The sequence below is a fragment of the Bacillus cereus group sp. MYBK95-2 genome, assembly GCF_051915225.1.
GTDB classification, from domain to species: Bacteria; Bacillota; Bacilli; order Bacillales; family Bacillaceae_G; genus Bacillus_A; species Bacillus_A cereus.
The window spans coordinates 1-230,686 of record NZ_JBQAEH010000004.1 but is presented as its reverse complement, the minus strand read 5'-3'; the positions used below and the strand labels follow the sequence as shown (position 1 = coordinate 230,686).

Sequence of the window (230,686 nt, the reverse complement as noted above, 5' to 3'; positions counted from 1 at the left end):
TGTTGAGCAAACACAACTGCCATATTAGCTGTCGTTGTTGTTTTCCCTTCACTTGGGTTTGCAGACGTGACCATTAATGAATGTAAATTCGTATCAATAGCTGCAAATTCAATATTCGTTCGAATATTACGATATTGTTCTGAAATTGGTGATTTCGGTTGTTGATGAGCAATTAATTGACGGCGTTGACGATGATTTTTTTTCTTTTTAAATAAATTAAGAGCCAATTGTTTGTCCCCTCACTTTTCTTGATGCTGGAGCGTGTGATTTCACGTTCATTGTTTCTTCATCCATACGAGCTACAATCCCTAATACCGGTAAGCCAAGTAAGTTTTCCACATCTTCTTCTTTTTTCACTGTGTTATCTAAGTACTCTAGTAAGAATGCAAGGCCAACTGAAGCCATTAAACCAACAACGAAAGCGATTGCCACATTTAACATTGGACGCGGTTTAATTGGAGATTGATTTTCTGCAACTTCTGCTTTAGATAATACTGTTACGTTATCAACACTCATGATTTTTGCAATTTCACCTTTAAATACTTCTGCAGTTGTGTTAGCAATATCCCGAGCAAGTTTTGGATTCTTATCTATTGCTGTTACAGTTACGACTTGTGAATCCTTTTCATTTACTACTTCAATTTTCCCATTTAAATCTTGAGTCGTAAGATCTAATCCCAACTTTTCTTTCACTTGATCCAAAATAACCGGACTTTTAATAATAACTTTATATGTATTCGTCAATTGAATATTTGATTGAATTTCCCCCAACTGAATTGCTGCACCCTCTTGTTTCTTCTGGTTAACAAGAATTTGCGTCGAAGATTGATAGATTGGTGTCATAAAGAAAAAGCTAATGATAGCACTTACAATAGCTGCACTAAATGCGATTACGAGGATCATTGCTAAACGTTTTTTTAAGATATGAAATAACTCTTTTAGACTAATTGTTTCTTCCATAGGTTCCTCCAACTTTCTAAAATTTACACATAGGAAAAATTATAACATATAAATCTTACATTTTTCATTTTTAATAATTCAGTTTTATATTTGTTCACAAGAAACAAGTTTAATCTTACAAAATTATCTTAAATATGACAACACATTCCAATCATTTTCCAAAATTTTTATTCTATCATGTTTTTCATACTGTGTAACTTGATAAAGAATTTTCAGAAAACAATAAAAAACCAACAAAAATTTTGTTGGTTTTTTATATTTTAGTAATAACCATACTGCTCTTTTTCTTCTCTTTTATCGTTTAAAACGACTCCAAGTAGTTTTCCTGATGCTTTATCTAATATTTGTTTCGCTTTTACGATTTTATCTTTTTCCGTCTTTTCGCTGCGTACAACGAGTACGATTCCATCACATTTATTCGCAAGAATTTGTGCATCTGTAACCGCAAGGACAGGTGGTGTGTCAATTAATATAATATCAAACATGTTATATGCTTCTAGCAACGCCTCGTCCATCATCCGGCTCCCTAATAGTTCTGCTGGGTTTGGCGGGATTGGACCTGCTGCCATTAAGTATACGTTCTCTATATCTGTTTTTTGAATGCATTGCATAAGTTTTGCTTGTCCTGATAATAAGTTCGTTAACCCATTTGAACTATGAATGGCAAATAAGTTTTGTATCGTTGGCTTACGCAAGTCAGCTCCAATTAATAAAACTTTCTTTCCTTGTTGTCCGAAAACAACTGCTAAGTTTGAGATTGTTGTTGTTTTCCCATCACTTGGATCTGCTGAAGTAACAATAATAGAACGAACATGGTTATCTACAGATGTAAACTCAATGTTTGTACGAATGTTACGGTATTGTTCTGTAATACGCGATTTAGGCTCTTTATGTGTAATTAATTGTCGTAATGGTTTTCTTTTCTTTCTCCCGAACATATTCATAATCTCCTTTTGTGAAATGCGACATTTCCCTTTTCTCTCTCTTATGCTCGATTTCATACGTCTAATTAATATTCTTGCTGAGTTCCCCACATTTCATCATAATCAATAACATTCTACTTTGTCTTATTTAAGTACCTTAACAATATGACAATGCCCTTATTTCTTTATTACCTTTATCACTTATCCTGTTTTCTAGATAAACAATAAAGTAAGTATATGGTAATTACCATCTATTTACAAGAATTTTCTGATTAGTTTGTATATTATCTTTTCATCGTTATATAGCAGTAAACAAAAAATCTCCTTGTCTTTTCACAAGGAGATTTTTTATTTTTCTCTATTCTTTTTTATCACCAATCGCAAATGTAATTTCTGCCTCACATGCAACTTCACCATCTACTGTTGCGATTGCTTTTCCTTTTCCAATTGGGCCGCGTACGCGTGTCATTTCTACTTCTAGACGAAGCTGATCACCTGGGCGTACTTGTTTTTTGAAACGGCAATTGTCGATACCTGCAAAGAAAGCAAGTCTTCCGCGGTTTTCTTCTTTCTTTAATACTGCAACTGCTCCGACTTGTGCTAATGCTTCTACAATAAGTACACCAGGCATAACTGCATAGTCAGGGAAGTGTCCGTTAAAGAATTCTTCGTTTGCGGATACATTTTTAATCCCAACCGCTCTTTTACCTTCATCTACTTCTAATATTTTATCAACAAGTAAAAATGGATAGCGGTGAGGAATGATTTCTTTAATTTGTTCTATATTTAGCATGTAACAATCGCCCCTTTTGTAATATTGGTCTTACCACTTGGACATATTGCTATTATCCCATTTTGTTTATTGTTTGTCATTACAAAGTAACATTTTATATTTAGTACAACTTCCTAAAAAAAATGCACACACTCTATTCCATTAAAATAGTTGCACATTTTTGCAACTGACACGGAGGTGGAAAGGAGTGTATGCCCAAATTAGGGAAAGGCAATATGTATTGAAACATTATTTGCCTTAATGTCGTATTCGACTCATTATATTATAAACGTTTTCAATTAAGGAAATATTAAATTTAACCATATATATGAATATTTTACCTGTTTCCTTCACATTTCTCTATTTTCCTTCCATTTTCGCAAAAAATCAAAATAAAAAAATATAAAAACGAAAAAAAGAACTAAGGCGTCAGCCTTAGTTCTTTCAAATTATCTCAAAGCACGCTTTGGTAATCTATCGATATTCTCTAACATAATACCTGTACCAACCGCAACGCAGTGCATTGGGTTTTCAGCAATTAATACTGGTACTTTTAGTTCTTCTGCTAAAAGCATGTCGATACCGTGTAGTAAAGCTCCACCGCCTGTTAGAATAACACCGCGGTCGATGATATCTGCAGATAATTCTGGTGGTGTGCGCTCTAATACGCCTTTTGCAGCTTGTACAATAACAGCTGCATTTTCTTTTAATGCTTCTGTAATTTCTTCAGAGCATACTGTAATTGTACGTGGTAAGCCTGTTACCATGTCACGTCCGCGAATTTCAAGCTCTTCGCTACGTGCACCTGGGAATACTGTACCAACTTTAATTTTAATATCTTCTGAAGTACGTTCTCCGATTAATAGCTTATACTTACGTTTAATATAGTTTAAGATCTCCATATCAAACTTATCGCCAGCCATTTTGATAGAGGAAGAGGTAACAATATCACCCATAGATAGTACAGCGATATCTGTTGTACCTCCACCAATATCAACAACCATGTTACCGCTTGGTTGGAAGATTTCCATACCAGCACCAACTGCGGCTACTTTTGGTTCTTCTTCTAAAAATACTGTTTTACCACCTGAACGTTCAGCAGCTTCACGAATTGCTTTTTGTTCTACTGATGTAATATTTGTTGGACAACAAATTAAAATACGAGGTTTTGAAAAGAAGCTCTTTACGTCCAATTTGTTAATGAAATACTTTAACATTGCTTCTGTAATTTCGAAGTCTGCGATTACACCATCTTTAAGTGGACGAATTGCTACAATATTACCCGGTGTACGTCCCACCATACTTCTCGCTTCTTCACCTACTGCTAATACTTTACCACTATTACGATCAATTGCCACAACAGATGGCTCATTTAATACAATACCCTTACCTTTAACATGAATTAATACGTTAGCCGTACCTAGGTCAATTCCGATATCTCGCGCAAACATTCCCGTTTTTTCCTCCTCGATATTCAAAATCAGGTTACACCCGAATTCTTTTCACCTAATTTCTGATTTTATCATAAATTTAACAGAAACGTAATATTCGCAAAAAGAATTCTTCTGAAAAATATTACCGAATGTGAACGGAATGTTTGCTATTGTAACATTATTGACGTACAGGCTTCTCTACATCTTCTTTTCTATACTTTTGCTTTGTTGCTTCTCCACCTCTTAAATGACGAATAGACTTATGATAATCAAGAATTTCTTTCACTTCATTTGCGAGCTCTGGATTAATTTCTGGTAGACGTTCTGTTAAATCTTTATGGACTGTACTCTTTGATACCCCAAATTCCTTTGCAATGACACGCACTGTCTTTCTTGTCTCCACGATATACTTACCAATCTTGATAGTTCTCTCTTTGATGTAATCGTGCACACCACTCGCCTCCCTAATTTGGATGTGAGAAGGGTGAAATGAGCCTCGCTGCATACGACTAAGAAGTAAGTGTGAGTGCTGTTTGTAAGCGTTAAACATTCTTGGATTTATAATGAAATGATTCACGATTTCTCACCTCAAACACTCTCTTTGCTTTGGTTTATACCATTGTATTGCCCGCACTACTGATATATGCTACATGTTCACTATTTTTGCGGACTAAGTTAAGAAAAATTACGTTTTTTTGTGAGAAATACGTTAACAGTGACTATTTTGGCGAAAAAAAATGACACCTTATATGTAAGGCGTCATTCTTCTCTTTCAAACTCTTCTTCTAATAATTGATGGTGGGGAACCTCTTTCTTACCGGCAATATAATAATATAAGGTGAATAAAACAAACAATAAAATAATAGCAGTCGACAGAACAAATAAAAATGACACAGTATCCCCTCCCTTTTGTAATATATATTCGAGAATCTCGTCATTTTTCCTTGTTTTTGCAACTTTTTTCTCGAAATTGAGTATTTTTATATAAAAATAAAAAAATCAGCTCCCCTAGTGGGAACTGATTTTTTCACTTTCTTATTCTTGTGAAGAAGAATCGTTAGATGATTCTGTAGAACCATTTGTTGATTTTTCTTCTTTCTTCGGTTCTTCTTTTTTGTCACTAGTTGAACCGCTTGTTGATTTCTCTTCTTTTTGAGACTTGTCTTCTGTTTTACTTTCTGGTTTCGTGCTCGTTGACTTCTCTTCTTTTTGAGATTTGTCATCAGCTTTTTTACCAGAAGCATTCGTAGCCTTTGCAGCACCTGCATCAGCTTTAATTTCTGTTACTGATTTATTTAAGTAACGTTCAGGGTTCACAGCCACATTGTCTTTACGTACTTCAAAATGAACGTGAGAGCCTGCCTCTTTATTCATTGCACTTAGACCGGATGTTCCTAATACTTCACCTTGTGCAACTCTTGCACCTTTTTCTACTTTCACACTGCCTAAGCTTTGATAAGATACCGCTACACCATTTCCACTATCAACTGTTACAACATAACCAAGAAGTGAATCTTTTTCAGCTTTCGTTACTGTACCACTTAAAGCAGCAGCAACATTGAATTCTTTTCCATTCTTCGCAGCAATGTCAATTCCTTTGTTCGGGGAATATGTGTTGTTATAAAAGACAAGTGCTTTTTCTTGTTCCGCCTCAGTTGCTGCATCTTCATAGAATTTCTTTTGTACGACTACTTCCGCATTCGCGGCAGCTGGCATTTTCACTACTTCTGAAGATTTCGTTACTGGTACTGCTGGATCTTCCGATTGTGTATACGGTGTTGCTTGATCGTGGTTTGGAGTCTTCTTCGGATTAGCTCCTTGGAACCATAGCGCAACCATTAAGATTACCGCTGCACAAGCAATGTATAGTGCCGGAAACACCCATCTTTTTTGAAATAAATGTACTACCTTTTGCGACTTTTTATTATTTCTTCCTCGCATTCCATCATCACCTCAGCAATCATTTTGAACAATATTCACGTATCCTATACAACGTATAACTAATTACTTTTCGACAAAATCTGTAAAAATATGTATAAGAACTGTAAAATTTCCGAGGAAATGATAGAAAAAAGAAAAAACTGAGCGTTTCGGCTCAGTTTTTAGTCTAATTGTTTCTTTTTATATACGATTAAACATACAACGAGCGATATAATAAGCCAAACTGCAACATTTAATACATGCCCACTAATACTACTAAATGCCGCCCCACCTACTAAGCTTTTAAGTGCTTTCACAATATGAGATGTTGGAAGATATCCAATCATCGTCTTAATTACTTTATTTTCAACCATTGGCTCAAACTGTACAGCCAAATACATCGTCATTAATATCGGCATTCCAATTATTGATGTTTGTGGTACAGAAGATGCAAGTAATCCGATCATTGTTCCAAGTACGATAAACAAAATAGTTCCGCATAAGAATATCAATCCTACCAATGGAAGGTTAATATTTAACTGATCTAAAATGAATAAATTTGCAATACAAATGACCATCGTCAGACCCGATGTTAATAAACTCTTTCCAAGTAGAACTTCAACCGAAGATGCCGGTGATAGCATTAATACACGCAATGTATGTTTTTCTTTTTCTTCTGCAATTACCATAGATTGAACAAAGCCTGCGACAAATAGGAAGGCCGTTATAGTAGTAATACCTAACATTTCCTTTCCCACTCCAAATCTGCTAAACAAAAATGAAAGTATAATTGGTAAAAATGCCATTAACAACACTTGTGAATTTGTCTTAAAATCTTGTACTTCTTTTCTAAAAATAGCTGATACACGTCTCATTGAAAATGTCATTATAATCCCCTCCCAGTAACTTCAATAAAAATATCTCCTAGCGTTGGTTCGTGTGAATGAATGGATAGTAATTCTCCTTTGTTCATCCATTCTGAAATACGTTTTGCGCCTAATTCATCTTTTTGCACTACTTCTTTTTGTTTATCTTTTAATACGACCTCTATTTGATCCTTAGCGTATTGCAAGCGCAGGTTCTCTGGCGTATCAAGCGCTACAATTTCTCCGCCACAAAGGAAGGCAATACGGTTACAAAGCGTTTCTGCTTCGTCCATGTTGTGTGTCGTTAAGAAAATCGTTGTTCCTTCTTTATTTAAGTCTTTTAAGATTTTATGAATATTTTGTACGTTTACTGGATCAAGTGCAGATGTTGGTTCGTCTAAGAAGAGGATATCTGGTTTATGAAGGATTGCTCTAGCTAATGTGACGCGTTGTTTCATTCCCTTTGATAATTTTTTTACTGGTGTTTTTTTATCATCTAATAAATTCACTTGTGCTAGTACTTCATCGATTCGTTCTTTTTTGCAATCATATAATTCACAAAATAATAGTAAGTTATCATAAATGCTAAGTCTTTCATATAAGCCACTGTTATCTGTTAAAATACCAATTCGTTTATAATCGATGCTACTTGGTCCTGTAATATCTTTCCCTAATACTCTTACCGTTCCAACACTATGAAGCAATTGAGAAGTTAAAATTTTTACTGTTGTCGTCTTACCAGATCCACTCGGTCCGAGGAATCCGAATATCTCTCCTCGCTTCACCTCAATATTTACATTTCGAAGTGCCGTTTTTCCGTCGAAACTTTTCATTACATCTTTCATTTCAATTGCCAATGTCATTTCTTCATCTCCTTTGTTTTTCTTCTTTATAGATGAAAGTCGCTTTAGCGCTTTTCGTTCGTTTGTTTCACTTTTCTTGACTCAATCATATGAAAAACAAAGGGTTTACGCAGTAAAATACCGGTAAAAGGAGTATTTTTACCGGTGAATGGATCGCATGTTAAGCTTATTGGAGCACTTTTTATAGCCCAATCACGCCTTTTAATTCATCCATGCGTCCTTTTGAAAGCGGAATTGAACTTTTTCTTTCGTCATCCAAAATTAAACTAAAACTGTTACGAGTCCAAGTAATCACTTCTCGTACTCTTTGTAAATTCACAAGATACGAGCGATGACATCTAAAGAAACCAAAACCTGTTAATCTTGCTTCTAGTTCACTTAATGTTAATGCACATACGAAATCACCTTCACGAACGTGAATATGCGTTACTCCGTTTTGCGTTTCAATGAAATGGATTTCCATCGGATCAAGTAAAATGATTTTATCGTTCACTTTCGCAGGTATTCTTTCTAACTTCATTTGCGGAATCATTTGAATGACTTTTTCTTCACCGACTTCTTCCACTTCCTCTTGCTCAATTTCTATCTTTTTCACACAATCGTTGTTTAATATGTATACATCCTCTGTTAACGAAAGGGCATCCGATAAAAATGATGACGTAATAAAAATTGCCTTTCCTTGTTCTTTCATTTTCATAATTGCTTTTCGAATAATAACCGTACTCTCTATATCTACATTTTGCTCTGGCTCTTCCAAAATGATTAAATCCGGGTTATGAATCATCATTCGTCCAATATGAAGACGACGTTTCTCTGAAAATGATAGTTTTTCTATTTTAACGTTTAGCTTATCTAGGAGGCCAACAGACTGCACAACTTCTTCTATACTTATCTTTGATTCATAAAGCCCTATTAAAAACTTAAAGTATTCCTTCACCTTCAAACGATCATATGCCTCATCTTTCAAAAAACAAAAACCGATGCGGGAATAATTTTTCTTTCCAATCACTTCTCCTTCAAACAGTACATTGCCAGTCGAAGCTTCTTCTTCACCAATAATAATGCGGTGTAACACTTTAGCTGTATGATTATTGCATTGCAAAACAATACATTGTCCTTTCTCAACCTTTAGCTCAATTGCCGGTAACTGGTTCGTCTTCCCTAATTGTTTCAACTCTAGTAACGCCATTTCATTTCCCCCAAATGCCTTTTTATCCTATTATATCAAACAGTTAATGGAAAATTATGATATTTTAAACAAAAAAATAGGTGCCAGAGTTCTGACACCTATTTCTTCACCATCAATTTCCCTTCATAATCATTCATCGTCTTTATTTCAACGCCTTTATAGTAATGAGCGACGATATCTGTATATTTCTTTCCTTCCGCTGCCATGCCGTTCGCCCCGTATTGACTCATACCAACGCCGTGACCGAAACCTTTCGTCGTAACGATGATTTTATCTCCTTGTTGTTTCCACGTAAAATCAGAAGAACGTAAATCTAACTTTTCACGAACTTCTTTTCCAGTTAATGTTTTTCCTTGAAAAGCTACATCCTTTACGCGCTTTCCTTCCGTAAGGTCTTTAATATTGCCAACCTTTCCGTCTGCTAGCACTTTCACACCGAGACGTTTTTGAAAATCAGCTACTGTAAATGTTTGCTCGCTCGTAAACTTTGGAGAGGCTTGATCCCACGGACTATCTACACTTTTCAAGTACGGATAATCATTTCCCCAATAGTCAGCTGCATTTTCTGTTCGACCATTACTCGTTGAAAAGAAGGATGCTGAAATTGGTTTTCCATCATACGTTAAAACTTGTCCTGCTGTTTTCGAAACGGCTTCTTCGATTTTCTTCAAATTATTTTCGTAGTTATTACCCCATTGCTTCTTCAATTCATCTTTGCTTTTGTACACTTGATCTTTCACCGTATCTGTCACGTCCGCATTATTTTTCTTTCCTCCGCTTAGCATACGTTGTACTACAAATGTTCTCGCTGCTAATGCCTGCGCCTTTAGTGCCTCTATTTCAAAACTGGCATTCATCTCAGAAGCTACTACACCTGTCACATACTCCTCCACTGGTAATGTTTCTACCTTCTTCTGTTTTTCGCGATATACAGCAACTTGAACAGCTGTATCTACTTTTCCTGGAGCTGGTATGCTTTCTATCGCTGGAGGAGTTTTAGAGGCCGTTTCTTCCCCTACTTTTGCTTTCGCAAATGGAATAACAAGGGCTGCAGGTACAATGATAACGAGCGCTATTAAGAGCGCTACTGTAATAAAAAGTGGCTTTGAAAATTTCATCCTATTTTCCTCCAATATAAAAGCTTTACTCCATTCATTCTTATGGAACAACTCTTTCTTTTAGAACATACTTAAGGGGAAGAGTATAAAACAGAAATTTTCTAAATATTTTTACTGGTACGTGCATAAGTATAGAATTTATTGACTATAACAGTAATAACCCAAAAAAATAGCCCCTATGTCAAAAGACATAGAGACTATTTTAATTAAGCGTGAAGATCAGAAACTTCTTGTTCTTTCACTTCTTCTACTTTTTCGTTTACACGTTCAATAGTTGCACCTAATGCAGCTAATTTCTTATGGAAGTTTACATAGCCACGGTCAAGATGTTTTAACTCAGTTACACGAGTATAACCTTCTGATACTAAACCAGCTAAGATTAATGCAGCTGCAGCACGTAAGTCAGTTGCTGCTACTTCAGCACCTTGTAAGCTGTTTGGACCGTTCATAATAACAGAACGACCTTCAATTTTAATATCAGCATTCATACGACGGAATTCTTCAACGTGCATAAAGCGGTTTTCGAATACCGTTTCTGTAATCATGCTTGTTCCATCAGCTTGTAGTAATAATGCCATCATTTGTGATTGCATGTCTGTTGGGAAACCTGGGTGAGGCATAGTTTTAATATCAACCGCTTTTAACTTATCTGGGCCGATAACACGTACACCTTCGTTTTCCTCAATAATTTTAACACCCATTTCTTCCATTTTCGCTGTAATTGAGCGTAAATGTTCAGGTACAGCATTTTCAATTAAGATGTCTCCACCAGTAATTGCTGCTGCAACCATGAATGTTCCCGCTTCAATACGGTCAGGAATAATAGAGTGGTTTGCACCATATAATTTATCAACGCCTTCGATACGAATCGTTCCAGTTCCAGCTCCGCGTACTTTCGCTCCCATCGCATTTAAGAAGTTAGCTAAGTCAACGATTTCTGGTTCTTTCGCTGCGTTTTCAAGAATTGTTGTCCCTTTTGCTAATGTAGCTGCAGACATAATGTTTTCTGTCGCGCCTACGCTTGGGAAGTCTAAGTAGATTTTAGCTCCTTTTAGTTCTCCCTCAACATATGCCTCAACAAAACCGTTACCAACCTGTACTTTTGCTCCCATTGCTTCGAAGCCTTTTAAATGTTGGTCAATTGGACGTGAACCAATTGCACATCCACCAGGAAGTGCAATACGAGCACGACCGTTACGTGCTAATAATGGTCCCATTACTTGAACAGATGCACGCATTTTACGTACATATTCAAATGGTGCTTCAATGTTTAGTTCTTTAGAAGAATCGATTGTTACTTGATTATTTTCAAATACGACTTCAGCATTTAAATGACGTAATACCTCATTAATTGTGTATACATCAGACAAAACTGGTACTTCAGATAGTACATTCTTTCCATCACTCGCTAATAGGGCTGCAGCGATTATAGGTAATACAGCATTTTTTGCGCCCTCAACACGCACTGTGCCGTTTAACCGCTTTCCGCCACGGACGATGATCTTTTCCAAATTATTCCCCTCCGTGTCCTTTTTTCAGTATCTATTCACTCAATACTCAGAAGTTATGATCGGTGTGCCAACCACAATTGTATCTTTGTTGTCTGTAGAACGTATTGCTATTTGCACATTTATTTTCTCTCTATTTGTTGAAAGAGCGTCATCCCACTTTTTATTGTATGCGGAGACTGACACAAATGCTCTTTCTTCTACTTGTTCGATCGCTCTTGCTGAAAGATCTTTCAAAACCTGATTGGTTTTATTTTGCAAAACACCTTCAATCTTATCATTCAGTACACCTTGAACACAAGTGTAAATTATAGGTTTTTCACTAAAAATTTTATTCATGTTTCGAACATACTTCGGGTCCCATTTCGCCCCACTTACTTCAAAGATAATGAAAGTGTTTTCTTTAGTATTTTCTTTACTCCAAGTTACTACTACTCGTTCTTCATAAGAAGAAAGCTTTTTATAGGATGTAGCTTTATATCCATCTGGAGATTGCTCTACTTCCCACTTTTGAATATTTGCCTTTTCCTTCACATCGTTTAACAACTTTTGAAACGTATGTATGTTAGAAATTGTTTTTGTTTCTCTCGCTAACCATGACCATTTTTCTACTTTAGCATCATTTTTCTCTAAAGCCTTGATCATGCTCTCCATTTTCTGTTCATCGCTTATCGGTTTCATCTCTCTATATCCAACCAAAAATAAAACAACACTAAGTGCAACAATAAGAATGGCTTTAAGCTTCAATTTCATCCCCTCCTATCCCCATTGTTAACGGAGATTTGAGGTTCTATACACTTACTTTACTAAATACGTTAAACTCTTCGAATAGCCTAAATAATCAAGGAAAAAGTTACTTACAGATGTCCCAATTGCAATTGTAATTAAGATGAGTAATACTCGCGTCTGCAGCACTTTTCCGGACTTCATTAAACGCTCAATGTGAATGCCTTGTAAGGCCCACCACGTAATGGTAATAAACAATAAATGCGAAACAATGGCAATCAGTGCTTGTTGCCCTAAAAGTTGTGCCAAAAAATCGACCCCTTTTTACTCAGCTACTACTTATGAAAGAATATAAAAACGATACCATAATAAGTAGGAGCTACACTTTTTCAAATGCACATAGACATCTTACATTTTACATCGTGATTTTCTTTCCAAAAACGTATATCTACATTACAAGTTAACACAAAATAAAAAGCGCAGAGTACTGACTCCACACCTTTTATTTTCACTATTGTACCACGTTCCCTAAGAAGAAGAAATCTTTCATTAATGGAAAATATTCATAAAAGAAATTGTACCCAATCATCGGCATAATCCCTAGTATTACAATCGAAATTGCACAAAGACTCATAACAACCTTTATATTTAACGGTAACCGTATTCTCTCTTCTGTCTCTCCGGTGTGGAAAAACATTTGTTGTAAAATACGGAAATAATATACGAATGAAACAACTGTCGTACCCATCATAATCGAAGCTAGTACGTAATGTGCTGGCTCTACATGAAGTGCGCCTAAAAAGATATTAATCTTTCCAATGAAGCCAGCCGTTCCTGGTATCCCAGCCAACGATAAAATAAAAATTGTCATCATTATCGCTGTAAATGGCGACCTTTTATATAAACCTGTGAAAATTGTTATATTTTCCTCATTATTTTGTAAGATTAAGCCGTGGATAATGGCAAATGCGCCTATATTCATAAGCATGTATGCCAGCATATAAAACCACATGCTATCCATCGTAAATGGTGATAATGCCACAAGTGGAACGAGTAAATACCCTGCATGAGCAATGCCCGAATAAGCAAATAAACGCTTTATATTGTATTGTTTTAACGCTACTACATTCCCAACAATCATCGTAATACTTGCTAGCACCGCAATATATATACTCATATGCCCATATAAAGATTGCATATCTCCTTGTATTAATACACTTGCAAAGATCATAAGGAACAAACGAATAATGAGTAGGAACCCGGCAATTTTAGAAATCGTTCCAAGAAAAGCAGTAACTGGTGTAGCTGCTCCTTCATACACATCAGGTGCCCACATATGAAACGGCACTGTGGCAATTTTAAATGAGAGACCAACTAGCAATAAAAGAAATGCGAGAGCTAACAATAACTGAATACCACTAGCGAGTTCCCCAGTGAGTACCTTTTGCATATCTACAATGTTAGTTGAACCTGTAATACCGTATAAATAACTCATTCCGAAGAGCGTAATCGCCGTTCCAATTCCTCCGCTAATGACGTATTTCATTGCCGCTTCATTTGATGCACGGCTCTTTTTTCGTATTCCTACTAAGATATAGGAAGAAAGTGAAAGTAACTCCAAACCAACGAAAAGGGTAATAAAATCAACACTAGAAGCCATGAACATCGCGCCAAGAAGTGCCATTAAAAATAAGTAATAATATTCACCTTTATCTTCAATTGGATTCTTCTTATCATCGCTCATTGCGGTGCATAAAATGAGAGCTGCGGCACCTAATAGCAACGTTTTAAACCCTTTCGAAAATCCATCTAACACAAACGATCCATTTAAAATATCTCCTGCCGGTTCGCTATATAGAGTAATTAATGACACGATTGCTAATACGATGGCAGCAATCGCACCAAGAGCTACATATCTATGGTTCAGCTTAAAAAACAAATCACATATGGAAAGGAGGATGGCGGCGCCGAGAATAATAAATTCTGGCACCATTAGATGCCATGATAAGCTAAGTAACGTATTCATATCCATCCTACTTCACCCCCAATGTTTTCAATGTATTTTGAAGCGGATCCCCTAGTATTTCTGGCATAACTCCAATTGCAATAATACAAAAGATAAGTAGTAAAACAGGGACATACTCCCATCCGTGTATATCAGATTTTGCTTCCCACTCTTTCTTTCCAAATGTCACTTGAAGTGTCGCCCTTAATACATATACAGCGGTTAAAATGATGCCAATCACACCGACTGCAGCAATGACGGGCTCTCCTTGAAATAAACCGAGAAAGGCAAGAAATTCACTAACAAACCCAGACATCCCTGGTAATCCGAGCGATGCCATTCCTCCTGCTAAGAAGAAGCCGCTAAGTACTGGGACACTTTTTGCGAGTCCACCAAGCGCTGTAATGTCTGATGTTCCGAAACGTTGTTCTATAACACCGAGCAAGAAAAACAGCAAGGCTGCAATTAAACCGTGCGATACAACCTGGAATAACGCTCCTTGTGTACCAGGTGCATTAAGTGACGCAAGTCCCATTAACACAATTCCCATATGCGAAATACTAGAGTAAGCCAGTACTTTCCTAAAGTCTGTTTGGATGAGCGCTAAAAAGGCACCGTATAATAAATTAATTACGCCTAATATCGCAATTAGTGTTGCAACATCGTGAAAATATTCCGGGAATAGCCCTTTCCCGAAGCGAATAATACCGTACGCTCCAATCTTCAGCAAAACACCCGCATGAAGCATAACTACAGCTGGATGCGCTTCTATGTGTACATTGACCATCCAGCGGTGCAACGGAAAAACAGGTAGTTTAATTGCAAAAGCAATCATTATGGCAATAAATACACTAAGCTGCAAACTACTTGGGATGACGAGTGCTCCCTCTGCGTTTACGCTTCTTAATATCTCTTTCAGCTCCACAATATTTGTTGTACCTGTTTTCGCGAACAAAATTGAGAAAACAATGAGCAAAATAGCTGAGCCAATACCGTTATATATTAAATAACTATACGCAGCCTTTTCACTCGACAATTTTCCCCACTTTCCAATTAATAAGAACATTGGTGGCAACGTAATTTCAAAGAAGATAAAAAACAACATTAAGTTTTGAGCAGCAAAGACGCCGAGCATTCCTATTTCTAGCATGAGTAACAGCATATAAAATGCTTTTAAATTTCTTTTAATAGAAAAGGCTGCAATTGCTGCAAGCGTTGCTAGAAGAGCCGTCAGTACCATCATGACAAGCGACAAACCATCAATACCGAGCTCGTAATAAATAGAAAACCACCTTTTATCTACCGCTGTAAAATCGCCGAACTTAATCCACTTCATCTTTTCATCGAATAGTGACAAATTCTTTCCAGAAGCATATGTACAAGCGAGGACGATAGCGATTCCAAATGGAAGTGCCGTCCCAAATAAGCCAAGCGCTCGCACTGTACGCAATTCCTTTTTCGGTGTTAATACCAGCAATAAAATTCCTAAAAGCGGGGAAAAAATGAAGAACGTTAACAACAAATCATTCATCGTAAATCCCCTCCCGTATAGAGCAAAATAATGACGAGTACAGCGAGCGAAACCGCCGTTACAGTACCGTACACTTGTACATTCCCGTTTTGAAGTTTCGATCCAAGGTTACTTGTGCCTTTCACTACACTTGCAATTAAAACTGCAATTCCTTCGACTACATACACTTCAAATAAGCGAAGCACATGAGCGATTCCTTTCGTAATAGGGATCACCGTCATGTTGTATAGTTCATCCACATAATATTTTTCTTTCAAAAGATTATAAAGCGATGTTTCCGTACCCCCAGCCCAATTCCTAGAAATTGATTTCTTCCTATATATGAAATATGCAAGAGCGATTCCCGCAAATGAAACGAGTGTCGCAACAATCATAATCCAAACCGGTCCATGCGTTTCTTCAACCTTAAACCCTACATCTTTCGTCAACCAATCTCCGAGAAACGTCCCAAACCATGGTGTATTTATATATCCTGCCACTACTGCGAGAACGCCGAGAACAATCATTGGATACGTCATAACGCGAGGCGATTCATGCACTTCTTCCTTCGTCTTCGTTTCTCCAGTAAAGACAAGAAAGTAAAGGCGGAACATATAAAACGCTGTTAAAAACGCCGCAATTACCGCTAAAGTAAATAAAACGTAATTGCCATTCATCCACGTCGCCGCTAAAATTTCATCTTTGCTGAAAAAACCGGAAAGCAGCGGAACACCGCTAATGGCAAGGGTACCTATTAAAAATAGCGTACCAGTTACTTTCATCTTCTTCTGTAAACCGCCCATTTTATTAATGTTTTGCGTATGCACAGCATGAATTACACTTCCTGCCGCCAAAAATAGTAGTGCTTTAAAAAAAGCATGTGTCGTTAAATGAAATATACCAGCTACATAACCGGCAGAACCTAACGCGAGCATCATATACCCGAGCTGGCTAACTGTAGAATAAGCAAGCACCCTCTTTATATCTGTTTGCACAAGACCGATAGAGGCCGCAAAGATTGCAGTGAAAGCTCCAACGATTGCCACTGTCTGCATCGCCACTGTACTTGCTGAAAATAGAGGGAACATCGTCGCTACTAAATATACGCCAGCTGCGACCATCGTCGCCGCGTGAATAAGTGCCGAAACGGGTGTTGGCCCCTCCATTGCATCTGGCAACCACGTATGAAGCGGGAACTGACCTGATTTCCCCATCGCCCCGATAAAAATTAATATCGCTGTTATTGTAATCATGTAAGGAGGTAGATCCCCTGTATAAATCGCCCTAAATATTGCGTCATATTCAAAACTACCTGCGTACCAAAAAATTAAAATCATCCCGATAAATAAACCAACATCCCCAATACGGGTCATAATAAAAGCCTTTTTTGCAGCAGCCTTCGCTTCTTCTTTAAAGAAATAAAAACCGATAAGTAAAAATGAGCCAAGGCCGACTAATTCCCAAAATATATAAAGCTGTAATAAATTCGTTGATATAACAAGCCCTAACATCGCAAATGTAAAGAGTCCTAAATATGCGTAAAAGGTCGGTAATCGTTCATCACCTTTCATATAACCTTTCGAATACACATGTACAAGTAGACTCACAAGCGTCACGATAAATAACATTAAAGCTCCTAATGCAGTCACTTCAAAGCCGAATGATATATCCACATCTCCAGCTCTAAGCCACACCCACTTATGCTTCACGCTTGCTTCTGAAAACCTTTCTATTAACACAAGTACCGCAAGTATAAAGGAGAGAAAGACGAAAAAAATACTAAGTACGCTGCTTCCTTCTCTAATTTTCTTCCCGAATATAATAAGTAACAAAAACGAAACGAGTGGGAAAAGCGGTATGAGCCATGCATAATCGATCATTGTTTCCTTCCCCCTTTTTCGGTCACAATGCTATCCTTTGAGCGTATCCATTTCATCCACCTGAACTGTCGTACGATTACGATATAAAGCAATTAAAATAGCGAGTCCTACCGTCGCTTCCGCTGCCGCTACAGCCATCGTAAACAGTGAGAAAATTTGACCTGTTAAATTCGGAAATAAGCCTAATTTACTAAACGCCACTAAGTTTAAATTGGCAGCATTCAGCATTAATTCGATACAAACTAATACGATTACTGTATTCCGCTTTGTTAAAGCTCCAAATAGACCGATGCAAAACAAAATAATCGCAAGTGTTAAATATGCAGAAGCTGGAACGCTACTCATTGGAATCCTCCTCTTTCTCGTCCTTTTTCGCAAGTATAATTGCGCCAACGAGTGCTACAAGTAAAATAACTGAAGTTAGTTCAAATGGAATAATATATTTTGAATAGAGAAGCGTACCGATTTGAAGTGTGTTGTTTTCATGGAGAGGTAAACTTCCTTGTGTGCTTTCATTTGCAAAATCAACATTATTAACAGCGAAATACATAACCGCTCCAAATGCTACAACTGCAAAGAAGATAATCCATTTTCGAAGAGTAAGACGCGATTCATTTTCCGCGTTATGTTTCGTTAACATAATGCCGAAAATCATAATAATTGTGATTGCACCAGAGTAAAGTAAAATTTGTGCAACGCCTATAAATTCGGCTGACAAAAGAAAATACAAACCTGCAATGCTGAGAAATGTCAGAACGAGAGCTAGCATCATGTGCATAACTTTCGTTAAGTTCAACATAAGAACACCGCCGATAATTGCAGACAAGGATAGTATAAAGAATGCTACAAACTCGCCATTCATGCCTTATTCTCCTTCCTGACGTTTTCGTCGTTTTCGTCAAGCCACTGCAAATTTTTAAATAAGTCATCACGTGAATATTCCGCGAGTTCAAAGTTATTTGTCATGACAATTGCCTCTGTCGGACAAACTTCTGTACATAAATCACAAAGAATACAAATTTCAAAATTAATATCATACGTGTCGATAATTTTTCCTTTTTTCGTAGAATCCGGATGTTTCTTTCCTGTTAACTGAATACAGTCTGTCGGACAAATGTTAGAGCACTGATTACAAACAATACATTTCTCCGGATAAAATTTTTGAATCCCCCGAAAACGGTCTGGCAACGGCAACGGTTGATTTGGATAATCATACGTTACCTTCTTCTTGCTCAAATTACTTAATGTATATTTTAACCCTTTAAATAGTCCTTTCATCTCTTACTGGCACCCCCCTCATAGATTAGAAGAATAACTCCTTAATCAATGCCGTTAAGAAAATATTTGCAAGTGCAATCGGCAATAATACTTTCCATCCAAATTCCATTAACTGGTCACCTCTTATACGCGGGAACGTAACGCGGAACCAAATTAATAGAAAGACTACACTGCTAAATTTCAAAGCAAACCATACGGCACCTGGGATAAATCCAAGAAACATGACTGGATTCCATCCTCCTAAAAAGAGCACTGTAATTAACGATGCCATCCCGAAGAAATATACGTACTCTGAAAGCATGAAAAACGCCCAGCGAAAACCGGAGTATTCCGTATGATATCCAGAAACAAGTTCTGACTCCGCTTCCGGCAAATCGAATGGCGTCCTATTTAATTCTGCAACTGCTGCGATTAAGAAAACGACGAAGCCAATTGGCTGTACGAAAATGTACCAAACCTTCTCCTGCGCCGCTACAATCTCATTTAAATTCAGACTACCAGCTAGCAAAACGATACCAATTACACTCATTACGAGCGGAATCTCATAAGAAATCATTTGCGCCGCCGCACGCATCCCTCCTAAAAGGGAATATTTATTATTCGATGCCCATCCCCCAGTTACAACACCTATCGTCGTAATACCGGAAACAGCAATATAATAAAGTAGCCCGACTCCAATATCTGCAAATTGAAATTTATCAGTGAACGGGATAACTGCAAGCACCATAAATGCTGGTGCAAATGCAATTACAGGCGCTAATATAAACAGCGGTTTATCTGCTGCTTTCGGAATACTATCTTCTTTCAATAATAGTTTTAAAACATCAGCTACCGTTTGCAGTAAACCGAATCGGCCTCCAACCTGGTTTGGTCCAATCCGCCCTTGCATAAACCCCATCACTTTCCGTTCTGCCAAGATTCCATATGTAACGAAGCCAAGGACTGCAAATAGTAGAAGCACCGCTAATCCGAAAAAAATGAAGAAATTCGTCCAGCTTGAAGGTGATTGTAAGAGCGCCTCAATCATTAGCCATCAACCTCCCCAAGTACAATATCAACTCCACCTAAAATCGTAATTAAATTAGCGATGTTTTCACCTTTCAATAACTTCGGTAAAATTTGCAAGTTATAAAAAGATGGCCTACGAAACTTCAAACGGTACGGCTCTTTCTTTCCGTCACTTGCGATATAACAACCAATCTCTCCGCGCGGCGATTCGATACGTACAAATGCTTCTCCCTTAGGTGCCTTAATAATTTTCGGTACTTTTGCCAGCACAGCTCCATCTTTCGGGAACTGCTGAACCGCTTGCTCAACAATCTTTAAAGACTCCTCGATTTCTTGCATTCGGCAAACGTAGCGATCCCAAGCATCTCCCACGCTTCCAACAGGAATATCAAAATCAAAACGATCATAAATCGAATACGGCTCATCTTTGCGAAGATCCCAGTTTACTCCAGTGCACCGCAAATTTGCTCCGCTTAAAGAATACGAGATTGCTTCTTCCGCGCTATATATACCAACGCCTTTCACACGATTTAAGAAAATCTCATTACCGCTAACAAGATCATGATAACCTGCTAATTGCTCCCTCATATACGGAACAAACTCTTCCACCTTTTCAATCCAACCATCTGGCGCATCCCACTTCACACCGCCAACTCTCATATAGTTAAAAGTAAGCCGTGCCCCGCATAATTCATTTAATAAATTTATAATCATCTCTCGTTCACGAAACGCGTACAAAAACGGGCTGACCGCTCCTATATCAAGAAGATTCGTCCCCCACCAAACGAGATGACTCGCAATTCTTCCTAACTCCATCGCAAGTACTCGCAAGTATTCGGCACGCTCCGGAATTTCAAGCCCCATCATCGTCTCCACAGCATGGCAAATGACGTAATTATTCGTCATGGCTGATAAATAGTCCATTCGATCTGTATAAGGGATAATTTGCGTATACTGTAAGCTCTCAGCGATCTTTTCGGTCCCGCGATGCAAATATCCAATAACAGGTGTAGCTTCTTTAATAATTTCCCCGTCAATCTTAATTACGAGCCTGAACACACCATGTGTACTCGGATGCTGAGGTCCTACATTCAAAAGCATCTCTTCCGTGCGGATCATAGCTACACCTCCACATCATACGGTTCATAGTCTTTTCTAAGCGGATATCCTACCCAATCATCTGGCATTAAAATACGCGTTAAATTCGGATGCCCTTTAAATACAATGCCGAGCAAATCGTATGCTTCTCGCTCCGGCCAGTCAGCTCCTTTCCAAAGCGCTGTCACAGATTCGACTTGCGGCGCTTCCCGGTCTAGCTTTACCTTCACCGCTACCGATTGTTTCTTGCCATATGAAAACAAATGAACATACACTTCCATATGTGTCACAAAATCCGTCGCATGTAGCTCTGACATATAATCAAAAGCAAGTCCCTCATGGAATCGCAGTGACTCCATCACTTCATAATACTTTTCGGGATCCACCACAAGAGTTGGCACATCCTTTGACAGTTTATTAATGTAGGAATCTATTAATGCACCCTCTCCTAACTTCTCCCTAATAGCCTCAACATACTGATTTAAATACGGCTGATTTACGGACGGTTCTTCCTGCTTCGGCTCATCCTCTTTCTTACCTTCAGCTCCCTTTGTCTTCGCTCTTGCAGCCGCTGCTGCTTTCGCTTTTGCCTTTGCCGCCGCCACCGCTTTTGCCTTGGCTTTCGCTTTTTCTTCTTCCGTTACTTCTTCTGTCCCTTCTCTTTTCTGCTTCGCTAATGCTGCCGCTTTTGCCTTTGCAGCTGCTGCTGCCTTCGCCTTGGCTTTCGCTTTTTCTTCTTCCGTTACTTCTTCGGTTCCTTCTCTTTTCTGTTTCGCTAACGCCGCCGCTTTTGCTTTTGCGGCTGCTGCTGCCTTCGCCTTCGCTTTTTCTTCTTCCGTTACTTCTTCGGTTCCTTCTCTTTTCTGTTTTGCTAATGCTGCCGCTTTTGCTTTTGCGGCTGCTGCTGCCTTCGCCTTCGCTTTTTCTTCTTCCGTTACTTCTTCGGTTCCTTCTCTTTTCTGTTTCGCTAACGCCGCCGCTTTTGCTTTTGCGGCTGCTGCTGCCTTCGCCTTCGCTTTCGCTTTTTCTTCTTCCGTTACTTCTTCTGTCCCTTCTCTTTTCTGCTTTGCTAATGCTGCCGCTTTTGCTTTTGCGGCTGCTGCTGCACGTCGTTTTGCTTCTTCTATAGTAATATCATCATTTTTTGGTAGCGCTTTCTCTTTTTCTTGATCTTCCTCCTCAAGTTCACTTATTTCCGCCTCGTGTTTCGCTACAAGGCGTTTTCTCGCTTCTTCTTTCGCACGCCTAGCTGCTTCTTTTTTTAGATCCTCTAAATCTTTATTTGGATTACTCATTTATTCGTCACCTGCTTTCCGGTCTTTGCCTCGTAACGAATTTTCTCTTTTAATTTATTAATTCCATAGATTAAAGCAGCTGGATTTGGGGGACAACCAGGAATATACACATCAACTGGTACGATTTGGTCTACACCTTTCACAACAGCATATGAATTTACATACGGACCACCTGCTGTCGCACAAGATCCCATCGCAATAACCCATTTCGGTTCGGGCATTTGATCATATAAACGCCGAACAATAGGAGCCATCTTCTTCGTTACTGTTCCCGATACAATCATGACGTCCGATTGCCTTGGTGAAGTTCGAAAAAATGACCCAAATCGATCTAAATCGTAATGTGATGAGCCTACCCCCATCATTTCAATTGCACAGCATGCCAGTCCGAATGTCATCGGCCATAAAGAGTTGCTCCTCGCCCATCCTTTCAACTGTTCCAATGTAGAAAAAAAGATATTTCGTTCTAATTCTGCTCGCTCATTTGGATGTAATTCCTCAAAATTTATAACCATTGTAACACCTTCTTTTTCCAAGCATACGCTAATCCAACTAGCAACATTACAACAAAGATGAGCATTTCAATTAATGCAAATAAGCCTAGCTTGTCATACGCAACAGCCCAAGGATATAAAAATAAAGTTTCTACATCAAAGATCACAAACAATAAAGCGAAAATATAATAACGAGCATGAAACCGAATATTTGCATCATGAAAAGGCTCAATTCCACTCTCATACGTCGTCGCCTTTGCTGCACTTGGTTTATTTGGGCGCAGCATCCTTCCTAATGTAAGAGCCACTACCGGCAGCAATATACCTAATAGCAAGAAAATCAAAACGATCATATAACTATTTTCATATACACTTGCCATTGTGAAACCCTCCCCCCTAAATTAAGAACAAGTTCACATAGTAAACAATATGTCCTAGTTGCAGCAATTATTATTTTTAAATTTTTCTAAATAATGCAACTATTCTAATCATTATAGCAAACTTCAAATTCCTATGTCGATATGTTGGGAGACAGAAACAAGAATTATTAAAATCTATCTTTACAACTTGCTATAATTGTGCAAAATAAATATAAAACTTATATATGCTTTTCAAGAAACCGTAGGTGATATAAATGAAAAAACAAACACATGTAAGTATTCTTATAAGCATTGTATTGCTGTCTATAACGCTTCACTATGTAGCAATGCCTTTTGTATATGAATACTCATTTCCTTTTCAGCTATTAATCGGAACGAGCACCCTATTAATTGATATTATCGCTTGTAGTTATATACTTTATTTTTCAAACATGAAAGAAGGGCTATCTCGTTTATTTTGGATCATATTATCTGTTGGAGCTCTCTCTTATTTTATCGGTGATATAGTCGTTGCCTATCAGCGTTTAATTGTAAAGGACTTCTATACGTTCGTTGATCCATCTGACTTTTTTTACTTACTTTTTTTAGTTAGCTTTACGTTTGCCTTTCTATACGAAATCATTTATAACCGAGATTTATTAGAAAAACTTTTTATGCTATGTGATATTTGTATTATCGTTACAGCCCAATTTACTTTAAGTTACTACTTACTTATTGAACGAACTATTCATATCTTTACAACATCCTATATCGACATATTTGTTCAACTTACCTATCCAATGGCTGATTTACTCTTTCTCTTAATAGGAATCAACCTTTTATTCAAACCACTATCCTTATTACCTAAAAAGGTCGGTGCACTTCTTGGCAGTGCTTTAATTTTATATGCTACTACAGATGCGATTTATGCTTATATAAAATACTTCATACCAGAGTATTCTATGTTTACAGTTACGCCTTTCTATCAAGTAACCTTAGTACTAGTAGCAATCGCCTGTATTCTCCATACAAAAAAGCCTGAAAAACAAGAACAAGTACTACTAACACCTAAAATTGGCGAATCAATCCGATTATCATTACCGTATATTTCTGTAGTAATGCTTATTGTTTTTATATTAGTTGAATACGTTTTTGCGCCTATTATAGTAATCGGACTTATAATAACTTTTTCTTTCGTTCTCATACGTCATAGTTTAGTTCGAAAACAAAATAAAATATTATTGATCGCTCAAATGCAATTCAACTCAGAACTCGAGAAACAAATTAAACTACGTACAGAAGATTTAGTAGAACAGAAAAATGAACTCTATCATAATCAACAAATGTTTAAATCTTTATACGAGCATCATCCAGATCCAATTTTCACATTAGATTTGTACGGTAATTTTCTCAAAGTAAATAACGCTGGTACTACTTTACTCGGTTATCAAACGAATGAATTATTAAACCAGCCTTACTATTCACTCATATACGAAGAAGATTTAGAAGAAATGATTAACGCCTTTCATCGCGTGAAAAAGGGATATTCGATTTCTTTAGAAATACGGGCTTACCATAAAAACAGAGATATTTACTACTTGCACGTTACCGCCGTACCGATCTTTTTAAAGGAGAAAATTTCTGGGGTTTATTTAATGATTAAAGATATTACGGAAAGCAAACAACAACAAGAACAAATCAACTTCCTAGCATACCATGATACTTTAACAGAGCTTGCAAATCGTCGTGCATTTCATCAACATTTAGAACAGGCAATTGCGCGAGCAAAAATATCGAAAAAGCCTTTTGCTGTTATGTTTCTCGACCTAGACCGTTTTAAAGTTATTAATGATACCCTCGGTCATCGAGTAGGAGACCTATTGCTCATCGCAGTAGCAAAAAGGCTCGAAAGAATAGCAACATCAAATATGAAACTCGCGCGGCTAGCTGGGGATGAGTTCACAATCCTTATCGAGAATTACAAAAAAAAGCCAGATGTCCAAAAAATAGCTGATAGGATTGTAGCGGCCATGAATGAGCCATTTGAAATCGAAAATCAACATTTACAAATCTCACCGAGCATCGGAATTGCAATATATCCTGAAGCAGGTGAAGATGCGCTATCCATTTTGCAGCATGCTGATATGGCCATGTACGAAGCAAAGAATAAAGGAAAAAACGGTAGCTCTCTTTACACGAAAGAACTATATAAAAAAATGGAACGAAAAGCTCGAATTGAAAAAGATTTGCCAATCGCTTTAGTAAACAAAGAATTTTATCTCGTTTATCAACCACAAATTGATACGACAACAAATAAAATTATCGGTGCTGAAGCTTTAATACGATGGAAACACCCGCTATTAGGTGACATTTCACCATGTGAGTTTATTCCAATTGTAGAAGAGACGCCACAAGTAGTCCCACTTGGACATTGGGTATTACAAGAAGCTTGTCTCCAATTAAAAATATGGCATACCTTTGGCTACCAAAATTTAAAAATAAGTGTTAATTTATCCGCAAAAGAATTCCGGCAAGATCAATTAATCGAAAACATTTCACAAATATTAAACGACGTGCAAGTCGACCCAAAATATGTAACCCTTGAGTTAACAGAAAGAATTGCAATGATTGACGAGAAAGAAACGTTATTGAGACTGAAGCAATTAAAAGAGTACGGTATCCAAACTTCCATTGATGACTTCGGTACTGGGTATTCTTCTCTTGCTTATTTATCAATTTTTCCAATCGACACATTAAAAGTACCGAGAGAATTTACACAATTAGCTGATCATCGTCCTGAAGAACGAGCCATCGTTTCTACAATACTTTCCCTCGCAAATACTTTAAATCTTTCAGTCGTTGCCGAAGGAATTGAAACCGAAAAACAGCTTAAGTTTCTGCAAAAACATAACTGTAAATATATGCAAGGTTACTATTTCAGTAAACCACTTACTAGTAATCAATTTATAAAATTTCTACAAAAAACCCCCAGTATGAACAAATAATTCATACTGGGGGTTTTATAGTGCTAAATTTTTTTCTCATAATATTCTTCTGCAATCTCTTCGTAAAAAGCTGCAGATGTCGTATAGAAATATGGAATTAACCATAAGAATCCAATCCCTAACGTAATACAACTTAATATAAACCAGCCAATAAAACTTAAACATAAAATGAAATACTCCATCTTATGTCCATCCATCATACGACGACTTTCTGTAATAGCTTGGTTCAGTGAATACTCAGGATGATCGTTTATAATAAAGTATGTCATCGCATAAGAAAATGATTTAATAATACCTGGAATAATGAACAATAACGTCCATAAGAAAAGATAAAGATTTACTAATAAATATAATAAAAATGATTTTAGAAATCTCTTTCCCTCTGAAAACCAAATGAATACATTACCAATACTAGCTTGCTTTTCACGAAGGATATTTAAACCAAGGTAATATCCACCTAAAGTTAACGGTCCAGTTACAAAAAATGAAAGAATATTCGTTGAAAGTGAACCATTTGTTTTTTGCCAACCGAAAATTAAAGAAAATCCCCAATCAACACTAAAACTAAAAGCCGTGATAAGAATTGAAATGAGTAGTGTAGCTCCAACAGCTAATCCCCATTTCCCTTCTAATGAATCTAGTGCTTCTCCTTTTAAATCACTAATCATGCGTAGCCTCGCCTCCTATACACAATAATTCTATTAGTATAGCATGTTCCTATTGAAATTCACCTTTTGAAATGTAGCGATAAAAGTGTGCTGTCGTCGTACTCATATACGGACTAAGCCAAAGAAATCCTATTCCAAAAGTAAGCAGCGCTAAAATAGCCCATCCTATGAAGCTCAGCCATAAAAGAAACAAATCTAACTTATGACCCTTCATAAGATTCTTACTTTCCTTCATCGCCTGCGAAACACTATATTCTGGATTTTCAATCATCACATAGTACGTCAGTGCATAAGAAAAATACATCACAATCATACCAACTATTGAAATTGCTAATAGTACGAAGAAAGCTATTGCAAATGACGTATTCCCTTCTTCACCTAACAATGCAAATAAGCCTATTAACAGCATCGGAATCCATGTACCTGTATATAACAAAATCGCAAGCATTGCCCACATTGTTTTCATCATTCTTTTAAAGCCACGAAATCCTTCGAATAAGTAATCTACTTTAGCATCTTCTCGTTTACTAATCTGTAAAAATACATTTGTATAACCATATGACGTAATCCCATACGATGCGTTACTCAAAATTATCATAATACAATAAAAAATTCCAAAGGTAATACCTGCTCCAATTGACATCGTTTCCTCTTCAAATGATCCAGTTAAGCTTACAACTGAGAGAAATATAATAATTCCTGGAATTAATAGTATAAGCATTGCAGCCAGCGAAACAACATAACTTAAAATAAAATATAAAATTGTTGATCCAACACCTAGTCCCCATTTTCCCTTTAAAGAGTACAATGCTTCTCGCTTCATTTCACCAATCATTGATCCATCCCCTTTATGAAATATAAATTGTTGTACACTTCTACTTATACAAGCATCAATATAATTATACCAGTTTTGTAAAATTATCCATAAAATACACAAAAAAAATCCGTAAAGGCAAAGCCCTTACGGATTTTTTTACTTCATATCGGAAACGTTCAAACGGTTCACAGCACGTTGTAATGCCATTTCTGCACGTTTAAAGTCAACATGTGCTTGTTTATCTTGCAGACGTTGCTCAGCGCGACGCTTCGCTTCATTTGCACGATGGATATCGATATGGTTTGCTTCTTCAGCAGATGATGATAATACAGTCACTTTATCTGGACGAACTTCGATAAAGCCACCGCTTACTGCTACATAATCAGTGTGTCCACCATTTTTCAGACGAACTGCACTAATTTTTAATGGTGCAACAGTTGGAATGTGACCTGGTAAGATCCCCATTTCCCCACTCTCTGCTTTTACACTTACCATTTCTACTTCTTTTTCGTAAACCGGTCCATCAGGAGTTACAATACTGACTGGAAATGTCTTCATACTTCGTCCCTCCTAAGGCCTTACGCCATCATTTTCTTCGCGTTTTCAATAACTTCTTCAATGCCACCTACTAAGCGGAATGCATCTTCTGGAAGGTCATCATATTTTCCTTCTAGAATTTCTTTGAAACCACTAACTGTATTCTTTACAGGTACGTAAGAACCTTTTTGACCTGTAAACTGCTCAGCTACGTGGAAGTTTTGAGATAAGAAGAATTGAATACGACGAGCACGATGTACAACTAACTTATCTTCTTCAGATAACTCATCCATACCTAAGATAGCGATGATATCTTGAAGCTCTTTATAACGTTGTAAAGTTTGCTGTACTTGACGAGCTACTTCATAATGCTCTTCTCCTACGATTTCTGGAGAAAGTGCACGAGATGTAGATGCTAATGGATCTACGGCTGGGTAAATACCCATTTGCGTTAAACGACGCTCTAAGTTTGTTGTTGCATCTAAGTGAGCGAACGTTGTAGCTGGTGCTGGGTCAGTATAGTCATCGGCTGGTACATATACCGCTTGGATAGACGTGATAGACCCTTTATTTGTAGATGTAATACGCTCTTGTAATTGACCCATTTCTGTTGCAAGTGTTGGTTGGTAACCTACCGCAGATGGCATACGACCAAGAAGGGCAGATACTTCAGAACCCGCTTGCGTGAAACGGAAGATGTTATCGATGAACAGAAGTACGTCTTGTCCTTGCTCATCACGGAAATGCTCAGCCATTGTTAAACCTGTTAATGCAACACGTTGACGTGCTCCAGGTGGCTCGTTCATTTGTCCGAATACCATCGCAGTTTTCTTGATTACGCCAGAATCGCTCATTTCATGGTATAAGTCATTACCCTCACGAGTACGCTCACCTACACCAGCGAATACAGAGATACCACCGTGCTCTTGTGCGATGTTATTGATTAACTCCTGAATTAATACTGTTTTACCTACGCCGGCACCACCGAATAGGCCGATCTTACCACCCTTAATGTAAGGAGCAAGTAAGTCTACTACTTTAATACCAGTTTCAAGAATTTCTACTTTAGTAGATAATTCTTCGAATGCAGGTGCTTGACGGTGAATTGGATCACGGTGTACATCCGCAGGAAGTTCACCATCTAAGTCAATTGCATCACCTAATACGTTGAATACACGTCCAAGTGTTGCATCACCAACTGGTACAGAGATTGCTTTACCAGTATCTTCTACTTCTGTGCCACGAACAAGTCCATCTGTGGAAGACATCGCAACTGTACGAACTGTATCATCACCTAAATGAAGTGCAACTTCAAATGTTAAGTTCATGCTTCCGTTTTCGTTGCTTTGTTTTACCGTAAGGGCATTGTAGATTTCTGGTAGCTTTCCGCCATCAAACTTAACGTCTACAACCGGACCCATGATTTGCGTAACGCGCCCTTTATTCATCGGGTTCCCTCCTAGCTTTCTTTTAATTAGCTACCTCTATCAGAGAAGTTAGCTTTTAATTTTTTATTAGTTTAGCTTACGCGACTCTCCTGAAAGAGCCGCTTCCGCTTTTTATTGAATCCAGCTCCAGCGGTTAGAATGTTCGGTGGCTTCGCTTTTTCCTACGAGGCACAAATCCCCTCTACGTCAAAAGGCTCCATCCCCCTCTTATTCTGAACGAACCGCTTCCGCTTTTTAATACTATTCTAACGCTGCTGCTCCACCAACGATTTCCGTAATTTCTTGCGTAATCGCTGCCTGACGCGCACGGTTGAATGAAAGTGTAAGTGAATCGATAACTTCCATTGCGTTGTCTGTAGCACTCTTCATTGCTGTCATACGCGCTGCGTGCTCACTTGCTTTACCGTCTAGTAATGCACCGTACACTAAGCTTTCTGCGTATTGTGGCAATAGTACTTTTAAAATTTCTTCTTCAGAAGGTTCGAATTCATAAGCTGTCGTCGGTTTGTCAGACGCCACATCAGTAAGCGGTAAAATTTTATTTTCCGTTACCTCTTGTGAAATTTTACTTACGTAATGGTTGTAGTAAATGTACAGCTCATCATAAGCACCATCTGCGAACATCGCAATTGCTCGAGAAGCAAGGTCTTTAATATCAGTAAATGATGGGTGGTCAGATAATCCAACTACTTCATCAATAATGTTAAAGCCGCGACGTTTTAAATAATCACGTCCTAGTCGTCCAAGCACAATAATAGAATATTGGTTTGAATCCATATTATGACGTTCACGAATTACGTTACTTACTGTACGTAATACGTTACTGTTATAACCACCTGCTAGTCCGCGATCAGACGTAATAACGATGTATCCTGTACGCTTTACAGGACGCGCATTTAGCATTGGATGATTAATCCCTTTGCTTCCTTGCGCAATGCTCGCTACTACTTCTTGAATCTTTTCCATATACGGAACGAAAGATTTAGCATTTTGCTCTGCACGGTTTAACTTAGATGCAGATACCATCTCCATCGCTTTCGTAATTTGACTCGTTTTCTTTGTCGAGTTAATCTTCGCTTTTATATCGCGTAAAGATGCCACAGGTTTTCACCACCTTTTTTCCGGAAGTTGGCACGATTAGTAAGAATCCTCTTCCTAATCTACGTTGCAAGATATTCTTGCTCATGATTGAAGGAAAAGAATAGGTGCACCTACTCTTTTCCTTTACATGACCTTTAGCAATCTCAGAGCCCGAGATGCCTTTTATATATACTATCTAGCTCCAGCGGCTTGAACGAGCCGCTTCCGCTTTTATTATTCAGAAGCTACGAATACTTTTTTAAATCCATTGATTGCTGCTGCAAATTTGTCGTCATCCGCAAGTTTCTTAGTTGTGCGGATTTCTTCTAATAAGTCAGTCGCATTAGAATCTAACCAAGCATGGAATTCTTCTTCAAAACGAGTGATATCTACTACTGGGATATCATCTAGGAATCCACGTGTTAAAGCGTAAAGAATGATAACTTGTTTCTCTACACGTAACGGTTTGTGTAATCCTTGTTTTAATACCTCAACAGTACGAGCACCACGGTTTAATTTCGCTTGAGTTGCTTTATCAAGGTCAGAACCGAACTGAGCGAACGCTTCTAACTCACGGTAAGATGCAAGGTCAAGACGAAGTGTACCTGATACTTTACTCATTGCTTTAATCTGAGCAGATCCACCTACACGAGATACAGAAGTACCCGCATCGATCGCTGGACGTACGCCAGAGAAGAATAGGTCAGATTGTAAGAAGATTTGTCCATCCGTAATAGAAATTACGTTTGTTGGGATGTATGCTGATACGTCCCCTGCTTGTGTTTCGATGAAAGGTAGTGCAGTTAAAGAACCGCCGCCTTTTGCATCACTTAATTTTGCTGCACGCTCTAATAAGCGAGAATGTAAGTAGAATACATCCCCTGGGTAAGCTTCACGACCTGGAGGACGACGTAATAGTAATGACAGCTCACGGTAAGCCGCTGCTTGTTTTGATAAGTCATCATATACTACTAATACGTGTTTACCATTGTACATGAACTCTTCACCCATTGTTACACCAGCATAAGGAGCTAGGTATAGTAATGGAGCTGGTTGAGAAGCAGATGCAGTTACAACGATTGTGTATTCTAATGCACCGTGCTTACGTAGTGTTTCTACTACGTTACGTACAGTTGATTCTTTTTGTCCAATTGCTACGTAGATACAAATCATGTCTTCATCTTTTTGGTTAATGATTGTATCAAGTGCAACTGCTGTTTTACCAGTTTGACGGTCACCAATGATTAACTCACGTTGACCACGGCCAATTGGTACAAGAGCATCGATCGCTTTAATACCTGTTTGAAGTGGCTCATGAACAGATTTACGATCCATTACACCTGGTGCTGGACTTTCGATTGGACGAGTGTTTGTTGTATTGATTGGGCCTAAACCATCAACTGGTTGACCTAATGGGTTTACAACACGACCAATTAGTTCTTTTCCTACTGGTACTTGCATGATGCGACCAGTACGACGAACTTCGTCACCTTCACGGATTTCTGTGTAAGGTCCTAAAATGATAATACCTACGTTGTTTTCCTCTAAGTTTTGTGCTAGTCCCATAACGCCGTTAGAGAACTCTACAAGTTCACCAGCCATAACGTTATCAAGACCATGAGCACGCGCGATACCGTCACCAACTTGGATAACTGTACCAACATCACTAACTTCGATTTCAGACTGATAGTTCTCGATTTGTTGCTTTATCAGTGCGCTAATTTCTTCAGCTCTGATGCTCATGTGCTTCACCCCTATCTATTCTTCATTAATTCACGCTGAATACGTGCTAATTTTCCTTGTAAACTTCCGTCATAAATGCGATTTCCAATACGCACTTTAATTCCGCCTAGTAAATCTTCATCTACAACATTTTTCACGCGAATTGCATCTTTTCCCGTTCTCTTTGCAAATGCTTCAGCAATGTTAAGCTTCTCTTCTTCTGATAGAAGACGAGTAGAATATACAGTTGCATCCGCTACGTTACGTTCTTCATTAGCAAGAACAACATATTCATCTGCAATTTCAGGTAAGATATCAATGCGTTTGTTATCAATTAAAATATATAACGTATTTAAAATAGATTCAGAAACAGATCCGAATACGTTTGCAAGAAACGTTTTCTTTTGTTCCTTTGAAATGTTCGGTTGCGTTAAAAAGCTATGTAGTTCTCCGTTCTTTACATAAACGTTTTGTACAAGGCGTAATTCCTCTTCAAACATTTCTAATACGTGTTTTTCTTTTGCAATTTTAAAAAGAGCGACAGCATAACGTTTTGCTACAATCCCATTGCTCATCGCGCTTCTCCTACTTCTTTAATATAATCGCGAATTAACTTCACTTGATCTTCTTCTTTTAATTCTTTTTCAATTACTTTAGAAGCAATTTGAACAGATAAAGAAGCGACTTGTTCTTGTAAAGCAGCAATTGCTTGCTCTTTTTCGCGTTGAATTTCTTGTACAGCAGATGCTTTAATTGATTCTGCTTCTTCTTTCGCAGCAGCAACAATAACATCCTTTTGATCTACAGCTTGCTTTTTCGCTCTTTCGATTAACTCTTGTGCTTCAACACGCGATTGTTTTAACATCTCACGTTGTTCTTCTACTAATTTCTTCGCTTCAGCATTATTTCTTTCTGCAGCGTCGATTTCATTAGCAACGTGCTCTTCACGTTCTTTCATAATTCCCATTAAAGGACCCCACGCAAATTTGCGTAGCATTACTAATAGAAGTAAGAAAATGAACAATGTATAAGCAATCGTTCCAAATGGAATGGAAGCTCCTAATAATAAAGTTGGCACAAGGATTCACTCCCTTCAAAATATCTAAATTGATCATATGAAAAAAAAAGACATACGTTTCGTTCATAAAGCAATGGCGAAGAAAGTTCGGAAAAACACTCTTCGCCATCTATGTAAGGGGAGTCTCCCTTATTTGTTCATTACGATGAATGCAATAACTACACCGATGATTGGAAGTGCCTCAACTAAAGCAACCCCGATGAACATAATTGTTTGAAGTGCGCCTTTTAATTCTGGTTGACGAGCAACACCTTCGATTGTACGTGATACGATAAGACCGTTACCAATACCTGCACCTAATGCTGATAAACCAATTGCAATTGCAGCTGCGATTACACCTAAACTCATTTAATTTGTCCTCCTTTGTATTATAAAAAAATAAATTTTTTCTTACTTAAATTATATTAATGGTCATGGCTTACTTTATGAGCCATATAAACCATCGTTAACATAACGAAAATAAATGCTTGGATTGATCCAACGAATACACTGAATCCCATCCATGCTAACATTGGTACAAGCGCACCTAATGCCCCAAGGACTGATGCTCCGCCCAACTTAGCAAGTAATCCTAATAAGATCTCACCTGCATAAATGTTACCAAATAAACGAAGACCTAACGTTAATGTGTTAGCAAACTCCTCAATAACCTTTAATGGGAATAAGAATTTCATAGGTTGGAAATAACCTTTTACGTACTCTTTCGTACCCTTCATCTTAATTCCATAATAATGGGTGAGGGTAACTACCATCACGGCTAATGTTAATGTAACTGCTGGATCAGACGTTGGTGATCTCCACCATGCAATATGTTCGCCAGCTTCAGTTGCTGAATACATGAATGGTAAACCAAGGAAGTTCGATACGATGATAAACATGATAAGCGTAACGCCAAGCGTTAAGAAACGTCCACCTGTTTTCCAGTCCATCGTACTATTGATAATCCCTTTCACGAAGTCAAACACCCATTCCATGAAGTTTTGCATCCCGGTTGGGCGAAGAGCTAAGCTGCGAGTTCCGATAACAGCGATTAAGAAAACAATAACTGCTGCTACAGTAACCATCATAACTGATGACAAATCGAACGTTAAACCTAGAAATTCAACTAATTTACCGTGTTCCACTAGTAATTCACCTCTCTTCCCTGCTCTTATACTCTAAATAAAGAAAATCTATGATCATGACAAGGTATCCTGTCAGCAATCCTACACCTAGGCCCCACATCGCGATTAACTCTTGATATTTGGCTGCAAATAAAATTAATAACCCAATCGTGGCGAATCTTGAATATGTACTTACCGCTGTTGCCTTGAACTTCACGTTTTCTCCATTTGTTACGCGATCTAGCAGCTTGTCTGTTCTACGTGCAATGATGCGCAAACTAAGAAAACTGAAAATCGTACCGATAATCAGTCCAAGAAATACATCCTTGTAAGAGGTAAATCCCCATCCTAGCACTAGAAGCGCAAGCAAGTAGTACATATATTTCTTTTGTCTTTGGACAAGTCCATGTACGTCTATCATCATTGCTCTCCCGAATAGTAATGTCGAATGAGTCGAATCATTGCGTATACCCCTGTTCCTAGTCCGAGTAATAACCCTATAATAAGAAACAACGGAAACGTTCCAACCTTATTATCAATCCACTGCCCACCAAAGATTCCAACAAGAATAGAACCGACTAATTGAGCAAGAATACCTGACATTAAAGCATAAGCTTTTATATGGCTGCGATCGTTTTTTTGCAAGGATTCATCCCTCCAATATGTAACCCTCATTCACGATGTGTTAATAATAACTCATTTTTTTGCATAAATCCTATACAAAACAAAAAGTTTACATTTTCGTCACGGAATAGATGTAATTTTGTCACTGAAAGCCCTACCATCTATCCCCGTTGTTAGCATACAATAGGGTATTAACAGTGTCAACGAGAAATCGTAAAAAATCTAAAAATTTGAGTATTAGGCATTTCCTCCCAAAAATGAAAACGTTCCCCTTCTAAATACTGGTTACATATATGCAATTTCTAACAGTTTTCTCTTTATAATAGAAGGAAATGTTCACAAGTTTGTCACTATTATATTTTCGAGATATAACGCTTTTCTTCCATAATATAGTGTTCCTCAGACGTAAGACTTCTATATTATATGTGAGGTGTATGCAACTTATGTTGTATATACGATGTATATTTATCCTCTCCCCCTCCCCTACTTGCTTACAGCAAAAAAGACGAGCTGGGGAATCTCCCCTGCTCGTCAGTTGTCTTACTTCGTTCCGAATAAACGGTCACCAGCATCACCAAGACCTGGTACTACATATCCGTGGTCATTTAATTTCTCATCTAATGCTGCTACATAAATATCAACATCAGGATGTTCTTCTTGTACTACTTTTACCCCTTCTGGAGCTGCAACGATACACATTAATTTAATTTGTTTCGCACCGCGCTTTTTCAGAGAGTTAATTGCTTCAGCCGCAGAACCACCTGTTGCTAGCATCGGATCTAGTACGATAAAGTCACGCTCTTCTACATCCGTTGGAAGTTTCACATAGTATTCTACCGGTTGCAATGTTTTAGGGTCACGGTATAAACCAACGTGTCCTACTTTTGCTGCTGGAATTAATTTCAGAATTCCATCAACCATTCCTAAACCTGCACGTAAAATCGGAATTAAACCAAGTTTTTTACCAGCGATCACTTTTGTTGTCGCTTTGCTTACAGGTGTTTCAATTTCAATGTCCTTAAGTGGAAGGTCGCGAGTAATTTCGAAAGCCATTAAGCTTGCTACTTCGTCCACTAATTCACGAAAATCTTTCGTACCTGTATTCTTATCGCGAATATATGTAATCTTATGTTGAATTAACGGGTGATCAAATACATACAGTTTTCCCATGTGAATCTCTCCTTTAGATGATATTCATGCGTTTGCACGCTTTTTTACACTATTTACGATTGTAAAGAAAACGCTACTAATATTCAAGGGCAAATTTGGCAAAATCATGATTTTACAATGAATCTATCTAGTATCTTTACCAATTATGGGAGCTGTATCCTTCATTATATCGCCAAAATTTATTCATCATTTGTATACATACTTTAAAAATAATATATGTCCAAAAAAAAGACCGCCAAAACAATTAAGTCTCGGCAGTCTTCTTCAATCTATTATAGATTTGGATACATTGGGAATTTGCTAGTTAACGCTTCTACACGCTTACGTGCTTCTTCTAATGCAGCTTCATTTTCATGATTTTTTAATGTATAAGCAATAAGTGACGCAATTTCATCCATTTCTTCTAAACCGAAACCACGAGATGTTACAGCTGCTGTACCGATACGTACACCACTTGTTACAAATGGGCTTGCTGTTTCAAATGGAATTGTATTTTTGTTCACTGTAATACCAACTTCATCTAATACGTGCTCTGCTACTTTACCTGTGATTTCTAAGTTACGAACATCAATCAAGATTAAGTGATTGTCTGTTCCGCCAGAAACAAGTGTAAGTCCTTCTTTTTGAAGACCTTCAGCTAAGCGGTTCGCATTGTTAATGATATTTTGTGCATATGTTTTGAAATCATCTTGAAGTGCTTCACCAAATGCAACAGCTTTTGCAGCGATTACGTGCATAAGTGGACCACCTTGAATACCAGGGAAGATTGATTTATCAATTTGTTTTGCAAATTGCTCTTCACATAAAATCATACCACCACGCGGACCACGTAACGTTTTATGTGTTGTCGTTGTAACGAAATGTGCATGTGGTACTGGATTTGGATGTAAACCAGCAGCTACTAAACCTGCGATATGTGCCATATCAACCATTAAATAAGCGCCCACTTCATCTGCAATCTCACGGAATCGCTTGAAATCGATAACACGAGGGTATGCACTTGCACCTGCAACGATTAATTTTGGTTTATGTTCTTTCGCTTTTGCTAATACATCATCGTAATTAATACGGTGAGAGTCAGCATCCACGCCATATTCTACGAAATTATATTGTACTCCACTGAAGTTAACAGGGCTTCCGTGTGTTAAGTGACCACCATGAGATAAGTTCATACCAAGTACTGTATCGCCTTGCTCTAAAATCGTGAAGTATACTGCCATGTTCGCTTGTGCACCAGAGTGTGGTTGAACATTTACGTGCTCTGCGCCGAAAATTTCTTTTACGCGATCACGTGCGATATCTTCTACTACGTCTACGTGTTCACAGCCACCATAGTAACGTTTTCCAGGATATCCTTCAGCATACTTATTCGTTAAAACAGAACCTTGTGCCTCCATTACTGCTTCACTTACGAAGTTTTCCGAAGCAATTAACTCAATCTTTGAACGCTGTCTTCCTAGTTCTGCCTCAATTGCAGCAAATACCTTTTCATCTTGACGTTTTAAATGATCCACCAAAATCCCCCTTTTCTGAACGAATTACATCGATTCCCAACAGTTTTTTCTTATTTATTCAGAAAAAACGAAAATTCAGGTTGTAATTCTTTCGAACCTTCATGTTTTCAACTACATTCTAACATGACTTTCTATATCATAAAAGAAAAAAAAGACCGAAAATCGGTCTTTTCTTTCTTCTATTATAAAGTCAGACAACATACCTTTTACCTTATGATAAACAGGTACTATATGACTTTCTAATTTCTCATATTTAACGGCAAGTGGTAGTCTCTTCCACTGCCGCATAGACAGCACGTGCTCCACCAATTAGTTTTCCACGTGTTTTGGCCATCGTTACATGCGCACTTCCAATTTCCTTCACATTTGTACGAACCGGAACAGCTACATGCTTTAAATGCATACCGATAAATGTATCACCAATATCCATTCCTGCATCAGCTTTAATAAACTCAACTACTACCGGATCTTTCAAATTGTGATACGCATATGTCCCCAATGCACCACCTGCTGATCTAACAGGCGTAACTGTTACAATTTCAAATTGATATTTTATCGCTACTTCTCTCTCAACTACTAAAGCACGGTTTAAATGCTCACAACATTGAAACGCTAATTCAATACCTGTTTGCTCTTGAAATTGTTTTAACTCAGAGAAAATCGCCTCTGCTACTTCCATCGTTCCTGATGTTCCAATTCTTTCGCCTAGCACTTCGCTCGTGCTACAACCCACTACAAAAACTTGACCGCTTTGTAATGAAGCTTGTTCTTGGAAATCAGAAAGCGACATTTGTAGCTGTTCTCTTACCTTTACGATTTCTGTCATTACGCCTCTTCCTTTCACAGGTTGGTTCACCAAATTATATTTCACACTACTGATAGTTAGAATCTATTACTTTGTTTCGTATGTTTTAATTTTTCCTACGCGGTTTTCGTGACGACCACCTTCATAATCAGTTGTTAACCAGATTTTCGCGATATCACGCGCTAGACCAGCACCAATTACACGCTCGCCCATTGCTAGCATGTTAGTGTCATTATGCTCTCTCGTCGCTTTCGCGCTGAAAGTATCATGAACTAACGCACAACGGATACCATTTACTTTGTTTGCTGCGATTGACATACCAATGCCTGTCCCACAAACTAAAATACCACGATCTACTTCACCATTCGCTACCATTTCAGCTGCTGGAAACGCAAAGTCAGGGTAATCAACAGAACCAGCTTCACATTCACAACCTAAATCAATATATTCAATATTTAACTCTTCTAATAAACTTACAAGTTCTTTGCGGATATTCATACCGCCGTGATCAGATGCTATTACTACTTTCATTTTTACCCCTCCAAAGTTTCAATCAATTATCTTCATTTCACACTCGCTACCTCATATAGGAAGAAGTGATCTCCAATATCGTATTATACACGAAACATCAACCTACTGAATGTTTTTTCAGTAAAGTTTGTACAAGTTTTTCCATCTCATCTAACGTTTCTTTATAAATAGAAAGCGAGCCTCCAAATGGATCTGAAATGTCCTTGCCTATACCTTCAGTTAATCCATATAACGTATTTAATTTCTTTTCAACGCTCGGATAATGCCCAAGTACAATTTGCTTATGGTTTTCTGTCATCGTTACGACAATATCAGCCCAATCAAGCAAAGTTTCATTTACTTGCTGCGCCGCATGATCAATTGAAATTCCTTTTTCAGCTAAAGCTTTCTTCGCATGTACCGATGCATCGCTCCCAGGATAGGCGAAAACACCAGCAGATTGCACTTCAAACTTATCTCCTCCGTGATGACGAAGCAACGCCTCAGCCATTGGACTACGACATGTATTGCCAGTACAAACAAATAACACTCGTTTCATTCAAACCCACCCCTATATTCGATTTCTTATCATTCATCATAACTTACATTAGAATAGAACAAAAGAAATGTGAATATACAAAAGGCGCATTTCTCTTATATTTTTTCTAAGAAAAATGCGCCTTATCCACATATATGTGAAACCCTATTTCCAAGTGCCTAGAGTATTTTAACATACATACTGAACACGCAACAAAAATAAGGAATCCATTTCATACGAAACGGATTCCTCTTATATTGCAATTATTTCATTGTAACTTTCATTACTTCTGTTGAACCTTTTGTAGCTGCTACGCCTACAGTTGTCTTAATAGACTCAGCTGCATCTGTGTTTGTAATAACAATTGGAGTAATTGTGCTTTTCGCTTTTTCACGGATTAATTCTAAGTCGAATGAGATTAATTTATCTCCAGCTTTTACAGCTTGGCCTTCAGAAACGTGAGCTTCGAAACCTTCGCCTTCCATTTTTACAGTTTCTAATCCAACGTGGATTAAAATTTCTGTACCGTTTTTCGCTTTAATTCCGATAGCATGTTTTGTGTGGAATAATTGTACGATTTCACCATCAACTGGAGATACAACTACACCTTCAGTAGGATCAATTGCAACACCGTCACCCATCATACGACCAGCAAATACTGGATCTGGTACTTCTTCAATATTTTTCACTGCTCCAGTTAATGGAGCTACGATTGTTTCTTCATTTGTTTTTGAACCAAGACCGAATAATTTTTTAAACATAGGATAGTCCTCCTTATAATTTACCTAAAAGTTTATAGGGCAATCCCTAGTAAAACTCGGGATACATGTAAGACTTCATACTTCGAATATTATACTGTAAAAACGCTTTCGAAATAAATTATGTCATTACTAATAGACTCTTATTGTAGCGCTTCACAAAATTCCAGTCAATTCTGATTGTCTGAATAACAATTAGAAGTTAACTTCTATTTATATTTTCTCTTTTTTTGCCCAACTTGTCTAGAGGTCTTTACTACATTTTATTTTTTGTTGTTAATTTGTAAAATTTAATTCAAACTTTTTTCAAAATCCACTTGACTAAAGTAAGTAACTATTTTATTATTACTTACATAAGGTAAGTTAATAACTTTTAGGAGGTTTTTTAAAATGATGGATTTCGGTCTACTTATTATTCGTCTTATTATAGGAATTACATTCATGGGTCATGGCGCTCAAAAATTATTTGGTTGGTTCGGCGGTTACGGTTTAAAAGGAACAGGTGGCTGGATGGAGTCAATCGGTTTACGTCCTGGTGTATTTATGGCATTTATGGCTGGCACAACTGAATTACTAGGTGGTTTCTTATTTGCATCAGGGATTTTCATTGTAGTTGGTTCATTATTTATCGTTGGAACAATGTTAATGGCTATCTTCACTGTTCACGGAAAAAATGGTTACTGGGTAACACAAAACGGATATGAATATAACTTAATGTTAATCGCTGTCGCTGTTGGTGTAGCTTTAATCGGACCTGGCGCATACGTTTTACTTTAATTTTTATCTCAAATTTGAGATTCTTGAAAAAGAACTTACTTCATTACAATTGAAGTAAGTTCTTTTTATGAAACAAAATATTATTTCCAGCAGGATTTTCTCATCGTTATCTTGTAAACAAACAATAAGTATTCATATTTAGAAAGGGGATTACAAGCATGTTATCCATTAATCCAAATGAACAAACTGAAAAAGATAATTACAAATTACTTACCGGAAGTATCATCCCTCGTCCTGTCGCATTCGTTACTTCTGTAACAAAAGAAGGTGTACTAAACGGAGCACCATATAGTTATTTCAATATTGTCGCTGCTAATCCACCACTTATCTCAGTATCTGTACAACGAAAAGCAGGAGAAAGAAAGGACACTTCCCGAAACGCAATTGAAAAAGGAGAATTTGTCGTACATATTTCTGACGAATCATATGTAGCAGCAATTAACGAAACAGCAGCTAACCTCCCGCCAAATGAAAGTGAAATTGAACTAGCAAAACTAACACCAATCGAAAGTGAAGTCATCTCTGTTCCAGGTGTAAAAGAAGCAAATATTCGAATGGAATGCGTATTAGAACGTGCAATTCCACTTGGCGGAACGGAAGACTCACCAGCTTGTGATCTACTAATTGGACGCGTCGTTCGTTTCCACGTTGCCGAACATCTATATGAAAAAGGGCGCATTCACGCCGAAGGACTCAAACCAATAAGCCGCCTAGCAGGACACAACTATGCAAAATTAGGAGAACAATTTGAATTGGTTAGGCCAGTTTAAAAGTGGAAGTGGCCCGTTTAGCTCTGACCAGCTAAGGTTCTCTCGCACAAAAGGTGCTTTTTACCTTTCGTGCGGGAGGTTCTTAGATGCGAAGAGCTGGCCACTGGAACTGGATAATATCTAAAAGCGGAAGCGGCTCGCTCAGAATCGCAGGGCACTTCAAGCTCTCGACCTTGAAGCGCTTTTTGCTTCATGCGAGAGAGCGAAATGACCGGAGATTCTAGCCGCTGAAGCTGGATAATATCTAAAAGTGGAGGCGGCTAGATTCCTCCCATCACTCAAATATAAAATCCCCTGCTTTTTAGCAGGGGATTTTATCATTGTAATTCTTCCTTCTTTTCCTCTAAAGTAGGCATTTTCTCTTTTTTCGGCTTCCCTAGCTTAATTACGAAGAAGTATAGGGAAAGCAATGTAATAAGAAAAACAATTAAAAACGGGTACGGAGAGTAAAAAGCACGCGCCGCCTCAGTCTTTCCCGCAACAAATTTCAATGACTCAATATCTAAAAACTCAGCAAACATTTGTACACCGAGCATACTAAACCAAAAAACAAAAAAACTAATAATAATACCAAAAACTTGCTTCAATCTCGTCATTCATCTCATCCTTTCTATATCTGTAATTTTTAGCGTAATAAATATAGTACAAACAAAATATTCACAGAAAGGAACTATCTCACCATTCACGAATTAACTTAATCCAACCTAACATCGAAATTTGCAAAATAATACCCCAAATTATAAGTCTTCTTAGCCATCGAGGAAAGAAGGTTAAAAATTTAACATACCATTCCAATAGCTTGTTCATAATTCCCTCCTACATAAAATTATATAGGAAAAAGGATATATAATCCAAACCCAACCAAAATGATACCACCTACTATCTCACCGTATGTACCGAGCATATCTTTCGCATGTCTCCCAATTAATAAACCAATCCACGCTAATAACATGCTAACAAATCCAAACAGTAAAATCGTAATAATTGTCTGTGCCCCATAAATACCAAGACTAAGCCCTACTGAGAAACTATCTATACTGACGCCAAATGCAAATACGAATAAACTAATTCCAATAGGGGCAGTTCTAGTCTCTTCATTTTGTAAAATGGTCGAATATACGATATAAAACCCTAGTCCGATTAATAAAATAGCACCCGCAAAATGTGCGATATCTCCATATTTCTCTGATAAAAAACGACCTAGTACCATTCCTATAAACGGCATAATAATATGAAATATCCCTATCGTCATACCAATATACAGGATTTGTCTTAACTTTAGGGGCATCATCCCCATACCAAGACTCACCGAGAACGCATCCATCCCTAAGGCGAATGCCATAATTATTAAAGGTATTAGCTGTTCAAACGTCATTCATGCCCCTCCTTGGACGTGCTACTTCACAATATGCTTATCCAAGGAGAAATATTCTGTTTGCTAATCTTACCTTATCATTCAATAATAATATGATGTCCTGCCGCTTTTGTTAAACGATTCATAATTGCATTCCCTATTCCTTCATTAGGGAATGACTCACTAAAAATAACATCCACTTCACTTGCATCAAATGTTCTAAGTACATCATATAATTTAGTCGCAACGCTAGCTAAGTCACTTCTAACACCACAAGATAATATAACATCTGCACTATATACATGCTGATACTCTTCTGTCGTTAATACGCCTACTTTAAATCCTTCTTTCTTTTTCTCATCCACAAGATGCTGAATAAACTCACGTGAGCCCTCGACAATACTAAGTGGTGCTTTCGGCGCATAATGTGTGTATTTCATTCCAGGCGATTTCGGTTTTTCCTTCTCATCCTTTAAAGCTGGATCTAAAGAAACAGTACCTATCACCGCTTCTAATTGTTCTTTCGTAATCCCACCTGGACGTAATATTGTTGGAACCGTGCTTGTACAATCAATTACAGTTGATTCAACGCCTACTCCAGTTGCACCACCATCAACAATACCTGCAATCTTCCCATTCAAATCTTCATATACGTGAGAAGCTAATGTTGGACTTGGACGCCCTGAACGATTCGCACTTGGTGCCGCAACAGGTACATTCGCCTCTTCAATAAGAGCAAGTGCAATTGGATGATCAGGCATTCTTACTCCAACCGTATTAAGTCCTGCCGTCACCTTCTCTGAAATTCCTTCTTTTCTCGGCAAAATAATTGTTAATGGTCCTGGCCAAAAATGCGCCATTAACTTCTCTGCAACTGGTGGAATTTCTTTCACAATCCCATCTAACTGAGATTTTGTACCTATGTGGACAATGAGTGGATTATCACTCGGTCTTCCTTTCGCTTCGAAAATTTTCGCGATTGCTTCATCATCCATCGCGTTTGCCCCTAACCCATATACTGTTTCCGTAGGGAAAGCAACCGCCTCATTTTCTCTTAATAATTTTGCTGCTTCTTGTAACTGTGGATAATATTTTTTTCTTTCCACAACATTATCCACAACCCACATATTTGTATGCATTTTTTTCCACGTCCTTTTCTAGCCTTAAATACTTGTCTATTTTTAGTTTACTATGAGATTTATCCAAAAGACAAACAAGGTTTATCCACAAAATGTGGATAAACCTAATTAATCCGTGGATAACTTTGTGAATAGCTGACAATTTAGTATTATTGCATTCTGCTCTTTTATATTTTTACAAAAATGTTCTAGCTGTTGAATTCCCTCTGGAACCTCATCCTTTTCTATAGTAAAAAAGTCAAAGAACTGAAAGATCGGTACAGATTGTGGATGATTTGTTAGTAAGTACAATTGTTGAACACTTTTTTCTTTCATATACTGCAAAAACATTTCAAAAAAATATAAGAAAGTCTGTTTATCCACATGAGGTGTGAATAAACAAGAACGAATAAGTACATCTTCCCCACTTTGTTCATAACCAATTACAGCTCGTATTTCTTCCGCCTCTTCCAAAATCATAAATTGTGCGTACAACTCATTTATTTTATCATCTTTTTTATTAGCTTGTCCGAAAAAAGAATGTAATCTTTCCACATCTGCTTTCGTAGCAAAATACACTTTCTTCATAATAAATCCCTCCTCATTTTTATATATGAGGAGGGATTTATTAATAGTACTATTTAGAGAATAAAGATGTAAAAGCTTCTACAATAAACAATTTAACTTCTGGCTTTTCTTCTTCCTCTTCTACTTTTACATACTCATTTTGCTGTTCTTGTTTTTTCTCCACAGATTTCTCCACTTTTTCCACATTTTTTGTTTCTTCTTTACTTACAGGCTGCTCTTCAACTTTTGTTTCATTTTTCACTACTTTCTTTTCAGAAGCTGTTACTTTTTTTACTGCTTCCCGCTTTACAACTTTCGTTTCTTTTACCTCATCCTCTTTTTTCTCTTCTACATTTACTACTTCTTCATTATCTATTTGTTTTACTTGCTCCTCTTCAGGAGATTCAGCCTTCACAACATGTTCTTCTTTCCTTACAGCTGTACCACTTGAAAAATCTAAGAAACACATTGGTGGAAATAATACACACCACCAGTTTGCCCCTTCACCTTCCCCAATTGTAATTAAGACTGCTTCATATTCCCCTGCCGGATAAATAAAATTCCCATATACCTTTGTAGGAAACTTTACATTCTTACTAAATTTCACTTGAAATGATTCTTTACTTCCTTCTCTTTTTAACGTATTTTCCACCGTTTTCTCGATTTCTGGAATATGACTTTGAATTACTTTGCGCGCCTCTTCAAATGAAGTTAAATCCGCTACCCATCCATCAATTTGTGCTTTTACTTCATCACGCACTTTACGCTTTAATGCCTGGTCTTTATCTGAATCACTATTTGCTAAAATTCGTAATCGAACGGCCTCTTTCGGAATAACTGAAGGCCCTTTCGCATCAGCTTTCATATATCCAAACTGCACAAGTAACTGTGCACCAATTAATAGTATAAGAAGATAAGCAATAACTTGTTTTTTCATTTCCTCCACCGTCCCTTCTACAAACAGTGTGGACAGACTTTCATCTTTCTAAACTATTAAATTCAAAATCTATATGAATTTTTCCACAAAAAAATAGAGTAAGGTGTGAACCTTACTCCATCTCTGCAAATACCATACGATCTTTTCCGTTAATATCGAAAACAACCTCAACATGAGCATGTGGAAAAGCTTGTTGTAACAATCTTTTTACATCCTCACCTTGTCCTACTCCAATTTCAAACGCCACAATCGCTTTCTTCTGCAACACATTCGGCAATTCTTCCATAAAACGGCGATAGAAATCTAATCCGTCTTCACCACCAACAAGTGCTCTCTTCGGCTCATGCTCTTTCACAACAGGAGAAAGACCACGCCAATCCTCTTCCGGTATATATGGAGGATTTGAAACAACAACATCTAGCTTTTGACCCGTTTTATGAAATGGTGACAATAAATCACCGTGATAGAACGTTACTTCTGCACCTAAAGCTTTTGCATTTTCTTTTGCAACTTCAATCGACTCTTGTGCAATATCTACTGTATACACATGAAGATTTTTATTTTCTAAAGCAAGCGTAATAGAAATCGCTCCACTACCTGTACCTATATCTGCTACATGTAGTTTCTCATCACCAAAATGGCGCTCGATTCTTTCTAATACTCCCACTATAAGCTCTTCTGTTTCCGGCCTTGGTATTAATACTTCTTCATTCACAAAGAAAGACCGTCCATAAAACATTTCATAACCAATCATATATTGAATAGGAATACCTTCTACATGCTTATGGATAAACTCCGTAAAGCTTTTCTCTTGTTCCTCAGTTATTTCTTCACGCATATTCATAAGTAATCCTGTTCTGTTCACCTTTAATACATGACAAAGGACAATTTCTCCCGCATTTTCATCTCGTCCATTTTCCTGTAAAAAAGAAGAAGCCCATTTCAGGGCTTCATAGACACGCATTACTCCGCTGCCTCCATCTTTTGAGCCTGATCTTCCATCACTAAGGCATTGATGAAATCATCTAACTTACCTTGTAAGATTTGATCTAGCTTTTGAATCGTTAAACCGATTCGATGGTCTGTAACACGGTTTTGCGGGAAGTTATACGTACGAATACGCTCTGAACGATCTCCCGTACCAACAGCTTGTTTACGGTTTTGATCATACTCAGCTTGCGCTTCTTGTCTAAACTTATCATAAACACGTGCGCGTAATACTTTCATCGCTTTTTCTTTATTCTTGATCTGTGATTTCTCATCCTGACAAGATACAACTACACCAGTCGGTAAATGCGTTAAACGCACCGCTGACATCGTTGTATTAACGCTCTGTCCACCAGGTCCACTAGAAGCGAATGTATCAACACGAACATCTTTCTCATGAATATCAATTTCTACTTCTTCTGCCTCTGGTAATACAGCTACAGTTGCTGTAGATGTATGAATACGTCCACCAGATTCCGTTTCAGGAACACGTTGTACACGGTGAGCACCATTCTCGAATTTCAGCTTCGCGAAAGCACCTTTACCATTAATCATAAAGATAATCTCTTTATATCCACCTAACTCTGTATAGCTAGCCTCAATAATCTCCGTTTTCCAGCCCTGTACCTCAGCGTAACGGCTATACATACGGTATAAGTCACCAGCAAATAAAGCTGCCTCGTCTCCACCAGCAGCTCCACGAACCTCAACGATAACGTTCTTATCATCATTAGGGTCTTTTGGAACAAGTAAAATTTTCAGACGCTCTGATAATGTTTTATCTTGTGATTCTAACTCAGAAACTTCTTCTTTTACCATTTCACGCATTTCTGCGTCTAACTTATCTTCTAACATTGCTTTCGCATCTTTTAATTGCTCACGAACATCCTTATACTCACGATACACCTCTACCGTTTCCTGTATATCAGACTGTTCCTTTGAATATTCACGAAGCTTATTTGAATCACTAATAATCGCTGGATCACTTAACAATTCATTTAACTTCTCATAACGATTTTCTACAGCTTGCAAACGATCTAACACATCATTCACCTCTACATCCTAGTATCTAATACAAATAGTATATGGTACTTACTCAAAAAAACGCAAATTATATTTAAAAGCGCAAGCGGATCACACCACTCACACTCTCTATTTTGAAAAAAACCCGCCTTGCGCAGCGAGTTTTACTTATCTTTGTTTGCAGGTACTGCATGACAATGACGACAACGGGGTTCATACGATTCTGAAGCTCCAACTAAAATAATTGGATCATCAAATGCCGCTGGTTCTCCATCAATTAATCGTTGTGTACGACTTGCTGGAGATCCACATACAGAACATACTGCTTGTAGTTTTGTCACATGTTCAGCAATCGCCATCAGCTGAGGAACTTGTCCAAATGGTAGACCACGGAAATCTTGGTCTAAACCAGCTACAATGACACGATAGCCACGATTTGCCAATACTTGCACCACTTCCACAATGTCCCCATCAAAAAATTGCACCTCATCGATTGCAATAACATCCAGCTCTTCTGTAATATGTTCAAATATATCCTTTGAAGCTGAAACAGGAACTGCTTTTACCTTTAATCCGTTATGTGATACAACATCTTCTTCACTATATCGATTATCAATACATGGTTTAAATACAATTGCATGTTGTTTTGCAAATTGCGTACGGCGCACACGGCGGATTAGCTCTTCTGACTTGCCAGAAAACATACTACCGCAAATCACTTCAATCCAGCCATTTTGATTTATTAAGTACATGAAGCTCTCCTTTCATCTACTTTTCAGTTAAAAGTAGGGTAAAGGTATAATATTTTCGCAAAAAAAACAGACAAGCGAATACATACACTTGCCTGTTTTATGTTTTTATTACTTAAGACCGTATTTCTTATTGAAGCGGTCAACGCGTCCGTCTGCAGTAGCAAACTTCTGACGTCCAGTGTAGAATGGGTGAGAATCAGAACTGATCTCAACTTTTAGTAATGGATAAGTGTTACCATCTTCCCACTCAACAGTTTCGTTAGATCCTTTAGTAGATCCGCTTAAGAATTTGAAGCCTGTGTTTGTGTCCATGAATACAACTTTCTTGTAATCTGGGTGAATTCCTGCTTTCATTCTTTTCATCTCCTTCCGCCCTGAATCATTTTCGAAACAGAGTTTTTCATCTTCAGCTGCATACACAACTATATTGATGAAACACATATGATGAAATTATAACAAGGCTAACTTCATTTTGCAACTACCTGTTTTTGTCTTTTGAAATTAAAAGTGTAGACGGCTCGTTTAGCTCTGACCGGCTAAGGTTCTCTCGCACAAAAGGTGCTTTTTACCTTTAGTGTTGGAGGTTCTTAGACACGAAGAGCTAGCCGTCGGAACTAGATACAATTTAAAAGCAGAAGCGGCTCGTTCAGAATGGGAGGGGGATGGAGCTTCTGACGTAGAGGTGCTTTTTACCTTGTAGGAAGACGCGAAGCCACCGACCATTCTAGCCGCTGGAGGGAGCTCATCCAGCTCTGACTAGCTCAGGTTCTTTCACTTATTTCTCTCTTTAATATCACCTAAACAGCATAAAAAACTCGCTTACTATAAAATAAGCGAGTCCTGATTTTTTCCCTTTACTTAGTTGTTACATACCTTTTCGAGTCTGCAACAATGTTTTGTAAAAACTCTTCATTTGTCTTCGTTTGACGAAGCTTACGTAAGAAACTTTCAACAAAGTCTGGTGTATCACGCATTGTCTTACGAATGCCCCATAACTTGTCTAAATGTTCTTTTGGAATTAATAGATCTTCTTTACGTGTACCAGAACGACGAATATCAATCGCTGGGAAGATACGACGTTCAGCTAATGAACGATCTAAGTGAAGTTCCATATTTCCAGTTCCTTTAAATTCCTCGTAAATAACATCGTCCATACGTGATCCTGTATCAACAAGGGCTGTTGCTAAAATTGTTAAGCTACCGCCTTCTTCAATATTACGTGCAGCTCCAAAGAAACGCTTCGGTCTATGGAAGGCAGCTGGATCGATACCACCTGATAATGTTCTACCACTTGGTGGAATAACGAGGTTGTAAGCTCGAGCTAAACGGGTAATACTATCCATTAAAATGATAACATCTTTCTTGTGCTCTACAAGACGCATCGCACGTTCTAACACAAGCTCAGCTACTTTAATATGATTTTCTGGTACTTCATCAAAAGTAGAACTTACAACATCTCCTTTAACAGAACGTTCAATGTCTGTTACTTCCTCTGGACGCTCATCAATTAAAAGTACAATTAGTTCTGCTTCCGGATGATTTGTTGTAACACTGTGCGCGATTTCTTTTAATAGACTTGTTTTACCAGCCTTTGGAGGCGCAACAATTAAACCACGTTGTCCAAATCCAACTGGTGCGATTAAATCCATGATGCGTGTCGGTAACTTTTTCGGTTCCGTTTCCAATTTCATTTGGCGATCTGGGTATAATGGTGTTAATGCAGGGAAATGCACACGCTCTTTTGCTGAATCTGGATCATCTCCGTTTACAGCTTCAACTTGTAATAACCCAAAATAGCGTTCATTTTCTTTCGGAGGTCGTACTTTACCAGAAACCTTATCTCCATTACGTAAATCGAAACGACGAATTTGCGAAGCTGAGATATAAATATCTTCTGAGCTTGGAGAATAGTTGATAGGACGTAGGAATCCAAATCCTTCTGATTGAATAATTTCTAATACGCCTTCCATGAAAAAGAAACCTTCTTTTTCTGCTCGAGCTTTCAAAATAGAAAAAATCAGCTCTTTTTTCGTTAACTTGCTATAATACGAAATCTTAAATTCTTTCGCAAGCTCGTATAACTCTTTTAATTTCATGTTTTCTAATGCTGCAATTGACAAATTCATTCAGACACCACACTTTAACGTTATTCTCTTTTTTCATGGGTAAAGGGAAAAAATACGGAAGGCAAATAATTAATAATGAAAGGCAATAAGTTCAAGTAGGGTAATATTCACTATTGTAACCCTTTTATCTAGTTTTAATCAATACGTTGGAACACAAATACAAGAAGCGAAGACAAGAAAATTTGTCTTCGCTTCTTATTTAATTTAGTTCCAGCTCCAATAGTTAGAAAGATCGACCATTTTAACCTTTCTGAAGGAGCTGCTTACGCTTTTTATTTAATCTAGCTTCAGCAGCTAGAATGGTCGGTGGCTTCACTTCTTCCTACGAGGCAAAAAGCGCCTCTACGTCAGAAGCTCCATCCCCCTCCCATTCTGAACGAGCTGCTTACGCTTTTTATTTAATCCAGCTCCGGTGGCTAGAAGGGTCAGTCATTTCACCCCTTCCTGCGAGGCACAAAACGCCTCTTCGTCAGGAGTTCCAATGCCTTCCCCTTCTGAGCAAGCCACCTCCGCTTTTTACTTAATAACCAAGTTCGGTTTTTTATTTAAGCTATGACGACCATCTACGAAGCGAACTGTGCCTGATTTTGCGCGCATAACAAGGGATTGCGTTGTTCCTACGCTACCTTTAAATTGAACACCACGTAATAGTTCTCCATCTGTTACGCCTGTTGCTGCAAAGATTGCATCGTCACCTTTTACTAAGTCCTCCATGCGAAGGATACGATTAATGTCTTCTATGCCCATTTTTTTACAACGTGCTAATTCAGCTTCGTTTTGTGGCAATAGTTTTCCGTGAATTTCTCCACCTAAACATTTTAAAGCAACTGCTGCTAATACACCTTCAGGTGCTCCACCAGATCCAAATAAAATATCTACACCTGTACGATCAAACGCTGTATTAATCGCTCCAGCTACATCTCCATCATTAATCAATTTAATGCGCGCACCAGCTTTACGAATTTCTTCAATAATTTCTTGATGACGTGGACGATTTAAAACTGTCGCTACAACATCTTCAATATCTTTATTTTTCGCTTTCGCAACTGCACGTAAGTTATCAATAATAGGCGCATCAATGTCGACCGCCCCAACTGCTTCTGGGCCAACCGCGATTTTATCCATGTACATGTCAGGGGCATGTAACAAATTACCGTGGTCTGCAATTGCAATGACAGCAAGAGCATTCCAGCCACCGGCTGCTACGATGTTTGTCCCTTCTAAAGGATCAACCGCAACGTCTACACGTGGTCCATATCCTGTACCTAATTTCTCTCCGATATATAGCATTGGTGCTTCATCCATCTCACCTTCACCAATTACAACTGTACCTTTCATCGGAATTGTATCAAATACATCACGCATAGCTGATGTTGCTGCACCGTCTGCCTCATCCTTTTTCCCGCGCCCCATCCAACGCGCTGATGATAAAGCTGCAGCCTCTGTTACACGTACTAACTCCATAGATAAACTTCTTTCCACGATAATCCCTCTCCTTTAAGCCTTTATATTTCTGCCGTATTTTGTGAACCGTGTTTTTCTATAAAGTGTACTTCCGCAAGTAGTGATGCTTCGCTTCCCCCTTGCGGAAGTATCACTTATGCGTTCTTCATTTCTTCAATTTCTTGCTTTGTCATTTGTTCTCGCCAAATGTTTGCACCAAGCCCTTTAAGCTTGTCCACTATATTCTCATAACCTCGATCAATATGCTCAAGTCCTGTTACTTCTGTAATTCCATCTGCCATTAACCCTGCAATAACAAGTGCCGCTCCTGCTCGTAAATCACTCGCCTTCACTTTTGCACCTTGCAGTAACACAGGACCAGTTACAATTGCCGAACGACCCTCTACTTTAATTTGAGCATTCATACGACGTAATTCATCAATGTGTTTGAAACGGGCACCGTAAATTGTATCTGTTACAACTCCCGTCCCGTGTGCCTTTGTTAAAAGCGTCGTAAACGGCTGTTGTAAATCCGTTGGAAAACCTGGATATACAAGCGTTTTGATATCAACTACTTTTAACTTTCTATTACCGTTCACCGTAATTTGATCATCGTTCGTTTCAACTTGAACACCAGCTTCTCTTAGCTTTGCAGTAACTGATTCTAAATGCTGAGGAATAACGTTATCAACCGTTACTTCTCCTCCTGATGCAGCTCCTAGAATCATATACGTACCAGCTTCAATACGATCTGGGATGATAGTATGGTGACAACCATGTAAAGAGTCAACACCATCTATTCGGATTACGTCAGTACCAGCACCTTTAATACGTGCTCCCATGCTTGTTAACAATGTAGCTACATCAATGATCTCAGGCTCTTTCGCTGCATTTTCAATAACAGTTCTACCTTTCGCTCGTACAGCTGCTAGCATAATATTAATCGTAGCTCCTACACTAACAACATCTAAATAAATACGTGCCCCGCGTAGCTCATCTGCTCTTAAATAGATGGCACCTTGTTCATTCGTAACATGTGCACCTAGCGCTTCAAACCCTTTAATATGCTGATCAATCGGCCTCGGTCCTAAATGACATCCACCCGGAAGCCCAATAACAGCTTTTTTAAAACGGCCAAGCATTGCACCCATTAAATAATAAGAAGCGCGCAATTTTTTCACTTTTCCATTTGGCAAAGGCATTGCAACCATGTTAGAAGGATCGACTACCATCTCTTCCTCCTGTCCATAAGTTACTTTCCCTCCAATTTCCTCTAGTAAGTCTCCTAACATTTTCACGTCCGAAATATTAGGGACACCACCAATAGTTACTGGAGTATCTGCTAAAATTGTCGCTGGAATTAATGCAACGGCACTGTTCTTTGCACCACTTACTCGAATTGTTCCATTTAAAGCTCTTCCGCCTTCAATTAGCAATTTTTCCATATTGAGCTCCCTTCTTGTGAATGTATTTACTTTCTATCTTTTTATAGAAAGCTCCCCTTAAGAATCTCAATTACTCTTTCCATCCCAAAACTCAATAAATAGGAAACCATTATCTTCATTTCTCCTGTAGCACGAATAGATAAAGATCAACTATTCATCGAATTTACTTTATCAATTTAGATACGTTATCACATTTATTAATAGGACTATGCACATTATTTTCTATTTAAAAACCAAAAATGATAAAATCTTTAGACTTGTTCACGCTTTCATTATACAACGAAAGGAAACCGTCTAAAAGACTAGACGGTTTCCAAAACGGAATTTTATTCTTACGCTTTACCGTTAGAACCGAATTCGCGAATTTTACCAATAACAGTTGCTTTGATAGCGTCGCGGCCAGGTCCGATAAATTTACGAGGATCGTAAACTTCTTGGTCTTTATTTAATACTTCACGAACAGCTTTTGTAAACTCGATTTGGTTCTCAGTGTTTACGTTGATTTTTGAAGTACCTAAAGAGATAGCTTTTTCGATATCAGCAGTTGGGATACCAGTACCACCATGTAATACTAAAGGTACGCCAGTGAAGTCACGAACTTGTTCCATTTCAGCGAATCCTAAGTTAGGCTCACCTTTGTAAGGACCGTGTACAGAACCTAAAGCTGGAGCTAGGCAATCGATACCTGTTGCTTCAACAAGGTGCTTACACTCTGCTGGGTCAGCGTAAATTACGCCTTCAGCGATTACGTCGTCTTCTTGTCCGCCAACTGTTCCAAGCTCAGCTTCAACAGATACGTTACGAGCGTGTGCGTATTCTACTACTTGTTTAGTAGTTTCAACGTTTTCTTCGAATGGGTGGTGAGAAGCGTCGATCATTACAGATGTGAAACCTGCATCGATTGCTTCTTTACATTTTTCGAAGCTTGAACCATGGTCAAGGTGAATCGCTACAGGAACAGTGATGTTCATTTCTTCGATTAAAGCTTTAACCATAGCTACAACTGTTTTGAAACCAGTCATATGACGAGCTGCACCCTCAGATACACCTAGGATTACAGGAGATTTTTCTTCTTCCGCAGCAGCTAAGATAGCTTGAGTCCACTCTAAGTTGTTCATGTTGAATTGACCAACTGCGTATTTTCCTTCTAGTGCTTTGTTTAGCATTTCTTTCATAGAAACTAAAGGCATGGTGAATCCTCCTAAAAAACGTTTTTTGTATCCGATAAGTTCTTATCGCTGGTAGTATGACCAGAATAAGGTAAAATATGTATATCTACATACCGGACTTTTTTCTACACTCAATAGGATAACAACTTGTACTCAAAAACTCAACCGTATTCACCTGCACAATAGTCCATGTAAACGCTTTTTTCCATATTTTTTATAAAAAATTCATTTTTATGCCTCTACAGCGAGCTCATTTCTCACAGCTTGACGAATTTCATCAATATCAAATGGTTTAGCAAAATGCATTAAAGCTCCTAAATCTTTTGCTTCTTGGATCATATCAAGCTCTCCATAAGCAGTCATTAAAATTACTTTAATACTCTCATCAATTTCTTTTACATGCTTTAAAATCTCTATACCATCCATGCCTGGAATTTTCATATCTAACACTACTAAATCTGGATTATCTTTTTTCACGATATCTAAAGCTTGAAATCCATTCGCTGCTTGGAATGTCTGATAACCTTCTTTTTGGAACACTTCATGTAATAACACACGAATCCCATATTGATCATCAACGATTAAAATTTTACCTTCCATAATTCCCAACCTTTCTGTGTAAGTACAAGATTTAAAGCTTCTTATATCTTAACGATTTAATTTCGCTATTCTTTGGCAAATTCCTTCCTATTCTTTCTTATTTTACCGTTTCCTATTTTGTTATGCTACCCTACGATTTCACCTTTCTAAAAAAATAAATTATAATGAAAGCCGGCAAACACGTACGAAGGGAGTAACATTATGTTAAAAATTTTTTCAACTCAATTAAGTGGTTATTTCTCCAGAGTTTCTCAAAAAGAAGAAATGAATATAGAAGATAGCGCTCGTTTACTTGCTCAAGCATTAGTTGGCGATGGTTTCATTTATTTACATGGTACAAATGAAATGGAGGGCGTTGTTGCCGAGGCACTATTCGGTGCTGAACCAATGAAGCAAGCAAAACGCTTATTTGAAAATGGTAAAGAAGCAGAAGTAACCTCTGCGGATCGTGTACTTCTTATTAGCCGTTTTTCAACAGATGAAGCGGTTGTAGAAATTGCAAAAAAACTACAAGAAGAGGGACACTCTATTGTCGGCATTTCTGCTCTTCAAGAAGGTACGGAATCACTCGAACGATATACAGACGTACATATTGATACAAAACTGTTAAAAGGTCTTATTCCAGACGATGAAGGTAATCGCTACGGATTCCCAAGTTTAATAGTAGCCTTATTTGCTTATCACGGGATCAAATTCACAATCGATGAAATGTTAAATGAATATTAAAAAAAGCGCCTTATTTCAGGCGCTTTTTTTATTACTTGCTCTCTTTATTCGTAATAGAAGCTCTTACGAAGTCATGGAACAATGGTTGTGGACGGTTTGGACGAGAAACAAGTTCTGGGTGGAACTGTGCTGCCACGAACCAAGGATGATCTTTTAATTCAATGATTTCAACTAGACGACCGTCTGGGCTTGTACCAGAGAATACAAATCCTTCTTTTTCCATATCCGGACGGAACTGGTTGTTGAACTCATAACGATGACGATGACGCTCATATACAACCGGCTCATTATAAGCATTGTAAGCATTTGTTTCTTCAGCAAGCTTACATGGGTATAAACCAAGACGAAGTGTACCACCTAGGTCCTCTACATCTTTTTGTTCTGGTAATAAGTCGATGATTGCATATGGTGTGTCAGGGTTGATTTCAGAAGAGTTAGCACCTTCTAAACCTAATACATTACGTGCGAATTCGATTGATGCAAGTTGCATACCTAAGCAAATTCCTAAGAATGGAACTTTGTTTTCACGAGCATATTGAATCGCAACGATTTTACCTTCTACACCACGATCGCCGAAGCCACCTGGTACAAGGATACCATCTGTATCACCAACTAATTCTTTTACGTTTTCTGCTGTTACGTGCTCAGCATTTACCCATTTTACTTCTACATCTGTGTCGAATGAGTAACCAGCATGACGAAGTGCTTCTACAACAGAAATATAAGCATCTTGAAGTTCTACATATTTACCAACAAGAGCGATCTTTGTTTTCTTAGAAAGATTACGCACTTTGTTAACTAGAGCAGTCCACTCTGTCATATCTGCAGCTGGATTGTCTAATTTTAAGTGGTCACAAACGATTTGGTCCATGTTTTGTTCTTGAAGAGATAATGGAACCGCATATAAAGTATCTGCATCGCGAGCTTCGATAACTGCTTTTGTATCAATGTCACAGAATAGTGCAAGCTTGTCTTTCATATCTTGAGAAACAGGCATTTCTGTACGAACAACGATAATGTTTGGTTGAATACCTAAGCTACGAAGTTCTTTAACACTATGTTGTGTTGGTTTTGTCTTCATTTCACCCGCTGCTTTTAAGTACGGGATTAACGTACAGTGAATGTACATTACATTGTCACGACCGATGTCGCTCTTAATTTGACGGATTGCTTCTAAGAATGGTAGAGACTCGATGTCACCAACAGTTCCACCGATTTCTGTAATAACAACATCCGCATTTGTTTCACGACCAGAACGATATACGCGTTCTTTAATTTCGTTAGTAATGTGAGGAATAACTTGAACTGTTCCTCCTAAATATTCACCGCGACGCTCTTTTTGAAGAACTGAAGAGTAAATTTTACCTGTTGTTACGTTGCTGTATTTGTTTAAGTTAATGTCGATAAAACGCTCATAGTGACCAAGGTCTAAGTCAGTTTCTGCGCCATCATCTGTTACGAATACCTCACCGTGTTGATATGGGCTCATAGTCCCTGGGTCTACGTTAATGTATGGATCAAACTTTTGAATCGTTACGTTTAAACCACGATTTTTTAAAAGTCTTCCAAGAGATGCTGCTGTAATACCTTTTCCTAAAGACGATACTACACCGCCTGTTACAAAAATATACTTAGTCATGAAAAAGCTCCCTTCTATTTTGCTGTTATATAATCACCGTTGCAAAGCGCAACGTATGTAGATAACACTGTATCCATCTTATTGTTAGACTCTTTTTATTTTCTAAACAAAAAACAAAAAAGAAAATTGCTCCCCTCATCACAAAAAGTAATAAGTAGGGAGCAATTTTCTTTTATATTTACACTTTAAAAGTATTATCGTCCTTTTTTAAAGAGCCCAAAAATGATTCTACATGGACGATAATGAAAAGTCAAGAACTACAGTTCTTCCTCTTCTTCTTCAGTTTCGTCATACTCAAGTTCTTCTTCAGCGAAGTCGTCGTCATCTTCGTCTAAATCATCAAGATCGTCGTCATCTCCGTCTTCTTCTTCAAGAACCTTGTCCAAATCTTCTACATCATCATCTTCGTCTTCATTTACGTCTGCATCGTCGAAGTCATCTTCTTCAATGTAGTCGTCAAAACCGTCTTCTTCAACTTTACGTTTCTTCTTCGGTTTTGGTTGAGGCAAGATTTCTTCATCAATTTGCTCGTATGGGTACCAGCTGCGTAGCCCCCAACGATTTTCTCCTAAATTAATGAAACGTCCATCGATGTTTAAGTCTGTATAAAATTGTGCGATTTTCGCATTAACTTGCTCTTGAGATAGTCCCAGCACTTGAGCGATTTCTTGAACCAACTCGTTGAATGTCGTTGCTTGTTTTTTATCCCCTAAAACGCTATGTACAACTTCAATCATTGAACATTCTTTTAGCTCTTCTGGTGAATATTGCTTAAAATCCACTTATGCGGCACTTCCTTTCATCAAATATAACCTTATATATAACGGCCTGCTTAAAAAAATCCATACTATTCATTATAAACAAAAGTCGCACAAATATGCTACAAAAAAAACGGGAAACTTTTATAGGGTAGTAAAATTATAATTTGTCTGTTCCTTATTTCGGAAGCATATGGGCCCCTTGCAATACATACCTAATTTGCATTTCTGTATATTCTTCGAGCGTATACAGTTTTTGCAGCGCCCAGCGTCTAAATCCCCACATCTGTCCTTGTATAAAAATATTATGGGCAAGAAGCTGTATTTCTTTTTTATTTAATGTAAATGTTCCATTTTCCGTACACTGTTCTAAAATATTCTCGAACATTCCTACCATTTGAAACTCCTTTTCTAATACATATGGGAGAGATTCTTTCGGTAAAAAACGTACTTCTTGATACATAATTAATACTTCTTCTTGTAATTCGTCCATCACTTTAAAGTAATTCGTTATTGCTATCTTTAAACTTTCTACACTCCCTTTTTCTGTACAAACTACTTCCTCTAATCTTTCTTTTACATGTTCATAAATACTATCACAAACTAAATACAAAACATCATCTTTTGTACGAATGTACTCATAAAGTGTCCCTATACTAAATCCAGCCGCTTTTGCAATTTCTCTCGTTGTTGTACGCGGAAATCCTTTTTGTTTAAACAGTTGCACCGCACCTTTAATCATTTGCTCACGTCTTAACGCAACTAATTTTTCATCTTTCACCGATGCATGTACATTATGTTTAACCATTCCCTTCACCTCTCTCTATTATTTTTTGGAAGGAAAAAGCGTAGGAAAATACCTACGCTTTCGTTCCTACTTCGTTAACATACGAGAAATTACAAGCCTCTGAATCTCTTGTGTTCCTTCATATATTTGTGTAATTTTTGCATCTCGCATATAACGCTCTACTGGATAATCTTTCGTATAACCGTAACCACCAAATACTTGCACCGCTTCAGTCGTCACCCTCATCGCTGTATCTCCTGCAAATACTTTTGACATCGCTGACTCTTTTCCATACGGAAGCCCTTCTGATTCAAGCCAAGCCGCTTGATATGTTAAAAGGCGTGCCGCTTCTACATCTGTTGCCATATCCGCAAGTTTAAAGCCAATCCCTTGCTGCGCCGCAATTGGTTTTCCAAATTGATGGCGCTCCCTTGCATATTCTACAGAAGCATCTAAAGCCCCTTGTGCAATACCAACAGCTTGCGCCGCAATACCGTTACGACCTCCATCTAATGTTTGCATCGCAACTTTAAACCCTTGCCCCTCTTCTCCAAGTAGATTCTCTACAGGAATACGGCAATCTTCAAACATAATTTCAGTCGTTGGTGAAGAGCGAATCCCTAGCTTGCTCTCCTTCTTCCCAACTGAAAATCCCGGTGTATCACTTTCTACAATAAATGCACTCGTACCGCGCTGCTTTGATTCAGGATCAGTTAGCGCAAAAACAACATAAATATCAGCAATACCGCCATTTGTAATGAAAATTTTTGATCCATTTAAAATATAATGGTCTCCATCTCTCTTTGCGATTGTCTTCATTCCACCAGCATCCGATCCAGATCCTGGCTCAGTTAAGCCGTATGCACCAATTTTCTTTCCTTCAGCCATCGGTCGTAAAAACTTTTGCTTTTGCTCTTCCGTCCCAAATTTAAAAATTGGCCATCCCGCAAGTGAAGTATGCGCGGACAGTGTTACGCCTGTTGAAGCACAAACGCGGGATAATTCTTCAATAGCGATTACGTACGCTAAGTAATCGCTTCCAATTCCACCGTACTCTTCAGGCCACGGAATACCGGTTAAACCAAGCTCTGCCATTTGATCAAATAATTCTCGATCAAATCGCTCTTCCTCATCACGCTCAGCTGCTGTTGGTGCCACTTCATTTTTAGCAAAATCTCGAACCATTTTTCTTATCATTTCATGTTCTTCTGATAGTTTAAAATGCATCTCCGTCTCCCCCTTGCCCTTTTATAAAGCACGGCTAATAACAAGTTTCTGTATTTCACTTGTTCCTTCATATATTTGCGTGATTTTCGCATCACGGAAAAATCGTTCTACTGGATAGTCTTTCGTATAACCGTAACCACCAAACACTTGCACCGCCTCAATCGCGACTTCAACCGCTGTCTTAGAAGCAAATAATTTCGCAATAGATGCTTCTTTACCGCATGGTAATCCCTGTGCCCTAAGAGATGCCGCTCTATATACGAGTAACCTTGCTGCTTCGACACTTGTTGCCATATCTGCAAGCTTGAAGCCAATCCCTTGCTGCGCCGCAATTGGCTTCCCGAATTGCTCTCTTTCTTTTGCATAATCAATTGCACAGCCAAGCGCCGCTTCAGCAATTCCTAACGCCTGCGCACCGATTCCAATTCGCCCAACATCTAAATTCGCCATCGCCACCTTAAATCCTTGTCCTTCTTCCCCAAGTAAATTCTCAGCTGGCACTTTCATATCTTCAAAAGTAAGTTGTACTGTACGAGAACCGAGAAGTCCCATCTTATGTTCATCTTTTCCGATGATTAAACCAGGTGTATCTTTCTCTACTATAAATGCAGAAATACCACTTTTTCCTGCCTCTGGATTTGTAGAAGCGAATACAATGTATGTACTTGCTTCACCACCATTTGTAATAAACACTTTCGATCCATTAATAATATAATGATCACCTTTTTTCACAGCTCTTGATTTCAAACTCCCTGCATCTGATCCTGCATTTGGCTCTGTTAAAGCAAATGCACCTAAATATTCCCCAGTTGCAAGTTTAGAAACATATTTTTTCTTCTGTTCTTCTGTTCCGAAATATAAAATCGGATTCATTCCAACTGACGTATGTACAGCTAAAATTACACCAACTGTTGCACTTACCTTTGAGATTTCCTCAATTGCTAGAATGTAAGATATAAAGTCCATTTCTGCCCCACCGTATTTTGCAGGCGCTGGAATACCCATTAATCCAAGCTCACCCATCTTTTGCAAAATCTCTTTCGGGAACACCCCTTGTTCCATACTAGGAACAAAGGGAGCTATTTCCTTCTGTGCAAAATCCCGAACCATTTTCCTCATCATTTGCTGCTCTTCATTAAAACGAAAGTTCATATATTCCGCCTCCATTTGCTATATATCCTTTAAATAATTTGGTAAGACCACTATGTTGTAACAAAGGGGGCATTTATTCGTAAACGTAGAATCCACGACCTGTTTTACGCCCTAACCATCCTGCATTCACATACTTACGTAATAACGGACATGGGCGATATTTACTATCTCCTAATCCTTCATGCAACACTTCCATAATGTATAAACACGTATCTAAACCGATAAAATCGGCGAGTGTCAAAGGCCCCATCGGATGGTTCATACCAAGCTTCATGACTTCATCAATTGCTTCTTTCGTCGCTACACCTTCATATAACGTATAAATTGCTTCGTTAATCATCGGTAGCAAAATACGATTTGATACAAAACCTGGGAAATCATTCACTTCAACTGGTACTTTCCCAATTTTTTTCGTAATATCTTCAATTGCTTCATATACCGCATCATCGGTAGCCAAACCACGAATAATCTCAACAAGCTTCATAACTGGAACTGGATTCATAAAGTGCATACCGATTACTTTTTCCGGACGCTTCGTTACCGCTGCAATTTCTGTAATTGGCAGAGATGACGTATTCGTTGCTAAAATTGCGTGTTCTGGAGCAATTTCATCTAGATTCGCAAAGATTTTCTTTTTAATATCCATTTTCTCAACAGCTGCTTCAATAATAAGATCCGCTTCTTTCACACAATCTAAATCAAGCGTTACTGTAAGACGATTTAATGTGGCTTCCTTCTCTTCTTCCTTCATACGTCCTTTTTCTACTTGGCGTGCTAAGTTTTTCGTAATGATAGCCAATCCTCTATCTAATTGCTCTTGCTTTAAATCTTGTACCTTCACGTCATATCCTGCCATTGCACATACTTGTGCAATTCCTGATCCCATTTGCCCTGCACCAATTACAACAATGTTTTGTACACCCATTTTTCTTCCCCCTTAATTGTTAATAAATTTTATACCCTCGAACTTTAATTAGTGAACTTCAATCATCACTGCGTCCCCTTGACCGCCACCGCTACAAATCGAAGCAATTCCAATTCCACCGCCGCGCTGCTTAAGTGCATGGATTAGTGTAACGATAATGCGCGCTCCGCTTGCTCCAATTGGATGTCCCATCGCTACCGCGCCGCCATTTACATTCAATTTTTCCGGATCAATTCCTGCGATTTCTGTACTTGCAATTGCTACCGCTGCAAAGGCTTCATTAATCTCGAATAAATCAATGTCTTCAATTGTCTTTCCTGTTTTTTCAAGCAATGCGTTAATTGCATAACCTGGAGTTCTTGGGAAATCTTTAGATTCCACTGCAATTGCTGTATGCGCCAAAATTGTCGCTAATGGCTTTCTTCCTTCTTGCTTCGCTCTGTCTTCGCTCATTAATACAAGTGCGGCACCACCATCGTTTAGTCCCGGCGCATTACCAGCTGTCACCGTCGCTGTCTTATCAAATACAGGTTTTAACTTTGCTAACTTTTCAATCGTTGTATCTTCACGTGGCGCCTCATCCTTTGCAACGACAATAGGATCGCCTTTTCTTTGCGGAATCGTTACTGGCACGATTTCCTCTTCAAAACGCCCTTCTTTATGCGCTGAAACCGCACGCTGATGGCTACGATATGCCCATTCATCTTGCGCTTCGCGAGAAATTCCATCTTCCTTTGCAACTTCTCCGCCATAAACGCCCATGTGTGTACCTGAAAATGCGCATGTTAAACCGTCAGCAACGTTTAAATCAATAACTTCGTTGTTGCCCATTCTGTATCCCCATCTTGCTCCACGTAAAATGTAAGGACTGTTACTCATCGACTCCATACCGCCAGCTACAATCAGTGATTGATCGCCAGTACGAATAATCTGATCCGCTAACGTAACCGCACGAAGCCCTGATGCACAAACTTTATTCACTGTTTCCGTCTGCACTTCCCAAGGGATTCCAGCAGCCCTCGCAGCTTGGCGCGATGGAATTTGTCCCTGCCCACCTTGAATAACCGTTCCAAATATAACTTCTTCAACATCACTAGCCGCAACATTTGCTCTTTCAAGTGCTGCTTTAATTGCAATTCCTCCAAGTTCCGTCGCTTTTACATCCTTTAAAGATCCTCCAAATTTTCCAACTGGTGTTCTTGCAGCACTTAAAATAACTGTTTTACTCATGTTTCTTTCCCCCATTTCATTTTTTAACACTGAGCGCTCGCTCGGTATCCCTACGTTGAGAAGAGGTGCAATCATTGCACCTCTTTCTAAAGTTGTATACATTCTTACAAACTACATTGCTTCTTTTTTCTGTCCGATAACAGATCGTTCTAAAATCTCTGTCACATCAAGAGTTTGAACTTTCTCTTCTACCTCTTTCGCTTTCGTTCCATCACTGATCATCGTTAAGCAATATGGACAACCTGTACCGATAATGGATGGCTGTACAGCTAATGCTTGTTCTGTACGAGCAACGTTAATACGAGAACCTGTTGTTTCTTCCATCCACATTAAGCCACCACCTGCGCCACAGCACATTCCAGTTTCACGGTTACGTGCCATTTCTACAAGATTCACTCCCGGAATCGCTTTCAAAATGTCACGTGGCGCTTCGTACACTTCGTTGTATCTTCCTAAATAACAGGAATCATGGTACGTAACTGTTTCTTCAATAGCGTGAACAGGCTTTAAGCGCCCTTCTTTCACCCACTGAGCTAACAATTCTGTATGATGATAGACTTCTGCTTGCAAGCCAAAGTCCGGATACTCATTTTTAAATGTGTTATAAGCATGAGGATCAATCGTAACGATTTTCTTCACTCCTGCCTTTTCAAATTCTTCGATATTCTTTGTCGCCATCTCTTGGAATACAAATTCATTTCCGAGGCGGCGTGGTGTATCTCCAGAATTCTTTTCTTTATTACCGAGAATTGCGAATGAAATGCCTGCTTCGTTCATTAACTTCGCAAATGATATCGCAATCTTCTGACTACGATTGTCGTATGATCCCATTGAACCAACCCAGAATAAATACTCGAATTCCTCCCCAGCTTTTGATTTTTCTTTTACAGTTGGAACTGTTACTTCGTCATCACCTTGGCGCCATGTTTCACGCTCTTTACGGTTCAGACCCCACGGATTCCCTTGACGCTCGATATTTGTCATCGCGCGTTGTGCTTCCGCGTCCATTTTTCCTTCTGTTAAAACGAGATATCGACGTAAATCAATAATTTTGTCAACATGCTCATTCATAACTGGGCATTGATCTTCACAGTTACGACACGTTGTACATGCCCAAATCTCTTCTTCTGTAATAACATCTCCGATTAAACTCGGATCGTAAGCGAGCGTTGTAGACGCTGATTCTTGTTGTCCTTTTCCAGCTGCCATCATCGCTAACTGATTTCCTTGTGTATTATTGAAGGCAACTACTGGAACCCACGGTGCTTTTGATGTTACCGCAGCTCCTTTATCAGTTAAATGATCGCGAAGTTTTAAAATTAAGTCCATCGGCGATAACATTTTTCCTGTTCCTGTTGCCGGACACATATTTGTACAACGGCCACACTCTACACAAGCGTATAAATCAATAAGTTGATTTTGTCTAAAGTCTTCAATTTTACCAACACCAAATGTTTCTTGCGTTTCATCTTCAAAATCAATCTTTTCAAGCTTCCCTGGGTTTGAAAGACGACCGAAGAATACATTAGCTGGTCCTGCAATTAAATGCGCATGTTTTGATTGTGGAACATACACTAAAAACGTTAACAAAATTAGTAAATGCACCCACCAAGAAAAATAGAACACTGAAATGGCTACGGTTTCATTTATCCCGCTAAAAACGTAAGCGATTGCAGAAGCAATTGGTTCACTCCATGAAAGCTCCTCGCCATGCCATATAAGTCCCATACCGTTACCAAGTAGCACAGAAATCATTAAGCCACCGATAAAGATAAGAACAAGACCTGATTTGAAGTTACGTTTTAAACGAACAAGCTTTTCTACATAACGTCTATGAAAAGCCCAAAATACTGCAATTAAAATAACAAGTGTGACAATTTCCTGGAAGAATGTAAATGCAGGGTATAGTGGTCCAAGTGGAAGATGTGATCCTGGTGCGAGTCCTTTCCAAACGAAGTCAATTGCTCCAAATTGGACAAGAATAAATCCGTAAAAGAACATAACGTGAATGATGCCGCTTTTCTTATCTTTCAGCAGCTTTTTTTGACCGAAAACATTGACCTTAAGGAGATCCCAACGCTCTTTAAAACGACGGTCAAATTCAATTTTTTTTCCTAATTGTATGTAGGCCATTCTCGTCCGTATAAGATATACAAACAAATATCCTGCATAAGCAATAACAGCAATGGCAGCCAGCCAATTAATGATCAGTAAGCTATTCATTTTTATGCTACCCCTCTCTTTGTAAGCCCTCTTTCTTTTTTGAATCTTCAAAAATATATAATTTTCTGAATTATATCCCCTATCCCCATTATATAATGAGTGAGCATTCAGTCAACAGTTTTTTGTTATAGAACAACACATTTTTTCATAAAGCTGTTTATTTCGGTGAAACTATAAAGTGAAACTTTAATCAGCAGGGGTGGTTCATCCCCCGCTGATTATTAGTTGAACCAATCGGGCTTTTACGGGCAGTTGATTTCCAAACTAGCTTCTGCTTATTCATCAATTTTTGAAATAGGAAGCTTACTGCCCGTTAAAGCGGGGTAAGGTGAAACTTTAATCAGCAGGGGTGGTTCATCCCCCTCTAATTATTAGTTGAACCAATCGGGCTTTTACGGGCAGTTGATTTTCAAGCTAACTTCTACTTATTCAACAGTTTTTGAGTCGAAAGGCTTACTGCCCGTTAAAGCGGGATAAAGTGAAACTTTAACCAGTACAAGATCTATCCTCTAAAGAAATTTATAATAACAGCCGTGCTACCCGTATCATTTGTAACACACTGAAGGTGAAAAGAATGCGAAGGAGGGAATTCACTAATGCTCTACTTATCTCTTTTGTTAATATCCGTTGCTCTTTGGATTACAATTGACCTTTCATACGGGAGACTTCTTCATTTAAAACGAGTAAGCTCTCGCACTTTCCCTTTACGTCAAAGTGATTTTCACCTTTATACATACGGGAAAGATTTGTATGACGCTTTATTTACTGATATAAAACAAGCACAGCATCACATTCATATTTTATTCTTCATTGTAAAAAACGATAAAATCAGTCGTGAATTTTTAAAATTGCTGATTGATAAGGCTCAGGAAGGAATTGAAGTACGACTTTTACTTGATCGATTTGGCAGCCATTCTTTATCAAACGAAGCTATTCGCTCCCTGCAAAAACATGGTGTATCTTTTTCATTTTGTCATAAGGTAAAATTTCCTCTGCCTTTCTTTTCTGCCAATCAACGAAATCATAGGAAAATTACAGTGATTGATGGGAAAACCGGCTATATCGGGGGATTTAATATCGGTGAAGAGTATCTAGGGCATAATGAATATTTAGGATTGTGGCGAGACTACCATTTACGTCTTACAGGAGAAGGGGTTCAAGATTTACAAAAGCAATTTTTGCATGACTGGTTTGATGATACGAAACAAAATTTATTAGATGCTTCTCTTTATTTTCCAAAACAAAACCCAGGTACCATCCTGCATCAATTTATTCCGACTGATGGGGCTTATTTACAGCATACTTTTTTACATTTAATTAACGCGGCAAAAAAAGAAATCTGTATCGGTACACCATATTTCATTCCTGGAAAAAAAATTATGAATGCCTTATTAAAAGCAAAAGAAAGAGGGGTTCAAATCACAATTCTTGTTCCAGAAAAAGCTGATCACCCTCTTGTTCGAGAAGCCAAATTTCCGTACTGCCGAAAATTAATACAGGCTGGTTGCAATATTTATGCATTTCAACAAGGTTTTTTTCACGCCAAAATTATTATAGTAGACGATGATATTTGCGATATCGGAACAGCAAACTTTGATATGAGAAGTTTATATATTAACCATGAAATAAACTGCCTGTTATATAATAAACATTTCATTCAAACAGTAAAAAAGAAATTCCATGAAGATCTAGAGAATGCATCTGTACTTTCCTATAGCGATGTAAACCCGCCTTCTCTTATCGATAGAGGAAAGGAATGGATTGGAACAATGTTTGCTTTCTTTTTATAGGAAAGACAATGAATAAAAGAGGTGTATCTCATATGCTTATACGGTTTGGATATGTCTCACATGCAATGGCACTCTGGGACTGTTCTCCTGCCAAAACAATGACGTTTACAAGCTTTAAGAAACTCAGCAAGCAAGAGCGAGAAGACAAACTGTACCATGTTATAAGGCAAAATTTAGAGCACACAATACGTATCCTTCATTACAATATAGCGCATGAAATCCCACTATATCGCCTATCGTCTTCCATCGTCCCACTTGCAACACATCCCGAAGTCGAGTTTGACTATATTGGGGTATTCACACCACTTTGGCGTAAAATAGGGGCTTTAATTAAAGAACACAATTTACGAATAAGTTTTCATCCAAATCAATTTACGCTATTTACAAGCGACAAGCCACATATTACTACTAACGCTATTACGGATATGACTTATCATTATAAAATATTGGATGCTATAGGCATTGCAGATTCTTCTTACATTAATATCCATGTAGGTGGAGCCTATGGAAATAAAGAAAAGGCAATTGAGCGCTTCCATGAAAACATAAAAAAACTTCCTACACATATAAAAAAACAAATGACTCTTGAAAATGATGATAAAACCTATACAACCGCTGAAACTTTATCAATTTGCCAAAAAGAAAATATTCCATTTGTATTTGATTATCATCATCATATGGCCAATCTTTGCGAGGAACCACTAGAAGAGTTGCTTCCTGCAATTTTTGAAACTTGGTCACATACAAATATTTCTCCTAAAGTTCACATTTCCTCCCCGAGATCGGAAAAAGAATTTAGGGCTCATGCTGAATATATCGATTTAGAGTTTATTAAGCCTTTCTTACACATTGCAAAAAAACACAATCATAATTTCGATATTATGATTGAAAGTAAACAAAAAGACTTAGCATTATTCCAATTAATAGATGAACTTTCTGCTATAAGAGGAATTAAAAGAATAAGTGGTGCAATGTTACAGTGGTAAATTGTAACTTTGCACCATTTTTTCAAAAAAGTAATTTTTATAGTAAAAAACATCCTATTTTATATGCTATTATTTAAATTAGCATTCCCTCGAGATTCAACTTTATTGAAACGGAGTCATAATATGATTAATCAAAAAAAATATGTACAATTTGTCATAATATACATATCTATATTTGCTCTTTGGATACTCTTTATTCCAAATGAGTCGCATATAAAGGAGATTGGAATTCTTTTCTTATTCTGTTTCGCTGCACTTTTTTCTTGTCACTGTTTATATAAAGCTATTAAGAGAATGAAACGCAGTGATAAACTATTTTGGATTTTATTACTATGTACTTGCCTATGTGGGTTAGTTATGGAGATAACCCTATTTCTTAGTTCACTTTCTATACATGATCAATCTATATTTTCATATAAAGCATTACCTTTTTTTATCATACAATATATTTTGCTCTTTGTTGGATTTGCTATAAAGTTTATAAAAAATTATTCTATTAAGGGGCTTTCTCAATTTTCATTCGATAGCATCTTTATTATTATTATGAACATTTATTTCACCTTAACTTTTATCTTAGACCTTTCAAGCTTCCGCATGTTAACAAAGGATACTTGGATTTTAATTGGGTATTTCATTGCACAATCATTAGTAATTTACGCCGTTATTAGCCTATATAGAAGAGAACAATATTCTTCTAGTAGAATTGCATTAATTATCGGTTTCACTATTATACTCGTATACGGTTATATTCATCTGTTTCAATTGAATTTTGGGATGAAAACTTCTGCTGAAATTAATTATTTAATACACACTGCTTCTATTTTATTAATTGGACTTTCTTCCATACTATATATTTTAGATAAACCAATGCAGCATGAAACGAAAACAAAATATTATCGATTCGATTATGTACGTTTTATACTACCTTATTTTAGTATAATTATTACTTTTTCTTTTATTATCATTCAACCTTGGGATGATAAATTCATGTTAATCGGTCTCGTATTATCACTTATTTTGTTATTCTTGCGGCAACTTTACATGTGGAAAGATAATCAAGCACTAATTCATACATATGAACAGTTGACTACACAACTAGAGGACGAAGTTGAAGAAGGTGCATTTGCATTATCAAAAAGTGAACAACGTTATAAATCTTTATTCGAGGACCATCCCGATGCCGTTTTCTCTTTAAATATGAATGGCATTTTTCAACAATCTAATAAAGCGTGCGAAAGCTTATTTACTGCCTATTATTGCGAAGTGGCAAGCTATTCTCTGGTACACTTCATTGATTCAAAAGACCACGAACTACTAAAGAAGGCTTTACAAATTACAAAGGAAGGTAGGCCACAAACGTTAGAAGTTCGTACAAAAGAACAAGAAGGCTATTATTATTATCTCCATATTACACTTATCCCTACTTTTATAAACAAAGAAGTGGTCGGAATGTTTGGGATAGCACGTGATATTACCACCTTATATGAAAAACAAAAACAAGTAGAACATTTAGCCTTTCACGATGCACTTACTGGATTACCAAATCGTCGAAAGTTCGAAAAAGATTTAAAAGCCATTTTAAATACAGCCCAAACTAACGCAAATGATGTCGCCGTCATATTCCTTGATTTAGATCGATTTAAAAAAATTAACGATAGACTTGGCCATGACGTTGGAGATTTATTATTAATTGAAGTAGCAAAAAGATTACGCGGTTGCTTGCGTTCAAAAGATATCGTCGCTCGCCAAGGTGGAGATGAGTTTACAATTCTATTACCAGAAATGTACTCAGAAAAAAGTGCAATTTTTATAGCTGAACAGATTTTAACTATTTTAAACAAACCATTCTTCATTCAAGGCGAAGAACTCTCTATTACACCAAGTATCGGAATTGCGATGTACCCTGATTATGGAACTGATGTAAATGAGTTAATGAAAAATGCTGATATGGCTATGTATCGTGCGAAAGCAAATGGAAAAAACAGATTTGTTTTCTTCTCAAAAGAAATGAGTATCGCTCAAAATGAAATTCAATTCTTAGAAGGTGAACTTTCAAAAGCATTACAACAAAATGAATTTTTCCTTGAATACCAGCCACAAGTAAGCACAAAAACAAAACAAATTATCGGTTTTGAAGCATTAATACGTTGGAAGCATCCAAAACTCGGTATCGTATCTCCTGCCCAATTTATCCCACTAGCAGAGGAAACTGGTTTTATTATTGAACTTGGCAATTGGATTTTACGTACTGCTTGTTTAGAGGCAAAAAGATGGCATAATCAAGGTTTCTCTCACTTAAAAGTTGGTGTAAATTTATCTGTTGTTCAATTTAACCATGCAGATTTAATCCCAACTATTTCAAAGGTATTGGAAGAAACAGAACTGAAACCAGAAGCACTAGATATTGAAATTACGGAAAGCATCGCAATTAATCAAAATCAATCTGTAGTTGCAAAACTAGAACAACTTCAAAATCTCGGTATTCAAATTTCAATCGACGACTTTGGAACCGGTTATAGTTCTTTAGCTTATTTAACAAAATATCCAATCAACACATTAAAAATCGCTCGAGAGTTTATTTGTGGAATTACAACTAGCCCTTTAGAAGAAGCAATTGTCTCTTCCATTATTACACTATCAAAACAACTAAATTTAGAAGTGATTGCAGAAGGTGTAGAAACGGAAGAAGAATGGGAATTTTTACATAAACAAAATTGTGATCACATTCAAGGATTCTTTATTAGCAAACCTGTTTCTAGTAAAGACGTTTGGATGTTACTCCATAAAAAAACAACCGCCTAAGTAAGACGGTTGTTTTTTAATATTCAAAAGGTAAATCTTTAGCTAATTGTACCTCTTGATCGTTATGAGAAATTATATGGCTTTTCTCTAATGCCGTATCGCCTAATGAAATACCCCATGCCATCGCTAACGTTAATAAACTACCAATAAGTAATTTCTTCATATTCCATCACCCACATTTTTTATTTTAATATATCATGAAAATTTATCTCTATTATATGCAATTATGCATATCCATTTTTTAGGATATTTATCTACTGATTTTATTTACGAGAGCTTCTTTATATGTATGCATTTCTAATATATCAAAAAAGAAGCTTGCCTTTTTATATGCATCTTCAACCTCTGCCCCATCGTACTCCAACTTCCCTAGGCATTCACCTCTTTGATAATATAGCTGTCCAATTAATGCCATACTATTAATTCGGCATGATATTTCAATCGCTTTATTTACTTGATAAAGTGACTCTTCATATTGATTATCTAAATATAATGCTTTCGCATGATTATATCTTACCTTCACTTCAAATTCTTCATTATCATGCAATACCTCTAATTGTTTTAATATATCTTCAAATAACTCAATACTCTTCTTAAAATAGCTATTTTCAGCATAAATATTTGCAATCGCATTTTCTATATAAAGATTTTGGTATACGTCTATTCCAGCTAACTGTTGATTTAACAATTTTTTTAATTCTAAAATACAATATTCGTAATCGATTTTCTTTAATATGTAAGCTGCTACATGATATTGCCATTGAAGAAATTGCTGGAATTCAGGATGATATTCTTCCTTTTTCAGCTCATTCCACACTTTATTATAAATTTCTTTATATCTTTTTTGCTTACAAAGCATAATGATTTGATCTTTAAACTGTTTTTTTCTTTCAATATCGGAATAAATGAGTACCTCATAAAAATGAATAATAGGAACTTGTAATTTTGCTGCGATACCTTGCAATATATCCATACTTGGGTATACCGCACCCGATTCGATTCTACTCACTTCCGATTGATGACATATATTATCGGATAACTGTTTCTGTGTTAATCCTCTCATCACCCTAATTTTCTTAATTTCACTTCCTAATTTTTCTGCGTGCATACTTACTCACCATCCCATTAGAACAATCTAATTTTTTGAGTTGTCATACCACTACAATAATGTGAATTCGACAATTTTTGATATGAAATAATGCATAATATATATAAAATTCGGCAAATTTTTCATACAATTCATCTCACATACAATAATAGATTAGGAGTGTTATAGATGAATTATAGAAAACTTGCTAGTGCTTTCGTTACATTCGGTCTTCTTTGCCCTTTATCAACAGAAGCTATTCATGCTCAAGAATTAGACAAAAGTGCAGTCAAAGTTGAAATTGCTCAGCCTGGTTTAACAATCGGGAAATTAACACAACCTCAAAATGATACGAAAGAAAATATTGCTAAAAAGTATTTAAAAGGTGAGGTAAATGGGGCGAAAGCTCAACAAGAACAAGTCACTACTGAAAAAAATGTAGATTTCCAACCTACAAATAAAGAAACCAAAGAAAATCAAACCGAAGTTCGCCTTGCACAAACATATAAAAACTATAAAGTATATGGCCAAGATCTCATTGTAAAAGTAGATAAAAATGGAGTAATCACAACTGTTAGTGGTAAAGTTGTTCAAAATTTAAATCAACAACCTAATCTTACTATAACAAATTTTTTGTCGAAAAATGAAGTAAAATCTAAATTACGCGATATAGTTCAAATTCCAAGCGATGCAGTTGAGACAGAATTCTCTAGCGAAACCGTTGTTTATAAGAAAAAAGATGGCTATTATACATTCGCAACTGTTATTACATTTACTTATGAAAACAATGAACAAATTATAAACGGCAATGCTATCGTTGATTTAAAAACTGGAGAAGTACTTTTCCAAGAAAAGTTCATTAAAAACAAAGAGAATAAGACTATAAATCAAGTAACATCACCTAGATTATCCCCTGCAAGTGAGCAAGGAACTGGGAAAAATGCACTTCAAGAAAACATCTCTTTCAATATTGCCAAAGGAACTGATGGAAAATTTTATTTAGCGGATTTATCACGCGGAAATGGTATTTATATTTATAATGCAAACTACGCCGATTCCCTTGGAGGATATAGTCAAGCTGGTTATCCAGGGACACTAATTTCAAGTAGTACTCCTAATTTTGCAGATAAAGAAGCCGCGGGCGCTATGAAGAACATGAGTGATATTTACGATTACTTTAAGAAAGAACATAATCTAAAAAGTTACGACAATAAAGATTCAAAAGTTGTTGCTAGTGTACACGGTTTTGATTCTACTGAAGTTAGTGATGGTGTAAAAGAAGACTATGTAAATGCATTTTGGCATCCCGCTTGGAACCAAATGGTATTTGGTGATGGTTTAGACGGAAAACTAACATCCGCTCTTGATGTAACAGCTCATGAATTTGGACATGCTGTATTCAGTGGCACGACGAAAAATAAAGTCGTGAGATATCCAAGCGCTGAAACATCTGCACTAAACGAGGGATTAGCGGATTTCTGGGGTACACAAATCGAATATTACGTAAAGAAAGATAAAGGAAACTGGATTATGGGCGATACATTAGGTGGCCTAACAATTCGTGATATCCCAAGGGAAATTGGTGACGGCGGTCATAAACTATATACAAATTTACAAGATTTCTATAACGATGGTAATAATCAAGAATCACACGTGAATTCTGGTATTATCAGTCACGTATTATATCAATTAGCTGAAGGTAAAACATATAACGGTGTTGCTGTTCAAAAACAAGGAAATGAAAAAGTAAGTAAAGTTGTTATGCGTGCATTGCAAAATTATGCAACTTCCGCTGAAGACTTTGAATCACTTCAATCTCATATCGTACAAGCTGCAAAAGATTTATATGGCACTGCCGTATCAAATGAATTTGCAAAGGCATTTGAAGCACACGGTTACAAACCGTTACAAAAAGTAAATCAAGTAATAGAAGTACAATAATTATAAAAAGAAGGTTACCTCTCATAGGTAACCTTCTTTTTATATCCAACCCTTTTCTTCCGCAATTGTAATTGCCTCAATTCTATTTTTCGCATCAAGCTTCGCTAATACTTCAGAAATATAATTACGTACTGTACCCGGCGAAAGATAAAGTGCCTTCGCAATTTCGTTTGCCGTCTTTCCTTCTTTCGCAAGCAACAGTACTTCCTTTTCGCGATCTGACAACGGATTTTGCTCCTGCCATAAGCCAAACATTAAATCTTGGGAGACCTCTCGTTTCCCCTTCATTACATTACGAATTGCTGCCGCTAAATCTTCACTTGGGCTATCCTTTAATAAATAGCCGTGCACACCAGCTTTCATTGCTCTTTCAAAATATCCCGGCCGTGCAAATGTTGTTAAAATCATTACTTTGCATGATGATTTTTCTTTCTTTAAAGTCTCAGCGACATCCAATCCACTTTGAATCGGCATTTCAATATCCATAATACTTACATCTGGCTTTAACGATTCAATTAATTCTAACGCCTCTTCCCCGTTCGCAGCTTGCCCAATTACTTCGATATCATCTTCTAGATCAAGCAGGGCCCCTAATGCACCACGAAGCATCCGCTGGTCTTCTGCAATAATAATTCGAATCATGCCCTCACCTCATCTTTTCCTGTTCTAATAACAACTGGAACTTTTACCGTTAATAACGTCCCTGGATTGATTGTACCTAGTTCAACAAATCCATCAATAAGAGCAATTCGTTCTTTCATGCCGCGAATACCATTTCCATCATGATTTTGATCTGTTAAACCGATTCCGTTATCTTCTACTTTCAAAATCAGTTCACCTTGTGATTCTAATACAGAAACTGCGCACCGCGTTGCCTTACTATGTTTTACAACATTTGTAACGGCCTCACGTAAACACATCCCGACAATATTTTGTTCAATTGGTGATAACGAGCTCGATCTTGCTTCCTGCCTCACTTCTAATTCAATATTAGCTGCTTGTAAGATCGCTTTTATTTGCTCTAGCTCTTCTTCTACCGTAATCATACGCATATCAGAAATTAATTCTCTCAGCTGTTTTAAGGCTGTACGAGACGTTTGTGTAATTTCCTTCGCTTCCGCACTTGCACGCTCTGGATTTTTCACAATTAACTTCTCTACAAGCTGGCTTTTCAAAGTAATAAGAGATAACGTATGCCCTAATGTGTCATGAAGATCTCTTGCAATCCGCTGCCGTTCTTCACGTTTTACTAAGTCTTTAATTTGCTCGTTCGCCTGATCCAATTGATTTCTTAACATCTTTTTCTGATTAAAATTGCGCATACCAAATGGCGTAAGAAGCATTAAAATAAACATTGGAACGATATTTACTAAACTTGTAGTTGTTAGTTGATTCATATTTACAAATAAAAATGCTCCAAGCATGATAACTAACGAACATAACAGCACTCGAAATACTTTCTTATTTGGCGCAAATCCCATCGCACTTGCTGTGAAAAAGCCAAAAAATATCATAAAAGGATTATAAAATAAAGCAAATAAAAAGATGAGTACCATTTGAATACACGCCCAAAAAACAAACGTCCTCTGAACAAAATAAAGCTGACGGTATGTGACGATAAAAATTATCAACATACCGCTTCCTATTACAAGCTTCCATCCTGATGCCTGCGCTAAGTGATAAATTGGAAATAATAGATAAACAAACCACATATACGGGAAGAATCCCATATGTTTCGGAAAAATCTCAATCCTCTTCTTCTCTATCATTTATACCGCTTCCTGTCTTTTTCTTATATATATTGATACTACAACAAATATAAGGAAATAACCTCCTAATACCGCGATATTTTCCCATCCAATTGATTTTCCAGCTACAATATCCCACGCACCACTTCCGAAATGGTATGTCGGTGTCCATTCACCAATCGTTCTTAATATTTTTGGGAATACTTCAATCGGCATCCATAACCCGCCAACTATAGCTAAACTCATATTTAAAATATTTGCTAAGCCAGCAGCTGCGTCCGCCTTCTTAATGGAACCTATTACTGTTCCTAACGCTAAAAATGGTGTTACCCCTAACAATAACCATAATCCCGCACCAATCCATTGCCCTACCGTTAACTCAACATGATTAATTAGTATCCCTGCAATAAAGATAACTAATATTGAAAAAGCATTTACTACTGTTTGAGCGATAATTTTTGCTGTTAAATATGCTCCCTCTGGAAGCGGTGTAATTTTTAGAAGATGTGTCCATCCTTGCCCTCTTTCCTGAGAAAGTCTCACACCGAAACTAAAGAGTGCAGTCCCTACAATACTGAAAGTTGCCATCGAAATTAAATAATGTGCTTTCCACGCATCTCCGTTTTGTGGTACTTGAACAACATTTGTGAAAATGTAGTAAAACATAACAGGCATTAATAATGAGAAAAAGATAAATAATTTATTGCGGAATGTACGTAAAATTTCTATTTTGCATTGCATCCATAATGCTCTCATGCGATTTCCTCCTTCTGATTTGCGACAAACTGTTCGAATGCTTCATCAAGACTTCCACGTTCAACTGAAACATCTGTTACAGGTAAACTCTTTTGATAAATGGCTTTTAAAGTTGCATCCGTATCCTCCGTTGTTAAAATGAAGCGTCCTTCGCTTGACTTTACTTCTGTTACATTTGGTAATTCCTTTAGTAGTTTTGTAGGAATGCTTTCCTTCGAGTAAAATGTGATTGTTTTTCGCGAAATCGTCGCTTTCATTTCGTCTGGTGTACCATCTGCGATAATCTTTCCGTTCGCAAATAATAAGATACGATTTGCTAAAGCATCTGCTTCTTCTAAATAATGCGTCGTTAAAATAATTGTTTTCCCTTCACTTGCTAACTTTCGAATCGTTTCCCAAAACATTCTTCGAGACGTAATATCCATTCCGACTGTCGGCTCATCTAAAAATAACAAATCTGGATTTCCCGCAAGTGCAAGCGCAAAATTCAACCTTCTTTTTTGCCCACCTGATAACTTCTCACATCTTTGCTTTCGCTCTGATTCTAAATTTGATAACTGCAGTAACGTTTCTTTCGCTATAGGATTCGTATAATAACTACGGAATAACTCGATTGCCTCTTCCACCGTAATACTATCAATGACACTTACTTCTTGCAGCATCGCACCGAGGCTATTACGAACATCTCTATGCTTTGGACTCTTTCCAAATATAAAGACCTTACCTTCTGTCGGGTCCTTTAATCCAAGCATCATCGACATCGTCGTTGTTTTCCCCGCACCATTCGGACCAAGTAACGCTACTATTTCCCCTTTATTTACATGAAATGAAACATTATTTACTGCGTTTTTATGTTTAAATGTTTTAGAAACACCATTTACTTCAATAATCTTTTCCATCTCTCCACCCCCGCTGTTTCTTATATTTACATTGTATTACTTGGAAAACTTAGGAAACAGTATGATGCGTCATGACATCGATATGACAATTGTCATGTATTCTTTATGAGAGGAATCAACCCGCATACCGCAAGCGAGTAGCAGGACGAAAATAAACATGATACAATCGGATAAGATATATATTCGAGGAAGGACAGTGGTTTTCATGATTATTCGTAATGAACAAGATTTAGAAGGCTTACGAAAAATCGGCCGCATCGTTGCGCTTGCACGTGAAGAAATGAAAAAAGAAGCGAAGCCAGGTATGACAACGAAAGAGCTTGATTTGATCGGTAAAAAAGTATTAGATGAGCATGGTGCTATTTCTGCACCTGAAAAAGAATATGATTTCCCAGGTGTAACTTGCATTAGTGTAAATGAGGAAGTTGCTCATGGTATTCCAGGAGATCGCGTATTAAAAGAAGGCGACTTAGTAAACGTCGATGTATCTGCTGCACTTGATGGCTATTATGCAGATACAGGTATCTCATTTGTTCTTGGAGAAGACGAAGCAAAAGAAAAGCTTTGCCAAGCAGCAGTTGATGCATTTTGGGCAGCAATGAAAAAGGTTAGAGCTGGCTCAAAACAAAATCAAATTGGTCGTGCTGTTTCAAACTTCGCACATAAAAGTGGATACAATGTTATTCAAAACTTAACTGGTCACGGCATTGGTCTTAGCTTACATGAAGCACCAAATCACATTTTAAGTTACTATGATCCAATGGATAATGCGCTTCTAAAAGACGGTCTTGTTATCGCTGTAGAACCGTTCATCTCTATGAAAGCTGATCATATTATTGAACGTGGTGACGACGGCTGGACATTCGTTACACCTGATAAAAGTCTTGTTGCACAATGTGAACATACAGTTGTCGTAACGCGCGGCGAACCAATAATTTTAACAGAAATCTAATACCAAAAACGGCTGTTTTGTAGATTTATTCCACATAAAACAGCCGTTTTTATTTTTGGGAAAATATGTGAACTACTGTTGAACTCTTTATCATTTAAGTATATAATCTTTAGCGGAGGTTACTTAAGCTTATCTTTACTAAAAAGATATTGTAACTAAAAACACCTTCTTTCTTATTGTTTAAACAGTCTCAAAAATGACCGTAGTAACGTGTTAGTCGAATATTCTGTAATTCTTATATTCCTCTAACAATGTAAGAAACTATCATCTTTCAACTTCGGTCCACTAATCGCACAACTCTCTTTAGACAAAATAAATGACTATTTTCAAAGTACATATTGTCTTCATTCTGACCAAAACCAACCCTATCTAGCTTTTTATCTCCACATAACTTTAAGGCAAAAATAAGCCTTCCCAAAGGGATACACTACATTGGTTAGTATGTATCGTAAAACTTACCTTTATAACCATTCTTTTTTACTAGATATACATGAAAACTATCTCACATATAAAGGTCTGATATCATTCTTTATATCAGTATTTTTTTCGACATTTTTTGTCGAATTGTGTATATTTCCATAGAACTGTGTAAATATACATTTTGTTTTACGTTAAACAATTTTACTTTGAACATAATCCTGTTTGTCTGAGAACGCGTATAGAAACGGAGGGATAGCAAAAATAAATAGCTTATAACAAATACTTTTAATATTCCATTTGTTCATGTGGAATAAGTCCCCAATGGACAAATGAATGTTCAGAGGAGGAAAAATGAAAAAAATTTTCAATGTATGTTTAATTGTATTCGTACTATTTTCGCAACTTGCTAGTTTTCCATACAATCAAGTAAAAGCGGAAACCTTAACAGGAGATTCCTTATTTGACACTGTTGAAATGAAAGATGCAACGAATCATATTATTGACGAAGCAAAAAATCCTAACAATTTAATAAAGATAGGATCAATCATTCAAGTAGAATACGCTTGGTCAATAAAGGATCAACAAGCTGCACACGCAAATGATACAGCAGTAGTTCAAATACCACTTGCATTAAAAGTATCTAAAGATTTGCAAGGAGATTTAGTAACAGATCAAAAAAATATTGGTCAATATTTTATAACAGCTAAAGATAATAAATTAAAATTAATATTTAATAATCAAGTAGAAAATTTGAAAGACGCTAAAGGAAAAATTAAAGTTGATACCGTGTTTAACTCAACTTTAAAAACTGGAGAAAAATCAGTTCAAATCGCTTTTCCTTTAGGAACAATGGTTCAGCCTATATCAGTTCCTGTTCAAGTAGAAAACTCTAAAGAAGATAGCACCAAACAGGATACTAATAAACAAGCGCAAGATCCAGTAGCTAAACCTGTTACTGACAATCCGGAGCAAGATCCAGCAACTAAAACTGTTACTGATAATCCGGAACAAAACCCAACAACTAAAACTGTTACCAATAATCCGGAACAAAACCCAACAACTAAAACTGTTACCAATAATCCGGAACAAAACCCAGCAGCTAAAACTGCCACTGATAATCCGGAACAAAACCCAGCAGCTAAAATTGCTACTGACAATCCAGAACAAAAGCTAGCAAGCGACCCTGCTGAGAATACAAATTCAGGTCCAAAGCAAATAACAACAAACATTTTAACCAGTGTAAAGTTGACGGATAAAGACGGAAAACCATTTACAGAGGATAACCGTCCAAGTACAGATTCCCCTGCCAATATTGAGTTTACATGGGAACTTTTAAAATCAATGAATGTGAAAAATGGAGATTACTATATTTTTGATCTTCCTAAACATTTTAAGATTTACAATACAATTAACAGTCCTTTATATGATAGTGAAAACCATCAAATTGGTAATTTTACTGTTACAAAAGATGGAAAAGTCACGATGACATTCAACGATTATGTTGAAGAGCATCCAGATGTTGCTGGTAACCTACAATTAAAGACAGAATTTAATAAAGCTGAAATTAAAGGTACAACAACACAAGAAATTCCTTTCCCGATTAAAGATAAGGATGTTTCTATTACAGTTGACTTTAAGCCTAATGTACAAACAGCTACGAATAAAAAGGGTTTACCTGATAGACCAATTAATACAAATGAAATTAATTGGAAAGTAGAGATGAACAAAACGAAAGACCCCCTTAAAAACGCTGTTTTTAAAGATAACATTCCACAAGGTACAAGCTTAAATAAAGATTCTATTAAAGTTTATTATTTAGAAGTTGATGTTAATGGGAATGTAACGCGTGGTGCAGAAGCTGAGCCAACAGATTACAATATTATTTCATCAGATGGCTCAAAATTGGAGATTGCTTTCAAAGATTCTATCAATAAAGCATATCAAATCGAATATGCCACAAAAATTACTGATGAAAATATTAAAAGTTTCCGAAATAACGTTACGATAACGAGTGATAATCAAAAGCAACAAAACGCAAGTTCTACTGTAACGGTTTCTCGTGGTACACACTTAAATAAAACAAGTAAATATGATCCAAAGACGCAAACAATTGAGTGGACAATTACTTACAATGGTGATCAAAGAGAGATCAAAAAAGCTGATGCGATTTTAAAAGATATTTTTGACGATACACACGAACTAGATGCAAATTCTATTGTTGTAAAAAACGCTTCATATAATGAAAAAGGAACGCTTGTAACAGGAGACGCTGTTAATAATTACACTGTAAATAACAAGAAGAATGGATTCGATTTACAGTTTAATGATGATATTAATAGTGCTTATGTGATTACCTATAAAACCAAGCCAACTAATAAAGTTATAGAAGATGGAAAAGTAAAAAATAAAGTTACAGCTGATAATGATTCAAGTAAAGAAAATGAAGCTAGCTTCAAGCAGCAAAATATTATTAAATCTAATAATAAAGCTGAAACAAATTATAAAGACAAAACAACAACTTGGACAATTATAGTAAATAATAACAACTATCCATTAAGCAACGCGATTATTACGGACACCTTTGATCATGGTGGATTACAATTAAAAGATAAGAAACTAGAAATTAAAGACGGAAATTATACCCTTCAAGCTGGGACTGACTATGTTTTAGATGTAACAGATAAAGGCTTCAAAATTACTCTTATAGGTACGTATCAGTCTAATATGACAAAGACATTAGTCGTAAAATATACGACAGACTTTGATTATACAAAGCTAGAAAGTGGTAAAACTTCATTTAAAAATACAGGTAACCTTTCTTGGATAGATACGGATTCTAATCCACAATCAAATAAAGTTGAAGCTAATTTCGATCCTGATACTTTCACAAAGGCAAATGGTTATAAATACGGTTCTTATAACGCCCAAACGAAGGAAATTACTTGGATAATAGGCTTTAACTATAATAATGTTGAGATTAAAGATCCTTATGTTATAGACGTAATACAAGATAAACAAAAATTAGTGCCTGGATCCATTGAAGTGCGCGATATGATTCTAAATGGAAATCCTGATAATGCACAACCTGGTAATGCTGTACCAACTGAGAAATATGAACTTGAAGAACCTACAGAGAAAAATAAAAACACCCTAAAGGTTCATTTCAAACAATCAATTAATTCACCTTACTATATTATCTTTAAAACAAGCCTTGATGGTGAACTTATCCAAGGCACCTACAAAAACGAGGCAGATTTAAAAGATGGCTCTAAAATCGTAAACACCCTTACAGGTGACACTCAAGTAAATAAAGGTGGCAGCTTCGTTACTAAAAAAGCTGTGCAAGACGACAACTATATTAATTGGAGTATCGCAATTAACGAAAGCCAATCAACCATTGCAGATGCCGTTGTAACAGATGATCCAACCGAAAATCAGGTAATTGTGGAAGATTCATTCCACTTATATCCTACAACTGTTGATCCATATGGAAATTTAACAAAAGATACAGTAAACGAATTAAAAGAAGGAACAGACTATAAACTCAAAATAACAACAGACAATAATACCGGAAAGCAACATTTCGAAATTGCCTTCTTGAAAAAAATTGATCGAGCTTATATTTTAGAATATCGCTCACTTATTAATGCAGACGATAAAGAAAAAGTAAGTAATAAAGCGAAAATCACAGGCAATAAGTTGACAGTTAAAAACACAGAAACTACTGAAACGATTGAAGTGAGAATGTCTTCTGGTTCAGGCGGAGGATCTGCTACTAAAGGCCGTGGAAACCTTGAAATTATAAAGGTAGATAACGACAATAAGAACGCACTATTAGCTGGGGCAGAATTTACTTTATACGATCGTACAGGTAAAACTGTTATACGTAAAATTACAACAGACAAAGACGGTATCGCTAAATTTAATAATTTAAAACGCGATAAATATTTATTAAAAGAAACAAAGGCTCCTGAAGGCTATGTAATTAGCTGGGATTTAAAACAAGGGAAAATTGTTGAACTTGGTACACAAGAGACTACAACATATAAACTTGCAAATAAGAAGTTTGTCGGTAAAGTAGCTTTAACAAAGTCTGATGACCTGAATAAAAACGTCACACTGCAAGGTGCCGTTTTCACACTACTTGATAAAGACAAAAAAATAATTTCAGAACACGAAAAATTAACAACAAATAATCAAGGACAAATTACTGTAGATAATTTAAAACCAGGAACTTACTACTTACAAGAAACAACTGCTCCTGAGCATTATAAATTAGACAGTACACCTATACAATTCACAATCAAAGAAGATCAAACAACAGTAATAAACCGAACTGCAACAAACAGTTTGATTCCAGGATCGGCCATTTTAACAAAATTCGATAAAGATGGAAAAACTTTAGCAGGTGCGGAGTTCAGTGTACGCGATCGATATAACAAAGTAATTCGTGGATATGAAAAATTAACGACAAATGATCAAGGACAAATCGAAGCAAAAGATTTACGCCCTGGAGACTATCAATTTGTCGAAGAAAAAGCACCTAAAGATTACGACATAGATAAAAAACCAATTGAGTTTACAATTATAAAAAGTCAAAAGAAAGCACTTACTGTTACAGCGACAAATCACCTCATTAAAGGTGGTGTCACTTTAACGAAAGTCGATGATGTCGATGGCACTGCCCTTGAAGGTGCTGTATTTAAAATTGTCGATGCGAATGACGAGAAACAAGTAATTCGTGAAAATATAAAAACAGGTTCAGATGGAAAAGTTACCGTTAAAGATTTAGAGCCTGGTGCTTATAAATTTATCGAAACAGAAGCTCCTAAGGATTATACGTTAAGTACAAACCCTATCGAGTTTACAATTGATAAAAGCCAACAAGCTCTTGCTACTGTTACGGCAAATAACAGCTTAAAAACTGGCGAGGTTGAATTATTAAAAGTTGATGAGTTTGGTGAGAAAAAACCACTAGAAGGTGCAGTATTCAAACTTGTCGATACAAATAATAATGACGTTTCCCCTCACACTAACTTAACTACTGATAAACACGGTAAAGTTAAAGTTAGTAACCTACGTCCTGGTACGTATAAATTTATTGAAATAGCTGCTCCTGAACATTACGTTTTACGAGCAGAACCTATTGAATTTACAATCGATAGAAGTCAGAAAGAAACTCTACTTGTGAAAGCTGAAAATGCTTTAAAACCAGGAGATGTTGAATTAACAAAAGTTGATGATATCGATGGTACAGCTCTTGAAGGTGCTGTATTTAAAATTGTTGATGCAAATGATGAAAAGAAAGTTATTCGCGAAAATGTAAAAACTGGTGCGGATGGTAAAGCTATCGCTACTGGCTTACGCCCTGGCGATTATAAATTTATCGAAGTAACAGCACCGAAGTATTACGACAAAAATACAAAACCAATTAAATTTACGATTACAGAAAGTCAAACAACTCAGGCTACTGTTACCGCTAAAAACAGCTTAACAAAAGGCGGTATTGAGTTAACAAAAGTGAATGCTGCAGATGAAAAGGAAACACTTGAAGGTGCAGTATTTAAAATCGTTAATAGAGATACTAATGAAGATGTTCGTACGGACCTTGTTACGAATAGTAAAGGAATGCTAGTTGTAGATGACTTACGTCCTGGTAACTATAAGCTTATCGAAACAAAGGCTCCAACTTATTACGATGTAAATGTAGAACCAATTGAATTTACAATCGAAAAAGGACAACAAAAACTCCTTCCACTTACATTTAAAAATAGTTTAACGAAAGGAAAAGTTAAACTTATTAAAGAAGATGATGTGGAAAGTAGTAAAGCTCTTGCCGGCGCTGTATTCACATTGCAAGATGCAACTGGCAAAGAAATTATGAAAGATTTAACAACAGATGATTACGGAGTATTAGTTATTCCTGATTTAGCACCAGGGGATTATCAATTTATCGAAACAAAAGCCCCTGAACATTATAAATTAGACAAAACACCTATTAAGTTCACAATTAAAAAAGGTAGTAAGGAAGATCTTCCTATCCCTGTTACTGTAAAAAACAGTTTACTTACAGGTGGCGTCACTTTAACAAAAGTTGATGATGTTGATGGCACTATTCTTGAAGGTGCAGAATTTATAATCGTTGACGCTCATGATACTAAAAAGGTAATTCGCAAAGGTTTAACGACTGATAAAAACGGTAAAATTTCTGCTTCTGATTTACGTCCTGGAGATTATCAATTTATTGAAGTAAAAGCTCCAAAAGACTATACCTTAAGCAAAGACCCTATTCCATTCACTATCGAAAAAAGTCAAAAAGAGAATATTACTGTTACTGCTACTAACAGTTTAAAGAAAGGTGCAGTAACATTAACAAAAATTGACGACATCGATCGTACGATGCTCGAAGGTGCAATCTTTAAGATTGTTGATATGAATGGTAAGGAAGTTCATACGAATCTTGTTACAGATAAAAACGGTAAAATTTCTGTTTCTGATTTACGCCCTGGAGACTATCAGTTCATTGAAACAAAAGCTCCTGAGCACTATGTATTAGATGAAACAACGATTCCATTTACAATTGAAAGAAGTCAAACGAAAGAGATCAATGTTACAGGCAAAAATGCTTTGAAAAACGGTAGCGTTGAACTAACAAAGATTGACGATATTGATATAAATACAAAACTTGCTAACGCCGTATTTAATTTATTAGATGCAGACGGAGAGCTAGTTAAAGAAGGCTTAAAAACAAATGATGAAGGTAAAATTGTTGTTGAAAACCTACGTCCTGGTACGTATCAATTCGTTGAAACAATTGCTCCTGAACATTACGATTTAGATAAAAAACCTATCGTATTTACAATTAAAAAGAGCCAAACTGAAACTCTTCATGTCACTGCTACAAATACTTTAACAAAGGGTGCAGTTAAACTTTCTAAAGTTGATGATGTTGATGGCACTGTTCTTAAAGATGCAGTATTTAAAATTGTTAATATGAATGGTGATGTAGTTCATAAAGACCTTGTTACAAATGAACAAGGAATAATCGAAATTAACGACCTACGTCCTGGTGATTACCAATTTATCGAAACGAAAGCTCCGAAGCATTACGTTTTAGATGAAACACCAATCAAATTCACTATTGAAAAAGGACAGAAGAAAGCTATTTCTTTAACTGCTACAAATAGCTTAAAACAAGGTAGTATCGAATTACTTAAAGTTGATGATTTAAACACTCAAACAAAACTTGCTGATGCGGTATTTAATTTACTAGATCAAGATGGCAAAGTACTTAAAACAGATTTAAAAACAAACAGTGAAGGTAAAATCGTTATCGAAAACTTACGTCCTGGTACGTACCAATTCGTTGAAATAACGGCTCCTGAACACTATGATTTAGACAAAAAACCAATTATATTTACAATTGAAAAAAGCCAAAAAGATATTGCTACCGTTACTATGAAAAATAGTTTAACAAAAGGCGGCGTGGAACTTTCTAAAGTGGATGACGTCGATGGCACTACTCTTGAAGGCGCAGTATTTAAAATTGTGGATATGAATGGTACTGTAATTCGCAAAAATCTTGTTACGAATCAACAAGGTAAAATTAGCGTTTCTGACCTACGTCCTGGTGATTATCAATTCATCGAGACAACGGCTCCGAAACACTACGATTTAAACAAAGAGCCGATTCCATTCACAATTACAAAGAGCCAAGCTGATCCTATCTCCGTTACAGCTACAAATAGCTTAACGAAAGGCGCTGTGGAACTTTCTAAAGTGGATGATGTAGATGGTACTGCTCTTAAAGATGCGGTATTTAAAATTACTGATCTGAATGGTAACGACATTCGTACTGAGCTTACAACAGATGTACACGGAAAAATTTCTGTTTCTGATTTACGTCCTGGGGACTATCAGTTTGTTGAAACGAAAGCTCCTGAACACTATAAATTAGATAGTACACCTATTAAGTTTACAATTAAGAAAAGCCAAAAAGAAAAGCTCCAAGTTACTGCTACAAATAGCTTAACTGAGGGTGCTGTAGAATTAGTAAAAGTGGATGATATAAATCCAGATACAAAACTTTCTGATGCAGTGTTTAACATCATCGATGCGAAAGGTAAAATTGTTCGCACTGATTTAACTACTGATAAAGATGGTAAGATTACTGCTACGAACTTACGCCCAGGAGACTATCAATTCATTGAAACGAAAGCTCCGAAAGATTACGATTTAAATAAAACACCTATTAGCTTCACTATCGAAAGAAGTCAACTAACTCACGCTTCTGTTACTGCTAAGAATGGCCTAACAAAAGGTGGCGTGGAATTAACGAAAGTTGACTCTATAGATAAGAAAGAAATGCTAGAAGGTGCGGTATTTAAAATTACTGATCTGAACGGTAACGACATTCGTACGAATTTAGTTACCAATAAAGACGGAAAAATCATCGCTAAAGACTTACAACCAGGAGACTATCAATTTATTGAAACAAAAGCTCCTAAACATTACGACTTAAATGAAGAACCAATTAAGTTCACAATCGAAAGAAGTCAAACAAAGCATGTCTTCGTTACAGCTATTAATAGCTTAACGGAAGGTAGTGTTGAGTTAATTAAAGTTGATGATGCCAAGCAAAACACAACACTTGAAGGTGCAGTATTTAAAATTGTTAATAAGGATGGACACGATGTTCGTACCGATTTAACTACTGATAAAAACGGCCGTTTAGTTGTGGATGAATTACCGCCAGGAGACTATGAGTTTATCGAAACGAAAGCTCCTGAACACTATGACTTAAACAAAACACCTATTAAGTTCACAGTTAAAAAAGGCCAAGAAAAAATCGCCTCTGTTACTGCTACGAATAGCTTAACTAAAGGCGCAGTTGAATTAACTAAAGTTGATGACATCGATGGTACTACTCTTGAAGGAGCAATCTTTAAAATTGTAGATATGGACGGCAAGGATGTTCGTTCTGATTTAACTACTGATAAAGATGGGAAGATTTCTGTTTCTGATTTACGTCCGGGAAATTATCAGTTCATTGAAACAAAAGCTCCAACTGGCTATGATTTAAACATTAAACCAATTCCTTTCACAATTACGAAAGGACAATCTCAGATTACCTCTGTTACAGCTTTAAATAGTTTAACAACAGGTTCAATTGAGTTAACTAAAGTTGATATTGATCACCATGGAACACTTGAAGGTGCCATTTTCAATATTTTAGACCAAGATGGAAAAATCATCCGAGAAGGTTTAAAAACAGACCAACACGGAAAAGTAATCGTAAATGATTTGAAACCTGGTAATTATCAATTAGTAGAAACACAGGCTCCTAAAGGCTATCAATTAGATGCATCACCAATAAACTTTACAATTGATAAAGCCCAAGCTACACCACTACAAATTACAGTTTCAAATAAAAAGATTGAATCTTCGTCAGGTGGAGATGACAAGCCAGTTACTCCTCCAAATAAAGAAGAGAACAAAGGCAATGAAACATCTGAGAAACACGAAAACGGAACTTCCGAAGAAACATCGAATAAAACAGATAACAAACAGCAAGATGATCGAAATACGGATAAACACCTTCCAAATACAGGTCATAAAGAAGACCCTACACAAACAGTAGGTATCCTTCTTCTACTAGCTGGATTATTAAGTATTTTGGCTACAAAACGCAAAAAAAATTATTAATAATTTTTTCACATCCAATCAATCTCTCAATTGATTGGATGTTTTTTTATACAAAAAGGACGATACATAAAGTATCGTCCTTTTAACGGGGTGAGGCTGCCCAAAAGTACGGAAAACCTTTGAACAGCCTCTTATTTTCATATGGATGCCTTACATATATCACTGATAATAATTATGAAATGCGGAAACATAATTACCATCAACTGATTCAAACATGAGAAATGAAACCCTACAGTGGTTCCATTTCTCTACATAATCTAAAGTTTGGGTACACTAGATTCATGCAATGTAGGAGCTTTCAGAGTAGAAAGCGAACCTTCGTTTAAAATGATAGCATACATATCTTCCTCAAAAATATGCAAATATGCATATATTGTTTTTATTTCTCAATGTCAGAATATTGAAAAACAAAAGACTCGAAGGTAAAATAAAGTCATTATCCGTCTTCTTTTGTCAGTCACAGAGAATAGAAGAATAGGAGAGGAAAAAATGAGAAAATCATTGAAACAAAAAATAGTAAGCTCTTTGCTTGCTGTATCACTCGCTGTTAGCTTAGCTCCAATTGGGCAAGCAAAAGCGGATTCCACGTCAGAGGTTACACAAACTCCATCTATTACAAAACAGATTGATCCAAACCGCGCGATTGAACATGTTCGTTTCTTATCTGAAACAATTGGTCCTCGCCCCGGTGGAACAAAATCCGAAGAATGGGCTTCTCGTTACATTGGTATGCAGCTTAAATCAATGGGCTATGACGTAGAATATCAACCATTTCAGGTGCCCGATCAATACGTTGGATTCATTGAATCACCACTATCAACAAAACGTAATTGGCAAGCTGGTGCTGCTCCTAATGCACTCATTTCTACAGAAGCTGTTACAGCTCCCCTTATCTTTGTTCAAGGTGGGACAAAATTAGAAGATATTCCAAATGAAGTAAACGGTAAAATTGTTTTATTTGAAAGAGGAACGACAGTTACAGACTATAATAAACAAGTTGAAAATGCTGTTAGCAAAGGTGCAAAAGGTATTCTTTTATACAGTTTAATTGGCGGACGCGGAAATTATGGACAAACCTTCAATCCCCGCCTAACGAAAAAGCAGTCTATCCCTGTCTTTGGTCTTGCTTATGCGCAAGGAAATGCATTTAAAGAAGAAATCGCTAAAAAAGGGACAACAATTCTTTCCCTAAAAGCGAGACATGAATCTAAATTAACATCTCTAAATGTTATCGCCAAAAAGAAACCAAAAAAGAGTACAGGTAATGAGAAAGCAGTCGTTGTAAGCTCGCACTATGATAGTGTTGTCGGAGCACCTGGCGCAAATGATAATGCTTCTGGAACTGGATTAGTATTAGAACTAGCTCGTGCTTTTCAAAATGTAGAAACTGATAAAGAAATTCGCTTTATTACCTTTGGTTCTGAAGAAACTGGATTACTTGGTTCGGATTATTACGTGAATAGTCTATCCCAGAAAGAACGCGACCGTATTTTAGGTGTCTTTAACGCCGACATGGTTGCAACAAATTATGATAAAGCAAAGAATTTATACGCTATGACACCTGATGGCTCTACAAACTTTGTAACAGACGCTGCCTTGCAAGCAGGTAAACAACTAAATAATGACCTCGTCCTACAAGGTAAATTTGGTTCTAGTGATCATGTTCCATTTGCTGAAGCTGGTATTCCTGCTGCTCTATTCATTTGGATGGGTGTCGATAGTTGGAATCCATTAATCTATCATATTGAGAAGGTATACCATACACCTCAAGATAACGTATTAGAAAACATTTCACCTGAACGAATGAGAATGGCATTAGACGTTATCGGAACAGGAGTTTATAACTCGCTTCAAAAACCTGTTCCTCAAACTGAACAGAAAGCTGCTTAATCATTTAAAAGACCACTGATTTTATCAGTGGTCTTTTATTGAGAAAAAATATATATGCATAAAAGCATATTTTATCCTACCCATTATCGTATACAATATTAACTGTAACAACACCGATTACAACTAATAAGGAGGCTTTTTCTATTATGAAAAAAATGATTTTAGCAGGTGCATTAACTTTAGCAGGAATTACTGGAGCTACTGCGTTTATTCCTGAAACAAAAGTCGCTGCTGCCGCTCAAGAACAAAGCTTTACAAAATTTTATTCTTTGCAAACTGGAGGTAGTTCTGAACAAGAACCTATTTTCCTTCAAAAAGGACAAGAACTAACAATTCATCCTAACAGCAAAACTCCTAGTTACAGTGTTTATGACTCAAATCATAACCTAATTGGACGTTATTCTGATGGTTACGGCCGAATTTTCACTGCAAAAACAGATGGAAATATGTATGTTCAATTTCATGCACCTTACGTTTACTATAGTCCTGTTAGTTTTTCTGTTACTTATACTATTCAATAAAAAAGAGGTCCTTTATAGGGCCCCTTTTATTTCTCTTGCCAATTCACTTTTACGAATCCATCTTTCACTTTTAATCCACTTATATTCAATACATACTCTTCATTTGCTTTTAAAGTAACTGTAAAACTACCTTTTTTCGATTCACAGATTTCCTTTAACTCTTTTATACCTTCTCCTCGTCTTTCATACACGCTAAAGCATAAGTTCCCTCGTTTTGCATCTGTCTCATAAGAAAATGTCACTTCTGTGTCCTTCTCATACTGAAGTTCAATATCTTTACCGGCAATATCCCATGATGAGAATTTCGCCTCGTAACTTGTCTCCCCTTGCTTCTCATTTTCTAAATATATATCTCCTGCTTTCCACGCGTCATTTAACGTCTGTGCAAAAGCAAAACCACTAAGTAATACAAACATTGTACTTGCCAATATCGCAACTAATGTTACTTTCTGTTTTTTAACAAAGTTCATCTTATATTCTCCTTCAACTTTCTTTTTACTTCTTCTTACCATATATAACAAAAAACCGATAAAAAATGGAAATATAACCGCTAAGACACTCCATCCTTTACTCATTTGATGTGCTTTAGCATCTGTATATACCCATGATGCAACACATATTAAAAGTGCTATAAAAGCTAAAAACATCGTCACTCCAGCTACTTCAAATAGTACAAACGGATTAGCGAACTCATTCATGTAATTTATACTCCTTCTTTAAAAATGACTGTATTACAACATATATCGGAATGTATACATGCATCATAATCACAATGGCTATTAACATAGGAATTTTATAATCCAAATGAGTGACAAATTGTTCTATAACAATTGTTAGCAAAACAATCCAAATGGTGTGAATACAAATCATCCATTTCCTCTCTAACTTCTGAGCCTTTCGCACGCCCTGCTTCGTGTTATTTATTAGCTCTTCGCTTGGAGTTATCTCTTCTGCTAAACTGCTCTTTATTTTCTGTTCAAATTTATCTTCCTTCATGAACGAACCCCTCCAAATGTTCTCGCATTTTCTTTTTCCCATAATTAAGCCGATACTTTACCGTACCAATCGGTATATTTAATATTTCGCTCATTTCTTGATAAGAGTATTGTTCATAATAGTAGAGTACGAGCACGGTTTTATATTTTTCATTCAATAGCTGTATAACTTCCCGTATCATTTCCGCTTCCACTTTTTGAATAAATTCTTCTGATATATTCACATCATCTGCGAAATCTATTTCTCCACCATCCTCTTTATGAAACAAATCCAATATTCGATCTTTCCACCTTTTTTTCTTACGATAAAAATCATAAAACGTACGAACACAAATTGTAGTAATCCATTTTTTATAATTCTCCACGTAAGAAAGTTGGTGCCGCGATGAAAAAACTTTTATCCATGTCTCTTGAAAAATATCTTCCGCGTCTTCTTTCGTCTTTGCTAACTTATAGCATAAGGAATATATTTGCTTCTTATATATATCAATTAATTCTTCTACCTTTTCTTCCATCATAAGCCTCCTGTCATTTATATAAGACGACGCAAATTCCCTTTTTGTTTGATAAAATTTTATTTTTTTATTATCTCCACATAAAAAGGCAATCACAACATCGTGTGATTGCCTTTTATTTAAAAACGAAAGTCCGCTTCCGCTTTTCTTTATGTCCAGCTCTACCTCCTAGCCCCTTCTGTCTAAGAACCTTCCCCACTAGAAGATAAAATGCATCTTCTGTGGGAAAGAACCTTAGCCTTCGGGACTAAACAGTCGGCTCCGCTTTTCTTTATTGTCTAGCTCCAGCAGCTAGAATACTCGGTGGCTTCGCGCCTTCCTCCGAGGCAAAGTACGCCTCTCTCTCAGGAGCTCCATCCCCCTCCTATTCTAAACGAGCCGCTTCCGCTTTTCTTAATTACATTTTTTCTGGTGCAGATACTCCTACGATTGCTAATGCATTTTGAAGTGTAGTGCGTACTGCTTTCATTAACTCGTAACGAGCTTTACTTAATTCTAAATTATCTTGGTTTAATACTTTTTCTGCATTGTAGAAGCTGTGTAATGTTGCTGCTAATTCAAATGCATAATTTGTAATACGGTGTGGTAGACGTTTTTGTGCTGCATCCGCAACTACCGCTGGGAATTCACCAAGTTTTTTCAGTAACTCTACTTCTTTTTCAGAAGTAACAAGTTTGTAGTTAACGTCTCCGCCTGTAGCTAATCCTAATTCTTCACCTTGGCGAAGGATGCTGCATACGCGAGCGTGAGCGTATTGTGCATAGTATACTGGGTTTTCATTAGATTTTGATACAGCTAAGTCCATATCGAAGTCTAAATGAGAGTCACCGCTACGCATTGCGAAGAAGTAACGCATTGCGTCCACGCCTACTTCTTCCATAAGCTCACGAAGTGTAACTGCTTTACCCGTACGCTTACTCATCTTCATTTTTTCACCATTTTGGTATAGTTGTACCATTTGGATGATTTCTACTTCAAGCGTGTCTTTATCGTAACCAAGTGCTTGAATAGCAGCTTTCATACGTGGAATATAACCGTGATGGTCAGCACCCCAAATGTTAATTAACTTATCGAAACCACGCTCTAATTTATCACGATGATACGCGATATCTGGCGTTAAGTATGTGTAAGAACCGTCATTTTTAATTAATACACGGTTTTTATCGTCACCGTAAGTCATTGAACGGAACCAAGTTGCACCGTCTTCTTCAAAGATCTCGTCGCGCTCTTTTAATACAGCAAGTGCTTGATCAATTTTCCCGTTTTTGTATAATGATGTTTCTGAGAACCATACATCAAATTTAACGCGGAAGCTTTCTAAGTCTTTTTGAAGTTTTGCTAATTCATATTTTAAACCGTACTCACGGTAGAATTCATAGCTTTCTTTTTCATCAGCTTTCGCATAACGATCACCGAATTCTTCTGCTAAACGTTTACCAATTCCAATGATATCCGCACCATGGTATCCGTCTTCTGGCATTTCTTTTTCTAACCCTAAAGCTTGCATGTAACGAGCTTCAACAGAAAGAGCTAAGTTATGAATTTGGTTACCAGCGTCATTAATGTAGTACTCACGAGATACATCGTATCCTGCTTTTGCTAATAGGTTACATAAAGTGTCACCTACTGCCGCACCTCGTGCATGTCCTAAGTGAAGGTCACCTGTTGGATTCGCAGATACGAACTCAACTTGTACTTTTTCACCTTTACCAGTATTCGTTTCACCGTAAGCTTCACCAGCGTTTACGATTGTTGGAATTAAATCTGTTAAGTAGCTATTATCCATATAGAAGTTAATAAAACCAGGACCAGCGATTTCGATTTTTTCAATAGAAGCTTTTGCTTTATCGAAGTTTGCAACTAGTTCTTCTGCAATCATACGAGGTGCTTTTTTCGCAACGCGTGCAAGTTGCATTGCCATATTTGTAGAGAAGTCACCATTTGTTTTATCTTTTGGAGATTCTAATACAACGTTTGGAATTTGTTCTTCTGTCGCTAATTCTGCCTTTAATACAGCAGCCTGAATTTCTTCTTTAATCAATCCTTTTACCTGTTCTAAGGAATTCATTATTTTGCCTCCTTCAAATTAATTGTAATAGTATATCTGCCAGCTTCTTGTTCACTTAGAAGCAATGCGTACGTTAAGAAGAGTTGTCCTTTTTTCTTTTCATCCGACCATTTAAAAAGAACGTTATCAGTCTTTGTTTGCAATGCAAACGTACCAAGTTCACTCGTATACGTACCAGTTGTCCATTCACCTTTCACATGCGTCTGACGCATAGAAACAGCACCTGAACGCATAATGAGAACTTGTTCATCTTGAATTTTAATAATTGTTTTCACTTCGCCTTGTTCGTTCGGCTCCTGGAATGTTACATATGTACCTTGACCTTTTACATAGTATTGACCATTTGCTTCAAAAGCAACGGTTTCCTTCCTCGCCCCTTCACGGATTTCTGTTACGAAATGAACGTGTACCGGCAAGCCTGCAAGTTGTTTCTCCACGTCTTGCACACCTTTCAAATGTTATAGATATTAAATACTACTTATAATAAATCACTTTTCCTATCATATCAAAAAAAGACTCTGTCTGTCTGCTGAAAAATCAGGAAAACTCCATTTCAAAAAATAATTCACTTCTACTTTATTTCATATGATAAAATATTTTTTAAATCTAAATATTCTTTCAATTAAAGAGGTGAATGTAGTGATACCAACAAAGTTAAAAAAGGGTGCTGAAATACGAGTGATTTCACCATCGTGTAGTTTAAGTATTGTTTCAAATGAAAATAGAAAACTTGCTATAAAAAGATTAACTGACATGGGCTTTCAAGTTACATTCTCAAAATATGCTGATGAGATAGATCGATTTGCTTCCTCCTCTATTTCTTCCCGCATTCAAGACCTCCATGAAGCATTTCGAGACTCTAATGTAAAAGCTATTTTGACTACACTTGGCGGATACAACTCAAATGGTTTATTGAAACATCTCGATTATGATTTAATTCGTGAAAACCCGAAATTTTTCTGTGGTTATTCTGATATTACTGCCTTAAATAATGCAATTTACGCAAAAACAGGGCTTGTTACATATTCAGGACCCCATTTCTCTTCGTTTGGAATGGAGAAAGGGCTCGGGTATACAACCGATTACTTTTTAAAGTGCTTAACTTCTAATGAGCCTATTGAAGTCCTTCCATCTGAAACATGGAGCGATGATTCTTGGTATATAGATCAGGAAAATCGAGAATTTATTAAAAATGAAGGATATGTTTCAATTCAAGAAGGAGAAGCTACGGGAGATATTATCGGTGGCAATATGAGCACATTTAACTTACTGCAAGGTACACCATATATGCCAAATTTAAAGGAGAAAATTTTATTTATTGAAGAAGATAGTTTAACTGGAACATCTACTCTTAAAACTTTTGATCGTTATTTACATTCCCTTATGCAGCAGCAAGGTTTTGAATACATAAAGGGAATCGTTATAGGAAAGATGCAAAAAGGTGCAGAATGTACGATAGAAGACATTCAAGAAATGATTGCTTCAAAACCTGAACTTGCACATATCCCTATCATTGCAAACGCAAGTTTCGGGCATACAACCCCGATTTTCACTTTTCCAATTGGTGGACATGCAAAAATTATTTCTCACAAAGAGAAGACATCTATCACTATTTTAACGTACTAAAAAAGGAGCGAATGAGTCGCTCCTTTTATGGTTTTTCTATTTTTTCCAACGCTTTTTGCGGAATGGATTCTTTCGGGATTTCAGCCCATCCTTTTCCTTGCATACCTTTTGCATAAATTTTTATAAACGCCCCCGTATGCAATTCACGGTTCATCATTCTTTTAATAACCTGTAACTTTCCATCTTCTGTATACCCTTTAAAAGTATACAAGTATTCTCCGTCTTTTTTCTCACCTTTATCTATAACCGCATAATAATCTTGTATTTCTTTATTTGAAAAGAAGTTGTCTACAAAAGCATGTACACCTTCTGTTTTTGTGTTCAAATAATACGCTGTTCCACCTAGAATAATGGCGAATACAGCTAAAACTTTAATTACCAATTTCATACATGAACCTCCTGTTTGCACTTCTTTCTCGCTAGTATTATATCTATACTTGTATTATACGGAAAAGAGCATACTATACTCTATCTAAAAGTCTTACACTTTCCTTACATTATTGTAAGGGATTTTTTCTTACAACCAGTTCCCAAGAAAAAATTTTTCCGTTTCATACACTTTTATATTATTATTGAATGATACGAATTTTTATTACAAAAATCAAAGGAGACAGTTTTCAAATGGCTATCTTGCAAGGTTTAGCACTATTACTTGTTGTACTTTGTCTATTTACACTTTTCAGTTACCGTGCGCCTTACGGAATGAAGGCGATGGGCGCTTTAGCTAATGCAGCAATTGCAAGTTTTCTTATTGAAGCATTTCACCGTTATATAGGTGGAGAAATGTTTCATAATGACTTTTTACAATCAGTAGGAGAAGCTTCCGGTAGTATGAGCGGTGTCGCAGCAGCGATTTTAGTCGCATTAGCAATCGGTGTTTCCCCCGTATATGCTGTTTTAATTGGTATCGCTACTAGTGGATTTGGTATTTTACCAGGATTTTTCGCTGGATACGTTTGTGCCTTCGTCGTGAAATTTCTCGAAAAGAAATTACCAGCTGGTGTGGAATTTTTAGCAATCCTATTTATCGCTGCACCAATCTCACGCGGAATGGCAATGCTTATGGATCCGCTCGTTAACGCCACACTTGGTAAAATCGGTTCTATGATTTCAGTTGCAACTACAGAAAGTCCTATCATTATGGGTATTATGCTTGGTGGATTAATAACAGTTATTTCTACCTCTCCACTGAGTTCTATGGCACTAACTGCAATGCTTGGATTAACAGGTTTACCAATGGCAATTGGTAGTCTGGCTGTAGCAGCTTCAGCCCCAATGAACTTTATTTTCTTTAAACGCTTAAAAATTTGTTCAAAGAAAGATACAATTGCTGTAGCAATCGAGCCTTTAACACAAGCCGATGTTGTTTCAGCAAATCCGATTCCAATTTATGCGACAAACTTCGTTGGCGGTGCACTTGCTGGTATTATTACCTCTCTGTTCCAGCTCGTTAATAATGCACCAGGAACAGCATCACCAATCCCAGGACTTCTTGTCTTATTCGGATTTAATGACGTTGTAAAAGTAACAATTGCTGCTATATTATGTGGGATCGTTACCACTATTGTCGGATACATCGGATCTATTGTGTTCCGTAAATATCCGATCCGCTCTGCTGATGAAATTCGCGGAGTTACTTCGGAAGAGAAGGTTGCATAAGAAAAAGAGCTATTCCCATCGTTTAGGAATAGCTCTTTTTTGTGTTGCGTAACAGTAAATGAAATTATATCGGCGCAACTCGAATTATATCAGCGATTTTTTTAATATATCGACTTACCGACACATAACGAAAAAATAAGAGCCCTCTAATCATATAGAGGGCTTTTACTTTATCTAGCTGCAGCGGCTAGAATGATCGGTGGCTTCGCTTCTTCCTTCGAGGCAAAAAGCGCCTCTACGTCTGAAGCTCCATCCCCCTCACATTCTGAGCGAGCCGCTTCCGCTTTTATTTCACCCAACCGAGCAGCATTTCCCGCACGAATTTGCTTGCTGCGACTGGTGTTTGATCACTATGGTCGTAGACTGGAGCTACTTCTACCAAGTCTGCTCCAACTACATTTATATTTGAATTTGCAATTGCTACGATGGAATCTAATAATTCTTTAGATGTGATACCGCCAGCTTCTAACGTTCCTGTTCCTGGAGCGTGAGCTGGGTCTAATACATCAATGTCGATTGTGACATAGACTGGGCGGCCAGCAAGTTTCGGTAATACTTCTTTTAACGGTTCTAATACGTCAAATTTGTATAAGTTCATACCTACTTCTTTCGCCCATTCAAATTCTTCCTTCATTCCAGAACGAATTCCGAAAGAATATACGTTTTCCGGACCAATTAAATCACACACTTTACGAATTGGTGTAGAGTGGGATAAAGGCTCCCCTTCATACGATTCACGTAAATCAGTATGAGCATCCATGTGGATGATTGCTAAATCCGGATATTTTTTTGCCATTGCCTTAAAAATTGGCCAAGACACTAGGTGCTCACCGCCGAGACCTAGTGGAAACTTATCGGCATCTAAAAGTTTTGATACATACTCTTCAATCATGTCTAAGCTGCGTTGTGCGTTTCCGAATGGTAATGGGATATCACCCGCATCAAAATATTTTACCTCTTCTAGTTCACGATCTAAATACGGGCTATATTCTTCAAGACCGATTGATACTTCACGAATACGTGCAGGGCCAAAACGAGATCCCGGACGGTAACTTACTGTCCAATCCATAGGCATCCCATAAATAACTACCTTTGACTCTTCAAAACTTGGATGACTTTTAATAAATACTTTACCTGAATAAGCTTCATCAAAACGCATATTCTTTTCCTCCTTATGTGGAACTTAAGGTATCCCAACCTTTCACTATTTCTCAAATTTGGAGCGAATTGCTCCTCTTTCTCGATTTACCGGGTCTTCTTTTTAACAACAAGAAGACGATTTTCTCTACAGAAGTGTAAGTAGCTAGCATGTTCAAGTCTTCTGGACAAACACCTTAAATGAGCTACTTACACTTTATTTGTTTGATACAATTCTCTTACTTAATTAAATCGCCAACAAATTTCGGTAATGCGAATGCTGCATTGTGTAATTCTTTTGTGTAGTATTTCGTTTCGATTTCGTGGAAACGCTCTTCACTTACTTCTAATGGATCATGTTTTTTAGATCCAATTGTGAACGTCCAAAGACCACTTGGATAAGTTGGAATGTTTGCTGTGTATAAACGAGTGATTGGGAAGATCTCTTTTACGTCTTTAAACACAGTTGTAATTAACTCTGGTGTGAACCAAGGGTTGTCCGTTTGTGCAACGAAAATACCATCTTCTTTTAACGCTTTTGAAATTCCAGCGTAGAAGCCTTTTGTAAATAGGTTTACTGCTGGTCCTACTGGCTCAGTAGAATCTACCATAATTACATCGTATTCATTTTCGCTTTCTGCGATATGTAGGAAACCGTCTCCTACTTTTACTTCTACACGCTCATTATCTAATGCGCCTGCAATTGATGGTAAGTATTGTTTAGAGTACTCAATTACTTTTCCATCGATTTCAACAAGAGTTGCTTTCTTTACACTTGGGTGTTTTAACACTTCACGAATAACACCACCATCACCGCCACCAACAACTAATACGTTTTCAGGGTTTGGATGTGTAAATAAAGGTACGTGCGCTACCATTTCGTGATAAACGAACTCGTCCTTTTCTGTTGTCATAACCATGCCATCTAAAATAAGCATGTTTCCGAACTCTTCCGTTTCAACCATATCAAGTTTTTGGAATTCTGTTTGCTCCGTATGTAATGTGCGGTTAATACGCGCCGTAATCCCAAAATGTTTTGTTTGTTTTTCAGTGAACCATAGTTCCATCGTACAATCACGCCTTTCAATGCAAATTTATAATAGGGACATCATTAATGTCCCCTAACAAAAATAAAACAAAACATCCAAAATGTATAGTTAAAAGTACAAAAATACCGAAAATATATTTTAGTCAGAGGGTTCTAACATATGTGCGGAAAGGGTTTGCACCGTAAAAGGAAAGAAAACCCTTTCTTAAGAAAGGGCTTTTGTCTCTATTTCTACTGGTTTACGAATTGGAATTAGGATCATAATACAACCAACTAACACCACAATTCCACCTACTAAAAACGGACTTTGTGGTGAAACAGTATGACCGATAATTCCTGATAAAATCGGAGCAATCGCACCACCTAACCAACGAACAAAGTTATAAACACCTGACGTAACAGATCTTTCATAAGGTGAAATATCCATTACATAACTTGTGTATAATGCATTGTTTAAGCCAGACGCCAATCCTGATAAAACGATAAGAGTAATTTGTAACCACATAATTTTCACAAAGAATAGTGCAATTAAGAAAATCGCAAATACGAGTAAACTACCCTTCAATAATGTTTTTGGTTCATATTTCCCTTCTAGCTTATGTGCTAAAATTGCAGAACCGTAAGCTAACGCGAGTCCCCATCCGCAAAATACAAAGCCTAATTGAATAGCTGATAAATGCATAATAAGTGGTGAATATGCTAACACGACAAAAAATCCGTAGTAGTATAGCATCCCTGAAATGGCACCTTGCATAAATGGTTTATACTTCACCAGGTTAAGTAATTCCCCTACGCCAGCAGCCTTACGCTTCACTTTTCGTCCTGGTTCTTTTACAAAAAAGAATACTAAAATAAATGCTAAGAAAATTAAAATACTCGTCGCGAAAAACGGATAACGCCAAGAATGACCACCTAATATCCCGCCTAATAACGGTCCGCCAGCCATACCTAAGCCGATAGCTGCTTCGTATAATCCTACTGCTTCATGAACTTCTTTACTTAATGCAATCAATAAAGTCATCGCCGTCGCGAAGAACATCGCATTCCCTAATCCCCATCCAGCGCGGAAAAGAGATAATTGAGCAATCGTTTGTGACATACCACATATAAACGCAAATACAGTCACAATCGCAAGACCGATTGTCATCATCCGTTTATCACCAAATCTCGATGCAAATATACCAGCTGGTAACATCATAATTGCCATCGTTAAAATATAAGCGGTAAATAACATTTCAACTTGCCAATGCGATGCACCAATTTTCTCTGCAATAATCGGCAAAATTGGGTCGACTACTCCTATACCCGAAAAGGCAAGGAAGGTAGCCACCACTGTAATCAATCTCCCTAGTTTTTGTTTGCTCTCCATTTTGATTACTCTCCTTTTGTGCTCTCTAAAAATGTTACTGCACGATGTAAACTATCTTCTAGTTCTGCCTTTACACGTTGCATTTGCTCCATTTTTTCGTCTAACGTTTGCACTTGTTTTTCAAGCATATCTTTAATTTCTTGAATCACTTCACGATCACGAGGATTTTCGCTATTTCTTCTTTGCTCCATTCTTTCTTTTAGTGATAAGAAATGCTGCATTTCTTGAAGTGTGATTCCTAGCACTTCTTTCGCTTCTACAATTCTTTTAATTCTGGCAATATCCTCATCCGTATACAGACGGATATTTCCCTCACTACGTTCTGGGGGATGAATTAAACCAATTTCCTCATAATAACGAAGTGTACGTTTTGTTAAACCGACTTGCTTTGTTACTTCATCAATTTTATACATGTTTATTCCTCCCTTCACTTGATTATTACATTTTACGTTAACGTTAACTTTTCTGCAACTGTTAGACTTTTGTAAATGTTTGTCATATTCAATTGTATTTTCCCTAAAGCAGTTTCATAATAAAAGAAAAGAGATAATAAGGAGAATTTCACATGAGTAAACCACTTATTTTCGCTCACCGCGGAGTAAAAGGAACACATCCCGAAAATACGATGATTGCCTTCCAAGAAGCAGAACGCATTGGTGCTCACGGAATTGAACTCGATGTCCACTTATCAAAAGGTGGTGAACTTGTCGTAATTCACGATGAAACCGTCGATCGTACAACAAATGGCGTTGGACTTGTTTCTGAAAAAACGGTAGAGGAACTACAATTATTGGACGCTGGTAGCTATAAAGACCCTTCTTTCCATGAAGCAAAAATCCCAACGTTGCGTGAGGTTTTCATTTGGCTTTCCACAACGAACTTACAACTAAATATTGAATTAAAGACAGATGTTATTCATTACCCAAATATTGAGGAAAAAGCTGTTGCACTTGTGCGTGAATATCATCTTTCTAATCAAATTGTATTTTCATCATTTAACCATGACTCTGTTTCATTATTAGCAGAAATTGCTCCTGAAATCCCAAGAGCAATTTTATATGATACACCACTTACTGATCCAATTTCCGAAGCAAAACATAGAGAAGCAAGTGGATTACATCCAAACTTCCAGTTATTAACGAAAGAATTTGTGCAGTTAGCACAAGAGCAAGGATATGTTTTCCGTCCATATACAATTAACGAATACAAAGATTTACAAACTATGATTGATTATGGTGTAGATGTCATCATTACCGATTGGCCAGCACGTGCCTTTGAGCTCCTTTCTTAATGGAAGGAGCTTTTTATTTTCGAAATTTCATTGTTTAAAATAAACGAAAACCCTCAATACTAATACAATAACGCTTGTATTAATGAGGGGCTGAAAAAAGATGGATCAAACTATGAATCCAAAACTTAAAAAATATAAACGTCTTTTCTTCACCGCAATGTTTTCGTGCGTCCTTTTCTTCGTTTTTTCTTTTTTTGTTATTATTATAGTTGCAAAAATTATGGGACCTCCTCCTGTTGCGGTCCCGCAAACAAGCGTCTTTTACGCAAACGATGATACTGTTATTGGACAAAGTAACGAAATTCAAAAACGTTACAATGTCTCTCTTAATGAAATTTCACCTTATGTAAAAGAAGCGACCCTTTCTATTGAAGATCAAAGATTTTATAAACATCACGGCTTCGATGTGAAACGGATTGCAGGTGCAATTGTTGCTGATTTAAAAGCGATGGCAAAGGTACAAGGAGCTAGTACAATTACACAACAATACGCGCGTAATCTGTATTTAGATCATGATAAAACGTGGAAACGAAAATTATTAGAGGCAATGTACACTATCCGCCTTGAAGTAAACTATAATAAAAATCATATTTTAGAAGGATATTTAAATACAATTTATTACGGACATGGCGCTTATGGCATCGAAGCTGCGTCCCGTCTATATTTCGATAAAACGGCAAAAGAGTTAACATTAGCAGAAGCTAGTATGCTGGCAGGTATCCCGAAAGGGCCAAGTGTCTATTCTCCCTTTTTGAAAGAGGATCGCGCTAAAGGACGACAAGCTCTCATATTAGATGAAATGGTGAAGCAAGGATATATTACGAAGCAACAAGCAACCTTAGCGAAGAAAGAGACACTAACTTTTGCCTCATTAGATACGAAAAAAGTAGCAGAGGTCGCACCATATTTCCAAGATGCTGTACAAGCTTCGCTTCTTCGTGATGTTGGATTAGACGAACAAGCTTTACAACGAGGTGGCTTACGAATTTATACAACGCTAGACCCTAAACTACAAGCTGTAGCAGAACAAGCTGTAAAAGATCATATACCTGACACAACAAACATACAAACTGCTCTCGTCTCTATGAATCCAACGACAGGTGAAGTGGCTGCTCTTGTTGGTGGAACTGATTATAATATGAGTCAATTTAACAGGGCTACACAAGCCGTTCGTCAGCCTGGTTCTACATTTAAGCCATTTCTATATTATGCGGCATTAGAACGAGGATTCACGCCTGCTACGCGCTTAAAAAGCGAATATACTGTATTCACCCTAGGTGACGGCGTTTCAAAGTATAAACCGAAGAACTATAAAGATTATTATGCAGATGATTTCGTAACGATGGCACAAGCTCTCGCAGTCTCTGATAACATTTATGCTGTGAAAACGAATTTGTTTTTAGGAGATGACACGCTAGCAAAAACAGCGAAACAATTTGGAATTAAAAGTGCATTAAAAGATGTGCCTTCTCTAGCTCTCGGTACATCACCAGTAAAACCAATTGAAATGGTTAACGCTTATAGCATGTTCGCAAACGGTGGAAAAGAAGTAAAACCTACTTTCATTCGCCGCATTATGGATCATGAAGGAAATATATTATACGATGCTCATTTAGAGAGTAAACAAGTTCTCGATAAGAGCAAAGCGTTTGTAATGGAAGAAATGATGACTGGTATGTTTAATAAGAAACTAAGCAGTTATGCTGCTGTAACTGGCCAATCGATGTCATCAAAATTATCAAGAACATATGCCGGCAAATCTGGTTCTACTGAAACGGATAGTTGGATGATCGGATTTACTCCGCAAATCGTAACAGGTGTATGGGTCGGATATGATCAACCTAAATCTATTTCAAACGTAGCAGAACAGGGGTATGCGAAGAAAATATGGACTGATACGATGGAGAAGGGCTTAGATGGACAGCCTAAAAAAGAATTTAAACAACCAAGTGACGTCGTAGCGGTTAATATCAATCCAGAGAACGGTAAAATTGCTACAAAAAATTGTCCTATTTCTGTGAAAATGTATTTCGCTAAAGGTACCGAACCGACTGAATATTGTATGGATCACGTCGATGATAAAGAAGAATTTGAAAAAACGACTGAAGAAAAGAAAAAAACAAGTTGGTGGAAAAAATATCTTCCTTGGTAAAAAAAATAGCTGACGGGCATCCGTCAGCTATTTTTTATTCACTTAATAATGCACGGCGCAATTCTTCACTAGATTCGTTCCAAATCGCTTCATTATGTTCTTTCAAGAACGTACCAAGTACCTTTTTAGATGATTCATCCATATGGTCAACCATAATGTGACGCTTCAATGATTTATCCATTTTATTTACGTGTTCTGGAAGTGATTTATATCCGCGGCGAATCTCACGGTCAACTGTCATTTCACAAGCTGTTACACCCGCGTAATACGCACCTGTCGCAGTTCTTTCAATTGTTACCCAAACAAGCCAAAATGGTTTTCCATTTGGAACTTCATCTTTATTTGTTAAAAACTTAATACCTTTTTCTACTGTACTACGCGCATGCATCGCACCGATATCAACGAATGCAGTCTTCTCTAGTACATCAACAAATACAGGTGAAATGTTTTCTAAGCTTAATGCTCCAACACCAAATCCACCATGTCCATCTGTTGAATCATTTTTCACGATATTAAAACCGATTTTTTTCTTTTTCTCTGTCATATGTAAAATCCTCCTCACTTAAAAATTATAAAAGGTCAAAAATAGGCGCAATGATGCTGTCTAAAAATACAAATACATGCGGAATAACTACCTGGAAAATAGGTTGAATTGTGTAATTACTAAGCGGTGTAATAACGAGAATTAATAACGCAATTGCCCCGTATTTTTCATACTGTGTCATTTTTGCGCGAATATTTGCTGGCGCTAAATCTTCCACTACGCGATACCCATCAAGTGGCGGGATCGGTAATAAGTTAAATACAAGTAAAACGATATTCAGCATAATAAAAATCTGGAAAAATTGAGCTAACGTATCTGCCACTGCAGATGGAATTGAGTATAATACACCAAATTTTAATAAGCTATACCAAATAATTAAACCAATTGCACTCAAAATTAAGTTACTAATCGGCCCTGCAATTGAAACTAATATACCTGCCAGACGCGGTCTTTTAAAGTTATATGGATTAACAGGAACTGGTCTTGCCCAACCGAATCCAAGAATTAATACTGCAATCAAACCGATAGGGTCTAAATGGGCCATCGGTGATAACGTTAAACGCCCTTGTCTCTTTGCTGTATCGTCCCCAAATTTATATGCAACATATGCATGTGCAAATTCATGAACGGATAGTGCAATAATAATTGCCATTGCTACTAACGGAATTTCGTGCAATGGATATCTAAATAACTGATCCATACTTCATCTCCTCTTCCATATGTCAAAAAAAGAAATTATTTGTTTTTTCGATTGTTCTTCCCCATAATCCGCTATAATAAGAGTGTAACTTACATAAAAGGAGCGATTGTACATGCCATACGTAACAGTGAAAATGCTAGAAGGACGCACAGAAGAACAAAAGAAAGCTCTTGCTGAGAAAGTAACAGCAGCAGTAAGCGAAACAACTGGTGCTCCTGAAGAAAACATCGTTGTTTTCATCGAAGAAATGTCTAAAAACCATTATGCAGTTGGCGGAAAACGCTTAAGCGACAAATAATTTCAAGTTTTTTCATAAGAAGCAGCCATTAGCTGCTTCTTATTTCTTTCCTTCTAACAACTCAATAATTCTCTCTTTATATTTTCCTTTTCTTCCATCTTCATAGATTAAATCATGTGGATAGAATAGCTTTTGATCCGTTCTTTTCTTACCTGTAATCGCCTCAACAATATCTGACTCACGTGAAAGCTCTCTAAGCTCTCCGTTTGGCATAAGAAGTAGGATTGGTAGACGCTCTTCTTCTTCTCCTGCACGATAAAAGTCATACGGTAAGTCTGATGTTGAATCAACTACTAAATAATACTCCGGATCAAGTCCAATCTTTTTAAATAAACTACTTAATTCCATCCAATTATCTAAACCGTGTTTATCTGTAAACTCTACATATTTAAATAGATTTCGATTCATAAAACGGCGGCATAAATCGCTTAAAATTGGATCTTCTTCTTCCTGCCATACTTGGAAGTAGTAATACATAACGTTCTCGTCTAACTTTAAATAATCCTCTACTGTTACTTCTTCTTCAAATAAAGAATAGAAATGAACAGGATGATTTTTAAATGTATAATACTTCTCGTGCAGTGATTTCGCACGGTGTAAAATCTTCGTTAAAATAACTTCTGCACTTCGCGTTACCGGGTGGAAATATACTTGCCAATACATTTGATAACGACTCATAATGTAATGCTCAACAGCATGCATACCACTATTTTTAATGACTACTTGATTCCCATACGGACGCATTACACGCAGTATACGTTCCATATCGAAGTTTCCGTACTTTACGCCTGTAAAATAAGCATCTCTTAATAAATAATCCATACGATCCGCATCAATTTGACTCGAAATCATACTAATCGCTAATTTATTAGTAGACGTTTTTGCAATTACATCTGCTACCTTTTGTGGAAACTCCTTATCAACACGACTTAATACATCATTAATCTCCGTATCGCCAACGATAATCTTTTGCGTAAATTTCTCATGATCTAATGAAAATACTTTTTCAAACGAGTGAGAAAATGGGCCGTGGCCGACATCATGAAGTAATGCCGCACATAAACATAACAATCTATCTTCAGCATTCCAATTTGGTCTGCCATCAAACACATCATCAATCATACGACGAATAATTTCGTATACACCTAACGAATGAGTAAAGCGACTATGCTCTGCACCGTGAAATGTAAAAAATGTCGTTCCAAGCTGCTTAATACGGCGCAAGCGTTGAAATTCTTTCGTTCCGATTAAATCCCAAATAACACGATCACGCACGTGCACATATTTATGTACTGGGTCTTTAAACACTTTTGTTTCGCTGAGTTTGTCGTTTAAATATACCACTTTCCGACATCCCCCTTTCTTTACTACATTCTTACTTTATATTATAAACGAAATGAGAAACAGAAAGAAATGAAAGACTGTATTAATTCCCTTTATAAAAAGAAAAAATCACCTTTACCGAAGTAAAAGCGATTTCCTTTATACATTATTTACCTAAAACGAATTCAGCAACTTCGTCTAAGATCATATCTTTCCCAAGTGGGAAGTAACCTTTGTTTAAGTCTTCATTTTTAATTGTAAATACGTGGTTGTTTTTAACAGCGTTCATGTTTTTCCAAATTGATTCTTCTTGGAATTCTTTCAAGCGCTGAGAACCGTCACCAGTTGTAAACACGAATAAGTAATCTGGGTTGTAATCAATTAAAGCTTCTTTTTGTACTTGTACTAACGGTTTATCAGTTGGTGTACCTTTAACTGCTGGTAGTTTTAAATCATTAAAGATTACGCTACCGTAACCGTAGTCACCGTATACACGGAAAGCATTTGGATATGCAGCCATTTTCATAAATGTTGCTTCACCAGTTTTAGCGACGATTTTGTCATGTAATTTGCTTGCTTTTTCATCATACTTTTTGAACCATTCTTTTGTTTCTTTTTCTTTACCGAAGATTTGACCTACTTCTTCAAATTTTGGACGCCATTGATCTAATGGAGTGTTTAACATAACTGTTGGTGCAATTTTAGATAATTGATCATAAATCTTTTCTTGACGATTATTTACAAGAATTAAATCTGGTTTTGCAGCAGCTACTGCTTCGATGTTAATTTTATCGCCCCAAGCAGAACCAACTGGTTTAACGTCTTTTAGTTTCTTTTCAATATGTGCATCAATTTTTTCTTGAGATGTATTAGCAGTAATAACCGGTTTCATACCGAAAATTAATAATTCTTCTGTTGAACCACTAAGGTCAGCAATTTTCTTTGGGTTTGCAGGAATTTTAATTTCCCCTTTTGCATGTTTTACAGTGCGCTCTTCAGTCTTTGCATCTGCTTTCTTTTCTTCTTCTTTGTTAGAACAAGCTGCAAATAGTACAGAAGTCACAACTAGTACCATTGCTAATAGTGCCATTTTAAAATTCTTCATGTTCCCACTCCTTCTAGCTGTATTTATCTTATAAGTTACAACGAACTATAAGAAACAAAGATAACAATTAATTAATATATATTTATTAATTGTTGTTAATAACCCATTCTAACGGGCGTTCAACTTCCCATTCTTATATAAGAAGCTCAACGTCCATTAGAAGTCCCCCTCTTCACGAGGGGGTTCTACTTATGCTTTTTTACGCAATTGATTACTAATCATCGCTAAATCATATGTTAAACAAATTGGCTTACAGTTTACTGGACATGGAACGATTTGAGCTTCAATCTCAAATACGTTACGAAGTGTTTCACTTGTCATAACTTCATCTGGCGTTCCTTGTTTCATTAACTTACCTGCTTTTAATGCAATCATATGATCTGAGAAACGAGAAGCGTGATTTAAGTCATGGATAACCATAACAATCGTTCTACCTTCTTCTTCATTTAACTTTTTCAATAAGTTTAATACTTCTAATTGATGAGCCATATCTAAGTACGTCGTTGGTTCATCCAATACAAGTAATTCTGTTCCTTGTGCAAGAGCCATTGCAATCCAAACACGTTGACGTTGACCGCCTGATAGCGCTTCTGCTGGACGATTCGCAAATTCTTTCATTCCTGTCACTTCAAGTGCCCAGTTAATGTAGCGATAATCCTCTTCTTTCAACGTGCCAAACCCTTTTTGATGAGGGAATCTTCCATATGACACAAGCTCAAATACAGTAAGACCCGTTGGCACTTCTGCAGTTTGTGGTAAAATCGCCATTTTCTTTGCAATTTCTTTCGTTGGCTGTTTCTCAATTGCTTTTCCGTCAAGATAAACAGTACCTTGCTTTGCCTTCAAAATACGAGACGCCGTTTTTAATAATGTGGACTTCCCACAACCATTTGGTCCAATAATTGTTGTAATTTTCCCTTCCGGAATTTCAACTGTTAATCCATCAATAATTAAACCTTCATTATAGCCAACCGATACCGCATCCACCGCTAAAGTTGCCATACGAAAAGCCTCCCTTTATTTTGTCCTCATAAGTAAATAAATAAAATACGGTGCACCAATTACAGAAATAACAAGACCGACTGGTATTTCTGAAGTTGTTAGTACACTTCTTGAAATTACGTCTGCGAATAAAAGTAAAAACGTTCCTATTAGCGCAGCTGTGGGCAACATAATTTGATGTTTACCACCAACAAGGCGCCTTGCTAAATGCGGGGCCATTAAACCGATAAAGCCAATTCCGCCGGCAACAGCAACAGATGCCCCTGCTAAACAAACTGCAATAAATAATAATTTACGTCTTTCTTTTTCTACGTTTACACCAAGGCCAACTGCTGTAGAATCGCCTAGGTTCATTACATTTAATATGTGTGCTTTACTTATAGCAAGCGGTAAGAAAATAACCATCCATGGAAGTACACTTAATACGAATTTCCAATCTGTACCCCATAGACTTCCCGCCAGCCAAATCGTAGCAAAACGAAAATCGTTAGATGTCATCTTCATAGAGAAAATTAAACTAACAGCTCCAAATCCAGCTGCAACGGCAATACCGACTAGTATTAATCGAGTCGATGAAACGCCGTCTTTCCATGCTAGTAAATAAATAATTACCGCTGCTAATATTGCTCCAACTAGTGCGAAGAATGGGAGAATGAATACAGATAAAAATGTACCAGTCCCTACTTTCCCGAAGAAGAAGTAGACGAATATAACAACTGTTAATCCCGCTCCAGCATTAATACCTATAATACCTGGATCAGCAAGAGGATTTCGTGATAAACCTTGCAAAATCGCGCCTGACATAGCTAAAGCAGATCCGACTAGTATAGCAATTACCATACGCGGCATACGGAATTCAAATAAAATAACAGACTGATCTTCAGCCCCTAGTCCAACCAATGACTTTAATACGTCCATTGGCGGGATTTTAAAAGTTCCTGTATTTAAACTAATAAGAAATATAGAAACGATTAGTCCTACTAAAATCGTTAATATAGAAATGTTCTTTTTTGTTAAGACACTCGTCCTCACATCTTTCCTCTCCCTTCATTACGTGCTAAGTAGAGGAAGAATGGAACCCCAATTAGCGCTGTAATTGCTCCAATTGGCGTTTCAAATGGCGGGTTAATAACGCGAGATAGCATATCTGCACATTCAATTAACAGCCCACCTAAGACCGCAGAACATGGAATAACCCATCTATAGTCCGAGCCTACGAGGAAACGAGTCATATGCGGAATTACAAGACCAACAAATCCAACTGATCCTGCCATGGAAACTGCGGAACCCGTTAAAACAAGAACAAGTACTGTTCCGATAAATTTAATCAATGTCGTATTTTGACCAAGTCCAATCGCAATTTCTTCACCGAAGCTCAAAATTGTAATATATCTCGACATCATAATTGCGATAGAAAGACAAACAAGGCCAATTGGCACTAACATATTAATACTTTGCCATTTCACTCCAGCGACTCCGCCTGCATTCCACATACTCACCTCTTGGGCAAGATTGAAATACAATGCGATTCCAGATGAAATTGCCCCTAATAAAGCACTAATAGCTGCACCTGCTAAAGCTAATTTCACAGGTGTTAATCCACCTGGTGAAGAAGATCCAATTCCATATACAATGCTTGCACCAAACGCAGCTCCAATAAAAGATGCGATAACAAACATTAAATAAGGTGAATTAGGGAAAAATGCATACATAATTGCAATTCCAAATACAGCTCCATCTGTAATCCCCATTAACGATGGTGAAGCAAGTGGATTTCGCGTCATACCTTGCATAATTGCTCCTGATACCGCTAAAAAGGCACCTGCAACTACGCCCCCTATTGCTCTAGGCATGCGAAGCTCTTGAATTACGTTATGATGTGTAATAGATCCATCAAACTGAAATACAGCTTGCCATACAGTCTTTAGACTAATATCTGCAGCCCCAAAAGAAATAGAAACTGCCATGCTTAAAGCTAACAAAATTGTACCCGCTACTAAAATAATAGAAGCGATGAGCGGTCTGCTCTTAATCTCTTTAACATTCTCTTCTTGCTGTTCTATACTGCTTGCGCTCGCTTCCATCCCTCAACCATCCTAACCAACAACATATATTTATTGAAATGAAATTTATTCTCAAATAGTAATAAAAAAATTAGGTGAATTGTTATTTCCCTGATAATGATTCTCAGAATCAGACACTTCTATTCTACCTATCGCTTTAAAAGACTGTCAACCATTATTTTGAAATATAAATTTATACAAATTGGTATTTTAATACAAAAGTTATGTTCATCCTTTAGAAAATGTTCGTCCACACAAGAGTACTTTCGCAGAATAAATCATTCCTCTTATGGGCATAAAAAAAGAAGAGTAATCTTTTCACTCTTCTTTTTCTTACTTATTTAACTTTGCTTCAATTTTCACGATTAACTCATCTTCTGTTGGAGCCGCAACTGGACGGTTATTTACAAATGCGAATGATTTTTTACGACCAGGACCACAGTAAGACTGACATCCAACTTCAATCGTTGCACATGAATCTACTTTTTTTAACTTCGGAACTAACGTTTTAATGTTCGTTGCCTGACAGTCATCGCACACGCGAAACTCGTTTCCCATTACATAACACTTCCTCTATTTTAAACTTTTCTCAAGTACATTTAAAAATAAACACTAAATGGTATTTTACCGCTCTTTGAAGCTCGTTGCAAGTTTCCCTACAAAGCCTATTCTCTACATAATGATACATATTTATATGCTCTCCTACAGAAGCGCTCACCATTCATGGGAAAATTTTTACCTTTCATCGAAATCTACCATATTTTTAAAAGCTTTGTATAAAAGTTTATTTTTTTGCCCATTATAAAAATAGGAAGTTCATAAAAAGAAAGGGAGTTGAATCTATGAAAGTAAGACAAGATGCTTGGACAGATGAGGATGATTTATTACTTGCTGAAACGGTACTTCGTCATGTTAGAGAAGGAAGTACGCAATTAAATGCATTTGAGGAAGTAGGGGATCAGTTAAATCGTACATCTGCTGCTTGTGGTTTCCGCTGGAATGCTGTTGTTCGCTATAGCTATGAACAAGCTCTTCAACTAGCAAAAAAACATCGTAAAGATAAAATGCGTGCTGCAAGCGGTGAACAAGCGAAAAAACGTTTACTTTATACACCACCAGCTTCAGATTCGATAACTGATTATGAAGAATTAGTACAAGAAGAATCAATCGTACAATATAAAGAAGCTATTCCATATCAAGAATCTACTGCTCCTGCTGCAAGAAGCTCTATGACAATGCAAGATGTTATTTATTTTTTACAAACAGTCGGATCTTCAAATATAAAAGTGACAGCTCTTGAAAACGAGAATACGAGATTGAAACAAGAAATTAAAGCACAAATCCTTCGGAATGAGGAACTAGAAAAGAAACTAGAAAAATTAGAAAAGCAATCTCATACTGTACAAGAAGATTACGAAACACTTATGAACATTATGAACCGTGCTCGTAAATTGGCAGTCATGGATGACGAAGAACGTTCTCAAACATCTTTCCGAATGGACCGAAACGGTAATTTAGAAAAAATTGCAGAATAAGAAGGATGCATGCAATGCATCCTTTTTATTATTTCACCTTTAAGCTCCCCCTTTATATGTGAGAAAACTCCATTCTTCATTTTTTGCTATAATAGAGATTGTCATTTTAAAGATAAGGGGTTAGTTATATGAGCAATTCCCGTTCCATTTTATCTCAGCCAGAGTGGCGCATTGTAGATCAGTCTAGTTTGGGACCAACATTCCATGCACTTCAGTCATTCGCAATGGATGACACATTATGCACAAGCATTGGAAATGGCAAGTCAGCCGCAACAATGCGTTCTTGGGTTCATCACAATACAATTGTCCTTGGCATTCAAGATTCACGCCTTCCGCATTTAGAAGAAGGTATTTCTTTTTTAAAACAACACAACTTCAATGTTATTGTTCGTAATTCTGGCGGGCTTGCAGTCGTGCTTGATGAAGGTGTTTTAAACGTATCACTTTTATTCCAAGAAACAGAAAAAGGTATCGATATTGATCTTGGATACGATACAATGTGGCATTTGATTAAGGAGATGTTAAAGGATTACGACGTTACTATCGAGGCAAAAGAAATTGTTGGCTCTTACTGTCCTGGTAGTTATGACTTAAGTATTCGCGATCAAAAATTCGCTGGTATTTCACAACGTCGTATTCGCGGGGGGGTCGCTGTCCAAATTTATCTCTGTGCTACCGGAAGTGGCTCTGAGCGTGCCGCACTCGTTCGTGATTTCTACAACCTAGCAATTCAAGGAGAAGAAACACGCTTTACGTACCCTGAAATTGTACCAAGTACGATGGCCTCACTCTCAGAATTACTTGGCGAAACCATTACAGTACAAGATTTAATGATGCGTCTTTTAAAAACATTGCAGCAATTCGCTCCAAAGTTAACACCATCTCAATTAACAATAGATGAGATTCCTTTATATGAGACGAATTTACAACGTATTATTAATCGTAATAATAAAGCACTTGGCTTAGAAAAATAAAGACCGTCGCTATAATAGCGACGGTCTTTATTTCAATTCATTATAGAATTAAAGTGCTTGAGCTGCTGTAATTAAAGCTAACTTGTACACTTCTTCTTCGTTACATCCACGAGACAGATCATTTACAGGCATGTTTAAGCCTTGTAAGATTGGTCCTACTGCTTCGAAGTTACCTAAACGTTGAGCGATTTTGTAGCCAATATTACCAGCTTCTAAGCTTGGGAATACGAATACGTTAGCATCACCTTTAATTGTAGAACCTGGAGCTTTTTTCTCAGCTACAGATGGTACGAATGCAGCATCGAATTGGAATTCTCCATCTAAAGTTAACTCAGGAGCCATTTCTTTTGCAATGCGAGTTGCTTCTACAACTTTTTCTGTTTCTGGAGATTTCGCAGAACCTTTTGTAGAGAAGCTTAACATAGCAACGCGTGGATCAATGCCGAATAACTCAGCAGTTTTCGCACTTTCGATACCGATTTCAGCTAAATCTTGGCTGTTTGGTGCAATGTTAATTGCGCAATCAGCGAATACATATTTCTCTTCTTCACGTACCATGATGAATACGCCAGAAGTTTTTGTAACGCCTGGTTTTGTTTTAATAATTTGAAGTGCTGGACGAACTGTATCAGCTGTAGAGTGAGCTGCACCACTTACTAAACCGTGTGCTTTGCCCATGTATACAAGCATTGTACCGAAGTAGTTTTCGTCTTTAAGGATTTTGCGAGCGTCTTCTTCAGTTGCTTTACCTTTACGGCGTTCAACGAAAGATGCTACCATTGCATCCATTTCTTCGTATGTAGCTGGGTCGTAAATATCAACGCCTGCTAATGTTAAATTCATGCTAGCAGCTTTTGCGCTAATTTCTTCCTTATTACCAACTAAGATTGGTTTTACTAACTCTTCTTTTGCTAAACGCTCTGCAGCGCCTAAAATTCTTTCATCAGTTCCTTCAGGAAGTACGATAGAAATGCCTTTTCCTTGAACTTTTTCTTTTACTGTTGTAAATAAGTTGCTCACGAATAAACCCTCCTACATATGTTAAAAAAACTCTATCTTTAAGAATACTGCTTTTCTTCTATATTTTAAACTTATAGCTCCCAAAAAATAGATAAAATAAAAATGATTATATTTTCATAAAATTCAGCCGTTAAATTCACCTTGCTTAAACACTTAAATGTGACAATTTTATGCGCCAAGGTTTTATATAGATGATTTTAAAACTATATATGCTATAGTTAACGTGTAAAACTATCATTAACTGAGGTGAATAGAATGAGTGAAGCAACAACAACGTTAGATGGCTGGTATTGTTTACATGATTTACGTTCTATTGATTGGGCTGCATGGAAAACATTATCTAGCGACGAACGCGGACAAGCAGTGTCTGAATTTTTAAATGTCGTTGAAAAATGGAACGAAGTAGCTACTGCGAAAAAAGGTAGTCACGCAATGTATACAGTTGTTGGCCAAAAAGCTGATATTATGCTTATGATTTTACGTCCAACAATGGAAGAGTTAAATGAAATTGAGACAGAATTGAATAAAACAACTTTAGCTGAATATATGGTTCCTGCATATTCTTACGTATCTGTTGTTGAATTAAGCAACTACCTTCCAGCTGATGAGGATCCATACCAAAACCCGCAAATTTTAGCTCGTTTATATCCTGAATTACCGAAAGCAAATCATATTTGCTTCTATCCAATGGATAAGCGTCGCCAAGGTGATGACAACTGGTACATGCTTCCTATGGAAGAACGTAAAAAAATGATGTACAGCCATAGTAAAATTGGTCGTCAATACGCAGGTAAAGTACGCCAAGTGATTTCAGGATCTGTTGGATTCGACGATTTCGAATGGGGCGTAACATTATTCGCTGACGATGTTCTTCAATTTAAGAAACTTATATACGAAATGCGCTTCGATGAAGTAAGTGCTCGTTATGGTGAATTTGGAACATTCTTCGTTGGAAACATTTTACCAGACGAAAAAGTAGAGAAATTTTTACACATATAAATGGTGAAAAGGAACGAAATTCGTTCCTTTTTTTATTCTTCTCTATATTTATCCTCAAAAATCTCCTTTTTTCTGCACTTTTGAAGAAAAACCAACATTTTTTCAAATTTCTTGTAAAATTGTAACCTTTTTATATGTAAAGATATGCTAAAATGATACGAGCTATATGCTAAATAACGATGCGAAGGTGATAATCTATATGAAAAAAATCTTGTCTATTTTACTATTGCTTGTATTGTCAATTTCTTCCTTAGGAGTAACAACATCCCATGCGGAAGAAAAAATACATATTGAGGCGGCTGCTGCACTTTTATTTGATGCAGATACAGGAAAAATACTTCACGAGCAAAATCCAGATGAATTGCTAGCTATTGCTAGTATGTCAAAATTAATTGTTGTTTACGCTGTTTTAGAAGCAATTAAAGAAGGAAAAATCACATGGGATACGAAAGTAAATATTTCTGATTACGCTTATGAAGTCTCTCGTAATAATGAATTCTCTAATGTACCGTTCGAAAAAGGACGTCAATATACTGTAAAAGAATTATATCATTCTATTGTTATATTCTCTGCAAATGGATCTAGTATTGCTTTAGCAGAACTTCTTGCAGGAAGTGAGAAAAACTTCTTAAATCTTGCAAATGAACATGCTAAAAAGCTAGGATTAAAGAAATATAAATTTGTAAACGCTACTGGCTTAAATAACGCTGACTTAAAAGGAAAACATCCTGAGGGTACTGATCCAAATGCAGAAAACTCTATGTCAGCTCGTGATATGGGTATGCTTTCAAAAGCAATGATTACAAAGTATCCAGAAATGCTAGAGGATACAAAACAAAGATTTAGAAACTTCCCAGACAATCACCCAAAACCAATTCGTATGGAAAACTGGAATTGGATGTTACCAGGAGCTGCTTTCGCTTATGAAGGTACTGATGGTTTAAAAACCGGAAGTTCTGATACAGCTGGATACGGATTTACCATTACTGCTAAACGTGGTGATGTACGTCTTATCTCGGTTATTATTAAAACAAAATCAATGGATGAACGTTTCACGGAATCTCGTGAATTAATCGAATATGGATTTAATAACTTTGAAAAACAAAAACTAAAAGTTAATAAAAACAATACAATCTCTGTAGTAAAAGGGAAAGAAGACCAAGTAACTGTTGCACCCGAAAAAGAAATAACAGTAATTGCGAAAAAAGGTAGCAAAGAGCCTTATAAAATTGGAACTGAATTAGATAAATCTCTTTCTGAAGATGGACATTTAGTTGCACCTATTAAGAAAGATACCAAAGTAAGCTCAATTACTTTAGAATCAACTGATAAATATGGTTTCTTAGACGGTAGTAAAAGTATGAAAGTTACTGCAAAAACGACAGAGGAAGTTGAAAAAGCAAATTGGTTTGTGTTAACAATGCGCTCTATTGGTGATTTCTTCTCAAACTTATGGTCTAGAGTTTTTTAATAAAAAAGCTGGCTCACGCTAGCTTTTTTTATTTTCCACTCTCAATGTAAAACTTCGTTTGGTTGTCATATCTGAGTCCTTTTTCTCATACGTATGAACTAGTAATTGTTACACACTTCATCTAGAGATAAAGTGAAACTTTAATCAGTGGGGGAATCCCCCGCTGATTATTAGTTGAACCAATCGGGCGTTTACGGGCAGTTTGATCTCCCATCTAATTTCTTTACTTCAACCAAATTTTAGGGCAGGAGTCTTACTGCCCGTTAATGCGGGATAAACCTCTTTCCAAAAGGTATTACAAAAAGAGAGGTGACACATAATGGGCGTTATTGCTTATAACGAAGAAGATGTAAAGTTGTTGGCTAGACTGATGCGTGCTGAAGCCGAAGGAGAAGGGCAACAAGGAATGTTAATGGTCGGAAACGTTGGAGTAAATCGTGTCCGCGGAAATTGTTTAGATTTTAGAAAAATACGTAATTTACGTCAAATGGTTTATCAAAATCCTGGTGGTTTTGAGGCAACACAAAAAGGGTATTTTTATCAAAGAGCCAGGGAACAAGATATCGCCTTAGCAAGGCGAACTATTCAAGGACAACGTTTTTGGCCCGCTAACTTTGCCTTATGGTTCTTTAGACCTGAAGGTCCTTGTCCACCAACTTGGTATAACCAACAAAACTCTGGTCGCTTCAAAAAGCACTGCTTCTTCCAACCATCTGGCGAAGACTGCCCTAGCGTATATTAAGAGATGAAAATGAGGAGGGATTTTTGAATGGCACAGCAACAAAATCCGTACTATGGAACAGGTTTTTATCAACCATCTGGAACTTATGTACAACCGCAACAAATGACTCAACAACAGCAGCAAGCGATGCAACAACAAACAGCTCAAGCTGCGCAAGCTCAATATGCAATTTCTCAAGGCATGTTACCTCTAGAGCAATCCTATATTGAAAATATCCTTCGTTTAAACAAAGGTAAGCAAGCTACAGTTGTAATGACTTATGAACGTGGCAGTTCCCTTGGTACACAATCTTATACAGGTACTATTGAAGCAGCTGGCCGTGACCATATCGTTATTAGTGAACCGCAATCAGGAAAACGCTATTTACTATTAATGATCTACTTAGATTACGTAGAATTTCCAGAAGAAATTACGTATTTACCTAGTCAACAAGCAACTTATACTCCAAGACCATAAAAAAAGCTGGCAAATGCCAGCTTTTGTTTTTTATAATCCTTTTACAACTGCAGTCCCTACTAGAATCCACGCCACAATAAACGCTACACCACCAAGAGGTGTAATTGGGCCAAAGAACTTAATGCCTGTCGTACTTAATGCATACAAACTACCTGAGAACATAATAATCCCAGCTACCATTAGCCAACCAGCAGTAGTTAAAAGTGATGATTGAACCTTATCCATCAATAAAGCAACTACGAATAATCCACCTGCATGAAACATCTGATATGTAACGCCTGTTTTCCAAACTTCTAACATTTTCGCAGAAATTTTATTTTCTAAACCGTGTGCTCCAAAGGCCCCTAACGCAACAGATAGCCCCGCTGCAATACAACCTAGTAAAAAGAAAATTTTCATCTTAATTCCCCTTTTTTACCTTTATCATAAGCAATTTTTTCATATAAGCCAAACGATTTATCTTCTAAAAATCAAATAAAGAATTACCGTTTGCATCACTTTCTTTTATATATACCGGCTCCCCAGAAACAGGTGCAATTGGTTGCATAGTTGTTACTGGTTGTGATCCAATTACTTGCGATGGAATTTGCGGTTCTCTATATGTAGATGTTTCAACTTGTTCATCTAATAATAAGTCACATAAAGCACGCACAACTAATAAATGTTCTTTTGACTTTTGTCCTTCACTACTTTTTGCCTTCGCAATTTCATTCGCCATTTTATTTAAAATCTTGTCGCTAGATATTTGCATTCCTTCTCACCTCGTACTTTGTAATTCTTTCTCGAATTGCCCCAATTTCTCTACTGAACCAAATACTATTATCATATCACGTTCTTTCAATTTTTCCTGCCCTGCTGGATTATGTATAATATCCCCATTTCTTGAAATCGCTAATATTGTTACATCAAACTGATTCCTTACATTACTCTCTAGTAACGATTTACCAACTAATATTGAATCTTTTCCAACTAGAATTTCTTCAATGACAAATGACTGTTCTATTCCATACAACACTGTATCAATATAATGAACGGTTAATGGATTTGCAATACCTTTTGCGATATGAATACCCGCCATACTAGATGGATTAATAACCTTATTTGCACCGGCACGCCTTAATTTCTCTTCAGTTTCTGGCTTTTCAGATCTCGCCACAATTTTAATCGTATCGTTTAACCCTCTTGCTGTTAATGTAATAAATACATTTTCGGCATCATTTGCAACAATAGCAACTAAACCAGCTGCTTTTAAAATTCCGGCATTATGTAATACTTGATCTTCCGTTGCATCTCCATGTACAAATAAAAGCTTTTCCTGCTCCAATATACTTTCATCTTTATCAACAACGACAAATGGAATATTCTTTTCTTGCAATTCATGTACAACTTGAAGCCCCACTCTACCGCAACCACATACTATAATATGATTTTTCAACTGCGCTATTTGTTTATCCATCTTCTTCCTCCGTACTGCATGAAATAAATTCCCTTCAATAATCATAGCTGCCACTACCCCAATTGCATACGTAACAATACCTACGCCAACAGGAATAATAAGAAGCGCAAATACTTTCCCCGCTTGCGTTACAGGAACAGCATCTCCGTATCCAACAGTCAATACAGTAATCATTGTCATCCAAAATGCTTGAAACAAACTAATCTCTTCAATCGTCATAAATCCTATCGTTCCTAGAATTACAACAAAAGTCATACATATAACTGCTATCCATAATTGCTTACGTGCATTCATACCGTGTTTCAACTCTTTTCTCTATCTACAATCTTTGCCAGTGGAAATAAAATACGTATATACTAGATACGGAATCTATGAAAGAGGTTGATATAATGAAGACATTTCTTTCCGCCTTACAATGGGCACTATTTATTTTAGCTGGAAGCCTTATTGTACCAATTAGTGTCGCAACTAGTTATGATCTTAATGGCGCTGAAGCTATCGCATTCGTACAAAGAACGTTATTTGTTCTAGGCTTTGCTGGTCTCTTGCAAGCTATATTTGGGCATAAACTTCCTATTCAAGAAGGTCCTGCTGGCCTTTGGTGGGGAATTTTCTCCCTTTACGCAAGTTTAGGCGTCGTATTATTTGGATCAAGCAATGAGACACTTAAAGTTCTTCAATATGCTTTCTTATTAAGCGGTATTATTTGTATTATTCTTAGCGTTTTTGGACTTATTGATAAACTTGTTCGCTATTTTACACCGACAGTCATTGGAACGTATTTATTTCTTCTTGTCGCGCAGCTTAGTGGCTCCTTCTTAAAGGGAATGTTTGGCCTTGATGGAAAACATACAGAAGTACAACCTAACGTATTTATTCTTTCACTCATTGTTATTTTACTATCCTTTTTCATCATGAAGCTACCTATTATTGGACAATATTCCGTTCTTTTCAGTATCGTATGCGGCTGGATATTATTCGCATGTTTCGGATTATCTAATCCAATAACACCAGTGACAGACATAATCCGTTTTCCATCCTTATTTGTTTTCGGAATGCCTCGTGTTGAATGGAACATGGTAATTACGGTCATTTTCGTTACACTCTTACTTCTAACAAATATGTTAGCAAGTATTCGCGTTGTACAAAAGGTGGTCTCTAAATATGAAGAAAACGCTGCATCAGATCGTTTTAAACAAGCTGGCATTATAACAGGAATCAACCAATTGCTAGGCGGCCTATTTTCAGCTATTGGGCCTGTCGCTATTTCTGGATCAGCAGGTTTTATTGCAACGACTAATATTTATAAACGTCTCCCGTTTATATTAGGGTCAAGCTTTATTATTGTCGTTAGTATATTTCCAAAGATTACTTCATTCTTTGCAGCAATCCCTGTTGCAGTTGGTTATGCCGCTATTTATCCTGTATTCGCAAGCATGATTGGTCTCGCCTTTCGAGAATACGAAACTGTCCAGGATAAAGAACGATTATTTAAAGTAGCCGGTCTTTCAATCTTTACAGGAGTCGGAGTTATGTTTGTTCCAGCAGGAGCATATTCCACACTTCCACCATTTCTAGCATCGTTTTTAAGTAATGGTCTCGTTCTTGGATCTGTAATGGCAATCTTGCTAGAAATACTATTTTCTCGTTCCGCTGCAAAACAAATATCTTAAATTGGAAAACTTCCATTATTGCACTCTACCTTTAGAGTTGTTACGATAAAATCAAACTTTAATCATTGGGGTTTTATTCTTCCCCAATGATTATTAACCAATATTATGAGCAACAACTCATAATAATTTATCTACTTCTTTTCAAAGAGGTTTGATGTCTTACTATTATTCCTCAACATCTTCATGAACATGTATTTTGATTTCAATTAAAGAAAGGAATTTTCTATATGACTTATAAAATGATTGTTTTAGATTTAGATGATACTTTATTACGTGATGACCATACTATTTCACCTCGTACGAAAGAAGCGTTAATGACTGCACAAGAGCAAGGTGTAAAGGTTGTACTTGCTTCTGGACGTCCAACGTTTGGTATGCGCAATGTAGCCAAAGAACTTCGTTTAGAAGAATACGGCAGTTTCATTCTATCTTTTAATGGTGCAAAAATTATTAACTGTAAAACAAACGAAGAAATCTTTAGTAGTACGCTATCTCCTGAAATCGTTCACAACCTATTTGAAATTAGTCAAACTGAAGATGTATGGATTCATACTTATATGGGCGATGATATCGTAACGGAAGAAAATAATCCTTATACTGAAATTGAGGGCGATATTACCGGTATGCCAATTGTTGTAGTAGATGACTTTAAAGCCGCAGTTAAAGAGCCTGTAGTAAAAGTATTAATGAATAAAGAGGCTGAACGCCTTGTTGAAGTTGAAAAGAAACTACAAAAACAACTAGAAGGCCAATTAAGCGTGATGCGTTCGAAACCATTCTTCTTAGAATTTACAGAAGCCGGTGTTACAAAAGGAACGAGCTTAAACAAACTGATTCAAAAGCTTGGCATTAAGCGTGAAGAAGTTATCGCAATGGGCGATAGCTATAACGACCAAGCAATGATTGAATTTGCTGGTCTTGGCGTTGCAATGGGCAATGCACCTGATGATATTAAAGAAATTGCGAACTACGTAACAGATACAAATATGAACGATGGTGTTGCAAAAGTTGTAGAGAAATTCGTTTTAAAAACGGATGTACTTGTTTAATATTTTCATTCACAAAACCTATTTGAAGTCAAATACTTCAAATAGGTTTTTATTTAAATTCTCATGCTTTTGTGACTATATTTTGAACTTTGCACTATTCTCGTAGTGTAAACTTTCTTTTTGTATATAATGAAACAAAATAGACTATTTTATTTTGAAAAAGAATACAAATTTACTATATACAAGCATACGTTAAAGGAGGCTACTTTATGTTATCTACACCAATCGGACGATTAAGAGCAATTGGACTAGTTGAGGGTATTTCTTTCCTATTACTATTATTTGTAGCAATGCCATTGAAATATTTTGCAGGATTTGCAACAGCTGTTAAAATTACAGGCATGGCTCATGGTGTTCTATTTATTCTATTCATCTTTGCAGTAATTCAAGTAACAATCGTACACCGTAAATCAATTTTATGGGCACTTGGAGCATTCGTTTCATCAGTTATCCCATTTGGTACTTTTGTACTAGATGCAAAATTAAAGAACGAGCAACAATGATAATAAAAAGGTAGTTAACAACTGTTAACTACCTTTTCTATTTATAAATTTGGAATTTCCCAATCAATTTCTCTTTCGCCCATATTAGCTAAAATTGTATTTATTTTAGAATATGGCTTACTACCAAAGAAACCACGTCTTGCCGATAATGGGCTTGGATGTACAGATTCGATAATATGATGATTCGGATTCGTAATTAATTTCTTCTTCGCCTGCGCATGGCGCCCCCACAATATGAAAATAACTGGCTTTTCACGTTCGTTCAATAGTTCAATTACACGATCTGTGAAGTGCTCCCATCCTTTTCCCTTATGAGAATTTGCTTCGCCTTGACGAACTGTTAATACGGTATTTAGTAATAATACTCCTTGTTCCGCCCATTTTACTAAATAACCGTTATTCGGGATTTCATAACCATATTCATCTCGAAGTTCTTTATACATATTTAACAATGACGGTGGTGTTTTAACACCAGGTTGCACAGAAAAGCTTAAACCATGCGCTTGATTCGGTCCATGATATGGATCTTGCCCTAAAATGACAACCTTTGTATTTTCATAACTTGTATACTGAAGAGCTTTAAAAATATCTTCTACCTTCGGATAAACAACATGCGTGCTGTATTCTTCTGTCAAAAAACTGGATAGAGTAAGATAATACTCTTTCTCGAATTCTGGTGCCAATAGTGGCTCCCAATCATTCTTTAAAACATTTTCCATACTGTCACTTCCTGTCTAATTAATTCACCATATCCTGTCTTGTAAATACTACGAACGAAATAACAAGAGAAACAACTGCCCAAACAGTTAAATTCATCAAAGAAAATCCCATCGATAAACCTTGTAATGCAGGTAATTTTCCTGATAAATAATCCGTTAATGATAAATTCACACTAAAAATATATTTGGCGCCTTCCCAAGATGTTGCGAACGAGCTTAAAATACCGCCTGCAATTAATGCAGCTAGCATAACGCCCATACCAGCTGGTGTATTACGAATTAAAACAGAGACCATAAATGATATAGTTCCGACAACGATAGCAACAAACCAGGCTAGTCCATACGCCATTAAGATGTATTGCCACTGCGGAATAAGATGTACAAAGTTCGTATTTAACGTTTCCTTATCAATGACGAATCCTGTTAAAACAGGTAAATTCCATCCCGAGTACCCAAATACAAGCCCTGATAATATGTAAGCAAACAAACCTACAAGAAACAGTATGAGCGAAATGAAAAATAACATCGTCACGTATTTACTAAGGAGTATTTTCCAGCGCCGAATCGGCCGCGTAAGTAACATCTTCATCGTCCCATCACTTCGTTCTCCTGAAACGATATCAATGGCGACAATCATTACGAGAAGCGGAATGAATAATGTAATTCCTTGTTCAATAAATGCTCTGACAAAAGTCGGTGCACCCGGTGCCATCGGATTAATATTATGATCTAAATAATATTGTTGTTGCTCAACTCTTACCTTTAACCAATCACGCCATTCTTCTGGCAACCTAGAATTGTTCAACCGGTTCTGAGAATCAACAATTTGCTGTTGCAATGAAACCTTCCAATCAGTTGTACCGAGTCTTTTTTGTGTCGTTTCTATTTCACGATACTGCGCATACACAAAAAGCGGGATCAAGATTGCTAAAATAAGCATGACAACAAAAATACGTTTCTTGCGGTAAATCTTTTCTGATTCATTTAAAACTAGATTCGCAAATTCACGCATGCTGCTCACCCCTTGTGAGTTCAATAAATAAATCTTCTAGCGTAAATACAAGCTCCTTAACGCTATGTACATCTATTTCATTTGCGACAAAGTGTTTATTCCAACTACTTATAGATGCAATATCCATGCGGCATAGTAATCGATCGCCTTCTACACTCACTTCCCTTACTTCTTCGGCCGCTTCTAGCATATCTTTCGCCTTAGAAATCGGTGTAACAATCCATTCTACACGATCACTTGCTGTTTTAATTAATTCTTCAACCTTGGCAACTGTTATCATCTTTCCTTTATGAATAATAGCAACGCGATCGCATATCATTTGCACTTCACTTAGCAAGTGACTTGAAATAAACACGCTCATATTTTCTTCTTTCACAAGCTTATGTATAAATTCCCTAAGTTCTCTAATCCCTGCTGGATCTAAACCATTCGTTGGCTCATCTAATATGAGCAATTTCGGATTCCCAAGGAGCGCCTGTGCAATTCCAAGGCGTTGTTTCATACCAAGTGAGTACGTTTTTACCTTGTCATGAATTCTTTCATCTAAATGAACCATTTCAGCAATTTCAATAATACGTTCATCTGATATATCACCTAACATACGAGCAAATTGCTTTAAATTTTCCCATCCCGTTAAATATGTATACAACTCTGGGTTTTCAACGATACTCCCAATTTGACGCATCGCTTCTCTGAAATTTTCCTTAATCGAATAACCACCGATAGAAATCGTACCTTCTGTCGCCTTAATCAATCCGACTAACATTCGAATGGTAGTCGTCTTTCCAGCACCATTTGGTCCTAAGAACCCGAACACTTCTCCTTGCTTTACATCAAAGGAAATATTCTCTACAAGAGTCTTCTTTCCAATTACCTTCTTCAAGTCTCGTACGGAAAGTATCGTCGTCATTTTACCCCTCCTTGTTCTAGTTTTAATTTACTTACAACATTTTGAACTAAACGTTCTGCCATATACGTATAACCTACTTCGTTCGGATGAAAATGATCAGAGTATAATAAATCTTTCCCGCGGTTTTGGAATAAATCAAATGTCGGTGTAATATACACATTTTTATCGTTTAGCGCTAATTTCTCTAAAGATGCATTCCAGTCCACAACAATGTTTGAAGACCCTTTTAAATCTTCTACATCTTCAAAAGGATTGTATAAACCAAGCCAAAAAATCGGACTATCTGTATTTAATTTACGAATTTCTTCTATAATTTTCTTTGCTTCATTTTGAAACGTCTCTGTGTCAGGACGATACGTCTCTAAATCTATTTTCCCAAGTGATTCCCAGCCTGGGAACAAATCATTTCCACCAATCGTTAACACAATTACATCTGCTTGCTTAATTGAATATTGAGCGCCATTACTTTCAATTTGTTTTAATAAATCGGGCATTTTTGCACCACTAACTGCTAAATTTGTTAATGCAATTTTTTGCTTATAATCTTTTTGTAAATCCTCTTTCATTCGCCCAACATAGCCAATTCCTTCTTTATCACCAACGCCACGCGTTAATGAATCACCTAAACTAACGATTTGTAACGTTCCCATTTTCTTTTTCTCTTTTGCCACTACATCGGTCTTTTTAATTAAATTTGAAGCTTTCGGATTTAATACATCATTTACACCTGAAACAAAGCCATATGCAAATAAACAGAAAGATGCAATTGTAATGAGTAGAATTACTTTTACTACTTTTGATCTCATATCAAAACCCCTTTTAGCCCTCATAGATTGTCCATAATTATACCAAACGAAATTTTGAAAAGCGATTTTCACACCTTCTCAATTATGTCGTTTCTCTATCTACTAACTCTGGTAATAACTCTATCTGCTTCACATCTAATTTCTCTTCATTAATCTTTTCATATAATAATTCAAACGCTTTCACTCCAACGTTTTTACTAGAATGCGAAATCGTCGTTATACCCAATATATCTGCCACCTCTTGATCATCACACCCGATAATCGTAATATCCTCTGGAATACGAACTCCTTGTTTTTTTGCTTCTGTAACCATCCCCGCTGCAATATGGTTACAAGATACAAGGAACGCCGTCGGTTTTACTGACATATGAGCCCATTCTCTAATTACATTGCGTCCATCTTCCACTGTAAAACACCCCTCAAATTTCCAGGTCTCTAACGGTGTTACGATACTCTGTTGAAGCGAATCTTCGTACGCCTTCTTTCGTCTTTGGCTATTAACGCTATTACTTCTTCCAATACAATATCCAATACGTGTATGACCGGCATCTATTAAGCTTTTCATCCCACGTGAAAATACTTTGTAGTAATCGATATGGACACTTGAAATATACTTCGAATCTATTTCTTCACACATAACAATCGGGCCGAATTTCGTATATTCTTCAAGCTTCTCCTTACTATTTGTCCGAGAACAAATAATAACCCCATCAAGCTTTTTCATTTTTAACATATTCAAAATTTCTAGTTCTCTTTCTTCACTATAATTCGTCTGGCAAAGCATCATATTATAATTATTCTTTGCTGTCTCTTTTGATATCCCCTCGATAATAGCGCTATAATATTGATCATTTACGTGTGGCAATAAAACGCCAATTACATTCGTTTTTCCTTTCACTAAATGAATTGCATTCACGTTTTGCGTGTAATTTAATTCTTCTATAATCGCTAAAATTTCTTTTCGTTTCTGTTCATTTACGTACGGATGATTATTTAGTACACGTGAAACAGTTGAAACAGATACTCCAGCAAGTTCAGCAATCTTTCTTATATTTGTCATCTCATTTTCCCCTTCTCACAAAAATTCTTCCTTGACCTGGTAAGCTTTCCACAATATATCCTTTCCTAGCAAATACATTTAGAAAGGATATACAACTATGCTTCGATTCAAATTAGAATATATATTTTTCATTGGCGGTTTACTCATTCTTGCCATCGGTATTAATATGATGACGACAATTACTTCCTTTGGACTTAGCCCTTATGATTCCTTCTTTATTGCACTATATCAAAATTTTGGGATAAGTATTGGTTTTTGGATTTTCATGATTAACTTTGCCTTTACACTTATCGTACTCTTTTGGAATAGAAAACAAATTACAATCGGTACAATTGTAACGATGGTTCTTATTTCTCTTTTTGTTGATTGGATTGGTTCCATTACAACTATTATGGACGCTATCCGCTCTCTTCCAAAATATATAACACTTATTTGCGGAAATCTATTCGTTGGAGCTGGAATTGGTCTTTACGTCTCTACAAACCTTTGTGCAGCGCCTCAAGAAGCTTTCGTTTTAACGGTTGCCGAGAAGAAAAAATGGACGTTTAGAAGAACAGAGATTTCATTAGCCTTTTTATTTTTAACGTTAAGCTTTTTATTAGATGGACCTATCTATTTTGGAACAATCATCTTATCCTTTACAACAGGCTGGATTATCCAAGCATTTATTCAAGTTGGTACGCAGATTTTAAATAGAAAAGAGCCTATTAAGCAAGCTGCTTAATAGGCTCTTTCTGTTTTATGGTAAGAGATACTACTTAGCATCCCCTTCAATTCGATAGTTCGCTTTCAAACAATCTATTTCTACATACCCTTGCAACGTATGTAGAATATAATCATAATCAGCAAGAGACGCACGATGCGTTACAATTACAATTTCAGCCTTTCCTTTCTCTTCAAGCGGCATTTGAATAATTTTCTCAAAGCTAACTCCGCGCTCAGAGAACAATGAAGTAATTTTTGCAAATACACCAATTTCGTCTTTTACATGCAGTCTTAAAAACTTTTTCACGACAATTTCGTCTGGCTCTTTTAATACTTTTTGATATTGTGGGACTACAGCACTATTTCCTGTTACCCCTAATCTAATATTTTGCATTACAGCAACTAAATCCGAAACAACAGCTGTCGCTGTCGGTAAACTTCCTGCGCCTGGTCCATAAAACATCGTTTCTCCAACTGCTTCACCGTACACATACACAGCGTTATATTCATTTTGTACTGCCGCAAGAGGATGTGTATTTGGAAGTAAAGTTGGTTCAACTGTAACCTCCAATTTTTCACCATCTCGTTTTGCAAGACCGATTAATTTAATTGTATAGCCTAAGCTCTTACTGTATTCAATATCTTCCTCTGTAATAGAGGTAATCCCTTTTACTTTCACATCTCCAAGCTCTACATTTGTAGAGAAACCGAGGGTAGCTAAAATCGTCATTTTTCTTGCTGCATCTAAACCTTCTACATCTGATGTTGGATCTGCTTCTGCAAATCCAAGTTGTTGGGCTTCTTTTAACACGTCGTTATATGCTCTCCCTTCGTCTGACATTTTCGTCAAAATAAAATTTGTTGTTCCATTTACAATTCCCATTACTTTCGTAATAAGATCTGAAGAAAGTCCTTCTACGATACTGCGTAAAATTGGAATTCCCCCTGCCACACTCGCCTCATAGAATAAATCAGCCTTATTATCTTTTGCTGTCGCTAATAATTCAGCTCCATGTAATGCCATTAAGTCTTTATTTGCAGTTACAACATGCTTTCCGCTTTTTAAAGCTTGTAAAATATATGATTTTGCATCATCAATGCCACCCATCACTTCAATGACAACATCAATATTTGGATTATCTAAAATTTCATTTGCATCTTGTGTTAATAGAGTAGAAGGTACCTCTACCTCTCTCTCTTTCTCAATGTTTTGCACTAATACTTTCGTTACCTTCACTGGACAACCTACTTGGTGTATGAGTCGTTCTTGATGATCCGTAATAATACGAACCACACCACTGCCAACTGTCCCAAGACCTAATAACCCAACTTGAATTTCTTTCATAGTACTGTCCACCCCTCAAAAATTGTGTTTAGATGAAATTATATGAGTAAAAAATCTGAAAAACAATGTATTTTGAACATTCGGAAAAATAAAGGTTAATCTTTACAAGGAAAACGTTACCACGTGTTACACAATCTTTCTTTACAATATATAAGGGGTTTCTTGATACACGTAATAATTCAACCAATTAGAAAACAATAAATTACCATGACTCCTCCACCTAACAAGCGGCTTTTCATCTGGATTATTATGTTTAAAATAGTTTTTTGGCACATCAATATTTAATCCCTTGTCACGATCTCGTTCATATTCTTGTTTTAACGTCTCACAACTATATTCGCTATGTCCAAGGGCAAACACTTGCCTTCCTTCTGGCCCAATAACAAGGTGAACACCTGCTTCTTCAGAGTTTGCTAACAATGTTAATTCTTTCACTTCTCTAATATCATTCTCTCGTACTTCTGTATGACGAGAATGCGGAGCAAAAAACAATTCATCAAATCCTTGTAATAATTTCACATGTTGCTCGCAAACTTCATGTTCAAATACACCAAACATTTTTTCCTTAAGGGGATACTTTGGAACACCATAATGATAGTACAAGCCAGCCTGTGCCCCCCAGCAAATATGGAGCGTAGATGTTACATTCGTTTTTGAATACTCCATAATATGTTTAAGCTCTTCCCAATAATCTACCTCTTCAAAAGCAAGGGTCTCCACTGGCGCTCCTGTAATAATGAGCCCATCAAACTTTTCATTTTCAATATCACGAAACGTTTTATAAAAGCTTGTTAAATGTTCTTGCGTTACATTACGCGATAGATGTGATTCCATATGAAGCAAATGAACATCTAATTGTAACGGTGTGTTTCCAATTAAGCGAAGTAATTGCGCCTCTGTGTCTTGCTTCGTTGGCATTAAATTTAATATAGCAATTTTTAAAGCACGTATATCTTGTGTTTCTGCCCGCTCCTTCGTCATTACAAAAATATTTTCTTTTTGCAACACTTTGCGAGCCGGTAAATCTTTATCAATTATGATCGGCATGTGTTTTGCCTCCAACTAGAGCTGCTTCCAAATCTGCAATAATATCAGAAACATCTTCTATACCAACCGATAAACGAATTAAATCGGATGTAACACCAGCTAAACGCTGATCTTCAGCATTTAATTGTCTATGCGTCGTACTAGCGGGATGTATAACGCAAGTTCGTGCATCAGCTACGTGCGTTACAAGAGTTGCTAGTTTTACATTTGCGATAAATTCTTTTGCTGCTTCTAATCCGCCTTTAATACCGAAAGTTAAAACACCACTAGCACCTTTTTTCAAGTACTGTTGTGCTAACGAGTAATTTTCATTACTATCTAATCCCGGATAATTCACCCATTCAATACGTTCATGATTAGCAAGCCACTTAGCAACTGCCAGAGCATTTTCGCTATGACGCTCCATTCGTAAATGCAATGTTTCTAAGCCAATATTGCTAATATATGCATTGAATGGGCTCATACAATTTCCATAATCTCTTAATAGCTGAACACGTGCTTTCACAATATACGCTGCTGCACCAAAGTTTTGAACGTAACTTACACCGTGATAACTTGGATCTGGTTCAACAAGCTCAGGATACTTTCCATTTGTCCAATCAAAGTTTCCACCGTCAATTACAATACCGCCTAAGGAGCTCGCATGCCCATCGATATACTTCGTCGTAGAATGAACAATAATATTTGCCCCATGTTCAAATGCCTGGCATAAATAAGGAGTTGCTAATGTATTATCAACGATAAAAGGTACCTCTAATTCTTTAGCGGCAGCTGAAAATTCTTTAAAATTTAAAACATTCATCGCTGGATTTCCTAACGATTCTGCATAGATAAGTTTCGTCTTGTCATTAGCAAGCGCCGTAATTTCATCTGCCGTTAAATTTGGATTAAAGAACGTAACATCAATGCCAAGCTTACGTAAACTCACCCCAAATAAATTAAACGTTCCCCCGTAAACAGTTGAAGAGCAAAGTAAATGGTCTCCACTACTACAAATATTTAAAACTGCGAGCATAATAGCTGCTTGCCCAGAAGCCGTTGCAACAGCTCCTACACCGCCTTCTAAATCTGATAATTTCTGCTCAAATGCTGCTAGAGTAGGGTTTCCAATACGTGTATAAATATATCCTTCTGCCTCTAAGTTAAATAGAGCTGCTAAATCATCCGAAGTATCGTATTTATACGTTGTGCTTTGATAAAGTGGTAAAACACGTGGTTCACCATTCTTTGGCGTATAGCCACCTTGCACACAAATTGTTCCTTTTCCCCATGATTCTCCCATCTCTCATTCTCCTTTCTTTTATACAAAATAAAAAACTGCCCCTTTCCTGAAAACAAGAAAGGAGCAGTTTGAAAACACGCTCTAAAGGCTCTTTCTTATCTCTCAGGATTACTACCTGCAGGATTTGGCACAATTCCGTTATACGGCTGTTGCCAAGGTTTCATCGGGCCTGTCCCTCCACCTTTTCTTGATAAGACTATGCAATTACCGTTGATTTTATAGCAATAATTTCCTAATGTCAAACAGTTTTTCTGAATGTTCTAAAATAAATGTTAACAGTTTCATATAAAGCAACAAAAGAAATATATTCTAGTCTATTTCAAAAAAGACCTTTAAAAACCTCAAATCAGTCTATAAAATTAAATAAGTAATTTAACCTATAAATTCAAATTCCCCAAAAGTTAGCCTATATGTTGAATAGGCCATCTTCTCAAAAAGATACTATATATATTCAATCCATTTTTCACTAGTATATTTCACTTTTTTCCCTACTAAGATTTACATAACGGAGGTATAACATGACAAATAAAAAAGATATGCATTACATACTTGCTCTATATGGCATTCTTCTAGGATCTATAGTAGGAGCTACAGTCTGGTTATTTTTAGTCACAATAAATATTGGAATCCACTTTATTTGGGGATACTTGCCTGAAGTTCTCTCTTTTCCCTCTTATTACACCCTTTGCGTAACAATAATTGGCGGGGTCCTTGTTGGTCTATCACAAAAACATTTCGGTACATACCCACGCCTTATGCCTGAAGTAATGGCTGAATATAAAAAAACTGGTCGAATCGAATATCGCTTTGTCCATCGGGCTACTTTAACAGCGATTATTGTTTTAATTTTCGGTGCTAGTCTTGGTCCAGAAGCCGCACTAGTTGGAATTATAGGCGGACTGTGCACATGGGTAGGGGATCGCTTTAAATTTGCCTTAAAGGGTATGAATGAGCTAACCGAGATCGGAATTGGCGCTACTTTAAGTGTCATTTTTAACGCACCATTATTCGGTTATTTAGCACCAAATGAAAATGAGGGGGAAGAAATTGCTGCTTTTTCTAAAGGAAAAAAAGCGATTGTATACTTAGCTACTACTTTCGCAGGTTTTTCTGTTTATTTACTACTGAGTAAACTTGATAATCGTGGATCCTTTATTGTTGATTTCGGGGAAGGTGCACTTTCTTTCAATGAATGGATTGCATTTCTTCCACTTGCTAGTATCGGCGCTATAGTTGGTTTCTTTTATTTCAAGTTAGAATTCACATTAGAAAAGTTAATTCACCCTTTTAGAGAATACAAGCTGACACTCGGAATTATCGGTGGTATTTTATTAGGAATCGGGGGAACTTTTCTTCCGTACACATTATTTTCAGGGGAACATCAATTAAAAGAATTAGTTGTTGAATGGAGCCATTTATCTTTTTGGATACTACTTCTTTCAGGGATTTTAAAGTTGTGCATTACTGCCGTTTGTTTGAACACAGGGTGGCGAGGTGGACATATCTTCCCAATTATATTTTCTGGTTCAAGTATCGGATACGCTGTAGCATCTATTCTTCCTATAGATCCAGTAGCATCTGTTGCCATCGTAACGACAGCAATTTCAAGCTATGCGTTACGAAAGCCAATAGCTATAACATTACTATTACTTATGTTTTTCCCGCTTAATTTACTATTGCCCATGCTTGGTGCAGCTGCTATCGGGAATGCCTTTCCACTCCCAAAACATAACGAAAATAAAAATTAATAAAAATAGGCAGTGGGGACGAAAGCTCCACTGCCTATTTTTATTACACATGCTGCTTTAATAAAGCTTCTAACTCCTCAAAATTATGCACTTCATATGTCGGTATAATCCCACTATCATTTAATTTCCTTTCTGGATTAAACCAACAAGTATCAATTCCCGCTACATATCCACCTTTAATATCAGCGCTTAATGAATCCCCAATAATCAGCCCTTCTTCAGGTGCAAAGTTAGGAATCCGTTCAAAAACATAATCAAAATACTCTTTCATCGGTTTTTGAAAACCTGTATCTTCCGAAACAAAGACATCTTTAAATAATGAATGTAACCCTGCATTACGCAAACGTTTATCTTGCGTCTTAGAAACACCATTTGTCACTATATACAATTCATACTCCCCTTGAATTTGATTTATAAATTCAAACGCACCTTGCATGAGTTGATTTCCTTCTTCTAAGTAGTTACGATAATTATTTTCGAATAATATTCCATTTACTTCTTCTCCATACTCTTTAAACAACAGAGAGAATCGTGTATTTACAACTTCATTGCGTGATAGTTCACCTTTTTCAAAAGCATCCCAAAGACCTTTATTTATTTTTTTATAACGAGTCTCTATCTCGTCTGTTAAAGGGATTCCCTTCTCTTCAAAAAGTACCCGTAAAGCCACTTTTTCAGCCTTTTGGAAGTCTAGTAATGTATCATCTACATCAAATAACAATGTTTTATATTTTTTCATAAATTCATCACACTCTCTTTTCTACAAAAACAAATTTACATAAATCGTATCATTCCTTCTTGTAAAGATAATAGGAGATATCTCATACTATACATAGGGGTGAAAATATGAAAATCAGCAAAAATGAGGAAGAAATTTATCAATACATGCGAATCCATCAATTCCATACCCTATTTTCATTTCATGTCTTGCCATATGTAGAGCTGCATTCTTTTCAAACGAAAGAGATGATATGTAGCGAAGGAAATGCTCTTCCTTATCTCTATTACTTAATTTCTGGGAGAGCCAAAATATATATGAGTCATAAAAACGGGAAGGTTTCATTAATTAATTTTATTCAAGCACCATCTTTTATCGGAGAATTAGGATTAATAGGAGTAGAAAATATTACTAAGTCCGTTGAAGTACTAGAAGATTGTGTGTGTTTGGCACTTCCTCTTAAAGATTGTCAGCAACTTTTATTACAAGATGCAACGTTTTTACAGCACTTATGTAAATTTATTGGAGAAAAGACAATTACTCGCACTGAAAATTACGCAAAAAACTATAGTTATCCTTTTGAAAATCGATTAGCTGCTTTTATTTTATTAACAGAGCAAAATAATTGTTATATAGAAAAGCATACCGAGGCCTCGGAATATTTAAATGTCAGCTACCGTCATCTTTTATATGTATTAAATCAGTTTTGCCAACAAAATTATTTAAGAAAAGAAGGCCGAACATATTATATACAAGATCGAAATACATTAGAAAAGCTGGCTGATGAACTAAAAATATAAAAAAGCAGCATTAACGTTTACATGTTAATGCTGTTTTTTCGAGTGACGATTATAATTTTAATTAAAATTTACTTGCTACTTTAGCTGCTTCTTCAAGACCTGCAGCGATGATTTCTTCTGCTTTATCTGGGAATTGGTTATGTCCTTCAATAACTACTGTTTCCATGTTTGTTGCGCCGAAGAAGCCCATCATACTTGCTACATATTTAACAGCCATTTCTACCTCAGCTGCTGGACCTTCTGAATATACGCCGCCTCTTGCATTTAATAATGCAATCTTCTTATCTCCAATTAGGCCAACTGGACCCTCTGGCGTATATTTGAACGTTTTACCAGCACGGTTTAAATAATCAATATATGTGTGCAATACTGCTGGAATCGTTAAGTTCCATAATGGGAAGCCGAAAACAACTTTATCAGCTTCTAGGAATTGATTTAAATACTTATCAGCAACTGCTACTGCTTTTGCTTCTTCTTCTGTTAAATCAAATCCTTTACCTACCTTGAATGTACCATTGATCATGTCTACGCCTACGTATGGTAATTCTTCTTTATATAAATCAAGTTCTACTACTGTATCATTTGGGTGTGCTTCTTTATAGTTTGCTAAAAATGCCTCATATAATTTTACACTAACTGCTTGTTCCGCTGGACGGTTATTTGCTTTAACGAATAAAACTGTTGCCATTATTTATTCCTCCTAGTACTCACTCTTATGTTGTTATATGCTTTCAAAAAAGGTATCCCTTGTAATTGTTGTTTTGTTGCTTACAAACATATTTTATCTTTATATAAAGACAATTTCGTCCTCACATAGACGTATTTTTCCATAAAAAAAGTCCACCTTCTAAAGGCGAACTTGGTCTTACGACTTTCGTCTTATACAATTCCATTTTTAACTGCATATAATGCCGCTTGCGTACGATCAGATAAATTCAACTTACTCAAAATACTACTTACATGCGCCTTAACCGTCTTTTCTGTAATAACTAAAACAGATGCAATTTCCTTATTGCTCATCCCTTTCGCTAATAGCTGCAATACTTCATTTTCTCTCGCTGTTAGCACATCCACTTGAATAGAAGATTCTTCTTCCTTTTCTTCTACAGGTAATGTTTGAGAGAGAAGAGCATTTGCTATATCCGGATGTAATTGAATATTACCTTTATATGCGCTTCGAATAGCCTCAACAAGCTGATCTGGTTCTACATCTTTTAAAATATACCCACTTGCTCCAGCCCTTAATGCAGGTAACACATGCGCCTGATCAGAAAAGCTAGTTAATACAATTACTTTCACATTTGGATACTCTTTTTTTATATATGCCGTCGCCTCAACACCATCCATTTCAGGCATATATAAATCCATTAATATAACATCGGGATTTGTTTCTCCTACTTTCACTAACGCTTCTTTCCCATTATTCGCTTCTCCAACTAACTCTAAATCTTCCTGTGTACTTAAGAAAAATGCTAATCCTTTTAAAACGACTGTATGATCATCAACTAACAATACTTTTATTTTCACAAACTTCCCTCATTTTCACATCATAATGGTACATTTACTTTTACGCTCGTTCGTTTATTACTACTTACAATTTTAATTGTTCCACCAACTAATTCTACTCTTTCACGCATCGTAGTCATACCTAGTGATTTCTTTTCTTTTATATTCTTTTCCACAAAGCCCTTTCCTTGATCAACTATTTCTAATGATACATTTTTCTCATTCACTGTAAAATAAATCGTCGCTTCTTTTACACCTGCATGCTTACTTACATTGTTCAGTGCTTCTTGGCCTATGCGCCACAAAGCTTCTTCTACTACACGAGGTAAATCACGAACACCCGTAACTTGCTCCCTAATTTTCAGTCCCAAATTTTCACCGTACTGCTTTAGAGCTGGCAATAATCCTTTTTCTAATCCTGCCGGACGAAGCTGCCAAATTAATGTCCTCATTTCTTTCAAAGCTCCTTGCGCAAGTTCACGCATCTCATGCAAAGATTGATCTACCTTTTCATTTTTACCTTTTAAAACTGCCTCGGCGCCTTTTGTCATGAAGGTTAATGAAAATAATTTTTGCGAAACAGAATCATGTAAATCTCTTGCTAACCGATTTCTTTCTTCCATTCGTACAAGTTCACGGCGCTGCTCGTTTAACCTCAAATTCTCTATTATTAACGAAACATGGTTCGATAATGCTTGAATTACATCTATTGTATTAGCATCAAACTCTCCATTATTCAAACTAACACATAAAACACCAAATATATGGTTTTGAATATGTATTGGTGTAGCAATAACAGCTCGATTTAGATGTACATTATGTCCTATTTGATGTTTTATTAGAACTGGTTCATCTTGTTCTAACGCCTTCTTGGCCGCCTCTTTTACATCCTCTTGTAACTCTTCCTGAACGTAAGACGCTCGCAGAGATAATTCTTTTTCCTCCCTAATAAAAAGCGCTACTTGATTCCATTGAAATACTTCACCTACGTGATTTACCACCTTTTCAGGTAGTACATTAAACTTATGAATCATTTTTAAATCTTGAATGAAACGCTCTAATTTCACATAATAATGTGCTCTTCTCTTTTCATTTTCATATAATTTTGTTCGCTTTAAAGCCGTACCAATTTGGAAGGCAACCGATTGGAGTAATACTAATTCTTCTTCTGAAAAATGTGTTTTACCCGGACTTGCAACATTTAACACCCCAAATTTTTCTCCCCCAGCTTTTAAAGGAACCGTAGCATGATGAAGAATGCCCTCCGTATCCCCCCAATTATATTCAATTGCATTATTAATTCTTTTACATTCAATAATATTAACGGCTCTCTCCAATTTTCCATCTACAAAACCTCGTAAACACCAACATTCACCTTCGCACATCGGGCGTTTATTTTCATATGTAAGTGCCTCTGGTAATTGATAATCAATTAACTTCGTATACTTACCATTTTCATCCGCAAGAAAAATCCATCCTGTCGTTAAACCTGTTACACTTAGCAATTTCTCGAGGACAGCTTGCAATACATGATATGTATCATTTGATGTATTTAATGTTTCTGCAATTTCCTTTAATATAACTAATTCATTCGTACGATTATCTCGAAACATACTCAGTCTCCTGCATACAAGATTTTAAATAGCTCTTAAAATAAATCATCTACTTTTCACTTTGTACTTATTCGTAACATTGATATAATGGTGAAAACATAGTTTTCATTATATCACTCGAGGGGGCTTTCATAATGACATTAAATAAAGCACTTACTATCGCTGGTTCTGACACAAGTGGCGGTGCTGGTATACAAGCAGATTTAAAAACATTCCAAGAACTGGGCGTATACGGAATGACATCTCTTACAACAATCGTAACGATGGATCCACATAACAGTTGGGCACATAACGTATTTCCAATCCCAGCTTCTACATTAAAACCACAATTAGAAACAACAATTGAAGGTGTTGGCGTAGACGCTTTAAAAACAGGTATGCTTGGATCAGTAGAAATTATTGAAATGGTTGCAGAAACAATCGAAAAGCACAATTTCAAAAATGTAGTAGTTGACCCTGTTATGGTATGTAAAGGTGCAGATGAAGCATTACACCCTGAAACAAACGATTGCTTACGTGACGTTCTTGTGCCAAAGGCATTAGTTGTAACGCCAAACTTATTTGAAGCTTACCAATTAAGTGGTGTGAAAATTAATTCTCTTGAGGACATGAAAGAAGCAGCGAAGAAAATCCACGCTTTAGGTGCCAAATACGTACTAATTAAAGGCGGAAGCAAACTTGGTACGGAAACTGCAATCGACGTCCTATATGATGGAGAAACATTCGAACTTCTAGAATCAGAAAAAATCGATACAACCAATACACACGGTGCAGGTTGTACATATTCTGCTGCAATTACAGCAGAACTTGCAAAAGGAAAACCTGTGAAAGAAGCAGTAAAAACTGCTAAAGAATTCATCACAGCTGCTATTCGTTACTCATTCAAAATTAACGAATACGTAGGTCCAACTCACCATGGTGCATATCGTAAATTCGTTGTATCAAAAGAACTTGTCTAATATATAAATAAAAACACTCACAAGGTTCATACATTGCCTCTGTGAGTGTTTTTTATAAGCTTTATGTCTTCCGGTCATCTTATCTTTAAGATGCAGAGCTGACCTTATTTCTACCATTTCGTTTCGAGTAGTATAACGCATCATCCGCCGCTTGAATAAATCGCTCTGATGCCCCTTCATACTCTGAAACCCCTACCGAAACTGTAATTTTTATTTTTGTTCCATCTAACAATTCAAATGAATGTTTTTCAACAGCTATACGAGTTTGTTCCCCAACATGAATTCCATAAGCCATTCCTTTCCTTGGTATCAAAAGCGCAAACTCCTCTCCACCCTTTCGAAAAACCAAATCCGGAAATGCTGACATTTCTCGCAAAATATGACCTACTTGTTTTAACACTTCGTCTCCCGCTGGGTGCCCATACGTATCATTTACATGCTTAAAATGGTCAATATCTATAAGTAGTAAACAAAGTGAATCGTTTTTCAAGTGTTTATTACTAATATGACGATTCATCTCTAAATCAAACTGTCTTACGTTTCCTAGACCTGTCAATGCATCTATCGTTGCGTATTGCTTCATCGTTTGAAATAGCTCATTGGATTGTAAAACATAATTTGCACTTATGAATGTTATGTAACCTGTAATAATACTAGAAATTAAATATAATCCCACTATGTGGATCTCTTTAATTAACCATATATATAACGCTGGGATTAGAATAGATAAAATATATGCGTGTAACCATACCCACTTTTCCCCTAAAGAAAGCTTCATACGCGAAATAAAGATACTCCCTATTCCTATCGCAATGATTGTATAAAAGGCCACTTGAGAAGCTAATGAATAATCCATAAACAACAGTCTAGTTACTAAAATCATAATAATTGTTATGGTACTCGCTATCGGCCCTCCAATAATAACAGCTAGAATAACAGCTAAGTAGCGTAAATCCAATAGGATGGTACCAACACGAACACCGAAATACATTAGTAATATACCTAGTATCCCAGTAAAAATGCCTACTACACATTTCTGCCCAAAAGAGAATCCTTCTTTTAACGGCTTATCTCTTAAAAGCTGACCTCCAACAAAAATAAAGGAAAGAATAATTGTTGTATTTACAAATAAGTCCCTTAACATAAAATGATCTCCTTACTTTTCTATCTATCCCTTTCCTTACTTTATTGTATACGAAATCCCTATAATTCCCAAAGTTTTTATTTATTTTTTGCTGTTTCACGTGAAACAGCAAAAAATAAAAAGGGCGAAAACTCGCCCTTTTTCATTAACAACAGCGTGATATTTTTCCACCCTTTGCGTTAAATCTTGCTTCTTGTGCCTCAGCAAAAAATTGCTTTTGACATAAAACCTCTTCTTCAGGATGATGCTTTTTCATATGCTCCACATATACTTCATAACTTGGTACCCCAACGAGCAAACTAATAAAGCGCTTCCTTTCCCCCCATACTTGCCACAGCTTTTTAAGCATAGTTCCTCGACTCACTTTCATCTCTAGGAATATATGGTGCCTCTTTTAACGGCATTGGCTTATTTCTTAATACTTGTATCCAAATTCGAAGTGCTGAAATTAACACAGCGATTACAACTATCATAAAAATCCCACAAAGCGCTGCATCAATATAATCATTGAAAATAATTTGCTTCATTTGAGCGACATTTTTAGCTGGCGCTAGCACTTTTCCCTCATCTAATGCTCTCTGAAATACCTTTGCATGCGATAGAAATCCAATTTTAGGATTTTCATGAAATAGCTTTTGATACCCCGCCGTCATTGTTACAATCAGCAACCCGACAGTTGGAATAAGTGTTACCCAAACGTACGCCTTTTTTCCCATTTTGAACAAAATTGTCGTTCCAAGTAATAATGCAATACCTGCTAGCATTTGATTTGCAATACCGAAAAGTGGCCATAATGTATTAATTCCACCGAGCGGATCTATTACCCCTTGGTATAAGAAATATCCCCACCCTAATACACATAATGTTGTAGCGATTACATTTGCTAATGTAGAATCCGTTTTCCCAAATGGCTTATATACATGCCCTAAAATATCTTGAATCATAAATCGGCCGACACGCGTTCCGGCATCAATCGTTGTTAAAATAAATAGGGCTTCAAAGAGAATCGCAAAATGATACCAAAATGCCATCATGGCCGTTCCACCTATTACTTGTGAGAAAATATATGCCATACCTATCGCTAATGTTGGCGCACCACCTGTACGTGATAAAATCGTTTGCTCTCCAACATTTACAGCGAGATCTTTTAGTTCATTTGGTGTAATAGCAAATCCCCATGAGGAAATAACTTGAGCTGCCTGCGAGACATCTGTACCGATAAGTGCTGCGGGACTATTAATTGCAAAATACGTTCCCGGTGTTAATACACAGGCTGCAATCATCGCCATCGCTGCTACAAACGACTCCATTAACATTGCTCCATAACCGATTGGCTGTGCGTGTCCCTCTTGCTCAATCATCTTCGGCGTCGTACCTGATGAAACAAGAGCATGGAATCCAGACACTGCACCACAAGCAATAGTAATAAATAAGAAAGGGAATAGGTTTCCAGAGAACACAGGACCAGTTCCATCAATAAATTTCGAAACTGCTGGCATTTGTAAATCTGGTGCTACAATTAAGATACCGATTGCTAACCCTACAATTGTTCCGACTTTTAAAAATGTACTTAAATAATCACGTGGTGCTAAAAGCATCCAAACTGGTAATGCAGATGCAATAAATCCATATACAATAAGCATAATAGCAATTGTTTCACCACTAAATGTGAACATACTTGCAAGTGTTGGATTTTCTGCTACATACTGTCCTCCAACAAGAGATAAAATAAGTAGGATAATACCAATTACTGATCCTTCTCCAACACGACCAGGCCTAATATAGCGCATATAAACTCCCATTAAAATAGCGATAGGAATCGTTGCTGCTATCGTAAACATTCCCCAAGGACTTCCGATTAGTGCCTTTACTACGACCAACGCTAATACTGCTAATAAAATAATCATAATTCCTAAAATACCTATCATTGCAATTAGTCCTGTAACAGGTCCAATCTCATCTTTAATCATTTCTCCTAACGATTTACCATTACGTCTCATTGAAGCAAATAAAATAACAAAATCTTGGACAGCCCCCGCAACAACTACCCCAACAATAATCCAAATGGTCCCTGGTAAATATCCCATTTGTGCCGCTAAAATCGGTCCTACTAAAGGTCCCGCTCCAGCAATCGCTGCAAAGTGATGTCCAAACAATACCCACTTATTTGTTGGAACATAGTCTTTCCCATCATTTAATGTATGGGCTGGTGTTTGCCGATTATCATCTAAATTAAAAACCTTTCTCGCTATAAATCTACTATAAAAGCGATAAGCAACTGCATATACACATACGGCAGCTACTAAGAGCCATACAGCATTAATGGTTTCACCTTGTGATAAAGCTATTACCCCAAAAGCACCTGCTCCTACTGCTGTAATAACGCCCCAAAGTAAGATCGATTTCAATGTCTTCACATACAATTCCCCCAATACTATTTCTTAGTGGAGATTGTACTAAATTTTCTGAATATTTAACTTGAATCCTCCCTATCATGAAGGATTTTCAGTTTATCATGTTAAAATACTCTCATTATCTACTATAATTCAATGTTATTTCGAAGGCGTTTTACATAATTACGACTGACTGGAATCGGTTGCTCATCATACCTATCTAAATACAAATTATACGTGCCATTATAATAAGGTTTCAGTTCTTTTACATATGACATATTAATTAAATAGCTTTTATGTACACGTAAAAAATCATATGCATTTAGCTTATTTTCTAATTCCTGAAGTGTATATGTTGAAATATACTGATTATTCGTTGTGTAAATTGAAACAGTTTTATTTTCTTTATTTTTACTTACATATACGATATCTTCTGGAAGAATATATCGTATGCCCTCTTGACTTTCTATCGGTAGTTTTCGCAAATAACTCTTTGCTTTCTCACCTTGTTCTTTACCTATTTTATATAAAAGAAATTGTAAATCTTCTTCACGAAATGGTCGCAATAAATAATAAAATGCTTGGAAACGAAAAGCTGTAATAGATTCTTCTATGTTTTCACCTACAAAAATAAATTTTGTATAGCAATTTATTTCTCGTAATAAACTTGCATATTCAAAACCAGTACCATCTAGTAATTTGGAACTTAAAAAAACAAAGTCTGGTATATGTTTTTTCATCATAAATAAAGATTCTGTTCCTGTCTTTGCTTCAAAACATTCTACATTTCTCATATTTTCAGTGAAATTTTCAGCTAACTCTCTTCTCTCTTCTGCCTCTTCCATAATCAGTAAAATTTTCATTTCTTCAACCACCTAATTCTTTGTCCATATGTCCTGTTGTATACATTCGCTTTTATAAGAAATAATCCCTTTTTCTTACTATACCATTATTTATCTAAAAAAACAGAAAAAAGGAAACCACTTCGGTTTCCTCTCCCCCTTTATCCCGTACTAACTGCCTATAAAGAGCCGAGTAGTGTAGGATGATAAACGATCCAGGATACGTTTAAATTTTCACTTTATACTAATTCTCGTTGCTTCGTTTCCTGTCCAAGTATTATTACAGCGAACACACCAATTAAAATTGATCCACAGAAAATCGTAAATATTAATGATAGTGAAGCTTCTGAGGCAACTAAATATCCCACTAATAGTGGCCCAAGGATACCACCGATACGACCAAATGCTGCTGCCATTCCTGCACCTGTACCACGAATAACCGTTGGATACTGCTCAGGTGTATAGGCGTATAATGCTCCCCAAGCACCTAAGTTAAAGAAGGATAGTAGCATACCTGCCACAATTAATACTGTTAATGAATCCGCAACCCCAAACAAATAAGCACTGCAAGCTGTCCCAATTAAATACGTAACCAAAACAAATTTACGACCGAGACGTTCAATAAACCAAGCAGCGGTGAAATATCCTGGAAGTTGAGCTAACGTCATAATAAGTACGTATTGGAAACTTTTTATTAAACTAAATCCTTTTAGCACCATTACACTCGGTAACCAAAGGAACATTCCATAATAGGAAAAGACAACACAAAACCATAGAATCCATAGCATAATTGTTGCTTTACGATATTCCCCAGACCAAACTGATTTTATATTTTCAATAACAGATGGCCTTTTTTCAACTTTTTGGAACCTTGGGGAATCCGGTAAATTCCATCTTAAATATAAAGCATATAGTGCTGGAATTGCACTCAATACCATCGCAACTTCCCAACCATATTTAGGAATAACAAAATACGAGATAAGAGCTGCAATTAGCCATCCACCTGCCCAAAAACTTTCTAATAACACAACAATTCTCCCACGCTCATGCGCTTCAACACTCTCTGATACTAGTGTAGAGGCAACTGGAAGCTCTCCGCCAAGCCCCATACCAATTAAAAAGCGTAAAAGGAGAAACATTGCAAGTGTTGTTGTTAATGCAGTTAAACCACTACCGATAGAAAATAACAATAATGTAATAATAAAGACTGATTTCCGCCCTATTTTATCTGATAGTATCCCAAAAATAAGCGCTCCTACTGCCATACCGATTGAGTTAATACTGCCTATCCAGCCCATTTCTTGCGTACTTAATCCCCAATCCTTTTGCAAGGCTACCATTACAAATGAAAGCATTCCAACATCCATTGCATCAAATAGCCATCCAAGCCCAGCTATACCAAGTAGTTTGCGCTTCGAAATTTCTTTTACCTTGCCCACTAGAAGTCCTCCTCACACAGGTGTCTTTACACATCATTTTACATGTGTGAATTGTATAAGTAAAATACTTTTGTGTAAAAAATTCTCCTTCATCATTCCCAAAAAGTAAAACGTCTATCCCGATTGGTGAGAGCTAATAATCAGTGGGGATGCCTCACTGATTAAAGTTTCAATTTATTAAAAATGAACAAATAAAAAAAGCAGCGATATTTCGCTACTTTTTCGAACGCATTACTTCTTTTAAAAATTCCGCTAATACTAACTGACGACGCCAGCGTGTTGGATTACTGCATAATCTATAAAACCACTCTAAATGAATCGCTTGAATCCATTTTGGTGCACGTTTTACCTCTCCAGCCCATACATCTAAACTTCCACCCACTCCAACAGCCATTTTCGTTTCTAAACGATGCTTATTGTTTTGGATAAAGTTCTCTTGTCTCGGGAAACCAAGTGCAACAAGTAATAAATCTGGTTTTGCTTCTTGAATGCGAGAAATAATATTCTCTTCGTCTTCTTGTTTAAAATAACCATCTTGTATACCGGCGATGGATACAGCTGAATATGTCTTTGTTAAATGATCTGCTGCAGCTTGTACAACATGCGGCTTTGCACCTAATAAGAAAACAGATACCGGCTTACTATCTTCTGATAACTTCGCAAGTAAATTACACATTAAATCAAAACCTGCTACACGTTCTTTTAAAGGTGTACCAAGCATCCCGCTTGCCTTTACAACCCCAATACCATCAGGTGTAATTAAATCTGTATTCAATAATGTTTGATAGAACTTTTCATCCTTTTTTGCGCACATAACAATTTCAGGGTTTGCTGTTACTACCTGAAACGTATGAGTTCGCTCCGCCTCTAGTTGTTCTTTTAAATATTGGACCGTTTCATCCATTGTCATTGTAGAAAAAGGAACGCCTAGAATATCAACTGTTTGTACTGCCATAGTTAACTATCCTCTCTATCATTACAAGTTTTTCGCTATTAATTGCTTATATGTTTCCTTTGTATCTTCATATAGTTTTTGAAGTGAGAAGTTCATAGTAGCATGCTCATAAATATGTTTACCCATTGCTGCTAACTCTCCAGTTTTCCACTTATCATACGCTTCTTCTAAAGCTAATGCTAATGCCTTTCCATCACCTGTTGGCACAATCCATCCGTAAGTTTCATCTACGATTAATGGCTCAATTTCTCCAGCCCTAGTCACAATTGATGGTACGCGTTGATTTGCCGCTTCTAATAAAACTAGTGGGAACCCTTCACTATGGGAAGTTAATAAATTTACATGTGACGACGCAAATAATTGTTTTACATCTTGACGATGTCCTAAAAACTCTACTTTATCGTTAATCCCTTTTTCAGTAGCTAATGACTTTAGATTTTCTTCTAATGGGCCATCGCCAACTAATAATACTTTAATTTTCTCTAATTTTGTTTGTTGTAACGCATCGAATAAAACTTCATGTCCTTTGACAGGATGTAATCGTGCTACTTGGATTGCCGTAAATACATCTTCATCAATATTGAACATTTCTTTTTTATTATAACCTTCTGCTTTTTCCTTATCGTATCCAATTCCATTATAAATAACATGCATCTTTTCATTTGAAATACCTAATGCTGCCAGGCTTTTTTTCAATCTATTCGTTACAACGAAAAATAAGTCTATATTTTTTAAGGCTTTCAAATTTAATTTCGTAAAAATCCAACCTTTTAAGCCCTGTTTAGTAAAGTCTTGAAACGGATCACTATGAATAGTCGTTACCCATTTTGCCTTTATTCTCTTTTTCATTAAAGAAACATAGAAATTAGCCCTAGGGCCATGTGTATGAACTACATCAAATTTTTCTTTATTAATAAATTCACTTATATTCTTTAAAATGGATAAATCATAGCGCGATTTTTGTGAAAACACATGGACTTTTATCCCTAACTCCCTTGCTTCCTTCGCAACAATTCCATCTTCAAATACTGCTAATTCTACTTCACCAGTTGGAAACTGATCGAGAAGTGAAATAATATGTGTTTTCCCTCCCCCATCTTCTGCTCCTGCATTCATATGCAATATTCTCATATTTTTTCCTCCTTTAAATCCTCGCTACGTTTCCATCTATTTTTATTTTACTGTACTAAAAAATAAAAGCTAACAAAAGTTAGCTTTTATTTTTATCATTCAATTTCTAGGTCTACTATTAGATAAGCTAACACCACTACAAAGTAAATTCCAACTCCTGGTGCTGTTAAAATATGTCCTGCAATATAAGCAATACCTAACGCTAACAATAAGCTTGCTGAAATCATTCCATATTTTATATTGAATATGTCCTTAAATCTCGTAGCAAATGCTAGTAAAATTCTTAGCCCGTAATAAATAAATGGAATCATTAGTAATACAAAGCCAATAATCCCGAAATCATAAAACCAATCATGGAAGTCCATTTCAATTAGTTTTGGATCTGGCTGCTTTTGTTCATTGTATTTAAAGTTACCTGCATAACCCATTCCTAATAACTTTTGTGACATTGGCGCTTCTTTAAAGAACTGCTTATGTCTTTCTTCATATACTTGACGTCCACTGAAAATAAGATTTTCTTGATTTTCTTTCTTTTGCTCTTTCTCAAGCTCTTTCTTAACTTCCTCTTCTATCTTCGCCTTTTCTTCTGGCTTTTCAACTTTATGATGATTTTCTTCTTTTGCTTTAAGTTCTTGCTCTTTTTTCAGCTTCTCTTTAATTTCTTTTTCTTTTTGACCTTGCTGTGCCACATTTTGCTCTGATAAATAATTATTGTGAATACCCATATTTTGTGCTAATGGTGTTTGTTTAAACGTCCCAACTACACCAGCTAATAGGACCATAGCAATTACTGCATTAAGCGCAAGGGATTTTTTGTTCGGATTTTTTCTATCAAATAATAATTGTAGTACAATGATTCCGATTGCTGCCCCTAACGTAGCACCAATTGAGCCCATTCCAACTTTTGTACCGACTTGAATTAGCGAATAAATCATTAAAAGTGATGGAATCCAATATAAAATGTGTTTCCAGCTCTTTGTTTTTTGAATAGAATATAGTACCACAATAGGGAAAATAATAGCTAAGATTGAACCTAGTTCATTCCCTGCATAGAACCAACCTCGAGAACCAACCTTCATCCATTCATAACTACCAAAGTCAGTAGATGTTGAAATAGAAATAACCATAATTGCGTTAATGATTAATGTAGAATATACAATACTATTTCGAACCTTATCACTAATATTAACTGTCTTTTTCAATGATTTTAAAGCTAAAATGTATGATCCCAGCATGATATATATATATAATGCTTTCGCAACGAATTTAACCTCTTCACCAAGTACAATAGGATTTTTAACTAGTTTGTTATTAATAAACCCTATCCCTAAAACTCCGGCTAATAATATAAGATAAATTAAAAACTTTCTATTTTCCTTCTCTTTTGCCTGAATTAAAATGTAAATACCACCAACAGCCATAATAAGGAATCTTACTAAAATTCCAACGGTAGCATTTGACTTTAATAAAGTTATGCTAAGAGACGTTAATAAATCTAAAACAGGCTGTAAAATAATAAAAAAGAGCAAAAAATGCTCAAATCTAACCCTAGCTTGATTTGCTAACATTCCAAGACCTCCATACAAAATCTTAACATTATCTTTTAATCATAATTTTTTATCATTCAAACACACCTAGCAATTATAACATAACTCATATTCAAATCGAGAACTATTTTTCCAGCTAAAACTAGCCAGGACAAGTATTAATAAGTAATAAAAATCATCGTCCTTTAGCTATACTCCCCTATTTTTACAAAATCTATCTAACAACCATCCCCTTATTTTTGTCAGTATATACATATTTTTTTATCATTTTATACAAATATAAATATCTCACCTCTAATTGTAATATTTTACCAAATTAACAACATCAAAAAATGTAAAATTAATCTTTTCATATCTTTTTCAGATTACTTTATGGTTATTTTCCAAACATTTTCAAACGCTTTCTTTATGAATTTTATCCGTTTTTCTACATGTAGCGAAAAGTAATTGTTATTTCCAATACTTTAGTGTATATTTTTTCTCTGGAACATCTTTAAGAGGAAGGGATTAAGGCCATGTTATTAATCGATATATTTACGTTTCTTGGCATTATCGCCGCTGCCATTTCTGGTACATTAGTTGGTTTAAAAAAAGATTTAGATTTATTTGGTGTCCTTTGTTTAGCTGTAGCCACTGCGCTCGGCGGCGGTATTATTCGTGATATCATGATTGGTAACCTGCCCCCTGTCGCATTTGTAAAACCCATTTACTTTTTCGTAAGTGTATTATCAGCATTATTTACTTGTATGTTTTTTGAGCGTATCAATAAACTTCAAGTCGTTATTATGCTTTCTGATGCTGTTGGCTTAGGCGTTTTTACAGCTATTGGTGCAAATGCGGCAATGTCACATCATGTTGACGCCTCATTTCTAGTTGTTTCAATGGGAGTCATTACAGGTATTGGAGGCGGTATTTTGCGTGACATTTGTGCTCAAGATATCCCTTACGTATTCCGAAAAGAGATTTACGCAATCGCTTCTATCTTAGGAGCAATTAGCTTCCTAATTACACACGCTATGGGGGCGCACGTATTAGCTTTCTATGTTTGTTTATTAGTAACATTCGTTATTCGTGTCGTCACTGTAATATATAATGTGCATTTCCCTGTCTTCTTTAAAACACATGCTAAAATTAATAAAGGCCATTAAGAGAATTCTAGATAGAATTCTCTTAATTTATATACTATTCAACGAACTAATATAGAGTAATTATATATAAGCATATATAATTACTCTATATTAGTTTTAAAATTGAAAACGTTTTATATACAGGGGGAAGAATGATGCTTGGGGTTTTCAAAAAAAATATTAATAAAACAAATGCCAGTATAATCGAATTAAGTAAGAACCAACAAATAACTTTTAATGTACCTACTAATTCTGAATTAAAAATTCAAATGGATATGCTACATATTTCAAAAGAAGATTTACAAGTTGTAAAAGTGCTACAGCCTTTTATTTATGCAGAAATTGATTGGATTACTGAAAAATTCTATGCCAACATTACAAAACAACCTAATTTAATTACTATTATTGAGCGTTACAGCTCTATTCCAAAACTAAAACAAACTTTAAAAACACATATTAAAGAATTATTCAGCGGAAATATGCATGAAGATTTTATTGAACAGCGTGTTAGGATTGCCAAAAGGCATGTACAAATTGGTTTACATCGAAAATGGTATACTGCTGCTTATCAAGAATTATTCCGCTCTATCATGAAGATTTTGCAAACAAAAATAACGACAATCGATGATTTTTCATATTCTATAAATGTTATAAATAAATTATTCACTCTTGAACAAGAACTTGTTCTTGCAGCTTATGAATCTGAATACGAAAGAATGCAAAAAGAGCATGAGAAAGAAAAAGAATTAACTGCTATGACAATTACGCATATCGCAACAGAACTAGCTGCTGTATCTGAAAAAACAAGCTCTTCTATTCAAAAACTAACCGCCAAATCTGAAACTATTGTAGAGATTGCTAAAACAGGTACATCATTAGCTACAACATCTGAAGAAAAAGCGAATAAAGGGAAAGAACAATTAAACCAGCAAAACAAACGAATGGGATCTATTCAAATGAATATGGAAACGATTATTACAGATACTCATGAACTTCTCAATATTTCTAACAAAATTAATGAAATCATAGATATTGTTAAATCGATTGCGGAGCAAACAAATTTACTCGCACTAAATGCTGCTATTGAGTCGGCACGTGCTGGAGAATTTGGGAAAGGGTTTTCTGTTGTTGCTGGCGAAATCCGAAAATTATCAGAGCAAACGAAAGAATCTATATTTAACGTTACAAAGCTCGTCGAAAAAACAAATGAACAAATTACTCGTGTCTCGTCTTCTGTGAAACAAATTAGCTCTCTCGTATCGGAAGGAACAGATAGTATGTCGGCAACAGATCGATACTTCCAAGAAATCGTAAAAGATATGTCTAACTCAAAAGAACAGAATAAGAAAATTGAACACGAACTACAAGCTATTTCACAAGTAATGAAAGGAATTCAAGATGATTCCTCACAAATGGCTCTAACAGCCGATAATTTGCAACTAGAACTAAATCGATAAGATGAAATTTAGTAGTCAAGCGTACTTTTCATCTGTACTAACTACTAAATTTCATCTTCCATCAAAAAAAAGAATCCAGAATGGATTCTTTTTATTTTCTGAAAAATATTTTTTGACAATACACATAACTCATATAAACACCAAAGCTCTGCAAAATAAACAATGCTGGCATAATTACATTGTAATATGCCATATCTACTTGGAAGAGCTTTAACAATACGTATCCACTAATTAAAAATAAGAACAACATATATCCCTCATTTTGTTGTTTCTTAATAAGGAAGTGTAATAGAGCTATAGTCATAAACAATGTTACGGCTATATATATCAGTTTTTCATATTTGAAAAGAATAGAATTTATCCCCTCATCTGAAAACTGATTTATCATCGGTTCTAAAAGTTTAAATCTTTCTCCCTCAATCTCTTTTAACTTTTGATCAATATGCTCTGTTACACTTTGATTTTTCGATATTTTTTCTTCATGTTGCGTTTTTCCAATTAAAACAGATTGAACATACGTCTCATTCGCAATCGTATATTGTGACATTCCCATTGTCTTAATTCCATAATTCACACCAAAATGGGCACTATAAAATAGAATAAGTATCCCTATCATCTTTAGTAACACCTTTTGTTTCGTTGCTGATTGAAATACTTCGATTAATAATACATATACCGTGATAAAAATAGGAAGAAATAATCCCATTGGGAAAATCATATTACTAAATGCAAATAAAATCGCTGAAAATACCCACATATAAGGATGATCTAATCCTTTATATAAAAGTATGTAACAAGCAAAATAAAATAAAAATATTGCAAGTGACTCAGGAGTTAATACGGAACTCATGAATATATTTGGAATATACAGAGCATAAAAGATAGAAGCAATACGACCGCATTCTTCTCCAAAAACCATTGCTGCAATACGATAAATAAAAAATGCGGTTCCTGCGCAAAATAACACATTAAATAGTTGTAAAGCGAATAATGTATCACCAAATATACGAATAATTACTGACTCATATATAATAAAAGGCAAATGAGTTACAGTCTCTATATTATTACCAATTGCAATCTGCTTTGCAGACTCATACATCACTTTCAGATCACCAATTATTGGAGCGGCTACAAATAACAGCATACTAAGTCTCACAACTATAGATATACTTATAAGAAAAATAAGAAATTGTTTATCTGTAAAACGATATTGTAGAATTGATGCCACTAACAAAATGAGTATGATAAAAATTGCTAATATGATTGTTACACTTGTTGTACTTCCTCCAAAAAATTGCTTACTTTTCTCAAATGCTGCCCAACAACTATAAACAAAAAATGCGAGCATCGCACCGATTGTAATTTTATTAAAGAAAGATGAAAAATTTGTTTGTATATGATTCATATGTCCATTGCACCTCTATTTCCATTCATAACAAAACGATTCTATCATGAATGAGTACACGGCTGATAGAGAATTTCTATGACAAATACATAGTCATTACTTTTTACTTGCAATGTAAGCGAATCCTCTTTTACACTACATTTTAGATAAAATAAATTTTCTTTCAGTTACATGAATACAAATACAGAAGTTTAAATAATCCTCTTTTGGAATACACTTTACTTCATTAAATATCTAATATGAGTAATCCGCTTACACATATTATTCTGATTGAAAACAGACTATAGGGGCTGAATATATGGAAAAGAAATTCATGCGAGAATCTAAAGCAATTAAGACAACACGTGTTTTTCCTAACGATTTAAATAATCACCAAACACTTTTTGGAGGGAAATTATTAGCAGAAATTGATAGTATTGCTTCGATTGCGGCTGCAAGACATAGTCGTAAACATTGCGTAACAGCATCTATTGATTCAGTTGATTTTTTAACTCCAATTCACCAGGCTGATTCTGTTTGTTATGAAGCATTTGTATGTTATACAGGGAAATCTTCAATGGAAGTTTTCGTAAAAGTAATCGCAGAAAATTTATTAGCAGGCGAGCGTAGAATTGCTGCTACTTGCTTCATTACATTTGTAGCAATAAAAGATGGAAAACCTTCGTCGGTACCACAAGTACTACCTGAAACTGAGGAAGAACATTGGTTACACACAACCGGTTTAGAACGCGCGGAAAACCGAAAAAAGGGACGTTTAAAAAGTAAAGAGATGGCTGAAGTTTTAACTTTAAGTAAACCTTGGAATATTTAACATAATCTTCTCATCATACATGCACAGGTCCTTCCTTGCATGTATTTTTTATTATAAAAAATACTATCGCTTGCTTCATCAATGTGGAATGGATAGCGCTTCATTAAAAGATATATAAGTAATGGTATTGGATATAAAGCAACTTGTAGGCGTAAGTACAATGCTAAAAAGTAGAAAATGTTTCGTTTTATGAGTATCAGCTAATTTTAAACTCCAATATAATAATCCCAATGAAAAGAATAGAAGCTGTCCTTCTGTTAAAGTTAAATTTTCCAAAACAATCTCTGGAGGATACACGGCTAATAAGAAAGTACCTATTAATCCTGCAGCGGGATTCAATAAATAAGTACCAATCTTATAAGTTAGTAAAATAATAAGTACCCCTAATAGGATAATAATTAATTTAGCTACAAAAAGGCCTTTATTGCCATTTACAAAAAAAGTAAAATACAGTAACTAAAAACACTGGAAAACCTGGCATAATATGAATAGGTGGTTTATCCATCTCATGATATATCAACATTCCTGTTTCCAATAAAATAGTTGCCGTTTTTTGATGACCTATATCATCGCTAGCTAGAGTCCAATCTGCACCATGTGTTTGTAAAGTTGCAAAACGAAGCGCAAATCGCCTTAACATTTCATACTTTCCCTTAAAATACATAATTTCCAAATTGCATTTCTATATTTTTACAAGAAAATATATTCTATAATGAATACTTTTATACAAAGTACAATAATAGAAAGTTGATTTACAAAGTTTATATGCGTTAAACTGATACAGATGTTCTTGTAATCTTCTTCCTTTCAAAAGGCTTGTATATATGGTGCAAGACATAAAAAATTTGAGGAGATAAAAATTCTATGATGGAACAAAAACAACTTGTTTCTGTTGTCATACCTCTGTATAACACAGAAAAATATATTGAAGAAACAATGCAGTCAATACTGGATCAAACATATAAAAACATTGAAATTGTAATTGTAGATGATGGAAGTAAAGATCAATCACCTTCTATCGTAAAAAATCTTGCAGAAAAATATCCGGGGCAAGTAAAATACGTTCACCAAAAAAACCAAGGCGTTTCAGTAGCTCGTAATACAGGGATTGAAAATGCTAGCGGGGAATACGTCGCTTTCCTTGATAGTGATGACTTATGGCATCCAACTAAAATTGAGAAACAAATCGAGAGTATGCATAAAAACAACATGGATGCGTGCTATTGTGGTTATATGAATTTCTACGAAGAAACAGGCGAAAAGGTTGAGCATACAACAAACTTTATTAAAGGTGATATGGCAAAAGCATTCTTAACACACCAAGTTGTTGCTCAAACAAGTACTTGGATTTTCAAACGCTCTATCGCAATGAATCATAATATCCGTTTTACACCAGGATGTAGCTGGGGAGAAGACTTGGAGTTTTTATTTAAACTAATGAGTGTGACAAATGTATGCTATGTCGATGAATATTTAACATATTATAGAATCTTATCCGAAGGAAATCTTTCTTCTAAATATAAAGATTACGAATTAAAAACAACTAAAGAACTAGAAGTATTCAATCGTATGAAAGACTGGGTACATAATAAATCTCAAGACTTCATTACGAAAGACCCTCAGTCACTTATTGAGATTCTTGAGACTTATTTATTCCCTTATACGGTTATCAATAATGCTTGTATATACATTAAGGAAAACTCTCAATTAAATAATACCCAAGTCCAATTAATCAAAAAAGATATAAAGAAATATTGCCGTAAAATCTATTCAAAAAACGGAAAGCGTAGTAAAAAACTATATGCAATGCTTTGGTTTGTGCGAATTAAATTTCTGTTTTCTTAAACTGAAAATATAGTACTCATCTCTCTTTCCGTAAACAAATCAAATTTACAAATAGGACAAACGAAAAAGGTCCTAAAGAATAGAAAGGTTTTTTCTCATGAAAACAAATAAGATTCTTAAAAATGCCTCCTACCTATTTGTAGGAAATATTACTGTTCGATTTGTACTTGCTATCGCGACGATTCTCTTCGCAAGATACGTTTCTCCTGGTGAGTATGGGATGTTTACAACTGCATTAGCAGTTTCCGCTGTTATTTGTTATTTCACAGATGCAGGTTTGACACATACGTTTATGCGTGAAGGAACGAGAAAGGATGCAAATATTAGTGTACTAATCAGTAGTTATTTACGCATTCGTTTCGTATTAGCTGTCGTAATTTCTGTACTCTTCGCTATTTTTGCTCAGTTCTTCTATACTGATGCCTACTTACGCGCCATGGTATATTGGGTTGTACTACCAACAATGTTTGGAGCAACTTTACAAGGCGTTGGAATGGCTTATTTCCAAGTAACAGAACGTATGCAATTTACAGCGATTATTTCTGTACTACAAGGTATAACAGCCGCAGCTGCGCTTCTACTAGGAATGTCGTTGAAATGGTCACTTATGACGGTCGCTGCTATGTATGGGATATCTAGTCTTGTAACAGGAGTCATCGCCTTCATAATGGTACTCCGCCATACGACAGTTCATAAGGGCTGGGACAAAGGGATTTTAGATCAACTGCTGATTTTCACAATCAATGGCATTATTATTATGCTTTTACCACAGTTAGGCCCTATTATATTAGAAAAAGTTTCGACGTATGAGCAAGTTGGATTCTTTGGAGCTGCATCGAAAATACCTGCAGTCCTTTATCAAATACCTGGTGTAATTGCAGCAGCCTTCTATCCAAAATTATTTACTTTTGGAAATGAAAAGAATATTGATGAACATAGAAAACTATCTCAGTTTGAATTAAAACTAATGTCTTTCTTAGGGATGGGAATCTCCATTCCATTTATCGCTGATCCAAGTTTTTGGATTGTTACTTTATTAGGCGAAGAGTATGCGCCAGCTGGTGATGCTCTTGCCATTTTAGCCTTTATGGTCATTTTACAATCTATTAACTATCCACTTGCTGATAATTTAACGACCATTGGTCAACAATGGAAACGTGCAACAACAATGGGAATCGGACTAGCTACTGCCATTATAAGTTACATCGTCTTAGGTAGTCAGTTCGGAATGATGGGAGCCGCTATTGCCGCTATCCTTACCGAGATTACGTTATTGATCGGATTCACTCTATTTGTTCGTAAAGGCTTCTCGTTACTATTTAAAGGGATTATATTCAATACCTTAGCCTTTATATTAAGCTATATTCTATACCGTACAATATTAATTACCTTACCGCCACTAGTTGCTTTAACAATTACTGGTATATTATACGGGATTATCGGTCTTGCAATCGATCCACAAATACGAGGATTGATTTTAGGATTTATAAATAAAAAGCTGGCTCGAAAATAAATAAAAATAAAAACTTCAAATTAAATTTGAAGTTTTTATTTTTATCTTCTTCACTTAGAAAATGGCCTTTTTTCAATCTATATCTTAAATTGACTTGCCTTTCTGGAATGATTATACTTGGAAACGAACAGCACTAGATGTAAAACACCTATTATTAAGGTAATTCATAGTTAATTCTTCATGTAAATATTAACTACAAACACCCTAAATTTACTATAAATTACACAAATAAACACTTTATTAATACTATTAAAAATCGCCGATTCATACATAGTTTTTCTTCATCCTAAAAAGATAACTAGAGATGAAGAATGTGGCAATTGCATTTAAGGAGGCTTATTTATTTAATGACTTCAGAAGTAAATAAAAGAACATTTTTCACTAAAAGCACACTTATTATTATTCCATTATTAATAATATGTGCATTTGCTTTTCATTACTTTTTCCTAAAATCAGACAGTGTATTTTCTAGTACGGGAGATGCATTATCACAATTCAGTTTCTTTACATTCCTTTTACAACACGCATTTAAAGATGGAAATTTATTTTGGTCTTGGGATTATGGCTTAGGTGGAGATTTATTCGGAGAATTTAGTTATTACTATAGTACAGCACCATTTTTCTGGCTTACGCTTCTACTTCCTAAACTAAATTTTGATCAAATCTTTGAGCTGAAACTATATATGAGTGTTTTAAAAAGTACATTAGCTATGTTATTCATGTATGGTTCTTTACGTTATCACAATAAAACTATTTTTTCTTCTTTCATTTCTGCCATTATATATGGAGGATGTATAACTTTCATTCGCCATTCTTTATTATGGGATTTCATGGCAGATGCTATAGTGTTTTTACCTTTAGTAATATGGGGATTAGATAAATATATTTTAGAGCGAAAAAAAGGATTATTCCTGTTTGCAACAGCACTTATGCTTGCATCAAATTTCTATTTCGCTTTCATTACTAGTATTTTTATCTATATTTATGCCTTTTTCCAATATTTCGCTACACAGCAGAACAAAACAATTAAAACATTTATAATTTATTATATTAGAATTTCTTTTCTATATGCTTTATCACTAGGTTTATCTGCTGTTTGCTTTATACCATCTGTAAATGGTGTATTTAGTTCCGATCGACTCGCTACAAAATTTACTATACCGTTATTTTTTGAAGATACGTTTTATAAAAACTTAATGGAAAGTATCTTTTTCATTAATAATACAGAGGAGTATCAGCTTGCATTCCCTGTTTTCATCCTCTTCCTTATTACTAGCGCGCTTCTAATACGCAATAAACTTGTCACAAATAAATTACTCTTTACTGGGTTTATGTTAGTGCTATATATGCTTCCATATACGTATTCCGTATTTAATGGCTTTTCTGCCATGCAACACAGATGGTTTTACTTATTTGCATTTGTGGTTGCGCAAACTGTTGCCTACATTTTAGATTGGATGCTACTCCACAAAAAGAAGGTCAATTATTTAATAGGTCCTTTACTAGCAACAGCATTATTTATTTACGCATTCTATAGAAAAGTAAATATAAACGCACAGCCACTACAAACGATTGATAACATTTTAATTTGCATTACTGTATTATCTATTATTACCATATTACTATGGCGCTATTTATCAAAAGTAGCCTTACAATGTTTCATTGTATTAAATGTACTCGTCAATGTAATATTTATTAATTACTTCTATTCAGATTTTGCTCTTAGTAAACACTTTAATCAAGCAGGCGTGACAAAAGAATCATTACACGGGCCAGGTCTTGATAATAAGGATGAAATTGACGCAATTCGTTATATACAAAATCAAGATAAAGATTTTTATCGAATTATCAATCCAAACAATAATTATAAAAATACGCCGATGTTGCAAGGTTATCATGGTACAAGTACTTATCAAAGCTTAGTCAATTATCATATTCATGACTTTATGAAGAATAAGTACAATGTTTTCCAAGGATATGATAGCCCATCTATGTTCTTCCAGTTAGATAAACGATTATTCCTTGAGAACATGCTAGGGGTAAAATATTATGTACTAAGTGAAGGTGCTAATAAAACCGAAATTCCTTATGGCTATACGCATTTACAACAAGTAGGTCCTTACAACATTTATAAAAATGAATTTGCACTACCATTAGGCTATGTATACGAAGCTGGAATAAGTGATGAAGACTTTTCAAAACTTAATTTTGCCGAGAAAGATCAACTTTTATTAGATGCTGTAGTTGTAAATGATGTTGGAAGTCTCCCACTAAAACAATTTAATACAAAACAGCTAGATTCAAAACAAATTAAGATTAATCCAAATAAAATGAAGTGGGAAAATATAGAGAAAGAGAAAGATATACTCACTGTTCATGAAAATGGGCGTATAATAGTACCTATTGATAATAACGATATGTTAGGTGATCTTCTTGTTGAAATTAAAATTAGAAATATAAACAAGGAATCATTTGGGGTTACCGTGAATGACAAATCTATGATAAAAGGTAATGAAGATGGAGCTTATGCTTATCCGTTAGAAAGATTTGTTTACAACTTAGGAAAAGATGCAAAGCCAACCGAGCTAATCATTTCTATTCCTACTCCTGGTCAATATGAGTTGAAAGATTTACAAATCAACAGTACTAACTATCAGACTGTCCCGAAAAAAGTAAATACTTTAAAAGAAAATAGCCTACAAAACATTTACTATGAAGGTAACTCCTTAAAAGGTGATATTAATTCCACTAAAGATGGATTACTATATTTATCGGTACCATATAGTAAAGGATGGTCAATAAAAGTTGACGGTAAAGAAACCGAATTTACGAAGGCTAATTCCGCCTTTATTGGCGTTCCTATTTCCAAAGGGCAACATGTAGTTGAAATGAAATACGTCACACCTTATTTCAAAATGGGTCTCGTTATTTCTATCATTTCATTTATCATTTGCATCTCGCTTCTAGTTCTTGGAGATACGAAAAGATATTCAAAATTAAAAAGTCGTTTTAAAAAAAGGTATTAAAATGAAGTGAAGTAAAAGTTGAAGATGATTGCTTCACTTTTACTTCATGCCCACTTTAAAATTACACCTAAGGAGGTCCTAACATGACCCTTTCAATAGTAGTACCATGCTACAATGAAGAAAAGGTGCTTCGTGCCTTTTATTCAGAGACTTCTCTTGAAATTCATAAATTAACTACCGATTATGAATTTGTTTTTGTTAATGATGGTAGTAAAGATGATACATTAAATATTTTACGTGATTTAGCTAGTGCAGATTCATCGGTACACTATATATCATTTAGTCGAAACTTCGGAAAAGAAGCTGCAATGTTAGCTGGTTTAAAATATGCTACAGGAGATGCAATTGTTATTATGGATGCTGACTTACAACACCCTCCTACGTTAATAAAAGAACTGTTAGAAGGATATAACGAAGGCTACGACCAAGTCATTGCAAAAAGAACAAGAACTGGTGATTCACCTGTTCGCTCTTTCGTCTCTCGTCTTTACTATAAGGTGATGAATAAGTTTGTAGATATTGAATTAGTAGATGGTATTGGTGACTTTAGACTTTTAAGTCGAAGAGCAGTGGATTCTTTAGTGTCTTTAAGTGAATACAACCGATTTTCAAAGGGTTTATTCTCTTGGATTGGTTATAACGAATTAATCATTGAATATGAAAATGTATTACGTTCTGATGGAGAAAGTAAATGGACCTTCTCGAAATTATTAAATTACGGAATTGATGGTGTAATTTCATTCAATAATAAACCGTTACGTCTATCTATATATCTCGGATTACTAACAACCATTTTAGGACTTTTATACGTAATCACTACGTTCGTTCAAATCATCCTTGGTGGTGTGGAAGTTCCTGGTTACTTTACTCTCATTTCCGCTATACTATTTATTGGCGGTATTCAACTCATATTCCTAGGTGTGATTGGTGAATATATCGGTCGTATTTATTATGAAACAAAACGTAGACCGCATTTTATTGTAGCTGAAAAGAAAGTTAGTGAAGTTAAACAAAAGGCATAACCAAAAAGTTACTTCTGTAGGTAGAAGTAACTTTTTTATATACTAACATTTACAAACACTTCTTTTGAAAAAATATACATTTTGAAATGATGGCATTATATGAAAGAATTTAGTATCATGATTCAAGGTACTATTTCAAGTTGGACGGAGGATACTATGAGCTTATTAACAGTTGAAAAATTAGGACATACATTTGGCGATCGTACATTATTTAAAGATGTATCTATGCGATTATTAGCAGGTGAACACGTTGGATTAGTTGGTGCAAACGGTGTTGGTAAATCAACATTCATGAATATCATTACTGGTCAGCTTATTCATGACCAAGGTCGCGTAGAATGGACACCGGGCACACATTATGGCTACTTAGATCAGCATACTGTTTTAACGCCTGGGCGTACAATCCGTGACGTACTAGCGGATGCATTTTTACCGTTATTCGAAAAGGAAAAAGCTTTAAATGAAGTTACAGAAAAAATGGGAACTGCTACACCAGAAGAACTAGAAGAACTTCTTGAGCAAATGGCAGAAATACAAGATGCACTTGAAGCAGGTGGTTTCTATTTACTAGATATGAAAATTGAAGAGGCTGCACGTGGTCTTGGAATTGATGCAATTGGTTTAGATCGTGATGTTTCAGCACTAAGTGGTGGACAACGTACAAAAGTATTGCTTGCAAAGCTATTACTTGAACAGCCAGAAGTGTTATTGCTTGATGAACCTACTAACTATTTAGACGTTGAACATATTCATTGGTTAACAAATTATTTGAAAGAATACCCACATGCATTCTTATTGATTTCTCATGATACGGAATTTATGAATAAATGTGTTGATGTTATTTTCCATCTAGAATTCACAAAAATGACACGCTATACAGCGACATATGAAAAATTCCTAGAACTAGCAGAAATCAATAAAAATCAACATATAAACGCTTATGAAAAACAGCGCGAGTTTATCAAAAAGCAAGAAGACTTCATTGCAAAGAACAAGGCTCGTTATTCAACGACAGGTCGTGCAAAGAGTCGTCAAAAACAACTTGATCGCATGGAGCTTATTGATCGTCCGGAAACAGCAATTAAACCGGAATTCTCATTTAAAGAAAGTCGTGCAAGTAGTCGCTTCGTCTTTGAAGGTGAAAATGTAGAAATCGGATATACACATCCGCTACTACCAAAGCTATCAATGACGATTGAACGTGGTGAAAAAATTGCTATTGTTGGATGTAACGGTGTTGGTAAATCAACGTTACTAAAAACAATCTTAGGTAAAATTAAACCTTTAAGCGGTAAAACAAGTCTTGGTGACTTCTTAGAGCCTGCATACTTTGAACAAGAAGTTAAAGCTGATAATATAACACCAATTGATGATGTATGGAATACATTCCCTGGCCTAGACCAGCATCAAATTCGTGCGATGTTAGCAAAATGCGGATTAAAAAATGAACATATTTCTCGCCCATTAAGTCAATTAAGTGGTGGAGAACAAGCAAAAGTTCGTTTATGTAAGCTAATGGGTGAGGAAAGTAACTGGCTATTATTTGATGAGCCGACAAACCATCTTGATGTTACAGCAAAAGCGGAACTTAAGAAGGCTATGAAAGCATATAAAGGAACAATTCTCCTTGTATGTCACGAACCGGACTTCTATGAAGATTGGATCACAAAAGTTTGGGATGTTGAAGAATGGTCTCAAAATAGTAAGTAGTCTTTAAGAAAAAACTCCTTGTGTAGACAAGGAGTTTTTTACTTATTTTTATTAAGAATTTTTTATATTGTAGTATCCTATAAGGCGTAATCGAAATTCTTTTAATTCCGGATACGCCTCTAAATTTGCTAACATACCTCTAATTACCGGAATTCTTGGATTAAGCAATCGTATTTCCGCCTCTAAAACATCTAATGTAACCAACAGCTCATCATCCTCTAATTGATCAGCTAAAGTGCGCTTAAATACAATAATCTCTTTTAAAAAATGTTCTTTAACTTGTTCCTTAATAAGCTCTGATTTACAAAGGAATTCTCCAAGCTTTTCTTCATGTAAAATAGGTTCTTCCGAAGATTCTACTAAGCCATCTACTAAATTATCTACTCTTTTTAAAATAAAAGCAGCTACATACGATAAATCAATTTCTGGTGCTTGTAAAATAATTAATTCTAAATACCCACGGCATATGCCTTCTACCATAATTACTAAATCCAATAAATATGGCATAACCTTTTCACCATAAATGGACAATAAACTATTCCGATAAAATGCATGAGACTCTAACTTCATCCGCATCATAAATTCTTCTACTTCTTTATTAAACGGAATCGCATTTTCTCTCGCATGCATAATAATAAATTCTTTATGCTTTTGTATATCATTAAACTGACAATGTAATTGTTTTGCAAATTTTTCACGTGGTAATAAAGACTCTTGTTCAATATCCAGCATTTTCTTTTGGATTTTGTCATAATAATATCGAAGTGTCGCTAATAAAAGCTCATCTTTCGATTTAAAATATAAGTAAAAAGCTCCCTTAGATATACCACTAGCTGTCACAATTTCCTGCACTGATGTCGCATTTACACCCTTAGTAGCAAATAACTTCATAGCCGATTCTATAATTAAACGCTCTTTTTCTTTCATATCTTCTCTCCTAAATTTAATCTCGCATCTTATTATAAATGTATTATACCATCTCTTTTTATTGACGATTGACCGAACGGTCAGTTATATTATGTATTAGACTGACCAGTTGGTCAATATAATAAAAAGGGAGCGCAAACATGAACAAAATCATCAATTTCTCGTTAAAAAATAAGTTCGCAGTTTGGCTACTAACCATTATTGTTACTATTGCGGGGATCTACTCTGGACTCAATATGAAGCTGGAAACAATCCCTGATATTACAACACCGATTGTGACAGTAACTACGGTCTATCCTGGTGCTACACCAGAAGAAGTAGCTGATAAAGTTTCAAAGCCGATGGAAGAACAACTACAAAATTTAAGCGGTGTTAACGTTGTGAGTTCATCATCTTTTCAAAACGCATCTTCTATTCAAGTAGAATACGATTTTGATAAAAATATGGAAAAAGCAGAAACAGAAATTAAAGAAGCTCTCACAAATGTAAAACTCCCAGAAGGTGTTAAAGATCCTAAAGTTTCACGAGTAAACTTCAATGCCTTTCCAGTTATTTCGTTAAGCGTGGCAAGTAAGAATGAATCTTTAGCTACCTTAACTGAAAATGTAGAAAAAAATGTTGTACCAGGATTAAAAGGACTTGATGGTGTTGCATCTGTTCAAATTGCTGGCCAACAAGTAGATGAAGTACAGCTTGTCTTCAAGAAAGATAAAATGAAAGAACTAGGACTAAGTGAAGATACCGTAAAAAATGTGATTAAGGGATCGGATGTATCTTTACCACTTGGCTTATACACATTTAAAGACACGGAAAAATCAGTTGTTGTAGATGGCAATATTACAACGATTAAAGCGTTAAAAGAACTTAAAATCCCAGCTATACCTTCCTCACCTAACGGTCAAGGTAGTCAAAATGCTGGCGCTGGTGCACAAACGCCGCAAATGAATCCAGCTGCTATGAACGGGATTCCAACAGTTACATTAGACGAAATTGCTGACATTAAAGAAGTTGGGAAAGCAGAATCTATTTCTCGAACAAATGGAAAAGAAGCAATTGGAATTCAAATTGTGAAGGCCTCTGATGCAAATACAGTTGATGTTGTAAATGCAGTAAAAGATAAAGTAAAAGATCTTGAGAAAAAATATAAAGATTTAGAGATCATTTCAACATTCGACCAAGGTGCACCTATTGAAAAATCAGTTGAAACAATGCTGAGCAAAGCAATTTTCGGCGCTATCTTTGCGATTGTTATTATTATGCTGTTCCTACGAAATATTCGAACAACGTTAATTTCTGTCGTTTCAATACCACTTTCTTTATTAATTGCTGTTTTAGTCATAAAGCAAATGGATATTACGCTTAACATTATGACACTTGGAGCAATGACCGTTGCTATAGGCCGCGTTGTCGATGACTCAATTGTTGTTATTGAAAATATTTACCGACGTATGTCGTTATCAGAAGAGAAATTACGTGGAAAAGATTTAATTCGTGAAGCTACGAAAGAAATGTTTATCCCAATTATGTCTTCCACCATTGTAACAATTGCTGTATTTTTACCGCTTGGACTAGTAAAAGGTATGATTGGTGAAATGTTCTTACCATTCGCCTTAACTATCGTCTTCGCTTTATTAGCATCATTACTAGTAGCAGTTACAATCGTACCGATGCTAGCTCATTCCTTATTTAAGAAAGAGAGCATGAGGGAAAAAGAAGTACATCATGAAGAAAAACCAAGTAAATTAGCAAATGGGTATAAACGCATACTTGCATGGGCTTTAAATCACAAAATTATTACATCAAGTATCGCTGTCCTTCTATTAGTTGGTAGTCTTGCACTTGTACCAGTTATCGGTGTAAGTTTCTTACCTTCTGAAGAAGAAAAAATGATTATTGCAACATATAATCCTGAACCAGGTCAAACGTTAGAAGACGTTGAAAAAATTGCAACAAAAGCTGAGAAGCACTTCCAAGATAATAAAGACGTCAAAACAATTCAGTTCTCATTAGGTGGAGAGAATCCAATGAGTCCTGGTCAATCAAACCAAGCAATGTTCTTCGTGCAATATGATAACGACACGAAAAACTTTGAAAAAGAGAAAGAACAAGTCGTTAAAGATTTACAGAAGATGTCTGGCAAAGGCGAATGGAAAAACCAAGACTTCGGAGCAAGTGGCGGTAGTAACGAAATTAAACTATACGTTTATGGAGATAGCTCAGAAGACATTAAACCTGTCGTAAAAGATATTCAAAATATCATGAAGAAAAATAAAGACTTAAAAGATATAGATTCTAGTATTGCAAAAACATATGCAGAGTACACTTTAGTCGCAGATCAAGAAAAGCTGAGTAAAATGGGCTTAACGGCTGCTCAAATTGGAATGGGACTTTCTAATCAACATGATCGCCCTGTTCTGACAACAATTAAAAAAGACGGTAAAGATATCAATGTATATGTAGAAGCTGAAAAACAAAATTATGAAACAATCGATGACTTAACAAATCGCAAAATTACAACACCACTTGGTAATGAAGTAGCTGTGAAAGATGTTATGACTGTAAAAGAAGGTGAAACATCGAATACAGTAACACACCGAGATGGACGTGTTTATGCAGAGGTTAGTGCCAAATTAACATCTGATGACGTTTCAAAAGCATCTGCTGCAGTACAAAAAGAAGTAGATAAAATGGATCTTCCTTCTGGTGTAGATGTTTCTATGGGCGGTGTTACTAAAGATATTGAAGAATCATTCAAACAACTTGGCTTAGCGATGTTAGCTGCGATTGCCATTGTATACTTCGTTCTTGTCGTTACATTTGGTGGTGCCCTAGCACCATTCGCAATTTTATTCTCGCTACCATTTACAATTATTGGGGCTCTTGTTGCCTTATTAATCTCTGGTGAAACATTAAGTGTATCTGCAATGATTGGTGCGCTTATGTTAATCGGTATCGTTGTAACAAACGCAATCGTGCTTATCGACCGCGTTATTCATAAGGAAAATGAAGGACTATCAACACGTGAAGCTTTATTAGAAGCTGGTGCAACACGCCTTCGTCCAATTTTAATGACTGCAATTGCAACAATCGGTGCTCTTATCCCGCTTGCATTAGGATTTGAAGGTAGTGGCTTAATTTCTAAAGGACTTGGCGTAACGGTAATTGGTGGATTAACAAGTTCAACGTTATTAACACTTCTTATTGTTCCAATCGTTTATGAAGTATTAAGCAAATTTAAAAAGAAAAAAACAAAATAACAAAAAAATAACCTCGCTAACTGCGAGGTTATTTTTTATTTCCAAACAAGATTAGGAAATCGCCATAGCCTTCTTTCTCTAATTCCTCTTTTGGAATAAATCGAAGAGCTGCGGAATTAATACAGTAACGAAGGCCATTTGGTCCTGGACCATCTGGAAATACGTGCCCAAGATGTGAATCTCCTTCTTTACTTCTCACTTCTGTACGTGTCATATTATGACTCACATCCATCTTTTCTTTCACACTTGCTGACATCACTGGTTTTGTAAAACTAGGCCATCCACATCCACTATCAAATTTATCTAGAGAAGTAAACAACGGCTCACCTGAAACGATGTCTACATAAAGACCTTCCTCTTTATGGTTCCAATACTCATTTCGAAATGGTGGTTCTGTACCATTTTCCTGTGTTACATAATACTGCATCTCATTGAGCTTTTCTTTTAAATGAGCATTATCCTTTGGCCAATGTTGCTTAATAAAAGCATCTCGTCCTGAGCCTTTACGATATAACTCATAGCGGAATGTGTTTTTCTTATGGTATCCTTGGTGATATTCTTCAGCTGGATAAAATGTAGCTGCTGGTAGTATTTTTGTCGCAATTGGTTTTGAAAAGCGTCCACTCTGCTCAAGCTCTTCTTTTGAGGCCTCTGCTTTTTTATGTTGTTCTTCATTATGATAAAAAATCACCGTTTCATAAGACTGTCCGCGGTCGTGGAATTGTCCACCAATATCGGTCGGATCAATTTGTCTCCAATATATATTTAACAATTCCTCATACGGCATTTTATTTGCATCAAATGTAATTTGTACTGCCTCATAATGTCCCGTCGTTTCTGAACATACTTCTTTATACGTTGGATTCTCTTTATGACCACCTGTATAGCCAGAAACAACCTTTATAATCCCTTCCATCTCTTCAAATGGCGAAACCATACACCAGAAGCACCCTCCAGCAAATGTAGCCAATTCTATCTTTTCATTTACAGCCATTACTTCACCCCTATTCTATGTTCTGCTTACAGTATGGCATAAGAAACATCATATTATAAAAGAAAAAGCACCGAACATCGATGCTTTTTCTTTACTTCACTTTATTTTTTCCAACATCCTTCTCCATTTCATCACTTGTCACGTCTAAAACATCTAATAAGAAGATGAAGATTGGAATACCGATAATTAATCCCCATACACCTAAGAAGTGTTCTGAGAAGATTAATACCATAAATGTATAGAAAATCGGTAAATTTGTTTTTTGCGACATAAACTTCGGGTTTAATACGTAACTTTCAAGCGCATGAATCACTGTTACGATAACCAAAATATAAACAACGTACATGATACCGCCAATATTGTAAGCAATCATACAAAGTGGGAATAACGAAATGATAACCCCCGCTACTGGAATTAAGCCCAGCAAGAAAATCATTAACGCTAAACCTAATAATTGTGGGAATCCTAATATCCATAATGCAATAACTGAAAGAACACAGTTAACAACAGCAATTAAAAATTGCGCTTCGATTACCTTTCCAAATGAACGTGCAAATTTCTTTCCGAAGTACTCAATTTCAGTATAGAAAATTGCAAGCCTGCTTTCTTTAAACTTTGCAGTAAAACCGACAATACGAGATTTTTCTAATAAGAAAAACAAACTCAAAATTAAAGAAAGTAAAACTTGAAGGCCAAATTTACCAACATTCGTAATCGATTTATACAAAATGTCTACGCCTTGTCCTACATATTTAGAAAGCTCCATATGATTGACAGCATTAACTGCATACTTAATTAGTTCACTATCTGGTGGGTTTCTTAAAAATACATTGAATTGGTAAATCAGTTGTGAAATTTGTATCGTCAATACTGGTAAATATTTAAATAGCGTAATAGCAATTCCACCAATTAACATTACATATAGAAATGCTATAATAATTTTTCGATTAATAGGCATGAAATGATCTAATTTGCGTGAAATAAACTTTTGGAATCGATCCATTAAATACGTGAGAATAAACGTAATTAATATTAAATTCAACATACTTTGCAGCCCGTATAACACGAGAGCAAGTATTACTAATACGAGTAACCTCTGAAATCCTTTGCTTTGAAACAGGTTTTTTATTTGCATAATCGACGAATACTCTCTCCTGTCCTATAAACTAAAACGTTAATAAGTAGATTTCTCTCTCTTTTCTACTTTCAATTATTCATTCATATTAAGATTTTTATAAACTCATTATATGCCTACTTTAACAGGTATATAGTAGCTTACTTCTTATTTTACAATACAATGACCTAATTCAAAACGTATTCTACATAGTATTAATGAAGATTTAAGGAAACTTACATTTTTTTAAATAGGTCTTACCACTACTGTAACATAAAAAGCAAGCTATCAGTAGAAATCTGTCCTACAAATAGCTTGCTTTTCTTATTTTTTAAGTAAGTTTTACTATCCAATGAATGGCATGAACATTGGGATGACAACTACTGTTACAACCCCAACTACCGTTACAGCAATACTTGCCATCGCTGCCTCTACCTCACCCATTTCAATTCCTACTGCAACTCCTAATGCATGACCCGCTGTTCCAAGTGCTAAACCTTTTGCAATCGGATGTTTCACTCTAAATGTTTTTAAGAATAATGCTCCTAATGCGTATACGATAACTGCGTTGAAAATAACTGCAAACGATGTAATTGCTGGAATACCACCAATACTTTCTGAAATTGGTAACGCAATTGCTGTTGTTGCTGCTTGTGGTAGCATTGAATTCATTACTGCTGTATCTAAACCGATTGCTTTTGCAACAATGAACACGACAATTACTGAGCAAATAGATCCAACCACGATAGCTGATAAAATTTGCCACCAATATTTTTTCAACTTATCAACTTGTTTATATAGTGGGATAGCGAATGCAATTGTTGCTGGCTCTAAGAAGAAACTAATCATTTTTCCGCCAGTATTATATTCTTCAAAAGTAAAGTTACCTACCTTTAGAAATACAATCCCTAATACCATCGCTACGAATAATGGTGTAAATAGGAAGAACCCTTTTGAATGCTTGAATAATAATGTTCCGATTCCGTATGCGATTAATGAAACGACGATTCCGAAATATGGAGTCATTGTGCTTGCCATGTTCATTACCTCCCAACAATATATAAATACAATGGTTACGCAACCTTTCCGTGCTTGCGTCCTTTATTTACTACTTTCAATTCTTTTATATCTTCTGTTTCTTTTTCATCTTTTCCTAAAATAAATTGTGCAAATAATCCTGTTACAGCGAGTAAAATAACTGTCGCTACAACAATTACAGTTAAAATTTGTACAAAGTATTGCCCCATTACACCAAGAGAATTAATAACTGAAATACCTGATGGGACGAATAAGAATCCAATAATACCTGTTAAAGCTGTTCCGAGTGATTCAACTTGCTCCAATTTAATAACTTTTAAACATAATAGACTAAATAAAATAACTAACCCGATTACCGATGAAGGCATTGGAATTGGTAAATGTGTTGCAATAATATTAGAAATTAACATAATAGCTGAAAATATGAATGCTTGTGATAAGAAACTATATACTTTTTTCGTACTCATTTTGGCCACCTCTTTCGATTTGGTACCTTTATTGTATAGGATATAACCGCCTAAGTAAGCGTTTACATAACGGAACGTCAAATATACAGAATCAGTTACAAATATAAAAGGATGAAATACAAAAGCTGCTCCTTAAATACGAAGCAGCTTCTTGAGTTCTTTTGCATATGTACGACTAACAGGTACTTTTGATCCTTCTTTCATAATTAAATTATAAGTAGAGTTAAACCATGGCTGAATTTCAGTAATATGATTAATATTTGCAATAAAGCTACGATGAACACGCATGAAACTTACTTGCGGCAACTTCTTTTCCAAAATCACAAGTGTATCGTGTGTTACATATGTTTCCCTCATTGTTTTTACTGTCACTTTTCCGTCCACAAGTCCTACATATACAATATCTTCAATATTAACAAGTACGATTGATTCTTCAATTGGTAATGCTAATTTATGCATCTCTACTGTTACATCTGTCCCCTTTATTTCGTGCTTCGTTTCTATTTGCGATTGTTTTTGTTTTTTATACTTCTTTAATGTCTGCACAATACGCTCTTCATCAAATGGTTTTAAAATGTAGTCTAACGCATCTACTTCAAATGCTTGCAGTGCATATTGATCATAGGCAGTAGCAAATACAATTGCAGGTGGATTTTTCATCTTCTTTAATATATTGGCGATTTCAAATCCGTTATCATCGGATAATTGAATATCTAAAAACACAATATCTGGTCTACTTTGCATTAGTTCTTCTAATGCGTCTTCCACACAATCAGCCTCACCAATTATCTCAACTTCTTTCGTTCTCTCTAATAAATACTTTAGTTCATCACGTGCTAACATTTCATCGTCAACTACTAATACTTTTAACACCCGGCTCTTCCTCCCCTACTTTTTTTGGAATAACAAAAGTAATCTCTGTCCCCTCATTTAATTCACTTTCGATATGAAGCATCGTTTCTTTTCCAAATAATCCAATAAGACGTTCATTAATATTATATAAAGCTGTTCCAGTCCCTTTCTTTGACGAAACTACCATCTTTCCTAATTGTTCTAAACGTTCTTCCTCAATTCCCTGTCCATTATCTTTTACTTCAAAATGAACCATACCCTCTTTTTCAAAAACATGCACTTCTACTTCACATACTGGTTGCTTCTTCGGAAAAGCGTGTCGCAATGCATTTTCAACCAATAGTTGAAGAACAAATGGTGGTACTAAAGTTGTCTTTAGCTCGTCCTCAATATACATCTTTACCTCATACTTATTTGGGAACCTTGCTTGTTCTAAGGATAGATATGCCTGTACATGGTTTAATTCTTGTTCTAGTGGAATCAATAACTGACGTGCCCCTTGCAAATTACATCGGAAATATACGCTAAGCTGTAATAATAACTTCCTTGCTTTTTCTACATCTGTTCGGCATAAAGCTGATACTGTATTAATCGCATTAAATAAAAAGTGCGGGTTAATTTGCGCTTGTAATGCTTTTATCTCTGCATCTTGAAGTAATTTACTTTGCAACTCAGCTTCTCCTAACTCTAACTGCGTGGAGAATATTTTTGCTAACCCTTCTGCTAATTCTTCTTCAACGCGACTTAACTGGTTAGGATTTTTAAAATACAGTTTTAATGTCCCTATCGTATTTCCATGCGAAGTTAGTGGAATAACAATCGCCGCTTGCAAAGGGCATCCTTCATGTTGACAATTAATGACCTCACGTGATTTTGCTTTCATTATTTGCCCTGTATGTAAAACTTCTTTCGACAAACCAGTTATTAAACTATGTGAAGGAATATGGTGATCTGATGCTAATCCAACATGAGCTAATATTTTCTCTGTATCTGTTAAGGATACCGCATCTGTTCCTGTAAAACGGTGAATAATTTGTGCCACATGCTTACATGATTCTTCTGTTAAGCCTTGGCGAAAATATGGTAACGTTTTATCTGCAATACGTAATACCTTATGAGTCTGAAGTGCCTTTGCGTTCTCTTCCTGACGCAAAATAGCTTGTATCATAGAAAGTAAAATAAAACTTCCAAAACTATTTACAAGGATCATTGGTATCGCAATTGTTTTCACAATGCTCATTCCATCCTCTACAATTAATAGGATCATAATCATTTCTAAAGAAACGATAAAAACACTTAAAATCGCTGAAAACTTAGGAGTAATTGTACGATTATACTTTTTGAAAATGTATCCAATATACCCCGTTATAACACCTGCTAAAATTGACGAGATTGCACAACTTAGAGCTGTCGTCCCTCCAAGCATATAACGGTGAATACCAGCAATTGATCCTACCCCAATTCCGACGATAGGACCACCAAGCAATCCACTAATTCCAACACCCATAATACGTGTATTCGCAATGGTACTCGATGATGAAACACCTTGTAACCAATTTTCATTCATAATCGTATTTCCTGCTATTTCAATCCCAGTGTAATTGCTTACAATTGTAAATACCGAAAAAATACAAATAAGCTTAAGCTTATCTACATAGCCATCCTGTTTATGAAGGAGGCGTCTGAAAGTTTTAATATGAGAGAGTAAAAATCCTAAAATAACTATAAGTCCGACTCGTTCAATCATCATGAGTACTAAATTTAGCATCTTTGATTCATTCCTTTTTATTTAGTTAGTTTTATTATGGGAAAATAATGAAGTCGGCGTCAAGAAGAACGAAATGTTTTTTGAAATATTTTACACATAATAACTTCCTCTTTATTTGACAATACATATAGAAGAGTGCTAAAAATAAAGTAATATAATACAGTCCTTTAACCCAACCCCGTGAGGTTGAGAAGGAAGTCGGAATACAATATACGTATGTTCTTTTCTTGGGGATACGTATGCTTTTTTGGCCTTCTCATCATATCAGGTGAGAAGGCCTTTTGTTATTCTTCCATAGCGACTGTAGAAAATAAGGAGGAGTAATAATGAACGTCACTACTGATGTACAACAAACAACAGAGGAGACAAAAGCGAAAAGATATAAAACATTATTTGGTTCTGCGCTAGGATATGCAGCAGAAGGTTTAGATATGTTGCTATTATCGTTCGTACTTGTCTATATTTTAAAAGAGTTTCACTTAAGTCCTGTTGAAGGTGGAAACTTAACTTTAGCTACCACAATAGGAATGTTAATTGGTTCTTATTTATTTGGATTTATTGCTGATTTATTTGGCCGTATTCGTACAATGGCCTTCACAATCTTACTGTTTTCACTAGCAACCGCACTCATTTATTTCGCAACAGACTACTGGCAATTATTAATTCTGCGCTTTTTAGTTGGAATGGGAGTTGGTGGTGAATTCGGAATCGGAATGGCCATCGTAACAGAAACATGGTCTAAAGAAATGCGCGCTAAAGCGACATCTGTTGTTGCACTTGGATGGCAATTTGGTGTACTGATTGCTTCACTCCTTCCAGCATTTATTGTCCCACACTTTGGATGGAGAGCCGTTTTCTTATTTGGATTAATTCCAGCTTTACTAGCTGTCTATGTCCGTAAAAGTTTAAGTGAACCGAAAATATGGGAGCAAAAACAACGCTACAAAAAGGAGCTATTGCAAAAAGAAGCTGCAGGTAAATTAACAACTACTGAAGCAGAACAACTAAAACATATAAAAAAATTTCCACTTCGAAAGTTATTTGCCAATAAAAAAGTAACAATTACAACAATTGGTCTTATTATTATGTCGTTCATCCAAAACTTCGGATATTACGGAATCTTCACATGGATGCCCACTATTTTAGCAAATAAATATAACTATACATTAGCAAAAGCAAGTGGCTGGATGTTCATTTCTACCATCGGTATGCTAATTGGAATTGCAATCTTTGGTATTCTAGCTGATAAAATTGGTCGACGTAAAACTTTTGCAATCTATTATATTGGCGGTACAGTATACTGTCTCATTTACTTCTTCTTATTCACAGATTCAACATTATTATTATGGGGAAGTGCATTGCTTGGATTCTTTGCAAATGGAATGATGGGAGGATTTGGAGCAATTTTAGCTGAAAACTATCCTGCTGAAGCTCGCTCTACCGCCGAAAACTTTATTTTCGGTACAGGACGTGGACTAGCTGGATTTGGGCCTGTTATTATTGGCTTACTTGCTACAGGTGGCAACCTACTTGGAGCATTGTCCTTGATTTTTATCATCTACCCAATCGGGTTAATTACAATGCTACTATGTGTACCAGAAACAAAGGGAAAAGTATTAGATTAAACGTAAAAGAGGAAGCATCTCATTTAAGATGCTTCCTCTTTTACGTTTTTATTTATTTTGATTTACTAGCCTTCTGAAATAAGAATGCAGTTTTATCTTCTTCTTTTACAATACCTTGTTTTAATGCTAATTCTCCCGCAACTTTAGGCGCTAACCATAGCATTGGGAATAACAAAATTGATACCGGAACTGCCGTCACCACGATAAACGATTGTAGCGCATTAATACTTCCTTCACCCATATATAAAAGAATTGCTGCAACTGCGCCCATAATAAGCGACCAAAAAATTCGCAAACTAATTCTAGGATCTCCGTCTCCAGTCACTGCCATTGAAATGGAATACGCCATTGAATCTCCTGTTGTCACTACAAATAAAATTGTTAATAAAAGAAATGCTGGTCCAATAATATTAGAAAGTGGCAATTGCCCTGTAATTGCAATCATAGCTGCCGGCATACCAGATTCACTTAATGCGTCCGAGATAGACCCAGGATTCATCAACTCATAAAACACGCCTGATCCACCTAATATAGTAAACCAAAATGTTGTAATAATAGGTGCGATAATTCCAATTGCAACGATGATTTCTCGAATCGTTCTCCCTCTTGAAATTCGACTCACTAAAATTGCCATCATTGGTCCGTATCCAATAAACCATCCCCAGAAAAAGATTGTCCAAGATCCTAACCAACTTGTATCACCACGGTATGTGCTCATCGGTATAAACTCATTTACATAAAATCCAAACGAAGAAACAAACGAATCAATAATAAATCCACCTGGCCCAAATAGTAATATGAATGCCATTAACACAATTGCTAATCTAACATTTAAATTACTTATAATTTGAATCCCTTTATCAATACCTGTTACTGCCGATATGGTAGACACGGCCACCACACAAACAATAATTGCTAATTGAGTAGTAAACACATCAGAAATTCCAAATAATTCTTGTAATCCATAACTTGCTTGTAAACCTAAAAATCCAATTGGGCCAATTGTACCTGCAGCTACTGCAATAATTGCAGCTGCATCAATTATCGTTCCAAGCAGGCTCTTTCTTAATTTTTCCCCAAAAATAGGATATAAAAGTGTTCGAGGTTTTAGCGGCATATCTTTATGATAATGTCCATACATCATAACTACCGCACTAATTGTACCTAAAATCGTCCATGCTAAAAATCCCCAATGCATATAACTTTGTGCTAAAGCAGGCATGACTGCTTCTTTCGTTCCAGCAGATATACCATCATGTATTGGTGGCACCGTCATCAAATGATACATTGGCTCTGCTGCTGCCCAAAAAACGCCACCTCCAGCAAGTAATGTAGACATAATAATAGCAAGCCATTTTGCCGTACTAATCTCAGGTTTTTCTAATCCCCCAAGCTTAACTCTCCCATATTTGGAGAAAGCCATACACATCGCAACAATAAATGTACCTAATAATAAAACTTGCCAGAAGGCACCGAAATATTTAATTGAAAAAGCGAAACTTTTATTAATCGCACTCTCTACATAATCCTTGTTCAAAAAAACTGCAATTACAAATAATAAAAGTGAACCACCACTAATAATAAATACAGGCCAATCAGTTTTTCGACTCTTCATCCTCATTTATACTTCCTCCTTCCTCAGCAATCTAAAAAAACAACTTTATTATGTTTTATTGTTTAAACCTAAAACATAATAATTATATATGCATAACATTTTATCGACTTCCCACATACTTATGTTGTCCCTAAAAATATGCCAAATCCCTTATTAAAAAGAAAAATTCTCTTCCTCTTACATAAAAAAGCAAAACAAAAGACCTTATATTTCTATAAGGTCTTCGAAACAGAAATTTGATTATAACATAAGGTACTCCTTGGTTCAAAAAGCCTCTTCCAAAAATAACCGAGAGTAAAGGCTTCCATTTGCTACATAACAGTAATTAAAAAAAATATATTTTGCAGAAAAAAACTGCACTAAATATTATTTATGAAAGAAATTTGGCTTCAAAATTTCATTCGGATACGGTTTATGATAAATGTGAGTGGTAGCTGGAGATAATGGCGGAATAAGCCATACCCAATTACCTGTTACAACACGACCACAAGCAGCTTCTTGCTTCTCAAATTGCTGAAATTGTTGTGCAGCAGTATGGTGATCAACAATACTAACTCCTTGTTTTTTAAAGGAGTGTAGTACGGCAATATTCAACTCAATTAGCGCCTTATCTTTCCATAAGGTACCGTTTCTCGATGTATCTAAATCCATCATCTCCGCAACAGCCGGAAGTAAATTATAACGATCATGATCTGCTAAGTTGCGCGCCCCAATTTCTGTTCCCATATACCATCCATTGAACGGAGCGGCTGTATAAGAAATACCGCCAATTTCTAAACGCATATCTGAAATCATTGGAACACCATACCATTTCACTCCAAGTGATGAAATAGGGTATTCTGGGTGTTCAATTGGCACTTCTTTTACTTCTTCTCTCGGAATTTCTTTATATGTAGGTGCCTTCCCGTTTATAGAGAACACAAGTGGCAATACATCGAAATTCGTACCTTCTCCTTGCCAACCAAGCCCCTGACAAAAGTCCGTAAATGTAGCGGAATGAGAATCACCAATCACTCCCGTTTCTGTTTTATATCCTGCATATCGAATCAATTGGTGATTATAAATTCTTATATTATTTTCTTCACCTTGATATTGCTTAAAAATCGTAATGGTTGGTTTAACTTTCCCGTCGTTCGTTGCATATTTAATATGATGAATTAATGCATTATATACACCCTCTTCATCATTTACTTCGCGCGCATCTAATATGTGCATCTTACTCCAAAATAGTCTTCCAATACATCTATTACTGTTACGCCATGCCATTCGTGAACCATGAACAAGTTCTTCAAATGTATGCTCATATGTCCCTGTCTTCTCTATCTCAATTTGAATTTCTTTTATACGTTCTTCTATCAATTGTTCTTTATGAAGCTCCTTATAACAAATCGTAATAAAATTACTTGCTTCTTCTATTAATTGTTTCGTTTTACTCATAAACAATCTCCTTCTATTTCAACAAACCCCTGCTACTTTACAGTATAAGCAAAAAGGATAGGAGTCACAAATGAAAGTGAGAGTGTTACTTTTATTGTAATATTTTTCAGAAAATTAATTGACTTACTATTGACTTATATGGAAAATGGGTGTATTTTTGACTCAGGTAAAGTATTTTTACCTAGACCAACTTTTTAAATAGAAAGGAGGTAATGTTATGTCTTCATTTCAATTGCCAAAGCTTTCATATGACTATGATGAACTAGAGCCACATATTGATAGCAATACACTTTCCATTCATCATGGAAAGCACCATGCGACATACGTAAACAATTTAAATGCTACTTTAGAAAATTATACTGAATTACATAATAAATCTTTAGAAGAATTGCTATGTAATTTAGATACTTTACCGAAGGAAATTGTTACAGCTGTACGAAATAACGGTGGCGGTCACTATTGTCATAGTCTTTTTTGGGAAGTGATGAGCCCACGAGGTGGCGGTGAGCCTAATGGAGACGTTGCAAAAGTAATTGATTATTATTTCAATACCTTTGACAACTTAAAAGATCAACTTTCCAAAGCAGCTATTAGTCGTTTTGGAAGTGGCTATGGATGGCTTGTTCTTGACGGTGAGGAACTCTCTGTTATGAGTACACCAAATCAAGATACGCCTTTGCAAGAAGGGAAAATCCCCTTACTCGTAATTGATGTATGGGAACATGCTTATTATTTAAAGTATCAAAATAGGCGCCCAGAGTTTGTTACCAACTGGTGGCATACAGTAAACTGGGACCAAGTAAACGAGAAGTATTTACAAGCAATTCAATCACAAAAACATTAGTCGTACGTATAAGGTAAATTTGGTAATGTAAAATCAGTATTGTCGAAATCCTCCAGAATCCCCCGGATTGCCACCGGGGGATTTATGATTACTTCATTGTATTTATATAATGTTTTAAAACATTTTTCATTTCTAGTTTCAGCTCTCGGAACAAAAATCCGAATTCACGAGCCTTTCCATTATGTAATGTACAGTTAGTTACCTCATTATAAGGAGCTATATTTTCCCCAGCTTTCTGAATGAGTGCTTTTATTCCTGTCTTCTCTTCTATGAAATGAATAATTTCTTCCGTAGAAACTACCCCGTTACTACAGGCGTTAATTGGCCCTTTCACATTTTCCATTCCGCACCAAGCTAGAAACTCTCCTGCCTCTTTTTCATGTATAAATGACAAAGTTCCATCTACATGATCCACAACGATAGGTTTTTGGTTCACAATACATTCAACGTAAAATTGTAACCTTTTCGTATAATCGTTTTCTCCAATAACAACTGGAAAACGAACTGCAACAACTGGGAATGTTGCTTGTTGAAATACAACGGCTTCAGCTAATCTCTTTCCTTCACCATAATTGAAGTCATTCCTATCTCCATACGCGATTGCATAATCGTACGGATTAAAGTCTTCTTCTGATAAGCTTAGGGCAGGTTCATAGACGGCCATTGAAGATGTCATAACATATTTCTTCGTTTTCCCTCGTAACACTTCACATGTTATCTTCGCTGCATTCGAGCTATAGCATAAATTATCGTATACAATATCATAACTTTTTCCTTCTAGACACTTTTCTAGTAGCTTTCCATCTTCTCTATCAATAATTATTCTTTTTACTGCGCTACCAAAAGAATCTTCAGTAACTCCCCTCGTCGCAATCGTTACATCGTGCCCCTCTTGCAAAAGTGCTTCTACTAAATGTTTACCAAAAAATCTTGTTCCCCCTAGCGCCAATACTTTTTTCAACTTCATCATCCCCATTTTAGCAAATTGTAAAATACTACCTCTCTATTATAAGTGCCAACATATAAAAAGCATGGAATTCGTTTAACGATTCCATGCTTTTCTACAGAAAATATATTAACGTACTCGATATTTATAAATACAATAACAGAAGTACAAAATAGAAATTACTGATACATAAACCCATAGTTCATATACAAATCCCTCTCCCCACACTCCCATAAAATAAAAGAGTGAAGGTAAAGTCAATGTTACCCATGATTGTACGAAGGCAATCCTTCCAAGATATTGATTAATGTTCTTCTTTTGTGTATTTAATACAAAGAATAAATACCAAAGTAATGCCCACATAAACCACGTTAACGCATTAACAACATCATGGAATTGAACAAATGAAACAACCATATAGAATAAGGCTATAATTGCTACCCAAATACAAAACCATCCTAGACCACTACTATCCATTCCTTTTATAAAAGTAACACCTACATATAAATAAGTTAATCCAAATAAGAAAGTAGCCGCATATGAATACACTGTCCAATTGCTTTGGTCAGAAATCATGATCAAATAAAACGGAATAATAATTTGTAGTGCACCCACAAATAAATTAAAAACACCCGCACTTTTCATCTCTGCTTTCCCTAATATAACAAGACTATTTAAAAATAAAGCTGCCCCTGAAAGTAATAATCCTACATAACCCATATATATTCGTGTGAAAATCTTTACCTTTCACACTTTTAACCTCCCCACACTATAAAGTGATACTTATATTATTTTTCTTCCCATTTAAAACTACATACATAATTTTTCATTCAAATAAGTCAGACCTCCTACCTCAAAAAGGAGCGAACTTAAAACGCTTTCAATAATAAATAATCCTATTAAAACATGAACTAGGATTCCTTGATTATAAACGGACTCTATCAATGATACAAGTGTTGGAATACTTTTCAATAATACGCTTTCAATTTCTATAAAAAATTAATAAAATAATACATTCCTCTATCTCATTCTACTACCTTCTAGCATAAGATATTGTAAAATCACATCATTTAAAACAGCGAACGCTCTTTTCTAGGTTCGCTAATAAAATTAATAAAAAATGACCTCTTGCTTTTATGCAAAGGTCATTTTTTTATATTCATCATTAAACTTCTAAATAGCCATTTTTATTATTTGATTGCCATTTCCAAGAATCTGCACACATTTCTTCTAATCCGCGTGTTGCCTCCCAGCCTAATTCACGCTTTGCTTTCGATGCATCAGCAAAACATACTGCCACATCACCTGGGCGACGCTCTGTAATTTTATAAGGAACTTTCTTACCCGAAACTTTTTCAAACGCTTCAACCATCTCTAGTACACTATAGCCCATACCTGTTCCCAGGTTATAAGCATCTACTCCCGTTGTACTCAGTACTTTCTCAAGCGCCTTTACGTGACCATTTGCTAAGTCCACAACATGGATGTAATCACGGACTCCTGTTCCATCTTTCGTTGGATAGTCATTTCCGAATACGCTTAATTCTTTTAACTTACCTACCGCTACTTGCGTTACATATGGCATTAAGTTATTTGGGATTCCATTTGGATCTTCTCCGATACGCCCACTTTCGTGTGCACCAAATGGATTGAAATAGCGAAGTAATGCGATACTCCATTCTGCATCTGCAAATGCTACATCACGCATAACTTGCTCAATCATTAATTTCGTTTGACCATATGGATTTGTTGCACTTAATGGAAACTCCTCCGTAATCGGTGACGTTTCCGGGATACCATATACAGTTGCAGATGAACTAAAGATTATCTTCTTTACATTATGTTTCTGCATTACTTCACATAGCACTAACGTGCTTGTAATGTTGTTATGATAATATGTTAATGGAATCGCTACTGACTCCCCTACAGCTTTAAATCCTGCAAAGTGAATAACTGCTTCAATTGCATTTTCTTCAAAAATTGCGTCAAGCGCTTCGCGATTTAAAACATCTTCTTTATAAAACTTAAATTGTTTTCCTGTTATTTCTTTCACTCGATTTATAGATTCTACCGAGCTATTCGAAAGATTATCCACTACTATAACTTCGTAACCGCTATTTAGTAATTCTACACATGTATGACTACCAATATATCCTGCTCCACCTGTTACAAGTATTGCCATAATTATAGTCCTCCATATTTCATTCATTATAAACTTCTCAAAGTATATCACATATTTCTTATCCTATGTTTAACATGCGAACACAGAAACTTACATTTTATCCCATAATAAATTTATAACATATACGATTCTAATCAGGTAATAAAAAAAAGCCACATAATTTTTATTATGTGGCTTTTTTTTATTAAATTACATAACAATATACACTTAGAAAATGCGCAAGACTACCTAATAATACAAAAACATGAAAAATTTCATGATGCCCCATATATTTAAACTCTAACCATTTTGGCTTTGTTCCATAAATAAATCCACCAATTGTATAAAAAATGCCCCCAAGTACTAAGAAAATAATGCCTCCTGTACTTAAATTCTCAGCTAACGGTGCAAAGAATAACACAATTAACCAACCCATCGTAATATAAATTGCTGTCGATAACCATCTTGGACAATTAAACCAAAACATTTTAAATACAATGCCACAAATCGCAGTTGCATAGACTAAACAAAATAATAGTAAACCACTTGCTGAATTTAATGTAATTAAGCAAAAGGGTGCATATGTACCTGCAATTAATATAAAAATCATAGAATGATCTAGCTTCCTAAAGAAGTAAATAACACGTTCATTGGCCACAACACTATGATACACAGCTGACGCCGTATAAAGGACCATCATTCCAATACCAAACAAAATAACAGCTGTAATTGCAGCAAATGATGGCATCTTGATAGAAACTTTCACAAGCATAGCTAATAAGGCAATAAATGATAATATTGCTCCACCTAAGTGAGTAAATGCATTAACCGGTTCCCTTACATAAGTATTCATAATAACACCCCTCATATAATTACATGTAGTTTTGATAACTACATGTAATTATATACACATTTCTTTTTAAGGTCAACATTTACAATTCATTTGTTTCGTAATACCATATTTAAAGATATATTAAACATTAAGTTCCACTAAGTTATAAAAGTGAGGGATTCTACGTGGAAAATATAAATGAATTACTTGAGACATTGCATTTAGAAAAAAACATTAAACTTGAGGATATTCCAAATGTTGACTTATATGTAGATCAAGTTGTTCAACTATTTGAGAATACTTATGCAGATACAACGAGAACTGATGATGAAAAAGTATTAACTAAAACCATGATTAATAATTACGCAAAAGGAAAACTATTCATCCCCATCAAAAATAAAAAGTATTCAAAAGAGCATATGATTTTAATTAGCCTAATTTATCAATTAAAGGGAGCTCTCTCCATTAACGATATAAAAAGTTCATTAGAAACTATAAATGACTCCTTATTAAATGATGATTCATTCGAATTAAATACGTTATACAAAAATTATCTTGCTCTTACTGAAAGCAATGTCGAAAGCTTTAAACAAGACGTAAATAACCGTGTTACAGAAGTAAATGAGATTTCTTCCTTAGAAGATACAAAGCTAGAAAAATTTCTACTACTAACATCCTTCGTGACTATGAGTAATATGTATAGACGTTTAGCGGAGCAACTAGTGGATGATTTAAAAGAATCATAAATAAAAAACTATCCACCTATTAAAGTGGATAGTTTTTTATTTACTTAATTGCTTCATGAACTTTTAGTTGTTTCCCTTTAATCGTTGTAGTCTTCATGACTTTCAAGACGAGTGGTCCTTTTCCATTTAATATTTCAACATAAGAAACATTATCTTGTATCGTAATAATACCTATATCTTCTGCTGTAACACCTTTAATTTTAGCAATTGTACCGACGAAATCTACCGCCCTAATTTTCTTTTTCTTCCCGCCATTAAAGTACAGCTTCATAATGCCTTTGTTGATGTCTGCATTTTTATCTTTCTTTATAATTGGTTTAGCATGTAGCTTTTCTTCAAATGCAGCTTTCTCTTTCATAACTTCTTCTTTTGAAGGTCCAATTGCCTTTGGAATTTCAAATCCAATATACTCCTCAATCTCTTCTAAAAATCTATTTTCATATGGTGTTATAAATGTAATAGCTTTTCCACTATTTCCAGCTCGTCCCGTTCTTCCAGTACGATGTACATAGCTTTCTTTTTCAAGTGGAATATCATAATTAATAACATGTGTAATATTATCAATATCAATTCCTCTCGCAGCTACATCTGTTGCTACTAAATAACGGAATTTTCCTTTTCTAAAATCATCCATGACTTCAAAACGATCTTCTTGTACCATACCACCATGTATTTTGTCACAGGGATAGTTAGCTCGTTTTAATTGTCTATATACATGATCTACATTTTCTTGTGTACGGCAGAAAATAATACAGCTATCAGGATTCTCAATCGTTGTTACATCTTTAAGTAGTGAAAGCTTCTCGTCTTCTATCACCTCAAAAAGAGTATGTTCAATTTTATCCGTCGTAATCCCAGCCGCTTTAATTTCAATATGAGTTGGTGAATTCATATATGTACGAGACAATTTCTCAACATCTTCTGGAAGTGTTGCTGAAAATAACATCGTCATTCTTTTTGTAGGTAATTCATCAATAATTGCCTCTACTTGATCGATAAAGCCCATATTTAGCATCTCATCTGCTTCATCAATAACTAAATACTTCAAACACTCTAAAGAAAGGGTACCCTTCTCAATATGATCCAACACACGACCAGGAGTCCCAACTACAATATGTGTCTTTTGCTTTAATTCTAATTTTTGACGTGCAAATGGAGATTTCCCATAAACTGCCGCAGCCTTAATCCTTTTGAATCGACCTATATTTGTAATATCTTCTTTTACCTGTACCGCAAGCTCTCTCGTTGGTGTTAAAACTAATGCTTGTGGTTTATTCTCTTCCCACTCCACCATTTCACAAAGTGGAATACCAAATGAAGCTGTTTTTCCACTTCCAGTCTGGGACTTCACAACAAGATCCTTCTTTTGTAATGCAACTGGAATAACCTCACCTTGTACTTCTGTTGGATGATCATACCCTAACCCAGTAAGTGCCCTTACAATTTCCTTACTTAATTTATAATCAGAAAAACTTTTTTTACTCATATATTAACCTCATTTTATTCTGTATTATTTTCTTTTTTATCTTTTGTATACGTTACTATCACCCTACTTATTATACTTGAAACCTCACATAAAAGGTGAATCATGCCAGATTCATCTTTTTATATAGAAATAAACCTTTTCATTTCATATATTGTTCAACTACTTGATAACATCTTTTGCTCGTATTGTTAGCATTAACCTTTTTATAGTATCCTACATCCAATCAAAAAAATAAAAAGAATACATACAACCTTGTATAATTATCTTAATTTTTCAACCCTTCCCATAAACGAACAATAAAAACAAAAAAATGTTTTAAATTCGTTTTTAACGTTTTTTTTCAGATGTAAAATCTACTTTTTTAAAAAATGTTAAGAAATCCTTTGACTTCTTAATAAAAATAATGTAAATTATCATATGGACGAACATTTTTGATTAATAAAAATAAAATATTCGTATTTTAGGGGTGTAAATGATGGAAAACGTATTTGACTATGAAGATATTCAATTAATTCCTGCAAAATGTATTGTAAATAGCCGCTCTGAATGTGATACAACTGTCACTTTAGGAAAACATAAATTTAAATTACCTGTCGTGCCTGCAAATATGCAAACGATTATTGATGAAAGAATTGCAACTTATTTAGCTGAGAACAACTACTTTTATATCATGCATCGTTTCCAACCAGAGAAACGAATCTCATTCATTAGAGATATGCAATCACGTGGATTAATCGCTTCTATCAGCGTTGGTGTAAAAGAGGACGAATATGAATTCGTACAACAATTAGCTGCTGAGCAACTTACACCTGAATATATCACGATTGATATCGCACACGGTCATTCTAATGCTGTGATCAACATGATTCAACATATTAAAAAACATTTACCAGAGAGCTTCGTTATCGCTGGAAACGTTGGAACTCCAGAAGCGGTAAGAGAATTAGAAAATGCTGGTGCCGATGCAACAAAAGTTGGTATTGGACCTGGTAAAGTTTGTATTACTAAAATTAAAACAGGCTTCGGAACTGGTGGTTGGCAGCTAGCTGCACTTCGCTGGTGTGCAAAAGCTGCAAGTAAGCCAATTATCGCTGATGGTGGTATTCGTACACACGGCGACGTAGCTAAATCTATTCGCTTTGGGGCAACTATGGTCATGATCGGTTCTCTATTTGCTGGTCACGAAGAGTCTCCAGGGGAAACAATTGAAAGAGATGGAAAACTTTATAAAGAATACTTCGGTTCTGCTTCTGAATTCCAAAAGGGTGAGAAGAAAAACGTTGAAGGTAAGAAAATGTTCGTTGAGCATAAAGGTTCTTTAGAAGATACGTTAATCGAAATGGAACAAGATCTTCAATCTTCTATCTCTTACGCTGGCGGAACAAAATTAGACGCTATTCGTACTGTAGATTATGTTGTCGTGAAAAACTCGATTTTCAATGGTGACAAAGTATATTAATTCTTAAATTAACTCGAAGGACAAGCATTTTCATGCTTGTCCTTCTTTTTTGTATATGAAAATGTAAAATATTTTAATTTAACTGAATTTTCTAGTATTATGTGTTTAGATAGTCTTAATAAGGGGGAGATACGACTTGAAAAATGTAATAGAAAATCGCCTTAATCGCGCAGAGGTACCCGCTGAACTAACATGGGATTTATCCGATTTGTATAATTCTGATGCCGAATGGCATACTGCATTAAACGCATTGGAAAATGATATACAGAAACTTGATTCATTTAAAGGGCATTTACATACTAGCTCCCACACTTTATTAAATTGCCTACTTTTAGAAGAAGAGCTTTTAATGACGTTAACAAAACTGTACTCATATGCAAATTTAAAAGAAGCTACTGATCGTACAAATCCAAGTATTCAAGCGAACTCTTCCAAAATTTCTGCTTTATGGACGAAAGTACATACTGCACTATCCTTTATTCATAATGAAATCCTCTCATTCGACGAAGGAACAATTGAAAGATGTTTAACTGAAGAAACAAAACTCGAACCTTTCCGTAAATCTTTACTAGAAATACTACAAAAAAGACAGCACACACTCTCTCCTGAAACAGAAGAAGCACTTGCTGCACTTGGCGAAGTTCATAGTTCTCCATACAAAATTTACGGCATGACTAAATTGGCCGATATGGATTTCACTTCTATACAAGACGAACAAGGAAACGAACTTCCTGTTTCATTCTCATTATTTGAAAGCAAATATGAATTTTCTCCAAGCACATATATACGTCGAAAAGCATATTCATCATTTGTTTCCACACTAAAACGATATAAAAATACAATTGCCACAACATATGCTACTGAAGTAAAAAAACAAGTAACACTTTCTCGTTTACGTAAATATGAATCCGTTACTCATATGCTATTAGAACCACAAAAGGTTCCACTTGAAATGTATAACAACCAACTTGATATTATTTATAAAGAACTAGCACCTCATATGCGCCGTTTTGCAGATTTAAAAAAGAGAGTATTAGGACTCGATCAAATGCTTTTCTGCGACTTACATGCACCTTTAGATCCCGAATTTAATCCGGCGATTACTTATGAAGAAGCAGGCACGCTCATTCAAGATTCTTTAAAAGTATTAGGCGATGAATATAGTTCCATAATCCAAAAAGGATTCAAAGAAAGATGGGTAGATCTTGCAGATAACGTAGGCAAATCAACAGGGGCATTTTGCTCAATTCCATACGGCTCTCATCCCTATATTTTAATTACATGGCAAAATACGATGCGTGGATGCTTTACATTAGCACATGAATTTGGACATGCTGGTCATTTCTATTTAGCAAATAAAAACCAACGTATCATGAACGTACGCCCATCTATGTACTTTGTTGAAGCACCATCAACCATGAATGAATTACTATTAGCTCAGCATTTACTAGCGACTACTGACGAAAAGAGAATGCGCAGATGGGTCATTCTACAACTACTTGGCACATATTATCACAACTTTGTTACTCATTTACTTGAGGGTGAATATCAACGTAGAGTATATGCTCTAGCAGAAAAAGGACAGGCCCTTACAGCTACAACTTTAACTGAAATTAAAACAAATGTCCTTTCCACATTCTGGGGAGATTCTGTAGAAATCGATGAAGGTGCGGGCTTAACTTGGATGCGTCAGCCTCATTATTATATGGGTCTATATGCTTATACATATTCCGCAGGCCTCACTGCATCCACTGCAGTAGCTCAAATGATTAAAGAGGAAGGACAACCTGCTATTGATCGCTGGTTAGATGTGCTTCGTGCTGGTGGTACAATGAAACCACTTGAACTAATGAAACATGCCGGAGTAGATATGTCAAAACCAGATACAATCCGTAAAGCTGTTTCTTACGTTGGTTCATTAATTGATGAATTAGAGCATTCTTATCAAGAATAAAAAAATAAGCCCTCGCTTTAATGAGGGCTTATTTCATATTTACTTCCCAAAACGTTTGCGATATCCACATTTCCTACAAAGTTCTTCAACCGCAACTCTTTTCGAAAATCCATCGACAATGTTTGTTGCCCTTTCACCTTCAATAATGTTAGAAAATGAATCATTATTAATATTCCCAAGGTTAATAATCCCTTCACCATCTAAACAACAAGGAATAACTGTTCCATTCGCTAAAATACCCGCTTGATTACGAAGTCCATGACAGAATCCTTTCCCATCATCCTCTTCCTCATGTAATGCTGGCCACTGGAATTCATAGTCTTGATTAATAAAGACACGTTCTGCAATTTTTATACCTTTTCCTGGTGTAAGCTTCTCTTCAATTTGATAAGATAGATCAAATTCATTTTCAATTATAGATAATAACTCTCTATTTTTCTGGATTTCAGCATTTGTTTTATTATCCTGAGTTAAATTCCATAACCTTAACGATACAATTAAATCTGATTGACTTGTCGCTTCCCTAATGAAGGAAAGTATACTCCTTACATAGCCCTCTTTATCTTGCGAACCTGGATGTCCATCAAAACTATGCAGTGAAAAATTCATTTGTCTTAACGCAGGCTTATTTAACAGCCTATGTCTTCTCTTATTAATTAACGTTCCGTTCGTTGTAATATTAACTTTAAATCCTTTTTCATGACTTAAGTCTAATAGTTGATCTATTTTCGGGTGGAGCAACGGCTCACCCTTCACGTGCAAATAAATGTAGTCTGTGTGAGGTTTAATTTGGTCTAATCTTTTAGCAAAATCCTCCACAGAAATGAATTGCTTCTGCCTTTCCGTCGGCGGACAAAAGCTACACGCAAGATTACATACACTCGTAATCTCCAAGTAAAACTTCTTAAACTTCTTCACCTTTAATTCCTCACTTCTCTAACTACTTATACTTTTTCCTCTTCATATTACAGCATATTTTTATGGAAATAGAAACATACTTATTTTAGGAAATCTACATACCATCTAATAATATTTAAAAGACCATCGGTAATTTTTGTCCAATGGTCTTTTTATCCTTTTATATACAAAGAATAAATTTATTTATGATACGGTTCATCGTAACTATTCTAAATAAGGTTATTTTTTATTATTTTCATAATTAAATTTAACAAAAAAGGTAGTGCCTTCCGATCCTGTTTGAATTTCTATTTTTGCATTATGGCGGGCAGCAATGGCATAACATACACCTAACCCCAATCCAGTTCCATTATCTTTGGTCGTGTAAAACGGCGTACCCAGTTTCTCTAATACTTCAGGCCTGATACCTTTTCCTTGATCCCGCACTGCAAGCACCACACAATTTTGACCTTCCTTGTAAGTGCTAATGGTTAGAACTTTCCCTGTATTCATCGCTTCTAAGCCATTACGATATAGATTCATTAATAATTGCCGTATCTCATTACGATTTAAAAGTAATTCTGGAATGTCATTTGTATCGACTTGAATATATTTATTTTGATTGTACGTATCAATCTTTATTAAAGGAATAATATCGCGGATAATTGAATTTAAATCTAACATCTGCAAATCCAATTTCCTTGTATTACCCATTGAGAGAAATTCAGTAATAATAGAATTGGCACGGTTAAGTTCTTCAATCATTAAATAAAAGTACTTATTATGTTTCTCATAGGTATTCTCTTCTTTTAATAACTGTAAAAATCCCAGTACTGTTGTCATTGGATTTCTAATTTCATGGCTGATACCTGCTGCCATTTGCCCTATTAAATCTATATTGGATAATCTTTTCAATTCCTGTTCATATTTCTTTTTTTCCGTTATGTTTTTAAAAATACAACAAATACCATCATCATATGGGTATGCAATAACTTCGTGCCAATATTCATCTGCAGTAGAAAGAAATTCGAAATGAACTGTAGTTCGCTCTGACATCGCACGATGAAATTCCTTATACATAACTGTGTCAATTTCACTCGGGAAAACATTCCATATATTCTTTCCTAATACATCTTTTGCTGTTTTTCTTTGCGGAAAATATTGGTGCTTATTTACGTACGTAAATTCCCATTTATTATTTAAAATAAAAAATCCATCCGTAATACATTCAATCACACTTGTAACTTTTTCATTAGCAGCAGCTAACTCTCTCGTTCGCTCTTCCACTATGCTCTCTAGTTGATCCATATACAACAAATTCGAAAACGTAGGGGCTGTGGCATCAACGATAGATTTTGCTAGTTGAAGTTGGGAATCATCATAATTGTGAGCTTTTCCTTCTTTGCCAACGACGATTACCCCTAATACTTCTCCCATTGAAACCAATGGAATCATCAATAGACCCTTACTATCTATATTTTTTGTTTGAATAACCTCTTGGATCTTGGCTTCATAGCTTTTCTCTGTCCAATCCGCTTCTGTCCAATGACAGTCCTTACTTAATTTCGTTGTTTTAATTGTTGTTTTGTCTAGCGGATCTAGAAGATGAGCAGTCATATTTTTACTCTCTAAAATCTGTTCTAGGTAAAAAAAGCATTTATCAAAACTCTCCTGTATCGAGGAACACATCGATAAATCACGTGTAACATTTAGTAACAGTTGTTTCTCAGCAATAAGGTTTTCCTTTTGTTTTAAATTATTTGCGTTTTGAATTGCAACCGCAGCCATATTTACATAAGCTTCAACACTTTGAATTTCTGAATCTGTTAAGTTCATCGGAATTCCATAATCAAATAAAAAAACCAGACCAAATAACTCTTGCCCAAATGAGATAGGCAGAGCTAATAAGGACTTAATTTTGAATGCATTAACCGGTCTCGGATCTGGTCGATGATCCTTTGAGGTATCAGGAATATAGATGGTTCTTTTCGTTTCAATAACTTCTTTTGCCAGTAAGTCTATTTCAGGATCAATTACTTGAGTATCGAGCGTTACACCATTTATAGTCTCTGGTTTTCCTGCAAACCCTCTAAATGTTCCATCTTCCTGGGGTAAATAAATTCCAACAGCGTCGCACCTAACAATCTCCTCTGATATCGCCATTGTCACACGCTGCAATACGTCACGTAGTTCTAATTTCGTATTTATTATTTTTGTTATATTCGCGAGCCTAGAATATCTCGTCTGATCACTTACCATTCACATAGCCTCCAGTTATAGGCATAATAAAATAAATATGATAATATCAGTGTTTTATATAGAATACATTACTTATGATACGGTTCTCCACGATTAATCCGAAACGCTCTATACACTTGCTCAAGCAACACTAATCGCATTAATTGGTGTGGTAACGTCATCTTTGAAAAAGAAAGTGATTCGTTTGAACGCTTCATCACTTCTGAACTTAGTCCGAGTGATCCACCAATTACAAATGCGACTTTACTCTTTCCGTATGTAGCAAGGCGATCTAGACTTATCGCGAATTCTTCTGATGACTTTTGCTTTCCTTCTATAGCTAATGCAATCACATGCGTGTCATCCGAAATTTTATCCAGTATACGTATACCTTCTTTTTCCTTTACAATTAACATTTCTGCTTCACTTAAATTTTCTGGCGCCTTTTCATCAGGCAATTCAATTACTTCTACTTTTGCGTATGCAGATAATCGTTTTAAGTATTCTGCTATACCTTGTTTCAAATATTTTTCTTTTAATTTCCCAATTGAAATAATCGAGATATTCACACGTATCCTCCACCTTACAAACATGTTATCCACAAAACTTATCCACATATCCACAAATACTACCCACATATTGTGTGAGAATCTGTGTTCGATACAACATATGTCGCCTCATTTTGACAAAATTCACATGTTTTTTTCTCTTTTTTCGAGTTATCCACATTGTTGATAACTGGCGCAACTTCACACTCATCCACAATAATATCTAACGCTAATTCAACATGCTCTAAACAACAAGGTAAATTCATTTTCTTCACCTCACTTTTCTACAATAGAAAACAGGAGGTAGGCCCTCCTGTTTTTAATACTTTTGAATGCCTAATTTCACTGTTGTTGTTACTCTTTTTGTGCCACGATAAAACGTAAGAGTCATTTTATCATTAATTTCCTTATCATATAAGGCCGTACGGAATCCAATAATATCGCGAATCGGTTTTCCATCTACCGCCACAATAACATCATGTTCTCTTAAACCAGCATCCGCACCTGGCGAAGGACTTTTCACATCCAAAATACAAACTCCCTCTGTTACAGTACCTGGTAAATGTAATGTTTTTGACCAATAATAGTTTGGAATTTCATTTAATGACCTAAGTTCAATCCCAACATATGGTCTTCTTACTTTTCCATACTTCTCAAGTTCATTCATAATCGGAACAGCTCTAGTCACCGGAATAGCAAGGCCGATTCCTTCTACTTCTTTTGCAGCAATTTTCATTGAATTAATACCAATTAATTGTCCTGCTGCATTTACAAGCGCACCGCCACTATTCCCGGGATTAATCGCTGCATCTGTTTGTAACACTTCTACTTGCCAATCATAATGTCCATCTTGATCTAAATCTACAGGGACAATACGTTCATTAGCTGAAATAATGCCTTGTGTAACTGTTCCAGAAAATTGCAGTCCAAGCGGGTTTCCAATCGCAATAACTGGCTCTCCTCTGCGAACAGTATTAGAATCGCCAATTTCAATTATTTTTTTCACATGCTTTGCATCTATTTCTAATACAGCTAAGTCTGTGACTACATCGGTTCCTAATACTTTTCCAGGAACCTTCTTACCGTCACTTAGACTTACTTCAATACGATTCGCTCCAGCTACAACATGATTATTCGTTACAATATAAGCTTGACCATCTGTCTTTTTATAAATTACTCCTGATCCTGTACCGGCCTCTGAATCTGCCTCTGAAAAGTTATCTCGTTGAATGTTAATAACACCCACAACAGCTTCAGATGCACGATCAACAGCATCTACAAAGCTAATCTGTTTAATCCCTTGAGCTTCGGCCATATTACTTCCGCTTGCTTCAGCTTGCGGAAGAGTATCAGCAGAATTTGAAAATAAAGGCGCTCCAAACGCGAATAAAGAAGCTCCTACAATTGTTCCCGCTATACTAGAAAGAACTATACCTTTGTGCTTCTTTTTTCCTGCACGTTTCATACGATAATTTTCTTCATCAATAAAGGACATATTTGTTCACCTATCTTCCTGAAAACAACTATATTCACCTTTATTGTTTACTAAAATGAAGAATTATACGTATTGAATTTTTGTAGGCATTTTTGGATCTGTATCGTGAATTTCAAAGGATTCACCCACTCCAAATCCTTTTTCCTCTAGTACTTGTGATACTGACATACGCGCTAGTTCTTTCATGTTATTATCTAAGCTTAAATGGGCTAAATAAATATGCTTTGTCTCATCTGTAATTACATCTGCCATCGCTAATGCAGCATCCTCATTACAAACATGCCCAACGTCACTTAAAATACGTCGTTTAATGCTCCATGGATAACGTCCCATACGAAGCATTTCTACATCATGATTACTTTCAAATACGAAAGCATTAGCTCCCTTAATAACGCCTTTCATACGGTCACTTACGTATCCCGTATCTGTAATAAGCGCTAACTTCCTATTATTGTTATGGAAAGCATAAAACATCGGTTCTGCCGCATCATGAGAAACTCCAAATGACTCGACTTCAATATCACCAAAGGTTTTCACATCACCAACTGAGAAAATAAACTTTTGTTCAGTTGGGATATTTCCTATTAAATGTTCCATTGCATTCCATGTTTTCTCATTCGCATAAACAGGTAAATCATATTTACGTGCCAGTACACCTAAACCTTTAATATGATCACTATGCTCATGCGTTACAAGAATACCTGATACATCATTTATATTCAGTTCTGCTTGTTTAAATAAAGCCTCTGTTGCTTTACCACTTAAACCTGCGTCGACTAGTAATTTTTTTTCATCGGTTCCTACGTATAGCATATTTCCTGTACTTCCACTTGCAAGTACGCTAAAATGCAACCCCATTCTTTCTCACTCCAGTATGTTCATCAACCACTTGATTTTCCTTTTCTCCTAATTCCATAACTTGTCCTTCAATTGCATTCACAAAGAAGTCCTGCTTCTGCTCCGTTTTCAAATTCCACGTTGGAGCCAGTACTTGGTTATTAGAAGTAGATGCGGTAAGAGTGGCATAACCAATTTGTGCTTCTTTAACATGCGTATTTCCATGAATTTTATTTTTTAAATACAAATTTTCTAAAGCTGTTTGAGCCGTAATAATTTCTTGCTCTTTCGTTTTTTCACCTTCGCCCATTTCTTTTAAATCAGTTAGCATTGTCTGCGTATATGAAACAAGTTCATTTTTTTCATTTAATTCCACAACAATCATCGCCTGATTATTATAGAAAATAGGCTTATCTTTATATTTTTGGAAGAAATAAATTTTAGAGTCTTTCACCGCTCCAAATTCATACTTTTGTCCATCCAATACATAGTTCTTCAAAAATTCATTATACTTATCTTTTGATAATGATTTCGTATTTAAAAAAGGCTCTTTTAGCTTACTTTCTATCTTGTACATATTTTGTATATGCACTGTTTGATTTTTCAAAGACTGTATATCTTCTTCTTTAAAGGCTTTATTTTCTGCTCTAATAAATGACTCTTTTTTCGGTTCTTTAGGGATATTTCCCATCGTAATTTTGTTTGCTTTTAATTCTTGATCTATCTTTGTTTCTGCAATAAGCTCCAATTGATTACTATCTTGCTTTTGAATGAATTGGAAAATGAGAAAGAGGTCCAAAACAAAAAAGGTCACAATAAATATGGTTTTAATCCGATCCCAATCCATTTAGTCCTCCCTCACTCCACTCATAGATTTTCTGTTTACCTGTTTCATCTTCAATAAGCTTTACATACCAAATTGGTTGTAATCGAACTACTTGTCCATCTAGTGATAACTTGTATCCAATACCAATATCCTTAATTACTTGTTTCTTTATCTCTGGATTATTTTCTAGGGATGCTATTACAACATGCCCTGACGGAAGAGTAACCTTCTGTTCTATACCTTTAGTATTTAAAGACAGCAACGGTCTTTCATATTCCATTACTTCTTCTGATCCCCATATTTGTCTCAATTCAGCTAATCCATCTTCATTGAATACTGAATATCCATCTTCATTTAAACGAAATACTGTCTCTCCTTTATTCATATAGTCCAAACGATATGAATCCAAACTTCCACTGTGACCACTTACGAATTCAAAGCTTTTTTGTAAAAGCATTAAATTATCTATCGTTTTCTCAGTTAAGACAGAAGAGTTTTTATACTTTAGCATGTGACGATCGTTTTCAATTTCCATGGATCTAATACCATCTGTAAATGTTTCTTTTGACATCTCGGTAATCGGACTTAAATAACGAGGATCACTAAACAGAGCATTCTTAAACGTATCAACTGCTAAATTAGATGAAATATATGTTATATTGTTTAACTCTGTCGTTCCATCTGGTAAAAATAACTTTTTCATATCATTAAGTTGATAATCAAAATAAGGCTTTGCTGATACTATAAATTGATTTTGGGCATTTACAATATCTTTTAAATACACGCCACTTAATTTTGCCTCGTATATTTTAAAGTTATCACCATCAGAAACAAAGTTAATTTTAATTTCTTGATCCTTACTTCGAGAAGGATCGAGGAGAATACGGTTAAAATGTTTAGGCTTATCTGTACTCTTCTCTTTCATGTTAAACATGGATTTTACTGCATCAAATGGGATATCGGTAGGGAAAACAAGTTCAACTTTCCCTTCACCATGCACATATGAAAGGAAATCACCCTTAGTGATTGATATCTCTTTAAAATCATGTAGTTCCCCTACTTCCAGAGGCTTATAGATTGATTCTATATCTGCCTCTCTTCTGCTCCCATAATGATTTTTATCTTTATGCACGATGATAGAAGTAGGACGGACAACATCGGAAATTTTAGTTTGGTTCATTCCTTCATTTCCCTGCACAAATTTCGCGTTTTGCATGGATGTAGAATCTGGCACATACGTCCATAGGTTAAAAGTAAGAAATAGGCTAATTACAACTAGGTTAATTAAAACTATTGTTTTAAAGTTTTCCATACTCATTCCCAATCGTCCTCTTCATCTGCTGCCATTGGTAACGTGAAATAAATAGTTGTCCCTTTTCCTTCTTCACTCTTCGCCCAAATAGAGCCACCATGTGCCTCAATCATTTCTTTTGCAATTGCTAATCCAAGCCCAGTACCACCCATTTGTCTTGAACGAGCTTTATCTACGCGATAAAAACGTTCAAAGATTTTATCAACGTTTTCTTTTGGAATACCCATTCCTTGGTCACTTACACTAATTTCTAATAAATCACCGCGATCACGTAAACGATATGTTACTGTTCCACCTTCTGGTGAATACTTTAATGCGTTAGAAATAATGTTATACAGCACTTGAGTAATTTTGTCAGTATCCATATCAATAAATCTAGATTTCTTAGAGAAAGATCGTTTGAAACTTACATTTTGCTCTTTAGACATTTCAAAGCGATCAATAATATTATTAAAGAAATCAGTAAAGTCGACCCATTCTTTCATTAAACGATGCTCTGTACTATCAAGTTTAGATAGCTGTAACAACGCATTTACAAGTCTAATCATTCTTTCTGTTTCTTCTTGTGTAACCGTTAAAAATTGTGGTGCAATATTTGGATCCTGCCATGCTCCATCTGTAAGTGCCTCTAAATAACTGCGCATCGTCGTTAATGGCGTCCTTAATTCATGAGAGACATTCGCCACAAACTCACGGCGTTCCCGTTCTATACGCTCCTGCTCTGTTACATCATATAGTACAGCAATTAAGCCGTTTGCCTTCCCTGTTTCTTTTTGAATAACAGAGAAACTAGCACGTAAAATATATGGTTCGTTTCTCGTACTAAAATCTAATAAAACAGAATCTGGCTCTTCATATAAATGATCGAGCGTAAATTCTTCCTGTATCCCTAATACTTCTAAAACAGATTGATCGAGCGCTGTTTCACGAGAAACATTTAACATCTTTTCCGCAGGATCATTTAGTAAAATAATATCCCCTTTTCGGTCAGTAGCAATTACTCCATCTGTCATATGTGATAAAACAGATGATAATTTACGCCTTTCACTTTCTGTAGAAGAACGAGCTTGTTGTAATTTTTTTGATAAATTATTGAAGGATAATGCCAGTTGTCCAATTTCATCATGGCTATGCACTTTTACTTTTCTCGAATAATTTCCTTTTGCCATTTCGATTGCTTGTCTCCGCATATCTGAAATTGGTCTTGTAATTGTTTGAGCCAATAAAATCCCAAGTACGGCCGTTACTAATAAAGCAATTACTGTTCCCGTAGCAAAAATTTGATTTATATCCTTCATTTGTTTATATACATCTTCCATAGATGCCACAATGTAAATAACACCAAGCGCATCCTTACCGTTATCATCTAGAATCGGAGTAAGCATAACTTGAACACGATGACCTGTACTACCATCCTTCTCAATTTTCACTTCCGGCTTTTTTTGTACTAACACTCGCTGAACAGCTATATCAGTTGATGTTCGATTCACCTTATTCTGCTTTGATTCATCTGAAATAGCCAGTAACTTTCTGTGCGAATCAAATACACTTACCTCTTGTATAACTTTCTTCTGATCAGAGGCAAATTTTCGAATTGAAGTTTTAATCGTTTCATCTGTTGACTCTGTTTCTGCTTTTGTATAACTTTTTTTAAACTCTTGCTTCAAATTATATGATAATAAGTTTGTTTGCTGCGTTAAAGAATCCCTAAAACCTTGTACTAAGCTCTTCTCTAATTCCCTTACGAAATATACTCCAATAACTTGCATCGCTATTAATATTAATAGCATATATATAAGCACAAATTTTAAATGAATAGATTGAAAAAAACCAACTTTCTTCATATACTATTCCTGCTCTGGGTCACGCAAGTAATACCCTACTCCACGTCTAGTTACAATTAAAGTAGGATGGCTTGGATTATCTTCAATTTTTTCACGCAAACGACGTACTGTAACGTCTACTGTGCGCACATCTCCAAAATAGTCATAACCCCAAACTGTTTGTAATAAATGTTCGCGTGTCATAACTTGTCCTAAATGTTTCGCTAAATAATGTAGCAACTCAAATTCACGATGTGTAAGCTCGATATTTTCCTCACGCTTCGTTACACTATATGCATTTGGATTAATCACAATTGGTCCAATAACCATTTCTGTATTTTCTTCTTTTTCCGCAGCACCACCTTGTTGATGGCGGCGTAAATTCGCCTTCACACGAGCAAGTAATTCCCTCGTACTAAATGGCTTCGTTACATAATCATCTGCCCCAAGCTCGAGCCCTAATACTTTATCAATCTCAGAGTCCTTTGCTGTAAGCATAATAATCGGCATTTCTGAGCTTTTACGTATTTCACGGCAAACCTCTAAGCCATCTTTACCTGGTAGCATAATATCTAATAAAACCATATCTGGTTGCTCTTCATTAGCCTTTTCAATTGCTTCATCACCATCATGCGCCATTACTATTTCAAAACCTTCTTTTTCTAGGTTAAACTTCAAAATATCTGCAATCGGCTTTTCATCATCAACTACTAAAATTTTCTTTCCCATCATCGTCTATTTCCTCCTTATAAAAATATGGTCAATAATCCCTAAACATATTGATGTTTACATAGTATGTCCTATATGACCGCATCCTTTGTTTAAGTATTTTCTCCTCTATTCTCATAGACTCATGTATGATCCACTTTTACACGGCATCCTATACGATCTATAGAAAAACCTCTAGCTTCAACTGCTAGAGGCTCCTCGTTCTATTTTAAAATAACTACTCAGTTTTGTAAAATTACATAAATAAAAAGGATATTAAGTGGGCCCACTTAATATCCTGAGAGTGGCTCGGGACGGAATCGAACCGCCGACACGAGGATTTTCAGTCCTCTGCTCTACCGACTGAGCTACCGAGCCAAAACTATATATAAAACCACTAATGGTGGTATAAACAAAAGTGGCGGTCCCGACCGGGGTCGAACCGGCGATCTCCTGCGTGACAGGCAGGCATGTTAACCACTACACCACGGGACCAAAAATAAGCAAAAAAAAACATGACCCGTACGGGATTCGAACCCGTGTTACCGCCGTGAAAGGGCGGTGTCTTAACCACTTGACCAACGGGCCACGAAAAATAAAATGGTGAGCCATGAAGGACTCGAACCTTCGACCCTCTGATTAAAAGTCAGATGCTCTACCAACTGAGCTAATGGCTCATACTCACCAACGTCATATTTTCGTGACGACAAGATGTATCATAACATGTATTCTGTATTTATTGCAATACTTTTTTTGTTTTTTTATAAAAGAATAAGAAAAAAACTCATGCAGACATGAGTTTTTTTCAAAAAATGTTAATTAAGCTTCGTATACGTTACGTACAATATTTGTTTGGTTACGATCTGGTCCAACTGAGAACATAGATATTTGAATTCCTGTTAACTCAGAAACACGTTCTACGTATTTTCGTGCATTTTCAGGAAGTTCATCTAATGATTTTACACCAGTAATATCTTCTTCCCAACCTGGAAGCTCTTCATATACAGGCTCACATTTCGCTAAAATGTTTAAGTTAGCTGGAACTTCATCAATAACTTCGCCATTGTATTTGTAAGCTACACAAATTTTAAGAGTTGGAATACCTGTTAAAACGTCGATAGAATTTAATGATAGATCCGTTAAACCACTAACACGACGTGCATGTCTTACAACAACGCTATCGAACCAACCTACGCGGCGTGGACGACCAGTTGTCGTTCCATACTCGCGACCAACTTCACGAATTTGATGACCAATTTCATCATGAAGCTCAGTAGGGAATGGACCATCACCAACGCGGCTTGTATATGCTTTACATACACCTACAACGCGAGTAACTTTCGCAGGACCAACTCCAGTTCCAACTGTTACACCACCAGCAATTGGGTTAGAAGATGTAACGAACGGGTACGTACCGTGGTCAATATCAAGCATAACACCTTGCGCACCTTCAAATAATACACGGTGATTATTATCTAATGCATCATTTAATACAACAGACGTATCACATACATATTGCGCGATTTGTTGCCCGTACTCGAAGTACTCTTCGAAAATTTCTTCTACAGTGAAACCTTCTGTATCGTACATTTTTTCAAATAAACGATTTTTTTCTACTAAATTGCGCTCAAGCTTCTCTTTAAATGCTTCACGGTCTAAAAGATCAGCCATACGAATACCAATACGAGCAGCTTTATCCATATATGCAGGACCGATACCTTTTTTCGTTGTACCGATTTTGTTATCACCTTTACTTGCTTCTTCTAACTCATCTTGTTTTAAGTGGTAAGGTAAAATAACATGTGCACGGTTACTTACACGTAAATTATCAGTACTTACACCACGATCGTGTAAGTATTTTAACTCTTCAAGTAATGCTTTTGGATCTACCACTAATCCGTTTCCGATTACACAAATTTTCTCTTTATAGAAAATACCAGATGGAATTAAGTGTAATTTATATTTAACTCCGCCGAAAACAATTGTATGTCCCGCGTTATTTCCACCTTGATATCTTGCAACTACTTCCGCATGCTCAGAAAGAAAATCAGTGATTTTACCTTTTCCTTCGTCGCCCCATTGTGTTCCTACAACTACTACTGAAGACATTATTAAAGCACCTCCGCAATTTTCAAACGATCTATTCAAACAATATAATTGTACCAAAACCGAAAGAGAAGTCAACCGAAAAGCGAACATTTTTTCACAAAAAAACATTTTCGTTCGTAAGAATTATATATTTAACTTATGAAAGCCTTATCTTTCTTATAAAAAAAAAGAAACACATCTTATTATAAGAAATGTGTTTCTTTTTTATACTGCCTTTATGCCGGTGGAGCATGTCCATCCTCAAAACGACGTTCTAAGTTAACGAACTTATTGAACTCTTTGACGAATGCAAGTTCCACTGAACCTACTGGACCGTTACGTTGTTTTGCAATAATAATTTCAATTGTATTTTTGTTTTCCGTTTCTCGATCATAGTAGTCTTCACGATATAGGAAAGCTACAATATCAGCATCCTGCTCAATACTTCCAGATTCACGAATATCAGACATCATCGGGCGTTTATCTTGACGAGATTCTACACCACGAGATAACTGTGATAAAGCAATAACAGGCACTTGCAATTCACGCGCAATCCCTTTTAAGGTACGAGAAATCTCAGATACTTCCTGCTGACGGTTTTCTCCTGATTTCCCACTTCCTTGAATAAGCTGCAAATAGTCAATCAAAATCATACCAAGACCTTGTTCTTGCTTTAATCTACGGCATTTTGCTCGAATCTCATTTACTTTAATACCTGGCGTATCATCAATATATATACCAGCATTTGAGAGACTCCCCATTGCCATTGTTAATTTTGCCCAATCATCGGAAGTTAATGAACCAGTACGAAGTCTTTGTGCATCAATATTCCCTTCTGCACAAAGCATACGCATAACAAGCTGATCAGCACCCATCTCCAAACTAAAAATCGCTACATTTTCATCCGTTTTCGTCGCTACGTTTTGTGCAATATTTAATGAAAATGCCGTTTTCCCTACTGATGGACGTGCTGCCACGATAATTAAATCATTTCGTTGGAAACCTGCTGTCATCTTATCTAATTCAGTAAACCCAGTTGGTATCCCAGTAACTTCACCCTTTTGATTATGCAAAAGTTCAATTTTGTCATAAGCATCTACAAGAACATCTTTAATGTTTTGGAATGCTTTTGCATTCGTTTGATGGGATACTTCTAATATTTTTTTCTCAGCCTCGTTTAAAAGACCATCCACATCATCTTCTCTCTCGTATCCATCCGATACAATATGAGTCGCCGTGCGAATTAAACGACGTAAAAGCGCCTTTTCAGCGATGATGCGTGCGTAATATTCTACGTTAGCTGCAGTTGGCACAACTTCTGCTAACTCTGCTAAGTAAGAAACCCCACCAACCTCTTCTAGTAATCCTTGATCAGCCATTGCTGATGTCATCATTACTAAGTCGATCGGCTCTCCCTTATCAGATAGCCCAAGCATGACTTCAAAAATCTTTTGATGTTTCGTTCGATAGAACGAATCAGGTACCAATAACTCTGATGCTGAAGTTAACGCATCTTGATCAATCAATATGGCCCCTAAAACCGCCTGCTCAGCCTCTATATTATGCGGAGGGGTACGATCAGCAAGTACATCACTCATACGCAATCCTCCTTGCTTAATTTATTTTTATTGTTCACTAACATGAACTTTTACTGTTGCTGTTACTTGTGGATGCAATTTCACAGTAACGTTTGTATAACCTAACGCGCGGATTGCATCGTCCATTTCAAATTTACGTTTATCAAGTTTAATCTTGTGTGATTTTTGCATTGCATCTACGATTTGTTTGCTTGTGATAGAACCAAATAAACGGCCACCTTCTCCAGATTTCGCCTTTAATTCTACAGTTAATTTCTCTAAAGTCTCTTTTAACTCTTTTGCATTTTCAAGCTCTGCTGCTGCATCTTTTTCTTCTTTACGCTTTTGAGCTTCTAAAGTTTTCATACTGCTATTTGTTGCTTCAGCAGCTAATCCTTGTTTTAGTAAGAAGTTGTTTGCATAGCCATCTGGTACGTTTTTTACTTCTCCTTTTTTACCTTTACCTTTTACGTCTTTTAGAAAAATTACTTTCATGATTGTGTGCCTCCCTGTAAATAGTCATCAATAACAAATCGAAGCTTCTCCTCAGCTTCATCTACTGTAACATTTTTCATCTGTGTGGCTGCATTCGTCAAATGCCCGCCACCGCCTAAGTTTTCCATAATTAGCTGCACATTCACTTCACCTAAAGACCTGCTGCTAATTCCAATGAGATTCTCGCCACGTTTCGCAACAACAAATGATGCAATAATCCCTGTCATCGTTAATAACGTGTCTGCCGATTGCGCAATAAGCACTTGATCGTAGTAATCATCACTATCAACTTTAGCAATCGCAATTCCATTTTTATAAATGTACGCATTTTTTATAGCTTTTGCAACCCGTAAATACTGATCCATATCTTCCTTTAAAAGTTCTTGTACAAGTACAGTATCTGCACCATGTGAGCGTAAATAAGAAGCAGCATCAAATGTACGAGCCCCTGTCCGGAATGTGAAACTTTTCGTGTCGACAATAATACCCGCTAACAATGCCGTCGCTTCTAACATTGTCATCTTTAAATTTTTAGGTTGATACTCAAGTAATTCTGTAACCAATTCTGCCGTTGAAGAAGCATATGGTTCCATATAAACTAGCAATGGGTCTTCAATAAAATCTTCTCCACGGCGATGATGATCAATAACTACTACATTTTCAATTTTATGTAACAGTTTTTGCTCCATCACCATAGAAGGTTTATGCGTATCGACAACAACAAGTAACGACTCATCATTTGCAAATTCCATCGCTTGCTCTGGAGTAATAAAATGAGACCATAACTCCTCATTTTGTTTCACTTTGTCCATCAAACGCTTAATTCCTTTATCGGAATCATTTTCATCTAACACAATATATCCTTTACGCTCATTTAATTGAGCCACTTTTAAAATACCAATCGCAGCACCAATTGCGTCCATATCGGGAGCCCTATGCCCCATAATAATGACATTACTACTTTCTAATACTAAATCCTTTAACGCATGCGAAATGACCCTGGCGCGTACACGGGTACGTTTTTCAACCGGATTTGTCTTACCTCCATAGAACTTAACTTTACCTGTCGCTTGTTTAATAGCTACTTGGTCTCCCCCACGCCCAAGCGCAAGATCTAAACCAGATTGAGCCATTGCTCCAAGCTCTGATAAAGGTAAATCACCTGATCCGACACCCACACTTAATGTAAGTGGTATATTCCTTTTAGATGTTTCTTCACGCACCTGATCTAAAATGCTAAATTTCCCTTTCTCCATCTGCGTCAAAATACTTTCATTTAGCACAACGAAGAATCTTTCTGAAGATGCACGTTTTAAATAAGCACCATACTTAAGTGCCCATTCATTTAGTCGCGATGTCACAAGACTTGTTATATTCGTACGTAATTGATCATCTAATCCTTGTGTAACTTCATCATAATTATCCAAATAGATGACAGCTAAAACAGTCCTTTGATCCTCGTACATCTTTTCGATTTCTGTTTGTTCCGTTACATCAAAGAAATAAATTAACTTTTCTTCTTTCCTTACAAAAACGCGAAACTTTCGATTATTTAAAGAGACTATATCATCAGAAGTTTCTCCTTTAATGAAAAGAAGTAATGTTTCTGATACATCGTAAAGGTGCCACCCAGCTAATGCGTGCTGTCCCAGACATGAAGATAAATAAGGATTTGCCCAATCAATCCCATAATCCTTATTGTATAACAAAATACCAATCGGCATTTGGTTAAATGCTTCATTACTTACTTTCTTTACTCTTGTAATCATATCTGTCGTATGCTTTTCGAAATTCCTTTGAAAATTAAGTTCAAATCGTATAACGATAAAGAATACGATACAAAAAATGACAAAAGCAGCTATACCCATAATTAAATGAAAATAACAGAGAATTGAAATGAGCACAAACACAAAAAATGCCAATACATAAACAGGATATAAAAACCACTGTTTCTTATCAAATTCAGGCATGTATACAACTCCTATAAAGTAAAACTAACTTACCTTCCAGTTAGTTAAACAGATTAAAATAGTATAAGGAATATTATTTTATCCCCCTATTTTAGAACGCAATGAAATCCCTAAGTCAATTATACCTAAGATTGTCACAAGAGGAAACAGCATCGGAATAAACATGCATGCAATAAAACTAATAATAGGAACCCCTTTAGTAAAACCTTTTCTATACGCTAAAAAGGCGATAAATGTCAGACCTTGCAGTACAAGCAATAGTGCAAATATGACATTTAGGTTAGAAAATACCATATGTAAATATGATGTTGGTTCTACTTTTATAAAAGTTGCTAACAAAATAAATATAACGTAATACCAAATGATACTCTTTGGTAATTGTATATCTTTAAATTTAGGCCAAGATATAACTTCATGTTTTAACTTTTTCAAAACACTACCTGATATTATCACTGTAATCCAAGAAAAACATACTGAAACTAGCACAAGTATACTTGGAAGTAACGATTGTAATATATCATTCATTTGTGCAAGTAGCTCTTTTTGTTCCTTACTAATCGGCATACCTGTAGCACTTACTATCTTTTCGCTTTTCGCCATACTTTCACTAAACATACTTTGCATTTGCTTCATTATATCTATGTTGAAAAACTTTATACTCGCAACATAAATAAGTACAAAACCAATTAAGTATGCAAGCGTCCCCGCTATTAAGATTTCAACTGGCTTTTTTCTTGTTTTATACATATATCCTAAAACAATCCCTATCAATCCAAACATAATTGTCTTCACTAAATTCAGCGGTTGACTCACAATAATAGTAACAAAAAGTGCTGCTACAAAAACCACGAGCACATTAGATAGTTTATGTCTTATCATTAATAGTATAAATGGTAACGGCAACGCAAAAGTTACAACTGTACCCAAAATCGGAACATACATAGATATAAGCAATACAATTGCATATATAGCTAATAATGCTGCACCTTCTGTAATAAACTTTGTTTGTTTCACATTTTAACCTCTCTTTCAAAAAGAAAAGCATAGCAAAATGCACAGTAGAGTCCGACTCTACTGTGCATTTCATACGCTATTATTCACCAACATATGGTAAAAGTGCCATTTGACGAGCACGTTTAATTGCAACTGTAAGTTTGCGTTGGTATTTTGCGCTTGTTCCTGTTACACGACGAGGTAAAATTTTACCACGCTCAGAAACGAAACGTTTTAATAAATCAACATCTTTATAGTCAATGCGAGTGATGCCGTTAGCTGTGAAGAAACACACCTTACGACGTTTCGCACGTCCACCTTTGCGTCCTGCCATGTCTATTTCCCTCCATTCTTTGTTAAAACTAACAAATTTACTGTATTAGAACGGTAAATCGTCGTCGGAAATGTCGATCGGTTGACCTACATTTGAAAATGGATCGTCATTCTTCGTAAATCCAGAGTTACCTTGGTTACCTGAATTACTAGATTGACCAAATGGGTTAGAGCCTTGGTTACCGAAACCAGCTCCTGATGGTTGCTGATTAAATGAACCACGTTGCTCCCCACCGCCATTACGCGGCTCTAAAAATTGCACGCTTTCCGCAAGAACTTCTGTTACGTATACACGTTTACCATCTTGTCCCTCGTAATTACGAGTTTGAAGACGTCCATCTACGCCTGCTAAGCTACCTTTTTTCAAATAATTTGCTACGTTTTCTGCTTGTTTACGCCATATTACACAATTAATAAAGTCAGCTTCACGCTCACCTTGCTGATTGGCAAATGCGCGATTCACAGCTAACGTAAAAGTAGCTACTGCGACACCATTGGGCGTGTAACGTAAGTCAGGGTCCTTAGTTAAACGACCAACGAGGATAACACGATTCATCAATCGAACCACTCTCCCTTATATATCAATTATTTTTCTTCTTCTTTAACAACGATATGACGAAGGATGTCTTCGTTGATCTTAGCTAAACGGTCGAATTCGTTAATCGCTTCTGCGTTAGATTTCACGTTTAAGATCATGTAGAAACCTTCACGTAAGTCGTTGATTTCGTAAGCTAAACGACGCTTACCCCACTCTTTCGTGTTAATGATTTCTGCACCATTGTTTGTTAAAACACCTGCAAAACGTTCAACTAAAGCTTTTTGAGCTTCTTCTTCAACGCCAGGACGAATGATGTACATAATTTCGTACTTTCTCATTACACTTTCACCTCCTTTTGGTCTAAACGGCCCGTAATGGGCAAGGAGCAATTAATTTATAGTAATTACTCACGAGTTTAGATTATATCATAGTAAGTTATATGAATCAACTCACCAATACATAAAAAACTTGGCAAACATATAATATATTTGCCAAGTTCATATCTTTATTTTTCCTAGGAAATATTAAATTAAACGTTAAAACGGAAGTGCATAACATCTCCGTCTTTTACGATATATTCTTTTCCTTCTAAACGTACTTTTCCAGCTTCTTTTGCAGCTGTCATAGAACCGTTTGTCATTAAATCATCGTAAGAAACTGTTTCTGCACGAATAAATCCACGCTCAAAGTCTGTATGAATAACACCAGCACATTGTGGTGCCTTCATTCCTTGTTTAAATGTCCAAGCACGTACTTCTTGAACGCCAGCTGTAAAGTACGTAGCAAGTCCTAATAGGTCATATGCTGCACGAATTAATTGATCTAAACCAGACTCTTCAATTCCTAATTCTTCAAGGAATACTTTTTTCTCTTCTTCGTCTAATTCAGCGATTTCTGATTCGATTTTTGCACATACAACGATTACTTGAGAATTTTCATTTGCTGCAAATTCTTTTACCATTTGTACGTATTTATTTTCCGAAGGATCGATAATATCGTCTTCACTTACATTCGCTACGTATAACATTTCTTTTGTTGTAAGTAAATGAAGGCCTTTAACAATCTTCATCTGCTCTTCTGTAAATTCAACAGTACGAGCTGGTTTTCCCTCTTCAAAAGCTTCTTTTAAACGAACTAAAATTTCATGCTCATATACCGCTTCTTTATCTTTTTGTCTTGCTAATTTCGCAACACGCTCGATACGCTTATCAACAGACTCTAAGTCCGCTAAAATTAGCTCTAAATTGATTGTTTCAATATCATCAATTGGATCTACTTTCCCTGAAACGTGCGTAATATTTTCGTCTTCAAAACAACGAACAACTTGGCAAATTGCATCTACTTGACGAATGTGAGATAAGAATTTATTTCCTAAACCTTCACCTTTACTAGCACCTTTTACGATACCTGCAATATCAGTAAACTCGAATACAGTCGGAACAGTCTTTTTCGGTTCTACTAATTCCGTTAATTTATTTAAACGCTCATCTGGTACTTCTACAATCCCTACGTTTGGATCAATTGTACAGAATGGATAGTTCGCAGATTCTGCTCCTGCTTGTGTAATTGCATTAAATAAAGTGGACTTCCCTACGTTAGGTAATCCAACAATCCCAGCCGTTAATCCCATATTTTTCACTCCTATGTCTCAATCTTTCATCATTATAGATAGTAACGAAAAAAATGACAAGTTTCCGCCAAACGAAAAAAAGTAACAGTTACCTACTGTAACTGTTACTCTTCCTCTATTCTTCGTGCTTCACAAGTATTTTTTTCACCTTACGATCAAACTCTCTTCGAGGAATCATTACTGAATGGTCACACCCCTCGCACTTAATGCGGATATCCATTCCCATACGAATAATTTTCCAACGATTCTCGCCACATGGATGGGCTTTCTTCATTTCCACAACATCATACAAGTTATATTCCTTTTGCTCCATTCTCCAAACTCCTCTCCATACTAAATTGCTTTTCCACTAACTAATTCTTCACGATTATATAAAACCATACGTGGATATGGAATTTCAATTCCATGTAAATCAAGACGATTTTTAATCTCTTTACGAAGTGCCCTTGCAATAACTGCATGTTGCATCGGTTCTACTTCAGCAATAACACGTAATATAACTTCTGATGCAGCTAATGTTTGCACACCTAATAATTGAGGCGTTGTTACCATTTTTTCGTACTTTGAAGGTAATTCTACTAATAAATCTTCAATAACTTGCTCTGCTTTCGCAATATCAGCCTCATATGAAATAGATACATCAACAAACGCTACACTATTACTAACTGAGTAGTTAGTAACTTGAATAATACTTCCATTTGGTAAAGTATGAATTTCACCTGTCCAACTCTTTACTTTCGTTGTACGAAGTCCAATTTCTAAAACGACTCCTTCAAATTGACCGATTTTAACATAATCGCCAACTGAAAACTGATCTTCTAACAAAATAAATAAACCTGTAATAACGTCTTTCACTAAACTTTGAGCACCAAATCCGACTGCTAAACCAATTACCCCAGCACCCGCTAATAAACCTGATGCATTAATATCAAATACACCTAAAATCGCAATTAGCATAATGAACATAACAACGTACGCTACAATATTTTCAAGTAATTTCGCTACTGTAACTGTACGACGTTCTGAAATTTGAATTGGAGAACGACTCCCCATACGAAACGCATTTCGTACAACCGCCCTTGCAATTCGCACAACAACTGCACCAATTGTTAAAATAATACATATTTTTAATGTCGCAACTCCAATATGAGCCCAACGATCAGCATCTAATAAATACTGTTTCATAGAATTAAACCACTTCGCTAATAAATCCATGTACCTCTACCTCTCTAGCTAAAATTTCTTTTTAGTTACCCTTATTATTGTATCAGAAGTCCCCTAATTGCTGAAAAAATTTTATGATTTTAATCCTATTTTATCCCCGACATCCAGGTATAAAATGGAACGAATATATATATACTAGTACTATTATTTCCGTTTTCATTCACATTTTGCAAAAATTACGCACTTATAACTTTCCATTTTCCTCACCATATAACATATATTGAAAATTTATTAAAAGGATGGGTGCTTCATGAATATTGGAAGTTTTCGCTTACCATTTTTTGAGAAAGAAACTCAAAACGTTATGCACCAAGATCTAGAAGCCTCTGAAATAATCAGTAATTTCTTACTTACCCATATTCCTATTAAAACTAATATACCACTCATTCTCGTTTGTATCGGCACAGATCGCTCTACAGGTGACGCACTCGGCCCATTAGTTGGTACAAAACTTGAACAAATAGACATCCAAAACCTCCAAGTATTCGGTACACTAGATGAGCCAGTACATGCGCTAAATTTAGAAGAGAAAATTCAGAATATACAGAAAGAATATCCTACTGCATTTATAATTGCTGTTGATGCATGTTTAGGAAAGTCCCAAAATATCGGATCAATCACTACTGGAAAGGGACCTAGTAAACCTGGAGCTGCTATGAATAAGAAATTACCTGCAGTTGGTGATTTGCACATACACGGTATCGTCAATCTAAATGGGTTTATGGAGTTTTTCGTTCTTCAAAATACAAGATTAAGTTTAGTCATGAAAATGGCTGATGTAATCGCAAAAAGTATAAAAGAGACGGATCAAAAATTATCCGCATTAAAAAAAGCAAACCATCTATAAATAATAAGATGGTTTGCTTTTTAATTTTTCTGTGCTAATAGTTCTAAAATACGATTTAAATCTTCTTTATTAAAAAATTCAATTTCGATTTTACCTTTTTCTTTTTTCGTCTCTTTAATTTTCACATCTGTGCCAAACTTTTCTCTTAAGAACGTTTCACGTTCTACGAAAAATATATTTCGCTCTTTTTTCACTTTTTTTGTTTCACGTGAAACGTGTTGATTAATCTCTTGGACGATTTTCTCTAATTGACGAACATTTAATCCTTCTTTTTCAATGCGTTTCAATAAGGACTTCAATTGTTCTTCATCTTTTATCGTAAGTAAAGTTCTCCCATGAGCCATTGAAAGTTGACCATTTGCAATCATATCTTGTACGAAAGAAGGTAGGCTTAATAACCGAGTATAATTTGCAATGTAAGGTCTGCTTTTACCAAGACGTTTCGCTAATTGTTCTTGCGTTACATTTAGCTCATTCATTAACATCTGGTATGCCATTGCCTCTTCCATAGGATTTAAATCTTCTCGTTGTAAGTTTTCTAACAAAGCAAATTCCATCATTTGCTGTTCAGTTAATTGTCTTACAACCGCAGGTACTTTTTCTAAACCAGCCTCTTTTGCAGCACGAAATCGTCTTTCACCTGCAACAATTTCATATCCTTTAATACTCTTCCTAGCAATTAATGGTTGTAGAATACCGTGTTCCTTAATCGAAATTGCTAATTCCTGAATCGCCTCTTTATTAAAGTGTTTACGCGGTTGATATGGATTCGGCCTTAATTCAGTTACAAGAATCTCCTGAATTGTTTCCTCTTCTTTCACATCTAAATCAGGAAAAAACACATTAATTCCTCTTCCTAATCCTTTAGCCACCTGCAATCACTTCCTCTGCTAAATCTATATACACTTCTGCTCCTCTTGATTTAGCGTCATACTGCATAATAGGTTTCCCATGACTTGGAGCCTCGCTCAAGCGTACATTACGCGGAATAATCGAGCGATATACTTTATCCCTAAAATACTTTTTCACTTCATCTATAACTTGAATCCCTAAATTTGTACGGGCATCCAACATTGTTAACAATACACCTTGAATTGCTAAATTTTTATTTAAATGTTTTTGTACAAGTCGAACTGTATTTAATAGCTGACTTAACCCTTCTAGTGCGTAATATTCACACTGTACAGGAATAATAACAGAATCTGCTGCTGTTAATGCATTAATCGTTAATAACCCTAAAGATGGGGGACAGTCGATAATAATATAGTCATATTCATCACGAACTGGCTGTAATGCTCTTTGCAAACGTACTTCCCGGGAAATAGTCGGTACCAATTCAATTTCAGCACCAGCCAATTGAATTGTAGCGGGTAGAACATCTAAGTTTTCAGTTGCGGTTTTCTGTATAACCCCTTGAACATCTGCATCTTCCACAAGAACGTTGTAAATACATTGATCTAATTCAGATTTTTCAATTCCCACACCAGTCGTTGCATTTCCTTGAGCATCAATATCTACAAGAAGGACTTTTTTACCTACTTGCGCCAATCCAGCCCCTAAATTAACAGATGTTGTTGTTTTTCCAACACCGCCTTTTTGATTAGCAATAGCAATGATTTTTCCCATGATGTCACCTACTTTCAACCTTTCTATCTTATTCTAGTAACAATTACGTTTATTGTAACATGAAATAAAACTTTTTCTTTTACGTCCTTTATTAAACTTCAAAATTTATTTCTAAACTCCTTCTTCATTTAACAAGAAAATATAGTAAAAGAGACCTCTCCAATAGGATAAGGTCTCTAGCACGTCATTATTATTTTTTCTTTGGAATTTTAATTGTAATTTGATAGTACTCATCAAATTCTTCTTCCTCAGAATTAACATTCAAACCACTTTCAGTAACCATTTGTAAAGATTGTCTAATTGTATTCATAGCAATCCTCGTATCTCGACTTACTGCTTTTTGCTTTGCCTTACGCTTCGGTTTCGCTTCCTCTAGTAACTTCGCAATTCGTTCTTCTGTTTGCTTTACATTTAGTTGTTTCTCAACAATTTCCTGTAAAACCTTCAGTTGTAATTCCTCATTTTTTAAAGGAATGAGAGCGCGGGCATGACGTTCTGTAATGCTTTTTTCTAATAATGCACTTTTTATTTCTTCAGGCAACTTTAACAAGCGCAACTTATTTGCGATTGTAGATTGTCCTTTTCCAAGTCGTTGTGCCAATGCTTCTTGTGTTAAATTATGTAACTCAATCAGCTTTTGATATGCCACAGCTTCCTCGATTGCCGTTAGTTCCTCACGTTGCAAGTTTTCAATTAAAGCTACAGAAGCTGTCTCTGTATCATTTAAATTCTTTATAATTGCAGGAACCTTTTCCCAACCTAACTTTGTTGCCGCGCGAAAACGTCTTTCTCCAGCAATAATCTCGTACTTATCATCCTCATATTGCCTTACAACAATCGGTTGAATAAGTCCATGTGTACGAATTGTTAATGCTAGCTCATCAATACGCGCATCATCAAAAACTGTTCTTGGTTGATAACGGTTAGGGGTAATATTTACTATCGGAATTTCTTGTATTTCTTCATATACCTTTTTATCTATCTCTTCATGGCTTTCGTCTTGTAATTCGAATTCGCTCTCTTTATCTCCAAAGCCAAATAAACGAGAAAACGTATTTTTCATACATATTCCACCACCTTTTAGGCCTATTGACTATTCTCCATAAAATGTTTCCTATGAAACATTTACGTTTTCATTTATATAATTTAATCTTACGTCTAATAAGATTTATTTTTCAATAGGTAATTTATTGGGTGTTCCCGGTTTGCGTGGATATTTCTTTGGTGTCTTGCGCTTTTTCTCGATTAATAAAATATTACGTTCACTCTCTTCAAATGGTAATTGGAAAGTAGACATCTCTTTCAACTCTCCGCCTAGCACCTCTAAAGCATACTTGCCATTTTCAATTTCTTCGTTTGCTGCTGCACCTTTCATTGCAATGAATGTTCCTCCAACTTTTACAAGTGGTAAACATAGCTCACTTAATACAGAAAGACGCGCAACTGCACGTGCCATTACAATATCGTATGATTCACGTACACCTTCTTTTTTCCCAAATGTTTCTGCACGATCGTGACAAAATGCAACATCACTTAATTCTAACTTTTGGGCTAAGTGATTTAAGAAATTAATACGTTTTTGCAATGAATCTACAATTGTTACTTTTAAGTGCGGGAAACAGATTTTTAAAGGAATACTTGGGAATCCAGCCCCTGCACCAACATCACAAATTGAGAATGGTTTTGAAAAATCATAATAAAAAGCAGCTGTAATGGAATCAAAAAAGTGTTTTAAATATACTTCTTCTTTTTCTGTAATAGCCGTTAAGTTCATTTTTTCATTCCACTCTACTAATGTTTCAAAGTAGATTTTGAACTGCTCTAACTGTCTAGAAGAGAGGGTGATTCCCTTCTCTTCTAGCATAGATTGAAATTGTTCTATGTTCATCTAGCAATATCTCCTTACTATTTATTGGTTCGATACGCGTGCAATTTTTCCTTGTTCTATATACACAAGTAAAATGGAAATATCCGCTGGATTTACGCCAGAAATACGTGAAGCCTGCCCCATTGAAAGTGGACGAACATCTTTCAATTTCTGTCTAGCTTCTGAAGCAAGGCTAGAAATCGCATCATAATCAATATCTACAGGGATTTTTTTACTCTCCATTTTCTTCATACGCTCTACTTGCTGTAAAGATTTTTCAATATACCCTTCATACTTAATCTGAATTTCAACTTGTTCTTTAACTTCATCACTTAATTCTACTTCACTTGGTACTAAAAGATGAATATGCTCATATGTCATCTCTGGACGACGTAATAAGTCACTTGCACGTATTCCATCTTTCAATTCACTTCCGCCAATATTGCGAATTAATTCTTGAACTTCAGGACGTGGTTTAATAATAATGCTGCTTAAACGTTCCTTTTCCTGTTCAATTTGTAATTTTTTATTTGTAAATCGCTCATAGCGCTCTTCTTTAATTAATCCAATTTCACGACCAACTTCAGTTAAACGAAGATCAGCATTATCGTGGCGTAATAATAGACGGTATTCTGCACGAGACGTTAATAAACGATATGGTTCATTTGTACCTTTCGTTACAAGATCATCAATTAAGACGCCAATATAAGCATCCTCGCGACCTAAAACAACTTCTTTTTTACCTAAAGAACGGCATGCTGCATTAATTCCAGCCATAAGCCCTTGTCCTGCCGCCTCTTCGTAACCAGAAGTTCCATTAATTTGTCCTGCTGTATATAAATTTTTAATCTTTTTCGTTTCAAGTGTTGGCCATAGTTGTGTTGGCACAATTGCATCATATTCAATTGCATAACCTGTACGCATCATTTCAACATTTTCTAGGCCTGGAATTGTTCTAAGCATGTCACGTTGTACATCTTCTGGTAAGCTTGTGGATAAACCTTGTACATATACTTCTTGTGTATTACGCCCTTCTGGCTCTAAGAAAATTTGATGGCGTGGTTTATCATTAAATCTTACTACTTTGTCTTCAATAGAAGGACAGTATCTAGGGCCTGTTCCTTTAATCATACCAGAATACATAGCTGAACGATGTAAATTTTCATCTATTAAACGGTGTGTTTCTGTACTTGTATATGTCAACCAACATGGAATTTGATCCATAATAAATTTCGTTGTTTCAAAAGAGAACGCACGTGGCTTATCATCACCTGGTTGAATTTCTGTTTTACTGTAGTCAATTGTATTACTGTTTACACGCGGAGGTGTCCCTGTTTTAAATCTAACAAGATCAAATCCAAGTTCCTCTAAATGCTCAGATAATGTAATAGACGGTTGCTGATTATTTGGACCGCTTGAATATTTTAAGTCGCCCATGATAATCTCGCCGCGTAAAAATGTTCCAGTTGTAATTACAACGGTTTTTGCTGTATATTCTGCACCAGCTTGTGTAACTACCCCTTTACATACACCTTCTTCAACGATTAAACGCTCTACCATTCCTTGGAACAACGTTAAGTTTGGTGTTTCTTCAATTGTTTTCTTTAATTCATGTTGGTAAGCGAATTTATCAGCTTGCGCTCGAAGTGCACGTACGGCTGGTCCCTTACCTGTATTTAGCATACGCATTTGAATATGAGTTTTATCAATATTACGTCCCATTTCTCCGCCTAATGCATCAATTTCACGAACAACAATCCCTTTTGCTGGTCCACCAACAGAAGGGTTACATGGCATGAATGCTACCATATCCAAGTTAATTGTTAACATTAATGTTTTTGAGCCCATTCGTGCTGCCGCAAGACCAGCTTCACATCCTGCATGACCTGCACCGATTACTATGACATCGTATGAACCGGCATTGTATCCCATTGTTTATTCCTCCTAATAATCTCTATCTTTCTACAACTTCACTATATTATTTTCCTAAACAAAATTGAGAGAACAACTGGTCAATTAAGCTTTCATGCACTGTGTCCCCAGTAATTTCACCAAGTATTTCCCACGTTCTTGTTAAATCAATTTGTACCATATCAATTGGTACACCATTTTCAATCGCCTCAACTGCATCACCGATTGTTTTTCCTGCTTGTGTTAATAATCCAATATGTCTCGCATTAGAAACATATGTCATATCTGCAGAATCGATTGTTCCTTCAAAGAATAAATCAGCTATTGCCTTTTCGAGTTCATCTATTCCTTGTTCCTCAATTAAGGATGTTGTAATAACACGATTTCCCGCGGCTAACTCTGTAACACGTTCCATATCAATCGCTTGCGGTAAATCAGTCTTATTCACAATAACAATAAAGTCTTTTCCTTGTACCGCACGGAATAGATCTTCATCCTCATTTGTTAAAGCCTCGCTATAGTTGACAACAACTAATACTAAATCCGCTTGGCTCATCATTTCTTTTGAACGTTCCACACCAATTCGTTCAACAACATCTTCTGTCTCCCGAATACCGGCTGTATCTATAAGTTTAAGAGGTACACCACGCACGTTAACGTACTCTTCAATAACATCACGAGTTGTTCCTGCAATATCAGTTACAATTGCCTTTTTCTCCTGAACAAGACTATTTAATAACGATGATTTCCCAACGTTAGGTCTACCGATAATTGCTGTAGCAATACCTTCACGTAAAATTTTCCCCTGTTTTGATGTTTCTAATATTTTTTCGATTTCCGAACGAACATGCGTCGCTTTCTCAATTAAAATATTATGTGTCATCTCTTCTACATCATCGTATTCTGGATAATCTATATTTACCTCAACATGAGCTAATGTTTCTAATATTTCTTGACGCAAAAGACCAATTAATTTAGATAATCGCCCTTCCATTTGATTAATTGCTACATTCATCGCACGATCTGTTTTTGCTCGAATCAAATCCATAACAGCTTCTGCTTGTGATAAGTCGATACGTCCATTTAAAAAAGCACGTTTTGTAAATTCGCCCGGTTCTGCCAATCGTACTCCTTGTGCTAGAATAAGTTGCAATACTTTATTTACTGAAACAAGTCCACCGTGACAGTTAATTTCCACTATATTTTCACGTGTAAAAGTCCTTGGTGCGCGCATAATAGACACCATAACTTCTTCAATAACTTGATTTGTATCTAAATCAACAATATGACCATAATGAATAGTGTGAGAAGGAACCTCTGTTAAATCCTTCCCCTTAAAAATACGATCAACTTTCTCAACCGCATCATCCCCACTTACTCGAACAATGGCAATTGCACCCTCTCCAAGCGCTGTGGAAATCGCAGCAATTGTATCAAATTCCATGTCCTTTCACCTCACTTGCTTATTTATCTCTATTTCAACATGATTATTTCTTTCACTAAATTATTAGGATACCATAACGAACCTATCTACAAAAGAAGAATAACTCATTTTATTATATCCCCATGTAAAAAACACTAAACTTATTCACAGTGGATAAGTTTAGTGTTTTTTAGTTATCCACATCTATTTTCCGCTCAAAAAAACCGGCACTCATTTGAGCAACCGGTCATTTAGGAGATATTACAACATGCCGATGTGGTTCATTTCCTTCAGAAGTTGTATTGATACCTTGATGATTTGATAATGCCTGATGAATAATTTTTCGTTCAAAAGATGGCATCGGTTCTAAAATAACTCTTTTTTTCGTATTAAATACTTGTTTCGCTAATCGATAAGAAAGTGATTCTAACGTACTTTTTCTTTTACTACGATAATTTTCAGCATCTAGTGTAATACCGATATACTGCTTCGTGTTACGATTCGCGACAAGTTTTGTTAAATACTGTAAAGAGTTCAATGTATTACCTCTTTTTCCAATTAAAACACCTACATTATCACCAGAAATTGTGAATTCGATTTCGCGTCCTTTTACAATTTTACTAATCTCGACTTCCACACCCATATCGTGAATAACATTTCTTAAATATTCTTCACATTCTTGAATTGGATCTTTCTTCAATACAACTTCTACTACTGCAGGGCGATTCCCAAATAAACCTAAGAATCCCCTTTTACCCTCATCGACAATATTTATATCTACTCGATCTTTTGATGTATTTAATTGCCTTAAAGCATCCTCTACTGCCAGCTCGACTGTTTGTCCTTTAGCAGTAATTACACTCACTTGCTTGAGCCTCCAGCTTTACCAGCCTTACTAGCCTTAATCTCTGGCCCTTTAATAAAGTACATTTGAGCAATACCAAAGATATTACCAACAACCCAGTAAAGTGATAATGCAGCTGGGAAGTTAATTGCAAAGATTAAAATCATAATCGGCATAAGCCAAAGCATCATTGCCATTTGTGGATTTTGACCAGCTGTTCCTGCCATTGCAAGCTTTTGCTGAATAAATGTCGTAATTGCTGCAACGACTGGTAAGATATAGAACGGGTCTGCATGTCCTAAATCGAACCATAAGAAACTATGTTGTTTAATTTCAGCTGTTCTCATAATTGCATGATAAAAAGCGAACAGAATTGGCATTTGAATAAAGATTGGTAAACAACCAGCTAATGGATTTACACCATTTTTTTGGTATAACTGCATCATTTCTTGCTGCAGTTTTTGCTGTGTCGCTTGATCTTTAGAGCTATATTTCTCTTTTAACTTCACCATTTCCGGTTGTAACGCTTGCATCGCTTTCGTACTCTTCGTTTGTTTAATCATTAATGGTAATAACGCAAAACGAATGATAAGAGTCGTAACAACAATTGCTAAACCATAATTACTGTTAAATAAGTTTGCAAAATACGTGATTAACTGAGAAAGCGGGTATACGAAGTATTCATTCCAAATTCCAGTGCTTTTTGGTGTAATTGGCTGATTTACTTCACTACAGCCAGCAGTAATCGCCATTAATGCAATAAGCATGGCTAGTAAACCTAATTTCTTTTTCAAAGCCTACTCCTCCTTGTATCGGTATGTATATAGTGTAATTCATTTCCTTACGCTACTTTTTTATTCTTTTCATACCAGAGCGTTTAAAGACATGAATTAAGCTTTTCTTTACTTCTTCATATGTCATCTCTGCACAAGGCTTCCTTGCTATTATAACAAAATCTTTTCCAGAAGCTATCTCATCTTTTAACTCTGTAATAGCCTGACGGACCATGCGCTTAATTCGATTACGAACTACTGCATTTCCTATTTTCTTGCTAACAGAAAGGCCGATGCGAAAGTTTGGCTGTTCTTCTTTATCTAATTGGTATACAACAAACTGACGATTTGCATTTGATTTTCCTTTTTGAAAAACCGCCTGGAATTCATCATTCTTCTTTATACGATGTTTTTTCTTCATATCAATTGACACTCCTGTATTTCATCAGCGGAAATTCACTATTATTAGAAAAAAAGACCACTGAACGATCAGTGGTCTACGCAGATAATACTTTTCTTCCTTTACGACGACGAGCTGCTAGCACTTTACGTCCGTTCGCTGTGCTCATACGGCTGCGGAAACCATGTACTTTGCTGCGCTTACGTTTATTTGGTTGGTAAGTTCTTTTCATTATATGACACCTCCCTGAGGAATATCTGTTAAAGACAGTCCTATAAATTATAGTTAATTAACTAGGAAAATGTCAATGGTTCTAGAAATTTTCATCAAATATTCATTTTGAACCTATTCACATACTTTTTCACAGCACCTATATTTCCTTGTGGATAAATATTTTTTCGCGCTTTTTATATCCACAAACTTTTTTCGCACTTTTACACAGTATATCGTGTTGTGGACAAGTTTATTCCACAAGGTATTGATTTTGTGGATAACTTTCTTAAATTCATTGCTATAGCCACTTTTTTTTGATATTATAGTTGTGTTTTCACTTTGAATAAGTTTTCCACATCTTTATCTTATCCACAATTTGTGTATAACATGTGGACAGTTTTAATCACATGTGGGTAAATAGTTGTCCACATTTGCTTTTTTTGTCGAAAACCCTATCTCATATACAAACGACGTTTTTAGGTTTTAAAATACGTTTCGTATAAATATACATTTTATATTTATTAGGTTGTACATTTGTTGCGCAACCTTATTCTTTTACCAACTTAGTAAAGGAGGGACACCTTTGGAAAATATCTCTGATTTATGGAATAGTGCCTTAAAAGAATTAGAAAAAAAGGTAAGCAAGCCTAGTTATGAGACATGGTTAAAATCCACAACGGCTCATAACTTGAAGAAAGACGTATTAACGATTACAGCTCCGAATGAATTTGCTCGTGACTGGCTAGAATCTCATTACTCCGAACTAATTTCAGAAACACTATACGATTTAACAGGGGCAAAATTAGCAATTCGCTTTATTATTCCCCAAAGTCAAGCTGAAGAGGACATTGATCTGCCTCCAGTTAAGCCGAATCCAGCACAAGATGATTCAGCTCATTTACCACAGAGCATGTTAAATCCAAAATATACATTCGATACATTTGTTATTGGCTCTGGTAACCGTTTTGCCCATGCAGCTTCATTAGCTGTAGCTGAGGCGCCAGCTAAAGCGTATAATCCACTCTTTATTTACGGGGGAGTTGGACTTGGAAAGACACATTTAATGCACGCAATTGGTCATTATGTAATTGAACATAATCCAAATGCAAAAGTTGTATATTTATCATCAGAAAAATTTACAAATGAATTTATTAACTCTATTCGTGATAATAAAGCTGTTGATTTTCGTAATAAATATCGTAACGTAGATGTTTTATTGATAGATGATATTCAATTTCTTGCTGGAAAAGAACAGACTCAAGAAGAGTTTTTCCATACATTTAATGCATTACACGAAGAAAGTAAACAAATTGTAATTTCTAGTGACCGACCACCAAAAGAAATTCCAACTTTAGAAGATCGTCTTCGTTCCCGCTTTGAATGGGGACTTATTACAGACATTACGCCGCCAGATTTAGAGACACGAATTGCGATTTTACGCAAAAAAGCAAAAGCTGAAGGGCTTGATATACCAAATGAAGTTATGCTTTATATCGCAAATCAAATTGATTCAAATATTCGTGAATTAGAAGGTGCACTTATCCGAGTTGTAGCTTATTCATCTTTAATTAATAAAGATATTAATGCTGATTTAGCAGCTGAAGCACTTAAAGATATTATTCCAAATTCTAAGCCGAAAATTATCTCTATTTATGATATTCAAAAAGCTGTCGGGGACGTTTATCAAGTGAAATTAGAAGATTTTAAAGCGAAAAAACGTACAAAATCAGTTGCGTTTCCTCGCCAAATTGCAATGTATTTATCGCGCGAGCTTACAGATTCCTCTTTACCAAAAATAGGTGAAGAATTTGGTGGACGTGATCATACAACAGTTATCCATGCCCATGAAAAAATCTCTAAACTACTAAAAACCGATACGCAATTACAAAAGCAAGTTGAAGAAATTAATGGTATTTTAAAGTAGTAGCTGAATAGTGTGAATAACTTACCTTGTTTTACGCACAGTCTATCCACATGTAGATAGACTGTTTTTACATCCCTTAGCGGGGTTATCCACATATCCACAAGCCCTATTACTATTACTACTATTTTTTATCTTTATTAATTAAATAAAATCTTATACTTACCGGAGGTTTTTCTTTATGCGTTTTACAATACAAAAAGACTATCTTGTAAGAGGTGTACAAGATGTAATGAAGGCAGTTTCTTCTCGTACAACAATCCCAATTCTTACGGGAATTAAAGTTGTAGCAACTGAAGAAGGAGTTACATTAACAGGAAGCGATGCTGATATTTCGATTGAATCGTTTATTCCAGTCGAAGAAGATGGAAAAGAAATCGTAGAAATAGCTCAATCAGGAAGCATTGTTTTACAGGCAAAATATTTTAGTGAGATTGTAAAAAAACTACCTAAAGACACTGTCGAAATTTCTGTAGAAAATCATTTTATGACAAAAATAAAATCTGGAAAATCAGAGTTTAACTTAAATGGTTTAGATTCTGCAGAATATCCGTTATTGCCACAGATTGAAGAACATCATGTATTTAAGATACCAACAGATTTACTTAAACATATGATCAGACAAACTGTATTTGCAGTTTCTACTTCTGAAACAAGACCAATCTTGACAGGTGTAAACTGGAAGGTATATAACAGCGAGTTAACTTGTATTGCAACAGATAGTCATAGGCTGGCACTTCGAAAAGCAAAAATTGAAGGACATAATATTGCAGATGAATTCCAAGCTAATGTTGTTATCCCAGGTAAGAGCTTAAATGAATTAAGTAAAATTTTAGATGAGTCTGAAGAAATGGTAGATATCGTTATTACGGAGTATCAAGTATTATTCCGTACAAAACATTTATTATTCTTCTCAAGATTGTTAGAAGGGAATTATCCTGATACCACACGTTTAATTCCGGCAGAGAGTAAAACGGATATTTTTGTGAATACAAAAGAATTCCTACAAGCAATTGATCGCGCTTCACTATTAGCAAGAGATGGCCGCAATAACGTTGTTAAATTATCAACTTTAGAGCAAGAAATGCTAGAGATTTCTTCGAATTCACCAGAAATCGGAAAAGTTGTCGAAGAAGTACAATGCGAAAAAGTAGATGGAGAAGAGTTAAAAATATCTTTTAGTGCAAAATATATGATGGATGCATTGAAAGCTTTGGATAGTACAGAGATTAAAGTTAGCTTTACTGGGGCGATGAGACCGTTCTTAATTCGTACAGTAAATGATGATTCAATTATTCAATTAATTTTACCGGTTCGTACTTACTAGGTAAGGAATAAGGGTTGCTAGTTTAAAGATGCTAGTGGCCCTTATTTGATTTTTGGGTATTACTTTCCTAATGCTAGTTTATTTAGTACAATGAAAGAATGAACACTTTCAGAAAGTGAGCGATTTTATGAAACGTATTAAAATTTCAACAGAGTATATTACACTAGGACAATTTTTAAAGTTAGCTGATGTAATTGATACAGGTGGCGCTGTAAAATGGTTTTTACAAGAATATGAAGTGTACGTGAACAACGAACTTGAAAATAGAAGAGGTCGCAAACTATATGCGAATGATGTTATTGAAATTCCAGGAAGCGGAACTTTCCAAGTTCAGGCATAAAGGGGGAGCCCTTTGTTTATTTCAGAAATACAATTAAAAAACTATCGCAATTATGAAAAATTAGAGCTTTCCTTTGAAGATAAGGTAAATGTAATTATCGGCGAAAATGCGCAAGGGAAAACAAATTTGATGGAAGCTATTTATGTTTTAGCGATGGCGAAATCTCATAGAACCTCTAATGATCGCGAACTTATCCGCTGGGATGAAGATTTTGGTCAAATAAAAGGGAAATTACAAAAAAGAAACAGTTCTTTGTCTTTGGAATTAAATATTTCGAAAAAAGGTAAAAAGGCAAAATTAAATCAACTTGAACAACAAAAGTTAAGTCAATATATTGGCGTGATGAACGTTGTCATGTTTGCCCCAGAAGATTTAAATCTTGTAAAAGGAAGCCCTCAAGTAAGAAGACGCTTTTTAGATATGGAATTAGGACAAATAGCTCCTGTATATTTGTATGAATTAAGTCAATATCAAAAGGTGCTCACGCAACGAAATCACTTGTTGAAAAAAATGCAAGGGAATAGTAAGAATGAGGAAACGATGTTGGATGTATTTACACTTCAACTAATTGAGCATGGTGCGAAAATACTGCAAAAACGTTTTGAATTTTTGCATTTGCTACAGGAATGGGCAGCTCCAATTCATCGAGGTATAAGCCGTGGATTAGAAGAGTTAGAAATTGTCTATAAACCAAGTGTAGATGTATCAGAATCAATGGATTTGTCGAAAATAAAAGAAGTATACTATGAAAGTTTTCAATCTGTGAAACAACGTGAAATTTTCCGTGGTACGACTTTAATTGGTCCTCATCGTGACGATTTACAATTCTTCGTTAATAGTAAAAATGTTCAAGTCTTTGGTTCGCAAGGACAACAACGAACGACCGCACTATCCCTAAAATTAGCTGAAATTGAATTGATTTATTCAGAGGTTAAAGAATATCCAATCCTTTTGTTGGATGATGTTTTATCAGAATTAGATGATTATCGTCAATCACATCTTTTAAATACAATTCAAGGAAAAGTGCAAACATTTGTTACAACGACGAGTGTCGACGGAATTGAACACGAAACATTAAAAGAAGCGAAAACAATTCATGTAACGAACGGCACTGTAGATTGTGAAATAGATAGGGAATAACCCCTGTTTAAATGGAAAAGTAGGTGATCTTTGTGTCAATGGAACAAAAGCAAATGCAAGAAAATGCATATGATGAAAGTCAGATACAGGTGCTTGAAGGACTAGAGGCAGTTCGGAAACGCCCTGGTATGTATATTGGATCTACAAGTGGAAAAGGGCTTCACCATCTTGTTTGGGAAATCGTAGATAATAGTATTGATGAAGCACTTGCAGGTTATTGTGATGAAATTAATGTTAGTATCGAAGAAGATAATAGTATTCGTGTAACGGATAATGGGCGTGGTATTCCGGTTGGTATACAAGAAAAAATGGGACGTCCAGCTGTAGAAGTTATTATGACTGTTCTCCACGCCGGTGGTAAATTTGGCGGTGGCGGTTATAAAGTTTCTGGTGGTTTACATGGTGTTGGGGCATCGGTTGTAAATGCTCTATCAACAGAATTAGAAGTATTTGTACACCGTGAAGGTAAAATCCATTACCAAAAATACGAAAGAGGTATTCCGGTTGCGGATTTAAAAGTCATTGGTGACACCGATCAAACAGGAACAATAACTCGATTTAAACCAGATCCGGAAATTTTCCAAGAAACAACAGTATACGATTTTGATACGCTAGCAACTCGTATGCGTGAATTAGCGTTTTTAAATCGTAATATTAAATTAACAATTGAAGATAAACGTGAACATAAGCAAAAGAAAGAATTCCATTACGAAGGTGGAATTAAATCATACGTTGAGCATTTAAATCGCTCAAAACAACCGATTCATGAAGAGCCTGTGTACGTAGAAGGTTCAAAAGATGGTATTCAGGTTGAGGTTTCTCTTCAATATAACGAAGGATACACAAATAATATTTACTCATTTACGAATAACATCCATACGTATGAAGGTGGTACACATGAGGTAGGTTTTAAAACAGCTTTAACTCGTGTAATCAACGACTATGGTCGTAAAAATAGCATTTTAAAAGATGCGGACAGTAATTTAACTGGTGAGGATGTTCGTGAAGGTTTAACAGCAATTGTATCAATCAAGCATCCAAATCCACAATTTGAAGGACAAACGAAGACAAAACTTGGGAATAGTGAAGCGAGAACAATTACAGAGTCTGTATTCTCAGAGGCATTTGAAAAGTTCTTACTAGAAAATCCTAATGTAGCGCGAAAAATTGTAGAAAAAGGTACGATGGCTGCACGTGCACGTGTAGCTGCGAAAAAAGCGCGTGAATTGACACGTCGAAAGAGTGCGTTAGAAGTTTCAAGTTTACCTGGTAAATTAGCTGATTGCTCTTCGAAAGATCCAGCAATTAGTGAAATTTACATCGTAGAGGGTGACTCTGCGGGTGGATCTGCAAAACAAGGACGCGATCGTCATTTCCAAGCAATTTTACCGCTGAAGGGTAAAATTATTAATGTGGAAAAGGCGCGCTTAGATAAGATTTTATCAAATGATGAAGTTCGTACAATTATTACAGCAATCGGTACAAATATTGGTGGAGACTTCGATATTGAAAAAGCACGCTATCATAAAGTTATTATTATGACCGATGCCGATGTTGATGGTGCACATATTCGTACCCTATTATTAACGTTCTTCTATCGTTATATGCGTCAAATAATTGAGTGTGGTTATATCTATATTGCACAGCCGCCATTGTTTAAAATACAACAAGGTAAAAAAATTCAATATGCTTACAACGATAAGGAACTTGAAAAAATCTTAGCTGAGCTACCAGCCCAGCCGAAACCAGGAATTCAACGTTATAAAGGTCTTGGGGAGATGAATCCAACTCAGCTATGGGAGACGACAATGGATCCAGAAGTACGTTCGTTACTTCAAGTTTCTCTTCAAGATGCAATAGAAGCAGACGAAACGTTTGAAATTTTAATGGGTGATAAAGTAGAACCGCGTCGTAACTTTATCCAAGAGAATGCAAAATACGTGAAGAACCTTGATATTTAAATGAGTAATGACAGGAATCTAAGTATTCCTGTCTTCTACATATAAATCAATGTATGTGTAACGGAAATGTAAGAGGAGGTGCTCGTTGATGTCAGACAATCAACAACAAGCACGAATTCGAGAAATTAATATTAGTCATGAAATGCGTACCTCATTTTTAGATTACGCAATGAGTGTTATCGTATCTCGTGCATTACCAGATGTTCGTGATGGATTAAAACCTGTGCATCGTAGGGTTTTATATGCGATGAATGATTTAGGAATTACAGCTGATAAAGCGTATAAGAAATCAGCACGTATTGTCGGTGAAGTAATCGGTAAGTATCACCCTCATGGTGATTCAGCCGTTTATGAAACAATGGTACGTATGGCGCAAGATTTTAGTCAACGTTATATGCTTGTAGATGGGCATGGTAACTTCGGTTCTGTAGATGGAGATTCAGCAGCAGCAATGCGTTATACAGAGGCAAGAATGTCTAAGATTTCTATGGAATTAATACGTGATATTTCAAAAAATACAATTGATTATCAAGATAACTATGATGGTTCCGAAAGAGAACCGATAGTACTACCAGCGCGTTTCCCTAATTTATTAGTAAACGGTACAACAGGTATTGCTGTTGGTATGGCAACAAATATACCGCCGCATCAGCTTGGCGAAGTAATTGATGGTGTGCTGGCATTAAGTCATAATCCTGATATTACTATCGCAGAATTGATGGAATATATTCCTGGTCCAGACTTTCCGACGGCAGGTTTAATTTTAGGAAGAAGTGGAATTCGAAGAGCTTATGAAACAGGTCGCGGTTCCATTATGCTTCGTGCTAAGGTTGAAATTGAAGAGAAGTCAAACGGTAAACAATCTATTATCGTAACTGAACTACCTTATCAAGTTAATAAGGCGCGATTAATTGAAAAAATCGCAGAATTAGTTCGCGATAAGAAAATTGAAGGTATTACAGATTTACGTGATGAATCAGATCGTAATGGTATGCGTATTGTCATGGAAGTACGTCGTGATGCTAATGCAAACGTACTATTAAACAATCTATATAAACATACAGCGCTTCAAACAAGTTTCGGTATTAATATGTTGTCTCTTGTAAATGGGGAGCCACAAGTACTAAATTTAAAACAAAATCTATATCATTATTTAGAGCATCAGAAGGTAGTAATTCGTAGACGTACTGCTTATGAATTAGAAAAAGCAGAAGCACGTGCTCATATTTTAGAAGGATTACGAATTGCTTTAGATCATCTTGATGAAGTTATTACGTTAATTCGTAGTTCAAAAACGGCAGATATTGCAAAGCAAGGCTTAATGGAACGTTTTGGTTTAAGTGAGAAACAAGCGCAAGCGATTTTAGATATGCGTCTGCAACGCTTAACTGGATTAGAACGTGAAAAAATTGAGCAAGAATATCAAGACTTAATGAAGTTAATTGCTGAATTAAAAGCGATTTTAGCAGATGAAGAAAAAGTTCTTGAGATTATTCGTGAAGAATTAACAGAAGTAAAAGAGCGTTTCAATGATAAGAGACGAACAGAAATTACAATTGGCGGTATGGAATTTATTGAAGATGAAGATTTAATTCCTGAACAAAACATTGCGATTACGTTAACTCATAACGGTTATATTAAGAGGTTACCAGCTTCTACGTACAAAACACAGAACCGTGGGGGACGTGGTGTGCAAGGAATGGGTACGAATGATGATGACTTTGTTGAACATTTATTAACAACGTCTACTCATGATCATATTTTATTCTTTACAAACAAGGGTAAAGTATACCGTACGAAAGGATATGAAATTCCAGAGTATAGTCGTACTGCAAAAGGACTACCAATTATTAACCTATTAGGGGTAGATAAGGGTGAGTGGATTAACGCTATTATTCCGATTCGTGAATTTGGTGACGATCAGTTCTTATTCTTTACGACAAAACAAGGGGTTTCTAAGAGAACGCCACTTTCATCATTTGCAAATATACGTACAAATGGTTTAATTGCAATTTCTCTTCGTGAAGAGGATGAAGTAATATCTGTACGTTTAACATCGGGTGATAAGGATATTATTGTCGGGACAAGTAACGGTATGCTAATTCGTTTCAATGAACAAGATGTTCGTTCTATGGGACGTAATGCTGCAGGTGTTAAAGCTATTACGTTGGGCGATGAAGACCAAGTTGTAGGTATGGAAATTGTCGAAGAGGATGTAAATGTTCTAATTGTAACGAAAAATGGTTACGGAAAGCGTACACCGATTGATGAATACCGTCTGCAAAGTCGCGGTGGTAAAGGTCTGAAAACTTGTAACATTACAGATAAGAACGGTAAATTAGTAGCTGTTAAGTCTGTTACAGGTGAAGAAGATATTATGTTAATTACAGCGGCAGGCGTTATTATTCGTATGCCAGTTGATCAAATCTCTCAAATGGGACGTAATACACAAGGTGTTCGTCTAATTCGATTAGAGGAAGACCAAGAGGTAGCGACGGTAGCAAAAGCACAAAAAGATGAAGAGGAAGAAACGAGTGAAGAGGTTTCTTCAGAAGAATAAGAGAGGGGATTTTCCCTCTCTTTATTTTTTTATAATAATACTTGCATAGGGAAGAGAAAGCCTATATAATAGGCAGAGTCAGCAAATGAGAGATACAACTTATCAAAAAAACTTGTTGACCAAAATAATATAGTATGATATATTATAAAAGTCGCTGAAACGCGATGTTGAACTTTGAAAACTAAACGAAACAAACAACGTGAAACGTCAATTTTTATTTTAGATGCTAGACAAACTAACTTTATTGGAGAGTTTGATCCTGGCTCAGGATGAACGCTGGCGGCGTGCCTAATAC

General features: G+C 36.1%; 214 protein-coding genes, 4 tRNA genes, 3 pseudogenes and 1 riboswitch (1 of these 222 cut by a window edge). Of the genes and pseudogenes, 52 read left to right on the top strand and 169 right to left on the bottom strand.

Annotation, left to right across the window (positions count from 1 at the left end; all coding sequences use genetic code 11):
* The 26 genes from ACTFN4_RS15725 to nuoA form a co-directional block, all read right to left on the bottom strand.
* Positions 1–227, bottom strand: the beginning of a protein-coding gene (locus ACTFN4_RS15725; RefSeq protein WP_234574302.1) for a CpsD/CapB family tyrosine-protein kinase. Its footprint begins 475 nt before the window's first position; only the first 227 of its 702 coding nucleotides appear in the window; the start codon lies at positions 225–227; its stop codon lies off the left edge, out of view.
* Entirely contained in the window at positions 217–960 is a 744-nt protein-coding gene (locus ACTFN4_RS15720; protein WP_439962517.1) for a YveK family protein, read from the bottom strand. Before ACTFN4_RS15720 ends, ACTFN4_RS15725 begins: the two co-directional genes overlap by 11 nt.
* A 260-nt stretch (positions 961–1,220) precedes the next feature.
* A complete protein-coding gene (locus ACTFN4_RS15715) occupies positions 1,221–1,898 on the bottom strand; it encodes a CpsD/CapB family tyrosine-protein kinase (RefSeq protein ID WP_439962516.1) in 678 nt (225 codons plus the stop codon).
* Positions 1,899–2,241: 343 nt separating this feature from the next.
* On the bottom strand, positions 2,242–2,676 hold the full coding sequence (gene fabZ / locus ACTFN4_RS15710) for a 3-hydroxyacyl-ACP dehydratase FabZ (protein ID WP_000931959.1): 435 nt from the start codon (positions 2,674–2,676) through the stop codon (positions 2,242–2,244).
* Between the two features lie 428 nt (positions 2,677–3,104).
* A complete protein-coding gene (locus ACTFN4_RS15705) occupies positions 3,105–4,106 on the bottom strand; it encodes a rod shape-determining protein (protein ID WP_000457978.1) in 1,002 nt (333 codons plus the stop codon).
* Between the two features lie 160 nt (positions 4,107–4,266).
* The gene (spoIIID, locus tag ACTFN4_RS15700; RefSeq protein WP_000544012.1) at positions 4,267–4,539 is read right to left on the bottom strand and encodes a sporulation transcriptional regulator SpoIIID; all 273 of its coding nucleotides are present in this window, start codon (positions 4,537–4,539) and stop codon (positions 4,267–4,269) included.
* 308 nt (positions 4,540–4,847) lie between these two features.
* On the bottom strand, positions 4,848–4,982 hold the full coding sequence (locus tag ACTFN4_RS15695) for a hypothetical protein (protein ID WP_000008901.1): 135 nt from the start codon (positions 4,980–4,982) through the stop codon (positions 4,848–4,850).
* A 141-nt stretch (positions 4,983–5,123) separates the two neighbouring features.
* The gene (locus ACTFN4_RS15690) at positions 5,124–6,029 is read right to left on the bottom strand and encodes a M23 family metallopeptidase (RefSeq protein ID WP_001214926.1); all 906 of its coding nucleotides are present in this window, start codon (positions 6,027–6,029) and stop codon (positions 5,124–5,126) included.
* 161 nt (positions 6,030–6,190) lie between these two features.
* Positions 6,191–6,895, bottom strand: coding sequence for an ABC transporter permease (locus ACTFN4_RS15685; protein ID WP_060851504.1), 705 nt, complete (start codon positions 6,893–6,895; stop codon positions 6,191–6,193).
* Positions 6,895–7,737, bottom strand: coding sequence for an ABC transporter ATP-binding protein (locus tag ACTFN4_RS15680; protein ID WP_071740949.1), 843 nt, complete (start codon positions 7,735–7,737; stop codon positions 6,895–6,897). The genes ACTFN4_RS15685 and ACTFN4_RS15680 overlap by 1 nt, the downstream gene beginning before the upstream one ends.
* A gap of 181 nt (positions 7,738–7,918) precedes the next feature.
* Positions 7,919–8,926, bottom strand: a complete 1,008-nt coding sequence (locus tag ACTFN4_RS15675) for a LytTR family transcriptional regulator DNA-binding domain-containing protein (RefSeq protein WP_060851502.1) — start codon at positions 8,924–8,926, stop codon at positions 7,919–7,921.
* 98 nt (positions 8,927–9,024) lie between these two features.
* On the bottom strand, positions 9,025–10,044 hold the full coding sequence (spoIID, locus tag ACTFN4_RS15670) for a stage II sporulation protein D (RefSeq protein ID WP_000672663.1): 1,020 nt from the start codon (positions 10,042–10,044) through the stop codon (positions 9,025–9,027).
* 206 nt (positions 10,045–10,250) lie between these two features.
* The gene (murA, locus tag ACTFN4_RS15665; protein ID WP_000411274.1) at positions 10,251–11,555 is read right to left on the bottom strand and encodes a UDP-N-acetylglucosamine 1-carboxyvinyltransferase; all 1,305 of its coding nucleotides are present in this window, start codon (positions 11,553–11,555) and stop codon (positions 10,251–10,253) included.
* Positions 11,556–11,594: 39 nt separating this feature from the next.
* The gene (locus tag ACTFN4_RS15660) at positions 11,595–12,299 is read right to left on the bottom strand and encodes a YwmB family TATA-box binding protein (RefSeq protein WP_000767917.1); all 705 of its coding nucleotides are present in this window, start codon (positions 12,297–12,299) and stop codon (positions 11,595–11,597) included.
* 51 nt (positions 12,300–12,350) lie between these two features.
* The gene (locus ACTFN4_RS15655; RefSeq protein WP_000057889.1) at positions 12,351–12,587 is read right to left on the bottom strand and encodes a DUF1146 family protein; all 237 of its coding nucleotides are present in this window, start codon (positions 12,585–12,587) and stop codon (positions 12,351–12,353) included.
* A 202-nt stretch (positions 12,588–12,789) separates the two neighbouring features.
* Positions 12,790–14,304, bottom strand: a complete 1,515-nt coding sequence (gene nuoN, locus ACTFN4_RS15650; protein ID WP_345892509.1) for an NADH-quinone oxidoreductase subunit NuoN — start codon at positions 14,302–14,304, stop codon at positions 12,790–12,792.
* A gap of 7 nt (positions 14,305–14,311) precedes the next feature.
* Positions 14,312–15,814 carry an NADH-quinone oxidoreductase subunit M gene (locus ACTFN4_RS15645; protein ID WP_000998925.1) on the bottom strand — a complete coding sequence of 501 codons (1,503 nt, stop codon included), beginning with the start codon at positions 15,812–15,814 and terminating at the stop codon, positions 14,312–14,314.
* Positions 15,811–17,673: an NADH-quinone oxidoreductase subunit L gene (gene nuoL, locus ACTFN4_RS15640; RefSeq protein ID WP_000568229.1), complete on the bottom strand. Its 1,863-nt coding sequence runs from the start codon at positions 17,671–17,673 to the stop codon at positions 15,811–15,813. Before nuoL ends, ACTFN4_RS15645 begins: the two co-directional genes overlap by 4 nt.
* 30 nt (positions 17,674–17,703) lie before the next feature.
* Entirely contained in the window at positions 17,704–18,018 is a 315-nt protein-coding gene (gene nuoK / locus ACTFN4_RS15635; protein ID WP_078404972.1) for an NADH-quinone oxidoreductase subunit NuoK, read from the bottom strand.
* The gene (locus ACTFN4_RS15630) at positions 18,011–18,535 is read right to left on the bottom strand and encodes an NADH-quinone oxidoreductase subunit J (RefSeq protein WP_001012812.1); all 525 of its coding nucleotides are present in this window, start codon (positions 18,533–18,535) and stop codon (positions 18,011–18,013) included. Before ACTFN4_RS15630 ends, nuoK begins: the two co-directional genes overlap by 8 nt.
* On the bottom strand, positions 18,532–18,951 hold the full coding sequence (gene nuoI, locus ACTFN4_RS15625; RefSeq protein WP_078404974.1) for an NADH-quinone oxidoreductase subunit NuoI: 420 nt from the start codon (positions 18,949–18,951) through the stop codon (positions 18,532–18,534). Before nuoI ends, ACTFN4_RS15630 begins: the two co-directional genes overlap by 4 nt.
* A gap of 25 nt (positions 18,952–18,976) precedes the next feature.
* Positions 18,977–19,978, bottom strand: coding sequence for an NADH-quinone oxidoreductase subunit NuoH (gene nuoH / locus ACTFN4_RS15620; protein WP_000568570.1), 1,002 nt, complete (start codon positions 19,976–19,978; stop codon positions 18,977–18,979).
* Positions 19,978–21,078 (bottom strand): NADH-quinone oxidoreductase subunit NuoD, encoded by a 1,101-nt coding sequence (nuoD, locus tag ACTFN4_RS15615; RefSeq protein WP_000621434.1) that lies wholly within the window; start codon positions 21,076–21,078, stop codon positions 19,978–19,980. The genes nuoH and nuoD overlap by 1 nt, the downstream gene beginning before the upstream one ends.
* A 2-nt stretch (positions 21,079–21,080) precedes the next feature.
* Complete coding sequence (locus ACTFN4_RS15610) at positions 21,081–22,352, bottom strand: NADH-quinone oxidoreductase subunit C (protein ID WP_439962515.1); 1,272 nt, start codon at positions 22,350–22,352, stop codon at positions 21,081–21,083.
* Positions 22,349–22,867, bottom strand: coding sequence for an NADH-quinone oxidoreductase subunit NuoB (nuoB, locus tag ACTFN4_RS15605; RefSeq protein ID WP_000236331.1), 519 nt, complete (start codon positions 22,865–22,867; stop codon positions 22,349–22,351). Before nuoB ends, ACTFN4_RS15610 begins: the two co-directional genes overlap by 4 nt.
* Positions 22,858–23,226: an NADH-quinone oxidoreductase subunit NuoA gene (gene nuoA / locus ACTFN4_RS15600; RefSeq protein WP_000179273.1), complete on the bottom strand. Its 369-nt coding sequence runs from the start codon at positions 23,224–23,226 to the stop codon at positions 22,858–22,860. Before nuoA ends, nuoB begins: the two co-directional genes overlap by 10 nt.
* Positions 23,227–23,480: 254 nt before the next feature.
* On the opposite strand from nuoA, the gene ACTFN4_RS15595 reads away from it, so the two are divergent.
* Positions 23,481–26,210 carry an EAL domain-containing protein gene (locus ACTFN4_RS15595; protein WP_000745011.1) on the top strand — a complete coding sequence of 910 codons (2,730 nt, stop codon included), beginning with the start codon at positions 23,481–23,483 and terminating at the stop codon, positions 26,208–26,210.
* A gap of 23 nt (positions 26,211–26,233) precedes the next feature.
* On the opposite strand, the gene ACTFN4_RS15590 is transcribed toward ACTFN4_RS15595, so the two are convergent.
* From ACTFN4_RS15590 to ACTFN4_RS15500, 19 genes are all read right to left on the bottom strand, one after another.
* Positions 26,234–26,878, bottom strand: a complete 645-nt coding sequence (locus ACTFN4_RS15590; RefSeq protein ID WP_000622462.1) for a DUF975 family protein — start codon at positions 26,876–26,878, stop codon at positions 26,234–26,236.
* Between the two features lie 49 nt (positions 26,879–26,927).
* Positions 26,928–27,713, bottom strand: coding sequence for a DUF975 family protein (locus tag ACTFN4_RS15585; protein ID WP_000578820.1), 786 nt, complete (start codon positions 27,711–27,713; stop codon positions 26,928–26,930).
* A 138-nt stretch (positions 27,714–27,851) separates the two neighbouring features.
* Positions 27,852–28,253, bottom strand: a complete 402-nt coding sequence (gene atpC, locus ACTFN4_RS15580; protein WP_000847211.1) for a F0F1 ATP synthase subunit epsilon — start codon at positions 28,251–28,253, stop codon at positions 27,852–27,854.
* Between the two features lie 20 nt (positions 28,254–28,273).
* On the bottom strand, positions 28,274–29,680 hold the full coding sequence (gene atpD / locus ACTFN4_RS15575) for a F0F1 ATP synthase subunit beta (protein ID WP_001032595.1): 1,407 nt from the start codon (positions 29,678–29,680) through the stop codon (positions 28,274–28,276).
* A gap of 240 nt (positions 29,681–29,920) precedes the next feature.
* Positions 29,921–30,781, bottom strand: a complete 861-nt coding sequence (gene atpG / locus ACTFN4_RS15570; protein ID WP_000157696.1) for a F0F1 ATP synthase subunit gamma — start codon at positions 30,779–30,781, stop codon at positions 29,921–29,923.
* A gap of 213 nt (positions 30,782–30,994) precedes the next feature.
* Entirely contained in the window at positions 30,995–32,503 is a 1,509-nt protein-coding gene (gene atpA, locus ACTFN4_RS15565; RefSeq protein ID WP_000027518.1) for a F0F1 ATP synthase subunit alpha, read from the bottom strand.
* Positions 32,504–32,514: 11 nt separating this feature from the next.
* Positions 32,515–33,057 (bottom strand): F0F1 ATP synthase subunit delta, encoded by a 543-nt coding sequence (gene atpH, locus ACTFN4_RS15560; RefSeq protein WP_000064683.1) that lies wholly within the window; start codon positions 33,055–33,057, stop codon positions 32,515–32,517.
* A complete protein-coding gene (gene atpF, locus ACTFN4_RS15555; RefSeq protein WP_001142624.1) occupies positions 33,054–33,560 on the bottom strand; it encodes a F0F1 ATP synthase subunit B in 507 nt (168 codons plus the stop codon). Before atpF ends, atpH begins: the two co-directional genes overlap by 4 nt.
* Positions 33,561–33,689: 129 nt before the next feature.
* A complete protein-coding gene (atpE, locus tag ACTFN4_RS15550; RefSeq protein ID WP_000052064.1) occupies positions 33,690–33,908 on the bottom strand; it encodes a F0F1 ATP synthase subunit C in 219 nt (72 codons plus the stop codon).
* 56 nt (positions 33,909–33,964) lie between these two features.
* Positions 33,965–34,684, bottom strand: a complete 720-nt coding sequence (atpB, locus tag ACTFN4_RS15545; RefSeq protein ID WP_000399871.1) for a F0F1 ATP synthase subunit A — start codon at positions 34,682–34,684, stop codon at positions 33,965–33,967.
* Between the two features lie 7 nt (positions 34,685–34,691).
* Positions 34,692–35,084, bottom strand: a complete 393-nt coding sequence (locus ACTFN4_RS15540; protein WP_000567600.1) for an ATP synthase subunit I — start codon at positions 35,082–35,084, stop codon at positions 34,692–34,694.
* Positions 35,084–35,308, bottom strand: coding sequence for an AtpZ/AtpI family protein (locus tag ACTFN4_RS15535; protein ID WP_001171223.1), 225 nt, complete (start codon positions 35,306–35,308; stop codon positions 35,084–35,086). Before ACTFN4_RS15535 ends, ACTFN4_RS15540 begins: the two co-directional genes overlap by 1 nt.
* Before the next feature lie 26 nt (positions 35,309–35,334).
* On the bottom strand, positions 35,335–35,448 hold the full coding sequence (locus tag ACTFN4_RS15530; protein WP_000232962.1) for a DUF4024 domain-containing protein: 114 nt from the start codon (positions 35,446–35,448) through the stop codon (positions 35,335–35,337).
* A 379-nt stretch (positions 35,449–35,827) separates the two neighbouring features.
* A complete protein-coding gene (gene upp / locus ACTFN4_RS15525) occupies positions 35,828–36,457 on the bottom strand; it encodes a uracil phosphoribosyltransferase (protein ID WP_000517539.1) in 630 nt (209 codons plus the stop codon).
* A 272-nt stretch (positions 36,458–36,729) separates the two neighbouring features.
* Entirely contained in the window at positions 36,730–37,971 is a 1,242-nt protein-coding gene (gene glyA, locus ACTFN4_RS15520) for a serine hydroxymethyltransferase (protein ID WP_000349805.1), read from the bottom strand.
* A 253-nt stretch (positions 37,972–38,224) separates the two neighbouring features.
* Positions 38,225–38,797, bottom strand: a complete 573-nt coding sequence (locus ACTFN4_RS15515; protein WP_000136385.1) for a TIGR01440 family protein — start codon at positions 38,795–38,797, stop codon at positions 38,225–38,227.
* Between the two features lie 66 nt (positions 38,798–38,863).
* Positions 38,864–39,307: a ribose 5-phosphate isomerase B gene (gene rpiB / locus ACTFN4_RS15510; protein ID WP_000869542.1), complete on the bottom strand. Its 444-nt coding sequence runs from the start codon at positions 39,305–39,307 to the stop codon at positions 38,864–38,866.
* A gap of 97 nt (positions 39,308–39,404) precedes the next feature.
* Positions 39,405–39,845, bottom strand: a complete 441-nt coding sequence (locus tag ACTFN4_RS15505) for a low molecular weight protein arginine phosphatase (protein WP_439962514.1) — start codon at positions 39,843–39,845, stop codon at positions 39,405–39,407.
* A 242-nt stretch (positions 39,846–40,087) separates the two neighbouring features.
* Complete coding sequence (locus ACTFN4_RS15500) at positions 40,088–40,585, bottom strand: PTS sugar transporter subunit IIA (protein ID WP_000473665.1); 498 nt, start codon at positions 40,583–40,585, stop codon at positions 40,088–40,090.
* A 387-nt stretch (positions 40,586–40,972) separates the two neighbouring features.
* On the opposite strand from ACTFN4_RS15500, the gene ACTFN4_RS15495 reads away from it, so the two are divergent.
* Together ACTFN4_RS15495 and ACTFN4_RS15490 are read left to right on the top strand one after the other, a co-directional pair.
* Positions 40,973–41,359: a DoxX family protein gene (locus ACTFN4_RS15495; RefSeq protein WP_196478848.1), complete on the top strand. Its 387-nt coding sequence runs from the start codon at positions 40,973–40,975 to the stop codon at positions 41,357–41,359.
* A 158-nt stretch (positions 41,360–41,517) separates the two neighbouring features.
* A complete protein-coding gene (locus tag ACTFN4_RS15490; RefSeq protein WP_000949055.1) occupies positions 41,518–42,129 on the top strand; it encodes a flavin reductase family protein in 612 nt (203 codons plus the stop codon).
* Between the two features lie 317 nt (positions 42,130–42,446).
* Here ACTFN4_RS15490 and ACTFN4_RS15485 read toward each other — a convergent pair whose 3' ends face one another.
* From ACTFN4_RS15485 to spo0F, 15 genes are all read right to left on the bottom strand, one after another.
* Entirely contained in the window at positions 42,447–42,725 is a 279-nt protein-coding gene (locus tag ACTFN4_RS15485; RefSeq protein ID WP_000197472.1) for a DUF3935 domain-containing protein, read from the bottom strand.
* A 79-nt stretch (positions 42,726–42,804) separates the two neighbouring features.
* The gene (locus tag ACTFN4_RS15480) at positions 42,805–42,936 is read right to left on the bottom strand and encodes a hypothetical protein (RefSeq protein WP_001037634.1); all 132 of its coding nucleotides are present in this window, start codon (positions 42,934–42,936) and stop codon (positions 42,805–42,807) included.
* Positions 42,937–42,955: 19 nt separating this feature from the next.
* The gene (locus tag ACTFN4_RS15475) at positions 42,956–43,504 is read right to left on the bottom strand and encodes a manganese efflux pump MntP (protein ID WP_000142475.1); all 549 of its coding nucleotides are present in this window, start codon (positions 43,502–43,504) and stop codon (positions 42,956–42,958) included.
* 77 nt (positions 43,505–43,581) lie between these two features.
* Positions 43,582–44,622 carry an L-threonylcarbamoyladenylate synthase gene (locus tag ACTFN4_RS15470; RefSeq protein ID WP_000557353.1) on the bottom strand — a complete coding sequence of 347 codons (1,041 nt, stop codon included), beginning with the start codon at positions 44,620–44,622 and terminating at the stop codon, positions 43,582–43,584.
* A gap of 108 nt (positions 44,623–44,730) precedes the next feature.
* Positions 44,731–45,189 carry a mechanosensitive ion channel protein gene (locus ACTFN4_RS15465; protein ID WP_000758437.1) on the bottom strand — a complete coding sequence of 153 codons (459 nt, stop codon included), beginning with the start codon at positions 45,187–45,189 and terminating at the stop codon, positions 44,731–44,733.
* Between the two features lie 49 nt (positions 45,190–45,238).
* Positions 45,239–46,105, bottom strand: coding sequence for a stage II sporulation protein R (gene spoIIR / locus ACTFN4_RS15460; RefSeq protein WP_000745065.1), 867 nt, complete (start codon positions 46,103–46,105; stop codon positions 45,239–45,241).
* A 112-nt stretch (positions 46,106–46,217) separates the two neighbouring features.
* Entirely contained in the window at positions 46,218–47,069 is an 852-nt protein-coding gene (prmC, locus tag ACTFN4_RS15455; RefSeq protein WP_001267065.1) for a peptide chain release factor N(5)-glutamine methyltransferase, read from the bottom strand.
* A complete protein-coding gene (prfA, locus tag ACTFN4_RS15450; protein WP_000887064.1) occupies positions 47,069–48,136 on the bottom strand; it encodes a peptide chain release factor 1 in 1,068 nt (355 codons plus the stop codon). Before prfA ends, prmC begins: the two co-directional genes overlap by 1 nt.
* A 143-nt stretch (positions 48,137–48,279) precedes the next feature.
* Entirely contained in the window at positions 48,280–48,867 is a 588-nt protein-coding gene (locus ACTFN4_RS15445) for a thymidine kinase (protein ID WP_000280859.1), read from the bottom strand.
* Between the two features lie 108 nt (positions 48,868–48,975).
* A complete protein-coding gene (locus ACTFN4_RS15440; RefSeq protein ID WP_000643433.1) occupies positions 48,976–49,221 on the bottom strand; it encodes a type B 50S ribosomal protein L31 in 246 nt (81 codons plus the stop codon).
* A gap of 500 nt (positions 49,222–49,721) precedes the next feature.
* Positions 49,722–50,993 (bottom strand): transcription termination factor Rho, encoded by a 1,272-nt coding sequence (rho, locus tag ACTFN4_RS15435; RefSeq protein ID WP_001053903.1) that lies wholly within the window; start codon positions 50,991–50,993, stop codon positions 49,722–49,724.
* A gap of 516 nt (positions 50,994–51,509) precedes the next feature.
* The gene (gene glpX, locus ACTFN4_RS15430; protein WP_000442340.1) at positions 51,510–52,475 is read right to left on the bottom strand and encodes a class II fructose-bisphosphatase; all 966 of its coding nucleotides are present in this window, start codon (positions 52,473–52,475) and stop codon (positions 51,510–51,512) included.
* A gap of 116 nt (positions 52,476–52,591) precedes the next feature.
* Positions 52,592–53,881 (bottom strand): UDP-N-acetylglucosamine 1-carboxyvinyltransferase, encoded by a 1,290-nt coding sequence (murA, locus tag ACTFN4_RS15425; RefSeq protein WP_000413254.1) that lies wholly within the window; start codon positions 53,879–53,881, stop codon positions 52,592–52,594.
* Between the two features lie 332 nt (positions 53,882–54,213).
* Positions 54,214–55,071 carry a class II fructose-bisphosphate aldolase gene (locus ACTFN4_RS15420; RefSeq protein ID WP_001131855.1) on the bottom strand — a complete coding sequence of 286 codons (858 nt, stop codon included), beginning with the start codon at positions 55,069–55,071 and terminating at the stop codon, positions 54,214–54,216.
* A gap of 210 nt (positions 55,072–55,281) precedes the next feature.
* On the bottom strand, positions 55,282–55,650 hold the full coding sequence (gene spo0F, locus ACTFN4_RS15415; protein WP_000398594.1) for a sporulation initiation phosphotransferase Spo0F: 369 nt from the start codon (positions 55,648–55,650) through the stop codon (positions 55,282–55,284).
* A gap of 201 nt (positions 55,651–55,851) precedes the next feature.
* On the opposite strand from spo0F, the gene ACTFN4_RS15410 reads away from it, so the two are divergent.
* Positions 55,852–56,376 carry a DUF2529 domain-containing protein gene (locus ACTFN4_RS15410; RefSeq protein ID WP_000912402.1) on the top strand — a complete coding sequence of 175 codons (525 nt, stop codon included), beginning with the start codon at positions 55,852–55,854 and terminating at the stop codon, positions 56,374–56,376.
* A 31-nt stretch (positions 56,377–56,407) separates the two neighbouring features.
* On the opposite strand, the gene pyrG is transcribed toward ACTFN4_RS15410, so the two are convergent.
* The 8 genes from pyrG to ACTFN4_RS15370 form a co-directional block, all read right to left on the bottom strand.
* Complete coding sequence (pyrG, locus tag ACTFN4_RS15405; RefSeq protein ID WP_000170460.1) at positions 56,408–58,015, bottom strand: CTP synthase; 1,608 nt, start codon at positions 58,013–58,015, stop codon at positions 56,408–56,410.
* A gap of 257 nt (positions 58,016–58,272) precedes the next feature.
* Positions 58,273–58,797, bottom strand: coding sequence for a DNA-directed RNA polymerase subunit delta (rpoE, locus tag ACTFN4_RS15400; RefSeq protein WP_439962513.1), 525 nt, complete (start codon positions 58,795–58,797; stop codon positions 58,273–58,275).
* Positions 58,798–58,951: 154 nt separating this feature from the next.
* On the bottom strand, positions 58,952–59,581 hold the full coding sequence (locus tag ACTFN4_RS15395; protein WP_000238605.1) for a TetR/AcrR family transcriptional regulator: 630 nt from the start codon (positions 59,579–59,581) through the stop codon (positions 58,952–58,954).
* Positions 59,582–59,647: 66 nt separating this feature from the next.
* Complete coding sequence (gene acdA / locus ACTFN4_RS15390; RefSeq protein ID WP_000545544.1) at positions 59,648–60,787, bottom strand: acyl-CoA dehydrogenase AcdA; 1,140 nt, start codon at positions 60,785–60,787, stop codon at positions 59,648–59,650.
* A gap of 21 nt (positions 60,788–60,808) precedes the next feature.
* Positions 60,809–61,939: an acyl-CoA dehydrogenase gene (locus ACTFN4_RS15385; RefSeq protein ID WP_001011179.1), complete on the bottom strand. Its 1,131-nt coding sequence runs from the start codon at positions 61,937–61,939 to the stop codon at positions 60,809–60,811.
* Positions 61,940–62,012: 73 nt separating this feature from the next.
* Positions 62,013–62,864, bottom strand: a complete 852-nt coding sequence (locus ACTFN4_RS15380) for a 3-hydroxybutyryl-CoA dehydrogenase (protein WP_000538874.1) — start codon at positions 62,862–62,864, stop codon at positions 62,013–62,015.
* A gap of 48 nt (positions 62,865–62,912) precedes the next feature.
* Positions 62,913–64,196, bottom strand: coding sequence for an acetyl-CoA C-acetyltransferase (locus tag ACTFN4_RS15375; protein WP_002026635.1), 1,284 nt, complete (start codon positions 64,194–64,196; stop codon positions 62,913–62,915).
* A gap of 9 nt (positions 64,197–64,205) precedes the next feature.
* The gene (locus tag ACTFN4_RS15370; protein ID WP_001086776.1) at positions 64,206–66,317 is read right to left on the bottom strand and encodes a heterodisulfide reductase-related iron-sulfur binding cluster; all 2,112 of its coding nucleotides are present in this window, start codon (positions 66,315–66,317) and stop codon (positions 64,206–64,208) included.
* Between the two features lie 596 nt (positions 66,318–66,913).
* Between ACTFN4_RS15370 and cls the strand changes: the two genes are divergently transcribed.
* From cls to ACTFN4_RS15355, 3 genes are all read left to right on the top strand, one after another.
* Positions 66,914–68,107, top strand: a complete 1,194-nt coding sequence (gene cls, locus ACTFN4_RS15365) for a cardiolipin synthase (protein ID WP_000966420.1) — start codon at positions 66,914–66,916, stop codon at positions 68,105–68,107.
* Between the two features lie 32 nt (positions 68,108–68,139).
* Positions 68,140–69,093, top strand: coding sequence for a UV DNA damage repair endonuclease UvsE (gene uvsE, locus ACTFN4_RS15360; RefSeq protein ID WP_011110499.1), 954 nt, complete (start codon positions 68,140–68,142; stop codon positions 69,091–69,093).
* 123 nt (positions 69,094–69,216) lie between these two features.
* Positions 69,217–71,895 carry a DUF4084 domain-containing protein gene (locus tag ACTFN4_RS15355; protein WP_002184091.1) on the top strand — a complete coding sequence of 893 codons (2,679 nt, stop codon included), beginning with the start codon at positions 69,217–69,219 and terminating at the stop codon, positions 71,893–71,895.
* 16 nt (positions 71,896–71,911) lie between these two features.
* On the opposite strand, the gene ACTFN4_RS15350 is transcribed toward ACTFN4_RS15355, so the two are convergent.
* Entirely contained in the window at positions 71,912–72,058 is a 147-nt protein-coding gene (locus tag ACTFN4_RS15350; RefSeq protein ID WP_000734730.1) for a quorum-sensing peptide PapR, read from the bottom strand.
* An 87-nt stretch (positions 72,059–72,145) separates the two neighbouring features.
* Entirely contained in the window at positions 72,146–73,003 is an 858-nt protein-coding gene (plcR, locus tag ACTFN4_RS15345) for a transcriptional regulator PlcR (RefSeq protein WP_000542912.1), read from the bottom strand.
* A gap of 168 nt (positions 73,004–73,171) precedes the next feature.
* On the opposite strand from plcR, the gene ACTFN4_RS15340 reads away from it, so the two are divergent.
* Positions 73,172–74,923 (top strand): M4 family metallopeptidase, encoded by a 1,752-nt coding sequence (locus tag ACTFN4_RS15340; RefSeq protein ID WP_001109512.1) that lies wholly within the window; start codon positions 73,172–73,174, stop codon positions 74,921–74,923.
* A gap of 39 nt (positions 74,924–74,962) precedes the next feature.
* Here ACTFN4_RS15340 and ACTFN4_RS15335 read toward each other — a convergent pair whose 3' ends face one another.
* The 4 genes from ACTFN4_RS15335 to ACTFN4_RS15320 are packed head-to-tail and all read right to left on the bottom strand — an operon-like array spanning position 74,963 to position 78,326.
* Complete coding sequence (locus tag ACTFN4_RS15335; RefSeq protein WP_000619237.1) at positions 74,963–75,565, bottom strand: response regulator transcription factor; 603 nt, start codon at positions 75,563–75,565, stop codon at positions 74,963–74,965.
* Positions 75,562–76,692 (bottom strand): sensor histidine kinase, encoded by a 1,131-nt coding sequence (locus ACTFN4_RS15330; protein WP_000570607.1) that lies wholly within the window; start codon positions 76,690–76,692, stop codon positions 75,562–75,564. The genes ACTFN4_RS15335 and ACTFN4_RS15330 overlap by 4 nt, the downstream gene beginning before the upstream one ends.
* Positions 76,693–77,427: an ABC transporter permease gene (locus ACTFN4_RS15325; protein WP_001202431.1), complete on the bottom strand. Its 735-nt coding sequence runs from the start codon at positions 77,425–77,427 to the stop codon at positions 76,693–76,695.
* Positions 77,424–78,326, bottom strand: coding sequence for an ABC transporter ATP-binding protein (locus tag ACTFN4_RS15320; RefSeq protein ID WP_000411127.1), 903 nt, complete (start codon positions 78,324–78,326; stop codon positions 77,424–77,426). Before ACTFN4_RS15320 ends, ACTFN4_RS15325 begins: the two co-directional genes overlap by 4 nt.
* Positions 78,327–78,483: 157 nt before the next feature.
* On the opposite strand from ACTFN4_RS15320, the gene map reads away from it, so the two are divergent.
* The 4 genes from map to ACTFN4_RS15300 all read left to right on the top strand — a co-directional run bounded on the left by map (position 78,484) and on the right by ACTFN4_RS15300 (position 91,814).
* The gene (gene map / locus ACTFN4_RS15315) at positions 78,484–79,278 is read left to right on the top strand and encodes a type I methionyl aminopeptidase (protein ID WP_047792083.1); all 795 of its coding nucleotides are present in this window, start codon (positions 78,484–78,486) and stop codon (positions 79,276–79,278) included.
* 771 nt (positions 79,279–80,049) lie between these two features.
* Positions 80,050–89,403 (top strand): SpaA isopeptide-forming pilin-related protein, encoded by a 9,354-nt coding sequence (locus tag ACTFN4_RS15310; protein ID WP_439962512.1) that lies wholly within the window; start codon positions 80,050–80,052, stop codon positions 89,401–89,403.
* Between the two features lie 489 nt (positions 89,404–89,892).
* Complete coding sequence (locus ACTFN4_RS15305; RefSeq protein ID WP_439962511.1) at positions 89,893–91,293, top strand: M28 family metallopeptidase; 1,401 nt, start codon at positions 89,893–89,895, stop codon at positions 91,291–91,293.
* Between the two features lie 146 nt (positions 91,294–91,439).
* A complete protein-coding gene (locus ACTFN4_RS15300; RefSeq protein WP_000738221.1) occupies positions 91,440–91,814 on the top strand; it encodes a hypothetical protein in 375 nt (124 codons plus the stop codon).
* Between the two features lie 26 nt (positions 91,815–91,840).
* Here the strand turns inward: ACTFN4_RS15300 and ACTFN4_RS15295 are convergent, their stop codons facing one another.
* From ACTFN4_RS15295 to ACTFN4_RS15275, 5 genes are all read right to left on the bottom strand, one after another.
* Positions 91,841–92,512, bottom strand: a complete 672-nt coding sequence (locus ACTFN4_RS15295) for an ECF-type sigma factor negative effector (protein WP_001001598.1) — start codon at positions 92,510–92,512, stop codon at positions 91,841–91,843.
* The gene (locus ACTFN4_RS15290; RefSeq protein WP_000656684.1) at positions 92,505–92,810 is read right to left on the bottom strand and encodes an ECF-type sigma factor negative effector; all 306 of its coding nucleotides are present in this window, start codon (positions 92,808–92,810) and stop codon (positions 92,505–92,507) included. Before ACTFN4_RS15290 ends, ACTFN4_RS15295 begins: the two co-directional genes overlap by 8 nt.
* On the bottom strand, positions 92,797–93,324 hold the full coding sequence (locus ACTFN4_RS15285) for an RNA polymerase sigma factor (protein WP_439962510.1): 528 nt from the start codon (positions 93,322–93,324) through the stop codon (positions 92,797–92,799). Before ACTFN4_RS15285 ends, ACTFN4_RS15290 begins: the two co-directional genes overlap by 14 nt.
* Before the next feature lie 397 nt (positions 93,325–93,721).
* A complete protein-coding gene (gene argS, locus ACTFN4_RS15280; protein WP_001086454.1) occupies positions 93,722–95,392 on the bottom strand; it encodes an arginine--tRNA ligase in 1,671 nt (556 codons plus the stop codon).
* A complete protein-coding gene (locus ACTFN4_RS15275) occupies positions 95,392–95,829 on the bottom strand; it encodes a DUF1934 domain-containing protein (protein WP_000414867.1) in 438 nt (145 codons plus the stop codon). The genes argS and ACTFN4_RS15275 overlap by 1 nt, the downstream gene beginning before the upstream one ends.
* A gap of 202 nt (positions 95,830–96,031) precedes the next feature.
* Here ACTFN4_RS15275 and ACTFN4_RS15270 point away from each other — a divergent pair, with 202 nt between their 5' ends.
* Entirely contained in the window at positions 96,032–97,018 is a 987-nt protein-coding gene (locus ACTFN4_RS15270) for a S66 family peptidase (protein WP_000613224.1), read from the top strand.
* Positions 97,019–97,043: 25 nt separating this feature from the next.
* On the opposite strand, the gene ACTFN4_RS15265 is transcribed toward ACTFN4_RS15270, so the two are convergent.
* On the bottom strand, positions 97,044–97,406 hold the full coding sequence (locus ACTFN4_RS15265) for a YxeA family protein (RefSeq protein ID WP_000779921.1): 363 nt from the start codon (positions 97,404–97,406) through the stop codon (positions 97,044–97,046).
* A 233-nt stretch (positions 97,407–97,639) separates the two neighbouring features.
* Here ACTFN4_RS15265 and ACTFN4_RS15260 point away from each other — a divergent pair, with 233 nt between their 5' ends.
* A complete protein-coding gene (locus tag ACTFN4_RS15260) occupies positions 97,640–98,677 on the top strand; it encodes a PTS sugar transporter subunit IIC (protein WP_000996319.1) in 1,038 nt (345 codons plus the stop codon).
* A 286-nt stretch (positions 98,678–98,963) separates the two neighbouring features.
* On the opposite strand, the gene speB is transcribed toward ACTFN4_RS15260, so the two are convergent.
* From speB to ACTFN4_RS15240, 4 genes are all read right to left on the bottom strand, one after another.
* On the bottom strand, positions 98,964–99,836 hold the full coding sequence (gene speB, locus ACTFN4_RS15255) for an agmatinase (RefSeq protein ID WP_001209831.1): 873 nt from the start codon (positions 99,834–99,836) through the stop codon (positions 98,964–98,966).
* A gap of 217 nt (positions 99,837–100,053) precedes the next feature.
* Positions 100,054–100,881 (bottom strand): polyamine aminopropyltransferase, encoded by an 828-nt coding sequence (speE, locus tag ACTFN4_RS15250; protein WP_000424696.1) that lies wholly within the window; start codon positions 100,879–100,881, stop codon positions 100,054–100,056.
* A gap of 186 nt (positions 100,882–101,067) precedes the next feature.
* Positions 101,068–102,231, bottom strand: a complete 1,164-nt coding sequence (locus tag ACTFN4_RS15245) for an MFS transporter (RefSeq protein ID WP_439962509.1) — start codon at positions 102,229–102,231, stop codon at positions 101,068–101,070.
* 5 nt (positions 102,232–102,236) lie between these two features.
* A complete protein-coding gene (locus ACTFN4_RS15240) occupies positions 102,237–102,644 on the bottom strand; it encodes a MerR family transcriptional regulator (RefSeq protein ID WP_000276560.1) in 408 nt (135 codons plus the stop codon).
* A 152-nt stretch (positions 102,645–102,796) separates the two neighbouring features.
* On the opposite strand from ACTFN4_RS15240, the gene ACTFN4_RS15235 reads away from it, so the two are divergent.
* Positions 102,797–103,522, top strand: coding sequence for a glycerophosphodiester phosphodiesterase (locus ACTFN4_RS15235; RefSeq protein WP_439962508.1), 726 nt, complete (start codon positions 102,797–102,799; stop codon positions 103,520–103,522).
* Positions 103,523–103,622: 100 nt separating this feature from the next.
* Positions 103,623–105,674, top strand: a complete 2,052-nt coding sequence (locus ACTFN4_RS15230) for a transglycosylase domain-containing protein (RefSeq protein WP_439962507.1) — start codon at positions 103,623–103,625, stop codon at positions 105,672–105,674.
* Positions 105,675–105,708: 34 nt separating this feature from the next.
* On the opposite strand, the gene ACTFN4_RS15225 is transcribed toward ACTFN4_RS15230, so the two are convergent.
* On the bottom strand, positions 105,709–106,218 hold the full coding sequence (locus tag ACTFN4_RS15225; protein ID WP_000136678.1) for a YwhD family protein: 510 nt from the start codon (positions 106,216–106,218) through the stop codon (positions 105,709–105,711).
* Positions 106,219–106,243: 25 nt separating this feature from the next.
* On the bottom strand, positions 106,244–106,918 hold the full coding sequence (locus tag ACTFN4_RS15220) for a site-2 protease family protein (RefSeq protein WP_439962506.1): 675 nt from the start codon (positions 106,916–106,918) through the stop codon (positions 106,244–106,246).
* Between the two features lie 112 nt (positions 106,919–107,030).
* Between ACTFN4_RS15220 and ACTFN4_RS15215 the strand changes: the two genes are divergently transcribed.
* Positions 107,031–107,216: a 2-hydroxymuconate tautomerase gene (locus ACTFN4_RS15215; RefSeq protein ID WP_001147171.1), complete on the top strand. Its 186-nt coding sequence runs from the start codon at positions 107,031–107,033 to the stop codon at positions 107,214–107,216.
* 39 nt (positions 107,217–107,255) lie between these two features.
* Here the strand turns inward: ACTFN4_RS15215 and ACTFN4_RS15210 are convergent, their stop codons facing one another.
* The 6 genes from ACTFN4_RS15210 to ACTFN4_RS15185 form a co-directional block, all read right to left on the bottom strand.
* Positions 107,256–108,560: an HD domain-containing protein gene (locus tag ACTFN4_RS15210; RefSeq protein WP_000262730.1), complete on the bottom strand. Its 1,305-nt coding sequence runs from the start codon at positions 108,558–108,560 to the stop codon at positions 107,256–107,258.
* 145 nt (positions 108,561–108,705) lie between these two features.
* The gene (locus ACTFN4_RS15205; protein WP_000787724.1) at positions 108,706–109,644 is read right to left on the bottom strand and encodes an ABC transporter substrate-binding protein; all 939 of its coding nucleotides are present in this window, start codon (positions 109,642–109,644) and stop codon (positions 108,706–108,708) included.
* 189 nt (positions 109,645–109,833) lie between these two features.
* Entirely contained in the window at positions 109,834–110,646 is an 813-nt protein-coding gene (locus tag ACTFN4_RS15200) for an ABC transporter ATP-binding protein (RefSeq protein WP_000212068.1), read from the bottom strand.
* Between the two features lie 15 nt (positions 110,647–110,661).
* A complete protein-coding gene (locus tag ACTFN4_RS15195) occupies positions 110,662–111,678 on the bottom strand; it encodes a FecCD family ABC transporter permease (RefSeq protein ID WP_001260757.1) in 1,017 nt (338 codons plus the stop codon).
* Positions 111,675–112,730, bottom strand: coding sequence for a FecCD family ABC transporter permease (locus tag ACTFN4_RS15190; RefSeq protein ID WP_439962505.1), 1,056 nt, complete (start codon positions 112,728–112,730; stop codon positions 111,675–111,677). The genes ACTFN4_RS15195 and ACTFN4_RS15190 overlap by 4 nt, the downstream gene beginning before the upstream one ends.
* Before the next feature lie 312 nt (positions 112,731–113,042).
* Positions 113,043–113,267, bottom strand: coding sequence for a DUF1450 domain-containing protein (locus ACTFN4_RS15185; RefSeq protein WP_000526071.1), 225 nt, complete (start codon positions 113,265–113,267; stop codon positions 113,043–113,045).
* 284 nt (positions 113,268–113,551) lie between these two features.
* On the opposite strand from ACTFN4_RS15185, the gene ACTFN4_RS15180 reads away from it, so the two are divergent.
* Entirely contained in the window at positions 113,552–114,244 is a 693-nt protein-coding gene (locus tag ACTFN4_RS15180; RefSeq protein ID WP_000868358.1) for an RsfA family transcriptional regulator, read from the top strand.
* 128 nt (positions 114,245–114,372) lie between these two features.
* Positions 114,373–115,218, top strand: a complete 846-nt coding sequence (locus ACTFN4_RS15175; protein WP_439962504.1) for a lipoate--protein ligase family protein — start codon at positions 114,373–114,375, stop codon at positions 115,216–115,218.
* Between the two features lie 48 nt (positions 115,219–115,266).
* Here ACTFN4_RS15175 and pta read toward each other — a convergent pair whose 3' ends face one another.
* On the bottom strand, positions 115,267–116,238 hold the full coding sequence (gene pta, locus ACTFN4_RS15170) for a phosphate acetyltransferase (protein ID WP_000067215.1): 972 nt from the start codon (positions 116,236–116,238) through the stop codon (positions 115,267–115,269).
* A 255-nt stretch (positions 116,239–116,493) separates the two neighbouring features.
* On the opposite strand from pta, the gene hemQ reads away from it, so the two are divergent.
* The 4 genes from hemQ to gerQ all read left to right on the top strand — a co-directional run bounded on the left by hemQ (position 116,494) and on the right by gerQ (position 119,906).
* Positions 116,494–117,237, top strand: coding sequence for a hydrogen peroxide-dependent heme synthase (hemQ, locus tag ACTFN4_RS15165; protein WP_001287595.1), 744 nt, complete (start codon positions 116,494–116,496; stop codon positions 117,235–117,237).
* 199 nt (positions 117,238–117,436) lie between these two features.
* Positions 117,437–118,708, top strand: a complete 1,272-nt coding sequence (locus tag ACTFN4_RS15160) for a serine hydrolase (RefSeq protein WP_439962503.1) — start codon at positions 117,437–117,439, stop codon at positions 118,706–118,708.
* 319 nt (positions 118,709–119,027) lie between these two features.
* A complete protein-coding gene (gene cwlJ, locus ACTFN4_RS15155) occupies positions 119,028–119,450 on the top strand; it encodes a cell wall hydrolase CwlJ (RefSeq protein WP_000538169.1) in 423 nt (140 codons plus the stop codon).
* A 27-nt stretch (positions 119,451–119,477) separates the two neighbouring features.
* Positions 119,478–119,906, top strand: coding sequence for a spore coat protein GerQ (gene gerQ / locus ACTFN4_RS15150; protein WP_439962502.1), 429 nt, complete (start codon positions 119,478–119,480; stop codon positions 119,904–119,906).
* 30 nt (positions 119,907–119,936) lie between these two features.
* Here gerQ and ACTFN4_RS15145 read toward each other — a convergent pair whose 3' ends face one another.
* The 3 genes from ACTFN4_RS15145 to ACTFN4_RS15135 form a co-directional block, all read right to left on the bottom strand.
* Positions 119,937–120,305, bottom strand: coding sequence for a DUF423 domain-containing protein (locus tag ACTFN4_RS15145; protein ID WP_000688315.1), 369 nt, complete (start codon positions 120,303–120,305; stop codon positions 119,937–119,939).
* Between the two features lie 64 nt (positions 120,306–120,369).
* Positions 120,370–120,657, bottom strand: coding sequence for a YwdI family protein (locus ACTFN4_RS15140; protein ID WP_001167352.1), 288 nt, complete (start codon positions 120,655–120,657; stop codon positions 120,370–120,372).
* Between the two features lie 6 nt (positions 120,658–120,663).
* Positions 120,664–121,656 carry a potassium channel family protein gene (locus ACTFN4_RS15135; RefSeq protein WP_000993980.1) on the bottom strand — a complete coding sequence of 331 codons (993 nt, stop codon included), beginning with the start codon at positions 121,654–121,656 and terminating at the stop codon, positions 120,664–120,666.
* Between the two features lie 95 nt (positions 121,657–121,751).
* Between ACTFN4_RS15135 and ACTFN4_RS15130 the strand changes: the two genes are divergently transcribed.
* The 3 genes from ACTFN4_RS15130 (at position 121,752) to ACTFN4_RS15120 (ending at position 124,587) form a co-directional block, all read left to right on the top strand.
* Positions 121,752–123,035, top strand: a complete 1,284-nt coding sequence (locus ACTFN4_RS15130; RefSeq protein WP_439962501.1) for a purine/pyrimidine permease — start codon at positions 121,752–121,754, stop codon at positions 123,033–123,035.
* Positions 123,036–123,262: 227 nt separating this feature from the next.
* Positions 123,263–124,084 carry a Cof-type HAD-IIB family hydrolase gene (locus ACTFN4_RS15125; RefSeq protein WP_000221395.1) on the top strand — a complete coding sequence of 274 codons (822 nt, stop codon included), beginning with the start codon at positions 123,263–123,265 and terminating at the stop codon, positions 124,082–124,084.
* A 209-nt stretch (positions 124,085–124,293) separates the two neighbouring features.
* Positions 124,294–124,587, top strand: a complete 294-nt coding sequence (locus ACTFN4_RS15120; protein ID WP_000953396.1) for a DUF3817 domain-containing protein — start codon at positions 124,294–124,296, stop codon at positions 124,585–124,587.
* Between the two features lie 41 nt (positions 124,588–124,628).
* On the opposite strand, the gene ACTFN4_RS15115 is transcribed toward ACTFN4_RS15120, so the two are convergent.
* The 5 genes from ACTFN4_RS15115 to ACTFN4_RS15095 are packed head-to-tail and all read right to left on the bottom strand — an operon-like array spanning position 124,629 to position 129,094.
* Positions 124,629–125,306 carry a uracil-DNA glycosylase gene (locus ACTFN4_RS15115; protein WP_086401109.1) on the bottom strand — a complete coding sequence of 226 codons (678 nt, stop codon included), beginning with the start codon at positions 125,304–125,306 and terminating at the stop codon, positions 124,629–124,631.
* A gap of 19 nt (positions 125,307–125,325) precedes the next feature.
* Entirely contained in the window at positions 125,326–126,318 is a 993-nt protein-coding gene (locus ACTFN4_RS15110; RefSeq protein ID WP_001206500.1) for an ABC transporter permease subunit, read from the bottom strand.
* On the bottom strand, positions 126,311–127,228 hold the full coding sequence (locus ACTFN4_RS15105; RefSeq protein ID WP_000207717.1) for an ABC transporter ATP-binding protein: 918 nt from the start codon (positions 127,226–127,228) through the stop codon (positions 126,311–126,313). The genes ACTFN4_RS15110 and ACTFN4_RS15105 overlap by 8 nt, the downstream gene beginning before the upstream one ends.
* The gene (locus ACTFN4_RS15100; protein WP_002180592.1) at positions 127,225–128,106 is read right to left on the bottom strand and encodes an SGNH/GDSL hydrolase family protein; all 882 of its coding nucleotides are present in this window, start codon (positions 128,104–128,106) and stop codon (positions 127,225–127,227) included. The genes ACTFN4_RS15105 and ACTFN4_RS15100 overlap by 4 nt, the downstream gene beginning before the upstream one ends.
* A gap of 10 nt (positions 128,107–128,116) precedes the next feature.
* Positions 128,117–129,094 carry a LacI family DNA-binding transcriptional regulator gene (locus ACTFN4_RS15095; protein ID WP_086401111.1) on the bottom strand — a complete coding sequence of 326 codons (978 nt, stop codon included), beginning with the start codon at positions 129,092–129,094 and terminating at the stop codon, positions 128,117–128,119.
* A gap of 97 nt (positions 129,095–129,191) precedes the next feature.
* Between ACTFN4_RS15095 and ACTFN4_RS15090 the strand changes: the two genes are divergently transcribed.
* Positions 129,192–129,818 carry a YczE/YyaS/YitT family protein gene (locus ACTFN4_RS15090; protein WP_000943416.1) on the top strand — a complete coding sequence of 209 codons (627 nt, stop codon included), beginning with the start codon at positions 129,192–129,194 and terminating at the stop codon, positions 129,816–129,818.
* Positions 129,819–129,848: 30 nt separating this feature from the next.
* Here the strand turns inward: ACTFN4_RS15090 and ACTFN4_RS15085 are convergent, their stop codons facing one another.
* The 3 genes from ACTFN4_RS15085 to ACTFN4_RS15075 form a co-directional block, all read right to left on the bottom strand.
* Positions 129,849–131,144 (bottom strand): homoserine dehydrogenase, encoded by a 1,296-nt coding sequence (locus tag ACTFN4_RS15085; protein ID WP_017672913.1) that lies wholly within the window; start codon positions 131,142–131,144, stop codon positions 129,849–129,851.
* A gap of 141 nt (positions 131,145–131,285) precedes the next feature.
* On the bottom strand, positions 131,286–132,191 hold the full coding sequence (gene metA / locus ACTFN4_RS15080; protein ID WP_001121536.1) for a homoserine O-acetyltransferase MetA: 906 nt from the start codon (positions 132,189–132,191) through the stop codon (positions 131,286–131,288).
* Positions 132,175–133,473 (bottom strand): bifunctional O-acetylhomoserine aminocarboxypropyltransferase/cysteine synthase, encoded by a 1,299-nt coding sequence (locus ACTFN4_RS15075; RefSeq protein ID WP_000504780.1) that lies wholly within the window; start codon positions 133,471–133,473, stop codon positions 132,175–132,177. The genes metA and ACTFN4_RS15075 overlap by 17 nt, the downstream gene beginning before the upstream one ends.
* A gap of 92 nt (positions 133,474–133,565) precedes the next feature.
* Positions 133,566–133,670: riboswitch (SAM riboswitch) on the bottom strand.
* Positions 133,671–133,991: 321 nt separating this feature from the next.
* Between ACTFN4_RS15075 and ACTFN4_RS15070 the strand changes: the two genes are divergently transcribed.
* A complete protein-coding gene (locus ACTFN4_RS15070; protein ID WP_134207459.1) occupies positions 133,992–135,221 on the top strand; it encodes a chloride channel protein in 1,230 nt (409 codons plus the stop codon).
* 43 nt (positions 135,222–135,264) lie between these two features.
* Here the strand turns inward: ACTFN4_RS15070 and ACTFN4_RS15065 are convergent, their stop codons facing one another.
* Positions 135,265–135,960: a YjjG family noncanonical pyrimidine nucleotidase gene (locus ACTFN4_RS15065; protein ID WP_069604551.1), complete on the bottom strand. Its 696-nt coding sequence runs from the start codon at positions 135,958–135,960 to the stop codon at positions 135,265–135,267.
* Positions 135,961–136,067: 107 nt separating this feature from the next.
* Here ACTFN4_RS15065 and ACTFN4_RS15060 point away from each other — a divergent pair, with 107 nt between their 5' ends.
* A complete protein-coding gene (locus tag ACTFN4_RS15060; RefSeq protein WP_000703327.1) occupies positions 136,068–136,739 on the top strand; it encodes a transcriptional regulator YeiL in 672 nt (223 codons plus the stop codon).
* A gap of 61 nt (positions 136,740–136,800) precedes the next feature.
* On the opposite strand, the gene ACTFN4_RS15055 is transcribed toward ACTFN4_RS15060, so the two are convergent.
* The 3 genes from ACTFN4_RS15055 to ACTFN4_RS15045 all read right to left on the bottom strand — a co-directional run bounded on the left by ACTFN4_RS15055 (position 136,801) and on the right by ACTFN4_RS15045 (position 139,858).
* Positions 136,801–137,427: an FMN-dependent NADH-azoreductase gene (locus ACTFN4_RS15055; protein ID WP_000246735.1), complete on the bottom strand. Its 627-nt coding sequence runs from the start codon at positions 137,425–137,427 to the stop codon at positions 136,801–136,803.
* A gap of 191 nt (positions 137,428–137,618) precedes the next feature.
* Positions 137,619–138,266 (bottom strand): response regulator, encoded by a 648-nt coding sequence (locus ACTFN4_RS15050; RefSeq protein WP_000695801.1) that lies wholly within the window; start codon positions 138,264–138,266, stop codon positions 137,619–137,621.
* 20 nt (positions 138,267–138,286) lie between these two features.
* The gene (locus ACTFN4_RS15045) at positions 138,287–139,858 is read right to left on the bottom strand and encodes a GAF domain-containing sensor histidine kinase (RefSeq protein ID WP_000488138.1); all 1,572 of its coding nucleotides are present in this window, start codon (positions 139,856–139,858) and stop codon (positions 138,287–138,289) included.
* Positions 139,859–139,992: 134 nt separating this feature from the next.
* Between ACTFN4_RS15045 and pdxK the strand changes: the two genes are divergently transcribed.
* Entirely contained in the window at positions 139,993–140,817 is an 825-nt protein-coding gene (pdxK, locus tag ACTFN4_RS15040; RefSeq protein WP_086404465.1) for a pyridoxine/pyridoxal/pyridoxamine kinase, read from the top strand.
* Positions 140,818–140,902: 85 nt separating this feature from the next.
* On the opposite strand, the gene ACTFN4_RS15035 is transcribed toward pdxK, so the two are convergent.
* The 8 genes from ACTFN4_RS15035 to ACTFN4_RS15000 form a co-directional block, all read right to left on the bottom strand.
* Positions 140,903–141,961: a GGDEF domain-containing protein gene (locus tag ACTFN4_RS15035; protein ID WP_086404466.1), complete on the bottom strand. Its 1,059-nt coding sequence runs from the start codon at positions 141,959–141,961 to the stop codon at positions 140,903–140,905.
* Positions 141,962–142,106: 145 nt separating this feature from the next.
* Positions 142,107–142,310, bottom strand: coding sequence for a YbdD/YjiX family protein (locus ACTFN4_RS15030; protein ID WP_000914503.1), 204 nt, complete (start codon positions 142,308–142,310; stop codon positions 142,107–142,109).
* On the bottom strand, positions 142,303–144,378 hold the full coding sequence (cstA, locus tag ACTFN4_RS15025) for a carbon starvation protein CstA (protein WP_000854314.1): 2,076 nt from the start codon (positions 144,376–144,378) through the stop codon (positions 142,303–142,305). Before cstA ends, ACTFN4_RS15030 begins: the two co-directional genes overlap by 8 nt.
* Positions 144,379–144,500: 122 nt before the next feature.
* The gene (locus tag ACTFN4_RS15020; protein ID WP_000698256.1) at positions 144,501–145,217 is read right to left on the bottom strand and encodes a LytR/AlgR family response regulator transcription factor; all 717 of its coding nucleotides are present in this window, start codon (positions 145,215–145,217) and stop codon (positions 144,501–144,503) included.
* Positions 145,218–145,435: 218 nt separating this feature from the next.
* Complete coding sequence (locus tag ACTFN4_RS15015; protein WP_086404468.1) at positions 145,436–146,635, bottom strand: MFS transporter; 1,200 nt, start codon at positions 146,633–146,635, stop codon at positions 145,436–145,438.
* A gap of 214 nt (positions 146,636–146,849) precedes the next feature.
* Positions 146,850–147,590, bottom strand: a complete 741-nt coding sequence (locus tag ACTFN4_RS15010) for a WecB/TagA/CpsF family glycosyltransferase (protein ID WP_000290748.1) — start codon at positions 147,588–147,590, stop codon at positions 146,850–146,852.
* A gap of 21 nt (positions 147,591–147,611) precedes the next feature.
* Entirely contained in the window at positions 147,612–148,721 is a 1,110-nt protein-coding gene (locus ACTFN4_RS15005) for a glycosyltransferase family 4 protein (protein ID WP_439962500.1), read from the bottom strand.
* 95 nt (positions 148,722–148,816) lie between these two features.
* Entirely contained in the window at positions 148,817–150,289 is a 1,473-nt protein-coding gene (locus tag ACTFN4_RS15000; protein ID WP_000880755.1) for an O-antigen ligase family protein, read from the bottom strand.
* A 494-nt stretch (positions 150,290–150,783) separates the two neighbouring features.
* Between ACTFN4_RS15000 and ACTFN4_RS14995 the strand changes: the two genes are divergently transcribed.
* From ACTFN4_RS14995 to ACTFN4_RS14985, 3 genes and pseudogenes are all read left to right on the top strand, one after another.
* Positions 150,784–151,416, top strand: a complete 633-nt coding sequence (locus ACTFN4_RS14995; protein WP_000924371.1) for a trimeric intracellular cation channel family protein — start codon at positions 150,784–150,786, stop codon at positions 151,414–151,416.
* 131 nt (positions 151,417–151,547) lie between these two features.
* Positions 151,548–152,096: pseudogene (locus tag ACTFN4_RS14990) on the top strand (protoglobin family protein); the annotation flags it as partial.
* A 15-nt stretch (positions 152,097–152,111) separates the two neighbouring features.
* Positions 152,112–152,852 carry a methyl-accepting chemotaxis protein gene (locus tag ACTFN4_RS14985; RefSeq protein ID WP_370512974.1) on the top strand — a complete coding sequence of 247 codons (741 nt, stop codon included), beginning with the start codon at positions 152,112–152,114 and terminating at the stop codon, positions 152,850–152,852.
* A gap of 91 nt (positions 152,853–152,943) precedes the next feature.
* On the opposite strand, the gene ACTFN4_RS14980 is transcribed toward ACTFN4_RS14985, so the two are convergent.
* Entirely contained in the window at positions 152,944–154,257 is a 1,314-nt protein-coding gene (locus ACTFN4_RS14980; RefSeq protein WP_439962499.1) for an ArnT family glycosyltransferase, read from the bottom strand.
* 298 nt (positions 154,258–154,555) lie between these two features.
* Between ACTFN4_RS14980 and ACTFN4_RS14975 the strand changes: the two genes are divergently transcribed.
* Positions 154,556–155,068, top strand: a complete 513-nt coding sequence (locus tag ACTFN4_RS14975) for an acyl-CoA thioesterase (RefSeq protein ID WP_000412120.1) — start codon at positions 154,556–154,558, stop codon at positions 155,066–155,068.
* Positions 155,069–155,129: 61 nt separating this feature from the next.
* On the opposite strand, the pseudogene ACTFN4_RS14970 reads toward ACTFN4_RS14975, so the two are convergent.
* Positions 155,130–155,732: pseudogene (locus ACTFN4_RS14970) on the bottom strand (4-amino-4-deoxy-L-arabinose transferase); the annotation flags it as partial.
* Positions 155,733–155,932: 200 nt separating this feature from the next.
* On the opposite strand from ACTFN4_RS14970, the gene ACTFN4_RS14965 reads away from it, so the two are divergent.
* From ACTFN4_RS14965 to ACTFN4_RS14945, 5 genes are all read left to right on the top strand, one after another.
* The gene (locus ACTFN4_RS14965) at positions 155,933–156,913 is read left to right on the top strand and encodes a glycosyltransferase family 2 protein (RefSeq protein ID WP_000970527.1); all 981 of its coding nucleotides are present in this window, start codon (positions 155,933–155,935) and stop codon (positions 156,911–156,913) included.
* 97 nt (positions 156,914–157,010) lie between these two features.
* Complete coding sequence (locus tag ACTFN4_RS14960; protein WP_000856146.1) at positions 157,011–158,426, top strand: oligosaccharide flippase family protein; 1,416 nt, start codon at positions 157,011–157,013, stop codon at positions 158,424–158,426.
* Between the two features lie 347 nt (positions 158,427–158,773).
* A complete protein-coding gene (locus ACTFN4_RS14955) occupies positions 158,774–161,452 on the top strand; it encodes a YfhO family protein (RefSeq protein WP_071740972.1) in 2,679 nt (892 codons plus the stop codon).
* 83 nt (positions 161,453–161,535) lie between these two features.
* Positions 161,536–162,474 carry a glycosyltransferase family 2 protein gene (locus ACTFN4_RS14950; protein WP_000175826.1) on the top strand — a complete coding sequence of 313 codons (939 nt, stop codon included), beginning with the start codon at positions 161,536–161,538 and terminating at the stop codon, positions 162,472–162,474.
* 156 nt (positions 162,475–162,630) lie between these two features.
* Positions 162,631–164,184 carry an ABC-F family ATP-binding cassette domain-containing protein gene (locus tag ACTFN4_RS14945; protein ID WP_000055410.1) on the top strand — a complete coding sequence of 518 codons (1,554 nt, stop codon included), beginning with the start codon at positions 162,631–162,633 and terminating at the stop codon, positions 164,182–164,184.
* A gap of 51 nt (positions 164,185–164,235) precedes the next feature.
* Here the strand turns inward: ACTFN4_RS14945 and ACTFN4_RS14940 are convergent, their stop codons facing one another.
* Positions 164,236–165,111: a TetR/AcrR family transcriptional regulator gene (locus ACTFN4_RS14940; protein WP_000659648.1), complete on the bottom strand. Its 876-nt coding sequence runs from the start codon at positions 165,109–165,111 to the stop codon at positions 164,236–164,238.
* Between the two features lie 140 nt (positions 165,112–165,251).
* On the opposite strand from ACTFN4_RS14940, the gene ACTFN4_RS14935 reads away from it, so the two are divergent.
* The gene (locus tag ACTFN4_RS14935) at positions 165,252–168,368 is read left to right on the top strand and encodes an efflux RND transporter permease subunit (protein WP_001033493.1); all 3,117 of its coding nucleotides are present in this window, start codon (positions 165,252–165,254) and stop codon (positions 168,366–168,368) included.
* A 28-nt stretch (positions 168,369–168,396) separates the two neighbouring features.
* Here ACTFN4_RS14935 and msrB read toward each other — a convergent pair whose 3' ends face one another.
* The 7 genes and pseudogenes from msrB to lytS form a co-directional block, all read right to left on the bottom strand.
* A complete protein-coding gene (gene msrB, locus ACTFN4_RS14930) occupies positions 168,397–168,849 on the bottom strand; it encodes a peptide-methionine (R)-S-oxide reductase MsrB (protein WP_224201069.1) in 453 nt (150 codons plus the stop codon).
* A gap of 45 nt (positions 168,850–168,894) precedes the next feature.
* Positions 168,895–169,362: pseudogene (msrA, locus tag ACTFN4_RS14925) on the bottom strand (peptide-methionine (S)-S-oxide reductase MsrA); the annotation flags it as partial.
* A 91-nt stretch (positions 169,363–169,453) separates the two neighbouring features.
* Positions 169,454–170,497: an AI-2E family transporter gene (locus ACTFN4_RS14920; RefSeq protein ID WP_001166010.1), complete on the bottom strand. Its 1,044-nt coding sequence runs from the start codon at positions 170,495–170,497 to the stop codon at positions 169,454–169,456.
* A gap of 324 nt (positions 170,498–170,821) precedes the next feature.
* Entirely contained in the window at positions 170,822–171,514 is a 693-nt protein-coding gene (lrgB, locus tag ACTFN4_RS14915) for an antiholin-like protein LrgB (RefSeq protein WP_000168869.1), read from the bottom strand.
* Between the two features lie 35 nt (positions 171,515–171,549).
* Positions 171,550–171,981, bottom strand: a complete 432-nt coding sequence (gene lrgA, locus ACTFN4_RS14910) for an antiholin-like murein hydrolase modulator LrgA (protein ID WP_000104900.1) — start codon at positions 171,979–171,981, stop codon at positions 171,550–171,552.
* A 132-nt stretch (positions 171,982–172,113) separates the two neighbouring features.
* On the bottom strand, positions 172,114–172,854 hold the full coding sequence (locus tag ACTFN4_RS14905; RefSeq protein WP_000921843.1) for a LytR/AlgR family response regulator transcription factor: 741 nt from the start codon (positions 172,852–172,854) through the stop codon (positions 172,114–172,116).
* Positions 172,832–174,601, bottom strand: a complete 1,770-nt coding sequence (gene lytS, locus ACTFN4_RS14900) for a two-component system sensor histidine kinase LytS (RefSeq protein ID WP_000933564.1) — start codon at positions 174,599–174,601, stop codon at positions 172,832–172,834. The genes ACTFN4_RS14905 and lytS overlap by 23 nt, the downstream gene beginning before the upstream one ends.
* A 326-nt stretch (positions 174,602–174,927) precedes the next feature.
* Between lytS and ACTFN4_RS14895 the strand changes: the two genes are divergently transcribed.
* Positions 174,928–176,226, top strand: a complete 1,299-nt coding sequence (locus ACTFN4_RS14895) for an MFS transporter (RefSeq protein ID WP_001103412.1) — start codon at positions 174,928–174,930, stop codon at positions 176,224–176,226.
* 52 nt (positions 176,227–176,278) lie between these two features.
* Here the strand turns inward: ACTFN4_RS14895 and ACTFN4_RS14890 are convergent, their stop codons facing one another.
* A complete protein-coding gene (locus tag ACTFN4_RS14890) occupies positions 176,279–177,847 on the bottom strand; it encodes a BCCT family transporter (RefSeq protein ID WP_001242442.1) in 1,569 nt (522 codons plus the stop codon).
* A 360-nt stretch (positions 177,848–178,207) separates the two neighbouring features.
* Positions 178,208–179,278: a nitric oxide synthase oxygenase gene (locus ACTFN4_RS14885; RefSeq protein WP_000047627.1), complete on the bottom strand. Its 1,071-nt coding sequence runs from the start codon at positions 179,276–179,278 to the stop codon at positions 178,208–178,210.
* 217 nt (positions 179,279–179,495) lie between these two features.
* Between ACTFN4_RS14885 and sodA the strand changes: the two genes are divergently transcribed.
* Positions 179,496–180,122, top strand: coding sequence for a superoxide dismutase [Mn] (gene sodA, locus ACTFN4_RS14880; RefSeq protein ID WP_000094042.1), 627 nt, complete (start codon positions 179,496–179,498; stop codon positions 180,120–180,122).
* Between the two features lie 88 nt (positions 180,123–180,210).
* Here sodA and ACTFN4_RS14875 read toward each other — a convergent pair whose 3' ends face one another.
* The 4 genes from ACTFN4_RS14875 to trhA all read right to left on the bottom strand — a co-directional run bounded on the left by ACTFN4_RS14875 (position 180,211) and on the right by trhA (position 184,082).
* The gene (locus tag ACTFN4_RS14875; protein WP_410989381.1) at positions 180,211–181,098 is read right to left on the bottom strand and encodes an NAD-dependent epimerase/dehydratase family protein; all 888 of its coding nucleotides are present in this window, start codon (positions 181,096–181,098) and stop codon (positions 180,211–180,213) included.
* A gap of 99 nt (positions 181,099–181,197) precedes the next feature.
* The gene (locus tag ACTFN4_RS14870) at positions 181,198–181,788 is read right to left on the bottom strand and encodes an AmiS/UreI family transporter (protein ID WP_000542569.1); all 591 of its coding nucleotides are present in this window, start codon (positions 181,786–181,788) and stop codon (positions 181,198–181,200) included.
* 445 nt (positions 181,789–182,233) lie between these two features.
* Positions 182,234–183,250, bottom strand: coding sequence for a UDP-glucose 4-epimerase GalE (galE, locus tag ACTFN4_RS14865; protein ID WP_439962498.1), 1,017 nt, complete (start codon positions 183,248–183,250; stop codon positions 182,234–182,236).
* A gap of 184 nt (positions 183,251–183,434) precedes the next feature.
* Positions 183,435–184,082, bottom strand: a complete 648-nt coding sequence (gene trhA / locus ACTFN4_RS14860; RefSeq protein ID WP_001099728.1) for a PAQR family membrane homeostasis protein TrhA — start codon at positions 184,080–184,082, stop codon at positions 183,435–183,437.
* Between the two features lie 164 nt (positions 184,083–184,246).
* Here trhA and ACTFN4_RS14855 point away from each other — a divergent pair, with 164 nt between their 5' ends.
* The gene (locus ACTFN4_RS14855) at positions 184,247–184,807 is read left to right on the top strand and encodes a DUF1836 domain-containing protein (RefSeq protein ID WP_000427879.1); all 561 of its coding nucleotides are present in this window, start codon (positions 184,247–184,249) and stop codon (positions 184,805–184,807) included.
* 40 nt (positions 184,808–184,847) lie between these two features.
* Here the strand turns inward: ACTFN4_RS14855 and ACTFN4_RS14850 are convergent, their stop codons facing one another.
* Complete coding sequence (locus ACTFN4_RS14850) at positions 184,848–186,293, bottom strand: DEAD/DEAH box helicase (RefSeq protein WP_000039351.1); 1,446 nt, start codon at positions 186,291–186,293, stop codon at positions 184,848–184,850.
* Positions 186,294–186,768: 475 nt separating this feature from the next.
* Here ACTFN4_RS14850 and guaC point away from each other — a divergent pair, with 475 nt between their 5' ends.
* Positions 186,769–187,752 carry a GMP reductase gene (guaC, locus tag ACTFN4_RS14845; protein ID WP_000432447.1) on the top strand — a complete coding sequence of 328 codons (984 nt, stop codon included), beginning with the start codon at positions 186,769–186,771 and terminating at the stop codon, positions 187,750–187,752.
* Between the two features lie 136 nt (positions 187,753–187,888).
* On the top strand, positions 187,889–189,706 hold the full coding sequence (gene pepF / locus ACTFN4_RS14840; RefSeq protein ID WP_439962497.1) for an oligoendopeptidase F: 1,818 nt from the start codon (positions 187,889–187,891) through the stop codon (positions 189,704–189,706).
* Between the two features lie 39 nt (positions 189,707–189,745).
* Here pepF and ACTFN4_RS14835 read toward each other — a convergent pair whose 3' ends face one another.
* From ACTFN4_RS14835 to ACTFN4_RS14715, 25 genes are all read right to left on the bottom strand, one after another.
* Entirely contained in the window at positions 189,746–190,624 is an 879-nt protein-coding gene (locus tag ACTFN4_RS14835; RefSeq protein WP_000713633.1) for a radical SAM/SPASM domain-containing protein, read from the bottom strand.
* Between the two features lie 219 nt (positions 190,625–190,843).
* On the bottom strand, positions 190,844–192,862 hold the full coding sequence (locus ACTFN4_RS14830; protein ID WP_000253115.1) for a GAF domain-containing sensor histidine kinase: 2,019 nt from the start codon (positions 192,860–192,862) through the stop codon (positions 190,844–190,846).
* Between the two features lie 68 nt (positions 192,863–192,930).
* Positions 192,931–193,410 (bottom strand): 23S rRNA (pseudouridine(1915)-N(3))-methyltransferase RlmH, encoded by a 480-nt coding sequence (rlmH, locus tag ACTFN4_RS14825; RefSeq protein ID WP_001027000.1) that lies wholly within the window; start codon positions 193,408–193,410, stop codon positions 192,931–192,933.
* A 59-nt stretch (positions 193,411–193,469) separates the two neighbouring features.
* Positions 193,470–193,655, bottom strand: a complete 186-nt coding sequence (locus ACTFN4_RS14820) for a CxxH/CxxC protein (RefSeq protein WP_002183021.1) — start codon at positions 193,653–193,655, stop codon at positions 193,470–193,472.
* Between the two features lie 53 nt (positions 193,656–193,708).
* On the bottom strand, positions 193,709–194,884 hold the full coding sequence (locus tag ACTFN4_RS14815) for a S1C family serine protease (protein WP_000008031.1): 1,176 nt from the start codon (positions 194,882–194,884) through the stop codon (positions 193,709–193,711).
* Between the two features lie 63 nt (positions 194,885–194,947).
* The gene (locus tag ACTFN4_RS14810) at positions 194,948–195,742 is read right to left on the bottom strand and encodes an MBL fold metallo-hydrolase (RefSeq protein ID WP_000522837.1); all 795 of its coding nucleotides are present in this window, start codon (positions 195,740–195,742) and stop codon (positions 194,948–194,950) included.
* The gene (locus ACTFN4_RS14805) at positions 195,726–196,568 is read right to left on the bottom strand and encodes a two-component system regulatory protein YycI (protein WP_000383740.1); all 843 of its coding nucleotides are present in this window, start codon (positions 196,566–196,568) and stop codon (positions 195,726–195,728) included. Before ACTFN4_RS14805 ends, ACTFN4_RS14810 begins: the two co-directional genes overlap by 17 nt.
* On the bottom strand, positions 196,549–197,865 hold the full coding sequence (locus tag ACTFN4_RS14800; RefSeq protein WP_439962496.1) for a YycH family regulatory protein: 1,317 nt from the start codon (positions 197,863–197,865) through the stop codon (positions 196,549–196,551). Before ACTFN4_RS14800 ends, ACTFN4_RS14805 begins: the two co-directional genes overlap by 20 nt.
* The gene (gene walK / locus ACTFN4_RS14795; protein ID WP_000755367.1) at positions 197,862–199,703 is read right to left on the bottom strand and encodes a cell wall metabolism sensor histidine kinase WalK; all 1,842 of its coding nucleotides are present in this window, start codon (positions 199,701–199,703) and stop codon (positions 197,862–197,864) included. Before walK ends, ACTFN4_RS14800 begins: the two co-directional genes overlap by 4 nt.
* A gap of 3 nt (positions 199,704–199,706) precedes the next feature.
* Positions 199,707–200,414: a cell wall metabolism DNA-binding response regulator WalR gene (gene walR / locus ACTFN4_RS14790; RefSeq protein ID WP_000971865.1), complete on the bottom strand. Its 708-nt coding sequence runs from the start codon at positions 200,412–200,414 to the stop codon at positions 199,707–199,709.
* A 281-nt stretch (positions 200,415–200,695) separates the two neighbouring features.
* Positions 200,696–200,768, bottom strand: a tRNA-Phe gene (locus ACTFN4_RS14785).
* A 41-nt stretch (positions 200,769–200,809) separates the two neighbouring features.
* Positions 200,810–200,885 (bottom strand) — tRNA-Asp (locus tag ACTFN4_RS14780).
* Positions 200,886–200,906: 21 nt separating this feature from the next.
* Positions 200,907–200,978: transfer RNA gene (locus ACTFN4_RS14775), tRNA-Glu, on the bottom strand.
* 13 nt (positions 200,979–200,991) lie between these two features.
* Positions 200,992–201,067, bottom strand: a tRNA-Lys gene (locus ACTFN4_RS14770).
* 142 nt (positions 201,068–201,209) lie between these two features.
* Entirely contained in the window at positions 201,210–202,499 is a 1,290-nt protein-coding gene (locus ACTFN4_RS14765; protein WP_000100238.1) for an adenylosuccinate synthase, read from the bottom strand.
* A gap of 215 nt (positions 202,500–202,714) precedes the next feature.
* Complete coding sequence (gene dnaB, locus ACTFN4_RS14760) at positions 202,715–204,076, bottom strand: replicative DNA helicase (RefSeq protein ID WP_001286148.1); 1,362 nt, start codon at positions 204,074–204,076, stop codon at positions 202,715–202,717.
* Positions 204,077–204,103: 27 nt separating this feature from the next.
* Positions 204,104–204,550, bottom strand: coding sequence for a 50S ribosomal protein L9 (gene rplI / locus ACTFN4_RS14755; protein ID WP_000864228.1), 447 nt, complete (start codon positions 204,548–204,550; stop codon positions 204,104–204,106).
* A complete protein-coding gene (locus ACTFN4_RS14750) occupies positions 204,547–206,520 on the bottom strand; it encodes a DHH family phosphoesterase (protein WP_001113785.1) in 1,974 nt (657 codons plus the stop codon). The genes rplI and ACTFN4_RS14750 overlap by 4 nt, the downstream gene beginning before the upstream one ends.
* A gap of 78 nt (positions 206,521–206,598) precedes the next feature.
* Positions 206,599–207,534 (bottom strand): YybS family protein, encoded by a 936-nt coding sequence (locus ACTFN4_RS14745; protein ID WP_439962495.1) that lies wholly within the window; start codon positions 207,532–207,534, stop codon positions 206,599–206,601.
* Between the two features lie 79 nt (positions 207,535–207,613).
* Positions 207,614–207,847, bottom strand: coding sequence for a 30S ribosomal protein S18 (gene rpsR / locus ACTFN4_RS14740; RefSeq protein ID WP_000918873.1), 234 nt, complete (start codon positions 207,845–207,847; stop codon positions 207,614–207,616).
* Between the two features lie 45 nt (positions 207,848–207,892).
* Positions 207,893–208,405: a single-stranded DNA-binding protein gene (gene ssb / locus ACTFN4_RS14735; protein WP_000981966.1), complete on the bottom strand. Its 513-nt coding sequence runs from the start codon at positions 208,403–208,405 to the stop codon at positions 207,893–207,895.
* Between the two features lie 26 nt (positions 208,406–208,431).
* The gene (gene rpsF / locus ACTFN4_RS14730; RefSeq protein WP_001233778.1) at positions 208,432–208,722 is read right to left on the bottom strand and encodes a 30S ribosomal protein S6; all 291 of its coding nucleotides are present in this window, start codon (positions 208,720–208,722) and stop codon (positions 208,432–208,434) included.
* Positions 208,723–208,913: 191 nt separating this feature from the next.
* Positions 208,914–210,014, bottom strand: a complete 1,101-nt coding sequence (gene ychF, locus ACTFN4_RS14725; protein ID WP_000524657.1) for a redox-regulated ATPase YchF — start codon at positions 210,012–210,014, stop codon at positions 208,914–208,916.
* 115 nt (positions 210,015–210,129) lie between these two features.
* A complete protein-coding gene (locus tag ACTFN4_RS14720) occupies positions 210,130–210,327 on the bottom strand; it encodes a DUF951 domain-containing protein (RefSeq protein ID WP_000435485.1) in 198 nt (65 codons plus the stop codon).
* A gap of 20 nt (positions 210,328–210,347) precedes the next feature.
* Positions 210,348–211,229: a mechanosensitive ion channel family protein gene (locus tag ACTFN4_RS14715; protein WP_000364814.1), complete on the bottom strand. Its 882-nt coding sequence runs from the start codon at positions 211,227–211,229 to the stop codon at positions 210,348–210,350.
* A gap of 259 nt (positions 211,230–211,488) precedes the next feature.
* Between ACTFN4_RS14715 and yyaC the strand changes: the two genes are divergently transcribed.
* Complete coding sequence (yyaC, locus tag ACTFN4_RS14710) at positions 211,489–212,085, top strand: spore protease YyaC (RefSeq protein WP_001020714.1); 597 nt, start codon at positions 211,489–211,491, stop codon at positions 212,083–212,085.
* A 20-nt stretch (positions 212,086–212,105) separates the two neighbouring features.
* Here the strand turns inward: yyaC and spo0J are convergent, their stop codons facing one another.
* The 10 genes from spo0J to rpmH all read right to left on the bottom strand — a co-directional run bounded on the left by spo0J (position 212,106) and on the right by rpmH (position 221,161).
* Entirely contained in the window at positions 212,106–212,957 is an 852-nt protein-coding gene (gene spo0J, locus ACTFN4_RS14705; protein ID WP_001051832.1) for a stage 0 sporulation protein Spo0J, read from the bottom strand.
* Positions 212,950–213,711 (bottom strand): sporulation initiation inhibitor protein Soj, encoded by a 762-nt coding sequence (gene soj / locus ACTFN4_RS14700; RefSeq protein ID WP_000516114.1) that lies wholly within the window; start codon positions 213,709–213,711, stop codon positions 212,950–212,952. The genes spo0J and soj overlap by 8 nt, the downstream gene beginning before the upstream one ends.
* Positions 213,712–213,901: 190 nt before the next feature.
* The gene (gene noc / locus ACTFN4_RS14695; protein WP_000799016.1) at positions 213,902–214,774 is read right to left on the bottom strand and encodes a nucleoid occlusion protein; all 873 of its coding nucleotides are present in this window, start codon (positions 214,772–214,774) and stop codon (positions 213,902–213,904) included.
* 105 nt (positions 214,775–214,879) lie between these two features.
* Positions 214,880–215,599, bottom strand: a complete 720-nt coding sequence (gene rsmG / locus ACTFN4_RS14690) for a 16S rRNA (guanine(527)-N(7))-methyltransferase RsmG (protein ID WP_001019628.1) — start codon at positions 215,597–215,599, stop codon at positions 214,880–214,882.
* Positions 215,600–215,620: 21 nt separating this feature from the next.
* Positions 215,621–217,510: a tRNA uridine-5-carboxymethylaminomethyl(34) synthesis enzyme MnmG gene (mnmG, locus tag ACTFN4_RS14685; protein ID WP_000541031.1), complete on the bottom strand. Its 1,890-nt coding sequence runs from the start codon at positions 217,508–217,510 to the stop codon at positions 215,621–215,623.
* A 46-nt stretch (positions 217,511–217,556) separates the two neighbouring features.
* Positions 217,557–218,933, bottom strand: a complete 1,377-nt coding sequence (gene mnmE / locus ACTFN4_RS14680; protein ID WP_000393757.1) for a tRNA uridine-5-carboxymethylaminomethyl(34) synthesis GTPase MnmE — start codon at positions 218,931–218,933, stop codon at positions 217,557–217,559.
* Positions 218,934–219,159: 226 nt separating this feature from the next.
* Positions 219,160–219,777, bottom strand: a complete 618-nt coding sequence (gene jag, locus ACTFN4_RS14675) for an RNA-binding cell elongation regulator Jag/EloR (protein ID WP_000111516.1) — start codon at positions 219,775–219,777, stop codon at positions 219,160–219,162.
* Positions 219,774–220,550 carry a YidC family membrane integrase SpoIIIJ gene (spoIIIJ, locus tag ACTFN4_RS14670; protein WP_000727734.1) on the bottom strand — a complete coding sequence of 259 codons (777 nt, stop codon included), beginning with the start codon at positions 220,548–220,550 and terminating at the stop codon, positions 219,774–219,776. The genes jag and spoIIIJ overlap by 4 nt, the downstream gene beginning before the upstream one ends.
* 52 nt (positions 220,551–220,602) lie before the next feature.
* On the bottom strand, positions 220,603–220,950 hold the full coding sequence (gene rnpA / locus ACTFN4_RS14665; RefSeq protein WP_000726619.1) for a ribonuclease P protein component: 348 nt from the start codon (positions 220,948–220,950) through the stop codon (positions 220,603–220,605).
* 76 nt (positions 220,951–221,026) lie between these two features.
* The gene (gene rpmH, locus ACTFN4_RS14660) at positions 221,027–221,161 is read right to left on the bottom strand and encodes a 50S ribosomal protein L34 (RefSeq protein ID WP_000831901.1); all 135 of its coding nucleotides are present in this window, start codon (positions 221,159–221,161) and stop codon (positions 221,027–221,029) included.
* Between the two features lie 564 nt (positions 221,162–221,725).
* On the opposite strand from rpmH, the gene dnaA reads away from it, so the two are divergent.
* The 6 genes from dnaA to gyrA all read left to right on the top strand — a co-directional run bounded on the left by dnaA (position 221,726) and on the right by gyrA (position 230,391).
* Positions 221,726–223,066 carry a chromosomal replication initiator protein DnaA gene (gene dnaA, locus ACTFN4_RS14655; protein WP_000428017.1) on the top strand — a complete coding sequence of 447 codons (1,341 nt, stop codon included), beginning with the start codon at positions 221,726–221,728 and terminating at the stop codon, positions 223,064–223,066.
* Between the two features lie 178 nt (positions 223,067–223,244).
* On the top strand, positions 223,245–224,390 hold the full coding sequence (gene dnaN, locus ACTFN4_RS14650) for a DNA polymerase III subunit beta (RefSeq protein ID WP_001212884.1): 1,146 nt from the start codon (positions 223,245–223,247) through the stop codon (positions 224,388–224,390).
* 127 nt (positions 224,391–224,517) lie between these two features.
* Entirely contained in the window at positions 224,518–224,730 is a 213-nt protein-coding gene (yaaA, locus tag ACTFN4_RS14645) for a S4 domain-containing protein YaaA (protein ID WP_000821364.1), read from the top strand.
* 12 nt (positions 224,731–224,742) lie between these two features.
* The gene (gene recF, locus ACTFN4_RS14640; RefSeq protein WP_000470745.1) at positions 224,743–225,870 is read left to right on the top strand and encodes a DNA replication/repair protein RecF; all 1,128 of its coding nucleotides are present in this window, start codon (positions 224,743–224,745) and stop codon (positions 225,868–225,870) included.
* 38 nt (positions 225,871–225,908) lie between these two features.
* Complete coding sequence (gene gyrB / locus ACTFN4_RS14635) at positions 225,909–227,831, top strand: DNA topoisomerase (ATP-hydrolyzing) subunit B (RefSeq protein WP_000435982.1); 1,923 nt, start codon at positions 225,909–225,911, stop codon at positions 227,829–227,831.
* Between the two features lie 88 nt (positions 227,832–227,919).
* Entirely contained in the window at positions 227,920–230,391 is a 2,472-nt protein-coding gene (gene gyrA, locus ACTFN4_RS14630; RefSeq protein WP_001282864.1) for a DNA gyrase subunit A, read from the top strand.
* A gap of 29 nt (positions 230,392–230,420) precedes the next feature.
* Here gyrA and ACTFN4_RS14625 read toward each other — a convergent pair.
* A partial coding sequence (locus ACTFN4_RS14625; protein WP_230090770.1) for a hypothetical protein occupies positions 230,421–230,686 on the bottom strand: 266 nt, incomplete at its 5' end.

Excerpts from the sequence above, each read along its gene's own strand:
- ACTFN4_RS15720 (WP_439962517.1), bottom strand. The coding sequence starts at position 960 with ATGGAAGAAACAATTAGTCTAAAAGAGTTATTTCATATCTTAAAAAAA.
- ACTFN4_RS15715 (WP_439962516.1), bottom strand. The coding sequence starts at position 1,898 with ATGTTCGGGAGAAAGAAAAGAAAACCATTACGACAATTAATTACACAT.
- fabZ (WP_000931959.1), bottom strand. The coding sequence starts at position 2,676 with ATGCTAAATATAGAACAAATTAAAGAAATCATTCCTCACCGCTATCCA.
- ACTFN4_RS15705 (WP_000457978.1), bottom strand. The coding sequence starts at position 4,106 with ATGTTTGCGCGAGATATCGGAATTGACCTAGGTACGGCTAACGTATTA.
- ACTFN4_RS15690 (WP_001214926.1), bottom strand. The coding sequence starts at position 6,029 with ATGCGAGGAAGAAATAATAAAAAGTCGCAAAAGGTAGTACATTTATTT.
- ACTFN4_RS15685 (WP_060851504.1), bottom strand. The coding sequence starts at position 6,895 with ATGACATTTTCAATGAGACGTGTATCAGCTATTTTTAGAAAAGAAGTA.
- ACTFN4_RS15680 (WP_071740949.1), bottom strand. The coding sequence starts at position 7,737 with ATGACATTGGCAATTGAAATGAAAGATGTAATGAAAAGTTTCGACGGA.
- ACTFN4_RS15675 (WP_060851502.1), bottom strand. The coding sequence starts at position 8,926 with ATGGCGTTACTAGAGTTGAAACAATTAGGGAAGACGAACCAGTTACCG.
- spoIID (WP_000672663.1), bottom strand. The coding sequence starts at position 10,044 with ATGAAATTTTCAAAGCCACTTTTTATTACAGTAGCGCTCTTAATAGCG.
- nuoN (WP_345892509.1), bottom strand. The coding sequence starts at position 14,304 with ATGAATACGTTACTTAGCTTATCATGGCATCTAATGGTGCCAGAATTT.
- ACTFN4_RS15645 (WP_000998925.1), bottom strand. The coding sequence starts at position 15,814 with ATGAATGATTTGTTGTTAACGTTCTTCATTTTTTCCCCGCTTTTAGGA.
- nuoL (WP_000568229.1), bottom strand. The coding sequence starts at position 17,673 with ATGATCGATTATGCATGGCTCATACCGCTTTTCCCACTCGTTTCGTTT.
- nuoK (WP_078404972.1), bottom strand. The coding sequence starts at position 18,018 with ATGAGTAGCGTTCCAGCTTCTGCATATTTAACACTTGCGATTATTTTG.
- ACTFN4_RS15630 (WP_001012812.1), bottom strand. The coding sequence starts at position 18,535 with ATGAATGGCGAGTTTGTAGCATTCTTTATACTATCCTTGTCTGCAATT.
- nuoI (WP_078404974.1), bottom strand. The coding sequence starts at position 18,951 with ATGAAAGGACTATTTAAAGGGTTAAAATATACATTAAGTAATTTGAGC.
- nuoH (WP_000568570.1), bottom strand. The coding sequence starts at position 19,978 with ATGATTGAGGCGCTCTTACAATCACCTTCAAGCTGGACGAATTTCTTC.
- nuoD (WP_000621434.1), bottom strand. The coding sequence starts at position 21,078 with ATGATCCGCACGGAAGAGATGCTTTTGAATGTAGGACCTCAGCATCCG.
- ACTFN4_RS15610 (WP_439962515.1), bottom strand. The coding sequence starts at position 22,352 with ATGAGTAATCCAAATAAAGATTTAGAGGATCTAAAAAAAGAAGCAGCT.
- nuoB (WP_000236331.1), bottom strand. The coding sequence starts at position 22,867 with ATGGTTATAAATTTTGAGGAATTACATCCAAATGAGCGAGCAGAATTA.
- nuoA (WP_000179273.1), bottom strand. The coding sequence starts at position 23,226 with ATGGCAAGTGTATATGAAAATAGTTATATGATCGTTTTGATTTTCTTG.
- ACTFN4_RS15595 (WP_000745011.1), top strand. The coding sequence starts at position 23,481 with ATGAAAAAACAAACACATGTAAGTATTCTTATAAGCATTGTATTGCTG.
- ACTFN4_RS15590 (WP_000622462.1), bottom strand. The coding sequence starts at position 26,878 with ATGATTAGTGATTTAAAAGGAGAAGCACTAGATTCATTAGAAGGGAAA.
- ACTFN4_RS15585 (WP_000578820.1), bottom strand. The coding sequence starts at position 27,713 with ATGATTGGTGAAATGAAGCGAGAAGCATTGTACTCTTTAAAGGGAAAA.
- atpC (WP_000847211.1), bottom strand. The coding sequence starts at position 28,253 with ATGAAGACATTTCCAGTCAGTATTGTAACTCCTGATGGACCGGTTTAC.
- atpD (WP_001032595.1), bottom strand. The coding sequence starts at position 29,680 with ATGAATAAAGGGCGCGTTACGCAAATCATGGGTCCGGTTGTAGACGTT.
- atpA (WP_000027518.1), bottom strand. The coding sequence starts at position 32,503 with ATGAGCATCAGAGCTGAAGAAATTAGCGCACTGATAAAGCAACAAATC.
- atpH (WP_000064683.1), bottom strand. The coding sequence starts at position 33,057 with ATGAGCAATGGGATTGTAGCAAAACGTTATGCTGTCGCTCTTTTTAAA.
- atpE (WP_000052064.1), bottom strand. The coding sequence starts at position 33,908 with ATGAGTTTAGGTGTAATCGCAGCTGCAATTGCAATTGGTTTATCAGCA.
- ACTFN4_RS15540 (WP_000567600.1), bottom strand. The coding sequence starts at position 35,084 with ATGATAGACGTACATGGACTTGTCCAAAGACAAAAGAAATATATGTAC.
- ACTFN4_RS15530 (WP_000232962.1), bottom strand. The coding sequence starts at position 35,448 with ATGGTAGGGCTTTCAGTGACAAAATTACATCTATTCCGTGACGAAAAT.
- upp (WP_000517539.1), bottom strand. The coding sequence starts at position 36,457 with ATGGGAAAACTGTATGTATTTGATCACCCGTTAATTCAACATAAGATT.
- ACTFN4_RS15515 (WP_000136385.1), bottom strand. The coding sequence starts at position 38,797 with ATGACAGAAATCGTAAAGGTAAGAGAACAGCTACAAATGTCGCTTTCT.
- rpiB (WP_000869542.1), bottom strand. The coding sequence starts at position 39,307 with ATGAAAGTAGTAATAGCATCTGATCACGGCGGTATGAATATCCGCAAA.
- ACTFN4_RS15505 (WP_439962514.1), bottom strand. The coding sequence starts at position 39,845 with ATGAAACGAGTGTTATTTGTTTGTACTGGCAATACATGTCGTAGTCCA.
- ACTFN4_RS15500 (WP_000473665.1), bottom strand. The coding sequence starts at position 40,585 with ATGTTTAAAAAATTATTCGGTCTTGGTTCAAAAACAAATGAAGAAACA.
- ACTFN4_RS15495 (WP_196478848.1), top strand. The coding sequence starts at position 40,973 with ATGATGGATTTCGGTCTACTTATTATTCGTCTTATTATAGGAATTACA.
- ACTFN4_RS15490 (WP_000949055.1), top strand. The coding sequence starts at position 41,518 with ATGTTATCCATTAATCCAAATGAACAAACTGAAAAAGATAATTACAAA.
- ACTFN4_RS15485 (WP_000197472.1), bottom strand. The coding sequence starts at position 42,725 with ATGACGAGATTGAAGCAAGTTTTTGGTATTATTATTAGTTTTTTTGTT.
- ACTFN4_RS15480 (WP_001037634.1), bottom strand. The coding sequence starts at position 42,936 with ATGAACAAGCTATTGGAATGGTATGTTAAATTTTTAACCTTCTTTCCT.
- ACTFN4_RS15475 (WP_000142475.1), bottom strand. The coding sequence starts at position 43,504 with ATGACGTTTGAACAGCTAATACCTTTAATAATTATGGCATTCGCCTTA.
- ACTFN4_RS15470 (WP_000557353.1), bottom strand. The coding sequence starts at position 44,622 with ATGCATACAAATATGTGGGTTGTGGATAATGTTGTGGAAAGAAAAAAA.
- ACTFN4_RS15465 (WP_000758437.1), bottom strand. The coding sequence starts at position 45,189 with ATGAAGAAAGTGTATTTTGCTACGAAAGCAGATGTGGAAAGATTACAT.
- spoIIR (WP_000745065.1), bottom strand. The coding sequence starts at position 46,105 with ATGAAAAAACAAGTTATTGCTTATCTTCTTATACTATTAATTGGTGCA.
- prmC (WP_001267065.1), bottom strand. The coding sequence starts at position 47,069 with ATGCGTGTCTATGAAGCCCTGAAATGGGCTTCTTCTTTTTTACAGGAA.
- ACTFN4_RS15445 (WP_000280859.1), bottom strand. The coding sequence starts at position 48,867 with ATGTACTTAATAAATCAAAATGGCTGGATTGAAGTGATTTGCGGTAGT.
- ACTFN4_RS15440 (WP_000643433.1), bottom strand. The coding sequence starts at position 49,221 with ATGAAAGCAGGAATTCACCCAGATTACAAGAAAGTTGTATTCATGGAC.
- rho (WP_001053903.1), bottom strand. The coding sequence starts at position 50,993 with ATGAATTTGTCAATTGCAGCATTAGAAAACATGAAATTAAAAGAGTTA.
- murA (WP_000413254.1), bottom strand. The coding sequence starts at position 53,881 with ATGGAAAAATTGCTAATTGAAGGCGGAAGAGCTTTAAATGGAACAATT.
- ACTFN4_RS15420 (WP_001131855.1), bottom strand. The coding sequence starts at position 55,071 with ATGCCTTTAGTTTCTATGAAAGAAATGCTAAACAAAGCACTAGAAGGA.
- spo0F (WP_000398594.1), bottom strand. The coding sequence starts at position 55,650 with ATGGAAGGTAAAATTTTAATCGTTGATGATCAATATGGGATTCGTGTG.
- ACTFN4_RS15410 (WP_000912402.1), top strand. The coding sequence starts at position 55,852 with ATGTTAAAAATTTTTTCAACTCAATTAAGTGGTTATTTCTCCAGAGTT.
- pyrG (WP_000170460.1), bottom strand. The coding sequence starts at position 58,015 with ATGACTAAGTATATTTTTGTAACAGGCGGTGTAGTATCGTCTTTAGGA.
- ACTFN4_RS15395 (WP_000238605.1), bottom strand. The coding sequence starts at position 59,581 with ATGGTTAAACATAATGTACATGCATCGGTGAAAGATGAAAAATTAGTT.
- acdA (WP_000545544.1), bottom strand. The coding sequence starts at position 60,787 with ATGCATTTTAAACTATCAGAAGAACATGAAATGATAAGAAAAATGGTT.
- ACTFN4_RS15385 (WP_001011179.1), bottom strand. The coding sequence starts at position 61,939 with ATGAACTTTCGTTTTAATGAAGAGCAGCAAATGATGAGGAAAATGGTT.
- ACTFN4_RS15380 (WP_000538874.1), bottom strand. The coding sequence starts at position 62,864 with ATGGGTGTACAAAACATTGTTGTAATTGGTGCAGGGCAAATGGGATCA.
- ACTFN4_RS15375 (WP_002026635.1), bottom strand. The coding sequence starts at position 64,196 with ATGTATACAACTTTAGAAAGAGGTGCAATGATTGCACCTCTTCTCAAC.
- ACTFN4_RS15370 (WP_001086776.1), bottom strand. The coding sequence starts at position 66,317 with ATGAATAGCTTACTGATCATTAATTGGCTGGCTGCCATTGCTGTTATT.
- cls (WP_000966420.1), top strand. The coding sequence starts at position 66,914 with ATGCTCTACTTATCTCTTTTGTTAATATCCGTTGCTCTTTGGATTACA.
- uvsE (WP_011110499.1), top strand. The coding sequence starts at position 68,140 with ATGCTTATACGGTTTGGATATGTCTCACATGCAATGGCACTCTGGGAC.
- ACTFN4_RS15355 (WP_002184091.1), top strand. The coding sequence starts at position 69,217 with ATGATTAATCAAAAAAAATATGTACAATTTGTCATAATATACATATCT.
- ACTFN4_RS15350 (WP_000734730.1), bottom strand. The coding sequence starts at position 72,058 with ATGAAGAAATTACTTATTGGTAGTTTATTAACGTTAGCGATGGCATGG.
- plcR (WP_000542912.1), bottom strand. The coding sequence starts at position 73,003 with ATGCACGCAGAAAAATTAGGAAGTGAAATTAAGAAAATTAGGGTGATG.
- ACTFN4_RS15340 (WP_001109512.1), top strand. The coding sequence starts at position 73,172 with ATGAATTATAGAAAACTTGCTAGTGCTTTCGTTACATTCGGTCTTCTT.
- ACTFN4_RS15335 (WP_000619237.1), bottom strand. The coding sequence starts at position 75,565 with ATGATTCGAATTATTATTGCAGAAGACCAGCGGATGCTTCGTGGTGCA.
- ACTFN4_RS15330 (WP_000570607.1), bottom strand. The coding sequence starts at position 76,692 with ATGATAGAGAAGAAGAGGATTGAGATTTTTCCGAAACATATGGGATTC.
- ACTFN4_RS15325 (WP_001202431.1), bottom strand. The coding sequence starts at position 77,427 with ATGAGAGCATTATGGATGCAATGCAAAATAGAAATTTTACGTACATTC.
- ACTFN4_RS15320 (WP_000411127.1), bottom strand. The coding sequence starts at position 78,326 with ATGGAAAAGATTATTGAAGTAAATGGTGTTTCTAAAACATTTAAACAT.
- map (WP_047792083.1), top strand. The coding sequence starts at position 78,484 with ATGATACAATCGGATAAGATATATATTCGAGGAAGGACAGTGGTTTTC.
- ACTFN4_RS15310 (WP_439962512.1), top strand. The coding sequence starts at position 80,050 with ATGAAAAAAATTTTCAATGTATGTTTAATTGTATTCGTACTATTTTCG.
- ACTFN4_RS15305 (WP_439962511.1), top strand. The coding sequence starts at position 89,893 with ATGAGAAAATCATTGAAACAAAAAATAGTAAGCTCTTTGCTTGCTGTA.
- ACTFN4_RS15300 (WP_000738221.1), top strand. The coding sequence starts at position 91,440 with ATGAAAAAAATGATTTTAGCAGGTGCATTAACTTTAGCAGGAATTACT.
- ACTFN4_RS15295 (WP_001001598.1), bottom strand. The coding sequence starts at position 92,512 with ATGAATGAGTTCGCTAATCCGTTTGTACTATTTGAAGTAGCTGGAGTG.
- ACTFN4_RS15290 (WP_000656684.1), bottom strand. The coding sequence starts at position 92,810 with ATGAAGGAAGATAAATTTGAACAGAAAATAAAGAGCAGTTTAGCAGAA.
- ACTFN4_RS15285 (WP_439962510.1), bottom strand. The coding sequence starts at position 93,324 with ATGGAAGAAAAGGTAGAAGAATTAATTGATATATATAAGAAGCAAATA.
- argS (WP_001086454.1), bottom strand. The coding sequence starts at position 95,392 with ATGAATTCCTTAGAACAGGTAAAAGGATTGATTAAAGAAGAAATTCAG.
- ACTFN4_RS15265 (WP_000779921.1), bottom strand. The coding sequence starts at position 97,406 with ATGAAATTGGTAATTAAAGTTTTAGCTGTATTCGCCATTATTCTAGGT.
- ACTFN4_RS15260 (WP_000996319.1), top strand. The coding sequence starts at position 97,640 with ATGGCTATCTTGCAAGGTTTAGCACTATTACTTGTTGTACTTTGTCTA.
- speB (WP_001209831.1), bottom strand. The coding sequence starts at position 99,836 with ATGCGTTTTGATGAAGCTTATTCAGGTAAAGTATTTATTAAAAGTCAT.
- speE (WP_000424696.1), bottom strand. The coding sequence starts at position 100,881 with ATGGAACTATGGTTCACTGAAAAACAAACAAAACATTTTGGGATTACG.
- ACTFN4_RS15245 (WP_439962509.1), bottom strand. The coding sequence starts at position 102,231 with ATGGAGAGCAAACAAAAACTAGGGAGATTGATTACAGTGGTGGCTACC.
- ACTFN4_RS15240 (WP_000276560.1), bottom strand. The coding sequence starts at position 102,644 with ATGTATAAAATTGATGAAGTAACAAAGCAAGTCGGTTTAACAAAACGT.
- ACTFN4_RS15235 (WP_439962508.1), top strand. The coding sequence starts at position 102,797 with ATGAGTAAACCACTTATTTTCGCTCACCGCGGAGTAAAAGGAACACAT.
- ACTFN4_RS15230 (WP_439962507.1), top strand. The coding sequence starts at position 103,623 with ATGGATCAAACTATGAATCCAAAACTTAAAAAATATAAACGTCTTTTC.
- ACTFN4_RS15225 (WP_000136678.1), bottom strand. The coding sequence starts at position 106,218 with ATGACAGAGAAAAAGAAAAAAATCGGTTTTAATATCGTGAAAAATGAT.
- ACTFN4_RS15220 (WP_439962506.1), bottom strand. The coding sequence starts at position 106,918 with ATGGATCAGTTATTTAGATATCCATTGCACGAAATTCCGTTAGTAGCA.
- ACTFN4_RS15215 (WP_001147171.1), top strand. The coding sequence starts at position 107,031 with ATGCCATACGTAACAGTGAAAATGCTAGAAGGACGCACAGAAGAACAA.
- ACTFN4_RS15205 (WP_000787724.1), bottom strand. The coding sequence starts at position 109,644 with ATGAAGAATTTTAAAATGGCACTATTAGCAATGGTACTAGTTGTGACT.
- ACTFN4_RS15200 (WP_000212068.1), bottom strand. The coding sequence starts at position 110,646 with ATGGCAACTTTAGCGGTGGATGCGGTATCGGTTGGCTATAATGAAGGT.
- ACTFN4_RS15190 (WP_439962505.1), bottom strand. The coding sequence starts at position 112,730 with ATGGAAGCGAGCGCAAGCAGTATAGAACAGCAAGAAGAGAATGTTAAA.
- ACTFN4_RS15185 (WP_000526071.1), bottom strand. The coding sequence starts at position 113,267 with ATGGGAAACGAGTTTCGCGTGTGCGATGACTGTCAGGCAACGAACATT.
- ACTFN4_RS15180 (WP_000868358.1), top strand. The coding sequence starts at position 113,552 with ATGAAAGTAAGACAAGATGCTTGGACAGATGAGGATGATTTATTACTT.
- ACTFN4_RS15175 (WP_439962504.1), top strand. The coding sequence starts at position 114,373 with ATGAGCAATTCCCGTTCCATTTTATCTCAGCCAGAGTGGCGCATTGTA.
- hemQ (WP_001287595.1), top strand. The coding sequence starts at position 116,494 with ATGAGTGAAGCAACAACAACGTTAGATGGCTGGTATTGTTTACATGAT.
- ACTFN4_RS15160 (WP_439962503.1), top strand. The coding sequence starts at position 117,437 with ATGAAAAAAATCTTGTCTATTTTACTATTGCTTGTATTGTCAATTTCT.
- cwlJ (WP_000538169.1), top strand. The coding sequence starts at position 119,028 with ATGGGCGTTATTGCTTATAACGAAGAAGATGTAAAGTTGTTGGCTAGA.
- gerQ (WP_439962502.1), top strand. The coding sequence starts at position 119,478 with ATGGCACAGCAACAAAATCCGTACTATGGAACAGGTTTTTATCAACCA.
- ACTFN4_RS15145 (WP_000688315.1), bottom strand. The coding sequence starts at position 120,305 with ATGAAAATTTTCTTTTTACTAGGTTGTATTGCAGCGGGGCTATCTGTT.
- ACTFN4_RS15140 (WP_001167352.1), bottom strand. The coding sequence starts at position 120,657 with ATGCAAATATCTAGCGACAAGATTTTAAATAAAATGGCGAATGAAATT.
- ACTFN4_RS15135 (WP_000993980.1), bottom strand. The coding sequence starts at position 121,656 with ATGAATGCACGTAAGCAATTATGGATAGCAGTTATATGTATGACTTTT.
- ACTFN4_RS15130 (WP_439962501.1), top strand. The coding sequence starts at position 121,752 with ATGAAGACATTTCTTTCCGCCTTACAATGGGCACTATTTATTTTAGCT.
- ACTFN4_RS15125 (WP_000221395.1), top strand. The coding sequence starts at position 123,263 with ATGACTTATAAAATGATTGTTTTAGATTTAGATGATACTTTATTACGT.
- ACTFN4_RS15120 (WP_000953396.1), top strand. The coding sequence starts at position 124,294 with ATGTTATCTACACCAATCGGACGATTAAGAGCAATTGGACTAGTTGAG.
- ACTFN4_RS15115 (WP_086401109.1), bottom strand. The coding sequence starts at position 125,306 with ATGGAAAATGTTTTAAAGAATGATTGGGAGCCACTATTGGCACCAGAA.
- ACTFN4_RS15110 (WP_001206500.1), bottom strand. The coding sequence starts at position 126,318 with ATGCGTGAATTTGCGAATCTAGTTTTAAATGAATCAGAAAAGATTTAC.
- ACTFN4_RS15105 (WP_000207717.1), bottom strand. The coding sequence starts at position 127,228 with ATGACGACGATACTTTCCGTACGAGACTTGAAGAAGGTAATTGGAAAG.
- ACTFN4_RS15095 (WP_086401111.1), bottom strand. The coding sequence starts at position 129,094 with ATGACAAATATAAGAAAGATTGCTGAACTTGCTGGAGTATCTGTTTCA.
- ACTFN4_RS15090 (WP_000943416.1), top strand. The coding sequence starts at position 129,192 with ATGCTTCGATTCAAATTAGAATATATATTTTTCATTGGCGGTTTACTC.
- ACTFN4_RS15085 (WP_017672913.1), bottom strand. The coding sequence starts at position 131,144 with ATGAAAGAAATTCAAGTTGGGTTATTAGGTCTTGGGACAGTTGGCAGT.
- metA (WP_001121536.1), bottom strand. The coding sequence starts at position 132,191 with ATGCCGATCATAATTGATAAAGATTTACCGGCTCGCAAAGTGTTGCAA.
- ACTFN4_RS15075 (WP_000504780.1), bottom strand. The coding sequence starts at position 133,473 with ATGGGAGAATCATGGGGAAAAGGAACAATTTGTGTGCAAGGTGGCTAT.
- ACTFN4_RS15070 (WP_134207459.1), top strand. The coding sequence starts at position 133,992 with ATGACAAATAAAAAAGATATGCATTACATACTTGCTCTATATGGCATT.
- ACTFN4_RS15065 (WP_069604551.1), bottom strand. The coding sequence starts at position 135,960 with ATGAAAAAATATAAAACATTGTTATTTGATGTAGATGATACATTACTA.
- ACTFN4_RS15060 (WP_000703327.1), top strand. The coding sequence starts at position 136,068 with ATGAAAATCAGCAAAAATGAGGAAGAAATTTATCAATACATGCGAATC.
- ACTFN4_RS15055 (WP_000246735.1), bottom strand. The coding sequence starts at position 137,427 with ATGGCAACAGTTTTATTCGTTAAAGCAAATAACCGTCCAGCGGAACAA.
- ACTFN4_RS15045 (WP_000488138.1), bottom strand. The coding sequence starts at position 139,858 with ATGTTTCGAGATAATCGTACGAATGAATTAGTTATATTAAAGGAAATT.
- pdxK (WP_086404465.1), top strand. The coding sequence starts at position 139,993 with ATGACATTAAATAAAGCACTTACTATCGCTGGTTCTGACACAAGTGGC.
- ACTFN4_RS15035 (WP_086404466.1), bottom strand. The coding sequence starts at position 141,961 with ATGTTAAGGGACTTATTTGTAAATACAACAATTATTCTTTCCTTTATT.
- ACTFN4_RS15030 (WP_000914503.1), bottom strand. The coding sequence starts at position 142,310 with ATGCTTAAAAAGCTGTGGCAAGTATGGGGGGAAAGGAAGCGCTTTATT.
- ACTFN4_RS15020 (WP_000698256.1), bottom strand. The coding sequence starts at position 145,217 with ATGAAAATTTTACTGATTATGGAAGAGGCAGAAGAGAGAAGAGAGTTA.
- ACTFN4_RS15010 (WP_000290748.1), bottom strand. The coding sequence starts at position 147,590 with ATGGCAGTACAAACAGTTGATATTCTAGGCGTTCCTTTTTCTACAATG.
- ACTFN4_RS15005 (WP_439962500.1), bottom strand. The coding sequence starts at position 148,721 with ATGAGAATATTGCATATGAATGCAGGAGCAGAAGATGGGGGAGGGAAA.
- ACTFN4_RS15000 (WP_000880755.1), bottom strand. The coding sequence starts at position 150,289 with ATGTTAGCAAATCAAGCTAGGGTTAGATTTGAGCATTTTTTGCTCTTT.
- ACTFN4_RS14995 (WP_000924371.1), top strand. The coding sequence starts at position 150,784 with ATGTTATTAATCGATATATTTACGTTTCTTGGCATTATCGCCGCTGCC.
- ACTFN4_RS14985 (WP_370512974.1), top strand. The coding sequence starts at position 152,112 with ATGCAAAAAGAGCATGAGAAAGAAAAAGAATTAACTGCTATGACAATT.
- ACTFN4_RS14980 (WP_439962499.1), bottom strand. The coding sequence starts at position 154,257 with ATGAATCATATACAAACAAATTTTTCATCTTTCTTTAATAAAATTACA.
- ACTFN4_RS14975 (WP_000412120.1), top strand. The coding sequence starts at position 154,556 with ATGGAAAAGAAATTCATGCGAGAATCTAAAGCAATTAAGACAACACGT.
- ACTFN4_RS14965 (WP_000970527.1), top strand. The coding sequence starts at position 155,933 with ATGATGGAACAAAAACAACTTGTTTCTGTTGTCATACCTCTGTATAAC.
- ACTFN4_RS14960 (WP_000856146.1), top strand. The coding sequence starts at position 157,011 with ATGAAAACAAATAAGATTCTTAAAAATGCCTCCTACCTATTTGTAGGA.
- ACTFN4_RS14955 (WP_071740972.1), top strand. The coding sequence starts at position 158,774 with ATGACTTCAGAAGTAAATAAAAGAACATTTTTCACTAAAAGCACACTT.
- ACTFN4_RS14950 (WP_000175826.1), top strand. The coding sequence starts at position 161,536 with ATGACCCTTTCAATAGTAGTACCATGCTACAATGAAGAAAAGGTGCTT.
- ACTFN4_RS14945 (WP_000055410.1), top strand. The coding sequence starts at position 162,631 with ATGAGCTTATTAACAGTTGAAAAATTAGGACATACATTTGGCGATCGT.
- ACTFN4_RS14940 (WP_000659648.1), bottom strand. The coding sequence starts at position 165,111 with ATGAAAGAAAAAGAGCGTTTAATTATAGAATCGGCTATGAAGTTATTT.
- ACTFN4_RS14935 (WP_001033493.1), top strand. The coding sequence starts at position 165,252 with ATGAACAAAATCATCAATTTCTCGTTAAAAAATAAGTTCGCAGTTTGG.
- ACTFN4_RS14920 (WP_001166010.1), bottom strand. The coding sequence starts at position 170,497 with ATGCAAATAAAAAACCTGTTTCAAAGCAAAGGATTTCAGAGGTTACTC.
- lrgB (WP_000168869.1), bottom strand. The coding sequence starts at position 171,514 with ATGGCAAGCACAATGACTCCATATTTCGGAATCGTCGTTTCATTAATC.
- lrgA (WP_000104900.1), bottom strand. The coding sequence starts at position 171,981 with ATGAGTACGAAAAAAGTATATAGTTTCTTATCACAAGCATTCATATTT.
- lytS (WP_000933564.1), bottom strand. The coding sequence starts at position 174,601 with ATGCTAAATTTAGTACTCATGATGATTGAACGAGTCGGACTTATAGTT.
- ACTFN4_RS14895 (WP_001103412.1), top strand. The coding sequence starts at position 174,928 with ATGAACGTCACTACTGATGTACAACAAACAACAGAGGAGACAAAAGCG.
- ACTFN4_RS14890 (WP_001242442.1), bottom strand. The coding sequence starts at position 177,847 with ATGAGGATGAAGAGTCGAAAAACTGATTGGCCTGTATTTATTATTAGT.
- ACTFN4_RS14885 (WP_000047627.1), bottom strand. The coding sequence starts at position 179,278 with ATGAGTAAAACGAAACAATTAATAGAAGAAGCAAGTAATTTTATTACG.
- sodA (WP_000094042.1), top strand. The coding sequence starts at position 179,496 with ATGTCTTCATTTCAATTGCCAAAGCTTTCATATGACTATGATGAACTA.
- ACTFN4_RS14875 (WP_410989381.1), bottom strand. The coding sequence starts at position 181,098 with ATGGGGATGATGAAGTTGAAAAAAGTATTGGCGCTAGGGGGAACAAGA.
- ACTFN4_RS14870 (WP_000542569.1), bottom strand. The coding sequence starts at position 181,788 with ATGGGTTATGTAGGATTATTACTTTCAGGGGCAGCTTTATTTTTAAAT.
- galE (WP_439962498.1), bottom strand. The coding sequence starts at position 183,250 with ATGGCAATACTTGTAACAGGTGGAGCAGGATATATTGGTAGTCATACA.
- trhA (WP_001099728.1), bottom strand. The coding sequence starts at position 184,082 with ATGAATACTTATGTAAGGGAACCGGTTAATGCATTTACTCACTTAGGT.
- ACTFN4_RS14850 (WP_000039351.1), bottom strand. The coding sequence starts at position 186,293 with ATGAGTAAAAAAAGTTTTTCTGATTATAAATTAAGTAAGGAAATTGTA.
- guaC (WP_000432447.1), top strand. The coding sequence starts at position 186,769 with ATGGAAAACGTATTTGACTATGAAGATATTCAATTAATTCCTGCAAAA.
- ACTFN4_RS14830 (WP_000253115.1), bottom strand. The coding sequence starts at position 192,862 with ATGGTAAGTGATCAGACGAGATATTCTAGGCTCGCGAATATAACAAAA.
- ACTFN4_RS14820 (WP_002183021.1), bottom strand. The coding sequence starts at position 193,655 with ATGAATTTACCTTGTTGTTTAGAGCATGTTGAATTAGCGTTAGATATT.
- ACTFN4_RS14815 (WP_000008031.1), bottom strand. The coding sequence starts at position 194,884 with ATGTCCTTTATTGATGAAGAAAATTATCGTATGAAACGTGCAGGAAAA.
- ACTFN4_RS14810 (WP_000522837.1), bottom strand. The coding sequence starts at position 195,742 with ATGGGGTTGCATTTTAGCGTACTTGCAAGTGGAAGTACAGGAAATATG.
- ACTFN4_RS14805 (WP_000383740.1), bottom strand. The coding sequence starts at position 196,568 with ATGGATTGGGATCGGATTAAAACCATATTTATTGTGACCTTTTTTGTT.
- ACTFN4_RS14800 (WP_439962496.1), bottom strand. The coding sequence starts at position 197,865 with ATGAGTATGGAAAACTTTAAAACAATAGTTTTAATTAACCTAGTTGTA.
- walK (WP_000755367.1), bottom strand. The coding sequence starts at position 199,703 with ATGAAGAAAGTTGGTTTTTTTCAATCTATTCATTTAAAATTTGTGCTT.
- walR (WP_000971865.1), bottom strand. The coding sequence starts at position 200,414 with ATGATGGGAAAGAAAATTTTAGTAGTTGATGATGAAAAGCCGATTGCA.
- ACTFN4_RS14765 (WP_000100238.1), bottom strand. The coding sequence starts at position 202,499 with ATGTCTTCAGTAGTAGTTGTAGGAACACAATGGGGCGACGAAGGAAAA.
- dnaB (WP_001286148.1), bottom strand. The coding sequence starts at position 204,076 with ATGAGTGATGTACTTGCTGATCGTACCCCTCCGCATAATATAGAGGCT.
- rplI (WP_000864228.1), bottom strand. The coding sequence starts at position 204,550 with ATGAAAGTAATTTTTCTAAAAGACGTAAAAGGTAAAGGTAAAAAAGGA.
- ACTFN4_RS14750 (WP_001113785.1), bottom strand. The coding sequence starts at position 206,520 with ATGCCTGAATTTGATAAGAAACAGTGGTTTTTATATCCTGTTTATGTA.
- rpsR (WP_000918873.1), bottom strand. The coding sequence starts at position 207,847 with ATGGCAGGACGCAAAGGTGGACGTGCGAAACGTCGTAAGGTGTGTTTC.
- rpsF (WP_001233778.1), bottom strand. The coding sequence starts at position 208,722 with ATGAGAAAGTACGAAATTATGTACATCATTCGTCCTGGCGTTGAAGAA.
- ychF (WP_000524657.1), bottom strand. The coding sequence starts at position 210,014 with ATGGGATTAACGGCTGGGATTGTTGGATTACCTAACGTAGGGAAGTCC.
- ACTFN4_RS14720 (WP_000435485.1), bottom strand. The coding sequence starts at position 210,327 with ATGGAGCAAAAGGAATATAACTTGTATGATGTTGTGGAAATGAAGAAA.
- ACTFN4_RS14715 (WP_000364814.1), bottom strand. The coding sequence starts at position 211,229 with ATGGATTTATTAGCGAAGTGGTTTAATTCTATGAAACAGTATTTATTA.
- yyaC (WP_001020714.1), top strand. The coding sequence starts at position 211,489 with ATGAATATTGGAAGTTTTCGCTTACCATTTTTTGAGAAAGAAACTCAA.
- soj (WP_000516114.1), bottom strand. The coding sequence starts at position 213,711 with ATGGGAAAAATCATTGCTATTGCTAATCAAAAAGGCGGTGTTGGAAAA.
- noc (WP_000799016.1), bottom strand. The coding sequence starts at position 214,774 with ATGAAAAATACGTTTTCTCGTTTATTTGGCTTTGGAGATAAAGAGAGC.
- rsmG (WP_001019628.1), bottom strand. The coding sequence starts at position 215,599 with ATGAACATAGAACAATTTCAATCTATGCTAGAAGAGAAGGGAATCACC.
- mnmG (WP_000541031.1), bottom strand. The coding sequence starts at position 217,510 with ATGGGATACAATGCCGGTTCATACGATGTCATAGTAATCGGTGCAGGT.
- mnmE (WP_000393757.1), bottom strand. The coding sequence starts at position 218,933 with ATGGAATTTGATACAATTGCTGCGATTTCCACAGCGCTTGGAGAGGGT.
- rnpA (WP_000726619.1), bottom strand. The coding sequence starts at position 220,950 with ATGAAGAAAAAACATCGTATAAAGAAGAATGATGAATTCCAGGCGGTT.
- rpmH (WP_000831901.1), bottom strand. The coding sequence starts at position 221,161 with ATGAAAAGAACTTACCAACCAAATAAACGTAAGCGCAGCAAAGTACAT.
- dnaN (WP_001212884.1), top strand. The coding sequence starts at position 223,245 with ATGCGTTTTACAATACAAAAAGACTATCTTGTAAGAGGTGTACAAGAT.
- yaaA (WP_000821364.1), top strand. The coding sequence starts at position 224,518 with ATGAAACGTATTAAAATTTCAACAGAGTATATTACACTAGGACAATTT.
- gyrB (WP_000435982.1), top strand. The coding sequence starts at position 225,909 with ATGGAACAAAAGCAAATGCAAGAAAATGCATATGATGAAAGTCAGATA.
- gyrA (WP_001282864.1), top strand. The coding sequence starts at position 227,920 with ATGTCAGACAATCAACAACAAGCACGAATTCGAGAAATTAATATTAGT.